General features: G+C 32.0%; 208 protein-coding genes, 4 pseudogenes and 4 riboswitches (2 of these 216 cut by a window edge). Of the genes and pseudogenes, 137 read left to right on the forward strand and 75 right to left on the reverse strand.

Annotation, left to right across the window (positions count from 1 at the left end; translation table 11 throughout):
* The 4 genes from NSU06_RS00810 to bioB form a co-directional block, all read left to right on the forward strand.
* A protein-coding gene (locus NSU06_RS00810; protein ID WP_233654757.1) for a PTS sugar transporter subunit IIC crosses the window boundary here: on the forward strand, nt 1-222 show its final stretch. 780 nt of this gene lie to the left of the window's left edge; only the last 222 of its 1,002 coding nucleotides appear in the window; the start codon falls outside the window, past its left edge; the stop codon is at nt 220-222.
* A 178-nt stretch (nt 223-400) separates the two neighbouring features.
* Nucleotides 401-1,399: an ornithine carbamoyltransferase gene (gene argF, locus NSU06_RS00815; protein ID WP_048680351.1), complete on the forward strand. Its 999-nt coding sequence runs from the start codon at nt 401-403 to the stop codon at nt 1,397-1,399.
* A gap of 20 nt (nt 1,400-1,419) precedes the next feature.
* The gene (arcC, locus tag NSU06_RS00820) at nt 1,420-2,349 is read left to right on the forward strand and encodes a carbamate kinase (RefSeq protein WP_340779046.1); all 930 of its coding nucleotides are present in this window, start codon (nt 1,420-1,422) and stop codon (nt 2,347-2,349) included.
* A 249-nt stretch (nt 2,350-2,598) separates the two neighbouring features.
* Nucleotides 2,599-3,564, forward strand: a complete 966-nt coding sequence (gene bioB, locus NSU06_RS00825) for a biotin synthase BioB (protein WP_017175586.1) — start codon at nt 2,599-2,601, stop codon at nt 3,562-3,564.
* Nucleotides 3,565-3,622: 58 nt separating this feature from the next.
* On the opposite strand, the gene NSU06_RS00830 is transcribed toward bioB, so the two are convergent.
* The 4 genes from NSU06_RS00830 to NSU06_RS00845 form a co-directional block, all read right to left on the reverse strand.
* Nucleotides 3,623-4,414, reverse strand: coding sequence for a hypothetical protein (locus NSU06_RS00830; protein ID WP_017175587.1), 792 nt, complete (start codon nt 4,412-4,414; stop codon nt 3,623-3,625).
* Nucleotides 4,415-4,428: 14 nt separating this feature from the next.
* Nucleotides 4,429-5,136 (reverse strand): hypothetical protein, encoded by a 708-nt coding sequence (locus NSU06_RS00835; protein ID WP_017175588.1) that lies wholly within the window; start codon nt 5,134-5,136, stop codon nt 4,429-4,431.
* A gap of 73 nt (nt 5,137-5,209) precedes the next feature.
* The gene (locus NSU06_RS00840) at nt 5,210-5,707 is read right to left on the reverse strand and encodes an HTH domain-containing protein (protein WP_070549277.1); all 498 of its coding nucleotides are present in this window, start codon (nt 5,705-5,707) and stop codon (nt 5,210-5,212) included.
* Nucleotides 5,708-5,871: 164 nt separating this feature from the next.
* The gene (locus tag NSU06_RS00845; protein ID WP_017175590.1) at nt 5,872-6,129 is read right to left on the reverse strand and encodes a hypothetical protein; all 258 of its coding nucleotides are present in this window, start codon (nt 6,127-6,129) and stop codon (nt 5,872-5,874) included.
* A gap of 407 nt (nt 6,130-6,536) precedes the next feature.
* On the opposite strand from NSU06_RS00845, the gene nagA reads away from it, so the two are divergent.
* Both nagA and NSU06_RS00855 read left to right on the forward strand, forming a co-directional pair.
* Nucleotides 6,537-7,691, forward strand: a complete 1,155-nt coding sequence (gene nagA, locus NSU06_RS00850; protein ID WP_070663298.1) for an N-acetylglucosamine-6-phosphate deacetylase — start codon at nt 6,537-6,539, stop codon at nt 7,689-7,691.
* 131 nt (nt 7,692-7,822) lie between these two features.
* A complete protein-coding gene (locus NSU06_RS00855; RefSeq protein ID WP_017175592.1) occupies nt 7,823-8,065 on the forward strand; it encodes a hypothetical protein in 243 nt (80 codons plus the stop codon).
* Nucleotides 8,066-8,116: 51 nt separating this feature from the next.
* Here NSU06_RS00855 and nagB read toward each other — a convergent pair whose 3' ends face one another.
* Nucleotides 8,117-8,848 (reverse strand): glucosamine-6-phosphate deaminase, encoded by a 732-nt coding sequence (nagB, locus tag NSU06_RS00860; RefSeq protein WP_049415907.1) that lies wholly within the window; start codon nt 8,846-8,848, stop codon nt 8,117-8,119.
* Nucleotides 8,849-8,995: 147 nt separating this feature from the next.
* Here nagB and NSU06_RS00865 point away from each other — a divergent pair, with 147 nt between their 5' ends.
* Nucleotides 8,996-9,823 carry a CPBP family intramembrane glutamic endopeptidase gene (locus NSU06_RS00865; RefSeq protein ID WP_070443092.1) on the forward strand — a complete coding sequence of 276 codons (828 nt, stop codon included), beginning with the start codon at nt 8,996-8,998 and terminating at the stop codon, nt 9,821-9,823.
* Nucleotides 9,824-9,895: 72 nt separating this feature from the next.
* The gene (locus NSU06_RS00870; RefSeq protein WP_049415887.1) at nt 9,896-10,582 is read left to right on the forward strand and encodes an NDxxF motif lipoprotein; all 687 of its coding nucleotides are present in this window, start codon (nt 9,896-9,898) and stop codon (nt 10,580-10,582) included.
* A 104-nt stretch (nt 10,583-10,686) separates the two neighbouring features.
* Here the strand turns inward: NSU06_RS00870 and NSU06_RS00875 are convergent, their stop codons facing one another.
* The 7 genes from NSU06_RS00875 to pcp form a co-directional block, all read right to left on the reverse strand.
* On the reverse strand, nt 10,687-11,490 hold the full coding sequence (locus tag NSU06_RS00875) for a CPBP family intramembrane glutamic endopeptidase (RefSeq protein ID WP_340779051.1): 804 nt from the start codon (nt 11,488-11,490) through the stop codon (nt 10,687-10,689).
* Nucleotides 11,491-11,644: 154 nt separating this feature from the next.
* On the reverse strand, nt 11,645-12,271 hold the full coding sequence (locus NSU06_RS00880; RefSeq protein WP_049415884.1) for an ATP-binding cassette domain-containing protein: 627 nt from the start codon (nt 12,269-12,271) through the stop codon (nt 11,645-11,647).
* Complete coding sequence (locus NSU06_RS00885; RefSeq protein WP_048679937.1) at nt 12,258-13,031, reverse strand: ATP-binding cassette domain-containing protein; 774 nt, start codon at nt 13,029-13,031, stop codon at nt 12,258-12,260. The genes NSU06_RS00880 and NSU06_RS00885 overlap by 14 nt, the downstream gene beginning before the upstream one ends.
* The gene (locus NSU06_RS00890; RefSeq protein ID WP_049415881.1) at nt 12,998-13,765 is read right to left on the reverse strand and encodes an ABC transporter permease; all 768 of its coding nucleotides are present in this window, start codon (nt 13,763-13,765) and stop codon (nt 12,998-13,000) included. Before NSU06_RS00890 ends, NSU06_RS00885 begins: the two co-directional genes overlap by 34 nt.
* Complete coding sequence (locus NSU06_RS00895; protein ID WP_049415879.1) at nt 13,755-14,714, reverse strand: ABC transporter permease; 960 nt, start codon at nt 14,712-14,714, stop codon at nt 13,755-13,757. Before NSU06_RS00895 ends, NSU06_RS00890 begins: the two co-directional genes overlap by 11 nt.
* The gene (locus tag NSU06_RS00900) at nt 14,707-16,269 is read right to left on the reverse strand and encodes a nickel ABC transporter substrate-binding protein (protein ID WP_340779058.1); all 1,563 of its coding nucleotides are present in this window, start codon (nt 16,267-16,269) and stop codon (nt 14,707-14,709) included. Before NSU06_RS00900 ends, NSU06_RS00895 begins: the two co-directional genes overlap by 8 nt.
* A 160-nt stretch (nt 16,270-16,429) precedes the next feature.
* On the reverse strand, nt 16,430-17,068 hold the full coding sequence (pcp, locus tag NSU06_RS00905; protein ID WP_049415870.1) for a pyroglutamyl-peptidase I: 639 nt from the start codon (nt 17,066-17,068) through the stop codon (nt 16,430-16,432).
* 182 nt (nt 17,069-17,250) lie between these two features.
* Here pcp and NSU06_RS00910 point away from each other — a divergent pair, with 182 nt between their 5' ends.
* On the forward strand, nt 17,251-18,024 hold the full coding sequence (locus NSU06_RS00910) for an acetoin reductase (protein ID WP_002449443.1): 774 nt from the start codon (nt 17,251-17,253) through the stop codon (nt 18,022-18,024).
* Between the two features lie 85 nt (nt 18,025-18,109).
* On the opposite strand, the gene NSU06_RS00915 is transcribed toward NSU06_RS00910, so the two are convergent.
* From NSU06_RS00915 to trhO, 3 genes are all read right to left on the reverse strand, one after another.
* Nucleotides 18,110-19,087 (reverse strand): choloylglycine hydrolase family protein, encoded by a 978-nt coding sequence (locus tag NSU06_RS00915; RefSeq protein ID WP_049415867.1) that lies wholly within the window; start codon nt 19,085-19,087, stop codon nt 18,110-18,112.
* Nucleotides 19,088-19,106: 19 nt separating this feature from the next.
* Nucleotides 19,107-20,297, reverse strand: a complete 1,191-nt coding sequence (locus NSU06_RS00920; protein ID WP_242226824.1) for an MFS transporter — start codon at nt 20,295-20,297, stop codon at nt 19,107-19,109.
* Between the two features lie 102 nt (nt 20,298-20,399).
* Entirely contained in the window at nt 20,400-21,362 is a 963-nt protein-coding gene (trhO, locus tag NSU06_RS00925) for an oxygen-dependent tRNA uridine(34) hydroxylase TrhO (protein WP_049415862.1), read from the reverse strand.
* Between the two features lie 259 nt (nt 21,363-21,621).
* On the opposite strand from trhO, the gene NSU06_RS00930 reads away from it, so the two are divergent.
* Both NSU06_RS00930 and NSU06_RS00935 read left to right on the forward strand, forming a co-directional pair.
* Nucleotides 21,622-22,602 (forward strand): SMP-30/gluconolactonase/LRE family protein, encoded by a 981-nt coding sequence (locus tag NSU06_RS00930; protein ID WP_049415860.1) that lies wholly within the window; start codon nt 21,622-21,624, stop codon nt 22,600-22,602.
* Nucleotides 22,603-22,781: 179 nt separating this feature from the next.
* Complete coding sequence (locus tag NSU06_RS00935; RefSeq protein WP_340779064.1) at nt 22,782-24,428, forward strand: phospho-sugar mutase; 1,647 nt, start codon at nt 22,782-22,784, stop codon at nt 24,426-24,428.
* Nucleotides 24,429-24,509: 81 nt separating this feature from the next.
* On the opposite strand, the gene NSU06_RS00940 is transcribed toward NSU06_RS00935, so the two are convergent.
* The 7 genes from NSU06_RS00940 to NSU06_RS00970 are packed head-to-tail and all read right to left on the reverse strand — an operon-like array spanning nt 24,510 to nt 29,575.
* Complete coding sequence (locus NSU06_RS00940; protein ID WP_340779066.1) at nt 24,510-25,364, reverse strand: urease accessory protein UreD; 855 nt, start codon at nt 25,362-25,364, stop codon at nt 24,510-24,512.
* Nucleotides 25,364-25,978 (reverse strand): urease accessory protein UreG, encoded by a 615-nt coding sequence (gene ureG, locus NSU06_RS00945; protein ID WP_049434709.1) that lies wholly within the window; start codon nt 25,976-25,978, stop codon nt 25,364-25,366. The genes NSU06_RS00940 and ureG overlap by 1 nt, the downstream gene beginning before the upstream one ends.
* A 12-nt stretch (nt 25,979-25,990) precedes the next feature.
* Nucleotides 25,991-26,680: an urease accessory protein UreF gene (locus NSU06_RS00950; RefSeq protein ID WP_049434711.1), complete on the reverse strand. Its 690-nt coding sequence runs from the start codon at nt 26,678-26,680 to the stop codon at nt 25,991-25,993.
* Nucleotides 26,673-27,125 (reverse strand): urease accessory protein UreE, encoded by a 453-nt coding sequence (gene ureE / locus NSU06_RS00955; RefSeq protein ID WP_002449547.1) that lies wholly within the window; start codon nt 27,123-27,125, stop codon nt 26,673-26,675. The genes NSU06_RS00950 and ureE overlap by 8 nt, the downstream gene beginning before the upstream one ends.
* 11 nt (nt 27,126-27,136) lie before the next feature.
* Nucleotides 27,137-28,852, reverse strand: a complete 1,716-nt coding sequence (gene ureC, locus NSU06_RS00960; RefSeq protein WP_049415848.1) for an urease subunit alpha — start codon at nt 28,850-28,852, stop codon at nt 27,137-27,139.
* On the reverse strand, nt 28,852-29,259 hold the full coding sequence (locus NSU06_RS00965) for an urease subunit beta (protein ID WP_017175515.1): 408 nt from the start codon (nt 29,257-29,259) through the stop codon (nt 28,852-28,854). The genes ureC and NSU06_RS00965 overlap by 1 nt, the downstream gene beginning before the upstream one ends.
* A 13-nt stretch (nt 29,260-29,272) precedes the next feature.
* Entirely contained in the window at nt 29,273-29,575 is a 303-nt protein-coding gene (locus NSU06_RS00970; protein WP_049415845.1) for an urease subunit gamma, read from the reverse strand.
* Between the two features lie 200 nt (nt 29,576-29,775).
* On the opposite strand from NSU06_RS00970, the gene yut reads away from it, so the two are divergent.
* The 4 genes from yut to pbp4 all read left to right on the forward strand — a co-directional run bounded on the left by yut (nt 29,776) and on the right by pbp4 (nt 34,270).
* Entirely contained in the window at nt 29,776-30,678 is a 903-nt protein-coding gene (gene yut / locus NSU06_RS00975) for an urea transporter (RefSeq protein WP_340779072.1), read from the forward strand.
* 117 nt (nt 30,679-30,795) lie between these two features.
* The gene (locus NSU06_RS00980) at nt 30,796-31,674 is read left to right on the forward strand and encodes a ribokinase (protein ID WP_070859415.1); all 879 of its coding nucleotides are present in this window, start codon (nt 30,796-30,798) and stop codon (nt 31,672-31,674) included.
* A gap of 139 nt (nt 31,675-31,813) precedes the next feature.
* Complete coding sequence (locus tag NSU06_RS00985) at nt 31,814-32,953, forward strand: polysaccharide deacetylase family protein (RefSeq protein WP_340779076.1); 1,140 nt, start codon at nt 31,814-31,816, stop codon at nt 32,951-32,953.
* Nucleotides 32,954-33,118: 165 nt separating this feature from the next.
* Complete coding sequence (gene pbp4, locus NSU06_RS00990) at nt 33,119-34,270, forward strand: penicillin-binding protein PBP4 (RefSeq protein WP_017175511.1); 1,152 nt, start codon at nt 33,119-33,121, stop codon at nt 34,268-34,270.
* Between the two features lie 94 nt (nt 34,271-34,364).
* Here the strand turns inward: pbp4 and NSU06_RS00995 are convergent, their stop codons facing one another.
* A complete protein-coding gene (locus NSU06_RS00995) occupies nt 34,365-34,949 on the reverse strand; it encodes a TetR/AcrR family transcriptional regulator (protein ID WP_017175510.1) in 585 nt (194 codons plus the stop codon).
* Nucleotides 34,950-35,145: 196 nt separating this feature from the next.
* Here NSU06_RS00995 and NSU06_RS01000 point away from each other — a divergent pair, with 196 nt between their 5' ends.
* Complete coding sequence (locus tag NSU06_RS01000) at nt 35,146-36,921, forward strand: oleate hydratase (protein WP_340779081.1); 1,776 nt, start codon at nt 35,146-35,148, stop codon at nt 36,919-36,921.
* Nucleotides 36,922-36,981: 60 nt separating this feature from the next.
* Here NSU06_RS01000 and NSU06_RS01005 read toward each other — a convergent pair.
* The 7 genes and pseudogenes from NSU06_RS01005 to NSU06_RS01035 form a co-directional block, all read right to left on the reverse strand.
* A pseudogene (locus NSU06_RS01005) lies at nt 36,982-37,251 on the reverse strand (ATP-binding cassette domain-containing protein); the annotation flags it as partial.
* A gap of 91 nt (nt 37,252-37,342) precedes the next feature.
* Nucleotides 37,343-38,128: an arylamine N-acetyltransferase gene (locus NSU06_RS01010; protein ID WP_340779084.1), complete on the reverse strand. Its 786-nt coding sequence runs from the start codon at nt 38,126-38,128 to the stop codon at nt 37,343-37,345.
* 79 nt (nt 38,129-38,207) lie between these two features.
* Complete coding sequence (locus tag NSU06_RS01015; RefSeq protein WP_340779085.1) at nt 38,208-38,843, reverse strand: ABC-2 transporter permease; 636 nt, start codon at nt 38,841-38,843, stop codon at nt 38,208-38,210.
* Nucleotides 38,843-39,688 carry an ABC transporter ATP-binding protein gene (locus NSU06_RS01020; RefSeq protein WP_340779087.1) on the reverse strand — a complete coding sequence of 282 codons (846 nt, stop codon included), beginning with the start codon at nt 39,686-39,688 and terminating at the stop codon, nt 38,843-38,845. Before NSU06_RS01020 ends, NSU06_RS01015 begins: the two co-directional genes overlap by 1 nt.
* A gap of 30 nt (nt 39,689-39,718) precedes the next feature.
* Nucleotides 39,719-40,441, reverse strand: a complete 723-nt coding sequence (locus NSU06_RS01025) for a DUF3169 family protein (RefSeq protein ID WP_340779089.1) — start codon at nt 40,439-40,441, stop codon at nt 39,719-39,721.
* Nucleotides 40,438-40,641 (reverse strand): helix-turn-helix transcriptional regulator, encoded by a 204-nt coding sequence (locus NSU06_RS01030; RefSeq protein ID WP_049334900.1) that lies wholly within the window; start codon nt 40,639-40,641, stop codon nt 40,438-40,440. Before NSU06_RS01030 ends, NSU06_RS01025 begins: the two co-directional genes overlap by 4 nt.
* A gap of 126 nt (nt 40,642-40,767) precedes the next feature.
* On the reverse strand, nt 40,768-41,250 hold the full coding sequence (locus tag NSU06_RS01035) for an RrF2 family transcriptional regulator (RefSeq protein ID WP_070647344.1): 483 nt from the start codon (nt 41,248-41,250) through the stop codon (nt 40,768-40,770).
* A gap of 135 nt (nt 41,251-41,385) precedes the next feature.
* Between NSU06_RS01035 and NSU06_RS01040 the strand changes: the two genes are divergently transcribed.
* Complete coding sequence (locus NSU06_RS01040) at nt 41,386-42,306, forward strand: DMT family transporter (RefSeq protein WP_340779093.1); 921 nt, start codon at nt 41,386-41,388, stop codon at nt 42,304-42,306.
* 237 nt (nt 42,307-42,543) lie between these two features.
* On the forward strand, nt 42,544-43,713 hold the full coding sequence (locus tag NSU06_RS01045; protein ID WP_145421836.1) for an MFS transporter: 1,170 nt from the start codon (nt 42,544-42,546) through the stop codon (nt 43,711-43,713).
* A gap of 47 nt (nt 43,714-43,760) precedes the next feature.
* Here NSU06_RS01045 and NSU06_RS01050 read toward each other — a convergent pair whose 3' ends face one another.
* From NSU06_RS01050 to NSU06_RS01060, 3 genes are all read right to left on the reverse strand, one after another.
* Nucleotides 43,761-44,321 (reverse strand): hypothetical protein, encoded by a 561-nt coding sequence (locus NSU06_RS01050; protein WP_017175501.1) that lies wholly within the window; start codon nt 44,319-44,321, stop codon nt 43,761-43,763.
* Between the two features lie 61 nt (nt 44,322-44,382).
* The gene (locus NSU06_RS01055) at nt 44,383-45,924 is read right to left on the reverse strand and encodes a bifunctional metallophosphatase/5'-nucleotidase (protein WP_340779095.1); all 1,542 of its coding nucleotides are present in this window, start codon (nt 45,922-45,924) and stop codon (nt 44,383-44,385) included.
* Nucleotides 45,925-46,023: 99 nt separating this feature from the next.
* Nucleotides 46,024-47,661, reverse strand: a complete 1,638-nt coding sequence (locus NSU06_RS01060; RefSeq protein ID WP_049434727.1) for a DUF4350 domain-containing protein — start codon at nt 47,659-47,661, stop codon at nt 46,024-46,026.
* A 250-nt stretch (nt 47,662-47,911) separates the two neighbouring features.
* Between NSU06_RS01060 and NSU06_RS01065 the strand changes: the two genes are divergently transcribed.
* The 15 genes and pseudogenes from NSU06_RS01065 (at nt 47,912) to NSU06_RS01135 (ending at nt 72,360) form a co-directional block, all read left to right on the forward strand.
* The gene (locus NSU06_RS01065; RefSeq protein ID WP_054105640.1) at nt 47,912-48,874 is read left to right on the forward strand and encodes a phosphate/phosphite/phosphonate ABC transporter substrate-binding protein; all 963 of its coding nucleotides are present in this window, start codon (nt 47,912-47,914) and stop codon (nt 48,872-48,874) included.
* A 133-nt stretch (nt 48,875-49,007) separates the two neighbouring features.
* Nucleotides 49,008-49,781: a phosphonate ABC transporter ATP-binding protein gene (gene phnC / locus NSU06_RS01070; RefSeq protein ID WP_002454720.1), complete on the forward strand. Its 774-nt coding sequence runs from the start codon at nt 49,008-49,010 to the stop codon at nt 49,779-49,781.
* Nucleotide 49,782: 1 nt separating this feature from the next.
* The gene (gene phnE / locus NSU06_RS01075; RefSeq protein WP_049382227.1) at nt 49,783-50,583 is read left to right on the forward strand and encodes a phosphonate ABC transporter, permease protein PhnE; all 801 of its coding nucleotides are present in this window, start codon (nt 49,783-49,785) and stop codon (nt 50,581-50,583) included.
* The gene (gene phnE, locus NSU06_RS01080) at nt 50,580-51,407 is read left to right on the forward strand and encodes a phosphonate ABC transporter, permease protein PhnE (RefSeq protein ID WP_049382226.1); all 828 of its coding nucleotides are present in this window, start codon (nt 50,580-50,582) and stop codon (nt 51,405-51,407) included. Before phnE (NSU06_RS01075) ends, phnE (NSU06_RS01080) begins: the two co-directional genes overlap by 4 nt.
* A gap of 1,072 nt (nt 51,408-52,479) precedes the next feature.
* On the forward strand, nt 52,480-52,962 hold the full coding sequence (locus NSU06_RS01085) for a GNAT family N-acetyltransferase (protein ID WP_340779101.1): 483 nt from the start codon (nt 52,480-52,482) through the stop codon (nt 52,960-52,962).
* A gap of 245 nt (nt 52,963-53,207) precedes the next feature.
* Nucleotides 53,208-54,434, forward strand: a pseudogene (locus tag NSU06_RS01090) (transposase).
* Nucleotides 54,435-54,680: 246 nt separating this feature from the next.
* A complete protein-coding gene (locus NSU06_RS01095; RefSeq protein ID WP_340780020.1) occupies nt 54,681-61,520 on the forward strand; it encodes a lectin-like domain-containing protein in 6,840 nt (2,279 codons plus the stop codon).
* Nucleotides 61,521-61,762: 242 nt separating this feature from the next.
* Nucleotides 61,763-62,962 carry an accessory Sec system protein translocase subunit SecY2 gene (gene secY2, locus NSU06_RS01100; RefSeq protein WP_340779103.1) on the forward strand — a complete coding sequence of 400 codons (1,200 nt, stop codon included), beginning with the start codon at nt 61,763-61,765 and terminating at the stop codon, nt 62,960-62,962.
* A gap of 9 nt (nt 62,963-62,971) precedes the next feature.
* A complete protein-coding gene (asp1, locus tag NSU06_RS01105) occupies nt 62,972-64,540 on the forward strand; it encodes an accessory Sec system protein Asp1 (RefSeq protein ID WP_070647375.1) in 1,569 nt (522 codons plus the stop codon).
* Nucleotides 64,530-66,092 carry an accessory Sec system protein Asp2 gene (gene asp2, locus NSU06_RS01110; RefSeq protein ID WP_340779106.1) on the forward strand — a complete coding sequence of 521 codons (1,563 nt, stop codon included), beginning with the start codon at nt 64,530-64,532 and terminating at the stop codon, nt 66,090-66,092. Before asp1 ends, asp2 begins: the two co-directional genes overlap by 11 nt.
* Nucleotides 66,076-66,627 (forward strand): accessory Sec system protein Asp3, encoded by a 552-nt coding sequence (gene asp3 / locus NSU06_RS01115; protein WP_049382160.1) that lies wholly within the window; start codon nt 66,076-66,078, stop codon nt 66,625-66,627. The genes asp2 and asp3 overlap by 17 nt, the downstream gene beginning before the upstream one ends.
* On the forward strand, nt 66,608-68,998 hold the full coding sequence (gene secA2 / locus NSU06_RS01120) for an accessory Sec system translocase SecA2 (RefSeq protein ID WP_340779109.1): 2,391 nt from the start codon (nt 66,608-66,610) through the stop codon (nt 68,996-68,998). The genes asp3 and secA2 overlap by 20 nt, the downstream gene beginning before the upstream one ends.
* 17 nt (nt 68,999-69,015) lie before the next feature.
* Complete coding sequence (gtfA, locus tag NSU06_RS01125; RefSeq protein WP_107622296.1) at nt 69,016-70,521, forward strand: accessory Sec system glycosyltransferase GtfA; 1,506 nt, start codon at nt 69,016-69,018, stop codon at nt 70,519-70,521.
* Nucleotides 70,518-71,858, forward strand: a complete 1,341-nt coding sequence (gene gtfB, locus NSU06_RS01130) for an accessory Sec system glycosylation chaperone GtfB (protein WP_145437049.1) — start codon at nt 70,518-70,520, stop codon at nt 71,856-71,858. The genes gtfA and gtfB overlap by 4 nt, the downstream gene beginning before the upstream one ends.
* A 25-nt stretch (nt 71,859-71,883) precedes the next feature.
* Nucleotides 71,884-72,360: a peptide-methionine (S)-S-oxide reductase gene (locus NSU06_RS01135; RefSeq protein ID WP_167805853.1), complete on the forward strand. Its 477-nt coding sequence runs from the start codon at nt 71,884-71,886 to the stop codon at nt 72,358-72,360.
* 50 nt (nt 72,361-72,410) lie between these two features.
* Here NSU06_RS01135 and NSU06_RS01140 read toward each other — a convergent pair whose 3' ends face one another.
* Both NSU06_RS01140 and NSU06_RS01145 read right to left on the reverse strand, forming a co-directional pair.
* Nucleotides 72,411-72,764 carry a hypothetical protein gene (locus tag NSU06_RS01140; protein WP_002449196.1) on the reverse strand — a complete coding sequence of 118 codons (354 nt, stop codon included), beginning with the start codon at nt 72,762-72,764 and terminating at the stop codon, nt 72,411-72,413.
* A gap of 137 nt (nt 72,765-72,901) precedes the next feature.
* Entirely contained in the window at nt 72,902-73,255 is a 354-nt protein-coding gene (locus tag NSU06_RS01145; RefSeq protein ID WP_002449545.1) for a DoxX family protein, read from the reverse strand.
* A gap of 212 nt (nt 73,256-73,467) precedes the next feature.
* Between NSU06_RS01145 and NSU06_RS01150 the strand changes: the two genes are divergently transcribed.
* Nucleotides 73,468-74,646, forward strand: coding sequence for an MFS transporter (locus tag NSU06_RS01150; protein WP_340779115.1), 1,179 nt, complete (start codon nt 73,468-73,470; stop codon nt 74,644-74,646).
* A gap of 101 nt (nt 74,647-74,747) precedes the next feature.
* On the opposite strand, the gene NSU06_RS01155 is transcribed toward NSU06_RS01150, so the two are convergent.
* Nucleotides 74,748-74,915 carry a hypothetical protein gene (locus tag NSU06_RS01155; protein WP_002449294.1) on the reverse strand — a complete coding sequence of 56 codons (168 nt, stop codon included), beginning with the start codon at nt 74,913-74,915 and terminating at the stop codon, nt 74,748-74,750.
* 253 nt (nt 74,916-75,168) lie between these two features.
* Nucleotides 75,169-76,053: a LysR family transcriptional regulator gene (locus NSU06_RS01160; protein WP_049415803.1), complete on the reverse strand. Its 885-nt coding sequence runs from the start codon at nt 76,051-76,053 to the stop codon at nt 75,169-75,171.
* A gap of 256 nt (nt 76,054-76,309) precedes the next feature.
* Here NSU06_RS01160 and NSU06_RS01165 point away from each other — a divergent pair, with 256 nt between their 5' ends.
* The 3 genes from NSU06_RS01165 to NSU06_RS01175 all read left to right on the forward strand — a co-directional run bounded on the left by NSU06_RS01165 (nt 76,310) and on the right by NSU06_RS01175 (nt 81,084).
* Nucleotides 76,310-76,921 carry a metallophosphoesterase gene (locus NSU06_RS01165; protein WP_037541724.1) on the forward strand — a complete coding sequence of 204 codons (612 nt, stop codon included), beginning with the start codon at nt 76,310-76,312 and terminating at the stop codon, nt 76,919-76,921.
* Between the two features lie 118 nt (nt 76,922-77,039).
* Nucleotides 77,040-79,235: an LPXTG cell wall anchor domain-containing protein gene (locus NSU06_RS01170; protein WP_048761883.1), complete on the forward strand. Its 2,196-nt coding sequence runs from the start codon at nt 77,040-77,042 to the stop codon at nt 79,233-79,235.
* A gap of 271 nt (nt 79,236-79,506) precedes the next feature.
* Entirely contained in the window at nt 79,507-81,084 is a 1,578-nt protein-coding gene (locus tag NSU06_RS01175; RefSeq protein ID WP_049415800.1) for a YfcC family protein, read from the forward strand.
* Between the two features lie 52 nt (nt 81,085-81,136).
* Here NSU06_RS01175 and NSU06_RS01180 read toward each other — a convergent pair whose 3' ends face one another.
* Nucleotides 81,137-83,338, reverse strand: coding sequence for an amidase domain-containing protein (locus NSU06_RS01180; protein ID WP_049415797.1), 2,202 nt, complete (start codon nt 83,336-83,338; stop codon nt 81,137-81,139).
* A gap of 264 nt (nt 83,339-83,602) precedes the next feature.
* Here NSU06_RS01180 and NSU06_RS01185 point away from each other — a divergent pair, with 264 nt between their 5' ends.
* Nucleotides 83,603-86,431, forward strand: a complete 2,829-nt coding sequence (locus tag NSU06_RS01185; RefSeq protein ID WP_017175485.1) for a YhgE/Pip domain-containing protein — start codon at nt 83,603-83,605, stop codon at nt 86,429-86,431.
* A 55-nt stretch (nt 86,432-86,486) separates the two neighbouring features.
* Here the strand turns inward: NSU06_RS01185 and NSU06_RS01190 are convergent, their stop codons facing one another.
* Nucleotides 86,487-86,993, reverse strand: a complete 507-nt coding sequence (locus NSU06_RS01190; protein ID WP_049382168.1) for a hypothetical protein — start codon at nt 86,991-86,993, stop codon at nt 86,487-86,489.
* Nucleotides 86,994-87,195: 202 nt separating this feature from the next.
* Here NSU06_RS01190 and isaB (NSU06_RS01195) point away from each other — a divergent pair, with 202 nt between their 5' ends.
* Nucleotides 87,196-87,717 (forward strand): immunodominant staphylococcal antigen IsaB family protein, encoded by a 522-nt coding sequence (gene isaB / locus NSU06_RS01195; protein ID WP_017175483.1) that lies wholly within the window; start codon nt 87,196-87,198, stop codon nt 87,715-87,717.
* A 45-nt stretch (nt 87,718-87,762) separates the two neighbouring features.
* Here the strand turns inward: isaB (NSU06_RS01195) and NSU06_RS01200 are convergent, their stop codons facing one another.
* Nucleotides 87,763-88,047 carry a YolD-like family protein gene (locus tag NSU06_RS01200; protein ID WP_080580603.1) on the reverse strand — a complete coding sequence of 95 codons (285 nt, stop codon included), beginning with the start codon at nt 88,045-88,047 and terminating at the stop codon, nt 87,763-87,765.
* Nucleotides 88,048-88,242: 195 nt separating this feature from the next.
* Between NSU06_RS01200 and NSU06_RS01205 the strand changes: the two genes are divergently transcribed.
* Genes NSU06_RS01205 through NSU06_RS01220 form a run of 4 tightly spaced genes read left to right on the forward strand, consistent with a single transcriptional unit; the run spans nt 88,243 to nt 93,170 of the window.
* Nucleotides 88,243-89,355, forward strand: coding sequence for a tyrosine-type recombinase/integrase (locus tag NSU06_RS01205; protein WP_000706213.1), 1,113 nt, complete (start codon nt 88,243-88,245; stop codon nt 89,353-89,355).
* Nucleotides 89,356-89,357: 2 nt separating this feature from the next.
* Nucleotides 89,358-91,421: a tyrosine-type recombinase/integrase gene (locus NSU06_RS01210; protein WP_340779122.1), complete on the forward strand. Its 2,064-nt coding sequence runs from the start codon at nt 89,358-89,360 to the stop codon at nt 91,419-91,421.
* A gap of 8 nt (nt 91,422-91,429) precedes the next feature.
* The gene (locus NSU06_RS01215) at nt 91,430-91,795 is read left to right on the forward strand and encodes a DUF6262 family protein (protein ID WP_000410574.1); all 366 of its coding nucleotides are present in this window, start codon (nt 91,430-91,432) and stop codon (nt 91,793-91,795) included.
* A 4-nt stretch (nt 91,796-91,799) separates the two neighbouring features.
* On the forward strand, nt 91,800-93,170 hold the full coding sequence (locus NSU06_RS01220) for a hypothetical protein (RefSeq protein WP_000368920.1): 1,371 nt from the start codon (nt 91,800-91,802) through the stop codon (nt 93,168-93,170).
* Nucleotides 93,171-93,212: 42 nt separating this feature from the next.
* Here the strand turns inward: NSU06_RS01220 and NSU06_RS01225 are convergent, their stop codons facing one another.
* A complete protein-coding gene (locus NSU06_RS01225) occupies nt 93,213-93,623 on the reverse strand; it encodes a YolD-like family protein (protein ID WP_000612779.1) in 411 nt (136 codons plus the stop codon).
* Between the two features lie 487 nt (nt 93,624-94,110).
* On the opposite strand from NSU06_RS01225, the gene NSU06_RS01230 reads away from it, so the two are divergent.
* A complete protein-coding gene (locus NSU06_RS01230; protein ID WP_155975255.1) occupies nt 94,111-95,799 on the forward strand; it encodes an IS1182 family transposase in 1,689 nt (562 codons plus the stop codon).
* Between the two features lie 40 nt (nt 95,800-95,839).
* On the opposite strand, the gene blaZ is transcribed toward NSU06_RS01230, so the two are convergent.
* The gene (gene blaZ, locus NSU06_RS01235; protein ID WP_000733621.1) at nt 95,840-96,685 is read right to left on the reverse strand and encodes a penicillin-hydrolyzing class A beta-lactamase BlaZ; all 846 of its coding nucleotides are present in this window, start codon (nt 96,683-96,685) and stop codon (nt 95,840-95,842) included.
* 106 nt (nt 96,686-96,791) lie between these two features.
* Here blaZ and blaR1 point away from each other — a divergent pair, with 106 nt between their 5' ends.
* Both blaR1 and blaI read left to right on the forward strand, forming a co-directional pair.
* A complete protein-coding gene (gene blaR1 / locus NSU06_RS01240) occupies nt 96,792-98,549 on the forward strand; it encodes a beta-lactam sensor/signal transducer BlaR1 (protein WP_001096367.1) in 1,758 nt (585 codons plus the stop codon).
* Entirely contained in the window at nt 98,539-98,919 is a 381-nt protein-coding gene (gene blaI, locus NSU06_RS01245) for a penicillinase repressor BlaI (protein WP_001284658.1), read from the forward strand. The genes blaR1 and blaI overlap by 11 nt, the downstream gene beginning before the upstream one ends.
* Nucleotides 98,920-99,006: 87 nt before the next feature.
* On the opposite strand, the pseudogene NSU06_RS01250 reads toward blaI, so the two are convergent.
* Nucleotides 99,007-99,114: pseudogene (locus NSU06_RS01250) on the reverse strand (hypothetical protein); the annotation flags it as partial.
* A 331-nt stretch (nt 99,115-99,445) separates the two neighbouring features.
* Here NSU06_RS01250 and isaB (NSU06_RS01255) point away from each other — a divergent pair.
* The 3 genes from isaB (NSU06_RS01255) (at nt 99,446) to NSU06_RS01265 (ending at nt 102,356) form a co-directional block, all read left to right on the forward strand.
* Entirely contained in the window at nt 99,446-99,970 is a 525-nt protein-coding gene (gene isaB, locus NSU06_RS01255) for an immunodominant staphylococcal antigen IsaB family protein (RefSeq protein WP_019834626.1), read from the forward strand.
* Between the two features lie 252 nt (nt 99,971-100,222).
* Nucleotides 100,223-101,458: an arginine deiminase gene (gene arcA / locus NSU06_RS01260; RefSeq protein WP_019834625.1), complete on the forward strand. Its 1,236-nt coding sequence runs from the start codon at nt 100,223-100,225 to the stop codon at nt 101,456-101,458.
* 136 nt (nt 101,459-101,594) lie between these two features.
* Nucleotides 101,595-102,356, forward strand: a complete 762-nt coding sequence (locus tag NSU06_RS01265; protein ID WP_340779132.1) for an alpha/beta hydrolase — start codon at nt 101,595-101,597, stop codon at nt 102,354-102,356.
* A gap of 44 nt (nt 102,357-102,400) precedes the next feature.
* Here the strand turns inward: NSU06_RS01265 and NSU06_RS01270 are convergent, their stop codons facing one another.
* On the reverse strand, nt 102,401-102,766 hold the full coding sequence (locus NSU06_RS01270; protein ID WP_077700702.1) for a DUF4870 domain-containing protein: 366 nt from the start codon (nt 102,764-102,766) through the stop codon (nt 102,401-102,403).
* 155 nt (nt 102,767-102,921) lie between these two features.
* Here NSU06_RS01270 and NSU06_RS01275 point away from each other — a divergent pair, with 155 nt between their 5' ends.
* From NSU06_RS01275 to NSU06_RS01315, 9 genes are all read left to right on the forward strand, one after another.
* Entirely contained in the window at nt 102,922-103,890 is a 969-nt protein-coding gene (locus tag NSU06_RS01275) for a helix-turn-helix transcriptional regulator (RefSeq protein WP_340779135.1), read from the forward strand.
* Nucleotides 103,891-103,951: 61 nt separating this feature from the next.
* Nucleotides 103,952-104,104, forward strand: a complete 153-nt coding sequence (locus NSU06_RS01280) for a hypothetical protein (protein ID WP_161800525.1) — start codon at nt 103,952-103,954, stop codon at nt 104,102-104,104.
* Between the two features lie 102 nt (nt 104,105-104,206).
* Nucleotides 104,207-104,566, forward strand: coding sequence for a hypothetical protein (locus NSU06_RS01285; RefSeq protein ID WP_049382144.1), 360 nt, complete (start codon nt 104,207-104,209; stop codon nt 104,564-104,566).
* The gene (locus NSU06_RS01290) at nt 104,559-105,281 is read left to right on the forward strand and encodes an ImmA/IrrE family metallo-endopeptidase (RefSeq protein WP_340779140.1); all 723 of its coding nucleotides are present in this window, start codon (nt 104,559-104,561) and stop codon (nt 105,279-105,281) included. The genes NSU06_RS01285 and NSU06_RS01290 overlap by 8 nt, the downstream gene beginning before the upstream one ends.
* Nucleotides 105,271-105,870: a hypothetical protein gene (locus NSU06_RS01295; protein WP_242228223.1), complete on the forward strand. Its 600-nt coding sequence runs from the start codon at nt 105,271-105,273 to the stop codon at nt 105,868-105,870. Before NSU06_RS01290 ends, NSU06_RS01295 begins: the two co-directional genes overlap by 11 nt.
* A gap of 28 nt (nt 105,871-105,898) precedes the next feature.
* Nucleotides 105,899-106,141, forward strand: coding sequence for a hypothetical protein (locus tag NSU06_RS01300; RefSeq protein WP_242554082.1), 243 nt, complete (start codon nt 105,899-105,901; stop codon nt 106,139-106,141).
* A 24-nt stretch (nt 106,142-106,165) separates the two neighbouring features.
* Nucleotides 106,166-107,041 carry a hypothetical protein gene (locus tag NSU06_RS01305; RefSeq protein ID WP_053092400.1) on the forward strand — a complete coding sequence of 292 codons (876 nt, stop codon included), beginning with the start codon at nt 106,166-106,168 and terminating at the stop codon, nt 107,039-107,041.
* A gap of 2 nt (nt 107,042-107,043) precedes the next feature.
* On the forward strand, nt 107,044-108,816 hold the full coding sequence (locus tag NSU06_RS01310; protein ID WP_340779147.1) for a hypothetical protein: 1,773 nt from the start codon (nt 107,044-107,046) through the stop codon (nt 108,814-108,816).
* Nucleotides 108,817-109,024: 208 nt separating this feature from the next.
* Entirely contained in the window at nt 109,025-110,167 is a 1,143-nt protein-coding gene (locus tag NSU06_RS01315; RefSeq protein WP_445684196.1) for a CapA family protein, read from the forward strand.
* Nucleotides 110,168-110,245: 78 nt separating this feature from the next.
* Here NSU06_RS01315 and NSU06_RS01320 read toward each other — a convergent pair whose 3' ends face one another.
* Nucleotides 110,246-111,886 (reverse strand): alpha-keto acid decarboxylase family protein, encoded by a 1,641-nt coding sequence (locus tag NSU06_RS01320; RefSeq protein WP_340779149.1) that lies wholly within the window; start codon nt 111,884-111,886, stop codon nt 110,246-110,248.
* Between the two features lie 147 nt (nt 111,887-112,033).
* Here NSU06_RS01320 and NSU06_RS01325 point away from each other — a divergent pair, with 147 nt between their 5' ends.
* The 4 genes from NSU06_RS01325 (at nt 112,034) to NSU06_RS01340 (ending at nt 113,861) form a co-directional block, all read left to right on the forward strand.
* Nucleotides 112,034-112,489, forward strand: a complete 456-nt coding sequence (locus NSU06_RS01325) for a MarR family winged helix-turn-helix transcriptional regulator (RefSeq protein ID WP_017175474.1) — start codon at nt 112,034-112,036, stop codon at nt 112,487-112,489.
* Between the two features lie 614 nt (nt 112,490-113,103).
* A complete protein-coding gene (locus NSU06_RS01330) occupies nt 113,104-113,325 on the forward strand; it encodes a DUF1361 domain-containing protein (protein WP_239682458.1) in 222 nt (73 codons plus the stop codon).
* A complete protein-coding gene (locus NSU06_RS01335) occupies nt 113,322-113,600 on the forward strand; it encodes a hypothetical protein (RefSeq protein ID WP_017175471.1) in 279 nt (92 codons plus the stop codon). Before NSU06_RS01330 ends, NSU06_RS01335 begins: the two co-directional genes overlap by 4 nt.
* 159 nt (nt 113,601-113,759) lie before the next feature.
* Nucleotides 113,760-113,861 (forward strand): SE2200 family small protein, encoded by a 102-nt coding sequence (locus NSU06_RS01340; protein WP_017175470.1) that lies wholly within the window; start codon nt 113,760-113,762, stop codon nt 113,859-113,861.
* A 336-nt stretch (nt 113,862-114,197) separates the two neighbouring features.
* Here NSU06_RS01340 and NSU06_RS01345 read toward each other — a convergent pair whose 3' ends face one another.
* Nucleotides 114,198-115,673, reverse strand: coding sequence for an alkaline phosphatase (locus NSU06_RS01345; protein WP_049382138.1), 1,476 nt, complete (start codon nt 115,671-115,673; stop codon nt 114,198-114,200).
* A gap of 208 nt (nt 115,674-115,881) precedes the next feature.
* A riboswitch (SAM riboswitch) is annotated at nt 115,882-115,982 on the forward strand.
* Nucleotides 115,983-116,053: 71 nt separating this feature from the next.
* On the opposite strand from NSU06_RS01345, the gene NSU06_RS01350 reads away from it, so the two are divergent.
* The 7 genes from NSU06_RS01350 to NSU06_RS01380 all read left to right on the forward strand — a co-directional run bounded on the left by NSU06_RS01350 (nt 116,054) and on the right by NSU06_RS01380 (nt 121,838).
* Nucleotides 116,054-116,227, forward strand: coding sequence for a hypothetical protein (locus NSU06_RS01350; RefSeq protein ID WP_179108710.1), 174 nt, complete (start codon nt 116,054-116,056; stop codon nt 116,225-116,227).
* A gap of 168 nt (nt 116,228-116,395) precedes the next feature.
* Nucleotides 116,396-116,563 (forward strand): hypothetical protein, encoded by a 168-nt coding sequence (locus tag NSU06_RS01355; RefSeq protein ID WP_002454770.1) that lies wholly within the window; start codon nt 116,396-116,398, stop codon nt 116,561-116,563.
* A gap of 12 nt (nt 116,564-116,575) precedes the next feature.
* Nucleotides 116,576-117,241: a response regulator transcription factor gene (locus NSU06_RS01360; RefSeq protein ID WP_049334816.1), complete on the forward strand. Its 666-nt coding sequence runs from the start codon at nt 116,576-116,578 to the stop codon at nt 117,239-117,241.
* Between the two features lie 5 nt (nt 117,242-117,246).
* On the forward strand, nt 117,247-118,143 hold the full coding sequence (locus tag NSU06_RS01365; protein ID WP_002488276.1) for a sensor histidine kinase: 897 nt from the start codon (nt 117,247-117,249) through the stop codon (nt 118,141-118,143).
* A gap of 131 nt (nt 118,144-118,274) precedes the next feature.
* Nucleotides 118,275-119,024 carry an ABC transporter ATP-binding protein gene (locus tag NSU06_RS01370; protein WP_002449305.1) on the forward strand — a complete coding sequence of 250 codons (750 nt, stop codon included), beginning with the start codon at nt 118,275-118,277 and terminating at the stop codon, nt 119,022-119,024.
* Nucleotide 119,025: 1 nt separating this feature from the next.
* Nucleotides 119,026-120,981, forward strand: coding sequence for an ABC transporter permease (locus NSU06_RS01375; RefSeq protein ID WP_340779158.1), 1,956 nt, complete (start codon nt 119,026-119,028; stop codon nt 120,979-120,981).
* 92 nt (nt 120,982-121,073) lie between these two features.
* Nucleotides 121,074-121,838, forward strand: coding sequence for a DUF4064 domain-containing protein (locus tag NSU06_RS01380; RefSeq protein WP_150885551.1), 765 nt, complete (start codon nt 121,074-121,076; stop codon nt 121,836-121,838).
* Between the two features lie 95 nt (nt 121,839-121,933).
* On the opposite strand, the gene NSU06_RS01385 is transcribed toward NSU06_RS01380, so the two are convergent.
* Nucleotides 121,934-123,226, reverse strand: a complete 1,293-nt coding sequence (locus NSU06_RS01385) for an LLM class flavin-dependent oxidoreductase (RefSeq protein ID WP_340779165.1) — start codon at nt 123,224-123,226, stop codon at nt 121,934-121,936.
* A gap of 63 nt (nt 123,227-123,289) precedes the next feature.
* Nucleotides 123,290-124,039 (reverse strand): 3-oxoacyl-ACP reductase, encoded by a 750-nt coding sequence (locus NSU06_RS01390; protein ID WP_049382134.1) that lies wholly within the window; start codon nt 124,037-124,039, stop codon nt 123,290-123,292.
* 123 nt (nt 124,040-124,162) lie between these two features.
* A riboswitch (TPP riboswitch) is annotated at nt 124,163-124,264 on the reverse strand.
* Nucleotides 124,265-124,549: 285 nt separating this feature from the next.
* Between NSU06_RS01390 and NSU06_RS01395 the strand changes: the two genes are divergently transcribed.
* The 17 genes from NSU06_RS01395 (at nt 124,550) to NSU06_RS01475 (ending at nt 144,322) form a co-directional block, all read left to right on the forward strand.
* A complete protein-coding gene (locus NSU06_RS01395) occupies nt 124,550-126,142 on the forward strand; it encodes a solute:sodium symporter family transporter (RefSeq protein WP_017175459.1) in 1,593 nt (530 codons plus the stop codon).
* Between the two features lie 90 nt (nt 126,143-126,232).
* Nucleotides 126,233-127,435, forward strand: coding sequence for a 5,10-methylene-tetrahydrofolate dehydrogenase (locus tag NSU06_RS01400; RefSeq protein ID WP_037541500.1), 1,203 nt, complete (start codon nt 126,233-126,235; stop codon nt 127,433-127,435).
* On the forward strand, nt 127,432-128,538 hold the full coding sequence (locus NSU06_RS01405) for a hypothetical protein (protein WP_049419648.1): 1,107 nt from the start codon (nt 127,432-127,434) through the stop codon (nt 128,536-128,538). Before NSU06_RS01400 ends, NSU06_RS01405 begins: the two co-directional genes overlap by 4 nt.
* Before the next feature lie 189 nt (nt 128,539-128,727).
* Nucleotides 128,728-129,483 (forward strand): zinc-ribbon domain-containing protein, encoded by a 756-nt coding sequence (locus NSU06_RS01410; protein WP_049414253.1) that lies wholly within the window; start codon nt 128,728-128,730, stop codon nt 129,481-129,483.
* Nucleotides 129,484-129,550: 67 nt separating this feature from the next.
* Complete coding sequence (locus NSU06_RS01415; protein ID WP_049420725.1) at nt 129,551-130,288, forward strand: zinc-ribbon domain-containing protein; 738 nt, start codon at nt 129,551-129,553, stop codon at nt 130,286-130,288.
* A 217-nt stretch (nt 130,289-130,505) separates the two neighbouring features.
* Complete coding sequence (locus NSU06_RS01420) at nt 130,506-131,237, forward strand: phosphoadenylyl-sulfate reductase (protein WP_017175456.1); 732 nt, start codon at nt 130,506-130,508, stop codon at nt 131,235-131,237.
* 163 nt (nt 131,238-131,400) lie between these two features.
* The gene (locus NSU06_RS01425; RefSeq protein WP_017175455.1) at nt 131,401-133,254 is read left to right on the forward strand and encodes an assimilatory sulfite reductase (NADPH) flavoprotein subunit; all 1,854 of its coding nucleotides are present in this window, start codon (nt 131,401-131,403) and stop codon (nt 133,252-133,254) included.
* Nucleotides 133,255-133,272: 18 nt separating this feature from the next.
* Nucleotides 133,273-134,994 carry an assimilatory sulfite reductase (NADPH) hemoprotein subunit gene (cysI, locus tag NSU06_RS01430; protein ID WP_017175454.1) on the forward strand — a complete coding sequence of 574 codons (1,722 nt, stop codon included), beginning with the start codon at nt 133,273-133,275 and terminating at the stop codon, nt 134,992-134,994.
* 36 nt (nt 134,995-135,030) lie between these two features.
* Nucleotides 135,031-135,795, forward strand: a complete 765-nt coding sequence (gene cobA / locus NSU06_RS01435; protein ID WP_048761808.1) for a uroporphyrinogen-III C-methyltransferase — start codon at nt 135,031-135,033, stop codon at nt 135,793-135,795.
* A 33-nt stretch (nt 135,796-135,828) separates the two neighbouring features.
* A complete protein-coding gene (locus tag NSU06_RS01440; RefSeq protein ID WP_017175452.1) occupies nt 135,829-136,440 on the forward strand; it encodes an NAD(P)-binding protein in 612 nt (203 codons plus the stop codon).
* Between the two features lie 21 nt (nt 136,441-136,461).
* Nucleotides 136,462-137,337, forward strand: coding sequence for a sulfite exporter TauE/SafE family protein (locus NSU06_RS01445; protein WP_048761805.1), 876 nt, complete (start codon nt 136,462-136,464; stop codon nt 137,335-137,337).
* A gap of 45 nt (nt 137,338-137,382) precedes the next feature.
* Nucleotides 137,383-138,561: a sulfate adenylyltransferase gene (gene sat / locus NSU06_RS01450; RefSeq protein WP_048761802.1), complete on the forward strand. Its 1,179-nt coding sequence runs from the start codon at nt 137,383-137,385 to the stop codon at nt 138,559-138,561.
* Nucleotides 138,562-138,579: 18 nt separating this feature from the next.
* Complete coding sequence (gene cysC / locus NSU06_RS01455; protein ID WP_048761799.1) at nt 138,580-139,179, forward strand: adenylyl-sulfate kinase; 600 nt, start codon at nt 138,580-138,582, stop codon at nt 139,177-139,179.
* Between the two features lie 426 nt (nt 139,180-139,605).
* A complete protein-coding gene (locus NSU06_RS01460) occupies nt 139,606-140,367 on the forward strand; it encodes a CHAP domain-containing protein (RefSeq protein ID WP_049415756.1) in 762 nt (253 codons plus the stop codon).
* A 220-nt stretch (nt 140,368-140,587) separates the two neighbouring features.
* A complete protein-coding gene (locus tag NSU06_RS01465) occupies nt 140,588-140,830 on the forward strand; it encodes a hypothetical protein (protein WP_017175447.1) in 243 nt (80 codons plus the stop codon).
* A 165-nt stretch (nt 140,831-140,995) separates the two neighbouring features.
* The gene (locus tag NSU06_RS01470) at nt 140,996-142,288 is read left to right on the forward strand and encodes an anaerobic C4-dicarboxylate transporter family protein (RefSeq protein WP_017175446.1); all 1,293 of its coding nucleotides are present in this window, start codon (nt 140,996-140,998) and stop codon (nt 142,286-142,288) included.
* 411 nt (nt 142,289-142,699) lie between these two features.
* A complete protein-coding gene (locus NSU06_RS01475) occupies nt 142,700-144,322 on the forward strand; it encodes a BCCT family transporter (protein WP_048762292.1) in 1,623 nt (540 codons plus the stop codon).
* Here NSU06_RS01475 and NSU06_RS01480 read toward each other — a convergent pair.
* Both NSU06_RS01480 and cudC read right to left on the reverse strand, forming a co-directional pair.
* Nucleotides 144,317-146,014: an IS1182 family transposase gene (locus NSU06_RS01480; protein WP_172473517.1), complete on the reverse strand. Its 1,698-nt coding sequence runs from the start codon at nt 146,012-146,014 to the stop codon at nt 144,317-144,319. The two genes, NSU06_RS01475 and NSU06_RS01480, sit on opposite strands and share 6 nt — an antisense overlap.
* Nucleotides 146,015-146,313: 299 nt before the next feature.
* Nucleotides 146,314-146,868, reverse strand: a complete 555-nt coding sequence (gene cudC / locus NSU06_RS01485; RefSeq protein WP_017175444.1) for a choline uptake/conversion transcriptional regulator CudC — start codon at nt 146,866-146,868, stop codon at nt 146,314-146,316.
* Between the two features lie 239 nt (nt 146,869-147,107).
* On the opposite strand from cudC, the gene betB reads away from it, so the two are divergent.
* The 9 genes from betB to lqo all read left to right on the forward strand — a co-directional run bounded on the left by betB (nt 147,108) and on the right by lqo (nt 159,855).
* Entirely contained in the window at nt 147,108-148,598 is a 1,491-nt protein-coding gene (gene betB, locus NSU06_RS01490; protein ID WP_049419641.1) for a betaine-aldehyde dehydrogenase, read from the forward strand.
* Between the two features lie 136 nt (nt 148,599-148,734).
* Entirely contained in the window at nt 148,735-150,441 is a 1,707-nt protein-coding gene (gene betA, locus NSU06_RS01495) for a choline dehydrogenase (RefSeq protein WP_049419640.1), read from the forward strand.
* A 129-nt stretch (nt 150,442-150,570) separates the two neighbouring features.
* Nucleotides 150,571-151,752: an amidohydrolase gene (locus NSU06_RS01500; RefSeq protein ID WP_037541498.1), complete on the forward strand. Its 1,182-nt coding sequence runs from the start codon at nt 150,571-150,573 to the stop codon at nt 151,750-151,752.
* Nucleotides 151,753-151,875: 123 nt separating this feature from the next.
* On the forward strand, nt 151,876-152,082 hold the full coding sequence (locus NSU06_RS01505) for a YozE family protein (protein WP_017175440.1): 207 nt from the start codon (nt 151,876-151,878) through the stop codon (nt 152,080-152,082).
* A 62-nt stretch (nt 152,083-152,144) separates the two neighbouring features.
* Nucleotides 152,145-152,639, forward strand: a complete 495-nt coding sequence (locus NSU06_RS01510; protein ID WP_048680459.1) for an antibiotic biosynthesis monooxygenase family protein — start codon at nt 152,145-152,147, stop codon at nt 152,637-152,639.
* 131 nt (nt 152,640-152,770) lie between these two features.
* On the forward strand, nt 152,771-154,363 hold the full coding sequence (gene mbcS / locus NSU06_RS01515) for an acyl-CoA synthetase MbcS (protein ID WP_017175438.1): 1,593 nt from the start codon (nt 152,771-152,773) through the stop codon (nt 154,361-154,363).
* Nucleotides 154,364-154,576: 213 nt separating this feature from the next.
* Nucleotides 154,577-157,201 carry a pyruvate, phosphate dikinase gene (ppdK, locus tag NSU06_RS01520; protein WP_017175437.1) on the forward strand — a complete coding sequence of 875 codons (2,625 nt, stop codon included), beginning with the start codon at nt 154,577-154,579 and terminating at the stop codon, nt 157,199-157,201.
* A gap of 6 nt (nt 157,202-157,207) precedes the next feature.
* Nucleotides 157,208-158,038, forward strand: a complete 831-nt coding sequence (locus NSU06_RS01525) for a pyruvate, water dikinase regulatory protein (protein ID WP_017175436.1) — start codon at nt 157,208-157,210, stop codon at nt 158,036-158,038.
* A 314-nt stretch (nt 158,039-158,352) separates the two neighbouring features.
* Nucleotides 158,353-159,855, forward strand: a complete 1,503-nt coding sequence (gene lqo / locus NSU06_RS01530; RefSeq protein ID WP_002449218.1) for an L-lactate dehydrogenase (quinone) — start codon at nt 158,353-158,355, stop codon at nt 159,853-159,855.
* A gap of 141 nt (nt 159,856-159,996) precedes the next feature.
* Here lqo and NSU06_RS01535 read toward each other — a convergent pair whose 3' ends face one another.
* Nucleotides 159,997-160,887, reverse strand: coding sequence for a fructose bisphosphate aldolase (locus NSU06_RS01535; protein WP_002449395.1), 891 nt, complete (start codon nt 160,885-160,887; stop codon nt 159,997-159,999).
* Between the two features lie 175 nt (nt 160,888-161,062).
* Here NSU06_RS01535 and NSU06_RS01540 point away from each other — a divergent pair, with 175 nt between their 5' ends.
* Together NSU06_RS01540 and NSU06_RS01545 are read left to right on the forward strand one after the other, a co-directional pair.
* Complete coding sequence (locus NSU06_RS01540) at nt 161,063-161,554, forward strand: topology modulation protein (protein ID WP_048762282.1); 492 nt, start codon at nt 161,063-161,065, stop codon at nt 161,552-161,554.
* Between the two features lie 192 nt (nt 161,555-161,746).
* Nucleotides 161,747-163,081 (forward strand): putative glycoside hydrolase, encoded by a 1,335-nt coding sequence (locus NSU06_RS01545; protein ID WP_070443097.1) that lies wholly within the window; start codon nt 161,747-161,749, stop codon nt 163,079-163,081.
* 140 nt (nt 163,082-163,221) lie between these two features.
* Here NSU06_RS01545 and NSU06_RS01550 read toward each other — a convergent pair whose 3' ends face one another.
* Nucleotides 163,222-163,845 carry an LPXTG cell wall anchor domain-containing protein gene (locus NSU06_RS01550; protein WP_070549215.1) on the reverse strand — a complete coding sequence of 208 codons (624 nt, stop codon included), beginning with the start codon at nt 163,843-163,845 and terminating at the stop codon, nt 163,222-163,224.
* A gap of 166 nt (nt 163,846-164,011) precedes the next feature.
* Nucleotides 164,012-164,437, reverse strand: a complete 426-nt coding sequence (locus NSU06_RS01555) for a hypothetical protein (protein ID WP_049382381.1) — start codon at nt 164,435-164,437, stop codon at nt 164,012-164,014.
* A 146-nt stretch (nt 164,438-164,583) separates the two neighbouring features.
* Nucleotides 164,584-164,690, forward strand: a riboswitch (SAM riboswitch).
* Between the two features lie 108 nt (nt 164,691-164,798).
* On the opposite strand from NSU06_RS01555, the gene NSU06_RS01560 reads away from it, so the two are divergent.
* Nucleotides 164,799-165,614, forward strand: coding sequence for a MetQ/NlpA family ABC transporter substrate-binding protein (locus NSU06_RS01560; protein WP_049420466.1), 816 nt, complete (start codon nt 164,799-164,801; stop codon nt 165,612-165,614).
* A gap of 202 nt (nt 165,615-165,816) precedes the next feature.
* Entirely contained in the window at nt 165,817-167,154 is a 1,338-nt protein-coding gene (locus NSU06_RS01565; protein ID WP_070549213.1) for an aspartate aminotransferase family protein, read from the forward strand.
* Here NSU06_RS01565 and NSU06_RS01570 read toward each other — a convergent pair.
* Both NSU06_RS01570 and NSU06_RS01575 read right to left on the reverse strand, forming a co-directional pair.
* Nucleotides 167,081-168,832: an IS1182 family transposase gene (locus NSU06_RS01570; protein ID WP_340779175.1), complete on the reverse strand. Its 1,752-nt coding sequence runs from the start codon at nt 168,830-168,832 to the stop codon at nt 167,081-167,083. The genes NSU06_RS01565 and NSU06_RS01570 overlap by 74 nt on opposite strands.
* 348 nt (nt 168,833-169,180) lie before the next feature.
* On the reverse strand, nt 169,181-170,632 hold the full coding sequence (locus tag NSU06_RS01575; RefSeq protein WP_017175104.1) for an APC family permease: 1,452 nt from the start codon (nt 170,630-170,632) through the stop codon (nt 169,181-169,183).
* Between the two features lie 739 nt (nt 170,633-171,371).
* Here NSU06_RS01575 and alsS point away from each other — a divergent pair.
* The 4 genes from alsS (at nt 171,372) to NSU06_RS01595 (ending at nt 175,804) form a co-directional block, all read left to right on the forward strand.
* A complete protein-coding gene (gene alsS, locus NSU06_RS01580) occupies nt 171,372-173,036 on the forward strand; it encodes an acetolactate synthase AlsS (protein ID WP_049416412.1) in 1,665 nt (554 codons plus the stop codon).
* 29 nt (nt 173,037-173,065) lie between these two features.
* Nucleotides 173,066-173,770 carry an acetolactate decarboxylase gene (gene budA / locus NSU06_RS01585; protein WP_061544256.1) on the forward strand — a complete coding sequence of 235 codons (705 nt, stop codon included), beginning with the start codon at nt 173,066-173,068 and terminating at the stop codon, nt 173,768-173,770.
* A gap of 126 nt (nt 173,771-173,896) precedes the next feature.
* Complete coding sequence (locus tag NSU06_RS01590) at nt 173,897-174,829, forward strand: zinc ribbon domain-containing protein (RefSeq protein ID WP_145424043.1); 933 nt, start codon at nt 173,897-173,899, stop codon at nt 174,827-174,829.
* A 258-nt stretch (nt 174,830-175,087) separates the two neighbouring features.
* The gene (locus NSU06_RS01595; protein WP_017175101.1) at nt 175,088-175,804 is read left to right on the forward strand and encodes an epoxyqueuosine reductase QueH; all 717 of its coding nucleotides are present in this window, start codon (nt 175,088-175,090) and stop codon (nt 175,802-175,804) included.
* A gap of 52 nt (nt 175,805-175,856) precedes the next feature.
* Here NSU06_RS01595 and NSU06_RS01600 read toward each other — a convergent pair whose 3' ends face one another.
* The gene (locus tag NSU06_RS01600) at nt 175,857-176,132 is read right to left on the reverse strand and encodes a hypothetical protein (protein ID WP_017175100.1); all 276 of its coding nucleotides are present in this window, start codon (nt 176,130-176,132) and stop codon (nt 175,857-175,859) included.
* A 71-nt stretch (nt 176,133-176,203) separates the two neighbouring features.
* Nucleotides 176,204-177,274: a quinone-dependent dihydroorotate dehydrogenase gene (locus NSU06_RS01605; RefSeq protein WP_017175099.1), complete on the reverse strand. Its 1,071-nt coding sequence runs from the start codon at nt 177,272-177,274 to the stop codon at nt 176,204-176,206.
* A gap of 225 nt (nt 177,275-177,499) precedes the next feature.
* Between NSU06_RS01605 and NSU06_RS01610 the strand changes: the two genes are divergently transcribed.
* A complete protein-coding gene (locus NSU06_RS01610; protein ID WP_017175098.1) occupies nt 177,500-178,354 on the forward strand; it encodes a fructosamine kinase family protein in 855 nt (284 codons plus the stop codon).
* Between the two features lie 52 nt (nt 178,355-178,406).
* Nucleotides 178,407-178,580: pseudogene (locus NSU06_RS01615) on the forward strand (VOC family protein); the annotation flags it as partial.
* A 91-nt stretch (nt 178,581-178,671) separates the two neighbouring features.
* Here NSU06_RS01615 and NSU06_RS01620 read toward each other — a convergent pair.
* From NSU06_RS01620 to NSU06_RS01645, 6 genes are all read right to left on the reverse strand, one after another.
* On the reverse strand, nt 178,672-179,541 hold the full coding sequence (locus NSU06_RS01620) for a DMT family transporter (RefSeq protein WP_137689620.1): 870 nt from the start codon (nt 179,539-179,541) through the stop codon (nt 178,672-178,674).
* Nucleotides 179,534-179,959, reverse strand: coding sequence for an NUDIX hydrolase (locus tag NSU06_RS01625; protein WP_048679635.1), 426 nt, complete (start codon nt 179,957-179,959; stop codon nt 179,534-179,536). Before NSU06_RS01625 ends, NSU06_RS01620 begins: the two co-directional genes overlap by 8 nt.
* Entirely contained in the window at nt 179,928-180,629 is a 702-nt protein-coding gene (locus NSU06_RS01630) for a class I SAM-dependent methyltransferase (RefSeq protein WP_017175096.1), read from the reverse strand. Before NSU06_RS01630 ends, NSU06_RS01625 begins: the two co-directional genes overlap by 32 nt.
* Before the next feature lie 391 nt (nt 180,630-181,020).
* Complete coding sequence (locus NSU06_RS01635) at nt 181,021-181,257, reverse strand: DUF896 domain-containing protein (RefSeq protein WP_002488270.1); 237 nt, start codon at nt 181,255-181,257, stop codon at nt 181,021-181,023.
* Between the two features lie 12 nt (nt 181,258-181,269).
* Entirely contained in the window at nt 181,270-182,214 is a 945-nt protein-coding gene (locus NSU06_RS01640) for an LLM class oxidoreductase (protein WP_340779188.1), read from the reverse strand.
* A 157-nt stretch (nt 182,215-182,371) separates the two neighbouring features.
* Entirely contained in the window at nt 182,372-182,923 is a 552-nt protein-coding gene (locus tag NSU06_RS01645) for a TetR/AcrR family transcriptional regulator (protein WP_202596561.1), read from the reverse strand.
* 304 nt (nt 182,924-183,227) lie between these two features.
* Here NSU06_RS01645 and NSU06_RS01650 point away from each other — a divergent pair, with 304 nt between their 5' ends.
* The 3 genes from NSU06_RS01650 (at nt 183,228) to NSU06_RS01660 (ending at nt 186,976) form a co-directional block, all read left to right on the forward strand.
* Nucleotides 183,228-184,286: a PTS transporter subunit IIC gene (locus tag NSU06_RS01650; RefSeq protein ID WP_145472988.1), complete on the forward strand. Its 1,059-nt coding sequence runs from the start codon at nt 183,228-183,230 to the stop codon at nt 184,284-184,286.
* Nucleotides 184,287-184,396: 110 nt separating this feature from the next.
* On the forward strand, nt 184,397-185,821 hold the full coding sequence (locus NSU06_RS01655) for a polyphosphate--AMP phosphotransferase (protein WP_019835155.1): 1,425 nt from the start codon (nt 184,397-184,399) through the stop codon (nt 185,819-185,821).
* Between the two features lie 426 nt (nt 185,822-186,247).
* Nucleotides 186,248-186,976 carry a transglycosylase gene (locus tag NSU06_RS01660; protein WP_340779191.1) on the forward strand — a complete coding sequence of 243 codons (729 nt, stop codon included), beginning with the start codon at nt 186,248-186,250 and terminating at the stop codon, nt 186,974-186,976.
* A 119-nt stretch (nt 186,977-187,095) separates the two neighbouring features.
* Here the strand turns inward: NSU06_RS01660 and NSU06_RS01665 are convergent, their stop codons facing one another.
* Nucleotides 187,096-188,412, reverse strand: coding sequence for an ISL3 family transposase (locus tag NSU06_RS01665; RefSeq protein ID WP_049419732.1), 1,317 nt, complete (start codon nt 188,410-188,412; stop codon nt 187,096-187,098).
* 249 nt (nt 188,413-188,661) lie between these two features.
* On the opposite strand from NSU06_RS01665, the gene NSU06_RS01670 reads away from it, so the two are divergent.
* The 7 genes from NSU06_RS01670 to NSU06_RS01700 all read left to right on the forward strand — a co-directional run bounded on the left by NSU06_RS01670 (nt 188,662) and on the right by NSU06_RS01700 (nt 196,648).
* Nucleotides 188,662-189,159 (forward strand): glycosyl-4,4'-diaponeurosporenoate acyltransferase CrtO family protein, encoded by a 498-nt coding sequence (locus NSU06_RS01670; RefSeq protein WP_340779195.1) that lies wholly within the window; start codon nt 188,662-188,664, stop codon nt 189,157-189,159.
* Entirely contained in the window at nt 189,149-190,657 is a 1,509-nt protein-coding gene (locus NSU06_RS01675; protein WP_340780024.1) for a phytoene desaturase family protein, read from the forward strand. The genes NSU06_RS01670 and NSU06_RS01675 overlap by 11 nt, the downstream gene beginning before the upstream one ends.
* 14 nt (nt 190,658-190,671) lie before the next feature.
* Nucleotides 190,672-191,793: a glycosyltransferase gene (locus tag NSU06_RS01680; RefSeq protein WP_340780027.1), complete on the forward strand. Its 1,122-nt coding sequence runs from the start codon at nt 190,672-190,674 to the stop codon at nt 191,791-191,793.
* Between the two features lie 29 nt (nt 191,794-191,822).
* Complete coding sequence (locus tag NSU06_RS01685; RefSeq protein ID WP_340779198.1) at nt 191,823-192,689, forward strand: phytoene/squalene synthase family protein; 867 nt, start codon at nt 191,823-191,825, stop codon at nt 192,687-192,689.
* A gap of 11 nt (nt 192,690-192,700) precedes the next feature.
* The gene (locus tag NSU06_RS01690) at nt 192,701-194,206 is read left to right on the forward strand and encodes a phytoene desaturase family protein (RefSeq protein ID WP_340779200.1); all 1,506 of its coding nucleotides are present in this window, start codon (nt 192,701-192,703) and stop codon (nt 194,204-194,206) included.
* Nucleotides 194,207-194,269: 63 nt separating this feature from the next.
* A riboswitch (SAM riboswitch) is annotated at nt 194,270-194,384 on the forward strand.
* Nucleotides 194,385-194,452: 68 nt separating this feature from the next.
* On the forward strand, nt 194,453-195,622 hold the full coding sequence (locus NSU06_RS01695; RefSeq protein ID WP_070549211.1) for an aminotransferase class I/II-fold pyridoxal phosphate-dependent enzyme: 1,170 nt from the start codon (nt 194,453-194,455) through the stop codon (nt 195,620-195,622).
* A 27-nt stretch (nt 195,623-195,649) separates the two neighbouring features.
* Entirely contained in the window at nt 195,650-196,648 is a 999-nt protein-coding gene (locus NSU06_RS01700) for a D-lactate dehydrogenase (protein WP_340779201.1), read from the forward strand.
* A gap of 38 nt (nt 196,649-196,686) precedes the next feature.
* Here NSU06_RS01700 and copZ read toward each other — a convergent pair whose 3' ends face one another.
* The 3 genes from copZ to NSU06_RS01715 all read right to left on the reverse strand — a co-directional run bounded on the left by copZ (nt 196,687) and on the right by NSU06_RS01715 (nt 199,713).
* Nucleotides 196,687-196,896, reverse strand: a complete 210-nt coding sequence (copZ, locus tag NSU06_RS01705) for a copper chaperone CopZ (RefSeq protein ID WP_002449345.1) — start codon at nt 196,894-196,896, stop codon at nt 196,687-196,689.
* 88 nt (nt 196,897-196,984) lie between these two features.
* The gene (locus NSU06_RS01710) at nt 196,985-199,372 is read right to left on the reverse strand and encodes a heavy metal translocating P-type ATPase (protein WP_079335308.1); all 2,388 of its coding nucleotides are present in this window, start codon (nt 199,370-199,372) and stop codon (nt 196,985-196,987) included.
* Between the two features lie 134 nt (nt 199,373-199,506).
* Complete coding sequence (locus NSU06_RS01715; protein ID WP_017175086.1) at nt 199,507-199,713, reverse strand: hypothetical protein; 207 nt, start codon at nt 199,711-199,713, stop codon at nt 199,507-199,509.
* 190 nt (nt 199,714-199,903) lie between these two features.
* Here NSU06_RS01715 and NSU06_RS01720 point away from each other — a divergent pair, with 190 nt between their 5' ends.
* The 3 genes from NSU06_RS01720 to NSU06_RS01730 all read left to right on the forward strand — a co-directional run bounded on the left by NSU06_RS01720 (nt 199,904) and on the right by NSU06_RS01730 (nt 204,196).
* Nucleotides 199,904-200,773, forward strand: a complete 870-nt coding sequence (locus NSU06_RS01720; RefSeq protein WP_019835151.1) for an SDR family oxidoreductase — start codon at nt 199,904-199,906, stop codon at nt 200,771-200,773.
* A 95-nt stretch (nt 200,774-200,868) separates the two neighbouring features.
* Nucleotides 200,869-201,462, forward strand: coding sequence for a sugar O-acetyltransferase (locus tag NSU06_RS01725; RefSeq protein ID WP_049416438.1), 594 nt, complete (start codon nt 200,869-200,871; stop codon nt 201,460-201,462).
* A 226-nt stretch (nt 201,463-201,688) separates the two neighbouring features.
* Nucleotides 201,689-204,196, forward strand: coding sequence for a glycosyltransferase (locus NSU06_RS01730; protein WP_079335307.1), 2,508 nt, complete (start codon nt 201,689-201,691; stop codon nt 204,194-204,196).
* A gap of 43 nt (nt 204,197-204,239) precedes the next feature.
* Here NSU06_RS01730 and NSU06_RS01735 read toward each other — a convergent pair whose 3' ends face one another.
* Nucleotides 204,240-205,190, reverse strand: a complete 951-nt coding sequence (locus NSU06_RS01735; RefSeq protein WP_079335306.1) for an NAD-dependent epimerase/dehydratase family protein — start codon at nt 205,188-205,190, stop codon at nt 204,240-204,242.
* 270 nt (nt 205,191-205,460) lie between these two features.
* Between NSU06_RS01735 and pruA the strand changes: the two genes are divergently transcribed.
* The 4 genes from pruA (at nt 205,461) to NSU06_RS01755 (ending at nt 209,650) form a co-directional block, all read left to right on the forward strand.
* On the forward strand, nt 205,461-207,005 hold the full coding sequence (gene pruA, locus NSU06_RS01740) for an L-glutamate gamma-semialdehyde dehydrogenase (protein ID WP_017175081.1): 1,545 nt from the start codon (nt 205,461-205,463) through the stop codon (nt 207,003-207,005).
* Between the two features lie 218 nt (nt 207,006-207,223).
* Nucleotides 207,224-207,451, forward strand: coding sequence for a FeoA family protein (locus NSU06_RS01745; protein ID WP_002449375.1), 228 nt, complete (start codon nt 207,224-207,226; stop codon nt 207,449-207,451).
* 4 nt (nt 207,452-207,455) lie between these two features.
* Nucleotides 207,456-209,450, forward strand: coding sequence for a ferrous iron transport protein B (feoB, locus tag NSU06_RS01750; RefSeq protein ID WP_017175080.1), 1,995 nt, complete (start codon nt 207,456-207,458; stop codon nt 209,448-209,450).
* Between the two features lie 11 nt (nt 209,451-209,461).
* Entirely contained in the window at nt 209,462-209,650 is a 189-nt protein-coding gene (locus NSU06_RS01755; protein ID WP_017175079.1) for a FeoB-associated Cys-rich membrane protein, read from the forward strand.
* A gap of 71 nt (nt 209,651-209,721) precedes the next feature.
* Here NSU06_RS01755 and NSU06_RS01760 read toward each other — a convergent pair whose 3' ends face one another.
* The gene (locus NSU06_RS01760; RefSeq protein WP_017175078.1) at nt 209,722-210,270 is read right to left on the reverse strand and encodes a TetR/AcrR family transcriptional regulator; all 549 of its coding nucleotides are present in this window, start codon (nt 210,268-210,270) and stop codon (nt 209,722-209,724) included.
* A gap of 326 nt (nt 210,271-210,596) precedes the next feature.
* Here NSU06_RS01760 and NSU06_RS01765 point away from each other — a divergent pair, with 326 nt between their 5' ends.
* Together NSU06_RS01765 and NSU06_RS01770 are read left to right on the forward strand one after the other, a co-directional pair.
* On the forward strand, nt 210,597-211,061 hold the full coding sequence (locus NSU06_RS01765; RefSeq protein ID WP_017175077.1) for a hypothetical protein: 465 nt from the start codon (nt 210,597-210,599) through the stop codon (nt 211,059-211,061).
* 151 nt (nt 211,062-211,212) lie between these two features.
* Entirely contained in the window at nt 211,213-211,734 is a 522-nt protein-coding gene (locus tag NSU06_RS01770; RefSeq protein ID WP_017175076.1) for a methylated-DNA--[protein]-cysteine S-methyltransferase, read from the forward strand.
* 120 nt (nt 211,735-211,854) lie between these two features.
* Here the strand turns inward: NSU06_RS01770 and NSU06_RS01775 are convergent, their stop codons facing one another.
* Complete coding sequence (locus NSU06_RS01775; protein ID WP_048762255.1) at nt 211,855-213,021, reverse strand: hydroxymethylglutaryl-CoA synthase; 1,167 nt, start codon at nt 213,019-213,021, stop codon at nt 211,855-211,857.
* A gap of 112 nt (nt 213,022-213,133) precedes the next feature.
* On the opposite strand from NSU06_RS01775, the gene NSU06_RS01780 reads away from it, so the two are divergent.
* Nucleotides 213,134-214,288 carry a thiolase family protein gene (locus tag NSU06_RS01780; protein ID WP_019835142.1) on the forward strand — a complete coding sequence of 385 codons (1,155 nt, stop codon included), beginning with the start codon at nt 213,134-213,136 and terminating at the stop codon, nt 214,286-214,288.
* A gap of 1 nt (nt 214,289) precedes the next feature.
* Nucleotides 214,290-215,567, forward strand: a complete 1,278-nt coding sequence (locus NSU06_RS01785; protein WP_049379274.1) for a hydroxymethylglutaryl-CoA reductase, degradative — start codon at nt 214,290-214,292, stop codon at nt 215,565-215,567.
* Nucleotides 215,568-215,640: 73 nt separating this feature from the next.
* On the opposite strand, the gene NSU06_RS01790 is transcribed toward NSU06_RS01785, so the two are convergent.
* Nucleotides 215,641-216,075: a CHAP domain-containing protein gene (locus NSU06_RS01790; protein WP_048762252.1), complete on the reverse strand. Its 435-nt coding sequence runs from the start codon at nt 216,073-216,075 to the stop codon at nt 215,641-215,643.
* Nucleotides 216,076-216,291: 216 nt separating this feature from the next.
* On the reverse strand, nt 216,292-216,507 hold the full coding sequence (locus NSU06_RS01795) for a sterile alpha motif-like domain-containing protein (RefSeq protein WP_002454831.1): 216 nt from the start codon (nt 216,505-216,507) through the stop codon (nt 216,292-216,294).
* Between the two features lie 224 nt (nt 216,508-216,731).
* Here NSU06_RS01795 and cidR point away from each other — a divergent pair, with 224 nt between their 5' ends.
* From cidR to ptsG, 5 genes are all read left to right on the forward strand, one after another.
* A complete protein-coding gene (gene cidR, locus NSU06_RS01800) occupies nt 216,732-217,616 on the forward strand; it encodes a cidABC operon transcriptional activator CidR (RefSeq protein ID WP_017175071.1) in 885 nt (294 codons plus the stop codon).
* A 201-nt stretch (nt 217,617-217,817) separates the two neighbouring features.
* Nucleotides 217,818-218,207, forward strand: coding sequence for a CidA/LrgA family protein (locus NSU06_RS01805; protein WP_048762250.1), 390 nt, complete (start codon nt 217,818-217,820; stop codon nt 218,205-218,207).
* Between the two features lie 2 nt (nt 218,208-218,209).
* Nucleotides 218,210-218,896: an LrgB family protein gene (locus NSU06_RS01810; RefSeq protein ID WP_002449420.1), complete on the forward strand. Its 687-nt coding sequence runs from the start codon at nt 218,210-218,212 to the stop codon at nt 218,894-218,896.
* Between the two features lie 49 nt (nt 218,897-218,945).
* Complete coding sequence (locus tag NSU06_RS01815) at nt 218,946-220,685, forward strand: pyruvate oxidase (RefSeq protein ID WP_048762249.1); 1,740 nt, start codon at nt 218,946-218,948, stop codon at nt 220,683-220,685.
* Nucleotides 220,686-220,954: 269 nt separating this feature from the next.
* The gene (gene ptsG / locus NSU06_RS01820; RefSeq protein ID WP_017175068.1) at nt 220,955-222,982 is read left to right on the forward strand and encodes a glucose-specific PTS transporter subunit IIBC; all 2,028 of its coding nucleotides are present in this window, start codon (nt 220,955-220,957) and stop codon (nt 222,980-222,982) included.
* Nucleotides 222,983-223,156: 174 nt separating this feature from the next.
* On the opposite strand, the gene NSU06_RS01825 is transcribed toward ptsG, so the two are convergent.
* Nucleotides 223,157-224,209 (reverse strand): zinc-dependent alcohol dehydrogenase family protein, encoded by a 1,053-nt coding sequence (locus NSU06_RS01825; protein ID WP_048762247.1) that lies wholly within the window; start codon nt 224,207-224,209, stop codon nt 223,157-223,159.
* A gap of 206 nt (nt 224,210-224,415) precedes the next feature.
* On the opposite strand from NSU06_RS01825, the gene NSU06_RS01830 reads away from it, so the two are divergent.
* Nucleotides 224,416-224,742, forward strand: coding sequence for a thioredoxin family protein (locus NSU06_RS01830; protein ID WP_017175066.1), 327 nt, complete (start codon nt 224,416-224,418; stop codon nt 224,740-224,742).
* A gap of 54 nt (nt 224,743-224,796) precedes the next feature.
* On the opposite strand, the gene NSU06_RS01835 is transcribed toward NSU06_RS01830, so the two are convergent.
* Complete coding sequence (locus tag NSU06_RS01835; RefSeq protein ID WP_340779209.1) at nt 224,797-225,759, reverse strand: L-lactate dehydrogenase; 963 nt, start codon at nt 225,757-225,759, stop codon at nt 224,797-224,799.
* Between the two features lie 161 nt (nt 225,760-225,920).
* Here NSU06_RS01835 and NSU06_RS01840 point away from each other — a divergent pair, with 161 nt between their 5' ends.
* A complete protein-coding gene (locus tag NSU06_RS01840; protein WP_048762244.1) occupies nt 225,921-226,898 on the forward strand; it encodes an alpha/beta hydrolase fold domain-containing protein in 978 nt (325 codons plus the stop codon).
* Between the two features lie 281 nt (nt 226,899-227,179).
* Here NSU06_RS01840 and NSU06_RS01845 read toward each other — a convergent pair whose 3' ends face one another.
* Nucleotides 227,180-227,485, reverse strand: a complete 306-nt coding sequence (locus NSU06_RS01845) for a hypothetical protein (RefSeq protein ID WP_048762467.1) — start codon at nt 227,483-227,485, stop codon at nt 227,180-227,182.
* A 350-nt stretch (nt 227,486-227,835) separates the two neighbouring features.
* Between NSU06_RS01845 and pgsB the strand changes: the two genes are divergently transcribed.
* The 4 genes in view from pgsB to NSU06_RS01865 are tightly spaced (at most 23 nt apart) and all read left to right on the forward strand, a layout consistent with a single transcriptional unit that may run on beyond the window.
* Nucleotides 227,836-228,993, forward strand: coding sequence for a poly-gamma-glutamate synthase PgsB (gene pgsB / locus NSU06_RS01850; RefSeq protein ID WP_017175062.1), 1,158 nt, complete (start codon nt 227,836-227,838; stop codon nt 228,991-228,993).
* Between the two features lies 1 nt (nt 228,994).
* Nucleotides 228,995-229,447, forward strand: a complete 453-nt coding sequence (pgsC, locus tag NSU06_RS01855) for a poly-gamma-glutamate biosynthesis protein PgsC (protein ID WP_017175061.1) — start codon at nt 228,995-228,997, stop codon at nt 229,445-229,447.
* Nucleotides 229,448-229,470: 23 nt separating this feature from the next.
* Nucleotides 229,471-230,541, forward strand: coding sequence for a CapA family protein (locus tag NSU06_RS01860; RefSeq protein ID WP_017175060.1), 1,071 nt, complete (start codon nt 229,471-229,473; stop codon nt 230,539-230,541).
* Nucleotides 230,531-230,686: the 5' portion of a hypothetical protein gene (locus NSU06_RS01865; protein ID WP_002488200.1), read on the forward strand. It continues 6 nt past the right edge of the window; the window shows 156 of its 162 coding nt (coding positions 1-156); the start codon lies at nt 230,531-230,533; its stop codon lies beyond the right edge, outside the window. Before NSU06_RS01860 ends, NSU06_RS01865 begins: the two co-directional genes overlap by 11 nt.

Genomic DNA, 230,686 nt, shown 5'->3' on the forward strand with positions numbered 1-230,686 from the left:
GGTATGATCAATGACGCAACAGGTACAGCAACACCTATTGCAGGCTTCTTAGTGATGTTTGGTTTTAATAGTCCAATGAAAGTGATTATCTATGGTGTTGTAATGGCCATTGTAGGTGGTTTAGCAGGCTTCCTTGGTTCTCTTGCATTCAAAAAATATCCAATTGTTACAAAACAAGATATGATAGATCGTGAAGCAAAAAGAAAAGTTAAAACAGCATAAATATGAGTAACTTCTTTGTCAAAATATGGCAAAGAAGTTTTTTTGTTATATGTTTTGAATTTCTATCTTATATTTTTTGTGTAATAATATAATAAAAAGTTATACATATTGTACTATCAATACACATTATGTGTATTGGGTTTTAAATGTTAAATCTCTGACAAAGGAGTGGATCAAGATGCAAAATTTAAGAAATAGAAATTTTTTAACATTACTTGATTTTTCAAAAAAAGAAATGGAATTCTTACTTAATCTCTCTGAAGATTTAAAACGTGCAAAATATGCAGGCATCGAACAACAAAGACTTAAAGGTAAAAATATCGCTTTAATTTTCGAAAAAAATTCTACGCGCACACGTTGTGCCTTTGAAACGGCAGCTTATGATCAAGGTGCTCATGTGACGTATCTTGGGCCTACAGGTACACAAATGGGAGTGAAAGAAACGGCTAAAGATACGGCTCGTGTTTTAGGTGGGATGTATGACGGTATCGAATATCGCGGATTCTCTCAACGTACTATTGAAGAAATTGCAGAATATGCTGGTGTTCCGGTTTGGAATGGTTTAACGAATGAAGATCATCCAACACAAGTGCTTGCTGATTTTTTAACTGCAAAAGAAGTATTAAAAAAACCTTATGAAGACATTCATTTCACATATATTGGTGATGGACGTAATAATATGGCAAATGCATTGATGCAAGGTGCAGCGATTATGGGGATGACTTTTCATCTTGTGTGTCCAAAAGAGTTAAGACCTAAAGATGAGTTACTAGAAACATGCCAGTCATTGGCTGATAAAAATGGCGGTACTATTTTAGTGACTGACAATATTGACCAAGGGGTGAAAGGATCGGATGTGATTGCTACAGATGTGTGGGTGTCGATGGGTGAGTCCGATGATATTTGGGAAGAACGTATTAAATTATTAGAACCTTATCGTGTAACAAAAGAATTAATAGAAAAAACAGGCAATCCACATACCATTTTTGAACACTGTTTACCTGCTTTCCATAATACAGAAACAGAGATTGGTAAACAAATTAAAGAAAAATATGGTTTGAATGAAATGGAAGTCACAGATGAGGTTTTCGAAAGTGATCGTTCTGTTGTCTTTCAAGAAGCCGAAAACAGAGCACATACGATTAAAGCAGTAATGGTGGCAACTTTAGGCGAATAGAGAAAAAGGGGGACCTATGGATGTCTAAAATCGTGGTCGCATTAGGTGGTAATGCTTTAGGAGAATCACCGAAAGAACAATTAGAACTTGTAAAAGGAACAGCTCAATCATTAGTCGGTTTAATCAACAAAGGATATGAAGTGGTCATTAGTCATGGGAATGGACCACAAGTGGGAAGTATTAATTTAGGGTTAAATTATGCAGCAGAACATGAACAAGGCCCGCCTTTCCCATTCCCTGAATGTGGCGCAATGAGTCAGGCGTATATCGGTTATCAGATGCAAGAAAGCTTACTTAATGAATTACATGCACTAGGGATTAATAAAGAAGTCGTGACACTTGTGACACAAGTCGAAGTAGCAAACGATGATCCAGCGTTTCAACTTCCAACGAAACCTATTGGCTTATTTTATACTAAAGAACAAGCTGAAAAAACTAAAGAAGAAAAAGGATATACTTTTATGGAAGATGCAGGACGTGGATATCGTCGCGTTGTGCCTTCTCCTCAACCTATTAATATTGTTGAACTTGATAGTATTGAAACACTCATTAAACATGGTACGCTTGTGATTGCAGCGGGTGGTGGCGGCATCCCAGTTGTTAAGGAACGAGGTCGTTATCAAGGTGTCGATGCAGTCATTGATAAAGATAAGACAAGTGCATTACTTGCAGCGCATTTACAATCGGATCAATTAATTATTTTAACAGCTGTTGATTATGTTTATATTAATTACGGAAAAGACAATCAAGAAGGACTAGGTGACGTCACAGTCGATGATATGAAAGGATATATTGCCGATAATCAATTTGCGCAAGGCAGTATGTTGCCAAAAGTAGAAGCAGCTCTTCAATTTATTGAAAAGAATCCCAAAGGTAGCGTGTTGATTACTTCTTTATCAGGTTTAGATGATGCGTTAGAAGGTAAAATTGGTACACGTATTACAAAATAAATAGTTATATTAAATCGCTTGAGCCTAATATATGTATTTTACATATGTAGGCTCAAGTTTTTTTATGAGTTATTCAAATATCTAATGGTTACAAGTTACACTTCGGGTTGTCTGAGGTTATATTCATAGACCATTTCATTTTAAAACATCCTTTGATTTAATCAAAGAATAATGTAAACTTATAATTATATAAAGTTTACAATTATGAGTTTTATTAGTGTATTTTAAAAGATAGGAGTGACAAACATCATGACATTAAATCTAGCAGAACGTGTATTGAATGGAGAAGCGTTAACTAAAGAAGAGTGTCTAAGTCTATTTCAAGACGAAACGATTGATACGTTTGAATTATTAAATGAAGCCTATATAGTAAGAAAACATTATTACGGTAAAAAAGTAAAACTGAATATGATTTTAAACGCGAAAAGTGGCATATGTCCGGAAGATTGTGGTTACTGTGGTCAATCTGTCAAAATGAAAGAAAAACAACGTTATGCTTTAGTGGACCAAGAACAAATTAAAGCAGGGGCACAAGTCGCGACAGACCATAAAATTGGAACGTATTGTATTGTAATGAGTGGACGTGGTCCTTCGAATAAAGAAGTAAATCATATTTGTGATACGGTAGAAGATATTAAAGCTATTCATCCACAACTTAAAATTTGTGCGTGTTTAGGTTTAGTCGATGATGAACAAGCGACACAATTAAAAGAAGCCGGTGTTGATCGCTATAATCATAATTTAAATACAAGTGAACGTTACCATGAGGAAGTTGTTTCAACACATACATATGAAGATAGAGTGAATACGGTTGAAATTATGAAAGAACATAATATTTCACCATGTTCTGGTGTGATTTGTGGCATGGGAGAAACAGATGAAGATATTATCGATATGGCATTTGCGTTAAAAGAGATTGATGCAGACAGTATTCCAGTAAACTTCTTACATCCGATTAAAGGTACCAAGTTTGGTGGGTTAGACTTGTTATCTCCAACAAAGTGTCTACGTATCTTAGCTCTGTTTCGATTGATTAATCCTACTAAAGAAATTCGAATTGCGGGTGGTCGTGAAGTCAATTTACGTTCACTTCAAGCAACTGCACTTCAAGCAGCCAATTCTATCTTTGTAGGCGATTATTTAGTAACAGGCGGACAACCTAATGAGCTTGATTACCAAATGATTGAAGATATGGGATTTGAGATAGACGGGTAGTGAACATATTATAAAACACCTTCTAGCAGTTTTGGTTAGAAGGTGTTTTATTTAATATCTATTTTTCAGTATTTTTTCTTGCTTTATACGCATGAGTTGCTGCTGCACTTGCATTTTGAGAAGCTTCTGCGGCATTTTCATTGGCTGCTCTAGCGCTATGTGCCGCTCTTTCTGCCCATATTGCAGATGCTTGGGAATTGGATGCTGCTAATTCTGACGCGTATTTTGCTGCTTTAGCATCTACACTTGTTTGAGTAACAGTAGAAAGAATTTGTTGTTGTTGCCCTTCCATACGTGCTTGATGTGATTCTGTTTCATATAAATTAATGGCTTCTTTTAAAGTATCAGCGCGTTGGTTATAAAGATAACTAAACATTGAACGTAAAGAATGAATGTGAGTATAAGCTTTTGGAATACGTTGTTGGGCTTTAGAAGCTGCTACAGTGTGGTGTATATCAGTTAATGTGTGTTGATGACGTTGAATATTATGTTGATGCTGTTGAATATCGGGTTGATCTTTCAGCTCTTTTTCAGCTTTTTTATATCCTTTCGATTTAGTAATTGATTTGTTTTCAGGTCTGATATTTTTATTTTTGACGAACCAGACGATAAGTAAAATGAGTCCAATCATCATAAGGCTAGTTGAGTGATAGATAAACAATGATATGAGTATCATCACAAGACTCGGTAATAATAATATTAACATGTTTTTCTTTTTGACTTGTTTTAATGTTAAGTGTTTTATCTCTTGTTCTTCTTGACGAATGAGTTTATTTTGAAACTCTTTTTGATCATGTGCTTTAATTAATAATGCGATATCTGACATTAACTGTTCTTTTGTTTGATACATATATTAACTACTCCTTATTCCATATTGAAATCTGAGAATTTAACTTGTGTAACGTCTTTATCTTTAGGTGAGAGGTCAACGAGTTTTTGATGTTTATTATCTAATTTAATCATTGTATATTTATAATCGTCATCATCCGCATCATCTCCTCTAAGGGCTGAAGGATTTGCTGTAAAGGTTCCAATATACTCTACATTTTTAGTGGGATATTGAGATTGACCTGTTTCAACGCTTGTATAAAACATAAAACTATCTTTGTCGGTAGCGGATTGATTCATCGCCTTACCAATATCATTTTGGAAATCTTTTTTAGAAATGTTATTTGTAGTTAGTAATGTGAATAAAGGTTTTCCGTTATCTGTGGTTAATTCTATATAGCTTTTAACATCTTGATAAGGTGTTTCGTCATAGTCAACGTCTTTACTATCTAGTGTTTTTTTGACTTCGTTGGCATCTAACTTACTAATTAAGCTAGGTGGAATTTCTAAAGAATCATCGAATGCAATCATTTTCATCTTGCCGGCTTTCGTGAGGTATATCCAATCTACTTTTGATTCTCCATTGGAATTACTTACGGTATATAAAAAGTGTTCCTTTTTATCATTAATAATATCTTTAATAGAAATATCTTTTTTATGTTCGATACTTTGGCTACATCCTGTCAGTGAAAAAGTGAATATTGCTAAGCTCATTATGATGAGGAAAGGTTTGAATTTTTTCATAGTAACAACTCCTTAATAAAATTTTTAAAATGAACATGTAGGATGTATATATTACAACCTACATGTTATGAGGTCATACTTCATTTCTTAGATAAATCATTTGTAGTTTGATAAGTTCTACGGTGAATTGTTTTAATAGATGATCAGGAGAAATCAATCGTAACGAGCGATGATATTGAAAACACAAGTCAATTGCTTCATTAGGATTTAAATTCATTTGAACGTCATATGTTTTATCGTTTTTATTTAAAATTTTAATGTCATCACGCATTTTTAACGTTTCGTATAGCTTAAATGTCATTTCATATGTCACTTGAACACGTAAGTCATCTTGATGTGAATATTTAGGATAACGTTTAATAAAGTAGCTATTTTTACTTTGTTCAAATTGAATTTGTAACTCAAGATCTGAGTGTAGCGTTGATTCATATAGATAATGTCGAATATTATCTATATCTCGTTGAATCGTTCTAGGATTCACATTAAATTCTGTTGCAAGTTCTAATTTGTTGACTGTTTCATTTTTTAATAATTTATCGTAGATATTTAATACTCTAAATGCTTGTTCCATAGGCGAAAGCTTCCTTTCACAAAACCTAAATTTATTATAAGAAACGACCTTAGACATGATAGGTCATTTCTTTAAAAGTTTTTATTTTATAAAAATTGTATTTTTCGCTTTAAATGGCGTACTATTTAAATTTGAAAATTTAAGTTAGTTATATCGTGTCTAACCTAGTCATTTCCCAGGACATATGAATAAAGAATGAACCATTCTATTAATTCAGATGGATTAGTCGATATGAGTTTTAAATAAGGGCGTAGTGTATGATTTTGATTCAATTTGTGAAAGATTTTAGTGAAATTGCAGTTTAATAATGTTTCATCGTTAGTGCATGATTGACCAAATTCAATACGTTCATATTGAGCGATTATCGTTTGTGGCGTTTCATTTAGATTATTGAGTTCTGTAATGATTTCGTGATATATCATGTCATTCACCTCCATTTCTCACGTTGGAAACTAAAGGCGCCTGACAAGGCGACTTCTTTATTATTAGAAGGGGAGGTACTTTTAAGAAATAGAAATCAGCATAATGAAAAAAATGCCACTCTTATCAATTGAGGTAAGGGTGGCACGATATTGAGATAAATTTAGAAATGGTATATAAAAGTCTCGCGCATTCATGCGCGAGACTTTTTGTCATTGATATTTCTTCTTTATCCTGATATCAAATCTTTTTCATTTATAGAATAGTCTTGTTTGAGAAGAATATATATAATCATTTAATGACGTTTTTGAAAATTTTTTCCAAAAGAAGAAATTGCCTAATGATGACAATATGAAATGATATAATATCTTTGAAATGATAAGAAATTTTATAGAAAAGAAGGGGTATCATGTCTCAATATGTCATTACAAATGGAAGAATTTATACGGAAGCACAAGTTATTGAAAAAGGGTATCTTGTCGTAGAAAATGGCAAAATTAGTGATATTCAAAAAGGTGATTATAAAGGTCATTTAAATCAAATAGATGTAGCAGGAAAGCATGTGTTACCAGGTTTTATCGATATTCATATTCATGGTGGCTATGGAGAAGATGCGATGGATGCATCGTATGACGGCTTAAATCATTTAGCTAAACAATTATTGTCTGAAGGTACAACAACATTTTTAGCAACAACGATGACGCAATCTGATGAGAATATTGAAAAAGCATTGAACAATATTGTCGCTTGTTATGAAAATCAAACGTTAGGTGAAGCGGCTGAAATCGGTGGCGTACATTTAGAAGGACCATTTATTTCTGAACACAAAGTAGGGGCACAAAACCCTAAATATGTACAACGTCCTACTGTTGAAAAAATTCGACATTTTCAAGAGGTAGCGAAAGGATTAATTAAAATCATTACTTTTGCCCCAGAAGTCGAAGGTGCTCATGAGACGTTAAATGAATTGCGTGATGATATCATCTTTTCAATGGGACATACTGTTGCCACATTTGAAGAAGCAAATGAAGCGGTAGAACGAGGTGCGAAACATGTAACGCATCTTTACAACGCTGCAACACCTTTTGAGCATCGTAATCCAGGTGTGTTTGGTGCCGCATGGACCAATCAAAGTTTAAACACTGAAATTATTGGTGATGGGATTCATTCACATCCTGCTGCTGTAGATATTGCATATAAGCAAAAAGGACCTACTCACATGTATTTAATTACAGATGCCATGCGTGCCAAAGGTATGAAAGATGGTGAGTATGATTTAGGTGGACAAAATGTGATTGTTAAAGGGAAAGAAGCACGTTTAGAAAATGGCGCACTTGCAGGCAGTATTTTAAAAATGAATGAAGGACTGCATAATTTAATTCAATTTACGCATGATAGTTTAGACCACTTATGGCGAGTGGCAAGTTTAAATCAAGCCATTGCACTTAATATTGATAAGCAAAAAGGAAGCTTAAGCATAGGAAAAGATGCAGATATCGTAATTGTAGACGACCATATACAAGTGGATACAACGATTAAATCAGGTACCATTCATCATTTTTAAGACTACTCGCATGGTGAAAAATGAATAATTTAGTATCTCTTTATCTTTTTAGGTTTATATATATGAAGTTTAGTGTATATACATAGTAAATCTACATAATATATGAATTCGAAGTAAAGGAGGGATAGATAATGCAAAATGATTTAAGATTTCCAAGTGCAAAAAATTTCTTTACTACTTTAGGATGGTTATCGGTCATTGCTTTATTAGCAGTTGTAGTAGTCAATGCGCTTTATAATAGTTCTTTTAAAAGTTGGTCAGATATCAGTGTGAATTTCACTCAAACGGATTTAATTTTCTTGATTACTTTCGCAATTATTGCGATAGTTTGTATTATTATTTCATTGCTTTTAAAATTATTTAAACATCCATAGGAAGTAAAGTTAATATATTAAAAGGGACAGAACTCGAACGTTCTGTCCTTTTTAGTGGTTTAAATAATTAAATATGACATCATCAATAATAATATCTACATTCGGATGCGTTTGTAAAATAGAGGCAGGTAATGTTTCAGTTTTTGAACCATTCACTAAACGCTCAATAGCTTCTTGTTTACGTTCTCCAAAAGCTAATAAAATGATACGTTTTGCGCGCATAATAGATTGTAATCCCATAGAAATAGCTTGTTTTGGAACATCATCAATCGTATTAAAATGAATACTATTGGCTTTAATCGTAGAATCAGTTAAATCTACAACGCGTGTTTGACTATCAAAAGATGTACCTGGTTCGTTGAAACCGATATGGCCATTTTCTCCAATACCTAATAATTGAATATCGGGTTGTCCTATAGAGAATAGACGCTGTTCATAAGCATATGCTTCGTCTTCAAGATCAGGTGCGTCTCCTCTTGGAATGTAGATATGATCTTCATTCCATTCGTTATGATTAAATAAAAGCTCATGCATATATGTGTAGTAGCTTTGAGGGTGTGATGAATTAAGACCCACATACTCATCTAAGTTAAATGTTTTAATATCATTTAAATTCACACGATTTGCCGTTAATAATTCAGATAATCGTGGATAGATTTCTGTCATCGTATTACCTGTCGCTAATCCAAGAGTAGCTGTCGGCGTACTTTGTATTAACTTTAATAACTCAACTGCTACATAATCACTTGCGATAGATTTGTTTTTTAAATTGATCAATTTCATCATCTAAACGCCTCCATATGTTTATGAATTCCAATATGAAAAAGCATTGTTCATAAATTCTCTACATAAACATTATACCCAACCAACTGCTAAACAATCGATTGTGCTAACATAATCTATATACATCACTTATATTGGAGAATAAAAATGAAAATAATAAAAATTGTTAGTATGTTTCTTTTAGCGATAATCATTATGGTTATTTCTCAAACGATTGCGCTATTATTTGATACATTGATACCATTTTATGGAATTGGAACAATTTTATCGAGTATCACTTATATTTTACTTACATTTTTCATCGTAAGATGGATAATTACTCATGTATTTAAAGAGGCGCTATCTTCATATCGAATTACAAAACCTGTATTTCATCCGATTTATTTGATTTTAGGTATTGCATTACCGTGCGTAGTATATGCGATTTACTTTATTTTTATACCGGGAGATTTTAAGATACATCATTTTAACTCAATCAGTAAGACGATACACGACTTGAGTTACATTATTTTTATGCAAGCTGCAGCTGGTGCTATTGTCGAGGAAATGGTGTGTCGAGGTCTTTTAATGGGCTATATTGAAAAGAAAACGAACATTCGAATCGCAATCGTTGGTACTTCACTGTTTTTTGGCGTGATTCATTTATTGAATGGTGCTCTAAATGTTACAAGTTTCCTTTTATTGTTAGCTAGTGGCACTTTAGTTGGTATGATGTTTGGTATAGCAACATATCGATTTAACACCATTTGGGCGAGTATCACTTTACATTTCTTTTGGAATGTCTTTCAAGTCGTTTATATCACTACAAAAGAAACTGACTATAACGTCTTTCAATATGTTTTACGTTTTAAAAATATGGTGCTTACGGGAGGACAGTTTGGTTTTGAAACATCTATCGTCTCTACCATAGGCTATACCATTGTGATTATTGTTCTGTTAATGTGCCGTAGTCCATATAAAGATAGCAACTTATAACGCATTCAAAAGTAGTCGTAATTGTTCTATACTTAAAGTAAAGATAAATAAACGTAGTTAAGGAGAAAAGTTATGAAAAAGATAGTGGTAGTAATGCTTATTCTCATATTATCTATTGGCTTAGTGGGATGTCATCGATTGTCTAAAGAGGATAGTGACCATTCGGACAAAGCGGATACACAAGAAGAACATTCAACAGAAGACAATAAGAGTTCTGATGATCAAGATATCAGTCTAGAATCAGATACAAAGGTACCGGATCATGTTTTTGAAAAAACATCAGTACGACATGTACAGATTTCTGAGAAAACGATTAAAAAAGATATTAAAAAGTATATTAATATTGACAAAAAGATTAACGATACGATCAATACATATAAAATAAAATTATATTCCAATCAAAAATTATCCAATACAGAAGCAAATAAATTAAAAAAACTTGTTCAATTAGAGAATGAGAATGATACAAATTTTGCACAATACATTCAAAATAATCAGATGCCAAATAATGACTATGCGATCTATACTGATAAAATAAGTCGTTATATTTCAACAGCCAATCGCATAGAGCAAAAAAGTTTAGAAATATCATTAAAATCAGATGATGATACATCTATTTTTAATGATATTGAGCAAGTGAATAAAGATCAAGATATTGTAAATGATCGAGAAAAACAAGATATTACAAATTTCTTGGAAGATAAAAATATTAAAACTGAAGCGTTTAATGAGAATTCAAATCATATTGATATAGATTAATCGAATGAATTAAAAAAGGAGTGGGCCGATGAATTCAAAATGAATTCCGATCCACTCCTTTTTTGGCGAAATAGTTGTCGACTTCATTTAACAGGTATACTTTTTTAGCTAAACATTGCGATAAAGTAACTCACAATAATCACAATACCCGTCACGCCATTATGAATCATATGAACCATCATACTATCTCTGACGTTATGACGACGATGATAAGCGAGATAAAAAATCATCGCCATCATGATATACATTAAAACGGCTACCCAATTTGAAATACCATGTTGGGAAGCAAAAATAAGTGAGGATAAAATAAATGGTAACCAAAAACTGCTACGTTTAAACAGTGTCTCCTTAAAGATACTTCGATAAATTAATTCTTCTAAATAGGGCGCTACAAACGTAAGGGTAAGTGCAAATACAATGACAGGAAACGCTTGCCCAAGTTGATCGGGAGAAGGCTTCGCGCCTTGAAAGTTACCAAGTAATGCCTTATCATTTTCTGTCTGTGCTTGACCTGTTATTGCCATCATTAGAAAACTCATTCCAATAACAATAACGCGAAGTAATAGTGCCCATCCGATATTAATCATAATATCTTTGCGTTTAAACGGTCTCATTGGCTCATATGTATGCCGTTGATAATAACGTCTAACCAGCCAAATAACGACAGCAGCTAACAGCATAAATAATAATGTTGCTAGTGTTCCACTTGTAATATCCATTTTTGCAGAAAAATTAGTAATAAATAAAATAAGAACAATAGGAATCTGAGCAAGTAACATCCATCCTATAAAAATAAGAACATTTAAGAAGCGGTTCCCTTTAGGATAACGTTCATCTTTTTTGTGATAATGAGAGTCAAGATTTGAATCTGAATGCATACGTGTTTCTGTAATACCTTGTTGAGTCATGGTTGTATCACCTCTAATGTTTTTATTTGAACTATGTATATTGCAACTTGAACATAACATACTCTGATTTCAACCTACAACTTACTTTATAAAAGAATTGAACTATTTATGAAAAGAGTGAGACAAAACTCGTTGTCCCACTCTTTATTTTGAATTAACCAATATTTAAATGTTTACCAGGTAAAGCTTTCAATAAATATGAATCATGTGTAATGATAATTAACTGTAAATGTTGAAATTCTCTTAACATTTGTAAGATGATATCTTCGTTCACCATATCTAAATTTGTTGTTGCTTCATCTAAAATCAAGACATCTGGTTCTACAAGCAAAGCTTTTGCTATCCATAGCCTTTGGAATTGGCCACCACTTAAAGTACCCACTTTTTTACCAAGTAATTGTGATTCTAACTTACATTGCGACATGACTTCTTTTATTCTGTCCTCATGTATAGCTTTAGGATAATGAAAATGAATTAAAGGTTGTTTTAATATCCAATGAACTGTTTTATTTGGATCAAGTGTACTCGAATGATATTGAGGCACATATTGGATATGTTTCATCCATTTGTGTTGTGAAATATGGCCAAGTTCTAAATCGTTATATATGAGTGTACCTTGATAATTTGAATCTAATCCTGCAATAATTTGAGCCAAAGTAGACTTTCCGCTTCCACTTACGCCACTTATCAATAAATGATCGTGTGTCTCTAATGTATAATTAAAATTTTTAAATATCTGTTTATTAGAAAAAGCTTTATTTAACTGTTTAATCTGTAACATATTGATATCTCCTATTAGCTAGTTCAATCAATTGCTTCGTGTAAGCATGCTGAGGATCACGTAAAATATCAGAAGCACGCCCTGTTTCTACAATGTTTCCGTTTAGCATGACACTGATATGTGTTGCATAGTTTAAGACTAAGTTTAAATCATGAGTTACAAATAGCACTGTCATATCATGTTCTGTCACTACATGATGCAGTAGAGCCATTAAACTATGACGATTGTTTTGATCTAGCGCACTAGTCGGTTCATCTGCAATTAAAAACTGTGCTTCTCTTACAATAGCCATGACAAGTGCAACTCGTTGTGCCATACCACCACTCAATTCAAAAGGATACTGATAATAAATGGATTCAGGTTGGTCCAATCCGAGATGTTTAAATTGACGTAATACAAATGCTTTTTGTTGATCACGTGTTAATGAAGATGACATAGAGTCAAACAATGCATCAAAGTGTCGCTTGATACGAACATTTTGGAAAAAATTGCGATTCGCATCTTGGAACATTGCATCCGTTTGCGTTAAATCGAGATGAATCTCACCACGATAGGTTAAATCATCTTCTTTCATATTCAGTACAGTACGTGTAAGTAAAGATTTACCACTCCCACTTTCTCCAATTAAACAATGAAAGCTTCCTTTTTCAATCTTTAAATGTATCTGTTTAAGTAATGGTTCATGTTTGTGATAAACAGATACATCATTGATATAAAGGACTGTATCTAATGTAGGTGACGACGATTGAGTATTTGACATATGAGTGCGAACCCTCCTAATAAGACACCTGGAAAGATAAATAACCAGGGCGCAGAATAGAAATAACTTTTACCGTCATGTAAAATGGCGCCTAATTCAGGAATAGGGGGTTTTACTCCTAAACCAATAAAGGCGAGACCGGAAATACTTAACATTAACTTACCAAAATCTGCAGTAACAAGTGCCATAATGTCACTGATGAGATGTGGCACAATGTGATGTATTGTAACTTGGAACTTCGACATCCCACTAAGTGGCGCAAATTTAACGAACGGTTGTGTCAGCGTGTCACGTGCTAAATTTCTGAAATACCGCAAATAGCGACCGAGCCAGCCGATGATGAGTGCAAGACATAATCCTACTACAGAATTATTAATAAAACCAAGGACGACAAGCGCGATAATGATAGCTGGTAAAGCGATTAACATATCTGCAAGTGCCATAATGATAGAATCTAACCATTTACCTACTATAGCTGAAATAAGACCAATGATCAGTCCAAGCACGATTGTCCCTATCATAATGAATGCAGTAAGACCAAGTGTAATCAAGCTACCTACAAATAGTCGTGTTAGAAAATCTCTACCCAAATCATCCGTACCAAGTAAATGATGTAAACTTGGGGGACGTAATGCTTGAGATTGATGAATTTGATTTGTTTTATCATATAGGGCATAAGCGAGTACAGCTAAAATGATTATTGCAATAGGCCATATGAAATGTTTAATCTTCATACGTTACTCGCCCTCCTAACGTTTTCGACATATTCAAACGAGGGTCACTTTTTTCTAGTAAAATATCACCCAGGAAATTCAATATCATAATGATTGTAATCATCATCATTAGAATACCTAGAATGAGTGGATAATCCCGAAGATTAATACTAATAATAAGCAATTTTCCTAACCCTGAAATACTAAAAATGACTTCTAAAATAATGACTCGACTGAATAAACGAATAAAATTATTAATTGTAATCGTAAGTAATGGCGCTAAGATGTCTTTAACTTGTACGTAAATACGATCTTTTAATTTAAACTGACGTAATGAGGCAAGTTGGTATGCTTCATTACGAAGTGTACGTTCAAATAGATGACTGCTGAGTAAAACCATATGACTCCCTTCAACTAAGACTAAAATAGCGATAGGTAGAATAAAGTATTCAAAGCTATAACTTCCAACAAATGGTAGAAGATGCCATTTCACACCGAAATAGTAAATAAAAATAATGGCTAACCAATATTCTGGTAGTGATGTCACCACTTGAGACGCACGTAATATGAATATAGACCACTTTTTCTTAGGATAATTCCCACAGAGATAGCCAATAATATAGCCAAGTGGAAATAAGATGATGGCTGAGATAAAAATAAGTTTCAAGGTAGGAGCAACGGCTTTAGCAATACGGTCAGTGACAGGCTCGCCGTTACTAAAGCTCGTGCCTAAATCGCCTGTAAATGCATGGCCTAACCATTGTAAATAACGAATAGGAAATGCTTGGCTTAATCCAAGTTTATCTTGAGCCATCTTAATTCGTTCATCTGTGATTTGTGCGACACCATGTTCATGTAGATATTGAATCGCTGGATTTCCAGTTGTATGTTCAAGTAGCACAAATAAGATAAACGAAATAATAATGAAATATAATATAAGTTTAAGTAAATGTTTAATCATACTAATCATGATGAGATACCTTCAATTTATCGTAATTAATGGGTGCATCCGTTTGTCCTGAGAATTCGAATTGCTTAATTTTAGGACTTGTAACAAACACTTCGTTTGGATAAGCAATTGGCACTTCAAGATACTGTTGATTGATGCGATGTGAGATGTGATTAAATGCACGTTGTTGATCATCCTTATTGGTAATGGTTGAGAAGCGGTTAAGCATTGTTGTTAGCTGAACATCGTTTGCGAACATACCGGGCTTATCTCCGTCTTGCTTAAAGCGTGCATTTAAAAAGTTATATGGCATGAGCGCATTCGTATAAGAACGATAGAAAATAAGATCATAATCTTTTCGGATAGTGAGTGTTTCATAATACGTTTGGGCATCTAAAACGTTAATATCCAAATGAATACCTACGTTTTTCAAATCTTGTTGCATAATTTCTGCTTTTGTTTTCCATTCAGGAAATTCATCAGTTTGTAGCGCTAATTTTAAAGAAAGGTCTCGTCCATTTTTTTCAAAGTAGCCCCGATCATTTTTTTTATAGCCTAATTGTTCTAATAAGCGTGTCGCTTGAGTAGGATTATATGAATGGGTGTGTTGATTTGTATCATTCACGAATTCTACGCCGTCTTGGAATAATCCTTTAAGCTGCTTATTTGATGATAAGTGATCAGTATTAATCGATTTACTGATTGCTTCGCGCATCTTTTTATTTTGAAGTAATGAGACCTCTGGATTAAAGGCCATGAACTGTGTTTCTGTACTTGGATATTGTTTTACCTTTAAATCTTGATTACGGTATGATTCCTTGATTTGTTGAGGAGTCAAATGTCCTAGTGAACCCCCTGTAATATCAATAGAATGACTTTCCATTGCAAGATGTCTCGAATCGCTATCTTCAATTGTTTGAAAAATTAAATCGTAATCCAGTGGATGATGGTTGCGATAATATGGATTTGGTTTAAAAGACACAGTCTCATTTGTTGAATTTGCTACTTTGAATGGACCTGTACCAATCGCTTTTTCAAATTGACCTGTCGTTTTACCATCTTTGACGGCATTTGGACTCATGATACGAAGGGGGCGGACTTGTGATAACTCATTTAATACCTGATTAGATGGTGTTTTTAAATGAATGTCTACGGTATAGTTATCTTTAAGAGTGACCGATTTCAGTTTATCCAAGGTTTCCATAGGATTCGTTTTATCGGTTGCTTTCGCACGTTCAATTGAAAATTTGACTGCTTTTGCGTTAAAAGTTGACCCATCATTAAATTTAATGTTGTGTTTTAAATGGAATGTATAATCTTTTCCATTATTAGATACTTCCCAAGATTTAGCTAAACCAGGCTCAATCTTTCCATTTTCTCCATATGTAACAAGAGGTTGATATATTGCACTGTAGACAGGCATCGGAACATCAAACGCTTGTGCATCTAACTGGGTCGGGTTAAATTCTCGTGCAAGAGATACTTTCACTTCTTTGTGTTGATGTTGATCATGTGTACATCCAGTTAATAGTAGGGAGGCACACATTGCGAATGACAAAAGCAGATGCTTTTTCAAATTTAAAACCTCTTTCAATTTATATTCGTCACTTATTAATGATACATGGAAACATTTATTTTGAAAATAAAAATGTCTACAAAATTATATGTTTTGTAGACAAAAAGAATCATTTTAATTATAGAATTTGTATCTTACATATCACTAATTATCTTATTTTCTAATGTGTTTCTCCTAAAGCTACCTTAACATCAGGGTGGTCTGAAATCGCATTGATTGCTGCTGTAAGTCCTTTTGTAATCGTATCTAAAGACAGCGAAGGTGTATTAGGTTTATCTATGACTTGTTCTGGAATAAAGGGCACATGGATAAAGCCAAATAGTAAGTTAGGATAATACTTATCTGCAAGGTAGCCTAATTGATAAAGCACATGATTGCAGACAAATGTGCCTGCGGTATTCGATAAACTTGCTGGAACACCCGCTTTTTTAATTGCTTCGGTCATTGCCTTAACAGGAAGATTTGAAAAGTAAGCTGGCGCTCCATCTGGATGAATGGCAACATCAATGGGTTGATGTCCTTTATTATCTGCAATACGTGCATCATCAATATTAATGCCTACACGTTCAGGTGTAATATTGAAACGTCCCTCTGCTTGTCCAATCGATAATACCACGTCGTAATGATGATGTTCTAATTCATGTTGAATCACATCTTTTGATTTGTGAAATACAGTTGGGATTTCTAATGTTGTAATGGTATGTGCCCCAATAGTAGGGTCCAGTTGTCTAACCGCTTCTAATGCCGGATTTACCTTTTCTCCGCCAAACGGATCAAATGCAGTAACTAAAATATTCATAAGAAAACCTCTCCTTTAATTTTTTACAGTTTAATACGTAAGGTATAAACACTTATTTACATCATTAAACAGATGATGATATAAGGCAACGTAAAAGATATATGAACAGTTTGTGAATTATTTAAAATTAAGAATAAAATTAAACTAGAAGGGTAAAATAATTATGTAAAAGGAGTGGTATTATGACAAAAACAGCAGTCATTACAGGTTCAGCAGCAGGATTAGGAAAAGGAATTGCTCAACGTTTAGCCAATGATGGATTTAATATTGTGATTCAAGATATTAATCAAAAAGCTCTAGAAAAAACAGAACAAGAATTTAAAGAGAATGGATATAACGTGGTAGCATTTCATAGTGATGTTTCTAAGAAAAAAGAGCAAGAAGAATTGGTTCAATTTGCAGTGGCAGAATTTGGTCAAATTGATGTATTTGTAAATAATGCTGGTGTAGATGCGGTATCACCTATTTTAGATATTACAGAAGATGAATTGGATAAATTATTCCATATAAATGTATATGGTACGTTATTTGGAATTCAAGCGGCAGCAAAACAGTTTATTAAGCAAAATAGTAAAGGTAAAATCATTAACGCATGCAGTATTGCAGGACATGAATCTTATGAGGTATTAGGTACATACTGTGCTACTAAACATTCAGTACGTTCTCTCACTCAAACTGCAGCGAAAGAATTAGCTGAAAAAGGTATTACGGTGAATGCTTATTGTCCTGGAGTTGCTAAAACTGAAATGTGGGATCGTATTGATGCTGAAATGGTTAAACTAGACAGTAATCTAAAACCAGGTGAAGCATTTGAACAGTTCTCATCAGCAATTAAACTCGGGCGTTATCAAGAACCACAAGATGTGGCTTCTTTAGTGTCATTCTTAGCATCATCAGATTCAGATTATATTACTGGACAAGCTATTTTAACTGATGGTGGACTAGTTTATAGATAAAATAAAGAATGATAAAAGTGAAAAAATAACAAGCCTCTCTTACAATTTAATGTAAGAGAGGTACTTTATTAGATTTAAAAATATGTTAGTCATTCACTTTTTCAGTATATAACCCTTTATTCTTTCTCGAAAAGACTACCAAATCGTCACGATTTATTAAGTCATCGGTAAGTTGTAATTCTGTAATGGTATTCGAGTCATAATATTTAATATAGAGTGTTTTTGTCGTTAAATTAAAAACAGTTTGATATAACGTATAATAAAATCCATTGTCTGAAGGGCGAACAGCGCCTTTTGGTACACTCACATGGTCTAAAATTCTAAATGCATCTAAGATAGGATGGTCATCGCTATTTGGTAATAAGTGATGAACAAGATAAGCTGCTCGAACAAAACGTTCGCCAGATGTATACCCTCCAGGTAAACCGAATGTGCCATTCGTATTCCCTAAGTTCAATTGTTTTGAAAATGTATTGTCAATGTTATATGGTGTCACATGCATATAGTGTTTCAAATTTTCATAATGCCAATTTAAATCTGGGTTATTTGTGAGTACGCCAATTGGATTATCAATCACGACGATACGTCCTTCAACAAATGTCACTTCCACAGTTCTGCCTGTCGCATCAGATAAATGATAATGTAATGGAGGAACTTCGTTAATATCACTATATGAATAGGCTACAACGTTAACTTGTTTCGCATTTTCAATAAGTTCTTCAATAGTTCTGTTATAGCCGAGCGCCCACACAAGGACTTCTGTTTGCGAAATATTGATATAGCCTTCACGAATGTCTGTCGCATATGACGCATATCCACGATCGTATTGATTTGACATGGCAAGTCCATGTTCATTGACGCCATCTCCAAAAACAAATCCCTCCATATCAGAACCAGCACCTGCAAAGGCATACAACGTTTCCCCTTCATAGTCGACATGCGATTTAAAGGAGTATCCTCGAGGTTGAACTGCAGGAAAGCCGTTCAAAGGATAATCGTAATCCATCGTTCTTCCAAAAATAACATCTCCATTGCTGGCTTGAAATGTAATGCCTGTACACATATCGTCGTCTCCTCGTAAATTAATTTTTAATTGCTGTTTTAAAATATAAACCTAAAACAAATGTTAACACATAAGCAACGCTACTAATTACATATGCCCACATCACTCCTTGATTATCTACAACAAGAGAAATACCTAAAGTACCAAGTGAGAAAAATATACTGCTTAATAAATTATTCAGTATATAGGTAGATGTTAGGGCTTCTTTTGGTACTTCACGTTGTACAACTGAGTTTAAAGAAATATAGCGTGAATCTTCGAAAATTCCCATTAATAATGACATGAGTAAAGCAAGTAAAACAGATTGATGTAGGATAAAGCTGGTATTAATAAAAGCTAATATGAGCGGAATATAAATAATAATAGGGTAACTTATTTTTGTGAAAAATTGATCTTTATCATTCATCCATAACCCAGCAATAATTGTCCCACTAAAGAAGGCAGCATTGATGAGTCCAAACCAAAAATCATCGACATGTAAAAATGTTCTCGTATATGTAAGAATAATTGCAGCAACCCAAATGGACGTTGCGACAGATTCGAAAATTATAGATAGATTTAGATATAAACTCAGTTTATTGGAATAGTTATGACGTAATACAGTTTTAAAGCTATTTAATATATTTTCTTTTTCATTATTATAAATATGTCGTTCTGAAAGTTGAATAATAAAGAAGTATGATAGGATTTCTAGTACAAGCGCAAATAAAAATAAATATTTAGCGCCAATCAGACTCATCAGAAATCCACCTAATGCCCATGTCGACAATTGAACAATACTACTCATCATATTCATTAAAGCGTTCGCTGACGTTATGTATTCTTTCTTTTCAATAAAAGGAATCATCGCATTCTTAATTGGGTTGGTAAATCCATCAAATAGAGCATTTATAAATAGTAAAATAAAAATAAATATTGGAGATCGTTCGAACATAAGTAAACTTGCGATGATGGATAGACTTACAAGTTTAAGCCCTTGGAAAATCCATAATACTTGTTTTTGGGTAAAATACTGATAAATATAATTTGAAATAAAGCTACTAACAAAGAGACCTGATGTGAAAATAATTGGAATCATAGAAGCGGCAGTCGTTTTTGAGGTCATACTATATACTACCGAAATTAAGCCGACAACGGTTAACACGTCTCCAGTATTTGCGAATAGCTGACTATAAAAAAGATGGAAGTAATCTTTACTGTGCTTCTTCATAACAATCACCTTATGTAAGTTTCAATTTAAGTTATTATAGCACAGTGGGTATGTAAAAGTACCCTTTAAAAGTAGGTTGATACTTATAAAGGGTACATGTCATTATGCGTGAATATGTTCAGGAACATCTTTAAAGTTTTCTAAACGACGATTCCATTCCTCATCACTAATATGGTGTTTTGCAACGTAGCGATTACGCTCATGTTTGGCACAGTCATATGAACATGCGCCAAGATATTTTGCTTCATTTTCTTCGGATACTAAAATTTGTTTATTGCATTCTGGATTTGCACAGTTAATATAACGTTCGCATGGTGTGCCATCAAAGTGTTCTTTACCAATCACTGTTTTATCTACATGGTTCACATCGACACTAATACGTTCATCGAAGACGTACATTTTACCATCCCAGTACTCACCTTTTGTTTCTGGATCTTTACCATACGTAGCAATACCGCCATGTAATTGGCCTACATTTTCAAAGCCTTCTTTTACAAGCCAGCCTGAGAATTTTTCACAACGGATGCCACCCGTACAATACGTCACAATGTTTTTACCATCTAATTTTTCTTTATTTTCACGAATCCAATCTGGTAAATCTCTGAAGCGTGTAATATCTGGGCGAATGGCGCCGCGGAAATGACCTAAGTCAAATTCATAATCATTACGTGCGTCTAAAATAACAGTGTCATCATCTTCTAATGCAGCTTTAAACTCACTAGGTGAGTAATATTTACCAGTTGTCACACGTGGATCAACATCATCTTCTAAACCTAAAGCAACAATTTCTTTTCTAGGACGTACGTGCATTTTTTTGAATGCATGCCCCTCAGCTTCATCAATTTTGAAAGTCATATCTTTAAAACGTTCATCTGCATGCATATGTTCAATATATTGATCTGTATCTTCTTTTGTACCAGATAATGTACCGTTGATACCTTCTGTAGATACTAAGATTCTACCTTTTAAGTTATGCTCTTTACAAAATGCTAAATGTTCGGTAGCAAATGTGTCAGGGTCATCAATTGTTGTATATTTGTAATACAATAACACTCTATAATCCATTTTCTGATTCTCCTCTAAAAGTTAATTTATCTGTATGTTAAACGTATCTAAATTGTTATTTATATAAAAATCGACATTATAATATTTTAACAAAATTATAACTTCTTTCAATATTTGCGCTCATAAATCAGTCAATTGACCTATACAAGGAGAATCATTTTACTTATTGAAATCGATTACATATAGTAAGCTTAAGTTTAGAATGTTTCAAGCGTATAATAAACTATGTAAATGAATGACATAAGGAGGCTTATTTAATATGTTGGATAATAAATTACCTAAATTAACGTATAGTGGTAAATCTAAAAGTGTGGTTCCTATTGTTTCTGAAAGTGAATTACAAACAGTTACAGCTGAACCATGGTTAAAAATTTCAGATGAAGGACTTCAACTTGAAGGACTTATTTTTGATAGAGAACATAACTTATTTTTATGTGAAGTATTTGGTGGAAAGATTTTCAAAGTTAATCTACCAAGCAAAGATATTTCTGTAGCGTTTCAATCAGAAAAACAAAATCCAGCTGCAGTAAAAATTCATAAAGATGGACGATTGTTTACATGTTACTTAGGTGACTTTGAATCTACGGGTGGTATTTTTGTAACTGATGAACATGGAGAACACTTTGAAGAGATTATTTCAGACATCAATACAGATTATTGTATTGATGATATGGTATTTGACAGTAAAGGTGGTTTTTATTTCACCGACTTTAGAGGGTATTCAACGAATCCTAAAGGTGGCGTCTACTACGTTTCTCCTGATTTTAAAACGGTGACACCCGTGATACAAAATATTTCTGTTGCTAATGGTATCGCACTTAGTACTGATGAAAAAGTACTGTGGATAACTGAAACAACGACGAATCGACTTCACCGTATTCAATTAGAAGATGATGGTGTGACTATTGCACCGTTTGGAGCAACCATACCGTATTATTTTACTGGTCATGAAGGACCTGATTCTGTTTGTATTGATAGTGATGACAACTTATATGTTGCAATGTATGGACAAGGCCGAGTTCTTGTCTTTAATAAAAGAGGGTATCCTATTGGTCAAATCTTGATGCCAGGTCGTGATGAAGGGAAAATGTTGCGTTCTACGCATCCGCAATTTATTCCAGGTACAAATCAATTGTTAATATGTACCAATGATATTGAGAATAATTCAGAAGGTGGATCAATGATTTATACAGTAGAAGGTTTCGCTAAAGGACATGAAAGCTATCAATTTCAATCGTAAATAGCTATAAATTACAATTAAAAACATCCTTACTTATCGTAGTGAGGGTGTTTTTGAATTGTATTATTGTAGATAGGATTTTAATTAAAAAAAAGATAAGTATCATGTGAAACATAAATAGATATCGATTATACTAAAGAAAAGAATAGGACATACATCATGTATGAGAGGAGTATTGGATGAAAGACAATTGGATAACACATAAAGCAGATAGTCTCGTAGGATCATTCTATGACCAACAATCATATCAATTTCAACAAGAAGGGTTTGAAACGACACTTTCCTTTGGAACAGCAGGTATTCGTGGTCGATTTGGTTTAGGTCCAGGACGTTTAAATCGATATACCATTCAACGTCTAGCTTTAGGAATTGCATATTATTTACAAGATAATATGGCACAACCTTCCATTGTCATTCATTATGACATTCGTCATTTATCAGCAGAATTTGCAGACATTATCGCGCATATTTTAGCGTCTCATCATATTAAAGTATATGTATCGGATACATATCAAACGACTCCGCAGTTATCTTATGCAGTGAGAAATCTTCAAACGTCTGCAGGTATTATGATTACAGCTAGTCACAATCCTAAAGATTATAATGGCATTAAAGTATATGGTGCTGATGGAGCACAGCTCGACGATGTCGCCTCACTTGAAGTAGCTAAGTATATTGAACAATTAGATGATCCACTTCATTTAGATATTGAATTAAATGAGACGTTAATTAAAGAAAATATTTTACCTTTACCAAAAGATATTAATCAGTACTATTTTGCGGAAATTAACCAATTGATTGGTGACATACCTCCATCAAACTTAAATGTGGTGTATACGAGTTTACATGGTACAGGAACACCTATTATTCCGAAGGTGCTAAGCCATCTTCACTTTAATAAGATTGAACTTGTTGACGCACAATGTAAAATTGATCCTGACTTTAGTTCTGTAAAAAGCGCCAATCCAGAAGAACATGAAGCGTTTGATCTAGCTATCAAACAAGCCCAATACTCTAAAGCTGATTTAATCATTGCGACAGACCCTGATGTGGATCGAATGGGATTCGTTGAACGAGATCATGATGGTCATATTCACTATTTTAATGGCAGTGAAATAGGTGCGTTAATGATTAAATATTTAGTCGATTATAGGACGCTTCCTAAACAGCCAGTCATGATTCAATCCATCGTAAGTGGTGAACTAGGTAAACGTTTCGCAAAGCAACATGGGGTCACTGTGAAGGAAGTCTTAATTGGTTTTAAATTTATTGCCAAGGCCATTCGCGAATTACGTGAGGATGAAACATTTATTTTCGCTTATGAGGAAAGTTATGGTTACCTTGCGGGTGAATTTGTAAGAGATAAAGATGCGATTCAAGTTGTTCCGTTAGTCATTAAATATGCTTCTATTTTAAAAAATGAAGGTAAAACATTACATGATGCCTTAACGGATATATATGAGGAAGTAGGATATTATCGCGATCAACCTACATCTAAAATATTTGAAGGACAAAAAGGTCAACAAGAGATTGCAACGTTAATGGAACACCTTCGTCAACACATTCCAGATACGTTGGGCGGATTAAAAGTAATCGCAGTTGAAGACTATCAAAGTCAAAAGAGAATCAATAAACGGAATGATAAAGTTGAAGCGATATCTCTGCCAAAGTCAAATGTAATTCGGTTAATCTTTGAGGAGGGATTTGTCGCATTACGTCCTTCAGGAACAGAGCCTAAACTCAAATTTTATCTTTCACTTAATGTTGACGATTTTGAACAAGTTTCGCATGATATCTATCAATATATATTTAATGATAATAAATAAAAATAGAAAAATAAGTGTAAAAGAATAACACCTTATATCGAGTCTTTGTACTCATGATATAAGGTGTATTTTAATTAATTATTAATATTTTCTTAAAAAGTCGAGTTGACGATGATATAATTTATCAGCAATATAAGCTTGGACGCGTGTAAGCACTTCTTCAATTTCTTGTGTCAGATTAGATAATACACGGACTGTAAAACCATGTGTAGGTAATTGCGTAATACCAATACGGCAATCGTATTGCTTTGTATAATCTTTAATTTCATCATACACATCTTCAATGAATTTTTGCGTTATATTAGGGTGTATACAATAAGCCGAACCAAGATGTGTATAGTTTTCCATATAGCCAATCGAACTCATTTTTGTTTCACTTGGGTGCATGCGTAAATTATCGTAGGTGATAAGCACATCATCTACATAAATTTCATTAATTAAATGCATGTAGTCGTAAGTGAATGGTGTGTCTTTTTCAGAATAGCCTGGGGTTAAAATATCGGTATAGAACATTGATGCACTTTTATCTAAATTAAAGACGTTATGTTGGAAAAACTTTGCTCTTTCATAAGCAATAATAGGATCTCCTACATATTCCATATAACCATCTTTTGCTATATTGAATGTTTGGTATTGTTTCACGCAATCGTTTAACGTCTTATATATTTTAGTTGCACCTTGAGAGGTCAAAGTGACTTTAGCATCTTCTTCAACATTAATATCCATACGATAACGATCGCCATCTAAATAACCACCGCCAACATTTACGATATAAAATGTTGGAATCGTAGAGAAATTTAAATAAATTGGACGAATAACCTTTAACGCTTTTTCGAAAAAGATATTACGGGCAACAGAACGCTCACCATTATTAAAAACAGTGAGATTCAATTGTCCAGTCCAAAAAGGTTTTGAATCGAATTGATGTTGTACCATTAAGCTAATCCTTTAAGTAATACATCGCGTTCAATCCATTCAATGACATTATCTAAACCATCGTCGGTTTTTAAATTTGTAAATGTGAAGGGACGATTGCCACGAAATGTTTTAGTATCTTCTGCCATTTGGTCAAGTGATGCGCCAACAAATTCTGCTAAATCTGTTTTATTAATGATAAAGTAATCAGATTTAATCATACCTTGTCCACCTTTACGTGGAATTTTTTCACCTTGAGCTACATCGATGATATAAATAGAGAAATCTACTAATTCAGGACTGAAAGTAGCAGCTAAGTTATCGCCACCTGATTCGATGAAAATAAGTTCAATATCCTCATGACGATCTAATAATTCATCGATTGCAGCAAAGTTCATTGATGCATCTTCACGAATTGCTGTATGTGGACAGCCACCCGTTTCCACACCGATAATTCTATCTTCTGGTAAAACACCAGTATTCACTAAGATTTTTTGGTCTTCTTTTGTGTAAATATCGTTTGTAATCACGCCAATACTCATATCTTTTGATAGACGACGTACAAGTTTTTCAATTAATTGTGTTTTACCTGCACCTACAGGACCGCCTACACCAATTTTAATTGGATTTGCCATGTATATTACCTCCTATGAAATAAAGATTCTCACGTTTACGTTTTCATGCTCCATTTGATTCAGTTCTAAGCCAGGAGCTGTTAAACCGAAATCATCTTCGCTTAATGTGAGAATGTGTTGTCGTGTCCGTTCGATATGTGGAATCATCTCCGTCACAACTTGTTGTCCTATTGTTTGACCTAAGGGAATTGCACGTACTGCATTTTGCGTTAAACTGGAAACGTTCTGATATAGATAGTAATCAATAATCGTTTCAATATCGACGCCTAAATAATGTCCTAGCATTGTAAAACAAATAGCTGGATGCAGTTTTGCACGTTTATCTTTCATTTGTTGATGATACCAATTAATCCATGGACTATCATAAAGTTCTATAGCAAGTTTTACCATACGTGTACCCATTTGTTTAGTACCTACACGTGTTTCTCTTGGTAAACTTTGGACATAAATTAATTGATCAAGGTGTAATACTTTTTCTGTATCACCATTATTTAAAGCGTTATAAACTAAACGCATTGCAAGGCCATCTGAATAGGTTAACTGCTCATTTAGAAAGAGTTCTAACCATTCTCTAAATGATGTAGCATCATGAACTGTCTGACGTTGAATATACGTTTCTAGTCCAAATGAATGACTAAATGCGCCAGTAGGGAATTGTGAATCACAGAACTGAAATAGTCGTAAATGTGAATGATCAATCATGTGAATGACCTATATGTCTGAAGGCTTTATTCACTTTTCGATCTTCATGGCTATAGGGAATACCTAGCGTTTTTAATAAATCTTCTACTAGGTAGTCATATTGTACAAGCATTTCAGTTTCTGTGAATTGCGCAGGTAAATGACGATTACCTAATTGATGCGCAATATCTCCCATTTCTTGTATGTTACGCGGCTTAATGACAAGTAAATCTTCCGAGTTTACATCTACTACAATCATATTGTTGTCATCTTGATATAAAATATCGCCATATTGTAAATCGATAGGTTGTTTTAAACGAATACCGATTTCATTACCGTGATCTGTTGTGACACGTTGAATACGTTTAACCAAATCAGAGTTTTCAAGATATACTTTTTCTACATGCTTTTGTTTTTCCTCTGCAGAAAGGTTAGCGATATTGCCTTGAATGTCTTCTACTATCATCTGAGTACCTCCTAGAATAAGAAGTATCTTTGTGCTAATGGTAATTCAGTTGCTGGTTCACTTGTGATTTTTTCACCATCTACAAATACTTCATATGTTTGTGGATCAACATCTAATTTAGGTGTTGCATCGTTATTTTTCATATCTTTTTTAGTAAGATTACGGATACCATGGACTGGTCGAACCATACGTTCTAAGTTTAGTTGGTTATAAATACCATTTTCGTATGCTGTTTTAGAAACGAATGTAATCGCAGTGTGTTGTTTATTTGCACCATATTGACCATACATTTTACGATATTTCATAGGCTCTGATGTTGGAATAGAAGCATTTGCATCACCATTCACAGCTGAGTTAATCAATCCACCTTTAACAACAAGTTCAGGTTTTACACCGAAGAAAGCTGGATTCCATAGAACTAAGTCAGCTAATTTACCTTTTTCGATTGATCCAACATAGTCAGAAATACCATGTGTAATCGCAGGGTTAATTGTATATTTTGCGATATAACGTTTAATACGATTGTTATCGTTATAGTCAGTATCACCTTCTAGAGCACCACGTTGTTCTTTCATACGATGAGCTACTTGCCATGTACGTGTAATGACTTCACCCACACGTCCCATAGCTTGAGAGTCAGAACTTACCATGCTAAATACACCCATATCTTGTAATACGTCTTCAGCTGCAATCGTTTCTTTACGAATACGTGAGTCTGCGAAAGCAATATCTTCAGGGATAGATGCATTTAAATGGTGTGTAATCATAACCATATCTAAATGTTCATCTACAGTATTATGTGTGTAAGGTAATGTTGGGTTTGTAGATGAAGGTAAAATATTCGGATACGATGCAGATTTAATTAAATCTGGCGCATGTCCACCGCCAGCACCTTCTGTATGGTACATGTGTAAAACACGGTCTTTTACAGCGGCCATTGTATCTTCCATGAACCCAGCTTCATTTAATGTATCAGCATGTAATGCAATTTGTACATCAAATTCATCTGCTACATCCAATGCATGACTTAACGCTGAAGGAGTTGCACCCCAGTCTTCATGTACTTTTAAACCGATCACACCAGCATGAATTTGTTCAATTAATGCAGTGTGGTTTACAGCTTGTCCTTTACCAGTGAAACCAACATTAATTGGTAAATCTTCAGCAGCTTCTAGCATACGATGGATATGCCAAGGTCCAGGTGTAACGGTTGTAGCTTTAGCGCCTTCTGATGCACCCGTACCACCACCAATATGTGTTGTCACACCACTTTCAAGCGCAACTTCTGCTTGTTCGGGGTTAATAAAGTGAACGTGTGTATCGATACCACCAGCTGTTACGATTTTACCTTCAGCAGAGATAATATCAGTTGTTGAACCAATAATAATATCTACGTTATCCATGATATCAGGGTTACCTGCTTTACCAATTGCAAAGATATAACCATTTTTAACACCGATATCTGCTTTAACAATTTTGTCATAATCTATAATTAATGCATTTGTTAATACTAAGTCAGCCACTTTGCGGTCATCACGTGTAACGTTAGGGTTTTGAGCCATGCCATCACGAATAGATTTACCGCCACCAAACGTTGCTTCTTCACCGTAATTTGCATAATCTTTTTCAACAGTTGCAAATAAGTTAGTGTCACCTAGTCGTACTGCATCGCCAACAGTTGGACCATATAAACTTGTATACTGAGATTGAGTCATTTTAAAGCTCATTACTGTTTACCTCCCATTTTGTTCACATTTTTTTCGCCATTATCACCTTTTGGCGCAGCATATTCATCATTTTCACCAGTTGGACGATAAACGCGATCTTCGTCAATTTCACCGTTAACTAAACCTCTGAAACCATAAATTTTACGGTTACCAGCATATTCAACGAGTTGAACTTTTTTCTCATCACCAGGTTCAAAACGAACAGCAGCACCAGCAGGAATATCTAAGTGTTTGCCATATGCTTTTTCCCGATCAAATTTTAAACCTTCATTGGCTTCAAAGAAATGGAAATGTGAACCAACTTGAATTGGACGGTCTCCAGTATTTTTAACATTGATCACTGTTTCAAAATGACCTTGATTAATTTCAACTTCTGTATTTTTTATTTTAATTTCACCAGGTTTCATTTAAAAATCCTCCTTACACGATTGGATGATGAATAGTGATTAATTTAGTTCCATCTGGGAATGTTGCTTCAATTTCAATATCAGTCAACATGCTATCGACACCTTCCATGACATCATCTTTATTTAAAATTTGTTTACCGTAACTCATTAAATTAGCTACAGTTTTACCATCACGTGCACCTTCTAGTAATTCATCACTAATAAGTGCTAATGCTTCTGGGTAATTTAATTTTAAGCCACGTGCTTTGCGTCGACGCGCTACTTCAGCAGCTACCACGATCATTAATTTATCTTGTTCTCGTTGAGTAAAATGCACTGTTATACCTTCTTTCTTTTAAAAATAAGTACTGCAACATTAATCATAAAACTGTAGAATATTTTTAACAAGTAATTTATCTTTTAAATTTATTTAAAATCACTTTTTAAATTAAATTTGTATATATTTTTAATGTTACAAAAGTGTTTAAAAGATATAATAATTAGAAAGGAAATGAATAAAATAATAAAGGTGAGTTTATGAAATATGTAGAGATTTTCTTAAAAAATATTGCTCAAGTCGTATTTATGAATAATAAATGGTCAGGGCTGTGTATTCTTATAGGATTATTTATTGCAAATTGGAAAGTTGGATTAGGAGCAGCAGTGGGAAGTCTCATTGCACTTGTTCTAGCGCCGTACTTTAATTATAGTGAGGATGAAATTAATAATGGATTAGCTGGATACAATTCAGTATTAACAGCAATCGGGTTAGCATTATTCTTAGAAGTATCTTTAATGAACTGGATTGTACTTATTGTGGCAACGATTCTTACTTTACCAGTTGGAGCTGCAATCCGAGAAATTTTAAAACCATTTGGTATACCGATGTTAACATTCCCATTTGTCCTTACGACTTGGTTAATTTTAGCAATGGGCACGCAATTTTCAAAAATGCATATCACAATAGATATTTTGCCTACTAAAATTAAACATCCAGACATCAGTCATTCACATGTGAATTTTATTAGTGGTATCATTACAAATTTTAGTGAAATTTTCTTAGTGACATCAATCATGGGTAGTCTGTTAATTATTATTGGCATTTTTATTGGTTCAGTAAAAGGCGGTATCTATGCGATAGTATCAAGTGTTTTAGCAGTGATATGTATCACATTACTAGGTGGAGACTATCCCACTATTACTGATGGATTGTATGGCTATAACTCAATATTAACGGGTATTGCTTTGGGTGCGACGTTTAAAACAAAATTCAGTCGGATTCTTGCAGTGATTACTGGTTTATTATTAACAGTAGTGATGCATGGTGCATTAGCTACAACATTAGCTCCAATTGGTCTTCCTATTTTCACCGCTCCATTTATTTTTGCAACGTGGCTTGTGATGTTTGCAGGTAAAGAGCAACATGAAGTTAAAAGTTAGAACATATTAATGAGAGTGAGACCGCATTTCTTTTTGAATGTGTTGTCTCACTCTTTTTTTATTATTTATGCTAATTTAGATATGATATGGATGAGAAAGAAAAAGGAGAGGGTTAATATGAAACGTATTTATGTTGTGGGAAGTATGTCGATGGATTTGGTTGTGTCGACTGACCAAGTGCCAAGTAAAGGTGAAACAGTATTAGGAAATACATTTTTCACTACACCAGGCGGTAAAGGCGCGAATCAAGCAGTGGCAGCAGCAAGATTAGGTGACCATGTTCACATGGTAGGGTGTATTGGCGATGATATGTTAGGTAAACAAATTCTTGAAAATCTAAAGCATAATCATGTAAATGTTGAATATGTAAAAAAAGTAAAAGGACCTTCAGGTACCGCCCACATTACACTAGCTGATAATGATAATAGTATTATTGTTGTACCTTCAGCAAATCATAAAGTCACAGTCTCTTTGGTAGACTCAGCTTTGTCAAAAGCAAATAAAGGAGATATTGTGTTACTTCAACAAGAGATTCCAACTGATGTTGTTGCTCACACTGTTCATTATTGCTATGAACATGAACTTACTTCTATTTTAAATCCAGCTCCATATAGAGACATTTCAGATGATATATTGGAACAAGTAACATATTTAACACCAAATGAAACTGAAAGTGAAAATATGTTTGAAGGAGACATTGATCAAGCGTTAGAACGTTATCCTGATAAATTGATTGTGACACAAGGTGCATTAGGTGCTGTATTTTACGATGGTTTAGAACAAATTGAAATTCAAGGAATTGAACGAGAAGTAAAAGATACCACAGGCGCTGGGGATACATTTAATGGTGCGCTTGCAGTCGGATTACAAAAAGACGATTCGCTTGCTAAAGCTATTGCATTTGCTAATGTCGCCGCTAGTCATTCAGTTACAGCACTTGGCGCACAAGGTGGTATGCCCACAATAAATGATATAGCTCAAGATTTAGATATGTAGGTTTTGTATATAAACGTGTTAAGTCTATTTTAAAATAAGCGTATTCAAAAGTTGAAACACATCTGTTATAAATAATATAAAATTATTATATAATGTTGGAAGGTATTATAATATTTATATAACTTAAAGGAGTAACTATATGACTAAGACATATTTACTTAGCACGCTTATTGTTTTAATATCTATAGTTTTATGTGCATGTCAATTTTCAACATTGTCATCATCAAAGAAAGACACTAAAAAGGATAAAGAAAATATCGCAAATATATATGCGAAAAAAAGTACTCAGAATAAAAAAGATTGGCAAGTGTATCAAGGTGATATTGCACATGTATTTTATCATCCAGTGATTACTGAACCTAAAGTAGCTTTTACACAAGAGAAGAATCAAGCTAAGGGTAATTTTGATTGGATGATTACAGCTGATGAGTTTAAGCGTTCATTAAATGAACTCTATAAACACCATTACATATTAATAGATCCACATGAGGCTTATGATTTAAAAGGAAAGACAGTTACTAGAAAAGAATTAAAATTACCTAAAGGTAAGAAACCATTAATTTTATCCATTGATGATATGAATTATTATGAGTACATGAGAGGTCATGGATATGCAGATCGTTTAGTGTTAGATCAGAAACAACATGTCGTTTCTGAAACTAAAGATAAAAATGGTAAGGTAACAACAAGTGAAACAAATGATATTGTACCTATATTGAATCAATTCGTGAAAGACCATCCTGACTTTTCACTCAATGGTCAAAAAGGCGTCGTTGCGCTAACAGGATACAATGGCGTGTTAGGTTATCGAACAAATGAGTTAAATAATAAAGATTATCTAAAACGTAAAAGAGATGCTAAAAAAGTTGTCAAAGCAATGAAAAGAGATGGTTGGACATTTGCAAGTCATTCATGGGGACATATCGATTTTGCAAATAGCTCATATCATCAAATTGTTCGTGACACGAAACGTTGGAAAAAAGAAGTAGAGCCAATTATAGGAAAAACAGATTTATTTATATATCCACATGGTGCTCAAGATAGAGGTTCTAAAGCATATCAATATCTGGTTCATGATGAAGGATTTAAATTTTTAGCAGGTGTAGGACCAAATAATTTTACAGATATCAGCAATGATAGTGTCTATCAAGATCGTGTTGCGATTGATGGATTAAATTTATATGATTTTAAATATAAATTAAAGCCATTTTTAGATCCGAGTAAGGTGTATAGTGAGAAAGATCGTCAATATTTTAAAGGAGATAAATCCTATCAATAGTATGGTATAAACAAAAGAGTTGGACAAACTTCGTAAGACCATTTGTTCAACTCTTCTTTATTTTATAATTAAAGAATATATATTAGATACTTAGTTGTAATTCGCCTGTAAAGTTGTTATAAAATATATTATACAATATTTTAAAAATAAAAAGTAGGTAATATAATGTTTTTGAAAGTAACACAAAGTATTGGAATACTTAGTTTATTTACATTATTAGGAACTTCAATCTCTCATGCAGCAGAAACACCTGTGGATATTACAAATAAAGAAGGTAATGTCGCAGTAAGTTCAAATTATGAACCTGATGGTGTAACGCTTACGACACAACAAGGCCAAATATTATATAATTTCCAAGGAAATAAAGAAGCGGACCCTGCTTCTTTGTCTAAAATGATGACCATCTATTTAACATTAGAAGCAGTTCATCAAGGAAAACTTAAGTTAGATGATAAAGTTAAAATCACGAGCGCATATGATCAATTATCTAAAAAGCCAAATTTAACGTCTGTCCCTTTAAATCAAGGTCAAATATATACTATTAAAGATTTATTAACACAGGCGGCCTTACCTTCAAGCAATTCAGCCGCGATGATTTTAGGAGAACAAGTGAGTGGCAATACGTCAACATTCACAGACAAAATGAATGCGCAAGCTAAAGCTTTTCATATGAAGCATACATATTTTGTGAACCCAGCAGGTGCTGCTAATGATTTACTTGGACAACAAGCACCAAAGAAATATAAACAGGATATTTATCCTAAAAGTACGGCAGAAGATATTGCGATATTATCTCATCACTTAATCGCCAAACATCCAAAATTTTTAAACATAACGCAACTTAGCCAAGATACTCAAAAAGGTTATACTTTTAATAATACTAATTTATCAATTAAACATGAGCCACTTTACTTAAAAGGTACAGACGGATTGAAAACGGGTACGAGTGATAAAGGATATAATATTGCTTTAACTAACCAACAGAATCACCTTCGACTCAATGAAGTGGTTATGAATGTGTCACCGTATATGGATAATAATGCCAAATACAATCGTAATCGAATAGGGAATGCGATTTTTAAACATTATCGCAAAGAATATGAATACAAAAAAGTGTTATCTAAAGGAGAACATAAGATTGACGGTAAGACATACAAAGTAGATAAAAATTTATATGATACCGTTCCTAAAGATAATAAAAAATGGGATATACGAATCAATAAATATGGGAAAGCTTATGTGCACTATAAACGTGATTTCTTACCAGAAACGACGTATCCACGAGTAAATGCTAAAAAAGTATGGAAATGGTTCTAAATAAAAGCGGGATACACTTTAACGTACTATTAAATGTGAGATTAATATCAAACAATTTAATAAGTCAGTACGATATTTGTTTCCCGCTCTTGTTTTATTTTAATAACTTTAAATGAACCTCTCTCGCTCCACAAATCATGGTAACGATATCTGAAGACACTTCATCAATGGATTGTTGACCATACTGAATCCAGTTTAGAATAACGCTTAAAATGCCTCCAGTTAGAAATTCTCCATAAATGAACTCATCTATGTAAAATTGTCCAATTTGTTTATCAAATTCAATTTGTCGTTTAACCACTGCATAAATTTGATTATATAAAATTTGATAAACTTCACTATAAATATTGATAGAAATGACACTTTTTACCATTGTTTTGTTATCACTAATGAAAAATAAAATATCTTTCATAAATTTATTGAAAAATTGTCTCGGATCTTTTGGATCAATTTCAGGCAAATGTAACGTTCGAAAATATTCAATTAATGTACCAACAATATGATTAAGTAAATCATACTTATCATTGAAATGACGGTAAAATGTAGAACGACGTACATTTGCTTTTTCGCATAAATCTTGAATGGTGATATTTTCAAAAGATTTCGTTTCAAGCAAATCTGAGAATGTAGTAATGAGTGCTTTTTTTGTTCGTTGTACACGTAAATCTTGATTATTCATGCTGTGCACCTCTCATTTAGGACATTTTATCAAAAATGTCACTTAAGTTACATTTTCACTTAACTGACTCACAATAATATTTTATAAAATGATTATAATATAAGCGAAGGGTAGATTAATTTCTAAAGCGTTTACTTATAGTTTACTACTTTTCATAGATTACTTAAAAATATAAATAAAATGGGGAGTGAATCATATGTACTATAGTAATGGAAATTATGAAGCATTTGCACGTCCGAAAAAACCTGACTATGTTGCACAAAAATCTGCTTATCTTATTGGCTCTGGATTAGCATCTTTAGCTGCTGCATGTTTTTTAATTAGAGATGGGCAAATGGATGGGTCAAACATTCACATTTTAGAAGAATTATCTAAATCTGGTGGAAGTTTGGATGGTACTGAACTTCCAATGAAAGGCTACGTTATGCGTGGTGGTAGAGAAATGGAAAATCATTTTGAGTGTTTATGGGATTTGTTCCGTTCCATCCCATCACTTGAAATTGAAGATGCTTCAGTTTTAGATGAGTTTTATTGGTTAAATAAAGAAGATCCAAACTACTCAAGATGTCGTGTTATTGAAGAAAGGGGTCAACGATTACCTACAGATGGAGACTTTACTTTAACAAAACAAGCCATGAAAGAAATACTCCAATTATGTATGATGAAAGAAGAAGATTTAAATGATGTGAAAATTTCAGATGTCTTGTCAGAGGATTTCATGAATTCAAACTTTTGGATTTATTGGAAGACGATGTTCGCTTTTGAACCTTGGCATTCTGCAATGGAAATGCGTCGTTATTTAATGAGATTTGTGCATCACATTGGAGGTTTAGCTGATTTTAGTGCCTTGAAATTTACTAAATACAATCAATATGAATCACTCGTATGCCCTATGATTGCATACTTAACGTCCCATGGTGTGCAATTTGAATACAATGTTCAAGTGCTTGATGTTAAAGTAGATGTGACTACCAAAGACAAAGTTGCTAAAACAATTGAACTAAAACGAAATGGTAATAAAGAAACAATTCAACTCACACCCGATGATCTTGTATTTATTACGAATGGTAGTATCACAGAAAGTTCAACTTATGGCGATAATCACACACCTGCGCCTCCTACAAAAGACATTGGCGGAAGTTGGAATTTATGGCGGAACTTAGCTAAACAAAGCCCTGAGTTTGGCAATCCCGAAAAATTCTATAAAGATTTGCCAGATAAAAGTTGGTTCGTCTCAGCAACGGTAACGACAAATAATAAGACAGTAATTGAAGCTATCGAACGTTTATGTAAACGTGATCCATTGTCAGGAAAAACGGTAACAGGTGGGATTATCACAGTTAACGACTCTAAATGGCAAATGAGTTTTACTGTGAATCGTCAACAACAATTCAAAGAACAATCTAAAGATGAAGTGAGTGTATGGGTTTACGCTTTATATTCAGATGAGAAGGGCGATTATATCCATAAACCGATTGTTGAATGTAGTGGTCATGAAATATGTCAAGAATGGTTATATCATATGGGATTACCTATTGATCAAATAGAATGCCTCGCAACACAACATTGTAATACGATTCCTGTATATATGCCTTACATTTGTTCATATTTCATGCCAAGATCGATTGGCGATCGACCACTTGTTGTCCCTCAACACTCTCGTAACTTAGCCTTCATTGGTAACTTTGCAGAAACAGAAAGAGATACAGTGTTTACTACAGAATATTCTGTAAGAACAGCGATGGAAGCAGTTTATCAATTACTGGACATAGATAGAGGTGTTCCAGAAGTCATTGCGACAGAATTTGATATTCGTGTCTTATTAGATGCAGTCTATGAACTTAATGATCGTAAAGACTTAAAAACAATAGCCAAGCAAAATAAAATACAACAAGTTGCATTACACACGTTTTTAAAAAAGATAGAAGGTACGTTTGTAGAAGAACTCTTGACGCAACATAAATTATTATAATAGTGTGTAGGTAAATGTTAACCCCCGCGTGTTCGAGAACATGCGGGGGTTAAATCATGATTATTCAATATATCGTCTTAAATGTTTTGCTGTAACAGAATTATTAATATTTAGAAGCCCTTTAGGGTCTCCAGCATACAATAATTGTCCTCCATGTTCACCAGCAAATGGTCCAATGTCAATAAACCAATCTGCTTCTGTCATCATCGTTAAATTATGTTCGATTAAAATGACAGTATTCCCTTCATCAATCAAATGATTAAAGCATTCAATGAGAATAGGCAAATCGTCTTCATGAAGTCCTGTTGTAGGTTCATCAAAGATAAATATTTTTTAAGTTATTTTGTTTTGCACCAATAATTTCGATATCGGACATATTTTTTACCTCATTGTTGTTATTACCCGACAATAGTAGATTTATTTACTTTTCTAAAGGAAGAATAGTAACGTCAAGATTAAAATAGGACTTTAAAAATTCTTTATAATTTTCACGTGTGATAGCGAACTGCTCTTTTTTATATCTTTTAGTAAGAGTAAGGTGATTATAAGACATTGTAGCTCGACCGAAATGTTGTGGCTTTGTAATCATGAGTTGCTTTACAAATATAGATTCAGGATGTGAGGTATTGTAGTTAATCATTTCATCAAAATCATGAATATCACGAGAAATAAACTCTGCTTTATAACGTGTTACCCACGTGGTTTCTTCCAGTTTTTGAAGAAGATACGTCGTAGGGGTTTCAAAAATGGCACGAAATTGACCTGTCTTTTCAAACACAATTTGTGTCGCTTCAATTGAAGTTATTGGGAGTGCTTGTAATGGTAAATCGCCAAATCCCACATCAGCAATATAGTAACCATTATTAATAAGCACAACTAGTGATAAATGAGAGCCTTTAGGGCTGTAGTTGCCATTAGGCTGATGAACGGTTGCTGACATTCGAAACACTTTAAAACCTTTAGCTTCTAAGTAGCTACCGAAGAAGTGATTCATTTCATAGCAAAACCCACCACGATGTTGATATATAAATTTATTAAATAAATAATCTAAATCAACTGAAATCTTTTCTTTATTTTGAACACTAATATTTTCAAAAGGAACGGTTAGCATAAAACGTTCCATGTAATAGTTAAGTGCATCTAAAGTAGGGTGAGGATAACGTTGAGACTCAATATTTAAATAATCTTCAATTGCTTTAATATCCATAATTTTTCCTCCTTAATCGTTATGTACCAAAATATAAAATAGAAAAAACGTGTGTTCTTCAATGAACACACGTTTGTTATTATAGTTCTTGTTTCTTAAAAATAGATAGTGATGAAAAATAAGAAATGACAAAAATAATAAAGCCAAGCAATGCATAACTACCAGTTGCTACTAGAACGAGTGGATTTGAAGCAATTTTACTCATTGAACCGGCTTGTACAAGTATTGGCATAATAGCAAAGAACCACATGGATAAAAATAATGCAACAGCAACAACTGCTGTAGTAAGCATAATGACATTTGAATTCTCAGGACCAAATTTAAATGTGAGTGGAAACATTAATGCATACGTACAAGCCATCCCAATACCTATGAACGCGGAAAATAATGTAACCATAATATCTTGAGTCACGATCAGACAAATGATGGCGCCAATCATTAAACCAAGTAAAATGAGTAAACCATAAAAAGCAAAGTACGCTTTTACATAAGTATTTCTATGTGTAGGGAGGGTAGAGACATAGTACATCCATTTAGAATCTTTTTCACGTTTTAAGTTATCTGATACGGGAGATAATAACATGACCATTAGCATGAAACAACACATCATTGGACTAAAAAACGCAAACACAATACTTAATATGAGACCAATAATTAAATAGGTTATGAGAGGTTTTTTAGAAGCATAAAAACTACTAAGTATAAGCCCTTTCATTATTTATCACCTCGCATAATTAATTTTGTAGCATCATCAATATTTTGAAGCGGGCGTGCTTGTGCAAAGTGCTGACGTTGCTTGACTAACGTTTGACGTTGACCATGACGTGTTCGTGAAGCAATGATTACCTCTTGAGGTAAGTCTAAAGGAGATGTCTCATCTGTTTCGATAATGCCATAATCAGTTAGTAATATATGTTTGTCTTCTTGTAAAAGAATATGACCATCGCGCATAAAAATAAGTGTTGTAGCAAGTTGTTCCATATCCTCAGAAATATGAGATGAAAGTAAAATACCATGCCCCTTTGATACATAATTTTCGAGAATTTCTAACACTTCTTCTCGTCCTGAAACATCCATACCAGCTGTCGCTTCATCTAAGATTAATAATTTTGTATCATGAGAAAGTGCGATGGCTAATGCTGCTTTCATGCGCATCCCTCTAGAAAAAGTAGAAATTTGATTATTTTTAGGTAATTCAAATGTTTGAATAAGATTGAAAAATTGATCACTATTCCAATGTTTAAAAATATTTAAAAATACTTTATCAATCTCTGTTATTGTCAATTTATTCGGTACGCGTAAATCATCAAAAACGACACCCACGTGCTCCTTATAATCTTTATCTTTTTCAGAAATAATTTGATTGAAAAAAGAAATCTCTCCTGAATCTTTAAATCGATTACCCACTAATGTGTTAATAAGGGTAGATTTACCTGACCCATTTTTACCAATTAAGCCAATGACCTCTCCTGGATTTAAAGTGAATGAAATACCATTTAATTCGAAATTTGAATTCTTATACGATTTATTAAGTTGTTGTACTTGAAGTAAATGTGTCATCTAATGATCCTTTCTTTATAGAAATGAAAACTATGAATGATAAAATTTATATGTTTTTAATAAATGACTAAATCCATTATAAATAAACAAAATGATTAAAATAAAGATTCCTAACGTTTGAGAATGTCCAGTTTCTAACGAATAAAAACCTAAAAATATTGTGCCAAACATAATTAAAGATAGGTTAATATAGAATGTTTTGAACAAAGAGTTAAAGTAAATATGTCGTTCTCCTTCGTCTAAAATGTTAATTAATTTCTCAGAATAATTTTTTTCCCCTAATTTGGGATAGCGAGAATCAAATTTACGATAAAACAATCCTGTAATTACCGAGGAAATAATCGTTGTCATAAAAGGGAGTAATGCCCAACTACTAGCACTAGAATTTCCATTTCCTAAGACAATGATAAAAAGAGCAATAAAGCTAATTGTTAATTCTAGATAATAAATAAATGAATTTTGCATATATGCTAAATTAGCTTTCTTATCATATGAATCTGCCTCATCTTCATCAATATGTGTTTCAGATAAACGTTTGTAATGAACGGCCTTTTTTTGAATAATAATTAAATACATACTTAAGACTAGAATAAGCGCCACACAGATTAATGAGATTAAAATGACATTCGAATGTGTAGCATAATGATAATTTCCAAAGAAGTGAAAAGTATGGTTGTAGTTAATGAATAGAGCTATACATCCTCCAACCAGTCCACCCATTAACAAAGTGATTATAAAACGACCTATTTTCATAAATCTTCCTCCTCAATCATAAAGATAGATTCAACAGGTTCATTAAAAATACGAGCTATTTTCATAGCAGTTAAAATAGAAGGTGTAAAGTCATTTCTTTCAATGAGAGATACAGTTTGACGTGAGATGCCTGCTTTTTTAGCAAGTTGCGTTTGATTATAACCTTCTCTCGCTCGTAATTCTTTCAATCGATTTCGCAATCATCATCATCTCCTCACAATTAGTGTATATTATTATAGTCATTTTGACAAATATATTTGTCAAAAAGTGTTTAAAGTAAATTATAGGTGAGACTAACGGTTGTCTGACGTTAGACGCTCGGATGTCTAAAGAGTCTTACTATTTAACACTATCCATTGTGCAATGTCTTCAAGATTATAATGCTTGATAATATCTTGATATATATCTTCTAAATTTATTTCAGAAAGTGTAGAAATCAATGTATGTTCAATATGATTTAAAGCTATACTGATGTTACATTGTTGTGCTTTGTGTCCTTCTTTTTCTCCTAAAAAGTTGGTAAGTAAATGTTGACTTGAGAAGATATTGCCACGACCTTCAATAGCTAAAAAGACATCGTAAAAAGTAATATCTTTGAGTTTTTTTCTAAGTGTAAATCCTCCATTTTTACCAGTTGTTGAATATACTAAATTTTCTTTTACTAATGCTTTTACTATTTTTTTCAAGTAAGAATCAGAAACTTTAAGTCGCTTGCTTAAAGCGGTAGATGTCATTACTGATTGACGAGGGAGTTGATTTAAAATTAATAAGACATATATGGCTTGTTCCCAACCGGTAGATAATTTCATATATAAGCCTCCTATCAAATCCATTATATAATATTTTTATATTATATTTAAAAAATAAATTAGTTAATATATAATTGTGTTTAAAGACAAAATATATCTCAATTATCTTTAATTGAAAATAGGGAGACGACAGCAATGAAAAAACATCTAAATACTTCAATAACATTTTATATGTCTATTCTTTTTACGACTATTTTTATGGGATCATCTTTTCCAACTGGTAAATATTTAATTTCGAATGAACATGTTCCACCTATGCTTCTTGGTGGATGGCGATTTGTTATCGCAGGGTGTATGATGTTAATCCTTACATTTATGAGAAATGGAAAAAGGGGCATTCTACCCACAAGTAAAGGGAATAGTTATAAAGGATTTATATTAGTATTCGTTATTGGATTTTTACAAACAGCAGGGACGATGGGATTATTAAATCTTGCAATGGCATTTGGCGTGTCATCTTCTATATCATCTATTCTATTATTTACGAATCCGCTATGGTTGGCCTTTTTAGCGCATTTTATTTTAAATGAAAGGTTAACAAAAATTAAAATTACTTCACTTATACTTGGTGTGTTTGGAGTAGGATTATGTCTCGGATTAGATGAAACATTACTTGGATGGGGAACGCTTTTTGCACTAGCTGGCTCATTATGTTGGTCAATCAATACAATAGTGACAAAAAAGGTAGTATTTGATAAAGGACCCTGGATTTTAACAGGGTGGCAACTATTATTCGGTGGTATGTTTATGCTTATAATGAGTCTCGTTTTAAAAGAACATTATACATTTAGTTCTCTTAATCATTGGGGATGGATATGGTTCTTTTGGCTTATTATTCCAGCTTCTGTAGGTTCGTTTGGATTATGGTTCTATAGCTTAAGTCAACGAGAGGCAACTACGGCGAGTAGTTTCTTATTTTTAGTACCCCTATTTTCGACACTATTTTCAATTATAGGATTAAGAGAGCCCTTCACACTTCATTTAATTTTAGGAGGTTTATGCGTTGTGGTGGCATTAATTTTAATTCATCGTCAACCGAGAGAAAATATTTTATAAAATATAATATTCAATACATTGAATATAAATACATATATTAATAGAAATTAGATTACATAAAACTTTAGTTAAGCCATTTAAAATTGTCTTAATTTTAACATAATGAAAAAATATGAAAACTTGTCATTACTATATGTTTGAGAAATAAAAAATTTAAAAAAACCTCTTCACAGAGAATGTGATTTTGTGTAGTATATCTTTCATATGATTTTTAGAGAGAAAAAGGAGGAAACAATAATGAAAGATAACAGAATGATGTTCTTCATATTTATGTTAGGTACATTTACAGTTGGAATGGCAGAATATGTTGTTACAGGATTATTGACTCAAATTGCAGGAGATATGAAAGTATCTATTTCGAGTGCAGGTTTACTTATTAGTGTGTATGCTATTAGTGTCGCATTAATCGGTCCATTAATGCGTGTATTTACTTTAAAAGTGCGCGCACAACGTTTACTCCCAGTATTGATGGCCATTTTTATTATAAGTAATATAATAGGGATGTTAGCACCGAATTTTCCAATACTACTGTTATCTCGATTATTGTCAGCCTCTATGCACGCACCGTTCTTTGGCGTATGTATGAGTGTAGCAGCAACTGTTGCTCCTCGAGGTAAACAGCCTCAAGCCATTGCTTTAGTACAAGCGGGCTTAACTATTGCGGTAATGATTGGTGTACCATTCGGTTCATTTTTAGGAGGATTCGCGAACTGGCGTTTTGTCTTCGGCGTGATGATTCTTTTAGCCGTTATTTCAATGATAGGTATGATTAAATTTGTACCAGATATCTCTCTAAGTACAGATGCGAATGTTAAAAAAGAAATGAGTGTGTTTAAAAACCCTCATATTTTAATTGTAATGGCAATTATTGTCTTTGGTTATTCAGGCGTATTCACAACTTATACGTTTATGGAGCCAATGATTCATAAATATGCACCATTTGGAATTGTTGGTTTAACTGTATGTTTATTTATGTTTGGCCTTGGCGGTGTGGTTGGTAACTTGCTTACAGGTAATGTACCAGAACATAAACTTACCCAGTACTTGTTCTATACCTTTGTGTTACTTTTTATAACGATTGTTTTATTTGTAACAGCAGTGCATAGTGCGATTTTAGCAATTATTATTTGTTTCTTATTTGGTTTCGGCACTTTCGGTACAACGCCTCTATTAAATAGTAAAGTGATTTTAAGTGCACATGAGGCACCGTTACTTGCAAGTACACTTGCAGCTTCAGTCTTTAATATTGCAAACTTTTTAGGTGCAATTGTGGGATCAATACTATTATCAATGGGATTCTCATATCTTACGATTACATTTGTATCAGGCGGGATCATTATCTTAGGAATTATAATTAATACAATTAATCATTTTTATGAAAAAAAACATATAACGTTTAATCACTAATAAAAAGCGTTCTAAATTGGACTTTTTCAATTTAGAACGCTTATTTGCTATTCAGGTTTAACTTTTAATGTTGGTTCATACATTTCGTGATTAAAATGATTTTTAGAAAATTGACGTAAATCATTGATGAAATGTGAAATGTTTTTATCTAATTTATCTTTCGTTTTCACAATGATTGTACGGTCGAAATCACTTTTTTCAAAATAATCTCCATAAATACGAGCAGCTATAGAAAATTTAGAGATATAACTTTCAAGTGTTTCATAACAATTTAATAACGCACGAATAGGTGCATTGGCTTCTTCCTCGTGATGGCTCATTGTCCCTAACAACTCTTGGATTTGATGATCTAGTTTGTTAAATAATTGGGTAATATCTTCACAATATTCTAATGTTTGTTGTTTATTATATTTTGCGCCTTTTTCACCTAAGTCAACCTTACATATTTTTGAGGCTTTATAGGCGGTTAGGTCAATCATACTCATGATGTCATTTTTATAATCTTCCTTTTTTTCCGCTTGTTGTTTTGTAAATTGATATTTAATACCTAAAAATGTTCCAATAAGTGCGAAAACACCACCTACGATTGCTGCTAAAAATTCACTCAAGTTTCTCAATCCTTTCAATAGTAGTCAACTATATTTTACACCATAAAATGTAAAGTGAATGTTAAAGAACAACCTTAAAATCGACAACTTGAGGAATACGAGATAAATCGTGGTGCGTCATATAATCAATTAGTACTTGTGCGCCTTCTTCTTGAATATCTTTAACGACTGGCGCTTCTGCAAACATTTTATAATCTCCGCCTCCAACTGCACGATAGTTGTTCACACATATGGTATACGTTTTTGTGTCTTCTAAAGGTGAATCGCCGACTTTAATATCTGAAACACGTTGTCCTATAGGTGCACCAGCATGAATGGTATAAGAGATTCCTCCATACATATCATAATTAAAATGTTGAGGTTTTGGAGATAAAAATGTGTCACTGACTGTGATTTCATTATTGTCACTTACACTAAAATAACTTGCTGATTTTTCTAAAGCGGCTTTAATTCCTTTGCCATTAAGTTCTAAAACTTGGAATGTGTTAGGAAAAGGATAGTTATTAATGATATCTCGCATTGTGACTTGTTGATTAAAGCCTTTAGCTGAATCAAATAGTGCAGTGCTTGCTATATCTGCACCACTTTTTTCTAACAGAATATAATTTATCAGATTAATAAGTGAATGAGGGTGTGTTCGAGCTTCGAACTGATGAGTGACTAGCATTGGTTCTGATAATGTTGTAATGTCCGTATCAAGCCAATCTTCAAGTTCATTTAAAAGTGAATGATCGTTGTTAGATAATGTTAATGAAAGATGAGAAGGCACAGATACAAGAGTGCTCTGTTTATCTGTAATTCGATGTTCATAATCTAATGTTAATGTCACCTTACCAAATTCTGTACCTCGTGTACCTGGTTGGATAATGGCGGTGTCATTTTTTATCATTGCAATATCACGATGTTGGTGTCCTGTTATAAGCACGTCAATATCTTTATGGAAACGTTCTAGTATATCAGATCCTTCATTTTCTCCAGTTAATTCTTCAGTAGGTATATCAGTATCAAGACTTCTTTCAAAACCGCCATGATAAGACACAACGACAACATCTGATTTTTTACGAACGTCTGGTAAAATACATTTTAATGTTTCAACTGCACTGTTGAACGTTAATCCTTTAATATGGGCAGGTTGTTCCCAATTTGGAATGAATTGTGTTGTTAATCCAATGACGCCAATAGTTATATCGCCACGTTTAAAATAATTTACGCCTTGACCAGTCAAAGGTGCGTTATTGTGATCAAAAATATTTGCACACAAGATAGGGTGATGAAGATGGTTTAAAGTATTTTGTAAATAAGGTAATCCATAATTAAATTCATGATTACCTAATGTACCAAAGTCAAAATTAAGTCGATTATAAATATCAGTAAGAGGTTGACTTGATTGTTCTTCAGTTGCTAGGTAATGGCATAAAGGAGAACCTTGTAAAAAATCACCATTATCAATTTTAAAACTATAGTCATCGTGTTGACGTTCTTGTTCGATCAGTTGATTTACTTTTAATAGTCCCATAGGAAGATTTTGGTTTCTTTTTGAAAAGTCAGTGGGAAAAATATAGCCATGTATATCACTTACGATATAAAAAGAGAGTTGTGTCATAGGTCATTTCCTTTCATAAATAAAGAGATAAAAAGGGAAGTAGTTTATTGAACGCCACATACCTTTATTATCTCTTATGTGTTGTATTACTATTATAAATTATTGAATTGAACCTGTAGCAAGCGTTTTACTACCTTGTTTTAAACGAATATTCGCACCTGAAATAGGTTCAGATGTTTTAGCTGTAAAAGTTAACGTTGCGTTACCTTGATCATCAGTGGTTACACTTTGTTCTTGACTATAGCCTACCGTATCATAATTTTGCCCATCTTGAGAAAAACTTGCAAGCTGTCTACCACCATCTTGATAAACACCTAATTTTAAATGATCAATAGTTGTGTTTTTAGCCATGTTTGTTAATTCAACTTGAATATTAAATGGTTGATTTACTGATACATTATCTGGTAAATGGAATTGAATATTATTGCTAGAAATCATTGAATTAGAAGTAGTTGTATCTTGAGAAGACTGTGATGTATTTGTATCCTCTTGTGAATGATTGTTTTCAGTCGTATTATCTTCTGTACTATTCGCTTTGTTATTACCATTATGGCTACCATGATTTTTATGATTACTATTTAGTTGTGATGATGTACTGCCATAACTACCTAGTTTAAATGTTGAACGATCGTACCATTTATAACCAGTTGGAGGTTGTGACCATGGTTCTTTTTCAGGTTCAGTTGAATGTTGTGGTTGTTCGAAATTAAGAAGTGGCGTAGGTTGATCTAACTTAATACCTGTTTCTTTTAAATTCGGTGTATTATCTTTTTTTCCAAACCAAGTTGTAATATTTTCAAGTAATTTACTATTATCTTGTTCTTTAAACCCATCATACGTTTTCTTAGTTCTTCCATTATCTTCACGTACATATTTAGGTGTACTATCTTCGACTAATGATGAATCTCCAATGAAGGCTGCTTTTCCTTTGCCTACTTTTGAGATAGCAACATAAGGGCCTTCTGCTATACCACCGCCATTGTAAATACCTTGATCGACTGCATGAGACCAACGTTGTTTTTGAGATAAATGGTCTGGTAAGAAAATAATACCTTTTGCTTTTGTAGGATCTGTAATGGCAAGAGTTGAACCAGCATGCATTGATACAGAATGTACACCTTCAGTAATACCAAAGCTGTCACTAGATGATACAATATTTTGAGTGTTTAAATCACCTAAAGCGTTGTAACGAAAACGTACACCGAAGTGTTCAGAAAGCCAATCTGAACTTTTAACATTGCGCATAGCTTTAGCATGTTTTTCCTCATTTGTTAAATCTTTGGTGATATCTTGATATGCACCACGACGATAACCATTCATCACTTCTGAAGAATCGAAACGATTTAAGTTTCTGTCTGCATTATAATGATCAGAGATAAAGATGATATTGCCACCTTTTTCAACAAAATTAAGCATAGCTTGTTGTTCTCTCTTTTTAAAAGGAATATTGGCTTCTGGAAGAACGAGAATATTGGTACCACGTAGTGTATTAGGTGTAATATTAGATTCTCCATCGATTTGTTTCACAGTATAGCCTTGTTGACGCATTGAATCAGCATAATCGGAAAAACCACCGTCAATGACCCAATCAGCAGCTCCTGCCGTTTGGCCGTGTGAAGCGTCAAAAGCGACAGTTTGAGTGGTAGTTTGATTTGGTGCAGCGTGACTGATTGGCGTTGTAGATAATGTAATTGCTGAAGCTAAAATAGTACTACTTAATACTTTTATCCATTTCATATTTTTATCTCCCAAATATATTTTTAAATGATTTATAGAAAAAGTATAATAAAAAAATAAGTTGATAATAGATTATTTAGAGAATGTTTAAATAAATTTTACAATTCTTTAACAGTGTAAAACAATTCTATAAAAAATTCACACATAATAAATGTTATTTTGGTTAATATTGTGCTACTCTTAATATTGTCAAATGAAATGTGTTGACAAATTACATGAATGTATACATAGCGAACGGGGGCAATATGTTATGAAGCAATTGAAGTACCTTTTAGTATTAGCGCTATCAGTTATTATTTTTGCAGCAGCATGTGGAAATAATAGCTCGTTAGACAATAATAAAAGTAGTAATTCGGATGGTGGATCAAGTTCAAGTAAAGATGGCTACACACCTAAAGAATTAACTGTACAATTCGTACCATCACAAAATGCAGATACACTTGAAGCAAAAGCAAAACCGCTTGAAAAATTATTATCTAAGAAATTAGGTATTCCAGTAAAAGTTTCTGTATCAACAAATTACAATACAATTGTTGAAGCAATGAAATCTAAAAAAGTAGATGTTGGTTTCTTACCACCAACTGCTTACACGTTAGCACATGATCAAAAAGCAGCTGATTTATTATTACAAGCACAACGTTATGGTGTGAATGAAGATGGTTCTAGTAATAAAAAACTTGTAAAAGATTATAAATCAGAAATCTTAGTTAAAAAAAATTCAGGTATTAATAGCTTAAAAGATTTAAAAGGTAAAAAAATCGCATTACAAGATGTAACTTCAACAGCAGGTTACACATTCCCAATTGCAACAATAAAAAAAGATACTGGTATTGACGCTACTAAAGATATGAAAATCGTAAACATGAAAGGTCATGACCAAGCTGTGATTTCATTATTAAATGGCGATGTTGACGCTGCAGCTGTATTCCAAGATGCACGTAACATTGTTAAAAAAGATCAACCCAACGTATTTAAAGATACTAAAATTCTTAAACTAACAAAACCAATTCCTAACGATACGATTTCAGTTCGTCCTGATATGAACAAAGACTTCCAAGATAAACTTAAAAAAGCATTTAAAGACATCTCTAAAACAAAAGAAGGACATAAAATTATTAGTGAAGTATACTCTCACGAAGGCTATACAGATGCTAAAGACTCAGACTTCGATATCGTAAGAAAATATGAAAAAGAAGTTCAAGATATGAAATAATTTTCACAAAGACAGAATTAAATAAGTGATAAAGAGAAGAGGCTAGGGCAGTAATATAAGAAATGCATACATCATTTCTTATAATCTTGTCCCGACCTCTTTCTCTGTATTAAAAAGAAGGGTGTAAACATACATGAGTCAGATAGAGTTTAAAAATGTGAGCAAGATTTATCCTAATGGTCATGTGGGGTTAAAAGATATCAATTTAAACATTGAAAAAGGTGACTTTGCTGTTATCGTAGGTTTATCAGGTGCGGGGAAATCTACTTTATTAAGATCTGTCAATCGTCTACATGATATTACTTCAGGAGATATTACAATTGAAGGTAAATCGATTACTAAAGCTAAAGGTAAAGAATTATTAATGATGCGTCGTAATATAGGAATGATTTTCCAACATTTTAATTTAGTCAAACGATCTACTGTGTTGAGAAATGTATTAAGTGGTCGTGTCGGTTATCATCCAACTTGGAAAATGGTATTAGGATTATTTCCAAAAGAAGACAAAATTAAAGCAATGGATGCGTTAGAACGTGTGAATATTTTGGATAAATATGACCAACGTTCAGATGAACTGTCTGGAGGTCAACAGCAACGTATTTCAATTGCACGTGCCTTAGCGCAAGAGCCAGCGATTATTTTAGCAGATGAGCCTGTTGCATCTTTAGACCCACTCACTACTAAACAAGTTATGGATGACTTGAAAAAAATCAATGAAGAGTTAGGTATTACCATTTTAATTAACCTACACTTTGTTGATTTAGCATTAGAATATGGCACACGTATTATTGGTTTACGTGCAGGAGAACTGGTTTATGATGGTCCGGCAAGTGAAGCGAATGAAGATGTATTTAATGAAATTTATGGCCGTAAACTTAATGACGATGAGAAGCTAGGGGTGGAGTAATATGGCAACACCTACTACAAGTAAATATGATCAATATTTAAATAAGAAATTCTCTTTCAAAACTAGTTTAACTCTATTTTTAGTGATTGCGCTCGTCGTGTGGAGTTTTTTATATACGGGCTTTAGCTTTAGTGACTTAATGGTAGGTATTCCACAAATCGGTTCTTTCTTTGGGCAAATGGTTCCACCAGATTGGAGTTACTTAAGTACCATTACAAAACCTATGTTAGACACAATTCGCATGGCGATTGTAGGAACATTCTTAGGATCCATCGCATCAATTCCAGTTGCATTGCTCTCTGCAAGTAATATTGTAAAAACAAAATGGATTACGGTTCCATCACGTTTTATTTTAAATATTGTACGTACCATTCCTGATTTATTATTAGCTGCTGTCTTTGTTGCAGTTTTTGGTATCGGACAAATTCCAGGGGTATTGGCATTATTTATTTTAACCATTTGTGTTATTGCGAAATTGTTCTATGAATCGCTTGAAACAATTGATCCAGGTCCAATGGAAGCGATGACGGCAGTAGGTGCAAATAAAACAAAATGGATTATGTTTGGAGTAGTTCCACAAACAATGTCTACATTTTTATCTTATGTATTATTTGCATTTGAGATTAATATTCGTGCCTCAGCAGTTCTTGGATTAGTAGGTGCTGGTGGTATCGGTTTATTCTACGATTCAACTTTAGGATTATTCCAATATCCAAAAACAGCGATGATTATTCTGTTCACTTTAGTCATTGTTGTCATTATTGACTATGTCAGCTCGAAAGTGAGGGAAAAACTCGCATGACACGAGAACAGCATCAGTTAGAAAAGAAATATCCAGTGAGATCAAAGGAACACAAACAAAGAATGATTAAACATTGGCTGATTGCCATTGTTGTTTTAGCTATCATTGTTTGGGGATTTGCAGGTATGCCTGCTTTAGAATTAAAAGCTAAATCAATTGAAATTCTTAAATCTATTTTTAATGGATTATTCCATCCCGATTGGGGTTACGTTTATATTCCAGCTGGAGAAGACTTGCTTCGTGGTTTACTTGAAACGTTTGCCATTGCTGTTATTGGTACATTTATCGCAGCAGTGATTTGCATACCATTCGCATTTTTAGGTGCCCGTAACTTAGTAAAAGTTCGACCAGTCACAGGGATTACTAAATTCATTCTTAGTGTCATTCGTGTATTCCCTGAAATTGTTATGGCGTTAATTTTCATAAAAGCAGTAGGTCCTGGTTCATTTTCAGGGGTACTTGCATTAGGGATTCATTCAGTAGGGATGTTAGGTAAATTATTTATAGAGGATATTGAAAGTTTAGACTTCTCTTCAGCCGAGGCTTTAAAAGCAAGTGGTGCGAATAAAACTAAAACACTTGTATTTGCGGTTATTCCTCAAATTTTACCTTCATTCTTATCCCTTATTTTATATCGCTTTGAATTAAACCTACGTTCAGCATCTATTTTAGGTTTAATCGGTGCTGGGGGTATTGGTACACCACTGATCTTTGCACTTCAAACACGTTCATGGGATCGAGTAGGGATTATCTTAATCGGCTTAGTGATTATGGTAGCCATTGTTGACTTTATCTCGGGAGCTATTCGTAAACGTATTGTGTAATAGAAGACATAATTGAATGTTTTTATAAACAAATAGAGCTATTGCCAGGACTTAGAAAACTGGACAATAGCTCTTTTATAATGCATGAAAGAAATGTTGTTACAGTATTAGTAACAGATACTTAGAAAAATACAGTTAATGTTTTTTAGGAATAACGCGTCTAAAGCTAATACTTCTAAGGTTAGTATAAGAGTGAATATGCTAAAATCATTATATTTTGAAGTATTAGTTTCATATTCTTTAGTAAGGGGCGTTACTAAAGAATATGTAACGTTATTTAAGGGTTGTGAATGATGATAACTAAGTGTAGGTTCTGTTTTTAAATAATGCGGTGGTTCATTGATGTGTGATTCGATACATAAGTCGTGTTGTCAAAGTAACGTGTTGTTTGAATAGTATTTAATTTAGTGTCATGAGGTTGAGTCGTCGTTGTTCACTGTTTCATTAAGCTCTGTTTTTCAACATAACTATTAAAACCGTTGTCATTATTTTCTAGCGTGTCTTTATTTCATCCATTTTCCTCTACAAGACCATTGAAACCGATACCTTATCTTCAGATAGATTTCACTGTGGCGCTGAAACATTATAAAAACCTGTGTGTTGATTCTAACGGATGACGGGAATGTGATTCATGTTATAGTTAATACCCTGATTTATGTTGTCATTATTTCTAGGTGTAATGAGTCATTTGTTTTGGTCATGATTAATTAGTATTGTTCTTTGAAGCAATAAGCTGATGAGGTATATGATAATGGTATTGTTAATCAATATTCTGCTAGGATGTGAAAAAATGAATGAAGATGCTATAAGTTTTGTACCGAATACCTATTTAAAGTGATGTATAGTCAAAGGCAGTTAGTTCTTAGTAATGATCATTCTACATACATAAAGATAATGATTTTATTTTTCAAAAATAACCATACCTATGTACATTTATAAACTAACATATTCATAAAAAAACAACCTTAATATTCCCTATCATCTATATGACAGTTTTGTCATACACTTAAAAGTTGATAGGATAAATCGCTATTAAATAAAACTATATGATGATATTGAAAGGGTGTAGAACATGATTTTTCGAAATGTAGTGGCAGGTGATTTAGAAAGGTTAATTCAATTAGAAAATGAAGGGTTTACTAAAGAAGAAGCAGCAACAACTCAAGCTTTAAAACAGCGTATTGAAATCATTCCGGATACGTTTATTGTTGCAGAAGAAAACAATCAAATCGTTGGCTATATTAATGGTCCAGCTATTTCGAATAAGTGTATTACAGATGATTTATTTGCATCGATTAGACCTAACCCCAATATGGGTGGTTATTTAAGTGTACTCGGTTTAGTTGTAGCGAAAGATTTTCAACATCAAGGCATTGCAGGACAACTGTTAAATAATTTTGAGAATATAGCAAGGCAACATGTACGTTTCGGAGTCACTCTCACTTGTCGCGATACTTTAGTAAGTTTTTATGAATCACATGGATATATTAATAAAGGATTATCAGATTCTAATCATACAAATGTAGCTTGGTATAATTTAGTAAAAGAATTATAAAAATTAATGGAGACTGGGACATAATTCCTAGCAAAATAGCCAGTAAATGAGTTTATTATAAATCATTTATTAGCTTCTTTATTTACAATACTACGTATTGTTGGTTCGCTTTCTTAGGGGACAGTTTCAGCCTGTAGTCTTCAGCTTGTACTGTTCCCTCAAGAGTCTCCCTAAAATATTTAAAAAAATAGGGCACTTTCGTATAATTTAATAAACATCACTAAACTAAATTAACTAGGTGCCTTATGTATAAAGATTATAACATGGCTCAACTTACTCTACCAATGAAAACTTCAGTTCTTATCCCCGCAAACGATATTTCACGATATGTAAATGATATTGTAAAAATAATTACTAAGACTAAATTCGATGAATTCAGACATCATCGTGGTGCCACATCATACCAACCAAATGATGTGGTTATCACAAAATCAAAAGCCTTCTAAATAAAACGATTAATCGATTTAGATTCAATCCAAGAATGAATGTTTTATTAGAATCATTATCTATTCAATTTCATAGTCAGTGTTTGAAACAAAATTTTATAGATGATCAGGCCATTTTTATTGATGGTACGAAAGTTGAGGCAAATGCCAATCGATATACACTTGTATGGAAAAAGAGTATTCAAAACCATGAGTCAAGGATGAATGAAGATTCTAAAGTACTCTATCATGAATGGGTGACAAATAAAATCAGACTTGAGATTAAAGAAGAGCATGATAATGACATAACAAAAGGAGAAATAGATTTAATTGGTAGTCATTTAAATAAAGAAATCGAAGATTTAAACCAACATATTGATAACGAAAAAATGTACTAAAAAAAGAAAATAGATACGGCTCAAAAGAACTAAAATTAAAAAATATAAAAAGCAAATTAATGATTGCTCTAAGCAAAAGCATAGATACGAAGTCCAAAAATCTATTTTAAAGGATAGAAATCGTTATTCTAAAAAAGACCATGATGCCATATTTATGAGATTGAAAGAAGATTATATGAAAAATGGACAACTCAAGCTAGGATATAATTTATAAATAGCGACAAATTCTCAATTTGTTTTATCTTATAATGTGTATCAAAATCCGACTAATACAAGAACGATGAGACCATTTTTTAATTCAATTCAAAGATAATGAAGAATTATAACAGGGAATATTTTAAAACCCAAATTAATAAAAAGCTTTCAGAACCAAAAATAAAAATCATCTACAGTCAAAGAAAAATTGATGTGGAGCCTGTTTTGGATTTATAAAGGTTATTTTGGGTTTCACTTGAATGTTTATTCGAGGGATAAATAAAGCCAAAAGAGAGCTAGGATTTGTGCTAATGGCACTTTATATAAGAAAAGTAACAGCTCAGCAAACTAAAAATAATCAAAAAATTCTAAAAAAGATAATTTCTATATTATTTCAATAGAAATTGTCTTTATTTCCTTATTCTGGAACTTTATGTCCCGGACTCTTTTTTAATTATAGTTAATACTTATAATCAATATAATTACAATTATCTTGATTTCAATGATGGAAATATAAATCCGAAATATTTATAAAACTACATATTTTTTAATAAATGAACAAAATTTTAAATTATAAAGTTTTGCAAAATACATTTATTTGTGTTGATATATACATGTAAATAGTAATATAATGATTAAAATTCTATTGAACTATAAAAGTTAGTTAGAGCCAAATTAATTAGAAATTTAGGAGAATATTATGTCAAAAAAAGAAAAAGATTTTAAACGTTCTTTTGGGGAAGAAAAAGCTAGAGTTAAACTTTACAAATCGGGGAAACATTGGGTTAAAGCAGGTATTAGAGAACTTCAATTATTAAGAAGTTTAGGTTTATCATTTTTTGATAAAGATGTTGAAAAGACAAATGATTTGCCAAAATCAACCCAGCATAACTTAAAAACACAAGCATTGAAGACTACGGGACTCGTCGGGGGTGCATTTACATTTGCAATGTTAAATGATCATCATGCTTTTGCAGCCTCAGAAACACCTATGACTTCAGAAATTGCATCTAATAGTGAAACAGTCGCAAATCAAAACTCAACCACAGTTACAAACTCTGAAACCTCAACAACCGAGTCTATTTCAAGTCAAACAAGTACCTCCGAAGATGCTACATCTAGTACAAATTCAACAGAAAAAAGTGCTTCATCATCTACAACAGATAGTCAAACAAGTACAGATTCAACAGAAAAAAGTACTTCAGCATCTACAACAGATAGTCACACAAGTACAGATTCAACGTCAGATAAATCTACATCAAATTCTGAAAAACAAGATAGCTCGATGTCAAATTCTGATACTAAAGCTTCAAGTTCATCAACTACTGATAATTCAACAAGTAATAATAGCGCTACTTCAGAGAAAGATACTAATAGTCAAGCCAACACTACATCTACAGATAGTCAAAAAGGTAGTACTTCAACCAGTGATAATAGCATTACGTCAACAAGTACAAAAGATAATCAAATAAGAAAAAATTCGACAGAATCAAATAGTATAACGTCATCAAATTCTACATCAGACAGTAATAGTGATTCAACAGTTTCTACTAATTCAACGACGTCACAGTTAACGAGTACTTCAGAAAGTCAGATAAGTACAGATTTAGGTTCCATATTATTAGTGAGTGATTCAACGAATACATCAACAAGTACAGCACCTTTATCATTAAGAACATTCAGTAAGTATGCAGTTAACACTTTAGCAATTCCTACTACTGTGACAACCTATGTTGCTAGTGCACCAACTACAGATGTTGTCACAGTGACTAAAGAGAATTTTAGTCAACATTTTAATCTTAAAGATGCTGCAATCTATGATGCTAATACAGGTATTGTTACTCTTACTCCAGATACACCAAGTCAAAAAGGATCCATTACTTTAAATACTAAAATCAATTCAAATAAGAGTTTCAATTTTACAGGAAAAGTAAATTTAGGGAGTCGTTATGAAGGATACTCACCTGATGGAGTGATAGGAGGAGACGGTATAGGATTTGCTTTCTCTCCAGGAACGTTAGATGCAACGGGTAAAGAAGGGGCAGCTGTAGGTATTGGAGGATTGACGAATGCATTTGGCTTTAAATTAGATACATATCATAATACGTCTACTCCAAAATCTATTTCAAAAGCTTACGCAGATCCAAGAAATGTTGGTGGTGGCGGTGCTTTTGGTGCATTTGTTTCTACAAATTCAAGCGGTATGGCTACAACTGAAGCAACAGGAGCTGCAAAATTAAATGTACAGCCTAATTCAAATACTTTCCAAGACTTTGTAATCGATTATAACGGTGATACTAAAGTTATGACAGTGAATTATGCAGGTCAAACATTTACACGTAATTTATCAGATTGGCTTAGAAGAAATTCTTCTCCAAACTACGCGTTATCAATTACTGCATCTACAGGCAGTGCTCAAAATCTGCAACAGATTCAATTCGGAACATTTACGTATACACAAACCGCAGTAACTCAAGTTAATTATGTCGATATAACTACTGGAAAACAAATAATCCCATTTAAAACGTATGCTGGAGATGTAGATAATGTTGTTACGTTAGATAATCAAGAAAATTTACTTAATGCTTTAGGTTATAAGTATGCATTTACAGATAGTTCAAATGCGCCAACATTCAATGCAACTAATAATCAAGTAAAACTAACCAATACTGGACAATCTGTTACGTATTACTATCAAGATGTTAAAGCACCCACTATTAATATGAATAATCAAATAAATGAAGTATATTCACAAATAAATCCAATATTTGTGAATGTTAGTGATAATAGTGGGGAAACTCTTTCTATAACTGTTAATGGGTTGCCTGATGGATTAACTTATGATTCTCAAAGTAATACAATTACTGGAATACCAACTAAAATTGGAAGTTATACAGTTAATATTACAGCTACAGATAGTTCAAATAATTCATCAACACAATCAATTAATTGGACAGTTACAAAAAATGTAACTAGTGATTCAATATCTACATCAACTAGTACTAGTACGACAAATTCTCAAAGTAAATTAGCATCTGAAAATATAAGTACGTCAGCAAGTGAGTCAGCATCAACAAATGTGAGTGACTCAGCAAGTGCAAGCACGTCATTAAGTGGATTAACATCAACAAGTGTGAGTGGCTCAACAAGTACGAGTCTTTCAGACTCAGCAAGTGCAAGTACATCATTAAGTGAGTCAACGTCAACAAGTGTGAGTGACTCAACAAGTGCAAGCACGTCATTAAGTGAGTCAACATCAACAAGTGCGAGTGATTCAACAAGTGCAAGTACATCATCAAGTGAATCAACATCAACAAGTGTGAGTGATTCAACAAGTGCAAGTACATCATTAAGTGAGTCAACATCAACAAGTGTGAGTGATTCAACAAGTGCAAGCACATCATTAAGTGAATCAACATCAACAAGCGTGAGCGATTCAAATAGCGCAAGCACGTCATTAAGTGAGTCAACGTCAACAAGTGTGAGTGACTCAACAAGTGCAAGCACGTCATTAAGTGCATCAACAAGTACGAGTCTTTCAGACTCAGCAAGTGCAAGCACATCATTAAGTGGATCAACAAGTACGAGTCTTTCAGACTCAGCAAGTGCAAGCACATCATTAAGTGAGTCAACGTCAACAAGTGTGAGTGATTCAACAAGTACAAGTACATCATTAAGTGAGTCAACATCAACAAGTGCGAGTGATTCAACAAGTGCAAGCACATCATCAAGTGAATCAACATCAACAAGTGTGAGTGATTCAACAAGTGCAAGCACATCATTAAGTGAGTCAACGTCAACAAGTGTGAGTGATTCAACAAGTGCAAGTACATCATTAAGTGAGTCAACATCAACAAGTGTGAGTGATTCAACAAGTGCAAGTACATCATTAAGCGAGTCAACGTCAACAAGCATGAGTGACTCAACAAGTACAAGTACGTCATTAAGTGCATCAACAAGTACGAGTCTTTCAGACTCAACAAGTGTAAGCACATCATTAAGCGAGTCAACATCAACAAGTGTGAGTGATTCAACAAGTGCAAGCACATCATTAAGTGAGTCAACGTCAACAAGCGAGAGTGACTCAACAAGTGCAAGCACGTCATTAAGTGAGTCAACATCGACAAGTGTGAGCGATTCAACAAGTGCAAGTACGTCAGAAAGTGAGTCAGCATCAACAAATGTGAGCAATTCAACAAGTGCAAGTACGTCAGAAAGTGAGTCAACATCAACAAGTGTGAGCGATTCGACAAGTGCAAGCACATCATTAAGTGAGTCAACGTCAACAAGTATGAGTGATTCAACAAGTGCAAGTACGTCATTAAGTGCATCAACAAGTACGAGTCTTTCAGACTCAACAAGTGTAAGCACATCATTAAGCGAGTCAACATCAACAAGCGTGAGTGATTCAACAAGTGCAAGCACATCATTAAGTGGATCAACGTCAACAAGTGTGAGCGATTCAACAAGTGCAAGCACGTCATTAAGTGAGTCAACGTCAACAAGCGAGAATGACTCAACAAGTGCAAGCACGTCATTAAGTGAGTCAACGTCAACAAGTGTGAGCGATTCAACAAGTGCAAGTACATCATTAAGCGAGTCAACGTCAACAAGCATGAGTGACTCAACAAGTGTAAGCACATCATTAAGTGGATCAACATCAACAAGTGTGAGTGATTCAACAAGTGCAAGTACATCATTAAGTGAGTCAACATCAACAAGTGTGAGTGATTCAACAAGTGCAAGCACATCATTAAGTGAATCAACATCAACAAGCGTGAGCGATTCAAATAGCGCAAGCACGTCATTAAGTGAGTCAACGTCAACAAGTGTGAGTGACTCAACAAGTGCAAGCACATCATTAAGTGAGTCAACGTCAACAAGCGAGAGTGACTCAACAAGTACAAGTACGTCATTAAGTGGATCAACAAGTACGAGTCTTTCAGACTCAGCAAGCGCAAGCACATCATCAAGTGAATCAACGTCAACAAGTGTGAGTGATTCAACAAGTGCAAGCACGTCATTAAGTGGATCAACGTCAACAAGCGAGAGTGACTCAACAAGCACAAGTACGTCATTAAGTGCATCAACAAGTACGAGTCTTTCAGATTCAACAAGTGCAAGCACGTCATTAAGTGGATCAACGTCAACAAGCGAGAGTGACTCAACAAGCACAAGTACGTCATTAAGTGCATCAACAAGTACGAGTCTTTCAGATTCAACAAGTGCAAGCACATCATTAAGTGAGTCAACGTCAACAAGTGTGAGTGATTCAACAAGTACAAGTACATCATTAAGCGAGTCAACATCAACAAGCGTGAGTGATTCAATAAGTGCAAGCACATCATTAAGTGGATCAACGTCAACAAGTGTGAGCGATTCAACAAGTGCAAGCACGTCATTAAGTGAGTCAACGTCAACAAGCGAGAGTGACTCAACAAGTGCAAGCACGTCATTAAGTGAATCAACAAGTACGAGTCTTTCAGACTCAACAAGTGTAAGCACATCATTAAGCGAGTCAACATCAACAAGTGTGAGTGATTCAACAAGTGCAAGCACATCATCAAGTGAATCAACATCAACAAGTGTGAGTGATTCAACAAGTGCAAGCACGTCATTAAGTGCATCAACAAGTACGAGTCTTTCAGACTCAGCAAGTGCAAGCACATCATTAAGTGGATCAACATCAACAAGCGAGAGTGACTCAATAAGCACAAGTACGTCATTAAGTGGATCAACGTCAACAAGCGAGAGTGATTCAACAAGTGCAAGCACGTCATTAAGTGAGTCAACGTCAACAAGCGAGAGTGACTCAACAAGTGCAAGTACATCATTAAGCGAGTCAACGTCAACAAGCATGAGTGACTCAACAAGTACAAGTACGTCATTAAGTGCATCAACAAGTACGAGTCTTTCAGACTCAACAAGTGTAAGCACATCATTAAGCGAGTCAACATCAACAAGTGTGAGTGATTCAACAAGTGCAAGCACATCATTAAGTGAGTCAACGTCAACAAGCGAGAGTGACTCAACAAGTGCAAGCACGTCATTAAGTGAGTCAACATCGACAAGCGTGAGTGATTCAACAAGTGCAAGCACATCATTAAGTGGATCAACGTCAACAAGTGTGAGCGATTCAACAAGTGCAAGCACGTCATTAAGTGAGTCAACGTCAACAAGCGAGAATGACTCAACAAGTGCAAGCACGTCATTAAGTGAGTCAACGTCAACAAGTGTGAGCGATTCAACAAGTGCAAGTACATCATTAAGCGAGTCAACGTCAACAAGCATGAGTGACTCAACAAGTGTAAGCACATCATTAAGTGGATCAACATCAACAAGTGTGAGCGATTCAACAAACACAAGTACGTCATTAAGTGGATCAACATCAACAAGTGTGAGCGATTCAACAAACACAAGTACGTCATTAAGTGGATCAACATCAACAAGTGTGAGCGATTCAACAAGTGCAAGCACGTCATTAAGCGGATCAACATCAACAAGTGTGAGTGACTCAACAAGTGCAAGCACGTCATTAAGTGAATCAATAAGTACGAGTCTTTCAGACTCAGCAAGTGCAAGCACATCATTAAGTGAGTCAACATCAACAAGTGCGAGTGATTCAACAAGTGCAAGCACATCATCAAGTGAATCAACATCAACAAGTGTGAGTGATTCAACAAGTGCAAGCACATCATTAAGTGGATCAACATCAACAAGTGTGAGTGATTCAACAAGTGCAAGCACATCATTAAGTGGATCAACATCAACAAGTATGAGTGATTCAACAAGTGCAAGCACATCATTAAGTGAGTCAACATCAACAAGCGTGAGTGATTCAACAAGTGCAAGCACATCATTAAGTGGATCAACATCAACAAGTGTGAGTGACTCAACAAGTGCAAGCACGTCATTAAGCGGATCAACATCAACAAGTGTGAGTGACTCAACAAGTGCAAGCACATCATTAAGTGAGTCAACGTCAACAAGTGTGAGTGACTCAACAAGTGTAAGCACATCATTAAGCGAGTCAACATCAACAAGTGTGAGTGACTCAACAAGTGCAAGCACATCATTAAGTGGATCAGTATCAACAAGCGTGAGTGATTCAACAAGTGCAAGTACATCATTAAGTGAGTCAACGTCAACAAGTGTGAGTGACTCAACAAGTGCAAGCACATCATTAAGTGGATCAACATCAACAAGTGTGAGTGACTCAACAAGTGCAAGCACGTCATTAAGTGGATCAACATCAACAAGTGTGAGTGACTCAACAAGTGCAAGCACATCATTAAGTGAGTCAACGTCAACAAGCATGAGTGACTCAACAAGTGTAAGCACATCTGAAATGCAGCATTCAATGCATCTTGCACATAGTGATTCTCAACTTCCTAAACACCATGAAGATTTACCTGAAACCGGTAAAGAAAATTCAAATTCTTCAATACTTGTTTCAGCTGTTGCAGCAATGTTGACTGGTTTAGGTATGATTAGAAAATCTCGTAAAAATAAAAAAGATAATGATAGACAAAGACGTTAATAATTAAAAAGTAAGAGAACTTTAAAAGGCTAATGACTTCTCTCTTACAATTGAAAAATTAATAGTTGTTTATAACGAAGGATTTAAATGTCTATTAATATGAGTCAGGTGTCTTTTCTAAAAAATAGAGACTAAAGCATAATATTTGGTAAATAGTTTTAATTTAAGTACCAAAATAATTTATGTCTTTAGTCTCTTTGATATAATTAAACAAACGTTATTTTAAAAATTTAGGTGGAATTATGTTCAAAGAACAAGAATATAAAGTGTTATATAAAAGAATTATTTTTACGTGTTTTATTTTAGTCATTTATATTTTAGGAAGTCATATTTCAATCGTTAGTTCTAATTCTTTTCATAGTGGCAATGATAGCTTTTTTAAACTTGCTATATCTAACGTTGGAGGAGATCTTACAAATTTAAATATTTTTTCATTAGGTCTAGGTCCTTGGTTAACATCGTTAATTCTAATCATGTTATTGAGTTATAGAAATATAGATAAAATAACGAAACAAACACGTGCAGAAAAACATTATAAAGAGAGAATATTAACGTTACTATTTGCAGGTTTTCAAAGTTATTATGTAATTAACACATATATAAATAATAATTTTATTAAAGATAATAATATAATATTACTCATGCTGACTTTAATTACAGGTGCCATGCTATTAGTTTGGTTAGCTGACCAGAATATCACTTATGGCATCGCTGGACCTATGCCAATTGTACTTATAAGCTTAATTAAATCACTATTTAATAATCAGCATTTTGAAAGCATACACATCAATCCTTTACTAATTATTTTAACCATTATAGCTTTAATAATTGCCTTATTATTATTGTTATTTATTGAATTAACAGAGTATAGACTTAGTTATAGAGATATTATGAATAATGCAAATAAAAAATCGCCAACATATTTAGCTTGGAAATTAAATCCAGCGGGTAGTATTTCAATTATGATGAGCTTATCTGTATTCGTACTTTTAAATAATTTAATCCACCTTATTGGAGCAATTTTTGGAAAGCATTTGAATTTGTATTTCTTAAGTTTTTCTAATTCAATAGGTATAACAAGTTACTTTGTTATTCAAATTATATTGAACTATGTCTTGTCTCGCTTTTTAATTAATACGAAAAGAAAAGCTGATGAATTTTTAAAAAATGGAAATTACTTTGACACTATTTATCCAGGCAAGGATACTGAACGTTTTTTAAATCGTAAAGCTCGAAAAGTATGTTGGATTGGAGCAATTATCGTAGCATTGATTCTTGCTTTTCCAATGTATTTGACATTACTTGCACCTGGTTTTTCTAAAGAAATATATTTTTCAGTACAACTTATTATATTGGTATACATCAGTATTAATATAGGAGAAACAATACGTACATATTTATATTTTGACCGTTATAAAGAAATTTTAAATAAATATTGGTAGGAGATTGTTATGAAACAGTTTATACCTGCATGGTATGACTCTAAAAATTGGTGGAATAGCACTACACAACCGTTTTATATAAAAAGAAAAGTCACAGAATTTGACGATATGATTAGTTTAATTTCTATGCATCAAAAAAATAATTCACAGTTCAATACCATTATTTTAAATTATCAACCGATGCTAAGATTATTTCTTCATAGACACGGACTATATGAAATGTCTTATTGGTCACTTTTTGATGATATTCAAGGGGTAGCCCAAATGTCGCCACAAGCGATAGATTATAGAGATTTAGAATGGCCAGAAGATACCGAGTTTATCTATACGCCATTTCAAGTTATAGCAATTACCAGTGAAACTACTTATTCTAAAATGAATTTTAGCCAAGAAGGTTATCTCTTCGAAATAGAAACATATAAAGAGAAGTCATTGCAAGTTAAATATTTATTTGATGATAGAGGATTCATTTCTTCAATTGAAAAGTTTCAAAATAATGGACAACCTAGTTATAAAGAATATCTAGATATTAATGGTCATACTATTATGATACAAAGTCTTATAACACAAAAAGTTGAAATTTCTTGTGATTTTTATAGTCAATTTGAAAAAATAGAGTATTCGAGTATTGAAGAGATTATTTATGAAAAATTAAGTCAATATTATTTTAAATATATAGAACATCATGACAAAGTCATCGTCGCAGCTGATCAACATCATAACGACATGATTAACAAGATATTTGATTTAAAAAATCTTTGTTTTTCAGTATTTACTCAACGTAATCGAACATTAGAGGAATCAATATTACAATCTATTATTCAGGCACAATATTGTATTGTAGATACATTAGAAAATGAACAACTTATTAAAGATTTTGTGAAAAAGCATGATATCGCTAACCACTTTAGTTTAATGCGTATTACACCCTTCGATGTACAAACGCTACCTAATATGAGTAGTCAACTCTATGAAACCAATATTGGAGTTTGGATAGATAGTTTAAATGAAGTAAGACTCAAAGAATTAATAGATATACTTATACAATATAGTGTAGAAAGAGAAAATATCAGATTGCATTTATTAACTAGAAAAAATGATACTGATATTCCAGAATGGCTTACTTATAAAATTAAAAATACTAACGAACAATTAAATAAAAATGAGGAACAGTTATCTTTAGAAGTACGAGATATTTTAGAAACAGAAGTTGAAGAAATTGAATATATTAAACTTATTTTTGTACCTTTTGAGGAGCATTTATTGAAAGAAATGTCTCACTTACGAGTAATGATAGACTTAGGAAATGAGCCTGACTTATACTTGCAAATTTCAAGTATCAGTGTAGGTATTCCGCAAATAAATCAACTTAAAACGAATTATGTTGACCATAAACTAAACGGTTTAATTATTAATGATACGTCTGAATTGATTATGGCTCTAGATTTCTATCTATTAAATCTTAAAAATTGGAATTATTCATTTGCACACTCTATAAAATTAAGTGAAGAATTCAGTTCTTCTAAGATTATTACACAGTTAAACCATTTGATTGAAGGTGAAAATAATGGGACGTAAATTTAGAGTACTACAAATAGGAGGACATGATTTGGGTTCACTATTTAAGGAAAAAGAAGATGTCGAATGGGATTATCTTGACGATGCAGTATTTCATTTTGAAAGTGGATATATTGATGCAGTTCAAGAGATTATAAAGGTCTATGGTGAATTCAATCTTGTCTTTGTGCAAAGTCCATATTCACAATCACTCATGAAACTATTACATTTAGTGAGTGTCCCGCATAATACAGTCATAGATTTTCATGTATGGTCAGATCTCTTTGAAAATGATTCTTTAGTAAGATCTAAATTAATAAAACCTTTATATTATGAAAATGAAGAAATGTTACACCATAAATTATTTTCAGTCACTTTCGTGAAACAATATGGTGATAGAGTTTCTCCTATAAAAGTAATGGTCAATCCTAGTTTTAAAGGAGAATATCATTATCAAGGAAATAAGGCACTCGTACTTGAGGGAGATTTTGGAATGGAGTTTACACCATTACTTACATGGACACAAAATCTTGTTAATGATGCAAATATAGTTAACGAAATTTGGCCTGAATATACGATAGAAGGAGATATTGATCTTGAATATACGCTACGAATATTTCCATTTGGATCAACGGATATACCAGAAATGACCTTTCACTATCACCAAAAAGACTTATTGAACCCCATTCAATTACCACGATTATCTTATCAAGCTAATATAAGTGTGTCACTTAAAGCAAAAGGAAAAGGTAAGCTTAGTGTTGGAGCAGTACATAAGAGATGGTCACGTCTTGAAATGGGTCAATTTATTATGGGGGGACAACGATTTTCAGATGATTCTAGGGACGAATTTATGTATTACTTTAATCCGGGTGATATGAAACCACCACTTAATGTTTATTTTAGTGGGTATCGACCAGCCGAAGGATTCGAAGGTTTTTATATGATGAATAAAATGAATGCCCCATTTATCTTAATTAGTGATCCAAGGCTAGAAGGTGGCGCATTTTATTTAGGATCAGAGGAGTATGAACAAAAAATCATTAAGGTAATCAAAGAAGCTTTAGGATTTTTAAAATTTAAAGACAATGATTTAATATTATCTGGATTATCGATGGGGTCATTTGGTGCACTTTATTATGCTACTGTGCTTGAACCAGCTGCAGTTATTATAGGTAAACCACTTATAAATATTGGTACGATTGCGAATAATATGAAACTACTTCGCCCTAATGAATTTGGCACTGCTAATGATGTGTTATTAGCAAATGAGGGGGGGATTTCAAAACAAGATATTGCTAACATGGATCAACGTTTTTGGAATAAATTAGAACATAGTCATCTTTCAGATACCATATTTGCAATTGCATACATGAAGCATGATGATTATGATGCCATGGCATTTCACAATATATCACCTATATTAAGCAAACAACGTGCACATGTGATGAGTCGTGGTGTACCAGGTCGTCATAATGATGACTCACCAACAATAACAAACTGGTTTATTAACTTTTATAATATGATTTTAGAAGATAGTTTTGGGAGAGATTCACGTGCAAGCACTAAATAATTATCGTATTGAATGGCGCTATATCCATCCTTCAACATTTATGTATGGAACGATATTACAGTTTAAAAAAGAAGGTACGTTGTTTAAAAACCCGCTTATGCCTTCAGGAACAGTGATTCATGCTTGGCATATGCTCACACGCTTTGATATAGACAAGGCAGTACCCTCTCTTCCAATTTTAAGAAAAGGGTATCATTATGAAATTAAACTAAATTTCGACGTTCAACCTCCACGTGCTGCATACGTTAAAGTCACATTTTATCGAAAAAATGATTCTGAATTGTCGTATTTAATTATTGAAAAGGAAGATGAAATCACAGAATTTAAATTTCCTCAAGAAGCCTATGCTTATAAAATTGAACTTATCAATTCTGGATTAAATTTTCTTTTATTTCATAATATCATTATTAATGAGTCAGAAAATAAACATCCTAAACATGATACCACTACAGATAAAATTGAAATAATAAATAAAGTTATTCATCAGACCAACACTACTAATGGAGGTATATCATATGGCAAATCGATTGAATGATATGATTAATCGTATGCGCTTAAAACGAATAGATAAACTACTATCTGAAGTCAATCGCTATAGTCAATTATTTGCCACATATTCTGATGAAGCGCTTCAAGCCAAAACTAGCGAGTTTAAACAACGATTAAAAGATCCAAAAATATCTCTAAATCAATTATTACCAGAAGCCTATGCTACGATACGTGAGGCATCTAAACGAGTGTTACATATGTATCCAAAAGACGTACAAGTCATGGGCGCTATAGTGATGCATCAAGGAAACATCGCTGAAATGCAAACAGGTGAAGGAAAAACATTAACTGCGACGATGCCTTTATATTTAAATGCATTAAGCGGGAAAACAGCTTATCTTATTACGACAAATGATTATTTAGCGAATCGAGATTTACAAGAAATGAAGCCATTATACGAATGGCTAGGTTTAACAGCATCCCTAGGTTTTGTAGATATACCTGATTATGAATATGATGAGGGAGAAAAAAAGAAATTATATAATCACGATATTGTCTATACGACGAATGGGCGTTTAGGATTCGATTATTTATTTGATAATCTTGCTGACCATATTAATGCAAAATATTTGCCAGAACTTAATTTTGCAATCATCGATGAGATTGACTCTATCATATTAGATGCGGCGCAAACACCTCTTGTTATCTCAGGTGCACCACGTGTTCAATCAAATTTATTTCATATTGTTAAATTATTTATTGAGATATTAGAAGAAGATGAGCATTTTAAAGTAAATTTAAATAAGAAAGAAGTTTGGCTCACTAAAGAAGGAATTGAAAAAGCAAATCATTATTTTAAAGTCGACAATATGTATAAGATTAAATATTTCGATTTAGTCCGTGTTATTAACTTATCATTACGTGCAAAGTATCTTTTTCAAGATAACTTAGACTATTTTATTTATAACGGAGAAGTGGTATTAATCGATCGTATTACTGGACGGATGTTGCCAGGTACTAAGCTTCAATCCGGACTACATCAAGCACTTGAAGCAAAAGAAAATGTCGAATTATCGCAAGATTTTAGTGTTATGGCAACAATTACTTTCCAAAATTTATTTAAGCTATTTAATAAATTTTCAGGTATGACAGGAACTGGAAAACTTGGAGAAAAAGAATTTTTTGAATTATATTCAAAAATAGTGATTCAAATCCCAACCCATCATCCAATTATACGCGAAGACAAAGAAGATAGAGTTTATGTGAAATCTGATGATAAAAACAAAGCAATACTTGAACAGATAATTCATATTCATCAAACGAAGCAACCCGTATTACTTATTACGCGCACCGCTGAAGCTGCTGAATTTTTTTCTGCCCAATTATTTGAACAAAATATCCCGAATAATTTATTAATTGCTCAAAATGTAGCAAAAGAAGCACAAATGATTGCAGAAGCGGGACAGCAAGAAGCTGTCACCGTGTCTACAAGTATGGCAGGAAGAGGAACAGACATCAAACTTGGTAACGGGGTATACGAACTAGGTGGACTAGCAGTTATTATTAATGAACATATGGAAAATAGTAGAGTGGATCGACAACTCCGTGGCCGTGCTGGAAGACAAGGAGATCCTGGACAGTCTCAAATATATGTTTCGTTAGATGATTATATTGTAAAACGATGGAGTAATACCAAATGGGCTAATAATGATAAAATCAAAAAAATAGATTACCAAAAATTACAATATAGTCCATTTTTTAGAAATAAAGTGAGAAATATTGTGAAAAAAGCACAACGTGTGTCTGAAGAAACAGCGATGGTTAATCGAGAAATGGCAAATGAGTTTGAGAAAAGTATAGGTATCCAACGTGAACATATATATAAAGAACGTGATCGTATTTTGGCAATAGATGATTTTAAAGAATTTGATTTTGAACAATTAGCACGTGATGTTTTTGAATATGACATTAAAACAAAGTATATAGTCACTGAAAACGATGTAATTCATTATATTTACAATCATCTAAGTTTTAATTTTAAAGATGAAACGATGACTCAATATCTTGAATCTAGAGAAAGTATTATCAATTTCCTTCTTCAGCAATTTAATAAACAATTGGAAAAGAATCTTAATACTGTTAATGATGCGTATTTAAAATTAAGATTTTTACAAAAAGCAATCCTTAAAGCTATTGATGTCGAATGGATCAATCAAGTAGATCAATTACAACAATTAAAAGCAAGTGTGAATAATCGTCAAAACGGCCAACGTAATGCGATTTTTGAATATCATAGAGTAGCATTAGAAACATATGAACATATGACAATGAATATTAAAAGAGAAATGATTCGAAACTTATGTCTAAGCATTTTAACATTTGATAAAAAGCAAGATTTAGTGATACATTTCCCATAAAGTTGAGGTGTTGTTTAGTGACCATTTATAATATAAATTTTGGAATTGGCTGGGCAAGTAGTGGAGTAGAATATGCACAAGCTTATCGCGCCAAATTATTAAGACAAATTAATCAATCAGCTAAATTTATTTTTTTAGATTTTATTTCATCTGAAAATATTCAAACATTAACCCACAATATTGGCTTTAAAGATGATGAGGTTATATGGTTATATCAATATTTTAGTGATATTAAGATAGCACCCACGACATATACGATTGACCAACTGATTCAAGATTTAGGTAATCCTGTTACTGCACGTATTCAAACAGGAAAAGTATTACGTTTATATATCGGTAATAATCAATCTTATGTAAGTTGCTATTTAAAAGAGGAAGATAAAGAAGTTGTAGATCGTGCTGAGTTTGTTGTGAATGGAATGCTGATACGAAAAGATTATTATAGTTATGTTCGTACGTTTTCAGAGTATTATGCACCAAAGGATAATCGTGCCAAAGTGTATATGAGACAGTTTTATAATGAAGATGGTTCTGTGGTATATCGAGAGTATATTGATGGAAATTCGAGTATATATGTGTTTGATGATGCTAGACTATACAGTAAACAACAGTTTGTAGCTTATTTCATGCAACAGTTACATTTAACTTCGGATGATATAGTCATTATTGATCGTTCTACAAAAGTAGGGCAAGCCATTCTTGAAAATAAAGGTCCTAGTAAAGTAGGAATTGTAGTTCACGCTGAACATTATAGTGAAAATTCAACAGATGATACTCATATTTTATGGAATAATTTCTATGAATATGTATTTTCTAAAGCCCCTTTTATTGATTTTTATATTACAGCCACAGATTTACAAAATAAAATCTTATCTGAGCAATTTAAAAAATACACATCATATCAACCACGTATACGCACGATTCCAGTGGGCAGTTTGCAACAGCTTAATTATCCTAAGGAACATCGTCAACCTTACTCGATGTTAACTGCCTCAAGACTAGCTAGTGAAAAACATGTAGACTGGATTGTTAAAGCAGCAATTAAAGCTAAAAAAGAAGTACCTAAATTAAGGTTAGATATATATGGGCATGGTGGCGAAAAATCAAATATTGAAAATATTATTAAAGAAAATCATGCAGAAGATTATATTCAATTAAAAGGACATGTCAACTTAGATGATATTTATGTGAATTATGAATTATTTGTTTCTGCTTCTACAAGTGAAGGGTTTGGGCTTACTTTAATGGAAGCAGTAGGTTCTGGTCTTGGTATGATAGGTTTTGAAGTCAATTATGGCAACCCTACATTTATTGAAGAGGGTAAGAATGGATATCTCATTCCAATCGATAAAGACAATCAAAATATAGAAGATATTACTGATAGCATGGCAAAAAAAATCATTCAATATTTCAATAAGGGATTAACACGTCCTCATGACATGTCTTATAAAATTGCAAAACCTTATGAAACAATAAATATCACGCAAAAATGGCAAAATTTAATTAATGAGGTGCTACAATGATTAATTTATTTGAAACATTTAATGATGCATCACAAAAATTACAACAATCTCTTTATCTTGCGGATTATCGACATCCAACAATTGTGATGGATGACAATGGTTTTTTACCTGATGATGTCATATCGCCTTATAAATTTTTTGCTAATTATAAACAATTTAAAGATGATACACCAACTTTTTTTAATGAGGTGAATATTCCTCCTTTATGGGAAATTGCGGGAAATCAAAATATTGCAGAAATTATTGATAATGGCAAAGTGAGAGGGCGCATATTTTACCGTGAACATTTTAAAAATAGAATTGTAAATTTTGTTGAATGGTTTGATGAAAAAGATCGTTTACGTTCAGTCGATCATTACACTAAAGAAGGAGTCAAATTTGCACATACGGTATATGATTTAGAAAAAACTCCTATCTTAAAAACATATGTGAATCGTGAAGGTAAAGAAATCATATATGAAAACTTTGTTACCAAAGACATTGTACTAGATTGGAAGGGTCAATCACATTTCTTTGCATCCAAACACGACTTCATTATTTTCTTTTTGAATCAATTAGATATAGATATTTCTAAGATTATTATTAATTCTCTTGCAACCCCATTTTTTGTACTTTATTATTCTGATTTTATTAAACAAGCCGTACTATTTTGGCAAGAAAATAGTGAGAGTCATGTCCCAGGAAATATGAAACTCCTATTAGATAAAGAGCAATGTCATACATCGGTTATTATTCCAGATAAACAAGAATATGAACGTATTATAAGCCATATCGAAGCAAATTATATAGATAGTATTCAATCAGCGGGATATTTATATAATTATCAAAGGAATAATAAATATACAAAACGCATACTGAATTTAACAAATTCCGATGATATTCCATATATTGAAGAATTGATAAAATTACATCCAGAGTTTGAATTTCATATCGGCGCGATAACTGAAATGTCTTCTAAATTATTAAATTTAGAGCAGTATTCAAATGTAGTGCTTTATCCAACAGTTACGCCAAAAACAGTTGATCGTTTGTTTAAAAAATGTGACATTTATTTAGATGTTAATCATGGTGGCGAAATTTTAAATGCACTTGAAAGGGCTATGTTAAACAATCAACTGATACTTGGTTATAAAGAAACAATACATCGACCTTCTTTTGTGGCAGATGACAATATAATTTCAATGCAACACTATCATGACTTAAGTAATATCTTAAATATTATTGTGAAAAATAAAGAACAATTTAAAGAACGACTTAAACAACAAAAGTTACACAATAATCAAATTGATAAACGACAATTTAAAAAGACTTTAAAACAAATATTAGGATTAATTTAAGTATTTAGAGTTTAGGAGTGATACATTGGAAACAGTATATCTAGCTGGAGGGTGTTTGTGGGGTGTACAAGCATTTATTAAAACATTGCCAGGCGTTATAGCTACTGAAGCAGGACGTGCGAATGGAACGACGCAGCGACTTGATGATGAATATGATGGCTATGTAGAATGCGTTAAAACAGTTTTTAATCCTGACATCATTTCAATTCATGATTTAATGCATTATTTATTTGAAATCATAGACCCATACAGTCTGAATAAGCAAGGCGTAGATAAAGGACCTAAATATCGTACAGGTGTTTATAGTGAAAATGAAAACCATCTTAAAGAAGCACAACAATTCATTCAACAACGTTCAGATAGAGATAAAATCGTTGTGGAAGTACGTCCTTTAGAAAATTATGTTAAAAGTGCAGACGAACATCAAGATAGATTAGATAAACATCCTGAAGACATCTCGTTATGTCATATCTCTAAAAGTATATTAAATAAATACAATTAAAAAGAATGGGACAGCATTCATATCGTATTCGTTGTCCCATGTGCGCTTTATTATTTCTTAGAAAATGTATCGATAAGACTAAGTGCAGCTAAACCTAATAGATCTAAAGCATGTTGTGCGCCAACCTTACCATGACCTGCCTCAAGGCGTTTATATACTGCAACGCTTAATACACTAAACGTGACAAGTGATCCTAAGCGAGAGATATTTTTATGCAAGACACTTGTGGCAAACAAACCTGATGCAATGAACTCAATCACACCTGCTAATTTCATTGCACGTTCCGATAATTTAAAATCTTGTGTAAATAGTTGTTTAGTATAAGGGTTACCGGTAAGTTTACGTTTTGAAGCGGCATACAAATCTTTAGCGAGTTTTAAATTGGTAGCATAACGTAATATCATTATCTAAACGCTCCTTTATATTATATTTTTTAGTTAAACTAAGTATAAAAGTCGCGTTAAAAAAAGTTAAATAAAAACGTTCAGCATAAATGTGTAATGCATTCACGCTGAACGTTTTTATTTATATAGTTATTGAATTAGTTTTTACCGAATGTATCAGCAAAACTTAAAGCAGCTAAGCCAAGTAAATCTAAAGCGTGTTGTGCGCCTTCTTTACCGTGACCAGCTTCAAAGTGTTTGTAAGCTGCAACGCCTAATACGCCAAATGTTGCAATAGAACCTAAACGAGAAATATTTTTGTTTAAGAAACTTGCAGCAAATAATGCAGCAGCAGTAGCTTCTACTGTACCTGCTAATTTAACTGATTTTTCTGGTAAACCAAATACATTTTTAAATGTATCAATCATTTCTTGGCTACCTTGTAATTTTGGTTTTGATGAATCATATAATTCTTTTGCAAGTTTTAAATTTGCAGCATAACGTAAGATCATTAATAAGTACTCCTTTTTTAGTTAAATTATTTTATTATAAAATAAGTATAATTTTTATACTAGAAATTATATGATTATTGGTAAGTAAAGTCAATAAAAAGCGTTAGATAATTACCTTTTTATAAGAAAGTGTTAATCAGTACACTTTAGAAACTATATTGAACGTGTCATAATAATACTATTGTGACAAAATCTATGAAAGGAGTTATATTATGGAAACATCGATGAATTATAATCGAATGACTACAATTTTCTTTATTTCGGGTATTATTGTTATGGCAAGTTTATATACTGCTTTACCCCTTACCTCGGTATTCGCAAAAGATTTTGGCATTTCAAATGCTGTTGCCTCTCTAAATGGTGTGATCTTTTCAATTACGTATTCACTAAGTTGTCTATTTTATGGTACAATTTCTGAAAAATTTGGACGTATTCGTACGATTTTATTTGGACTTATTGGACTCGTCATCATATGTTTACTTATAGGCTTCATTCATTCGTTCACACTACTTATTATTCTTCGTGCAATTCAAGGTATATGCGCGGCAGCTTTTTCACCTGTATCTATTACTTATGTCACTGAAACGTATTCCCCAGTAAAACGTGTGACTGCGATTAGTTTTATTAGTACAAGTTTTATGTTATCTGGTGTCATTGGCCAAAACTTGAGTGAAATTGTAGTACGTTATACTAATTGGCATATGGTGTATTTTATATTAACGTTACTTTACATTTTTATAGCAGTACTTATATATAAATATATTCCAGAAAGTCCAGTGAAAAATCCTCAACTCAAACTAGTAGGTTTCTTTAAAAACTTTAAAGATTTTAAAGATAATAAAATAGTCATATTATGTTATCTTATTTCTTTATCTTTACTTACAATGTTTATTAGTATGTATACAATCTTTAATCATTATATTACTTCTGATATTGTGGGTGGCTCGGAAGCAACAGCCATTAATGCTAAACTCTTTGGTATTATTGGGATGTTACTTTCATTATTAGCAGGACGTATGAGTGATCGTACAGGAGTTAAACATGTTATCGTAGGCTCATTAATTGTCAGTATCGTTTCTCTTATTTTAATGGGTTTCACTACAAATGTTATTTTATTAGTGATATGGAGTGTATTATTTGTAGGAGGTATTGCGTTTGCAATTCCATCTACTATTTCAAAAGTAGGTATGGTTGTCAATCGAAATCAAGGTTTCTTCTTATCTGTTAATACCTTTATTCTGTTTTTAGGAACAGCCATTGCGCCATTATTGATGATTCTTATTCAACCATTATCTAATTTCACATTACAATTTATAATGATTGCGACCATCGGCATCATCGCTCTTATAGTCGCTTTACTTTTACCAGGTAGAAAAAATGAAATACGATAATATATATGATATATAAAAGAATGACCAATGAAAAAATACAGGGAGTGTGACAACACTCATTTAGGATCTATTGACATACTCCCTATAACTTATGTATAAACTTAAGCTACGAAATATCCGATCAGACAAATTGCACCAATGAGTACAAATAAAACGCCAGGTAAATATATTTTTTCTCTAAGATCAATATCTTGTCTATATGCGACAAAGCTACTAATAGAGATGAGTATGATACCAACTACTAGTAAAATAATAGAAAGTATAAGCATCAACTCAGCCTCCTTCATATCAAAATTAATGAAAACGGTGTTCTCTTAATTTTATTATATTAGGAATAAACAAGTTTTTATAGCGATTTATTAATATAATGTAAAAATGTTATCATTTTTGTAGTTATTTATTAATAAAATTTATAAGAAATTTACATTTAATAAAATAATTAAAAGGAGTAGAAAATGAATTCTAAAAGAATTGTTTTCTACTCCTTTGGTTATATAAATGATCTTTGCATATCATTGACGTCTAAATACTTTCATTTTTTAAAGAATAGATTAATGTCATGAAGTTTTGAATAAGAGAAGTGAGACGATGATCTGCCCGGTAAACGATAGAGATATAGCTTGAAGGTGGGCCTTCTTTTAATGACTTACCAATAATATTAGGATGATGGAATAAGGTGCTTTGGCTTACAAGACTTAGATAATTAGAATCTTTAATAATTGTTAATATACTACTAATACTATTTGATTCCATATGAACATTTAAATCAATAAAATTGTTTTTTCGCCAATCATCAATACTTTCTCGTGTTGAACCACTACTATGAATAATGAAACGATACGCATTTAAATCTTCTAATGAAATATCTGTTTTTGAAGCCAAAGGATGTCTTTTATCCATTGCGATAACAAGTGGATTTTCTTGAAGACGTTTCACTTTCAATTCTTTTTCATTGAATCCTTTTTCTGAAATAACACCGATATCAATCTCTCTATCTTTTATTTTATTTAGTATTATAGGAGCAGTATCTACAATTAAATTAATATCAATATTTGGATAATCGTGCATATATTTTTTTAAAGTGCTAGGAAGAATACTATAAATAGGTGCATGGCTTGCTCCAACGCGTAAAGTTCCACGTTTAGATTGTTTGAATTCTTCAATCATATTTGTTGTTTCATCAATTAAATTTAGCATTTTATTAGAATTACGATAAAGTAAGTCTCCAGCATCGGTTAAATTGAAACATTTCCCTTTTTTAAAATATAAAGGTATTCCAAGTTCGTTATTTAAATTTTTTAGATGAAATGTTACAGTTGGTTGCGTTATCCCCAGTTTTTCAGCAACAGCATTTTCATTCTGCAATTCAACAAAATTTTTAAAAATCAGCATTTGTTTTGTATTCATAAATTAAATCCCCAAAATATATAAATTTTTTCTATTCTATTATTTATATTAAAGAAAGAATTTTGAGATTACGTTAATAAATTGTTTAAAGTTAGTTAATGTTGATACAGTATAATGGACTATACAGTATTGTCAGTAGAGAATTGAATCAGAATTCTGTTACGCTCTTATGTATTAAATTGAAAATTAAGGGTAATAACAATGTTGCGTAACAAGTCTTACAACATAAAGAATTTACATTTAAGGAGAGATTTACATGTCAGAAAGGCTACTTGTGATTTCTGATATTCATGGACATCGAAAAGCCCTTGCCACACTTTTAAAACGAGCAAAATATAATCCCAAAAAAGATCAGCTCGTACTTATGGGGGATTATGTCAATAATGGACCGGATTCATTTGGAACATTAAAGTTAGTTAAAAGGTTAAAACGACGTGGTGCGATTGCTTTAGCAGGTAACCATGAAATGCGCTGGTTAAATAGTAAAAATAAAAAGATTAAGCGTTGGCATGCGTTCTTACGTGAATTATCTGCTGTTGAAGTGATTGGTAATTATATTTTTGCACATGCAGGAATAGATACCAATAAACCTTTGAATAAGCAGATTAAAGAATATACTACTGGGCATTATTCACATTCGCTTAATCGTCAGATTCCTAAAAATAAATATCTAGTTCATGGCCATGTACCGAATTATCGCTATGGATTAAAAAAAGACGACATTTATAAAAATAAAAATGAACTATCTATAGATACAGGCGCAGGACATAATAAGTTTTTATCGCTGATTGATTTAACAGGTCAATATCAGTATTCAGTAGAGGTAACGAATATTCGAAAAATGAATATAAAACGCTTAAAAATATAATAGTTAATGGTGTTTAATCTTTGATGAAAATAAATAAATAAAAATATAATAAGACATTCAAGTTTTATGTAAAATGTTATATAATGAAATGGAATATCACTAAAAAAGGGTGGCATTAATGAATAAAAATACGCAAAACGAAAATCGTAAAATGTCGAAGTTAAGTTCGTATTTAAAAGTGTCATGTTCAGCTTTAATATTAAGTAGTTCACTTGTAGGTTACGGGTTTACGAAAGATGCATTTGCAGCAACACAAGATGCAGAAACAGCAACTTCTGAAACTTCAACACATGTTCAAAAAGATTTACAAGATGCAATTAATAAAGCGAAAAAAGACATTAAGCAACTAAAACATTTAAGTGCAGTTGAGTTAAAAAGTTATAAAGAAGATATTGAAAGTGCTAAAAATCAGACTGAAATTAAAAATATAATCAAAGAAGCGAAAAAAGAAAATAAAGCAACAGCACAAGAAAACACAACGGACGTTTCAAACAAGGATAATAGTACTGAATCATCTAGCACTCAAGATGCGTCAACAGAAGAAAAAGCTACAACAAGTCACGACACTTCTGCTGATGATACATCTAATATATCAAATGATTTAGATAACATCGTATCAGATTTAGATGTTCTATCTAATAAAGTTGATAGCGGTCAACAAAAAGATGCAACAACATCAAATGAATCTTCGTCTTCTGAATCAAATACTTCTGAAAACACAACTGATGAAGTAACGAAAGAGGAATCCACTACGGAAGAATCATCAAAAGAAGCACCAACAACTGAGGATCCTTCAAATCAACCAACCTCTTCTAAATCAGAAACGTCTATTGTTGATAAATTAGATAGTATTAAAAATGATATCGATAGTGCTAAAAAAGACATGGAAAGTTCAAAAGAAAACAATTCAAACCAATTACCAAGTGATGACAATAATACTGAAGAGGCGACAACTGAATCATCTAGCACTCAAGAAGCGCCAACAACAGAAGACACAACACATTCTAATTCAAACCATCATGTATTAGATGAATTAGCTAAATTAAACAATACGCATAAAGATCAAGACTTAGATACAGATGTACGACATCATCAATTTGATAAAGTGAATCACCAATTATCAGAAACTGAAAAAATTAATCAAGCTATTGCTAAAATTGAAAATAGTAAAGATGATGCCAGTCATTTATATATCAATCGTAAATTAGATCAATTATCTGATTTACGTGATAAAATTCAAAATCAAGCTGATTTAGCGAAAAAAGATAAACAAGCTATTGATAATGACATTGAAACTGTACGTAAAAATATAGAGAATAACCGTGATATTATTCTTAATCGTTTGCAACAAGCGTCTGACAAACAACATGCAGTTGAAGATATATTAAACAGCGTGTTTAGTAAAAATGAAGCACAACACATCTTGAAAAATATTAAAACAAAAGGGCAGTCTGATAAACAAATTGCAGATCAGATTATGAAACAAATTGATGGATTAACTTCAACAACGAGTGATGACATTTTAAAATCTATGTTAGAACAAGCTACTAATAAAGAGGATTTATTAAAAACAATTTTATCTACACGTTTAGGGCAAAATGAAGCGGCTACTATTGCGAAACGATTAGCCAATGACCATTTAACAAATTCACAAATTGTTGATCGCTTAAAACAAGCATTTAATCAACATGGTCTTGTGTCTAGTGATGATATTTTAAATGATATTTTAGATAAAACGTCTAATCGTAAACAAGCTATTGAAACAATGTTAGCAACAAAATTAAACCAAGCAAAAGCGAAGGTTTTAGCTGATATTATTTCAAGAGTACAATCTGACAAAGCGAATGCTTTGGATTTAGTGAAAAGTACAATTAACGGTAAAGCAAATGACTTATTACAACTTCAAAATAGCTTAGGTCAAGCCAAAAATAGATTAAATTATATTCTTGATCCAATTGTAAATCGCCCATCATTATTAGATCGTATTACGGGTAACACAAGTGGTTCAAATCTTGGTTCAAGTCTATTAGGCAATCTTCCTTCAGGTAGTAGTTTGCTTGATGGATTAACAAATGGAAACAGCTTACTTGACGGTATAAGTGATATTCCTAATCCAACACAAGGCTTATCATTAGGTCATTTAGGCGATGATGGTTTACTTAGCGGTTTATTTAATAGTGATGGAAATTTATCATTACCTGCAACAGGTGAAGCCATTAAGAAAAACTGGATTCCGATTGCAGCAGTGATTGCTATTGCAGGTGGGGCACTTGTATGGTTCAGTCGTCGTAAACATCACCAATCTAATAACTAAACCAAATAAATAGGAGTAAATAATTAATGCCATTGAACATTAATTATTTACTCTATTTTTATATGGTGAGTTGTTGCACTTAAATGGACAACTCAACATATGTAAAAGATGTATCCAAAGTATGAATAATAATCTATTTACTTTACATCATCATTGAATGTCATATGCATTAGACATAAACTTAAAGTATGAAAAAACAATTTGAAAATGACTCAATTGTAATTATGACGTAGTACATGTTGAAGTGATTAAGATTAAAGGGGTGGGGAGCATGGAACACAGTGAAGGTGTATCTCATACAGTATCTGATAACAAAGAGAAAAAACGGTTTCGATTAAAAATGCCTGGTGCATTTACAATTTTATTTATTTTAACCATTATTGCAGTGTTAGCAACTTGGATTGTGCCAGCAGGTGCGTATTCTAAGCTTTCTTATCATGCAGGAGCGCATGAATTTAAGATTGTCGATGCACATCATAAAACAACGACAGTCCCAGGGACACAAGATCAACTTGACAAATTAGGTGTCAAGATTGATGTGAACCAATTTAAATCAGGTGCTATCAATAAACCGGTATCGATTCCTGGAACTTACGAGCGCTTGAAACAAAAGCCAGCGGGTCCCGATCAAATTACGACAAGTATGGTAAATGGAACGATTGAAGCTGTCGATGTCATGGTATTTATTCTTGTGCTTGGTGGTTTAATAGGCGTCGTACAAACGAGTGGTGCTTTTGAATCGGGATTATTAGCATTAACTAAAAAAACTAAAGGACATGAATTTTTACTGGTCTTTATGGTATCCATCTTAATGATTTTAGGTGGAACGTTATGTGGCATTGAAGAAGAAGCGGTCGCTTTCTATCCAGTGTTGGTACCTATCTTTATAGCGATGGGCTATGATTCCATTATATGTGTAGGGTCTATTTTCCTGGCGAGTTCTATTGGGAGTACGTTTTCAACCGTTAACCCTTTTTCAGTAGTCATCGCCTCTAATGCTGCAGGAACAACCTTTGTAGATGGATTATATTGGCGTATTGCTGGACTTATTGTAGCAACCATCTTTACGATAGGATATTTATATTGGTATGCAAAACGCATTAAAAAAAATCCCAAACGATCATACACTTATGATGATAAAGTGAAGTTTGAACGACAATGGTCAGTGATTAAGAATAATAGTGAAGACAGTATCTTTACCTTACGTGAAAAAATTATTTTAATACTCTTTATCTTGCCATTCCCAATTATGGTTTGGGGCGTCATGACTCAGGGATGGTGGTTCCCGATTATGGCGTCTATGTTTTTAGCCTTTACCATTGTGATTATGCTTATTGTCGCATTAGGTAAGAATGGATTAGGTGAGAAAAAAGTGGTCGATGCATTTGTTAATGGTGCATCAAGCTTAGTAGGCGTATCATTAATCATTGGTCTTGCACGTGGTATTAATAGGATTATGAATGATGGACTGATTTCAGATACAGTGTTACATTTTTCATCATCACTCGTAAAACATGCGAATGGCCCACTGTTTATTCTTGTATTATTGATTATCTTTTTCTTCCTAGGATTTATTATTCCTTCATCATCAGGATTGGCTGTACTTGCCATGCCAATATTTGCACCACTTGCTGATACAGTAGGTATTCCTCGATTTGTGATTGTTACAGCGTATCAATTTGGACAATATGCGATGCTATTTTTAGCACCAACAGGATTGATTATGGCTACATTACAAATGTTGGATATGAAATATTCACATTGGTTTAAATTTGTATGGCCAATTGTCGTTTTTGTATTTATCTTTGGCGGTGGCTTATTAGTTGCCCAAGTATTAGTATATTCATAATAAAAAGCCATTGAGTTTCAAATTTTTGAAACTCAATGGCTTTTTTATGCATTTATTTAGGTTGAATGTAGTGTAAAGATGAGGCAGTATCCGCATCAATTTGACGATAGGATACAATACCCAATCCTTTTACATTTGATTCTGAAATAATGATTGAGCCATCATCATTGACTTTTTCAACGAAAGCAACGTGGCCATATAACGCACTTGCTCCAGATTGGCCTGCTTCAAATACAACTGCTGTATGATTTTTAGGAGTTGTACTTACATTATACCCTGCGTCTTCAGCGCTATTATCCCAGTTATGTGCATCGCCCCAATGACCGCCTACATGTTTATCAAATTGTTGAACACGTTCGTACACATACCAAGTACATTGACCATATGGATACGGTGAAGCAACATCTGAAATTGAAAATGGCTTAAATGCACTTCCTGAAACATCTGTGCCACTACTTCCTGTTGATGTTGAGTATTTATCTAAATCAGGCATGTGTTTTTTATCAAAATCAGTTAAATTGTAATGTTCAATTAAGCTATTTAATTTCGTTGCATAGTTTGGATCAGTCGCATAAGTTTGGCTTAAATGACGTGTTGCTGAACGATAACTTGGTGCAATATTTTTCCAAGATGATTTATAAATTGTAGGATTACCGTCAATACCATGTTTGATTAAATCAGCATAATCTTTTAATGAAGCTTTAAGATTTGGATATTTACGGAAACTAGCATTAATACTAAAAATATTATTATTACTACTAGCTTCAAGTGTATTGAAGTTAACTGAAGCGCCTTTATAACTACCTTTCATACCGAATAAATTGTAGTTTGGTGCTTGTGCAAGAGCGCTATTACCTGAACTTGATTCTAAAATAGCCTGCGCAATCATAACAGAAGCATAAATATCATTATCTTGCCCAATTTTATGCGCATCTTTAGCAATAGATGTAATAAATTCACGTGTTGCTTTATTTTCTACTACTGCAATATCTCCATTAGTAACATTGTTCCCATCTAATTGTGGTACATCTTGGAATAAACTTATAGCGCGTGTATTACTTTGTTTAAAATCATTTTCAAATGATTGTGGTGCTTCTTGTTTATGTTTTAGTTGTTTCTCCGTTGGCAATTGCGGATTGTCTTTATTTGTGTCTAGTTGGTCTTGAGTTGTTGATGTATCTTTTTTTGAATCTTCACTTTGTGATGCTTGAGATGTGCTGTCTTTTTTAGATGATGTATAGTCTTTATGTGTTTGTGTTGCTTTATCACTATATTTATCAAGAAGTGCATCTAGTACATCCTCTGATTGTTGACGATCTTTATTAGGTGTTGCTTGCTCTTCTTGAGAGGTTTGAGATGTTGTATTTTTTGTTGTTTGCTGTGATGTTGATTGATTGCTATTTTCAGATGTCGAGGACTCATTAGTATTAGAATCATTTAAATCTGAAGCTAATTGATTCAATGAATCTAAGGCTTTGCTTACGCTAGAATCATCAGTTGAATGATTGTCATTACTGTTACTATATTTAAATGATGACTCAGACGATTGATCTGACTGATTATTTTCTGTTAGTACCTCAGATTGATTTGATGGTGTGGTATGACTATTTGACTTATCAGATGAGTCTTGAGGTGAAGGATCAATTGTTGTGTGTTGATGTGATGATTCAGTACGATCTTCATCTGAAGAAGTTGTATTCGTTGCATTTTTGTCATCATTAGTATTAGATGAAGATGAATCACTTTCAACATGTTCATATTTAGAAATATCATCATCAAAATGGAATAAAGATGAAATCAAACTTGTTAAACTAAAGCCATTTTCAAAGTGACTAGGATCTAAAAAGTTTGATGAGAATGAATGATTTGAACCATTCATGTTAAATACAGATAATGGTGTATGATACGTGTCTTCATCTTTAGTATTAGATGAACGATTATTTTTCGAATGTGTTGATGATGGTTTAGAATGAGAAGCGGCATCTTCATTTGAAACTGTGTCTGATTGACTTTCTTTTGACTGAGAGTCTTGCTTTTTATTATTATCAGAGCTATCAGAAGTTGAATCTTCTGAAGAAGGAGTTTCATTGCTTTCAGTACGTGTTGTTTCTGATGTAGAAGTTGAATCCTCATTATTTGATTCAGATGTTTTAGTTTCTTTTGTATTCTCTTCAGCTTGAGCAACACTAGATGTAAATGTTGGTAAAACCAGAGTTGTAGTTAGCAAATATATCATAAATTTTTGCTTCGACATCAATAAACGCTCCTTAATTTTGTATAATATATTTTATAAATCCGTCTTAAGTCAGACGATTTCTATCGTATTTTAACGTAGCATTAGTTTTGTCGCTAAAATTATTTTCTGCTATAATGCATGAGTACCATTTTAATTGTTGACGTATATCAACTAATTATGGCATTCGTGATAAAAGTATTATACTAATTCTACGATATAAAAAACAATGTTTTAAATCATATTGATATAAATTCTTAATATTTCATTTTTAGGAGAGTGAAAATGAAGAACGCGTTTAAACTATTTTTGACAGACTTAAAGCGTGTCGCTAAAACACCTGCTGCTTGGGTAATTCTAGGCGGTTTGGCAATTTTACCTTCATTTTACGCATGGTTTAATTTATGGGCAATGTGGGATCCATATAGTAATACAGGTCATATTAAAGTGGCAGTTGTAAACGAAGACCAAGGCGATAAAATTCGAGGTAAGAAAATTAATGTAGGTAATACGCTCGAAGACACATTGAAGAACAATGATAAATTTGATTGGCAATTTGTCAGTCGGGAGAAAGCAGATCATGAAATACGAATGGGTAAATATTATGCAGGAATTTATATACCTAAGAAATTTACACATCAAATTACGGGAACACTTCGTAAACATCCGGAAAAAGCAGATATTACATATAAAGTGAACCAAAAAATTAATGCTGTTGCCCCTAAAATGACTGATACCGGTTCGACAATTATTGTTGATGAAGCCAATAAACAATTTAATACTACTGTAACGAAAGCATTATTGAAAGCAGCAAATAAAGTAGGTCTTCAAATTGAAGACGAAGTACCAACTATCGATAAAATTAAAAATGCAGTCTATACTGCCCATCAATCTTTACCTAAATTGAATAAAATTGCAGATAGAATTGTTTATCTTAATGATCATCAAGATCAGCTTGATCAATATGCGAATCAATTCCGTGATTTAGATACCTATAAAGATGATATTTTAAATGCTCAACAAAAATTAAATGATGTCAATGCAGCGATTCCTTCTTTAAATCAAAAAGCAAAACTCATTCTCGCATTGAATGAATATATGCCTAACATTCAGAAATTAGTGAATGTAGCAGCAGATGATATTCCTCAGACATTCCCTAAAATTAATAGAGGGGTAGAGATTGCGAGTCAAGGATTAGACTTAGCGAATCAACAACTTAATGATGCGCAAGGTTATTTAGGTATGGCTAAGCAACGTGTTGGGGATTATCAAGAGGCAACTAGGCGAGCACAAGCAGTTAATGGTAATGTGAATAATAATTTACGACAACAAAGTGCGACAACTAATGACAACGGTATGCCTCAATATACGATTCAAAAACTAAGTAATAGTTCGAATAATGATCAATTACCTAATGGTCAGATTCTTTCGAATGAAGATGTTAAATCAATGAATAGTGGACTTGCTGAAGCATTACTTGCATTATCTTCAAATGCGGATAAGCAAGCTAAGGCATCACAATCTGATGTAAAAGCATTAAGAGATATAACGTATGGTGTCATTGCCTCTAATCGTCCAACAGAATATAATGACATGCTTCGAAATATTAAAGGACGTTTAGAAAACACTTCAAAATACAATCAACAATTGATTGATGTATTAAAAGAATTACAACAACGTGAACATGTGAATTTAGCACCACAAATTAAACGAATCGAAAGTACCAATAACCGTATTAATGATACGTTACGTTCTACTAACCAATTGATTGATGCATTATCAAGTGGTGGTAAAGGTAGTGCGGAGTCTATTAATGTATTAAGAAGCTTGCCAGCTTTAAATTCTGGTTTAGGTAGTTATAGAGATTACATTAAAGATAATTTAAATCATCGTTTACTTGTAGTTTCTAATGATATTACAAAACAATTAAGTGAAGGCCAAGTTGTATTATCAGATGTGCAATCTAAATTAAATACGATTAATCAAGTGATTCAAGCAGGTCAAGATATTGTAGGTAATGGTCAAACTCGTATTGCAACACTTCAAAGTGAATTACCATCACTTGAAGCGGGATATATTGAAGCAACTCAAACTGCTAAAAATTACTTCCCAACAGTACGAAAAAATGTAGCAAAAGCTGCAGACTTTGTACGTAATGATTTACCTGATTTAGAACAACGTCTTGCGAATGCAACAGCTACTGTTAATGCTAACTTACCAACATTATTTGATAAGTATGATAATGCAGTAGATTTATTAGATGAGAATCAACCAAAAGCAAAAGAAGCTTTAGCGAATTTAGCGAACTTTGCACAAACAAAATTACCTGGTATCGAAAGAGATTTAAATAAGGCTAATGATATATTCAATCAATTGGACGATGACGATGCAGTAGATAAGCTTGTTAATAGTCTAAAAAATGATTTGAAAAAACAAGCAGATGTTATCGCAAACCCAATTAATAAGAAAACTGTGGATGTTTTCCCAGTCAGAGATTATGGTTCAGGGATGACACCATTCTATACAGCATTATCCATTTGGGTAGGCGCTTTATTATTAGTGAGTTTATTAACAGTGCATAACAAACATGAAGAATTAGCAGATCAGTTAACGAAACGGCAAGAATATCTTGGTAAAGGAATGTTCTTTATCTTGATGGGTGTATTACAAACCCTCATTGTTACAACAGGTGACTTATTCTTACTTCATGCGCAAGTAGAATCACCATTGCTCTTTGTACTCGTTGCATTATTTGGAGCCATAGTGTTTAATACCATTGTTTATACGTGTGTATCTATATTGGGTAACCCAGGTAAAGCGGTAGCCATCATTCTTTTAGTATTACAAATTGCAGGCGGTGGCGGTACCTTCCCAGTAGTTACACTACCTAAGTTCTTCCAAAACATTTCACCTTACTTACCATTTACGTACTTAATTGATTGTTTACGTGAAGTTGTAGGTGGTATTGTACCAGAAATTTTAATTACAAAATTAATTATATTTGGGCTCTTCGGTCTTGGTTTCTTCTTAATTGGATTTATTGCTAAACCATTCTTAGATCCAATTATGACTAAAATTGCAAAACGTGTAGAAGAAAGTAAAGTAACAGAATAGAAAATAAAATAGCCTGATTGATAATGAAACATCATTATCAGTCAGGCTATTATTTTTAATTAGATTTGTTATTAGATTCACTACTACGATTAGTATGACTTTCAGTAGAAGACTTCGTACTTTGTTGCGATGAAGGTTTTTCTTCTGTTGAAGGTTGTTCAGTTGATGTTTGCTCTGAAGATGGTTTGTCTTCTGTGCTTTGAGATGTGGGTTGTTTTGATGTGTTACTTTCTGAACGATGTTGTGATTGTGACGTAGTTGATGATTCACTTGTTTTTGGCTGTGTAGTCTGAACAGTAGAGGGACGTTGCGTCGTTTGTTGTTGTTCTTGTATTGATTGACTGGTTGGCTCAGATTGCGCAGTGGTACCATTGTCAGACTGACTTGTTTCATTAGATTGAACTGTATGACTTTCAGAAGTAGTTTCTTTTTTATCTTTCTTTTTATTAGATTGTGTTTGATTTGAGTCAGATTGATTGGAATGAGTGGCTGCAAAAAAGACTGAAAATCCTAATGCCACAATAAGTAATATAATGACTATAGTTGCTAATATTTTTTTCAAATGATAGTCCTCCATTTTTAATTCATTTCTTTAGTTTATTATAATCAAAGTTCAACAAATAGGTAGTATGTATATAACCAAATCATATTACATTTTATTTACATAATTCTGTGATAGATACATCTAAAGTACAGTGAATTAAGACAAAGAGTATGAGATAATAATAGTGAAATAAAAATCCATTAGAGAAAGAAGGACAATCATGAATAAAATAGTTAAATCTATAGCATCAGTTACTTTAGCATTTGGGACAATGTTAGGCGTAAGTACAACTGTTTTACCAATCGAGGATACAGCGCATGCAGCTACAAAGCCATATTATGTATATAACGGGTATGTAGATAAAGACGCAAAATTTGTAACCAATAAACAGTTTATTAAAGCAGTTAAATATGGAAATGTAACAATGAATGGAATAAAATTTGAAAAAGTGCATAGTAATAAAAAACTTGAAAAATATAACCAAACATTTACTGGTGTAAGTAAAGATGGTAAAAAGGCGAATAAAGTTCAATTTAGTGTTAAAGGGGATTTGACATATAATCAATTGAAAAAAGCGTATGGCTCAGACTTTAAAAAAGTAAAGGGTACTCCAAGTGATAAAAAAAGTGGTATTTTCGAATATCAACCTAAGAAAGATGGATTAATTGTTTCTTTTGTTATAACACATGGAAGAACAGTAGAAGTAGATATTGGCTATGAAGGTGTCACAACAAGTAAATAAATGAGAAATACGAGCGGAATTGAGTTCAATTCTCGCTCGTTTTTATTATTCAATGTGACATAATACTGCAAATTCGAGTTGCATTGTTTGTGAGCCATTCTCATTACTAATTGTAATATACCGCTTTAATGTATCAATACGTTTAATATAAGCTGCAATAGAATGGATCGTACCATTTTTAAAATAACTAATCATAGCGAGTTGATGAGTTGTATATTTTTCAATTAATCGTCTATTCAGAATATTGAATTGATCATCCGACAAAGAGGGCATCGTTATTTTATTTTGATTTTCGATAAAAGTTTTTATTCGTTCATATTGTTCAGGCATCACTGCAAAAGGTTATATATATGTTGAAGAATATAGACTATTTTGTTTAAAATGAATCATATTTTAAGAAAAAATGAACAAAGTAAAAATATTAAATAGTCTTTTTTTATTACGTGTAATAAGTTTAATATGTATGATGTAAAAAGAATTTGAATAGTGTATACTTATACTATTAAAATTAGAAATGAGATTATTATGAAAATAGTAGAAGTAAAATCTAAGAATGGTACCAATTTTATGATTTTAGATGGTAATAATGAACCTATAGTAGATGCAGTAAGATATTTGAAGTATCTGGATAGTGTTAAGAAAAGTTTAAATACCAAGAAAACCTATGCCTATGCACTAAAAAATTTTTTTGTTTACTTAGAAAGTAAAAAGATATGCTATAAAGAAGTTAGTTTTGATAACTTTGTTGATTTTATAAGATGGATGAAAACACCTTTTGAATATGAGAATGTCCTCTCTTATCACCGAAAAGAAAAAAGCATTAGTCCTAAGACAATTAATCTGACTATGACTGTAGTATCTAATTTTTATGATTATCTCTATAGGAGTAAAAAATTAGATGTTAATTTCTATGATTTTATGCATATGGAAAGTAAATACTCTAAAAAATATAAAAGTTTCATGCATCACATAAATAAGGACTATAGAACGTTGAAAAATATTTTGAAAGTTAAAGAACCAAAGAAAAAAATAGAAGTGTTAACTAATGCGGAGGTTAAGAAATTATTAGAGGAAGCTAATAATATTAGAGATAAATTCTTAATACAATTACTATATGAAACCGGATTACGTATAGGTGAGGTATTATCATTACGTATTGATGATATTAAATTTGACTTTAGAAAAGGCCATCAAATAGTTTTGAAAAATAGATTTAATGATAATGGTACTTATTTGAAAACTGGGGAAAGAAAAATATTTATTTCCCAATCGTTAATTGATTTATACGATGATTATGTCTACGAAATAATTGACGAACTTTCAATATGTTCTGATTATCTTTTTGTAAAAATAAAGGGGAGAAATGTAGGAGAAGCTATGAATTATAGTGATATATATTCATTATTTAAAAGGCTAAAACATAAAACATCTATAAATGTTCATCCTCATTTATTTCGCCATACACATGCAACTGTTTTTTATAATGAAACTAAGGATATAAAACAAGTTCAAGAAAGACTTGGTCATAGTAATATACAAACGACTATTAATTTATATGTTCATCCCACTGAAGAAGATATACGTGAAGATTGGAATAAAGTAAAGCATCAATTTCAAGTTTTTAATAAAGGGGAATGACTATGTCAATACCAATTAATTTACCTACAAACAGTACTATGATTAATGAATTATGTACATTACAAAGTAGAACCATCAATATAAAAGGAGAGGTTTTAATAACTGAAATATATGATGATTACTTTTTTAAAAATGATGAGTGGCACATTACAGCTTTTAACAAATTCAAGCAATTTCAAGATAGTATCAAGAACTATAAAGACAAAAGAAAAAATGTTTTCTTTAGGATTAAAAGTAAAAATTTGAATTTAGAATTTAAATACCTTTTTTTGAAACTGATAGTTAAAGAGGATTGGTCCTTATCTAATTTATTTAATACTGGAGCAGTAAAGCTTAATAAGATTGCTAAGTTCTTTAATGAAGTTTATCCAAATTTAAATTCTTTACTTGATTGTGATATAAATACATTAGAAAAGCACTGGTTTAATTGGCTGACTGAAAATAATATACCAATAAAAAGAAGATCATCAACAATAGTTTTTGGTGATTATGAATACAAAAGCGGACTGGCTTCTTTTTTAAAGAATATGTACATTAATCTAATTAAGTTCATTGATAAGCGAGAAGAATGGGAAAAAGATAAATGGGATATTAGAAATTTAGAAAAATATGGATTGAGTTATAATAAAACACTAACTGGCAATTATTTAAACTTTGAAAAAATTGAGTCAATTAAAATGCGAGAATTAGCAAAAAAATATTTAAAAAATCGTTTGATAACTGGTGATATAGCATTTGCTACAGCAAGGTTTTATATAAGAGTTTTAACTAGGTTTTTTCAAAATATATCTAAAAATAAAGAAACAAGGAATAGTTTAAATGAACTAGATAGATGTCATATCGAAGCATATATAGAATTTTTGTTTGAATATGCAGCTAATAAAAATTTGCAAAGTACTAAGAATTTTGTGAGAGAAGAATTAAAAACAATTAGAAGGTTCTTAAACGATATTATAACTCAAAACTATGCTATAGCACCGTACCAAGATATACGATTTTTAATTTATCCTCAAGACTTACCTAAACACGAAAAGAAAAATAGTAGCCAAATTGATTATATCCCAGATTTTGTATTGGAACAGCTTTTTGAGCATATAAATGATTTGCATAAAGATTTAATACCTGTAGTTTGGATAGCTTTTAAAACAGGATTAAGAATTTCTGATGTATTGACATTACAAAATAATTGCCTTGCAAAAGTTAATGGAAAGTATTCAATAATCACAGATATTGCTAAAACTTTTGTTAAAGGACATAGAATACCAATTGATAATAAATTAGCTGATATAATAGCAGTTTTAATAGCCGATTCTAAAAGTAAAAGTACAAAAGATAATAATCCTAATAATTATATTTTTGCTATTTATAAAGGAAAAAGAAAGGGAATGCCCTTTACACAACATATGGTCAGAGCACACTTAAATCATTTATCAAAGACTAAAAATATTATTGATGAACAAGGAGAAATCTTCCATTTCAAAACTCATCAATTTAGACATACCTATGCAGTAAAATTGTTAAATGGTGGAGCAGATATATTAACGATACAAGAATTATTAGCACACTCCTCACCAGAAATGACTCTAAGATATGCTAAGTTACTTGATGATACAAAGAGAAAGGCTTTTGAATCAGTTATTGATCAAGGAGCTTTTAGTTTTGATGTTGACGGTAAAATTAAAAATATACAGCATAGTAGTGAACTATCTGAAAAAGCATTGAATTCTTTATGGCAAGAACATAAATTAAACGCAATGGACAATCCTTATGGCACTTGTCATGCTAGATTGAGTGGTGATTGTCCATACATGGAAGCTCCGCCATGCCTGACTTGTAATTCTGGGAAACCATGTAAGGATTTAGCTATTGGATTTTCTGATTTAGATGTTGAAAAATATGAATTACATATCAAATCAACGGTCAAATCTATAGAATTAGCTAAAAATAATAATAGACAAGATATGGTTGAAAAGCATATAAATATATTAAATAAATATGAAGAAATACTAGGTAATATAAAAGATGGAAACATTATATTCGGGAGAAGTAATAGAATAAAAGTATAGAGGTTAAGATGGAAAAATTTAATAGACAAGAACAATTAAAACAGTTGCATGCAGAACGAAAAGTTAAAACCGAGAAAAAAGTTGATAAAGCAATAAATGATTTAGTTCAAAAAAATAAAGAAATTAACTTTAACATCGTTTCTAAACATTCAAAAGTTTCGAAAGCTACATTATATAAAAATAATAAAATTCGAAAGAAAATAGAGAAGTTACGTGAACAAAACAGAGAAATATTTGTTCATAAAAATAAAAATGACGGTAAAGATGCGTTAATCTCCTCTTTAAAAAGAAAAGTAAATTCTTTAGAAAAAGAGAAAAAAATGTTGAAAGAAGAAATTAGCGTTTTATATTCTAGGCTGTATGAGGATATTTAAAATAATGGACAATAAAATTGAAAAGATTCTAGAAGATATTAATAAATTACAAGGCTATAAAGTAACATATCAATATGCTACTGCTATAAATATAAAAGATAATAACATGAACCCTTGGTTTGAAAAAATTGAGGAAATTCTATTGAATGTAAAAGGAGTTATACGCATTTTATCTCCTGACAACCCCCCGGTAAATTATGATTATTGGATTTTACCTGGAAGATATAAAAGACATACAAAAGAATATCACGAAAAACTAGAAAAATTTTTAGAAAAATTTGCTACTAATGCAAATATTAATGATGGATTGTTTGATCAAAATAATATACATGGATACAAATATAAAAAATATATATTCACTCCACATATTGAAATTACTCATGAGAACACTTTGAATTTATTTTTTTTAACCTTAACTATATTTAACAATGGTACATTTGTTATAGAAATCATTGAAGACTTAGAGAGTATAAACTTTGGAAGCGACTTGTATAGTACTTTCTCATGTGTAAAAGATAAGATATATCCTCTAATTAATCAAGAAAAAAATAATAGACAAAGACAGTATCAATTGTATGGTAATAGACATTGTAAAAATATTAGAGATGTTTCTAGACAAATTAATAGAATTATAAAAATTAATAGTAAGGATATTTTTGAATATAAAGTATCTAAAAATATGGGTTTTGAAGTTTATTATTTAGCTAATGAAAATGAATTTACTGATGATCCTTTCTATGAGGACGTGAAGATTCAAGAGTGGTTAGTAAATGCGCCTATTTTTTCATTTGAAGGAAAAAGTAAACATTTTAGGCAAGATGGTTATAGCGATAATTATATAAACTTCTTGAATAAAGCATCTGTTTTTGTAGTTTGGATGGATGAGCAAGAAGGAGATGTTTTAGAAAAATGTTCTCAAATGGCACTTTATTTCAATAGTTCTGCTAATTTCTTTTTCTTAGAAACTATGTTAAATGAATTACAATTGTATGGGTATCAACAATATAATTTAAATGGAAAAAAAGAAGCCCTATATTTTAGACAATGGATACTAAATTTCAAGAGATCTATTGCAATTATTTATAGAACAGAGCTTTTACCTAGTTTATATTTATATTTGTATCTAAAGAATAATAATGATTTTAAATCTCCACAATATATTGAAGAATTAAACAAAGAAGAATTATTACTAATTGAATTGGAGCAGTCATATAAGGAAGAAGAAAGAAGCGAAAAATTAAATAAACTTTTGTTAATAATAAGTCTTTTATCAATTTTCCAAGTAGTAGAAATTTTTTTCAGTGATAAAAATAATATATTTAATATCAGTATGATACTTATAATGATTTTGCTAGAAGTATTTCGAAAAAGGTAATTATAAGAACACTATTTAAACTTTTTAAAAGTTTAAATAGTGTTAAGTGATACTACAAACGTTAGCATTATTTAAATTATATATATTATTGTTAGTATCAGAAAAGGAAAATGTATTACTAATTTCATCCTTTTTTAAAATTTTTCCTGTATATTTTGAAATGTTACCGTCTTCCCAATATGAGATTGTACATAACTCATCATTTTGAATTTTTATTTGAAAAATCTGATCTAAATTATCTAATGAATCATGTGTTAGCAATGGTTTTTCTATTTTATTTTGATCCTTTATAATTTGTTCTAAAATTTCAAACTGTTGCGGGAGAGTCGCAAAAGCTTGCCATTTGATTTTTCCACGCCCTTGAGGGATTTTAGGGTTTAAATATTTTCTTGGTATTTTTCTATAATCAGTTTCATATTTATATTCATCTGGCGCATTAGGATTTGGAATCATGTTTACCACCTCATCATCATTGTAGAACGTATGTTCTTTTTTGGCAAGGATTATATAATTTTTTAATGTGATTAATTAATTAATTTAAAATAAGTTATTTTCTATATGGAAAAGTTGAGTAAGATTATCGAGCATTTATAATTATAGTAACTGGAATATGATGTTTGGTATGTTAATAGTATTTTCTCTTTTAAAAAATGTGAACATAAAAAAATAGAGGCTGGGACATAATTCCTAACAAAATAGCCAGTAAATGAGTTTATTATAAATTCATTTACTGGCTTCTTTATTTACAATACTACGTATTGTTGGCTCGCTTTCTTAGGGGACAGCTTCAGCCTGTAGTCTTCAGCTTGTCCTGTTCCCTCAAGAGTCTCGCCAAAATACTTTGTATTTATATGTAATTTTACATTGAAATACTTTAAAAAAATAAGGCCCTTTCGTATAATTTAATAAATATCACTAAACTAAATTAACGAGGTGCCTTATGTATAAAGATTATAACATGACTCAACTTACTCTACCATTGGAAACTTCAGTTCTTATCCCCACAAATGATATGTCACGACATGTCAATGATATTGTAGAAACAATTCCTAAAACTGAATTCGATGAATTCAGACATCATCGTGGTGCAACCTCATACCATCCAAAAATGATGTTAAAAGTCATTCTATATGCCTACACACAATCTGTGTTTTCAGGTCGTAAGATAGAAAAATTACTTAATGATAGCATCCGGATGATGTGGCTATCACAAAATCAAAAGCCTTCTTATAAAACGATTAATCGATTTAGAGTCAATCCAAAAGTAGATGCTTTATTAGAATCATTATTTATTCAATTTCATAGTCAGTGTTTGAAACAACATCTTATAGATGATCAGGCCATTTTTATTGATGGTACGAAAGTTGAGGCGAATGCCAATCGATATACATTTGTATGGAAAAAGAGTATTCAAAACCATGAGACAAAAATGAATGAAGATTCTAAAGCACTCTATCATGAATTGATAACAAATAAAATCATACCTGAGATTAAAAAAGATCACGATAATGACTTAACAAAGGAAGAAATAGATTTGATTGGTAGTCATTTGGATAAAGAAATCGAAGATTTAAATCAACATATCGATAATGAAAAATGTACTAAAATAAGAAAACAAATACGGCTCAAAAGAACTAAAATTAAACAATACAAAAAGCAAATTAATGATTACTCTGGGCGAAAGCATAAATACGACGTCCAAAAATCTATTTTAAAGGATAGAAATAGTTATTCTAAAACAGATCATGATGCCACATTTATGAGAATGAAAGAAGATCATATGAAAAATGGACAACTCAAGCCAGGTTATAATTTACAAATAGCGACAAATTCTCAATTCGTTTTATCTTATAATGTGTATCAAAATCCGACTGATACAAGAACGATGATACCATTTTTAAATTTAATTCAAGAGACCTACGGTCATTTACCTGAATATATTGTAGCTGATGCAGGTTATGGTAGCGAACCCAATTATATGGCAATTATAGATGATTTTAATCGAATACCACTTATAACCTACGGTATGTTTATAAAAGATAAAACTAAAAAATATAAAAGCGACATCTTTAACACTCAAAATTGGGATTATGACGAAATTAACGATGAATATATTTGTCCAAACAATAAGCGATTGGGTTTTAAAAGATATGCCTATCGCCATGATAAATATGGGTTTAAGAGAGACTTCAAATTATATGAATGTGATGATTGTTCAGAATGTCCTCTGAGACACCAATGCATGAAATACAATTCAAAAACGAATAAAAAAATAATGAAAAATTATAATTGGGAATATTTTAAAGCCCAAATTAATAAAAAGCTTTCAGAACCAAAAATAAAAACCATCTACAGTCAAAGAAAAATTGATGTGGAGCCTGTTTTTGGATTTATGAAGGCTATTTTGGGTTTCACTCGAATGTCCGTTCGAGGGATAAATAAAGCCAAAAGAGAACTAGGATTTGTGCTAATGGCACTTAATATAAGAAAAGTAACAGCTCAACGAGCTGAAAATAATCAAAAAAATTATAAAAAAGACAATTTCTATATTATTTCAATAGAAATTGTCTTTTTTCACTTATCTAGATACTTTATGTCCCGGACTCTTCGATATTATGAAGTTTTATGAAAGATAGAATTATATCAGTTTTTGTAGTACATTTAGACTATTAAAATTTGTTTATTACATTCTTGGCGGTTTCACTTATCAATTTATCATTAGGTTTATCACTTTTATTGTCTTTATTCGTAAAAATGACTAAAATAATAGGTTCAGATTGGTTCTTAGGATAAATAAAAGCTACATCATTTCTAGAAGCATATGTTATTGCTTGACCACTTTTATCAGCAACCTTATAGTCTTTTGGAACACCATCTTTAATTAAAGTGTCTCCGTTTTTATTATTTAACATTAAATCAAGTAAGAAATTTTTATTTTTTTTGCTTAATTTTCCATTTGCGATAAGTTTATTTAAAGTCTTGCCGAAAGCAGCAGGCGTTGAAGTATCTTTTTTGCTCTTTGGTGAATAGTAATTTAATTCTATTTCATATCTAACTGGATTTGTTACTTTATCTCCCAATTTTTTTAAACGTTTTTTAATTTTTTTGATTCCACCGATTTCGTTTATAATTTTATTGTTTGCTGTATTATCACTATACTTCATTGAAGCCTCAATAAGTTCTTTTAAAGTGATATCTTTTCCTACATATTTTTCTAAAATAGGAGAATAAGCAACTATATCATCTTTGTTAATATGTACTTTTTTATTTAACTTATTATAAGGTACTTGTTCTAACAAAATAGCACTATTTATCGCTTTTGAAGTTGAAGCATAGGCAAATCTCTTATCGGCATTAAATTTTACTTCCTTACCACTTTTAGTATCTAATGCATAGACACCAATATTAGCATTATATTTCTTTTCTAAATTATTTAACTCTTTAGCATGTGAACTGGTTGAATTACATGCACTTAAAACTAAAGCAATTGCAATTAAAAGTATTAACTTTTTCAAAATATACCCTCCAATATTACGGTTGTAATTTCTATAAATCAATAATATTACAATTGTAATATTCGCGTCAATAGTTTATTATAAATATTTGAAAGAAGGTGTTGAAATGGCTAAGTTATTAATAATGAGCATAGTAAGCTTTTGTTTTATATTTTTATTGTTATTATTTTTTAGGTACATATTAAAACGCTATTTTAATTATATGTTAAATTATAAAGTTTGGTATCTAACTCTTCTTGCAGGATTAATTCCTTTCATCCCTATTAAATTCTCTTTTTTTAAATTTAATAATTTGAATAATCAAGAGCCCACAGTTGAAAGTAATTCACACAATTTGAATCCTAACATAAATACCACTAAACCTGTTCATGAGTTTACAACAGACATCCATAAGTTTAATTGGGATTCAATAGATAATATCTGCACAGTTATTTGGATAGTTTTAGTTATTATTTTAAGTTTTAAATTTTTAAATTCTTTATTATATCTTAAGTATTTAAAGAAACAGTCACTTTATCTAAATGAAAAAGAAAAAGATAAAATAAACAAGATACTTTTCAATCATCAATATAAAAGAAATATTGTGATTCGAAAAGCAGAATCTATTCATTCTCCAATAACTTTTTGGTATGGAAAATATATTATTTTGATTCCCAGTTTATATTTTAAAAGTATAAATGACAAAAAACTAAAATATATAATATTGCACGAGTATGCTCATGCTAAAAACAGAGATACTTTGCATTTAATTATCTTTCATATTTTTTCTATTGCTATGAGTTATAATCCACTAATACAAATTGTAAAAAGAAAGATGATTCATGACAATGAAGTAGAAGCCGATAGATTTGTCCTTAATAATATTAACAAAAATGAATTTAAGTCTTATGCGGAAGCTATTATGGATTCCGTATTAAAAACCTCATTTTTCAACAAAAATATATTAAGCCATTCATTTAATGGTAAAAAATCATTACTCAAAAGAAGATTAATTAATATAAAAGAAGGCAATCTGAAGAAGCAGTCAAAATTAATTCTAATTTTTATTTGTATTTTTACTTTTTTTATCATGATAATTCAAAGCCAGTTTTTAATGGGGCAATCCTTAACTGATTATAATTATAAAAAGCCCTTACAAAGCGATTACCAAATTTTAGATGAAAGTAAAAATTTTGGTTCAAATAGTGGATCTTTCGTTATGTACAGCATGAAGAAAGACAAATACTATATTTATAATGAAAAAGAAAGTAGAAAAAGATATTCTCCTGATTCAACTTACAAAATTTATTTAGCACTGTTTGGACTTGACCGTCATATTATAAGTGATAAAAATTCACGTATGTCATGGAATCATAATCATTATCCTTTCGATTCTTGGAATAAGGATCAAGATTTAAATACGGCAATACAAAACTCAGTTAATTGGTACTTCGAACGTATTAGTAATCAATTATCAAAGAACTATACTTCTGATCAACTCAAGCAATTAAATTATGGTAATAAAAATTTGGGAAGTTATAAAGCCTATTGGTTGGAAGATAGTTTGAAAATATCTAATCTTGAACAAGTAATAGTTTTAAAAAATATGATGGAACAAAATAACCATTTTAGTAAAAATGAAAAGAAACAATTATCTTCTTCGTTATTGATTAGAAAAAATGAAAATTATGAATTGTATGGGAAAACAGGTACAGGTATAGTAAACGGGAAATATAATAATGGGTGGTTTGTAGGTTACGTAATTACAAATCATGATAAGTATTATTTTTCTACACATTTATCAGATGAAAAAGCCTCTGGTGAAAATGCTAAATTCATAAATGAAAAAATATTAAAAGAAATGGGTGTTTTAAATGGCCAATAAGCAAGTTGAAATATCTATGGCTGAATGGGATGTTATGAATATAATATGGAATAAAAAATCAGTATCAGCTAATGAAATTGTAGTTGAGATTCAAAAAAATAAAGAAGTTAGCGATAAGACGATTAGAACATTAATTACAAGACTATATAAAAAAGAGATTATAAAACGATATAAATATAATAATATTTATTTTTACTCATCAATTATTAAAGAAGATGATATTAAAATGAAAACTGCTAAAACCTTTCTTAATAAATTGTATGGAGGGGATATGAAAAGTTTAGTGCTTAATTTTGCGAAAAATGAAGAATTAAATAACAAAGAAATTGAAGAATTGCGAGACATTTTAAATGATATTAGTAAAAAATAAATAGATATAGGGTTCAAACATAATACATATATAAATTATGTTTGAACCCTATTAAATTAGATTTTTTATGAGATTAGTACATATAATAAACGGCGCCCACTTAATCATGCCACGTCCTTGTGGTATATTAGCGTCTAAATATTCTCTAGGAATGTTACGATAATCTGTTTCATGTTTGTATTGATCAGGAATCATTAAAACCACCTCGATAATATTATAGAACATACGTTCGATTTTAGGAAGTGGTTTCTCATAATATAAATAAATCTTATATTTAAAAATTAAAATAATGAATTTATATATCATAAGACCACAAGTTTAACAAAGGGGAAGTAAACTCGTGGTCTAATGTTATGACGTAGTATAACTTTTTATGAAGGAGTAAATAGAACTATTACTCCTATTTATAGTATAACACAATTTTATAAAAAAATATTTAAATAGATAACCAATTGCTATAATGATTGTATAGATATGAGTAATGAAGTATGATATGAGTAGTTTAAAGAGAAAGAGGAAGACGCATATGAAAAAGACAACAAAAGTATGTGTAGCTACAACAATAGCGTTTAGTACACTATTAGGTGCTAGCGTCACAGGTGCACTTGTTCAACAGCCGACTGCACACGCAGCAACGTCATCATATTACAACTATAATGGTTATGCGGGTCAAAATGCTTCATTCGTATTAGATAAAAATTTTAAAAATGCGATTAAAGCTGAAAATGTTAAATTTAATGGCATTAAAATTAAATCGACAACATCTAATAAATCGGTATTGAAATATGATCAATACTTCAGAAATGTATCTAAAGATGGTAAAACTGCCTCGTTATTAGATATGGAAGTCAAAGGTCAACTTTCATTAACACAACTAAAAAAAGTATATAGTAAAGAGCTACAAAAAATTGATAATGGTAACAACAACACAACAGGTATTTATTACTATCAACCTAAACAAAATGGTATGACAGTTTGGTTTGATGTTAATAAAGGTAAAGTAGACCGCGTCGTATTAGGCTATAGTACAGTACAAAAAGCAATGAATTAAATGGGTGATTGAAGTGAACGTATTCGCTTCAATCATTTTTTATACACATAGGCGAATAAATATTAAATGATTATATAAAGGTATTTCAAGTTAAAATTTTAAAATCGTCTTCTGATCGATAATTAAAAGGTTTTATTATTGGAAATTAACATTTAGTGCTACGATAGAATTATATACATGAAATGTATATTATGAACCACTGCTTCATGATAATTACAATAAATATACCATTTACTTGAAGGAGGAATACAAATGACAAAGGGGCCAATTCAAGTTAATAATGAAATCGGTACATTAAAAACAGTGCTATTAAAACGACCAGGTAAAGAGTTAGAAAATTTAGTACCTGATCATTTAAGTGGATTGTTGTTTGACGACATTCCATATTTAAAAGTGGCACAAGAAGAGCATGATCAATTTGCAGAAACACTTAGAAGTGAAGGGGTAGAAGTCGTTTATCTAGAACAACTTGCTGCTGAAGCGATTGAAAATGAAGATGTAAGACAGCAATTGATTGATGATATTTTATCAGAATCTCAAAAAACAATTTTAGGTCATGAGAAAGAAATTAAAACATATTTTTCAACATTATCAAATCAAGCATTAATTGAAACAATGATGTCTGGGATACGTAAAGAGGACATTCAACTTGAAACAACGCATCTAGTGGAATATTTAGATGATCGTTATCCATTCTATTTAGATCCGATGCCCAATTTATATTTTACACGGGATCCTCAAGCAAGTATTGGTAGAGGTATGTCGATCAATCGTATGTATTGGCGCGCAAGACGTCGTGAATCTATTTTTATGACGTATATTTTAAAATATCACCCTCGTTTTAAAGATGCAGATATACCGGTGTGGCTTGATCGTACTTCACCGTTTAACATTGAAGGCGGAGACGAGCTTGTGCTTTCTAAAGAAGTATTAGCTATCGGTATTTCAGAACGTACATCAGCTGAAGCCATTGAGCGGCTAGCAAGAAATATATTTAAAGACGAATACACTACATTTAAAAAAGTACTTGCGATTGAAATACCTAATAGTCGTACATTTATGCATCTAGATACTGTATTTACAATGATTGATTATGACAAATTTACAGTGCATGCAGCTATTTTTAAAGAAGAGAATCACATGAATATCTTTACAATTGAGCAAGATGAAATGAAAGATGATATTAAAATCACACACTCTAGACAGCTACGAGAAACGTTAGCCAATGCATTAGGTGTAGATAACGTAGAATTTATACCTACTGGTAATGGAGATGTCATAGACGGTGCTAGAGAACAGTGGAACGATGGGTCTAATACATTATGTATTCGTCCAGGCGTTGTGGTGACATACGATAGAAACTATGTCTCTAATCAATTATTACGTGATAAAGGTATTAAAGTGATTGAAATTAAAGGTAGTGAATTAGTACGTGGTCGTGGAGGTCCAAGATGTATGAGTCAACCTTTATTTAGAGAAGATATATAATGTTTTCACGTGAAACAAGTTATAATCAAAAACGTTAGTCATTTGGCTAGCGTCTTTTTATATTAAAAAACATTCCATTAGTCTACAAAAAGTGTAAAATAGATATCATACTTATAAATTGGAAGGACGAAACAATATGGCATTTATGACTATTAATTATAAATCACCTACGATTGGGATGAATCAATCGTTTACAGCCATCGTTCCAGAAGACGATAGCTTTTTTAAACAACATGAACCTGTAAAACCATTAAAAATGTTATTACTGCTCCATGGTCTATCAAGTGATGCGACATCGTATATGCGACTAACGAGTATTGAACGTTATGCAGAAGCACATCAGTTAGCAGTGATTATGCCGAATGCAGATCACAGTGGCTATGCGAATATGGCTTTTGGTCATAGCTACTATGACTATATATTAGAAATTTACAATTATGCACATCAAGTGTTACCAGTATCTAAAAAAAGAGAAAATAATTTTATTGCAGGTCATTCAATGGGTGGTTACGGAACAATAAAATTCGCTTTAACTCAAAGCCATTTATTTTCTAAAGCAGCGCCATTGTCAGCGGTATGTGATGTACAATCATTACTCCATATTGAGTGGAATGACTTTGATCCCAAAGCCATTGCCGGTGAAGCTTTAAAAGTTAAAGGTACAGAGTTAGATACCTATCACTTAGTGGATGAAGCGGTTGATAAAGACGCAACACTTCCAGAACTCTTTATTCAATGTGGCACAGAAGATTTCTTATATGATGATAATCAACGATTTATGAAATATTTAGATGAAAAAGGTATCAATTATAAATATGAAGAAGGACCTGGGGAACATGATTATGCTTTTTGGGACAAAGCAATTGAACGTACAATTGAATGGTTAGTAGAGAAATAAAAAATATCCCTTTGTGATGATACGTCACAAAGGGATGTTTCGTTTTATTTAATGATTTCAATCGTAAATGGAACAACAAAATCTTCGCCTTTATTCATTGCAAGAATAGCTAAAATAGTATAGACAAAACCAGCAATACCTACAACGAATAAAGTTAAGTAACCAATTAACACTACAGTTAAAACTAAACTTGCAATGCCATAAATTGTATAACTAATCGCATAATTTAAATAATTTTTTCCTTGTTGATTTAAATATTCAGATTCATCTTTCTTCATAATCCAGATGACAAGTGCTGCAATAAACCCAGTAACTAAAGACAGTAACCACATTAACATGCCCATCGTTTTTTCATTTTGCGATACATTTGTAAATGCATGAGGATGTTTAGATTGATTTTGTAAATTCATAATTTTTTGTCCCAACTTTCTTAGAAATTTAAAATACTTAAGCATAGTATATCGAGACATTACGACAATTTTTGTCGCATCATTTAATTGCAACTTACATTTTTAATTAAAATATTGTTTAATGAAAGAAACGACTATGTAAAAGAGGGGTATCAATGACTAAATCAACAGATGTACTTGACCTATATTTAAAGTTCATGGCAGGTCAACGTCTAACGAAACTAGAAATCAAGGATATACTTGAAAATAAATCAGAACGCACCGTTCAACGCTATATTGCTGATCTTAATACATTTTTTAAAGATAAAAATAAAAAAATTGTTATGAATCAAGTAGACAAAAAATATGAATTGATACGGGATGATAATGTATCCTTTGATAAAGAGCAGCTTCTTGCCATCTTAAAAATTCTTATTGCTTCTCGTGGTTTATCTAAAAAAGAAATTCAGTATGTTATTACTAGACTCAAACAACAGGTTTCTGATGAAAATTATAAAATTATTGAAAAGGCGATTAAGTCTGAAATGATAAATTATGTGCCTATGAATCATGGAGAACCATTGTTTCACAAGTTATGGAAATTAAATGAATTGATTCAACAAGAGAAAATCATTGAATTTGAATATTTTAATGCGATGAATCGCGGTAGAATACATAAAATTAAACCTATGTATATTACTTATTCAGAACTCTATTTTTACCTTGTAGGTATCAATAAGAAAGAGCAAGTTATTATTTTTAGAGTAGATCGAATACAAGAGTTTAAAGTTACGGATGACAAATTTAAGGTTACGGATGATAAATTTAAGGTGCCGCATTCTCCATATATAAGAGAAGGAGAGTTGAAAAAACGGATTTATTTTATGTATGGCGGTGAATGGAAGAAAGTTGTATTCGAATTTAATGGAGGCATTATTGAATCGGTATTAGATCGTTTTCCGACTGCAAAGTTGATTAAAAAAGATTATATTAATAATCGTTTTACTGTAGAAATAGAAGTGATAGGAGATGGGATATTAATGTGGTTCTTATCTCAGGGAGCACGTGTTAAAGTATTGTCTCCTACAGATTTAAAACAAAAACATATCAATGAAGTTGAGAAGATAATAGAGAATTATAGGTAGACAAAAATTGACCATCTCTAAGTGTACAATAAGATAAAACATACAAAGAGGTGGCTACATTATGATTAAATTAGATCGAGTAGCAAGAAGAAAAGCGGTGAAATCATTATTGAAACCGAATATATTTAGAACGCTAGAAGAACAAGTAAATATTTATTTGTATCAAAATGAAAGATACATTGAAAATAAAAAACGAAAATATTTAAAAAAGTGAATAAATAACTGTATAAATAACTATATTTTTAAATTAAAAGGTATAGCAAAATATTTATAAAAATTTTATAATAAAAATGTATCAATCATGTGAAAGAAGGAAATGAATTTGATACCAAAATATACGCAAATAGAAATCAGTAAACGTATTCAATCTACAATTGATGCGAGCCATTTAAATATAGATGAATATGCTAAACAATATTGTTATGACATCACAAGACTCCAACGACTTTTACAGCCGACACTAATTTGGATTGCAAAAGATTATCAACTCGCAGCTAAGATACTTCACACTACTCCTAAGCAACTCTTAGCATCATTACCTCAAGAGGAATTAGATAGCATTTCATTTCGCGCCTTAGAGAATACGGAAGAAATCAACAATAAAGTACAACAACTAGATCAAATTTTTCAACTACTTACATATCAACTGAAGATTGGAAGTGATACTCATGACTGAGGTATATAAAGAAACGATTGAACGTATTCTTCCAATTGCAAAGCAATTTATCTCAAACTATAACATTCAATATCCGATTAAAGATAGCGTAGAATTATTGTCTAACATGGGTTATTACATTGTTAAAGCACAAGCGCCAAATAATTTATCAGGTTTTTATATGAAGAAAGATAAATATCCATTTATCTTTGTGAATACAAGTCATAGTAAAGGACGTCAGAATTTTTCCTTGTGGCATGAAGTCTATCATCATTATATGGGGCATCAAAATGGAATTAGCGAGTTTGATCCCGAGTCATTAGTAGAACGTGAAGCAGAAATATTTGCAGGTATTGTGCTTCTACCTAATTCAGAAATTGAAAAATGGATGGATAAAGAAAAAGACATTATGAGACCTGAAGTACTTGCACGAATGAGTGTCTACTATCAGATGAGTTTTAATGCAGTGATGATTCGTGCTATGCAATTGAATCCGATACCTTACGAAAAATATCAACAACTCAAAGCATTATCTCGAAAGGACCATTCTGAACAGTTATATGCAATTTACACAGAAAATAACTTAGAAACTGACATTTTAGAGCCGACAAATGATATACAAATTTCACAAAATATTATGATAATTCTAGAAAAGAATTATAATGATGGGTTAACAACTGGCGCTAAAATTAATGAAATGATTCAGAGAATTGAGGTGCTTAATAATGAAACATAACGTTATTACACCACCAATTGTAGATACAGATATATGGGTGTATCTAATCTTATCAGGGTACTATAAACGGATTATTGAGTATTATGGATATTTGCAATTTTCAGATGTAGTAGAAAGAGAAATTATGAATTGGCAGAAAAACAAACAAGAATTTTCAGAGATTGCAAACAAGTTCTCGGAGTTAAAAGCAAAAGGAAATGTGAAAATCATTCAATTTGATAGCTTTGATAGCTTAGACCAAGCGAGTATTAATCATACGTTGAGTGAATTTGGACTAAAAGAAGTTGGTATTTTAGAAAAAAACAAAGGCGAATTTACAAGTTTACTTTACGCCTTACACAAAGATATACATAGATTTAAAACAAATGATCGCAAGTTTAAGGTTGAAGTAGAAGATTTCATTGACGAAGACTTTACCTTTGTTAATTGGACAAACATTCTAGATAACTATAGTAAAAGCTTTAATGAAAAAATCCAATCAAAAAAATTAGTTGATAGCAAACAACTAAAAATGAAACACCAAAACGAAACATACAAAAAAGAAAAACAAGACCCACGATGGGATAAATTAAAAGAATTAATGGGGTAAAGTAAAAAGTTATGGAGAGAGGAAGAATATGAGAGTATTTATATTTTTATTTATAATTGCTTTAGGGATAATTGTATTTAAAAAATTCAAAAATTCAAAAAAATACAATTTATATTTAGCAATAATAATAGCAATTATGATGATTATTTTCTTTTTTATAATAGTAGCTATTTTTAAATATTTAGTAATTTTCTTACTAATTGGAGTTGGGATTTATCTATATAAAAGATTTTATAGAAAGCAAAAAGACGATATCAGATTTGATGAGTAAATAAATTAAAAAGGAAGAAAAATTATGTTAAATAAAAAAAACAGAGTTGAAGCAGTTAAAAGTTTAGAAAAAGCCTTAGAAAAATTTGAAGAAGAAAAAGCTAATATGGTAACTCAATCAGAGAAATTATATGCTGAAAGATTAATTTTAAAAGATAATATAAAAAAAGTTTGGCAGTTTTTGAATAATATGCGAAATAAACCTGAAGAAATAAAGGTGGAAGTTGAAAAATTAAAGATTGAATTTAAAAAATTTGAAGGCTTTGTTCAAGAAATTAATGAAGAAGTAGAAGCTTCAAGGAAAAAGACAGTTGGAGGAGCTGGAAGTGGTATAGCGGCTGGTGTAGGTGTAGCAGCTTTTGGACCTTCAGCAGCTATGGCTATTGCTACAACTTTTGGTACAGCGTCTACTGGTACAGCAATTTCTACTTTAAGTGGTGCTGCTGCAACTAATGCTGCTCTAGCATGGCTAGGTGGAGGCGCTTTAGCAGCTGGTGGAGGGGGAACTGCTGCAGGATCAGCATTGTTAGCTCTATCGGGTCCAATAGGATGGACAATTGGAGGAGTTAGTATAGCTACAGCTGGCTTGCTTAGAAATTCAAAAAATAAAAAAGTAGCTAACGAAGCAAGAACAAAAGAAGTAGAAGTTCAAGCTCAAATTAAAATGTTAAAAGGTACAAGTGAAGAAATTATTGAAACTACAGATTTAACAGAAACTACGAATATGTTAATCGACCCATTCTATGATGATGTATTAAATAGAACTAATAAATATAAAGCCGATTATAAACTGATTAAAGAAGCGGGCGATACAGATTTAATTAAAGACTTAGGTAGTTTAATAAATCAAGCAAAAGGTGCTACTGAATTATTAAATAGAGCCATAGGTAAGGCGGAATAATTATGGAAGAAGCGATTAGTTTTGAAAAATTTTTAGACCTAAACTATTTAACAGAAGACAGTCTATTTAAAATTAAAAATGTTAATGAATCTACAAATAAACTACTAGAAGAATATAAAGAAATAGCCATTAATCAAGTCATTCAAAATTTTGGATTAGATAAAATATTAAATATTTACAAAGATGGCGGTAATGTAACTACTGTACATAATGCCGAAAAAGGTATATATACCAATAAAAAAGTAAAAGAAAAATTTGATGATTTAAAACAATACAATCGTAGTGATTATTCCAATAATATATATAGCTACGATGAAAAAGGAAATAAAATTTTAGAAGTTATGGGTTTAAATAGTTTAAGAAATCAAACAAATTTGAAAATTAAAGAAAAACATAACCCAATAGCAAATACTATAAAAATAAAAAATGAAAATAGAACTAATAGTCAAAAAAGCCATTCTAGGTATAAGACAAGTGAAAATTATAAAGAACAAATATCTAATTTTTTAAATGATTCTTTTAATGAAGATGGTAAGTTATTTGATAGATATAATTCCGCTAATAGTTATGAAAATGCCAAAGAATTACACATAGATCACATCGTCTCAGCTAAATCAATACATTATAGAACAGATTTGACATTGTTTATGTCTAAAGAAGAAAAACAATTATTAGCATTAAACCCTAATAACTTAGCCTTTACTAAAGGACCTGCTAACCAATCCAAAGGTGAGCATGACTTATTAGTTTGGGCAAATAGTAAAAGTAAAAAAAATCCTAATAAAACTAATGCTGAATATTTCAATTTAGATATTAACGATATGAATAAACTACATCAAACGGCTGTAAAAACAATTAATGAGAAAGCAAAGATTGCCAGAAGAAAGTATTATACTAAAGAAACTTTTAAAGGGAGTACTAAACAAGGTATTCAAGTGGGCATGAAAGAAATGCTAGGAATGCTACTTTATGATTTGCAAAATGAATTTTTTAAAGAGATGAAGTATTACTTTAATAATTTTAAAAATTTTCATAAAAATAAAGTTAAATGGCAAGAATTAACATTATGCTTCAGTAGAATAAAAGATAAAGTATTTAATAGAGCAAAATCTTATTTTGTAGGATTTAGTACAGGATTTATTAGTGGTTTTCTAGGCAATATATTAACAGTTATTATAAATACATTCAAAACAACTTATAAACGATTAGCGAAATTAATCGGTGAGACATTTAATGGGGTAGTTAAATCAGTTAAGTTATTACTAACGGCTGAAAATGATGAAACAAAGTATAAAGAAGCAGTCAAAGTTTTTACTGCTACTGTAATTGGAGCTTTAGGTGGAATTATGACAGAAAGTTTAATTACCTACTTAAGAACTACACCTTTTTCAATTTTTGCAGAGTTAATTGGTGCAACTGTAGGTGGTATTTTAACAGGAATGACTGTTGCAACAACTATGTATATGATTGATGACTTCAAAGGATTTATAGATTCTTTGAAAGGTATATTTAAGAAAGATGAATATTCTCAAGAAGAATTGAAAGCTAAATTTGAAGAATTGTTGAATAAAATAGATGAAGAATATACTATTATTCTGAAAAGAATCAGAAGAGAATATTTGAAGTTAAATGAGATAACATTAAAGGCATTTGACATGAAAATAAGCGCCAATGAAAGATTGACCAATACAGCCATTTATGCTTCTACGATGAATGTCAAAGAAAATGAAATAGTTGAAGATTTGGAAGATATCGATGATTTCTTTTTTAATTAATGTATAGAAATGAACTTCTTTACTTATATAATCTAAGTATGATTTTACGTTTTTAATGTAATTAATTAGTTGGTTTGGAAATAGTACTTAAACAACTCATCTAACAAGTTGGCACTTTTTGTAAAGATATAACATAAAAATTATTTATTAAAAAGTATTTTATAAACGCAAAAAATATCACTTCAACCCAAAGAGGAGCGTAAGTTTAGTGTACAAATATTACATAACTTCGGTTGTTATTTTTCTAGTATTTTCACTGATATGCGGTATGGCTCTTGTTGAAAATAATAGTGAAAAAATATCGGTAGTAGCAGTGGGAGATAATTTAATTCATCCTGTCGTATATCATGATGCACAATATTCTGATGGCACATTTAATTTTAAACCAATGTATTCTAATATAAAGAAGGACATAGCTAAGCCTGACTTAGCTTTTGTCAATCAGGAGTCTCCACTTGGTGGGGATGATATTCCATTTTCAGGATTTAAACGGTTCAACACACCTAGTCAGGTAGCAAGTGACATTGTTGCAACAGGGTTCGATGTGATTAATGGCGCAAATAATCACTCCTTAGATCAAGGAGATCAAGGGATCACAAATCATATACAGACTTGGGAAAAATTTGATCATAACGTATTGTTTACAGGAATATACAATTCGAAAAAAGAGGCGAATCGTGTACATACCATTTCTAAAAATGGCGTGAAAATCAGTGTATTAAGTTATACATACGGAACAAATGATATGGTCTCAAACTATCCATATACAGTAAAAACGTTTGATGAAGCTACTATTAAACATGATATACGAAAAGCAAAACAACAAAGCGACGTCGTCATGGTGTCGGCACATTGGGGAAATGAAAATCACCATACACCAAATAAAACACAGAAGAAGTACGCTCAATTATTTGCAAATGAGGGTGTAGATGTCGTCATTGGCACGCATCCACATGTGATTCAACCAGTAAAGTGGGTTAAAGCAAAAGATCATCACCATAAAACCTTGGTAGCTTATTCTTTAGGTAATTTTTTAAATGGACAATATGGTGGAGATGAAAATAATCAATTGTTAGGAAGGATAAACTTCGATGTAGTAAAAGAACCTAAAGGTGTACATTTAGAAAATGTTAAATGGACAAGCATGGTCAATCATTACGAACAAGCACGTCCTACCAATAAACAAACACGACAACATTTTAAAATTTATAACCTTGATGATTACACATCACAATTAGCAGAGAAACATGGATTACAGTATGATTCAAAAAGTGAATGGAATATCAAACATTTACAGGATATTACAAAAGATGTTATCGATAATAAATTTTTAAATGAAAAAAGTTTATAAAAAAGAGCGACTAAATATGTATTAATGACATATATAGTCGCTCTTAATTGATTTATTTAAATGTTCTCCCAATATCCATTATTTGTTTTGATTAGCAAATGATTTAGAGATATCACGTAGTGTTTGAGGTGCGTCATCCCATTTCATTGTGACTTCAGTGAAGTGCATGTGATTTGGATGGGTATTAATATCATCAAACGTTTCTTTTAAATCTTTTGAAGATTTAACGTCATGTACTTGTACAGTATCTCCACCAAATACTTTGGGTAATGCTTTGTAATCCCACATGTTGATATCGTTATATGGCTCTTCCATACCATGAATGAGACGTTCAACAGTATAACCATCATTATTAATTAAGAAAATCACAGGTTTAATATCTTGGCGAATCATTGTTGATAATTCTTGAACAGTCAATTGGAATGACCCATCACCAATTAATAAGATATTACGACGGTGTGGATTAGCTATTTGAGAACCTAATGTAGCTGGTAATGTGTAACCAATTGAACCCCATAAAGGTTGACCGATAAATGACATGTTTTTAGGTAAAGCTAAACTGTAAGCTCCAAAGAAGGATGATCCCTGTTCTGCGATTAATACATCATTGCCACTAATAAAGTCCTGCATCATTTTAAAGTAAATATCTTGAGTTAACGTATCATCAGTTAATTCATAGTCACCTGATTTTGGTTGTTGATAAGAGGGGAATGAATGCTTATTTGTATAATCTATCGTACTTAATGCTTCTAAGAATTCAGGCAATGCAATTTCTGTATCAATCGTATCGTTTAATTTGAATAGACGATGATTCATCATGACCACGTCGTTAATATCAAATTGATATGAAAAGCCTGCAGTGGCTGAGTCAGTTAATTTGGCACCAATATTTAAAATAGCATCGCTATGATTGACATAGTCTTTAATGTCATCTTTAGCAATTTCTCCATCATAAATACCCATATAGTGTGGGTTTTCTTCATTGAATGCCCCTTTACCTAACGATAATTGAACAACTGGAATATTCGTTTTATTGACAAATTGTTCTAATTCATCATGTAGATGAAAACTATTGATTTCATGACCTGCAATAATTAATGGTTGTTGAGCTGAACGTAATTTATCAGCCACCATATCTACATATTGAGATACATCTTGTTGAGGTGTTTTTTCAACTTTGAATGGTTGTTCAACTTCAATATCTGACACTGCTACATCGATTGGTAAGTGAATGTGTACAGGTCGACGTTCTTGAATTGCAGCATTGATTACTCTAGGAATTTCAGTTGTTGCATTTTCAGTTGTAATATAGGCTTGTGCAGTAGTAATAGGTTCAAACATGTGTCGATAACTATCAAAGTGTCCTTCACCTAAAGAGTGATGCACATATTTGCCTGCCTTTTCAACAGCTCTTGTTGGTGCGCCTGTGATAGCAATGACCGGAACACGTTCTGCATAAGCGCCTGCAATACCATTAACAGCACTTAATTCGCCAACGCCAAATGTTGTTACGAGTACGCCTAGTCCATTCATTCGTGCGTAACCATCAGCTGTATAAGCACCATTTAGTTCATTCGTTGTTCCAACCCATTCAACGCCTTCATGACTGACGATGTCATCTAAAAATGCTAGGTTAAAATCTCCTGGAACGCCAAATATTTTATTAACTCTTGCTTCATGTACTGCGTCCATTAAATATTGTCCTACGCGTCGTTTCATATTCAATTCCACCTTTGTATTGCTTTTGTTTACATATATAGAATAAGACTGGTTGTAAATAAAGTCAACCTTATTGACCTTTTAATGAAAGTAATTAGAAAATTTACTATAATAATTAATAATGATTTTGAAAAGGAACGAGTGAATATGGATCGAAATAAAAATGATTATGAGCACATGCTATTTTATTTCGCTTATAAAACGTTTGTGACGACTGCAGATGAAATTATCGAAAAATATGGTATGAGTCGACAACATCATCGCTTTTTATTTTTTATCAATAAATTGCCTGGTATTACGATTAAGCAGTTACTAAACACGTTAGAAATATCAAAGCAAGGGTCTCACGCAACATTGAAAAAGTTAAAAGAAGAAGCATTAATTATTGAACAACAATCTGAAGAAGATCGAAGAGTAAAGCAATTATTTCCTACGCCTAAAGGAAGTAAACTAGTAGAAAAATTAAACAAAGCACAAGATGAATTAATGCAACAAACGTTCCAAAAAGTTGGAAAAGATTGGTATGCGATTATGGAAGAATTATCGAATTATCGAGAAGGGTTTCAAGATATTAAACATTTAAAAGATGAAAAAGAATCTTAAAAAAGAAGCTGAACTGATGTACATCGACAGTTCAGCTGTTTCTATACAATTTTAAGGAGAAAATATATTGTCTATGATCAATAAAAATGAAAAGTTAATTTAACTTATTTCAAAAGAATTAAATATACTTGCATTTAATGTACACCGTACGATAGAATGTTTGATTGTAATAAAACCAAATAATATGGTAGATTACATTATAAAATGTTAAGGGGTTCAATTAAAAGTAACACTAGACTGTCAATAAATATTTTTCACGCATAACGGTTATTTGTTAAAAGTACATAAAAAATGAAAACAATTGAGCGCTAGCCATGTCTTCCTTTACAACAGTTATAAAGAATGCAATTCGAAAGTATATGATTTAATATAAAAGAGGTTAGAGTAAAGTAGAATGTTAAGATATCACGTGTTAGTATTCTCTTTTCCTAACCTTATTTTATTTATAGAAAGAAATAGTGTAGAATGTGGCAACATATTATATTGCAAGGATATATTTTATATCGTTACTGATTTAATTGAAGGGGCAGTATTTACATATTTACTTGCAGATGTTTTCTTTGCAATATATTGTATAATCTTTATATTTATAACTTTAGAACATTTTATTTTTAATGTATGACCGAGTACCAGTTTTAAAGTTTCTAAATGGAATAGGAATATTTGTAGAACGTGTTTTGAGATTTCATACGATTTATTTATTTACACACTCGTTAACCATTACGTATCACGTTTTTGATGCCATCGATTTAAAAAGTGTTATTTTTATTATGCTTGTGGTATTATTACAAACCATTGTGATATTATTTGTGAAAGGAGTACGATTAATAAAATGATTCACATACTCCTCCTCTTAGTCATTGTCATTATATTGCAAGTGCTGATGAGACATTTTCTTAATAAAATAGAGTTAGAGTCAAAGTATAAAAACATCATTACTTATATTCCATTTGGTTTAGGATTATTTTTTACTCAAAATGTATATTATGAACGTCAGTATCCACATTGGGAAATACCACTTAAAGAAAAGTTGAATTTAAAATATATTTATCTTCTTACTTTCTTAGAGTTTGTTGCGATATATATTTGTTTATTTGTGATGAAAAACTAAATATTATTGTCAATACATTCTCTAAAATGACATAAATATAATGCAATTCGTTCGATTGACTTTAAAAATAATACCAAATGAGTGTATAATATATTTAGTCTAGACTTGTTTTTCATGAAACAAATCTAATGTACGCTAAATTTAAAAGGAGTGACAATAATGAAAAAACTTTTAGTTACAACTATTATTGGTTTTGTAGGCTATATTGCTTTCAAAAAATATCAAAACAAAGTAAACGAAATGCCAAATATCGAATATTAATCATATTAACCGAGATATTTCTAATATTGAAATATCTTGGTTTTTTGTCTTAATATGTTGATGTACGAAAGAATTAATTATAATTAAATTGAATCATTTATAGTTAAAAATATTATTAAGTAAAAAAACATAATTGAAAAAGATATCAAAAGAGACCTTGATATACTAGTATTAGGCTCTATTCCAATAAAGATAGCCTAAATGAGATAAAATAAAAAATTAAATAATGATGTAATAAAAGCACTTTAGCAGTTTTACTTGCTAAAGTGCTTTTTTTCTGACCATAAAACAAGACGCTCTTTAATTATAGAGAACGTCTTATCTATGAGCTCAATACTATTGTTGATTTTGGTTAGACGTGACATCTTGACCAAAGAAGTCGAAGATATTTTTCGCACTATCTGTGTTATCAATGTTACCACGGAATTTATCAGCACCTGGGCCATATGCGTAAGTATTTACGTCTTCACCAGTATGACCATATGTTGTCCAACCAGTATGAGATTCGTCATTAATTGGTTTTTGGATGGCGTCTTGTAATGTTGTTGTTGCTTCTGCAATTTTTGGATCATCTTCATTTTTAGCTTTATCTTTAATGTCTTTTAGTTCTTTCGCTGCATCTTTAACTTTATCTAATTGTTTTTTAGGGAAGTCGACACCATAACCTTCATTGATCACTGTTTCAGGGTCTTTACCTTTAGCAATTTGTTCAGTCATGTAACTGCCAGAATGTTTCATTTTATGAATAGCGTCTGGATTCCATACATAATCTTTGCCTTTAGCTATGGATAAACCACCAGTTGAGTGGTCAGCAGTTGCGACAACTAATGTATCTTTATGATTTTTTGCATAGTCGATAGCGTTTTGGAATGCTTTATCGAAACCGCTCATTTCTGACATAACGCCAGTGATATCGTTAGGGTGTCCTGATTTATCAATTGAAGCACCTTCAACCATTAAGAAGAATCCTTTATCATTTTTTTCTAATTTAGATAATGCGCTATCTTCCATATCTGCTAATAGTGGATTTTGTTGTGGTGCATCAATTTGTAAAGGCATATTTTTTTCAGCGAATAATCCTAATACTTGATCATTTTTAGAGTTAGCTAAGTCAGTTTTATTGGTTACATAGTCGTAACCATCTTTTTGGAATTTCTCAGTTAAATTACCATTTTCTTTACCGAAGTATTTAGAGCCCCCACCTAAGATAACGTCTACTTTATGTTGGCCATTAATTTTATCATTATAAAATTGTTGTGCAATTTCATCTTTTTTATCACGATCATCTACATGTGCCGCATACACAGCTGGGGTTGCATCAGTGACTTCTGCTGTTGTCACTAAACCAGTTGATTTACCTTGTTCTTTAGCATATTCTAATACTGATTTTAAAGGTTTTTTATCATTATCTACAGAGATTGAACCATTATATGTTTTATGACCTGTAGCGAAAGCTGTACCACCTGCAGCTGAGTCAGTTACATTTTCTTTAGGATCATTAGGGTTAGTACGGTTAGTCCCTTTTAAATATTTATCAAAAGCAGTTTGATCTAATTCTTTGGTATTAGGATTATCTGCATAATAACGGTAAGCTGAATTATAAGAAGGACCCATACCATCTCCAACCATGAAAATCACATTTTTAGGATTTTTAGTGTTACCGATGGCCATGTAATCGCCATCTTGACCTTGTTGACCTTGAGCACCTTGTCCAGCACCAGATGCGAATGACACATGTGTTGTACCTAATACTGAAGCAGCTAGAATTGAAGTTGCTACTGTGGTTTTTCCAAATTTATTGATGAAACTCATTATTAAAAAAGCCCCCTAATATGTAAAATATAGATTACTTACGTCTTTATATTAAGAAACTTTATTTGATTTGAAGTAAGTATTTAGTAAACTTTAGTTTAAGGTATTGTAAAAAATTATTAACTTATCATATTCTATGATTTGATAAATTAATTTAATATAAAGAATTGAAAATATATGTTATAATAGTATTAAATAAAATAGTTTGATCTTATTAAGAGTAAGTGGAGGGAATTGGCCCTATGAAACTTCAGCAACTGCGCTTTGCGTGAGGTGCTACATCCAACAGGATTTCCTGAAAGATAAGAAGATGTCGACAAGCGCTTCTTATTTAAGGAGGGCTATTTTATTTACCCAAATTAAAAAAAGGTGGTAAACATATGACAACATTACAAGAACTATTTAAAGAATTAGATAATTGGGAACAGCACAGTCCTAAAAGTTGGGCAGGAAGTATGGGAAGAACAGCAAAAATCAATGATATCCAAAGACAAATTAAAGAAGCAATTACCATAGAAGATATTAGAAAGTATATTTTAAATAAAGAAGATTAAAAGTAAAAGAAGTATAGGAGTGAGATGGTGTATTCAAAATGAATTCGAATCTCGCTCCTTATTTTTTTATGAAACAGTCAATCTCGAACATATTCAATTTAAAGAAAAAGCGTTAAAATAAAGTTAAAGAAATCATGTCATGAATAAATATATAGAGGTGAATCAATAATGATATTCGTAATGTTATCTCCTTTACTGATAATTGTATTTATCGCATTATCTATTATGGAAGAAAGAAAACGTAAGAAAGAAACGAAACATAAAGAAAATAAATTTGAACAAGAAAAAAATAAAATGTCTAATCCTAATGACAATAATGATCATGACGCAAAATAAAGGATGAAAAAAATGAAAGTATTGATTGTCGAAGATGATGTCGTCATTGCAGAAAGTCTAGGGAATGAACTCTCACATTGGAACTATGAAGTGAGTATTGCTAAGCAGTTTGGTAATATTCTTGAAGAATTTAAAACTGTAGAACCTGAACTTGTGTTATTAGATATTAATTTACCTACATTTAATGGTTATCATTGGTGCCAAGAGATACGTAAAGTATCTAATGTCCCAATTATTTTCATTAGTTCGCGTACTGACAATATGGATCAAATTATGGCAATTCAAATGGGGGGAGATGACTTTATTGAAAAGCCATTTAATTTGTCACTTACTATAGCGAAAATTCAAGCATTGCTACGTAGAACATATGATTTAACGGTTTCAAATAATGAGATGACTGTTAAAGGGTGTAAACTCGTTGTTGATGAAGCCACACTATACTACAACAATGACTCTGTACAACTTTCGTTTACTGAACTACAAATTTTGAATAAATTATTTCAAAATGAAGGGAAATATGTCAATCGTACAGCAATTATTGAAAAATGTTGGGAATCAGAGAATTTTATTGATGATAATACGTTAGCAGTAAATATGACACGCCTACGTAAAAAGCTGCAATCTATCGGTATTGTTGATTTCATTGAGACAAAGAAAAATGTAGGATATAAGGTGTAAATAGTATGTTAAAAGCGTTTATAAAATCGATACGTCATCAAATGATGATAGTAGCTTTATTTTTATTACTTTTCTTGGTGATTTTTTTTCTTTTTAATTTGCCTTTCAATGCCTTCTTTCTAGGTATGGCAATTATTCTTTTCATAATGATTATTTTTTGGTTGATTCAACTTAGTGGATTTCAAGAAGCAGTGTCTTTAAAAGAAGAAGTTGCTGACTTAGAAGATGAATTACAACGTGTAAAAAATGAACAAGCTGCATACCAAGTCAACGTTGAGAACTATTTTTTAACATGGGTGCATCAAATGAAGACACCTATTACCGCTTCAAAACTCCTTCTAGAAAGAAATGAAGATAATGTAGTAAATCGTGTGCGTCAAGAAATTATACAAATTGATAACTATACGAGTCTTGCACTCAGCTATTTAAAATTGATGAATCAAGAAACGGATATGTCCTTTTCAAAAGTGACCATTAACGATCTCGTTAAACCGCTTATTATGAAATATTCGATTCAATTCATCGATCAAAAAACAACTATTCATTACACACGTTGTGAAGATGAAGTACTGACTGATGTTCAATGGTGTACGATCATGATAGAACAAATTCTTAATAATGCTTTGAAATATGCAAGAGGTAAAGATATTTGGATTACGTTTAACAACGAAAATCATGTGCTATCTATACGAGATAACGGTGTAGGAATTAGTAAAGCCGATCTTCCCAAAATTTTCGATAAAGGGTACTCAGGCTATAACGGAAGACTTCATCAACATTCAAGTGGCATCGGATTATTTATTGTTAAACATATATCGGCACATTTACATCATAAAGTAGAAGTATCTTCAACGCTCCATGAAGGAACTACATTTGACATACATTTCCCAGAAAATAATTAAACTTTCAATAATGTAAGGATAGCTAGTAACATTTTTAAGAAATGATTAATGTTACTGGTTTCTTTTTGTTTTATGATAGAAGTAAGTGATAAATTAAAGAGTTTAATAAAAAGAAAGGAAGCATGGATATCATGTTGTTAGACGTGAATAATGTAAAAAAAATATTTGGAAGAGGCCTGAATGCTACGACCGCATTAAATGGCATTTCATTTAATGTGGATAGGGGTGAATTTGTAGCGATTATGGGTGAATCTGGATCTGGGAAGTCCACTTTACTTAATTTAATTGCAACTTATGATAAAGCTACTGAAGGTACGATAACGATTGACGCGCAAAATATCCGTCAATTGCGTAATAAAGAAATCGCTTATTTCCGTCGAGACCATTTAGGTTTTGTTTTTCAGGATTTTAACATTTTACCGACGATGACAAATAAAGATAATATCTTAATGCCACTTGTACTTGCGAATCGCTCACATCAAACGATGCGTCATCGTCTTTATCGCTTAAGTTATCAGTTACATATTGAACCACTTCTTAATAAATATCCTTTTGAAATATCAGGAGGAGAACAACAACGCGTGGCTATCTGTCGAGCACTGATTAATGAACCAGATTTGTTACTCGCAGATGAGCCTACAGGTGCACTTGATTCTAAAACTTCTAAAACGATTATGGAACTATTTAGAGACATTAATAAAAATGAGCAAACCATTTTAATGGTGACACATTCGGCTGTAGATGCTTCCTATGCCAAACGTATTTTATTCATTAAAGATGGCCGTTTATATCATGAAATTTATCGTGGGGAGGAACTACAATCAGAGTTTCAAAAACGTATTGCTGATAGTTTAGCAATGCTTCACGAAAGTGGTGATTAAAATGACTTTTCGCTTGGTTTGGACGTTAGTCATTCAGAATTTTAAGACACAGCGTCATATTATAATTCCATTTATTCTAGTCATCAGTACATTATTTGGTATTGAATTTATTTTATTATCCTTAAACATGAATACGTCGCTTCATAAGCATAGTGATGTTATTCCAGTTTTTATTAGTATAGGAAATTTTTTTATGTGTCTATTTGGACTCCTTTTTATTCTTTATGCTAATCGTTTTATTATGCGACGTCGTCAAAAAGAGCTTGCCATGAATATGATTTTGGGTATGGAAAAAAAGCATTTTAGGTTAATGCTGTTTATAGAAGGAATATATCAATATATTATCATTGGATGTCTGAGTATTATAGGTGGTTATTTATTTGGTGCATTAACTTATATGTCGTTAAATAGAATATTAGGTTATACACATGTAACTTTAAAAAAATATCCATTTGATATAAGTGCAATGAGATACACCTTATTGATGTTAGCAATAATGATGCTATTTTTATTTATTGTCAACAATATAAAAATCACATTTCAAAGTCCTATTAAGTTAATACAACAACAACATCCAACGGAAAAACAATGGTCCAAACCTTTACTCTATATCTTATTGATTGTTGGGATCATAACTGTTGTTGACAGTTATATGATTGCCTTAAAAGATACACTCATTTTGGTTTCATTACGTAATATTTTTATTGCCCTTATTTTAGTGACAATAGGAACGTATTGCTTATTTATATCATTGAGTGTCTTAGTGATAGATTGGCTTCAAAGGGTTCCGAGTATTTATTATCGACCTAAATATTTTTTTACTATTTCTGGTTTACGTTCAAGAATGAATTCTAATTCTATTGGTTTGGCTAGTTTAACCATGCTATGTACTTTTCTTATTGTGACTCTAGGAATGAGCGTCGCTACATATCGTAGTGTAGACCAACGTGCGAATCATTTAATGCCAACACAATATCGTATTGAATTGAGTGGAGATGTGCATCATAGTACTACGAGCAAACATAAAGTACGTCAGCTAGAAAATGAGATTAAGAGACATGCTGATGTTGATGCTTTCAGGGAATATACAAGTGGAAGTGTTGCAGTCACTTATAAGAAGGGTTCATTTGTAAAGCGAGATAATGAAAACAGTCCATTAGATTTAAATAGTATATATTTAATTGTAATGAATCAGAAAGATTACAATACAATCAATCATACGCACCTGCGACTTAAACATAATGAAATGGGAATATTAGCGAATCATTTCATATTTCAAAAGTTAGACCATATCAAATTAATGAATCAAACATTTAAAACAAATCAGTTAAAGGGAGATCATTTTTCATTTCCATTTCCAGGAGCAGTCACGCTTGTTACTCATAATGTAAATCAACAACGTCAATTGATTTATTATTATCAAACAACAGCAAATATTAACTCATACATTGCTTTTAATCTTAAAACACATGATACACAGTCCATAGATCATATTAATTCTAAATTGATGAAACAATATGATATTCAAATTGATAAAAAAGATGAATTAAATAAGGAAATGTTTGATATTTATGGTGGTCTCATTTTTGTTGGCACTATTGTTTCTTTAGTCTTAATGATTGGCACATTTACGATGATGTATTATAAGAATATTGCTGAGGGATATGAAGATCGAAAAAACTATCGAATTATGCGTCAAGTAGGTTTAGAAGAAGAACGAATTAAATCTGTTATTAATGACCAAGTAGTTATTATTTTTACTTTACCTATTATAATATCTATGATACATGTACTATGTGCTTCTAAAATGATTTATACTTTGCTTGGTATTTTAGATGTTAATGATATAAAATTATTTTTAACAACTTATATCGGTGTCTTAGTGTTTGTAATGATAATCTATGCTTTGATGTATGTAATGACGTCTCGTGTATATTATCGTCTCATTCATCGTTGATATATTAGTAAAAAGAAATCCTCATTCTTATATATAAATGAGTGTAAGACTTTAGACAGTAGGGTATAAGGATAAAAAAAGGAGGCGGAATAATGGCGAAACAATATGATGATGCAACAATTAGAAATAGTAACAATAACATTAAACGTACTGGTGAACACGTTCTTACTTGGATAGGTGTTGCGATTCAAGCATTAGTTGCAATTATGTTTTTAATGATTAAACCATTTATTGGTAATGCTGATTTTAAAGAACAAATTATTAATGAAACACAAAAGCAAGGCAATGAGGTTTCTATAACAGAAATAAATAATGGTATGGATGCATTAGGTGGTTTATTTAATTTCTTTACATGGGGCGCGTTCATCCCATTAATTCTTGCAATTATTGGCGGTATTTTAATTAATAAAAAACCTAAACTTGCAGGTATCTTATTAATTATTGCAGGTATTTTAGCGATTGCTACAAACTGGATCAGTTTAATTTTATGGTTAATTGCAGGTATTATGTTACTTGTTCGTAAACCTAAGCATGACATGTATGGCAATGCTGATTATAATGATCATCATAAAAGAGACCATTATGATGTAAATGCAAATAACAATGCATTCATTTTGAATGAAGAAGAAGAAAGACAACAACAACGTTATATTAAAGATCATTATTCAAATAAAGATCAAGCAGCGGACAATAATAATGAAAGAGAGCACGATACACACGTAAATGATTCAAATGATGACGACTATCGTGATCAACGTTATTCAAATCATAAAACGAATAAACGAAGTAATGACTTTATTCAAGATGAAGCAAGAAAGCTTCAAGAAGAAAAAGATAACGATCCATACAAATATTAATAATATGATATATAAAAGCGATGGTATTCCTAAGTTAATACCATCGCTTTTTACGTTAATTTCTACTATATGGTTTGGATAAAATATATTAGACATTAAATTAAATCTAAGTGTTCTCTTAGTGTAGAACCTTTATACTGATGTCGATATAAACCACGACGTTGTAATTCAGGTACAATGAGTGTAACTACGTCGTTTAAACTATCTGGTAAAGAAGGTGGCATTAAGTTAAATCCATCTGCAACACCTGCATTAAACCAGCGTTCCATTTCATCTACAATTTCTTTTGGCGTACCTATGAGTGTCAGATGTCCACCACCCGCATTAAGGTAACTTAGCAGTTCTCTTACAGTAGGTTGCTTATCTTGAATAATTTCTAAGATGGTTTCATATCGACCGACGGGACCGTTAAACTCTTCTAAAGAAGGTAGTTTAGGCACAGGAGCATCTAATTCCCACTGACTACAGTCTTGTTGAATGAAAAAACTGAGTTGCTTTAAAGCGGCTTTGATAGGAAGTCGTTGATCAAGTTTTGCTTTCTTTTTCAATGCTTCTTCATGTGTATGACCTACATAAGTGACTAGTCCAGGAAAGACTTTAATATAACGCTTGTGGTCATGTTGTGCCATTTCACTATCTAAGCGCTCGCGATAACGTTTTGCTTGCTTCATATTCCAAGAAACAGAATATACTGCATCTGCATATTTTGTAGCTAATGCAATACCTTGTTTAGATGCACCTGCTTGCATCGCCACAGGTTTTCCTTGAATGCTACTTGGTGTTGTTAATGGTCCATGAACTTGAAAATATTTGCCATTGTGGTGAAGCGGTTTGATATTGCGATTTATCATTGTATGATGATGCCGATTTGGTTTGAAATCTTCAGTATGCCAAGAATCAAACAATCCATTCATGACTTGAGCAAACTCTTCTGCTTTCTTATAGCGTTCATCATGATTGGGTAGATGGTCCATGCTGTGATTTTGAGCTTCGGCATCTGTCATGGAAGTGACTAAATTCCATCCCACTCGTCCACCACTAATATGATCTAAACTAAGTAACTGACGTGCTGCAGTGAATGGATTAGAAAATGTACTTGAAATGGTAGGAACTAATCCAACATGTTGTGTGACTTGAGATATAGCAGTTAAGTTAATCAGTGGATCAAACCAAAAACTTGGCATAGAAGTATAGCTAGGGATAAAAGACTGATTATCTGCGAAAAAGACTACATCTAACAACCCTTTTTCAGATAACTGAGCTAATTCTTGATAGTATTGAATATCACCGATACGTTCAATACTTGAATTGGGAAGTTGCCAAGCAGCTTGATGATGACCACATCCATAGATTAATATACCGAGATGAAGTTGATGTTGATGGGTCAATTTAATTTCTCACTCCAATGTTCATTTTATTTCTATTCTAAGATAAGGAAGACCAGTTATATATTAATTCATGGTTAAACCACCATCGACAGTAATATTTTGACCAGTCATACCATCTGCTGCTTCGCTACTTAAATAAGCAACCATATTAGCAACATCTTGTGGGGTAGTCACTTTACGTAATGGCGTAGTCTGTGCAATTAAATCAAAAACGTCTGGTGTAGTGACAGCACTAGCATCAGTTGTTTTAAGCAATCCTCCTGACACTACATTAGCAGTAATACCATATTGCCCTAATTCGGCTGCAACATTACGCGTGAATCCAATCAATCCAGCTTTAGCTGTTGTGTATTCATGATATGGGACAACGGGATGTTGATACAAATTTGTGCCAATGCTTACAATGGCACCAGAACCACGTTCTATAAATTGCGGAATGACACTTTGAGTAACATTAAAAGCGCCTTTTAGGGTACCATCAATTTGTTGTTGATAGTCTTCCCATGCTAAGTCTTTAAATGCCTTTTGCGCATTAGGATCGAATTTAAAATTAACTAATGCGTTATTGACCACAACGTCAATTTTTCCAAAATGATGTGTTGCCTCATTAACTAAACGATCAACTTCATCACGTTGTGTGACATCTGCTTGAATTGCGATAGCTTTGTCACCAAGCTCCTTTGCAAGTGCCTCAGCCGCTTCACGACTTTGATTGTAATTAATGATTACTTCAAATCCTTGTGTAGCTAATGTTTTTGCAATGACCGCACCTAAACCACGGCTACTTCCCGTTACTAATACTGTTCTCGTCATAAAGATCGTGCCTCCATTTACTTCATTTACAGCGAAAAAATATGCAACCTTCACATTAGGAAAGTTGCATTAAAATAGATCTATCATTATTGAGAACAGTTTGACACATCTCAACAGGTCATCTTATTTTATACGACACTTTCCTACGCTAGTATAAGCTAGTTCAGGTTCAAAGGGTTTGAGGTTACACCTCATCTCAGTTTTAAAACACCCCTAGTGCATATGATTTAACTATAGTTTCACTTTATGCCTTCTATTATCAGAAGTCAAGCGCTTCCATTAAAGAATATATTGATTACTTTTTTATTTGAATATAAAAATAAAAATTTATATAATTTATTTTTATAATAATTTTCAATTATATGATTGAAAATCAGATATACCGTGGTTAAAATAGAAGTTACACTAAATAGGTGCTTTATAGGATAAGTAATAAACAGTTTAACGTTGAATGAAGATTTAACGTTTTTATTTTTTGCAAATAAAATATTGAGGAGAGCGACACGTATTATGAATTGGCTAGCAATTATTTTATTTTTAGCCGTTGTTATGGGGGTCAGTCTTTATGCGTTCTGGCGTTCAAAAAAAATAAAGACTGATAGTGCAGATGGCTATTTTATGGGAGGCAATAGTTTAACAGGATTTACGATTGCCTCAACGATTATTATGACTAACCTATCTACAGAACAAATTGTAGGGCAGAATGGTCAAAGTTATGGTAAGGGTATGGAAGTGATGGCTTGGGAAGTCACAGCTGCTGTAGCAGTTGTCTTACTTGCATGGATATTCTTACCAAAATATTTAAGGTACGGTGTGGATACCATTTCTGAATTACTTGAAATGCGTTATGGTACCTTTACTAAACGTTTCGTTTCTATATTATTTATTTTCACTTATGTTGTATCATTTTTACCAGTTGTCTTATATTCTGGTTCATTAGTATTTAATAAAATGTTTAGTATTGGGGAATACTTAGGAGTAAGTGATGCCACAGCAACGATTATTATTGCATTTGTCATTGGTGCAGTAGGTGTTATCTACTTATTCATCGGTGGTTTGTCACTGAGCGCATTTAGTGATTCAATCTATGGTGTCGGATTAATTATAGGTGGTTTGATTATTACAATTTTAGGTTTACATCATTTAGGTGATGGGAATTTTGTAAAAGGATTCGACCACATGGTCCAACGTACGCCTGAAAAACTAAACGCTTTTGGGGCCATTGATTCAGATGTTGTTCCATGGCCAACATTATTCTTTGGTATGTTCTTTAATAATTTATTCTTTTGGTGTGCGAACCAAATGATTGTACAAAAAGCCTTAGCTGGTAAGAATTTAAAAGAAGCACAAAAAGGTGCGATATATTTAAGTTTATTCAAGGTATTTGGTCCTATTTTTACAGTGATTCCTGGTGTTATTGCATATAATTATTTCAATGGGGGTATAACATCTAATGATAATGCTTATCCTGCATTGATTCAGGCGATTTTACCTGATTGGGGCTATGGTTTATTCGGAGCAGTTATTTTTGGAGCCATATTAAGTTCATTTGTTGGATCATTAAACAGTACAACAACACTCTTTACTTTAGACTTTTATAAACCTATTTTTGGTAAGCGTGCTTCAGATCAACATATTGCACGTGTCGGTCATATCGCGACAGTTGTGATTGGCATTATTGTAGTAGGTATATCTCCACTTATTGCCCTTTTCCCAAGTGGATTATATGCGATTGTGCAACAGTTCAATGGTGTATATAGTATGCCAGTACTTGCATTGGTCTTAGTTGCATTTTATTCTAAGCACACATCTAAACTAGGCGCTAAAGTAGCTTTAGTTACACACATTGTGTTATATGCTGCAATTAGTTTTATGGTGCCACAATTAAATTATTTATATACTTTTAGTTTTATGTTCTTTATTGATTTAGCTATTATACTTGTCTTTAATAAATTTAAACCTTCCAATACGTTTGACTTAAATACTAATAAAGCTAAAGTGGATCTTACACCTTGGAAATATCGTTATATTACAGGCGGTATTGTTCTAGGTTTAGTAGTACTTGCTTACATTATCTTTTCACCACTTGTACTTGCTAAATAATCATTTATAAATAGGTGTACGTTTGAAAAGAGTAGACTTTTTCGACGTACACCTTACTTTATATATTTATAAAGAAAGGAAGATAACACAATGCACAAAATCGGTTTGATACCTTCACCGGGTGTATCTCATAAACACGTAGAAGCTGTTATTCCAGATGTAAAAGAACAGCTGAATCAACGTGTGAATGATCAACAAGAATGGGTATTTCAGCTCCACGTTGATTTAATGATTGGCTCAGCTGAAGATGTACATGAAAGTATTGATAAAGCGGCAAAAATGAAAGAGAAACATGATTGGGATTTTGTTGTATGTATTACAGATTTACCAAGTATTTCTGGAAATAAAGTAGTGATTAGTGATTTTAATAATGATAAACAAGTAGCGATGCTATCTTTACCTTCATTAGGTTGGATAGACCTACGACGAAAATTAAGAAATAGTTTAACTTCTATTATTGAACAATTGTATTATTCAACTTCAAGAGTGGCTCCCAAGATTCATCCTCTTATACATCCTAAAGCAGTAGAACCAAATGAAGATGAAACGCCAAAGCAACGTTATATTCATCGATGGTTTATTCTCAGTTGGATTCAACTTATTTTAGGGTTAACACGAGCAAATGAACCATGGAAAAATATTTTTAATTTCAAAAAGATTATTTCAGTTGCTTTTGCAACTGGGACTTATGTATCGATTTTCTCCATGCCTTGGGAGCTGAGTATACAGTACTCCATAATAAGATTTATTATACTTATGCTTATTGCTATCCTAGGTATGACAGGCTGGTTACTCTATGCACATCAATTGATTGAACGTAAAACGGCTAAGTCACAGCGTGTGTATCGCTATATTTATAATTTTACTACCGTATTCACATTATTTATTATTACACTTTTAAATTATATTATTTTATATCTTTTATTAGCGATAAGTGTATCATTGTTTGTTCCACCAAGTTTATTTAATCAATGGACCAGCGCACATCCTCATTTTACATTTATAAATTATGTAAAATTAGTATGGTTTGTATCTTCACTAGGTTTACTTGCTGGGGCAATGGGGTCTACTGTAGAGAATGAAGAGAAAATCCGTCAGATTACTTATTCGTATCGACAATATCATCGTTATAAAGAAGCAGAACAAGAGAAGAAAGAAAAAGAACAAGCTCAATCATCTTCTCATGATGCATCAAATCAACAAGTTGAAGAAAGTGCATCCAATAAACAAAATAATGATAATCAACAAGATGAACATAAAAAACAAGATCATAGAGAGGAGGAAACAACATGAGTGAAGAAAAATTAATTGGTCTCGTTGTGGCGCCAGGAGTGACAGAGAAATTAGCACAAAGTTTAATTAATGACATACCCAATATATTATCAGAACAAGATAATCATCAACGTGACTGGCAAGTTGATCTCGTGGTGGATCCTCTTACTGGTTTTGCGGAAAGTGTGGAAGAAATATTCAAAAAAATTCAAGATTATCATAATAAAAGAGAATGGGATTATGTTGTAGGAATTACAGACTTACCTATGTTCTATCATCAAAACGTACTTGCTTTAGATATTAATAAAAAAAATGGCGCTGCAATATTTTCATATCCTGCATTTGGATGGCGTCCTGTAAAGAATCGCTTTAAACATGCTATCGTAACCATTATTAATGAACTTCATTATTCTGAAAGAGCGCATATAGGTTATGATGACAATAATAGGGTTAAGAAAGAAATCAATAAACAATTTCCTTTTTCACGTATTGAGAAAACAGAAGTACATTTAAAAGAAACAGGAAACAATCATTTAAGATATTTATCAAATTCACGCAGTCTTGGAATGATACGACTTGTCAGTGGGATGACCTTTGCGAATAACCCACTGAATATGATGGCAAGTTTAAGTAATATTGTAGCGATTGCTTTTACGACAGGTGCATTCGGATTGATTTTTTCAACCATGTGGAATATGGGTCTTGATTTTTCTGTATGGCGATTATTTGGAATTTCCATCATGGCAATTTTAGGTATGCTCGTTTGGATAATGGTATCCCATGGTTTATGGGAATCTACAAAAGAAGCTAAGCATAAAAGAATTGTAATGTTATATAATTTAACAACTATCATGACTTTATTTATAGCCATTGTTATATATTATATGATTTTATATTCATTATTCTTAATAGCAGAGCTGGTTTTATTACCTCCAGGATTCTTAGGACAACAAGTAGGTTTAAAAGGACCAGCCAGTGTTCAACTTTATTTAAGTATTCCTTGGTTTGCAACCTCAATATCTACTGTTGCAGGAGCAATAGGTGCAGGTTTGCTTAATGATCAATTAATTAAAGAAAGCACATATGGTTACCGTCAAAAAGTACGTTATGAAAAGAATAACTAATTAGTAATAATGAAGTGAGAAACACTTCATTATTATTTTTTTATATAATATAATAAATTTATAGAAAACACCTTTAAAGTCATTTAAAATAATGAATAAATATAAGTGTGAATGGATTAAACTAAGACACAGACAACCTACAACACGAACAGAATTATGTGCATCATAAGAAAGAAAGTAGGTAACATCATGAAATTTTGTCCACAATGTGGAAATCAAATTAAAGAAGGTCAATCATTTTGTAATAAATGTGGTAGTGATTTAAAAGTTTTTAAACAATATAGAGAGAATCAATTATATGAAAGTGCGGCATCTCAAAAAAACAAAAGGTGGCCATATATTTTATTCGTAATACTTATAGTAGCTATTTTAATTTCTGGAGGTTTAACATACTATTTCTTTTTTGTGAAACCAGAAATGGTAAAGAGTGAGGAAGTGACAAGCACACATCATAAAACTAAAGAAGACATCAAAAAGACAGTGAGACAAGGAGAGAAAAAATCTAAACAAAAAAATGATAAAGAGATACGTATGAAGTCTCCAAATATTGATGTGATGTCCGAAGATTTTGAAAATACATATTTAAAGAGTGATTGTAGAGACGGCTATTATGGTATTAAGGTAGGTATGACAAAAAATGAAGTTGAAAAATTAATAGGTAAACCTACAGGCATATTGGAAGTGCCAGGGTTCAAATGGAAATCAACGAAATATGGAAATATTACAGTAGATTATAGCCCTAATAATGAAGAAGGTAAGGTAATAGCAGTAGGCGTAAGCCCAGATAATGTAAAAGTAGATGATTTTTTAAGTCGCTATTATTCATATGATAGTTATACACCTACTGAAATTATTTATAACAATGATAAAAGTAACGGATATTTAGTTGCAGTTGATATTGATGGCAATCATATTGCAAAAATTCAGTGCTTAGCTGAAAGATAAAAACAGATATCAACATGTTCACAAGCATCTAAGAATTTAACCTCAAGAAGTGAAAGTAGGTAATAAAATGAAATATTGTCCACGTTGTGGGAATCATATTCATGAAACTCAACGCTTTTGTAATCAATGTGGGAATGATCTAGAAGCATTTGAGCAATATAGAAATCAAATGATCACTAATTCAAAGCGAAAAAAATGGTCTTTTATTGTAATTGTCATTTTAGTTATTGCAATGATTGTCGTAGCATGTTCGACGTATTATTACTTTTTTGTCAGACCAGTAGATGCACCTAAAAAAGATACACCAGTGCATCAAGTATCTAAAAAAGATAGTGAAGAAGGTAAAGTTCCAAATGATCCTGATAAGGAAGGGAAAGAAACGATAGAGAATAAGAAATCACCACAGATTAATGTAATGAGTGATGATTTCTTAGAAAATTTCATGCATAAAAATACATTGAATGGATATATGGGGATAAAGCCAGGAATGACTGAAAAGGAAGTTGAGAGGATAGTTGGAAAATCAACAGGAAAAATTCATATTGATGGTATGGATCATGAATCTATTAAGTATGGAGATTTGGCAGTTAATTACGATCCACACTCTAAAGAAAAGATTGTCACTTCAGTGGGAATTGCTCCAAATAATATAAGTGAAGAAGAATTTATAAGTCATTACAATAATTATGATAAAAGAAATTTTAGAGATATTGTTTATAACAATATCAAAGGAAATGGTTATGAAATTGTAGTATATTTAGATGGAGATAAGGTGGGACTTATATTTGCGGTTCCAGAATATTAATAAAAAAGTGCGAGTCCATAATAGGATATTGCACTTTTTTTATTAATATTATTTTTTTAGTTCGAATAAAAAATGTATTTTTATTTTAAAGCAAATATTCCCTAAACTTTCTTGACTTTCTATATGAAACTCGTTAAAGTATTAGCATATTATTCTGACAATTCTGATAGGTATTAGATTAATAAATTTGTAAATACTGAGGAGGGACCATAGGTTTATGTCAGTATCAAAGATAACGTATGAGAGTTTTGATGGTGATCCATTTATTGACTCCATTTCTACTGACGACGCGACAAAGGGTGCCTATGAAATTTTAAAATGGGCTTATACTACGTATGGTGAAGATATCGTTTACTCATGTAGTTTTGGGGCAGAGAGCATGGTACTTATTAATTTGATTTATCAAATTAAACCAGATGCTCAAATTGTATTTTTAGATACAGATTTACATTTTCAAGAAACATACGATTTAATTGATAGAGTAAAAGAATGTTTTCCTAAGTTACGTATTGAAATGAAGAAACCAGAATTGACGCTTGAAGAACAAGCTGAGAAATACAATCCTGCATTATGGAAAAATAATCCAAATCAATGTTGTTATATTCGTAAAATTAAACCTTTAGAAGAGGTACTAGGTGGGGCGATTGCCTGGATTTCGGGACTACGAAGAGATCAATCTCCGACTCGTGCTAAAACAAATTTCATTAATAAAGATGAACGTTTTAAATCGATTAAAGTATGTCCTTTAATTTATTGGACGGAAGATGACGTTTGGGATTATATTAAACAGCACGATTTACCTTATAATGAACTGCATGACCAGCATTATCCAAGTATTGGTTGTATTCCTTGTACAGCGCCAGTATTCAATTCAGATGATTCCAGAGCAGGACGTTGGTCAAGTTTTGAAAAAACAGAATGTGGACTTCATGTTGCAGATAAACCGTGATGTAAGGTTTAAAAAATTTTATACAAAAAACATAGTATTCTGATAAGGATTTAAAAATATTCTATATTCGATTTTTACTGGAAAGTCGAATATAGATTACATAATATAGAGATAGTAAGTATTTTAAAATAAAATAAAGATTGAAATGATAGAGGTGGATGAATTGAATCTAAGTGTTACCAATAGTCCTTTTACTGAAGGACAAGCCACACAAATTAATGAATTATTACAGACACTTACACCAGAACAAAAAGTATGGTTAAGTGGCTATTTAGTCGCAAATCAACAACTTACATCAGGAACATCTGACACACAAGGTTCACAAATAGGAGCTGTTTCAAAGGATACTGAAACAATGCTTCAACAAAATGAACCAACAATTCAACCTGAAAAACGAGCGATTACATTATTATATGGTTCAGAAACAGGAAATGCGCAAGGTTTAGCAGAAATATTTGAAGAACGTCTTTCAAATATTGGACATAATGTAACGTTAAAAGCCATGGATGAATTTAAATCTAAAAATCTTAAAAATGTTGAAGATTTATTTATTATTACTTCCACACAAGGTGAAGGAGATCCACCAGATAATGCAGCCGAATTACATGAATTTATTCATGGTAGAAAAGCTCCTAAATTAGAGGGAGTAAGATTTTCAGTACTTGCATTAGGTGACCAAACTTATGAGTTCTTCTGTCAAACAGGTAAAGATTTTGATAAAAAACTTGAAGAACTTGGTGCCGAACGATTATATGAACGTGTTGATTGTGATGTGGATTATGAAGAAGATGCCGAAAAATGGATGGCTAATGTCATTAATACTATTGACTCAGCACCTGAAGGTACACAAAGTGAACAAGTTGTAAGTGAATCAATTAAATCTGCGAAAGAGAAAAAATACTCAAAAGCGAATCCATACCAAGCTGAAGTATTAGAAAATATTAATTTAAATGGTAGAGGATCTAATAAAGAAACACGTCATATTGAATTCTTATTAGATAATTTTGGTGAAGAATATGAAGTAGGAGATTGCTTAGTCGTTTTACCACAAAATGATCCAGCTTTAGTTGAATTACTGATGAGTACATTAGGATGGGATCCGGGAGATCAAATTCAAATCTCAGAAGATGGAGATACGATTTCTTTAGAAGAAGCATTAACATCTTACTTTGAAATTACAAAATTAACGAGACCATTACTTCAAAATGCAGCAGCATATTTTGATAATGAAGCGTTAGAAGACAAAGTTCAAGATAGTGAGTGGATACAAAATTATATTGAAGGTAGAGATTTTATTGATTTACTCAATGATTTCCCACCTGAAGAATTAGAACCTGAAGATTTATATCAAATCCTTAGAAAATTACCTCCTAGAGAATATTCTATATCAAGTAGTTATCAATCATTACCTGATGAAGTTCACATTACGGTTGGTGCAGTAAGATATAATACACACGGTAGAGATCGTTCAGGTGTATGTTCCGTTCAATTTGCTGAACGTATTCAACCAGGAGATACTGTTCCAATTTATCTTAAACGTAATCCAAACTTTAAATTCCCTAAAAATGGAGATACGCCTGTTATTATGATAGGACCTGGTACAGGAATTGCGCCATTTAGAGCACATATGCAAGAACGTGAAGAATATGGTTATAAAGGTAATACGTGGTTATTCTTCGGCGATCAACACTTTACTACTGATTTCTTATATCAAACAGAATGGCAAGAATGGTTAAAAGATGGTTTTCTTGAAAAAATGAATGTCGCTTTCTCACGTGATACAGATCAAAAAGTATATGTACAACATCGCATTGCTGAACATAGTAAAGAATTTAATGAGTGGTTAGAAAAAGGTGCATCAATCTATATTTGTGGTGATGAAAAAAATATGGCTAAAGATGTACATCAAGCGATTCGCAATGTATTAGTGAAAGAACAAAATTTAACTGAAGAAGATGCTGAAAGCTACTTAAAACAAATGAAAAAAGATAAACGTTATCAACGTGACGTGTACTAAAGAAAGGGTGGAGAGTGAATGGCTAAAACGATTAAACAAATTGCTGATGAGTTAAATGAAAACCTTGATGCGTTAGAACATTTAAAAACTGAAAGTAATTATTTACGCGGTACGATTGAAGAAGGCTTAGCAGATCCTTTAACTGGTGCTATTTCTGATGATGATACCAAATTACTTAAGTTTCATGGGAGCTATCAACAAGATGACCGAGATGTACGTGATGAACGCCGTAAACAAAAATTAGAACCTGCATATGCTTTCATGATTCGTGTGCGACTACCTGGAGGTAAAGCAACACCTGAACAATGGATTGCAATGGATGATATTTCTAATAATTATGCGAATCATACATTGAAATTAACAACACGTCAAACATTCCAATTTCATGGTATTTTAAAACGAAATTTAAAATCATCTATGAAAAAAATTAATGAATCAGTGTTAGATACGATTGCAGCATGTGGGGATGTCAATCGTAATACAATGTGTAACCCAAATCCATATCAATCAAATATTAATAAAGAAATACTTGATTATGCTACAGCTATCAGTGATCATTTATTACCTAAAACGAATGCCTATCATGAAATTTGGTTAGATGGAGAGAAAGTGCTTGATTCTAAAGAAGAAGTAGAACCAATGTACGGGGAAAAATATTTACCACGTAAATTTAAAATTGGTATTGCCGTACCACCATCAAACGATATTGATGTATTTTCACAAGATATTGGTTTAATTGCAATTGTAGAAAATGATGAACTCGTTGGATTTAATGTGGCTATTGGTGGTGGCATGGGTATGACGCATGGTAATCCAGATACATACCCTCAAGTAGGACGCATTGCTGGATTTATTCCTAAAGATAAAGTCATAGATGTATGTGAAGCATTACTTACAATTCAACGTGATCTCGGTAATCGTTCAAATCGTAAAAATGCACGTTTTAAATATACAGTAGATCGTTTTGGTGTAGACAATATTGTTAAAGAATTAAATACACGTCTAGGCTGGGAAATCAGTGAAGCTCGTGAATTTAAATTTGAACATAATGGCGATCGTTTAGGTTGGATTGAAGGTGAAAAAGGTGTATGGAATTATACATTATTCATTCAAAATGGACGTGTAAAAGATACAGAAGACTATAAGTTAAAAACGGCGTTAAGAGAAATTGCAGAAACACATACTGGTGATTTTAGATTATCTCCAAATCAAAATTTAATTATTGCTAATGTAACTGAAGAGAAAAAAGCAGATATTCAATCTCTTATTGATAAATACGGTTTAACTGATGGTAAAAATTATAGTGGTTTAAGACGTAATTCAATGGCTTGTGTAGCATTTCCAACTTGTGGTTTAGCAATGGCTGAATCAGAACGTTATTTACCAACGCTATTATCTAAAATTGAAGATTTATTAGATGAAGCTGGTATTAGTGAAGAAGAGATTACTATACGTATGACAGGTTGTCCTAATGGTTGTGCAAGACCTGCATTAGCTGAGATTGCATTTATTGGTAAAGCGCCTGGCAAATATAATATGTATTTAGGCGGAAGCTTTAATGGTGATCGCTTAAATAAACTATACAAAGAAAACATCGATGAAAAGGAAATCCTTGAAAGCTTAAGACCAATTTTAATGGATTATGGAAAATCACGTCTCGAAGGTGAACATTTCGGTGACTTCGTTATTCGTTCGGGTGTAGTAGCTAAAGTTCATGATGGTAGAGATTTTCACAGCTGATTTTTTAAAGAAATAGAAGGCGAACGGGGTGATAAGATGGGAAAGGTTTATCTTGTAGGTGCAGGACCTGGTGATCCTGATTTAATAACTGTAAAAGGTATGAAAGCGATTCAAGCGTCAGATGTGATTTTATATGATCGCTTAGTAAATAAAGAGATTTTAGATTTTGCAAAACCCAACACAAAGTTCTTCTATTGTGGTAAAGATCCAAATAAGCATTCATTGCCACAAGAGGAAACAAATCGTATGTTAGTGAATTTAGCGAAAAAAGGTCATACCATTACACGATTAAAGGGTGGCGATCCTTTCGTTTTTGGACGTGGTGGTGAAGAAGCAGAGATATTAGCGGATAATCAAATTCCATTTGAAGTTGTTCCTGGTATTACATCAGGAATTGCAGCTCCTGCTTATGCAGGAATTCCTGTTACTCACAGAGATTATAGTTCCTCAGTTGCGTTTGTTACAGCTGTGAATAAACCAGGTATGACGAAAGAAGCATATTGGGAACATTTAGCGCATGGTCCTGAAACATTGTGTATTTATATGGGTGTAAAACGTTTGCCTGAAATTTGTGAACTATTAGTGCGTCATGGTAAGTCAGTAGATACACCTGTAGCGTTAGTACATTTAGGGACAACAGTTTCTCAAAAAACAGTCACTGGAACATTAGGTAGCATTGTACAACGTGCATCTGAAATCAAAAATCCTGCAATGATTGTGATTGGTGATGTTGTAAATATGCGCCAAAAAATTAGCTGGTTCAAAGAACAAGTATCAGATGTTGAAATGACATTACCATAATTTGAAAAATATCTAATATAGGAGGACGACAATATGAACCATATGCCGCTCATGATTGATTTAAGCCAGAAATCGATTGTCATAGTAGGTGGCGGAAAAGTTGCAACCAAAAGAGCTTCAACTTTAATCGAATATTGTGCTGATGTTCATATTGTTAGTCCTACTATTTCAACAACTTTAAAAGAATTATTAGATAACGAAAATATCACTTGGAGTCAAAAAGAATTTGAGCCACAAGATGTTGAACATGCCGACCTTGTAGTGATTGCCACAAATAATAACGACGTCAATACAAAGGTGTTAGAAAGTGTTCCTCATCATGCATTGTGTAATCATGCTTCGAAAGCCCAAGTTGGAAATGTTACGATTCCAAGTATTTTAAAACGTGGAAAACTTTCTATTAGCGTGTCAACCAATGGAGCAAGTCCTAAATTGAATAAAAAAATTATTTCAAGAATAAGCGATATGTACGATGAATCATATGAAATGTATATTGATTTTTTATATGAAAGTAGACAACTAATTAAACGATTATCAATCGAGCCATCTAGGAAACAGGAGTTATTACAACACATTTTATCTGATGAGTATTTAGATGAGGTTAAGCAACAAGAATTCACACGATGGCTTCATTTGCAAGTTTAGATATGAAGGGATATGTGATATATGAGAAAATTGTTTATATTTGCATTAGCTGGATTTTTAGCACAACTTGTTGATGGATCACTCGGAATGGGATTCGGTGCCTCCTCATCATCTATATTATTAACATACGGCATAGCACCTGCGATTGTTTCAGCAACGGTACATTTTTCAGAAATAGCAACGACTGCTGCATCTGGTACATCACATTGGAAATTTGAAAATGTACATAAGCCAACCATGTTGAAACTCGCAATACCAGGATCAATCAGTGGATTTATCGGTGCAGCATTATTAACTCAAATACATGGTGACTATATTAAACCTTATATAGCACTATTCTTACTTTCAATGGGTTTTTATATTTTGTATCAGTTCTTATTTAAACGTCACAAAGCCATTCATACACACGTAGGCACACTTAGTAGTGCGAAACTTGTTCCACAAGGAGCCGTTGCTGGTTTTCTAGATGCCATCGGTGGTGGAGGCTGGGGACCAGTCAATACACCGTTGTTACTTGCAAGTCGTAAAATTCAACCACGCTATGCCATTGGTACAGTGTCTGCAAGTGAATTTTTTGTAACACTTTCAACATCATTAAGTTTTATTATCTTTTTAGGATTTACTCAAATTAATTGGTGGTTTGTCATTGCATTAAGTATAGGCGGTATGATTGCCGCACCAATTTCAGCCTATTTAACTAAAATATTACCCATTAATATTTTAGCAATTTGTGTAGGTGGTCTTATTATTTTTACAAATAGTAATGCTTTAATGACGTATTTCATCCAAGACACTACAGTGACAAATGTTATTCGATTCGCAATTATTTGTGCGATTATTGTATTAGTTATTATTACTATTATTCGTAACAAAAAATTGTCTTTTTCTTATAAATAAAGCCGAGTAAACTAATCAAAATAATTAGAAAAGGAGTTATCAACGATGCCAACAAATGAAGATATTATCAATTATACAATTAAGCCACATGGTGGAGAGTTAATTAATCGAGTTGTAGAAGGAAAAGAAAGAGAAGCATTAATTGAAAAAGCGAACGCTTTTAAATCATTAACTTTAAATCCTTGGTCAATTTCAGATTTAGAATTAATAGCTATTGGTGGTTTTAGTCCACTTACTGGATTTATGGGAGAAGCGGATTATAAAAAAGTTGTTGAAGATACACATCTTGAAAATGGACTAGTATGGAGTATTCCTATCACTTTACCTGTCACTGAGGCACAAGCGAATGAACTTAATATTGGTGATGATATTGCTTTATATGGTGAAGATGGCGTACTTTATGGTACTTTAAATCTTGAAGAAAAATATACGTATGATAAAGAAAAAGAAGCTCAAAATGTCTATGGTACGACTGAAGAAGCCCATCCAGGTGTCAAAAAAGTATATGAAAAAGGAAATGTTTATTTAGCAGGTCCTATTCAATTAGTAAATCGTCCTAAACATGATGAATTTTCAGATTATCATTTAGATCCTGCTGAAACACGTCAATTATTCAAAGACTTAGGGTGGAAAACAGTAGTCGGATTCCAAACACGTAATCCTGTCCACCGTGCACATGAATATATTCAAAAATCTGCATTAGAAATTGTAGATGGCTTATTATTAAATCCTTTAGTTGGCGAAACTAAAGCAGATGATATCCCTGCAGATGTACGTATGGAAAGTTATCAAGCTATCTTGAAAAATTACTTTCCTAAAGATAGAGCACGTTTAGTTATCTATCCTGCAGCGATGCGTTATGCAGGTCCACGTGAAGCAATTTTACATGCTACAGTTCGTAAAAATTATGGTTGTACACATTTTATTGTTGGACGTGATCACGCAGGTGTTGGTGATTATTATGGGACTTATGAAGCACAAGAGCTTATCTCTCAATTTGAAGATGAATTAGATATTCATATTTTAAAATTTGAACATGCATTTTACTGCGAAAAATGTGGCAATATGGCTACAGCTAAAACGTGTCCACATGATGCATCAGACCATGTACATTTAAGTGGTACGAAAGTAAGAGAAAAATTACGTAATGGCGAATCATTACCAAAAGAATTCTCAAGACCTGAAGTTGCAGAAGTATTAATTAAAGGATTAAGACAAAAGTAATTTGGGGGAGTATATAAAATGAGTCAATCAACAAATATTACATGGCATGATTCAGAAGTAACTAAAGAAGATAGACAACGTCAAAATGATCATAAAAGTGCTGTCATTTGGTTTACAGGTTTATCTGGTTCTGGTAAGTCAACAATCTCTGTGGCACTTGAAAAGGCTTTATTTGAAGAAGGTAAACATTCATATCGATTAGATGGCGATAATGTCCGTCACGGTTTAAATAAAAACTTAGGTTTTAGTCCAAAAGACCGTAAAGAAAATATTCGTCGTATCGGTGAAGTAAGTAAATTGCTTGTAGATGCAGGAACAATTGCAATTACTGCATTTATTTCTCCATATAGAGAAGATCGTGATGAAGTACGTGACATTCTAGAAGACGGAGAATTCATTGAAGTATATACGGAGTGTAGTGTAGAAGAATGTGAGAAACGAGACCCTAAAGGTTTATATGAAAAAGCACGTTCAGGTGAAATTAAAGAATTTACAGGAATTAGTGCACCTTATGAAGCGCCAAAACATCCTGAAATAACTATTAATACTGAAACACAAAGTATAGATGAATCAGTTGAACATATTCTTAATTACTTAAAAGAACACCAATATATTTAATGAATAACCAAACGAGTGAGATAACGAATTCAAAATGAATGTTATCTCACTCGTTTTTTGCTATACATTCTTGAAAATAATAAATAATATTCCCCTATGTTATGAAATAAAACATATTTAAAATAATCAGATATATTACATCATTTGTAATGACACTGTTGATTAAATTGATAAAAAGATTGATATTAAAGTGTTTTGATGATGTAACAAAAGAGAGATTTAATTACAAAAACCGTCGTATTATTATGATTCAATTACAAGGTATTAACAACGCCCACAAACGCTTGTTTATCTGATAAAGTATGTCTTGTCGTTAATTAACGAGAAAAAATAATTCGAAGTAATTTAATATTGAGATGTCATTTGAAAGTAGCCACGTGATAAATAAAAGAAGAATGTTTTAAAATTCTAGGAGGATATTTAATTATGAAAAAAATCGCTACAGTAACTATCGCCACAGCCGGAATCGCTACAGTTGGATTTGCGCATCATGACGCACATGCAGCGGAAAATAATGGATATAACCCTAATGACCCAACTTCATATAGCTACTCTTATACAATTGATCAACAAGGTAACTATCATTACACATGGCAAGGTAATTGGAGTCCTGATCGTTTAAATCACACTAATGATTCAAATAATAGTCAATCTAACTATAATAATTACAATAATAATAACTATAATTACAATAGCAATTATTCATATACAACAAACAACAATCAATCTTATACAACTAATAATACGACAGGTGGATTAGGCGCTAACACTGCGTCAACATCAAATAGTAATGTAAAAGTTACAACTCAAAGTGCACCAAGAACACAATCAACTGCTTCAACTCAAGCATTCTCAGGTAAAACAAATTCAGGTGCGAATTACTATACTTGGGGTCAATGTACATATTATGTATATGACAAAGTTGGTGGCACAATTGGTAATACTTGGGGAAATGCAAATAACTGGGCTAACGCAGCAGCGCAATCTGGTTATACTGTAAACAATACACCTAAAGCAGGTGCTGTAATGCAAACGACTCAAGGTGGTTATGGTCACGTTGCATATGTTGAAAGTGTAAATAGTGATGGTTCTGTTACAGTATCTGAAATGAACTATCAAGGCGTAGGTGTAGTATCTACACGTATAATTTCAGCAAGTCAAGCAAGTTCATACAATTACATTTCATAATTTAAGGAAATGAACTATTTAAAAATTAATGTAAAATAATGACTAAGATATTTAAACAATAACGTTATTTAAAAGAGCAAGTATATGAATTCAAAACGAATTCTAACTTGCTCTTTTTTATTTTTAAAAATTACATTTAATATGATTTAAATCACTTTATAAAGGGAAATATATAACTACTAATTCCTATAGTGTTCAAATATAAAGGTGGTGATTCACAATGGCGTTAGGAGTACTTCAATGGATCCTAGTGATCGCAATTGTGGTAATTACGATTGGCGTCATATTTGGTCTCATTTGGGGTTCACTTTTTGAGGAACGCTTTTATAGAAGTCGTTCTAAAAAAGAAGAAGAAGCACGTATTGAGAAAAATCTTAAAATGGCAAAAGGGCATACCGATGATGACGTAGTATATGATGAAGAAGGTCGTGCATCACTCAAAGAAGATTATAAAAAACAATAAATATTGATAAACCTTTAAGAATCCTTTTGATTTTTAAAGGTTTTTTCTTATCAAAATATTTATATTAATTAACTTTATGCAATTATATACTTTTAACAAATAAAAGTGATAAAATATATATGTTAAAAAATTCACATGAACTATTTAAAGTTAGGAGTTATTATAATGCTACTGTTTATAGTAGAAATTATCATAATGATTGTAGCCATTATGCTAGGATTGCGCACAGCAGGTGCTTTAGGCTGTGGTATTTTTGCTATTGTGGCCCAACTGATTATGATATTTGGATTTCAACTTCCTCCTGGTTCTGCCCCTGTTACAGCAGTACTAATTATTCTGGCAATTGGTATAGCTGGAGGAACGCTACAAGCTACAGGCGGAATTGATTATCTTGTCTATCTTGCTTCGAAAATCATTGAACGATTTCCAAAATCAATTATTTTTATTGCGCCTATGATTGTATTTGTCTTCGTATTTGGAGTAGGGACTGCAAATATTGCTTTATCACTAGAACCTATTATTGCTCAAACCGCAGTAAAAGCTAAAATCCAACCTAAGCGACCACTGATTGCTTCAGTACTAACTGCTAATTTGGCTTTACTTTGTAGTCCAGCTGCATCTGCAACAGCCTACGTTATTTCAGTACTTGCAGGTCATGAAATTTCAATGGGTCAATATTTGAGTATTGTCTTACCTACATCATTAATCACTATGTTTATGTTAAGTATATTTTGTACGTTTGTAGGACGTAAAAATACAATTACTGAAAGTGAAATTGCTCATACACCTGACGTTGATGTAAATCATGCTTTTTCTACTAGAGTAAAGATAGGTGTTTTAGCATTTATTTTGTGTGTGTTTGGTATTCTTACGTTTGGTATTTTTCCTCAATTCATGCCTTCATTTAATGTCAATGGAAAAGATGTCACTGTATCAATGACAGAGATTGTACAATTCTTTATGTATTTAAGTGCAGCAATTAATTTATTGATGTTGAAAGTGAATACGAGTGATATTCTATCTTCAAATATTACACAATCTGCTATTGGTGCATTATTTGCAGTACTCGGACCTGGTTGGTTAGGTGCGACAGTATTTAACGCACCTCATAATTTACATATCATACAAAATGATGTTGGCAAAACGATTCAAAATATGCCCTGGCTTGTGATTATTCTTGTAGCTGTAGTAGCGATGATTGTTATTTCACAAACAGCAACAGCATCGATTATGGTACCCATCGTCATGAGTATGGGAATTCCACCCATGTATTTTGTAGCAATGGTACAAACATTAAATGTTAACTTTGTTATACCTGCGCAACCAACGTTATTATTTGCAGTTAATTTAGATGAAACAGGACGTACACGACCTACAAGCTTTATTATTCCAGGATTCTTTGCAATAGGTGTTTCAGTTATTGTTGGTTTTATAATAAAAATAATATTAGGATATTAGTTTATAATAGAGTATTTGTAATATAAACGATTTAAAGTTTCATGACAATTTAATAGATTGAGAAGGCCTTTTGTGCCTTTTTGAATATTGAAGAGAAGAATTGTATTCTTCTCTTATTTTTATTTTAAAACAGAGAATTTCAAAAAAATATATATTCATTAAAAATGAATAAAAATTCAATGTTTATAATTTATTATTTGTTCAAAACGTTTATTTTTAATTTAACAATGTTGATATAGTTAATTTTTTTCGATAGTTTCAATGGAATAAAATATATAAATATTCAGTTTTCTAAAATAATTTTATGAATGTAATTTGCATTTTTATTTAATTTTAGATATTGTCATCATGTGAATCATTCACGTAAATAAAATATAAGTCGTACATATAATATTCAAAGGAGGATCTTAGTTGAAAAAAGAAAAAATAATGGATTGGCCCACCTTTATAGGTACTGTTATTGTCTTGCTTTCAGCAGTTATACCTATGATGGTCTTTCCAAGTGCAAGTGAGAAAGTTATTACTGATATAAATAGTGCTATTTCTAACTCGATAGGATCTGTTTACTTATTTATAGGTTTAGTCGTTTTATCCTTTGTACTCTATATTGCTTTCGGCCGATATGGTAATGTGACTTTAGGAAAAGCAAGTGATAAACCTGAATTCAATAATTTTAGTTGGGCTGCAATGCTATTTTGTGCAGGTATTGGTTCAGATATTCTTTATTGGGGTGTTATCGAATGGGCCTTCTATTATCAGGTACCTCCAAATGGTGCTAAAGGAATGACTGATGAGGCTCTTACATATGCAACGCAATATGGTATGTTCCATTGGGGACCTATTGCATGGGCGATTTATGTATTACCAGCTTTGCCTATTGGCTATTTAGTATTTGTAAAGAAACAACCAGTATATAAAATTAGTCAAGCCTGTCGTCCAGTATTGAAAGGACAAACTGATAAGTTTTTAGGTAAATTAGTAGATATCTTATTTATATTTGGACTATTAGGAGGAGCGGCAACCTCTTTAGCATTAGGTGTGCCATTAATTTCTTCTGGAATTGAACGATTAACAGGTATAGATGGAGACAATATGGTTATTCGCTCAATTATACTTTTCACAATCACAGTCATTTTTGCAATTAGTTCTTATACTGGTTTGAAAAAAGGAATACAAAAATTAAGTGATATTAACGTATGGTTATCATTCTTATTACTTGCATTTGTATTTATTGTAGGTCCAACAATCTTTATTATGGAAACAACTTTAACTGGTTTTGGGAATATGATGCGAGATTTCTTCCATATGGCAACTTGGATGGAGCCATTTGGTGGAATTAGAAACCGTAATGAAACAAATTTCCCTCAAGATTGGACTATATTTTATTGGTCATGGTGGCTTGTATATGCACCATTTATTGGTTTATTTATTGCTCGAATTTCAAAAGGTCGTCGTCTCAAAGAAGTCATATTAGGAACAATTGCTTATGGTACATTGGGATGTGTCTTATTCTTTGGAATTTTTGGTAATTATGCTGTTTATTTACAAATTAGTGGACAGTTTAATGTGGTTGATTTTTTAAATAAACATAGTACTGAAGCAACAATTATAGAAGTTATGCATCAATTGCCATTTGGTTCTTTAATTATAGTGTTGTTCTTAATATCTGCATTTTTATTCTTAGCAACGACATTTGATTCAGGTTCTTATATTTTAGCGGCTGCTTCTCAGAAGAAGGTAATAGGGGAACCATTAAAAGCTAATCGTTTATTCTGGGCTTTTGCTTTATGTCTATTACCTTTCTCCCTTATGTTAGTTGGTGGAGAACGAGCTCTTGAAGTATTAAAGACTGCTTCATTATTAGCAAGTGTACCCCTTCTATTTATATTTACGTTTATGATGATATCCTTTATTATCACACTTAATAAAGATCGGATTAAACTGGAAACAAGAGCAGATAAACTAAAAGAAGTAGAGCGCCGTTCACTTCGTATTGTTCAAGTTAAATCAGACCCTGAAGACGATAATTTATAATGTAAAAAATGATAGTACATTTAAAAGAGTCCGGGACATAAAGTATCTAGATAAGTGAAAAAAGACAATTTCTATTGAAATAATATAGAAATTGTCTTTTTTATAATTTTTTTGATTATTTTCAGCTCGTTGAGCTGTTACTTTTCTTATATTAAGTGCCATTAGCACAAATCCTAGTTCTCTTTTGGCTTTATTTATCCCTCGAACGGACATTCGAGTGAAACCCAAAATAGCCTTCATAAATCCAAAAACAGGCTCCACATCAATTTTTCTTTGACTGTAGATGGTTTTTATTTTTGGTTCTGAAAGCTTTTTATTAATTTGGGCTTTAAAATATTCCCAATTATAATTTTTCATTATTTTTTTATTCGTTTTTGAATTGTATTTCATGCACTGGTGTCTCAGAGGACATTCTGAACAATCATCACATTCATATAATTTGAAGTCTCTCTTAAACCCATATTTATCATGGCGATAGGCATATCTTTTAAAACCCAATCGCTTATTGTTTGGACAAATATATTCATCGTTAATTTCGTCATAATCCCAATTTTGAGTGTTAAAGATGTCGCTTTTATATTTTTTAGTTTTATCTTTTATAAACATACCGTAGGTTATAAGTGGTATTCGATTAAAATCATCTATAATTGCCATATAATTGGGTTCGCTACCATAACCTGCATCAGCTACAATATATTCAGGTAAATGACCGTAGGTCTCTTGAATTAAATTTAAAAATGGTATCATCGTTCTTGTATCAGTCGGATTTTGATACACATTATAAGATAAAACGAATTGAGAATTTGTCGCTATTTGTAAATTATAACCTGGCTTGAGTTGTCCATTTTTCATATGATCTTCTTTCATTCTCATAAATGTGGCATCATGATCTGTTTTAGAATAACTATTTCTATCCTTTAAAATAGATTTTTGGACGTCGTATTTATGCTTTCGCCCAGAGTAATCATTAATTTGCTTTTTGTATTGTTTAATTTTAGTTCTTTTGAGCCGTATTTGTTTTCTTATTTTAGTACATTTTTCATTATCGATATGTTGATTTAAATCTTCGATTTCTTTATCCAAATGACTACCAATCAAATCTATTTCTTCCTTTGTTAAGTCATTATCGTGATCTTTTTTAATCTCAGGTATGATTTTATTTGTTATCAATTCATGATAGAGTGCTTTAGAATCTTCATTCATTTTTGTCTCATGGTTTTGAATACTCTTTTTCCATACAAATGTATATCGATTGGCATTCGCCTCAACTTTCGTACCATCAATAAAAATGGCCTGATCATCTATAAGATGTTGTTTCAAACACTGACTATGAAATTGAATAAATAATGATTCTAATAAAGCATCTACTTTTGGATTGACTCTAAATCGATTAATCGTTTTATAAGAAGGCTTTTGATTTTGTGATAGCCACATCATCCGGATGCTATCATTAAGTAATTTTTCTATCTTACGACCTGAAAACACAGATTGTGTGTAGGCATATAGAATGACTTTTAACATCATTTTTGGATGGTATGAGGTTGCACCACGATGATGTCTGAATTCATCGAATTCAGTTTTAGGAATTGTTTCTACAATATCATTGACATGTCGTGACATATCATTTGTGGGGATAAGAACTGAAGTTTCCAATGGTAGAGTAAGTTGAGTCATGTTATAATCTTTATACATAAGGCACCTCGTTAATTTAGTTTAGTGATATTTATTAAATTATACGAAAGGGCCTTATTTTTTTAAAGTATTTCAATGTAAAATTACATATAAATACAAAGTATTTTGGCGAGACTCTTGAGGGAACAGGACAAGCTGAAGACTACAGGCTGAAGCTGTCCCCTAAGAAAGCGAGCCAACAATACGTAGTATTGTAAATAAAGAAGCCAGTAAATGAATTTATAATAAACTCATTTACTGGCTATTTTGTTAGGAATTATGTCCCAGCCTCTTTTGAATAATATTGATAATGAATTAAGTTATAACTCTTCTTCTTTTGGTATAGGATAATGTTCGAAAATGTCTCCAGATTCAATCGCAGAGCTTAAATTTTCTAACCATTTACAATATAATTTTGTGTGGTTCAGTTGGGATTGTATACGATCTATTTTTTCTTTTTCTTCTCCACTTAAATTATTAGTTTGTATTATGTTTTGAAGAATGTTTTCTGCTTTTTTCGTTGCTTCTAAATTTGTATCGACTTCACGTTCCCATTTTTGTGTGAAAAAGTTTCGAAAAAAATTAAAGAAATCTTTCTCGGCTATAAAATGTTGTTTGCGACTGCCACGGGTAAATTGTTGCTTAACGATATCGTATTCTTGCAATTTTTTTACACCAGCACTCATACTAGGTTTGCTCATTTGTAAATGTTCACGCATTTCATCAAGCGTCATACTGCCTTCAAAAACCATCGTACCGTAAAGATTACCAACACTACGGTTTGTACCATATAAATCCATTGTTTCACCAATTGAGTTGATAACTAAATCTTTCGCTTCCTCTATTTTTTGATTGATATTATTAGAATTGCTCATATTGCACCTCACTTATTTTGATCTTCATAAGATGTGAAATATTAACACAAATTTTACATTCTCACTCATTATATGATTTTTTCTTATGAGTTTCAAAAGTCAATTTTAATTTCCATAATATTTAAAATAATATAAAAAAATATATAAAGATGCTTTTTGCAATGACGTAAAAAATATGATAAGCTACTTTTGTAAAATTCGTTAAATAAAAATTTAACAAACTTAACGGAGGTAGTATGATGGAACTTGTAAAAGCATTGTCTAATCGCCAATATATCGATGGTGAATGGGTAGAGAGCGCTAACAAAAATACTAGAGATATTATTAATCCATATAATCAAGAAGTGATTTTCACTGTTACTGAAGGTACTAAGGAAGATGCTGAGCAAGCTATTTTAGCAGCACGTCGTTCATTTGAAAATGGTGAGTGGTCACAAGAAACAAGTGAAGTCAGAGGTAAAAAAGTAAGAGCAATTGCTGATAAAATTACAGAAAATCGTGATGAATTAGCCAAATTAGAAACACTAGATACTGGTAAGACATTAGAGGAATCTTATGCAGATATGGATGATATTGCAAATGTGTTTAATTATTTTGCAGGTTTGGCGGATAAAGACGGAGGAGAAATTATTGATTCTCCAATACCTAACACTGAAAGTAAACTTGTTAAAGAACCTGTAGGTGTAGTTACACAAATTACGCCTTGGAATTATCCATTATTACAAGCTTCATGGAAAATTGCACCTGCATTAGCAACTGGTTGCTCATTAGTAATGAAACCAAGTGAAATTACACCATTAACAACAATTCGTGTATTTGAATTAATGGAAGAGGTTGGATTCCCTAAAGGGGTTATCAACCTAATATTAAGTAGTGGTGAAGAAGTAGGAGATACATTATCAGGTCATAAAGAAGTTGATTTAGTATCATTTACAGGTGGAATTGAAACTGGTAAACACATTATGAAGAATGCTGCAAATCATGTAACTAATATTGCATTAGAGCTTGGCGGAAAGAATCCAAATATTATTTTTGATGATGCTGATTTTGAATTAGCTGTAGATCAAGCATTAAATGGCGGATATTTCCATGCAGGTCAAGTTTGTTCAGCAGGTTCAAGAATTTTAGTTCATAACAATATAAAAGAAAAATTTGAAAAAGCTTTAATTGAACGTGTTGGAAAAATTAAATTAGGTAATGGATTTGATAGTGACACAGAAATGGGTCCAGTGATTTCTCCAGAACATAGAGATAAAATTGAAAAATATATGAAAGTTGCTAAAGATGATGGTGCAACAATTGCTATCGGTGGGAAACGTCCAGACGATGAAGATTTAAAAGAAGGTTTATTCTTTGAACCAACTGTAATCACTAATTGCGATACTCATATGAGAATTGTTCAAGAAGAAGTATTTGGCCCTGTTGTTACAGTAGAAGGGTTCGATAATGAAGAAGAAGCGATTGCACTCGCAAATGATTCAATTTATGGTTTAGCAGGTGCAGTATTTTCTAAAGATATAGGAAAAGCACAACGTGTAGCTAATAAATTAAAACTAGGCACAGTTTGGATTAATGACTTCCATCCTTACTTCGCTCAAGCGCCATGGGGTGGTTATAAACAATCTGGTATTGGACGTGAGTTAGGTAAAGAAGGATTAGAAGAATACTTAATCTCTAAACATATTCTTACAAATAGAAATCCAGAACCTGTAAATTTCTTTAGTAAATAACTTTTACAATTTAACTATAAAGGACCGTAGACGTATTATTTTACGGTCCATTTATTTTGAAGAATAAAGACGTATCAAATCAAACTAAATTGTATTTAAATAGAAGATTTATATTTTTATAGGAGGACGACAATATATGAGTAAAAATCAATCATATGATTACGTAATTATTGGCGGAGGAAGCGCTGGATCAGTATTGGGAAATCGTTTGTCAGAAGATAAAAATAAAGAAGTACTTGTACTAGAAGCAGGACGTAGTGATTATCCATGGGATTTATTTATACAAATGCCTGCAGCATTGATGTTTCCTTCAGGAAATCCATTTTACGATTGGAGATACCAAACTGAAGAAGAACCGCATATGGGACGTAAGGTAGACCATGCTCGAGGTAAAGTATTAGGTGGTTCAAGTTCAATTAATGGTATGATTTATCAACGTGGTAATCCAATGGATTATGAAGGCTGGGCTGAACCAGAAGGAATGGAAACTTGGGACTTTGCACATTGTTTACCTTATTTTAAAAAACTAGAAAAAACATTTGGAGCTGCACCATATGATAAATATAGAGGACATGACGGTCCGATTAAATTAAAACGTGGACCAGCCACAAATCCATTATTTAAATCATTCTTCGATGCAGGTGTTGAAGCAGGTTATCATAAAACAAACGACGTCAATGGATATAGACAAGAAGGCTTTGGTCCATTTGATAGTCAAGTACATAATGGCCGTCGTGTTTCAGCTTCACGTGCCTATTTACGTCCTGCAATGAAGCGTAAAAATTTAACAGTTAAAACACGTGCATTTGTTACTAAAATACATTTTGAAGGTAAGAAAGCTACAGGTGTAACGTTTAAACGTAATGGTAAACTTCATACTGTGAATGCTGGTGAAGTAATTCTTTCAGGTGGTGCATTTAATACACCTCAGTTGTTGCAATTGTCTGGTATCGGTGATTCTGAATTCTTAAAATCTAAAGGTATAGAACCACGCATGCACTTACCTGGTGTTGGAGAAAACTTCGAAGATCATTTAGAAGTATATATTCAACATAAATGTAAGCAGCCTGTTTCACTACAACCAAGCTTAGATGTAAAACGTATGCCTTGGATTGGATTACAATGGATATTTGCACGTAAAGGTGCAGCAGCTTCAAACCACTTTGAAGGTGGTGCTTTTGTTAGATCTAACAATCAAGTTGCATATCCAAATTTAATGTTCCATTTCTTACCAATTGCTGTAAGATATGATGGTCAAAAAGCACCAGTGGCGCATGGATATCAGGTACATGTTGGTCCTATGTATTCAAATTCACGTGGTAGTTTAAAAATTAAATCAAAAGATCCATTTGAAAAACCAAGTATTGTATTCAATTATTTATCAACAAAAGAAGATAAACAAGAATGGGTTGAAGCAATTCGAGTAGCACGTAATATTTTATCTCAACCTGCGATGGATCCATATAATGGTGGTGAAATCTCACCAGGACCATCTGTACAAACAGATGAAGAAATTCTTGATTGGGTACGTAAAGATGGCGAAACTGCTTTACATCCTTCTTGTAGTGCTAAAATGGGGCCAGCGTCAGATCCGATGGCAGTTGTAGATCCATTAAGTATGAAAGTACATGGCATGGAAAATTTACGTGTTGTTGATGCATCTGCTATGCCTCGCACTACTAATGGTAATATTCATGCACCAGTTTTAATGCTCGCTGAAAAAGCAGCTGATATCATTCGTGGTAAAAAACCATTAGAACCACAATATGTTGATTACTATAAACATGGTGTTAGTGACGAGAATGCTGGAGCAATGGAATTCGATCCATACTATAAACATTAATAAGATAGTTATATGAAATAAGGGTTGGAATCAAAGATGATTCTAACCTTTTTATTTTAAATATCCCCTTCTACAACATTTTTAATACGTAAAGGCATATAATGAATGACAGAGAAGGAGTGATATGAAATGATTAAAGATTTAGTGCAACGTTTACAAGATAAGGAAAAGCGTATGATCGAGATTCGAAGACATTTACATGAATATCCTGAGTTATCATTTCATGAAACTGAGACACCCAAATATATTGCTAATTTTTATAAAGATAAAGAGTGTAAGGTAGAAACAAATATAGGACAAAATGGTGTAAAAGTAACGATAGATAGTGGTAAACCTGGGAAAACGATTGCTATTCGAGCAGATTTTGATGCGCTTCCCATTCAAGAAGATACTGGTTTATCATTTGCTTCTAAAAACGAGGGAGTCATGCATGCGTGTGGACATGATGCACATACAGCATATATGCTTATTTTGGCAGAAACATTGATAGAAATGAAATCTCAGTTCAGTGGCAAAGTAATTGTTATTCATCAACCCGCTGAAGAAATGCCACCTGGTGGAGCTAAAGGTATGATTGAAGATGGCGTATTGGATGGCGTTGATCATGTTTTAGGCACCCATGTGATGACTAATATGGCTCCTGGTAAAGTCTATTATCATAAGGGTAACGTTCAAACAGGACGTTCTTACTTTAAATTAATTGTAAAAGGTGAAGGAGGACATGGTTCTTCTCCGCATACTTCAAATGATGCGATTGTAGCGGGAGCTAATTTCGTTACTACCGCTCAAACAGTGGTCTCACGTCGCCTTAATCCCTTTGAAACGGGTGTCGTCACAATTGGATCATTTGATGGTAAAGGTCAATTTAATGTGATTAAAGATAAAATAACCATTGAAGGTGACGTTCGCGCTTTGACAGATGCTACACGCGATCGTATTGAAACGGCTTTAAAACAAATGGTTCATGGTTTGGAAGAAACATTTGGTGTAAATTGTGAATTTACATTTAGTAAAGATTATCCTGCATTGTATAATGATCTTGACTTTACTGAATATGTTGCAGAAACCATTAACCAAGCAAAATTAGCTGATGTTAAAGGCATAGAAGTATGCGAACCTCAACCGCCATCTGAAGACTTCGCTTTTTATGCTAAAACATTGCCAAGTACTTTTATATATTCTGGAGCAAAACCGAGAGAGGGTAAAGCATATCCACATCATCATCCTAAATTTACGATTGATGAGTCAAGTATGTTAGTTGCAGCAGAAGCAGTAGGTGCAGTAGTATTAAACTATTTAACTATTGAATAAGCAGTCAAAATATATATTTAAGCAATAATTCTACATTTTTAAAGTAGAAGTCAAGTGTATACTCTAGTATTAAAGAATTTGTCATGATAGTATTATCCTATATTTAGATATTGGGGTGAGTTGATGAGTTTTTATGATTTTATGCAAGGATTTATTGATGATAAGACCCCATTAGGTGAACTTGCATCATGGATAAATCAAGACCAAAATTTTCCAAAACATGAATATCTTGCTGAAAATATACTTGATTACTTTTCTAAGACGTCGATGTTGGATCATGAATTCTTAGAAATTGTTAAACGTTCCCTTTCATTATATGAAGGAAGATAGAGATGAATAGCAGAATTAAAAATGATAGCTTAAAGCTAGTTAAGAAATGAAGGAACTAAGAAATGACTTTAACTGATAGTTATAAAACATATGTAATAGAAGAAAAAGAAGAACAGACTATGTCTATCGAAAAAAATAATGATATTCAATTATATACAGTACTTGAGTCAATAAACGAGTTAACAAACGATTCAATATGTGTTTTGAATCACTTGTTTGTTAATGAAGGTAATGAACCTCAATTTGAATCTAAATTTTTAGAGCGCACTAAATATTTACAAGATGTGCCAGGATTCAAAGCTTTACGTTTTTTACGTCCTCAAACTAAGCATCGTCATTATATTATTTTGACGTTATGGAAAGATCGACAATCGTTCTATGATTGGCAAAGTTCAGCCGCTTATGATAAAACGCATAAAAAAAGAGGCACTAAACAAGGTGTCGATAATAAAATAGTTAATCGCGATTTATCTTATAATGTAAGAATAGAACTTGCTAATTTAGAAACGAATGTTGATATAGATAATATATTTAATATTCAAAGATTAAGTTTCTAAAAAAGTAATATACTGGTATAGAAACTTAATCTTTTTTATATTTAAAACAAATACCGCATAGGATTGCGTGAAATTAAGATGTGTGATTTTATGAACGATGAAAACTTAAAAATTGGAAGGAAAATAAAGTAATGAATCATTTAAATTTATTAGCACCAGAGACATATAATATTGTATCTGAAATAGAAAAACATGCTTCAAATCAAAGTAAACAAGCAATTATTTATGAAAACGGTGTAGAAGAACCCATTAGTGTTACATACTCTGAATTAATTAAAAACGCTAATAAAGTAGGACATGTATTATTAAACCATGGACTAAAAAAAGGCGATAAAGTGTTAATCATGATGCCACGTGCTATCATCACGTATGAACTTTATATTGCAGCATTAAAATTAGGTATTGCAATTATCCCAAGTTCTGAAATGTTAAGAACAAAGGATTTACAATATCGTATTACGCATGGAGAAATTAATGCAGTTATTGTATTAGCTGATTTTATAGAAGAATTTAGAGATATTGAAGAATATAACGAATTAACAAAATTTGTGATTAACGGAAATCAAGAGAATTGGATTAGTATTGAAGATGAAAAAGCAAAGCAAAGTGATAAATTAGACATAGCCAATACAACAAGAGATGATGTTGCTATTTTATCTTACACTTCTGGAACTACAGGTAATCCAAAAGCTGTTACACATTCTCATGGTTGGGGATATGCTCATATGAAAATGGCACCTGAACATTGGTTAGCTATAAAAGAAGATGACTTAGTGTGGGCAACAGCTGCACCTGGTTGGCAAAAATGGGTATGGAGTCCATTCCTATCTATTATGGGATCAGGAGCGACAGCATTTGTGTATAATGGTAAATTTAATCCTTCCCGTTATTTATCACTATTACAAAACTTTAAAATTAATGTGCTTTGCTGTACACCAACAGAATACCGTATGATGGCAAAATTAGATAACTTAGATCAATACAATTTAGATCATTTACACAGTGCAGTATCTGCAGGGGAACCATTAAATAGAGAAGTAGTTGAACAATTCCGTAAACATTTTAATTTAACAGTGCGTGACGGATATGGACAAACAGAAAGTACGTTACTAATTGGTTTCTTAAAAGATACAGAACCACGTCCTGGTTCTATGGGTAAAGCTATTCCGGGTAGTCGTGTAGCAGTTGTTGATGATGATGGAAACAAAGTGGATACAAATGTAAAAGGTAATATAGCATTACCACTTGATTTCCCTGGATTATTTAAAGGTTACTTTAAAGATGAGAAACGTACAAAAGAGGCACATGCAGGAGATTATTACATTACTGGAGATTTAGCACATATCGACGAAGATGGCTATTTCTGGTTTGAAGGTCGCCGTGACGATATTATTATTAGTTCTGGTTATACTATTGGACCTTTCGAAGTTGAAGATGCACTCACAAATCATGAAGCGGTAAAAGAATGTGCAGTTGTAGCAAGTCCACATCCAATTCGTGGCAATATTGTTAAAGCATTTATTATTTTAAAAGAGGGCTATAAACCAAGTGATGATTTAGTGAAAGAGTTACAAACTTTCTCTAAAAAAGTAGTCGCACCATATAAATATCCACGTGCGATTGAATTTGTAGAAGATTTACCAAAAACAAACTCTGGCAAAATTCGTCGTGTTGAATTACGCGATGCTGAACGCACAAAATATAACAACGCTCAAAATAAATAATCATATTCACCACACTGATAAATTAGTATGTCACTAATTTATCAGTGTTTTTTTATGATGAGAATACTGATGTATCAGATAACATGAATATTGAAAATTTGTCTATATTTAGAAAAATTAAAAATAAAGATAATTTTAATTGTATTTCACGTGTTATTATGACATACTTTTAAATAATTAGTATGACATAATAAAAATTTGAGGTGATTTATAATGACTAAATATATTTATGCGTTTGATGAAGGACAAAAATCAATGAGAGATGTATTGGGAGGTAAAGGAGCTAATCTATCTGAAATGAAACGCTTAGGTTTACCTGTACCAGATGGTTTCACCATTACCACAACAGCATGTATTGAGTATTTAAAACAAGGTAAGTCATTATCTACTGACATCAAAACAGAATTAATTGATCACTTGGCTTCATTTTCAGAGAGAACCGGAAAAATATTCTCTTCTGATACTAATTTATTACTTGTTTCTGTAAGAAGTGGTGCAAAAATTTCTATGCCAGGAATGATGGATACAATATTAAACTTGGGCTTAAATGATGAGAATGTAGAAAAATTAGCTAAAAAAACTGGGGATAAACGTTTTGCTTATGACTGTTATCGTCGTTTATTACAAATGTTTGGTGAAGTCGTATATAGTGTACCTATGCAAGCATTTGATACATATTTCGAACAGTATAAAAAACAACATCATTTTGAGAATGACGCTGCCATTAGTGCAGAGGGTTTAAAAGAAATTTGTAAGCGCTTTAAGGAAATATATGTAGAAGAAGTACATAAACCTTTCCCACAAGAGCCTTTGAAACAACTGGAAGAAGCTATAGAAGCTGTATTTAAATCTTGGGATAATGATCGTGCTCGTATTTACCGAGATTTAAATGATATTCCACATGACATCGGCACAGCAGTAAATATCCAAGAAATGGTTTTCGGTAATAGTGGAGATAATAGTGGAACAGGTGTTGCTTTTACGCGTAATCCAGTGACTGGCGAAAATAAATTATTTGGTGAATATTTACTTAATGCACAAGGAGAAGATGTTGTTGCTGGTATTCGTACACCTAAAGATATCTCAACATTACATGATCAAATGCCAGAGGTTCATCAAGCATTTGTAGATGTGACAAAACAATTAGAAAAACACTATAAAGATATGCAAGATATTGAATTTACAATTGAAAATGGACAATTATATTTACTCCAAACTCGTAATGGTAAACGTACAGCACGTGCAGCTATTCAAATTGCTGTAGATTTAGTGAATGAAGGTATTATTACTAAAAAAGAAGCAATGAAAAAAGTTGAAGTAAAATCAATTGATCAACTGTTGCATCCTAATTTCGATGAGTCTTCATTAAAAGAAGCAACAGTTGTATCTAAAATGGGATTACCTGCGAGTCCAGGTGCTGCAACAGGTCAAATTGTATTTACTGCTGAAGAGGCGAAAGCACAATCAGATCAAGGTAAAAAAGTGATCTTGATGAGACCAGAAACGTCTCCTGAAGATATTGAAGGTATGATTGCAAGTGAAGCGATTGTAACCACACATGGTGGCATGACGTCTCATGCAGCAGTTGTAGCTCGTGGAATGGGTAAATGTTGTGTGACAGGATGTTCTGATTTAGAAATTAATACGAGTGCTAAGACGGTATACTATGGCAATCAAACACTACATGAAGGAGATATGGTTTCAGTTGATGGTTCAGAAGGTGACATTTATTTAGGTGAGATTAAAACAGTCAATGCTGAGCATAGCGAGTCATTCAATCAATTTATGGAGTGGTCAGAAAAGACAGCTCGTTTAAAAGTACGTATGAATGCAGAAACACCTCAAGATATTAAAGTGGGTTACCAATTTGGTGCTAAAGGCATCGGATTAGTACGTACAGAGCATATGTTCTTTGGGGCTGAGCGACTAGTAGAGATGAGACGTTTCATCTTATCATCCTCTCGTGAAGACCGTCTCGAAGCACTTAATCATATTAAACAATATCAAGTAGAAGACTTTAAAGAAATTTTTAAATTATCAGGTGAACATCCTACAATAGTACGTTTACTTGATCCGCCATTGCATGAGTTCTTACCACATTCTGAAGAGGATATTGCGAATGTTGCGAAGCAATTAAATATTTCAAAGGAAACATTAGATAAACGCATTGTGGATTTAAACGAAGTGAATCCAATGCTTGGACATCGTGGTTGTCGTTTAGCCATCACATACCCTGAGTTATATGAAATGCAAGTAGAAGCGATTATTGAAAGTGTATTTAAATTAAAAGAAGAAGGCATTCAGTGTAAACCAGAAATTATGATTCCGTTAGTGTCTACAGTCGAAGAATTTACTACTTTAAAAGAAAACCTTGTTAAGACTATTGATCAATTAGAAAAACAACATCAAGAAAGCGTAGATTACTCAATGGGAACAATGATCGAAACGCCTCGTGCATGTCTTATTTCAGACGAATTAGCAAAATATTGTGATTTCTTCAGCTTTGGTACGAACGATTTAACACAATTGTCATTTGGTTTTTCTAGAGATGATGCAGGGAAGTTTATAAATGTGTATACTGAAAGAAATATATTGAAACTTGACCCGTTCCAAACATTAGATGAAGATGGCGTTGGAAAACTAATTGAAATGGCAGTTAAACAGGCAAAGAAAGTGAACGAAAATATTAAGATTGGTGTATGTGGTGAATTAGGTGGAGATGCAAAATCTATTCATTATTTCAATCACTTACCAATTGATTATGTATCATGTTCACCATTCCGAATTCCAGGAGCAATTTTAGCGACTGCTCAGAGTCAAGTGGAGGAAAGTGAGTAATCAAAAATGAATGAAGTCGAGTCACAAGCACATAATTTAAAATTATTTATTGTTTCAGATTCAATTGGAGAAACTGCTCAACGTATGATTCATGCAACTTTAACCCAGTTTCCAGATTTAAATAATGTAGAAATAAAAAAATTTCCTTATATTAAAGATGAGGAAGAATTTTTAAATATATTAAATTTAGCGAAAGAACACCACGCAATAGTAGCTACGACATTAGTAAGTGAATCATTTAATGCACTTGGTCACGAATTTGCTAGAGAACATCATATCCCATATGTAGATTATATGTCTGATTTAATTAGCATTATTGAACACGTGACAGGTGAAAAACCATTGATGGAAAGTGGTGCGTTAAGAAAGTTAAATGAAGCTTATTTTAAGCGTATTGAAGCGATTGAATATTCAGTTAAATATGATGATGGTAAGCATTTTTCTGATATAGGCGAAGCGGATGCGTTGATTGTAGGGGTATCACGTACTTCAAAGACACCATTAAGTATGTATTTAGCGAATAAAGGCTACAAAATAGCAAACATTCCTTTAGTACCTGAAGTTAGTATTCCAGACAGTGTTTTTAAGCAAAAAGGGTTACAAGTATTTGGATTAACTGCAAGTCCACAGTATATTGCAAATATACGAAAAAGTCGTGCTGAAACATTAGGTTTGTCGAAAGAGTCTCAATATAATAATTTAAATCGTATAAAAGAAGAACTCAGTTATGCAGAAGAAGTATTTAAAAAATTAAATGCTACAGTGATTAATACTGAGTATAAATCAATTGAAGAATCAGCTTTTTATATTGAAAAGTTTTTACAAAATAATAAATAATCATTATATAAGGTTGTAAGTAAATCATTAAGTGATTGTAATGACATCATGTTATAATAAAACTTTGATCATTCAACTATTCTTACTATTTAACTTATATTGATAAATTTTTTGCTTAATTTAATGATAATGAATTCATTAATTCGAATATTTAAGTTTTTCTGATTTACAATTGACTATATTTGTTTTAACATAGTAATGAAAGACTTAACACATTACTAAAACAATATATTGATTACTAGATATTAGGGAAACAAGAGCAACAGGTAATTATAATATATTGTGAAACATAATTTTTGGAGAGGTGTACAAACATGACAGAATCAAAAGATATGATTATTGTCGGTGCTGGTGTAATTAGTACAACAGTTGCATCTATGTTCAATGAACTTGTACCTAACTGGAACATCGATCTTTATGAACGTTTAGATCGTCCAGGTATCGAAAGTTCAAATGAACGTAACAATGCTGGTACTGGTCACGCTGCATTATGTGAATTAAACTATACTGTAAGACAACCAGATGGTACGATTGACATTGAAAAAGCAAAAGAAATTAACGAACAATTTGAAATTTCTAAACAATTTTGGGGTCATTTAGTAGAATCAGGACAAATTAAAGATCCTAGAGATTTCATTCATCCTTTACCACATATCAGTTTCGTACGTGGTAAAAACAACGTTCAATTCTTAAAAGAACGTTACGAAAAAATGAAAGATTTCCCTATGTTCGATGATATCGAATACACTGAAGACATCGAAGTAATGAGAAAATGGATTCCATTAATGATGCAAGGTCGTTTCGATGATGGCTTAATGGCTGCTAGTAAAATCGACGAAGGTACTGACGTTAACTACGGTGAATTAACTCGTAAAATGGCACATAACTTACAAAACGACGATTCAAACGTAAACGTCAACTATAATCATGAAGTACAAGACTTCAAACGTTTATCTAACGGTAAATGGCAAGTTAAAATTAAAGATTTAGCTAACAATAAAGTCTTTACTAAAGAAGCTGACCATGTATTCATCGGTGCTGGTGGTGGATCTATTCCATTATTACAAAAAACTGGTATCGAAGAAGGTAAACATATCGGTGGTTTCCCAATCATTGGTCAATTTATCGCTTGTACAAATCCAGAAGTTATCGAACAACATGATGCGAAAGTTTATGGTAAAGAGCCACCTGGCACACCACCAATGACTGTTCCTCACTTAGATACTCGTTATATCGATGGTGAAAGAACATTATTATTCGGACCATTCGCAAATGTTGGCCCTAAATTCTTAATTCACGGTTCTAACTTAGATTTATTCAAATCAGTTAAACCACACAATATCACTACGTTATTAGCTGCAGCAGTTAAGAATATGTCATTACTTAAATATTCATTTGACCAAATCATCATGACTAAAGAAGGTTGTATGAACCACTTACGTACGTTCTACCCTGAAGCTCGTGATGAAGATTGGCAAGTATATACTGCTGGTACACGTGTACAAGTTATTAAAGATGATGAAAAAGAAGGTAAAGGATTCATCCAATTCGGTACAGAAGTGGTTGACTCTAAAGACCACTCTATCATTGCTTTACTTGGTGAATCACCAGGGGCTTCTACATCAGTTTCAGTAGCGTTAGAAGTTATCGAAAGAAACTTCGAACAATATTTAGATGAATGGAAACCAAAAATCAAAAAAATGATTCCTTCATATGGTGAATCATTAATTCATGATGTTGACTTAATGAGAAAAACTCGTCGTTTAACATCTAAACAATTAGAATTAGGTTTCTATGAAAATACTAATGCTAAATAAGAAAAATTAGAAAACTGTTAACAGGACATCACGTTCTGTTAACAGTTTTTTTATTAAATAAATTTAATGGTTATAACTGCTTAAAAACATGAAAAAAGTGATGAGCACGTGACTCATCACTTTTAAATAAAAATCTGACTATTAATTTTTATTTACTGAAGCATCGTAGATTGAATCTACTGCATCGCCTAAAGCTTTATCAAATTCTTCTTTTGATTGGCCTGCACGTAAATCACTTGCTAATGCACGTGAGAAGCTTGCAATTAATTCATCATTGTCTTTTAATAATTTGTTTGCTTCGTCTCTGCTGTAGCCACCAGATAATACAACAACACGAACAACATTTGGATGATCAGCTAATTCTTTGTATAAGTTAGCTTTAGTAGGGATAGTTAATTTTAGCATTACTAATTGATCATCATTTAAAGAATCTAAGCCTTTTTTAAGTTCAGCTTTTAATACTTCTTCGATTTCAGCTTTGTCTTTAGCGTTAATGTTTACTTCAGGTTCAATGATAGGTACTAAACCTTTAGCAATGATTTTTTTAGCAATTTCAAATTGTTGTTCAACAACGTCTTTGATACCTTGTTCATTTAATTCTAAGATGTTAGAACGCATTTTAGTACCGAAGATATGACGTTCAACTGCACGGTCTAAAGTTTCATCTAAGTTGTCGATAGGTTTCATTAATTGGACACCATTTTGCTCTTCAGCTAAACCTTTGTCGACTTTTAAGAAAGGAACGACACCTTTATCAGCTAAGTAGTCACCAGTATATTTACCTTCAACTTCACGATCCATAGTTTGTTCAAATAGAATCGCACCTAAAATTTTATCTGAAGTAAATGAAGGTGAAGTGACAACACGTGTACGCATATCATGTACAAGTTGGAACATTTCGTCATCATTGCTGTATTGATCTTCGTTTACACCATATTCTTTTAATGCTTTTGGAGTACTACCACCACTTTGGTCTAATGCAGCGATGAATCCTTTCCCATGACTTACTTTTTCTAATTGTTCTTTATTCATTATGCCTTTCACTCCTTTAATAAACTTTCAATATCATTATCGTAAAAAATAATAATATTCTCAAGTATAAAGTAATTAATTATTGAAATTTCTTAATTAACAATTTACAATTTTATGAAATTACCGTATTTATACATTTAATGTAAACATTCAAACATATTCAAAGGGGATTGTTATGAAACAACGTATATTAATTATTGGTAGCCCTGGTTCTGGAAAATCAACATTGGCATATCAACTACATTTAAAATATCAACTGCCACTTTACCATATTGATCAAATTCAATGGCTTAATAATAAAAACGTCATTACTTTTGAAGAATTAAAACAAAAACTTGAATCTATTGTAGTAAAAGAGGAATGGATTATTGATGGAAATTATTCTAGTACACTTAGTATGAGATTAAAATATGCAACTAAAGTCATATGGATTAAAGAACCAAGAGTAAAATGTATACTTAGAGTAATCAAGCGTTACATATATTCACTATTTAACAGAGAACATATCGGAGGAAATCCTAAAACATTAAGTTTTGAATTTATTAAGTATATTTGGGATTTTCCTAAAAATAATGAGCAATTTATCATGCAACAAATGAAAAGATCAATACCAAATGTTCAGTGGATCATCGATGATTCTAAAGTATTATCTTTACGTTTTCTTTAAAATTTTAATATATGTAAATATTAAATAGAATATTTTATAAAACTTTAGTGTATCGTATATTTTTTGTTAAAATATGCTATTCTAAAGTAAGTTAAGTTCTTATTAATTGAAGTTAGTCTTTATTTTTAAATCGTTTATATATGATAACTAAGTTCTTAATTAATACTTATATACTTTCTTGGAGGAACAGTAATGAAGAAAAATAAAATTTTTGCTGTATTAACAACAAGTGCTCTATTATTGGCGGCTTGTAGTAATGGAGATAATGCATCTGATAGTGGACAAAAAGATGGAAATCAGAAAAATGAGCAATCTAGTAATAAAAGTGGTAATAGTCAAAGTGATGCATTGAAAAAGAATAATGATAAAAATACAAATGAAAATAAAGTAGATTATCCTAAAGATGGTGTTAAAGGGATTTATGTAACAAGTAATTCTACACAGGGTAAAAAAATGGATGAGTTAGTTAAATTCATCAAAGATTCTAATTTAAATACCATGGTTATCGATGTGAAAGATGATACAGGTAACATTACTATGAAATTAAATACTGGCAATAAACAAGTGGATAAAAATACGCTTGATATTGTAGATGGTAAAAAATTATTAAAAAAACTGCATGATAATAATATTTACCCAATTGCACGTATTGTAACATTTAAAGATACAAAATTAGCAAATGAACACCCTGAATGGACATTCAAAAATAGTGATGGTTCTGTTTGGACAAATGGTAAAGGGGATAGCTTTGTTAATCCATTTATGAAGGAAGTATGGAAGTATGATATTGATGTTGCAAAAGCAGCTGCAAAAGCAGGCTTCCAAGATATTCAATTTGACTATGTACGCTTCCCAGAAGGATTTGAAAATCAAGCAGATAGCTTAACTTATAATAAAGGTGAATATAAAAATAGTCAGATGAGTTCAGGCGACCAACGTGTAGATACAATTACTAAATTCTTAGAATATGCAAATAAAGAATTAAAACCAATGGGCGTCAATGTGTCAGCTGATGTATTTGGTTATTCTGCATTAGTTGAAAATGCACCTGGTATTGGTCAAAGCTTCCCTAAAATCTCTAAAAATGTAGATGCCATTTCATCAATGATTTATCCATCTCATTGGAGTAATGGAGATTTCGGTTTACAAGCACCAGATACGGAACCATATAAAACAGTTAATCGCTATATTCAAAAAGAAAATAGTTTATTAGATACATTAGGTAAAGATAAGCCTATTTCAAGACCATGGATTCAAGACTTTACCGCTTCATATTTAGGTGCTGGTAATTATATTGATTATGATGCAAAAGCGATATCTGAAGAAGTTCAAGCTTTAAAAGATAACGGGGTTAATGAGTTCTTATTATGGAATGCAGGTAATGATTATACAGAAGGTGTTAATTATAATCCAAAAAAAGGCAATGCTAAAGAACAAGACCCTGAAGGCGTAGAACAAACTAAAAACAAAGATGATCAACATTCTGATAGTCAAGATAATGAACAAACGGATAATAAAAATAAATAATATGGAGACCGTTTCTCGTGTATTAATTTAGTATGGAAACGATTTATCTTGTAAAACTATTTAAATGAAAGGAGTGAGTCAGCATTCATTTTGAATTTGTTGACTCACTCCTTTTTTATTTATTAAAAATGTTTAGTAGATCAATAAGAATGACTATGATGTTTTCGTTTAAGTAATAATGAAGTTCCCATAACTAATAGAAGTGAGGCTAAAAGTTGAGTTGAGTGTTGTTGTGTATCGTCTCCAGTACTTGGGAGTGTTTTAACAGAAGATTGTGATGTTTGAGTATTTTTAAGTGACTTAGAGGATGGCACCTCAGAAGAAGCAACTGTTCCTACATAATAACGATTGAGTTCACGTGCACAATCAACAGAATTAACTTGTTTATCATTAGAAGAGGAAGGTGTTTTAGCAGCTTTAGCGATACCTGATTCTGCATGAATACGTGTATCTTGAAGTTGATTAAAGTCACTATATGTACCATTTTTGTACTCAACTTCGCCATTTTTATAAACTTTATACATTCCACTGCCTTCATTTAATCTATTATGACTTATAATTTCAAAGTATGCGCCTTTGTCAACAGTACGACCAAGTCGTTGTAGATTTGGATTACCTCCACTATTAGATAATGCATCTGTAGCAATTTGTTTAGCATTTTCTTTAGTCACTAAGTTAGCAGTATGTGCTTCTACAGATTGAGTCGTTGTAAGTAGCATTGTACTTGTTAAAAGTGTAGATGCGATGAAAGATACTTTCTTCATAATGAAAACCCCATTTCATTCATGATCAATTACAACTAGAGTGTAGCATTTGAATAGATCAGAAACAGGGTTTTAAAAAAAATCATAATAAATCTTTAACTTAACTTAAAGAATAAATGTTTTGTAAACATTAAATCAATATTTATCACATGATTTATATAAGGTATTAATATTTCTTTTTAGAAAAATATGAAATGGAACAAGCCATTAAAATCATAAAAATAATATGAGCAATCATCCATAAACCGTATTCTGTCCAGTTAAAGTGAAAGAATGAACGCTTTGCCATAGCGATGAGTGACGGATAAAGAGAGGCAAAAACAATCATTAATAAGACATAACTTAGTTTATATAATGGTTTAAAGACATGATAAATAAGTAAGAAAATAAAATATATTAACCATCCTATAAAAATATGAATGGCTAGTTCTAATAATAATGGCGTTTTGCTTGGGTCAATTAAGAAATCAATATTAATTAACAATAAAGTAAGATGAGTCGATTGAACTAAGACATCCATTATAGCCATTGTAATTAATAAGATGATACTTATAACTAAAGCACTAAGACAATGATAAAAATAATAGATCATAATTTCGCTCCTTCTTATATACATAGTATAAGAATATTCCCTGAAATATTTGGTTTAACACTTTTTAAATTTTTAGAATATTAAAAAAACATATTGACCAACGTTTAAATCAATGATAAGTTATTAATAATTCAATAATCTATTAACTCTTATCAAGAGTGGTGGAGGGATGTGCCCTACGAAACCCAGCAACCGTCATGGTATGACATGGTGCTAATTCACATAAAGTTAATCATACTTTAGAAGATGAGAGAAAGTGTATCGATGCTTTCTCTTAATAGTAGAAAGTATTTTTTTATGTCTTTACATATCTAGTAAGAGTAAATGAGAGTTGAAAATTTATAAAAAGGTGTCAATACATATGAAAAAATTAATAGGTATGATCAGTATTGTATTAGTAATTATTACGCTAACGGCTTGTGGAAATCAGAAAGAAGATAATAAAAAAATTACCGTAGCAGCGTCGCCAGCACCTCATGGTGATGTGTTGAAAAAAGCTAAAGAAGAAATGAAGAAAAAAGGATATGATCTAGAAGTCAAAGAAGTTAATGATTATAAGGTGCCTAATAAATTATTAGATAAAGGCGATGTTGATGCGAACTTCTTCCAACACGTTCCATACTTGAATGCTGAAAAGAAAAGTCATGGTTATAAAATTGAAGAATTAGGTAAAGTGTTTACAACGCCTATGGGTGTATATAGTAAAAAATATAAAAATTTAAAAGACATTCCAGATGGATCGACGATTTACGTTTCTAATAATCCTGCAGAAGAAGGACGTTTTCTATCTTTCTTTGTTAATGAAGGATTAATTAAATTAAAAAAAGGCGTTAAAATTGAAAATGCAAAATTTGAAGATATTGCTGAAAATAAAAAACACTTGAAATTTAACCATCAACAAGGGGCAGAGTTTTTACCAAAAACATATGAGAATGGTGAAGGAGCTGCAGTCATTATAAATTCAAACTATGCGCTTGATAATGGTTTAAAACCGTCTAAAGATGCTATTGTTATGGAAGGTGAATCATCACCATTTGCGAATACGATTGCTGTTCAAGAAGGTCATAAAAATGATGAAAAATTCCAAACATTATTAAAAGTTATGCAATCTAAAGAAATCAAAGCGTATATTAAAAAAGAATATGGTGATGATGTTATTCCATACGAAAACAAATAAATCATAAAAGGTCTCTATTAGAGGCCTTTTGTGATTTATTTTTATAATTGTTTAAAAGATAGAAACAATACATTTTAATTTTTCTGAAAATATTTACAAATCTGACAATTATTAGTAAGATATTGTTTATTATCATAAGAATTGAAGTCAATAAAGAAAGTTAGATATAAGTTATTGACACTTTGGGAGAGGATGAGTCAGTTTGAGTAAAGCAGAGGACATGATAAAAGAAGATAGTAAGTATTTTGCTACATCAGGACGTATAAAATATTATCCATTAGTGATTGATCATGGGTATGGGGCAACTTTAGTAGATATAGATGGAAAAGAATACATCGATTTGTTAGCTAGTGCAAGCTCACAAAATGTGGGTCATGCACCAAAACAGGTAACAGAGGCGATTAAAAAGCAAGTAGATAAATTTATTCATTATACCCCCGCATATATGTATCACGAGCCTTTAGTGAAACTGTCTAAAAAGTTATGCGATATTGCGCCAGGCGATTATGAAAAACGTGTCACATTTGGTTTGAGTGGTTCGGATGCGAATGATGGTATTATCAAATTTGCACGTGCTTATACAGGACGACCCTATATTATCAGCTTTACAAATGCTTATCATGGCTCTACATTTGGAGCGTTATCAATGTCGGCTATCAGTTTAAATATGCGTAAACATTATGGCCCATTATTAAATGGATTTTATCATATTCCATTTCCAGATAAATACAGAGGGATGTTTGAACAATCTAAATCAAATACTGTTGAAGAATATTTAGCGCCATTAAAAGAGATGTTTGTTAAATATGTTCCAGCTGAGGAAGTAGCTTGTATCGTGTTAGAAACGATTCAAGGAGATGGTGGACTATTAGAACCAGTAGAGGGCTATTTTGAAGCACTTGAAACGTTATGTCGCGAATACGGCATTTTAATTGCCGTTGATGATATCCAACAAGGATTAGGTCGTACAGGTTCTTGGAGCTCTGTGAATCATTTTAACTTTACACCAGATCTCATTACATTTGGTAAATCATTAGCAGGTGGATTACCAATGTCAGCGATTGTGGGTCGAAAAGAAATTATTGAAAGTCTTGAAGCACCAGCACATCTATTTACGACAGGGGCAAATCCAGTAAGTTGTGAAGCGGCTCTTGCTACGATTGAAATGATAGAAAACGACGACTTACTAACAGCTAGTTCTGTAAAAGGAAACTACGTGCGTCAACGTATGAATCAATGGGTAGATCAATACGATTACGTAGGAGATGTGCGCGGTATTGGGTTATCGATTGGAATTGATATTGTTAAAGATAAACAGTCAAAAGAAAGAGCTGCTGAAGAAGCATTGAAAATTTGTAATTACTGTTTTGAACATGGTGTAGTGATTATTGCAGTTGCTGGGAACGTCTTACGTTTTCAACCGCCACTCGTTATTACTTATGAACAGTTAGATAAAGCGTTAGATGTTATTGAAGAAGCGCTTCAAGCACTACAAGATGGTGATTTAAATCAATATAGTATAGAAGGACAAGGTTGGTAAAATATATTAAAAGAGTCCGGGACATAAAGTATCTAGATAAGTGAAAAAAGACAATTTCTATTGAAATAATATAGAAATTGTCTTTTTTATAATTTTTTTGATTATTTTCAGCTCGTTGAGCTGTTACTTTTCTTATATTAAGTGCCATTAGCACAAATCCTAGTTCTCTTTTGGCTTTATTTATCCCTCGAACGGACATTCGAGTGAAACCCAAAATAGCCTTCATAAATCCAAAAACAGGCTCCACATCAATTTTTCTTTGACTGTAGATGGTTTTTATTTTTGGTTCTGAAAGCTTTTTATTAATTTGGGCTTTAAAATATTCCCAATTATAATTTTTCATTATTTTTTTATTCGTTTTTGAATTGTATTTCATGCACTGGTGTCTCAGAGGACATTCTGAACAATCATCACATTCATATAATTTGAAGTCTCTCTTAAACCCATATTTATCATGGCGATAGGCATATCTTTTAAAACCCAATCGCTTATTGTTTGGACAAATATATTCATCGTTAATTTCGTCATAATCCCAATTTTGAGTGTTAAAGATGTCGCTTTTATATTTTTTAGTTTTATCTTTTATAAACATACCGTAGGTTATAAGTGGTATTCGATTAAAATCATCTATAATTGCCATATAATTGGGTTCGCTACCATAACCTGCATCAGCTACAATATATTCAGGTAAATGACCGTAGGTCTCTTGAATTAAATTTAAAAATGGTATCATCGTTCTTGTATCAGTCGGATTTTGATACACATTATAAGATAAAACGAATTGAGAATTTGTCGCTATTTGTAAATTATAACCTGGCTTGAGTTGTCCATTTTTCATATGATCTTCTTTCATTCTCATAAATGTGGCATCATGATCTGTTTTAGAATAACTATTTCTATCCTTTAAAATAGATTTTTGGACGTCGTATTTATGCTTTCGCCCAGAGTAATCATTAATTTGCTTTTTGTATTGTTTAATTTTAGTTCTTTTGAGCCGTATTTGTTTTCTTATTTTAGTACATTTTTCATTATCGATATGTTGATTTAAATCTTCGATTTCTTTATCCAAATGACTACCAATCAAATCTATTTCTTCCTTTGTTAAGTCATTATCGTGATCTTTTTTAATCTCAGGTATGATTTTATTTGTTATCAATTCATGATAGAGTGCTTTAGAATCTTCATTCATTTTTGTCTCATGGTTTTGAATACTCTTTTTCCATACAAATGTATATCGATTGGCATTCGCCTCAACTTTCGTACCATCAATAAAAATGGCCTGATCATCTATAAGATGTTGTTTCAAACACTGACTATGAAATTGAATAAATAATGATTCTAATAAAGCATCTACTTTTGGATTGACTCTAAATCGATTAATCGTTTTATAAGAAGGCTTTTGATTTTGTGATAGCCACATCATCCGGATGCTATCATTAAGTAATTTTTCTATCTTACGACCTGAAAACACAGATTGTGTGTAGGCATATAGAATGACTTTTAACATCATTTTTGGATGGTATGAGGTTGCACCACGATGATGTCTGAATTCATCGAATTCAGTTTTAGGAATTGTTTCTACAATATCATTGACATGTCGTGACATATCATTTGTGGGGATAAGAACTGAAGTTTCCAATGGTAGAGTAAGTTGAGTCATGTTATAATCTTTATACATAAGGCACCTCGTTAATTTAGTTTAGTGATATTTATTAAATTATACGAAAGGGCCTTATTTTTTTAAAGTATTTCAATGTAAAATTACATATAAATACAAAGTATTTTGGCGAGACTCTTGAGGGAACAGGACAAGCTGAAGACTACAGGCTGAAGCTGTCCCCTAAGAAAGCGAGCCAACAATACGTAGTATTGTAAATAAAGAAGCCAGTAAATGAATTTATAATAAACTCATTTACTGGCTATTTTGTTAGGAATTATGTCCCAGCCTCTTTTTCAGTATACTCCCCTTAAAAAACAATTGAATGTTTCTTAAGAGGATATGAGAAATATAAGTGAGTTCATTATCTTAATCTTTTGGTACGACATAATCATCTTCATCATTCTTTTTAGAATGTTTAATACCATAGAGTACATAAATAACAATACCAACTAAGAACCAGATTAATGTATAAAGTTTAGCTTCAAAACTTAATCCCCAGAATACAAGCAAGACTAATAAAAAGGTAATGACAGGTAATACAGGGAAGAATGGCACTTTAAATGCTGGAACTGGTAAATCTTTGCCTTCACGTTTTCTTAAACTATACATTGCAATAGATACAAACATAAATGCAATTAATGTACCTGCTGAAATTAATTGAGCTAAGAAAGCAAATGGGAACATTGAACCAATTAAAACACCGATAACAGTGAGAATAACAAGCGCTCTATTAGGTAAATGTTTATCATTTAATTTGGCTAACCAAGAAGGTAATAATCCGTCACGACCAAATGAATAAAGTAAACGTGAACCAGCTAACATCATACCGATTAATGCTGTAAACATACCGATGACTGAAATAGCTTGAACTACTGCTGCTACTACACCATGTCCACTTTGACGAAGTGCCCAACCTACAGGTTCAGCATTCCCAGCATATTTTGAATAATGGAACATACCAACTAATACTAAAGCTACAGCTACGAATAAAACAATCGCAATGATTAATGATCCTAAAATACCACGTGGCATCGTTTTTTGCGGATTAATAGCTTCAGCTGAGTTGGCAGCAATTGAATCAAACCCTATGTATGCCAAGAAAATCATTGATACCCCTGCATAAATACCTTGCCATCCACCAAAATCACCAGTTTCAGTGACTTTATGCTCAGGAATAAATGGAACATAGTTACTTGCTTGAATTGCTGTTAATCCAACAATAACGAATAAAACAATCGCTAGAACTTTTAAAATAACAAGAATATTTTCGATACGAGCAGCTTCACTCATACCACGAGATAATAATAATGCAGTTAAAATAATAACAATTGCTGCAACTAAGTCTATAATTCCTCCATTTGCACCAAAAGGGTTAGATAAAGACTTAGGTAACGCAATACCTAAAGGAGACACAAGTCCTCTTAAATTGGCTGAAAAACCAGAAGCTACAAAGGCAACGGCAATAAAGTATTCGGCAAGTAATGCCCAACCAGCTACCCATCCAAAGAATTCACCAAATAAAACGTTAATCCAAGAATATGCAGAACCAGCAAACGGCATGGCTGCAGCCATTTCAGCATATGAAAATGCAACTAAACCAGCAACAATTGCAGCTAATAAGAAAGATAAAGCTACGGCTGGACCAGCATGCTCTGCTGCTACTACACCAGGTAGTGTGAAAATCGATGTTGATACAATAGTACCTACACCTAATGCAAGAAAATCTTTAACACGTAACGTACGTTTTAAATGTCCATCTTTACTTTGATAGATAGTGGGATCTTCTTTTCTAGTAAAATTTTTGAAAAAACTGGCCATAATTATGAACCTCCACTAATAAGTTTAAAATTTAATTAATTAGCTTGTTAGCTATATAACATTTATTATCATAGCATAAAAGAATGGTATTTTGTCTAAAATTTCTGAAAATTTCAAGTTTTCTTACTTTTGATTAAACAAGAATACATAACTAGAAAATTTAAATGATAGATTCGATTATATCAGATAAATCTAAAATAAAAACAATAAAAAAGAGTATATTTACTCTATAAATATAAAAAGTAGTAATTATATCAATATTGGCACTATAATGATAGAAGACAAGTCAAGTAATTAGACCTTTTTAATTGTGTCATTTTACAATGGTTAAAGTATGTTGACCTATTCCGATATGGAATGGTTCCTATCGAAAATATGTATTTTATTAATATTTCGATGCGTACTATAATAGGAAACGTAATAAAGTTACAACGTATTCAAATATTCTAATAAGTATGTCTTACTATCATTCCCTTAAACATGACATATATAATAGAAAACTCCCATCTCATATTTGAATATGTCTAATTAACTGAGGTTACACTTCAACTTTAAAAATTGAAGTTATTTAAATATAAAGAAGCCGCAATTAACATGTGACTAAGTCTTTCCCTCTTTTTCCCTAAAAAAATAGACATGTGTGTGGCTTCTTTTTAATTGGGTATAAAAAAATAGAAAAGTAATTTTGAAATAAAAACTTTAAATTACAAATGTAAACTTGAAAGGATATGAATATAAAATGGCTAAAGAAAACTATTCTGCTGCAGATATGGTCATTGATACTTTAAAAAATAATAATGTGGATTATGTATTTGGTATTCCAGGTGCAAAAATCGACTATTTATTCAATGCATTAGAAGATGATGGTCCAGAACTTATCGTTACGCGTCATGAACAAAATGCTGCAATGATGGCACAAGGCATTGGACGTTTAACAGGTAAACCTGGTGTTGCATTAGTAACAAGTGGTCCAGGGGTAAGTAACTTAACAACTGGATTATTAACAGCTACTTCAGAAGGTGACCCTGTATTAGCAATCGGTGGTCAAGTTAAACGAAATGATTTATTACGTCTTACTCACCAAGCTGTAGATAATGCTGCGTTACTAAAATCATCAACTAAATATAGTGCAGAGGTTCAAGATCCTGAATCATTATCTGAAGTTATGACAAATGCAATCCGCACTGCAACTTCTGGTAAAAATGGTGCAAGTTTCATTAGTATTCCACAAGACGTTATTTCATCTCAAGTGCAAAGTAAAGCAATCGACTTACCAGAAAAACCTCATTTAGGGGTACCAGCAGATGAAGAAGTGAATGAAGTGCTTCAAGCGATTAAAGATGCTAAATTCCCTGTATTACTTGCAGGTATGAGAAGTTCTAGTGAAAAAGAAACAGAAGCAATTCGTAAATTTGTTGAAAAAACAAGCTTACCTGTTGTAGAAACTTTCCAAGGTGCTGGTGTGATTAGTCGTGAATTAGAAGACCATTTCTTTGGTCGTGTTGGTTTATTCCGTAACCAAGTGGGTGACGAATTACTAAGAAAAGCTGACTTAGTAGTTGCAATCGGTTATGATCCAATTGAATACGAAGCAAGTAACTGGAATAAAGAATTAGATACTGAAATTATCTCAATTGACGAAGTGCATGCTGAAATTACAAATTACTTACGTCCTAAAAAAGAATTAGTAGGTAATATTGCAGGTACAATTCAAATGATGTCAGAAAAAGTATCTGAACCAATTATTGATCAAAAACATTTAGATGACTTAGAAGAATTAAGAGCAAATATTATCGAAGCTACTGGCATTAAATATGAACATGAAGACGGTATTTTACATCCAGTAGAAATTATCAATACAATGCAAAAAACGTTAACTGATGATACAACTGTTACAGTAGACGTAGGTAGTCACTATATTTGGATGGCTCGTAAATTTAGAAGTTACAATCCAAGACACTTATTATTCAGTAACGGTATGCAAACTTTAGGTGTTGCGTTACCATGGGCTATAGCAGCTGCATTAGTACGTCCAAACACACAAGTTGTATCAGTTGCTGGTGATGGTGGTTTCTTATTCTCAGGTCAAGATTTAGAAACTGCTGTACGTAAAAAATTAAATATCATTCAATTAATTTGGAATGATGGTAAATACAACATGGTTGAATTCCAAGAAGAAATGAAATATAAACGTGCAGCTGGTGTAGCATTTGGTCCAGTAGATTATGTTAAATATGCAGAATCATTTGGAGCGAAAGGTATCCGAGTAACAAGTCCAGAAGAACTTGAAGCTGCAATTAAAGAAGGTTACGAAACAGAAGGACCAGTTTTAATTGATATTCCAGTAAATTATAAAGATAATGTTAAATTATCAACAAATATGTTACCAGATTCTTTAAATTAATTTTCTAAAAAATAGGAGTGAATATTAATATGGGTCACGTATTATATCAACATGGTACATTAGGTACATTGATGGCAGGTTTATTAGAAGGAACTGCAACAATCGATGAATTATTAAAACATGGTGATTCAGGACTAGCAACACTTACAGGTTCAGACGGTGAAGTTATCTTCATTAATGGAGAAGCTTACCATGCAAATGAAAAAAAAGAATTTGTTAAACTTAAAGGTGATGAATTAACACCTTTTGCAACAATTACTAAATTTGAAGCAGATGAATCTTATAAAACTTCTAATAAAGATTCTGAAACAGTATTAAATGAAGTAAAAGAACATATGTTAAGTGATAATTTATTCTCAGCAGTAAAAATCACTGGTAAATTTAAAAAAATGCATGTTCGTATGATGCCAAAACAAGAACCACCATATACAAGATTAATTGATTCAGCACGTAGACAACCTGAAGAAACTCAGGAAGATGTTAACGGTACAGTGATTGGCTTCTTTACACCTGAATTATTCCATGGTATTGGTTCTGGTGGTTTCCATATTCATTTCGCCAACGATGATCGTAATTTCGGCGGACACATTTTAGATTTTGAAGTAGATGATGTAAAAGTTGAAATTCAAAACTTTGAAACATTTGAACAACACTTCCCAATCGATAATAAAACATTCACTAATACTGAAATTGATTATGCAGATATCGATGCAGAAATCAGAGAAGCTGAATAATATATCATCATTAGAGTTCGAATCGTTTAAGATTCGAACTTTTTTTATTTCATTAAAATAATATTTTAAGCAATTCAATTTAATGGTATAATGATTTCGAATTTTATGTTTATGGAGGTATATAGGATGCAATGTCCAAATTGTGGTCAGTCATATCAACAAGGAGATTTATTTTGTGGAGAATGTGGAACGAAATTAGATCAGATTACACCATCTACAACAACACCAGAATCATTAAACTTGGATAGTCATATAAACAAAAGTGTAAATCACTCTACTTCAAGTTCTGTTACTTCGCCAAATGCTATATCAAAAGAACAGCCTACAGTGAATCAATACAACAATATTGAGTCATCTCAAACGCAAGATGCACCTGATTATACATCTTATCAACAACGTTATGGTAATCCTGGTGCTTCAAGTCAAAAAGTTAAATCTGTTGTCGAAGAAAGTAAAAAATTCTTTAAACAAGTGTTTAAACGGCATGATACAATCATTGAGAGTCATCATTCATTTAGTTACTCATTATTAGCTTCATTAGTGATAGTGGGCTTATTAATTTTAGGATTTTTTATTCATTTTATGATTGAAGATAGTTTTGGTTATATCATTTCAGGAGTATTTACTATTGTTCTAAGAGTAATACTAGGCATCGCTATTGCTATAGCTATTCTTTTCTTTATTACTTATGGAGTGATACGTTTAACTGTACTTCAACCTTTTCAAATTAAAAAAGTTTTGTCAGACTTTATTTTAACGAATACATTATCAGTGCTTATACTTTTGTTAGGATTTATTTCACTATTTTTAAAACTTTATATTTTAAGTGGGGTATTAGGAGTATTTTCGATTATCTTATTATTCACATCATGTATATATTTAATTGCTAAATATAGTGTAAATAGAAAATTACGTATCCCTAGTTTTTACGGTGTTATCATATTTTTCGTTATTATTGGATTTGCATTACATTTATTTGGATCATCGTTAATTAGTCAATTCGATGATTTCGGAGTACTACGTAGATTATTTGGAAGAGGTTTTAGTGACTTATTGTAAGCATTATGGAAGTAAATTTGTTCCAATTTAAAATGTATGTACTCAATGTGATACGCGTGTCATTAATGAATTTAAGTAATCACCATCTTTAAGAAATAATATAAAAAATACATAGGGCAATAAAAATTTTCAAAGAAATAGAAGATGAGGCTATTAAAAAAGTTCAAGATATAGTAAGTCGATAATATCTGATATATTTTTATTGTATAAGTCTCAAACTAAAAATAATATATAATATTTTATAAGGAGAATTGAGAAATGTTAAATGCTGAACCTATGATTAAGAAGATGAAAAATCAAAAAATCAATTATGATAGGGTGTTGAAAAAACTGATTAATCAATGGGAGCGTGAAGGCGTTCGCCCTAAAATTTTATTACATAGTTGTTGTGCACCTTGTAGCACATATACATTAGAATATCTATCTCAGTATGCAGATATTGCTATTTATTTTGCTAATCCTAACATTCATCCTAAAAATGAATACTTAAGACGTGCCAAAGTCCAAGCACAATTTGTAAAAGATTTTAATGAGAAGACTGGATATTCGGTAAAATATATTGAAGCTGATTATCAGCCATATGAATTCATGAAGATGGCGAAATCGCGTGGTCTTACTGAAGAACCTGAAGGTGGAAAACGTTGTACAGCGTGTTTTGAGATGCGTTTAGAGCTTGTCGCAGAAGCAGCAGTGAAGTATGGATATGATTATTTCGGTAGTGCATTAACATTATCTCCTAAAAAGAATGCTCAATTAATTAACGAACTCGGTATGGAAGTTCAACGATTATACAATACATATTATTTACCTAGTGATTTTAAGAAAAATAAAGGTTACGAACGGTCTATAGAAATGTGTAATGATTATAATATATTTAGACAATGTTATTGCGGATGTGTATTTGCAGCGATGGAACAAGGTATTGATTTTAAAAAAATTAATCGAGAAGCTAAAGCATTTTTAGAACAATTTTAAAAGGAGTAAGAGAGAATGAGTTAACCATTCTTTCTTACTCCTTCGCTTTTAGTTATAACGTACGATGGATAAAACGCACAATAGCTAAAATAGCAATAACAAGGGCAGATAGTAGTCCAGCAATTTTTATACCTTTCTTCTCTTTTTCAGGTTCAGGATCTTTATTTTCCATCATTTCTAATAGTTCACGTTCAATTTCAAGATCCAAAGCTGTTTTCTTTTCACCATTGTAACCGATACTATTATCGTATTCTTGAGAAGATTTGGCATCTTCAATGTTATTCTTATCTTTAGTTTGTGACTTTGTTTGTTTATCTTCTATAGTCATCAACATACCCTCCGATAGTACGTGCTACGTGTAATATTAGTATAGTACACTTTATCGTTTAGTGAAATATTTTAACGTCTAGCATCTAGTCCAATAATCTCACTAATATGACTATAATGGTTTGCTTTTAAATATTTAGCAATATCTCGATTAATCTTTTTAGTTAAACCAGGGCCTTCTATCACGAGGGATGAGTAGATTTGTACAAGTGACGCACCATTTCGCATCATTTGAATAGTATCTTGTGCACTAAAAATACCACCTGTACCAATGATTAAAAATTCGCCATTCGTTTGTTGATAAGCCCATTTTACAAGTTCTAAATTACGTTTAAATAAAGGTCGACCACTTAATCCTCCGTCTTCTACTTTATTTGGAGAAGATAATCCATCACGTTGACGTGTGGTATTGGCTAAAATCATACCATCAAAGGTTTCTGTAATTTGAGGTAAAATAGTTTTAAAACCTTCAAGTTCTAAATCTGAAGTTAGCTTTAAAAAGATTGGGACATTCACTTCGTGTTGTGCTTTATAATCTATTAAAGCATGACATAACATTGAAAATTCATCTTTATCATGGAAACTTTGTAAGTTTTCAGTATTAGGTGAGCTAATATTCACAGTGAAAAATGATACATCTGCTTTAAACGCATCGATGACTTTAATATAATCTTGATAACGCTCTTCGTAAGGTGTCGTTTTATTAACGCCCACATTTAAACCTACAGGAATAGTGTAAGCATGACGTCTTAAATTCCATAAAGCTTTATTCATCCCCATATTATTAAAGCCCATACGATTGATTAAGGCATCATCTTCAAGTAAGCGATACATACGCGGTTTAGGATTGCCATCTTGTGGTTTAGGTGTAATGCCACCAAGTTCAAGAGCACCGAAACCAGCATTTTCAAGTGCTTTAGGCACTTCACATGATTTATCAAAACCAGCAGCTAAACCAACTGGATTTTTAAATGTTATCCCTTTAATGTTTTGTGAAAGAGAGGGGTGTTCATATGTAAATAATTTATTTACAAAAGGTAGTAAAAAAGCGTTTTTCTGAGTGAATTTTAAGGCATCTACTGTTAATCCATGTGCCTTTTCAGGTTCGATTTTGAATAAAAGAGGTTTAATTAATTTGTACATAATAATGCTCCATTTCATTGTATTTGAGGCTTACGATCCTCATTTAATATCATTGAAAAAACATTCCTTTAATAGACTAGCACGTTCGATTAAAAATGAATAGTCAAATTTGAAAGTGTTTGAAAAATTGCCTAACTTTAAATCATTTTGGAATGACAAAGGTTAAAGCACATCCATTTAGGTAATAGAATAGTAGATAAAGAATTGGACTAAGGAGGATAATTAATGAAATCAGATTGGAAAAATCAATTACCTTTAGAGGGTATTCAAGATATTTCACCAGTAAGCGGTGGAGATGTAAATGAAGCATTTAAAATTACAACAAACGATGATATATATTTTTTATTAGTTCAAAGAAATCGTAAACCCTCTTTCTACGCTGCCGAAATGGCTGGACTAGAAGCATTTGAAAAAGCAGATATTACAGCACCAAGAGTGATTGAAAATGGCGAAATTAATGGCGATGCGTATCTATTACTCAGTTATTTAGAAGAAGGCGGTAAAGGAAGTCAAAAAGAATTAGGACAACTTGTAGCCAAAATGCATAGTCATCAACAGTCAGAAGGTAAGTTTGGATTCGAGTTACCTTATGAAGGGGCTGATGTCTCATTTGATAATACATGGTCAGAGTCTTGGAGTGAAATTTTTGTAGAACGGCGTATGGATCATTTAAGAGATGAACTATTACGTAAAAATTTATGGAATGAAGAAGATAATAAAGTATACGAACAAGTACGTTCTGTTATGATTAATGAATTAGAAAATCATAATAGCAAACCGTCTCTTTTACACGGTGATTTATGGGGCGGTAATTATATGTTTTTAAAAGATGGGCGTCCCGCTTTATTTGATCCAGCGCCGTTATATGGAGATAGAGAATTTGATCTAGGTATCACTACTGTCTTCGGTGGATTTACACAAGAGTTTTATAATGAATATGAAAAGCATTATCCTTTAGGAAAAGGAGCAGAAAAACGCTTAGAGTTCTATAGATTATATTTATTCATGGTGCATTTAGTTAAATTTGGTGGTATGTATGCAAGTAGTGTGAATCGTTCAATGGATCACATATTGGCCTAATAAAATACTTCGGGTTAAGTCGTCTTAATCCGAAGTTGTTTCTTTCGTCTTTAATGAAGTCATCATATCATTAGATGTTAAAACGAACGATGAAGTGGATACATTATTGCATAAAGTGAAAGCGTTAGGTGGTAAGGTGATTGATGAACCTAAGACTTCTCAAGGTTATTACGGTGCAACATTTGCTGATCCAGATGGACATAAATATAATTTCTTAGTTTGTTAGTTCAATTAATTTTATAAAATACGCCAATTAATATACGCCCCAAAGTTAGAATGAGATCTAATGGTGGGGCGCATTTTTAATGAAAAAGTTATCATGAAGACGTTTTTTTATCTTTATATAGATTCATATAAATAATAGAAATAATGATTAAAATCGCGCCGGTTATGAATTTAGGCGTTAATGGTAAAGGGAAAAACGGGAAAGAAAATATAAACACAAATATAGGATTGAGGGTTCTTATAATATTCGCTTCACGAAACGAAATGTATTTCAAACCTTCATAAAATAATAAAAGTCCTATTACGCCACTACACAAAGCAGAAAGTAAAATAGAGAACAAGCCTATGCTTATATGTATGGTATGTAAATGATTAGTCACAATTAATATGATACCTAGCAACAAAGTAGAAGTCGCCTGATTGTATAGTAAGATGGTTTTAGAATCAATGTCTTTGACGGTCTTTTTAGCTAACATATTCGTTAGCGCAAAAAAGAATGTATAAGATAGGGTGACAATCACACCTAATATACTGTTAAAATCACCTGAAAAATGAGTAATCAAGAATGAACCTATAACAGCAAAAATTATAGGAAAGGTATCGTTTTTGCACAACGTTTCATTTAGAAAGAGCACTGAAAGAAACAACGCAAATATAATATAAAATCTTCCTAATAATCCAACACTAACTGGATCTAACAAACTTAAACTTACATATTGGAGTAAAATACCTATTGTATTAGTAATACCTAAGAGCCATATAAATTTGTTATGATAGATTTTTATTTTACTTTTATCGAGTAATACAGTTATTAATAATATTAAAGTTGAAAACAAAGCATTAAAAAAACTTGCTTGAATAGGTGATAAATCAGTGAGTGAAAGTTTGTTTAATATTGGGGTTAAAGACATGATTGCTATGGAAATAATATTAAATAAATACCCTTTTTTAACCTTATTCATGGTATGCCCCTAAATATTTAAAAATTTCTTCATATAACCCATCTTGAAATGATAATAAATTTTTGTCTAATGGTTCTTTCGTAAGTATTCTTTCAGTAGTTTCTGAATATTTCGGTATATCTTTAAAATAGCTTACTTCAGCTTTTGTAATTGTAGTGGTATGGCCATTTGGTAGTATATAGTAACCTAAATAGTCTATATCACTTTCATTGATGACAGCGCCAGACTCTTCATAAGCCTCTCTGATAGCTGTCTCATTCATCGTTTCATTATGGTTTACCTTACCTCCTGTTAATTCCCATGCTCTTTTTTTATTTTTAACAAAAACAAGATTTCCTTGATAGGTTAAAACAATTAAAACAGAATCATATTTTGTAACTGTCTCATTAAATTGAAGTTTGATATGATTTATAATCATTTTTATCTACCTCCTTTATGAGGTAGATATAACTGTAGAATCCAAAATTTTTATTAAAAACATTTAATATTTGATCAATTGATGAAATCAGTTTAAAACTGATTGAGTCGTTCTTAAAAGTCTTTCGTGAGACTACTTTAAAACCATATTTATTAGCTATCTTTTCTAAATCATTTACGCTATATTCCGTTTGATAACCAAATTTCCAAACTTTTAATAAAATTTTTATTTTCTTATCTAAAATACCAAACGAATATTTATTTGGTGTCATTAATATAAGGTGTCCATTAGTTTTCAATACTCTATACATTTCCTTCATGACTTTATCAGGGTTTAGAAAATGTTCTATAACACCTAATGAACTAACTGTATCAAATGTATTTTGAGGGTAAGGTAAATTTTGAACATCTCCAATAACATACTTAAATTTGATTCCAGTTTTAATCATATACTCAGTTGCAATACTTTTTGCATTTTCAGAAATATCAATACCATGTCTTTCAATTTTATATTTCTCAATAAGTTTGAATAGGATGGCCCCATCCCCGCATCCAGCTTCTAATACTTTATCGCCAGGACTAAAATAATATTCATTATAAATAAATGTTTTTAATTTATCTTTTGCTCTTTCAATTCTTGATGGTGGGAAATTATATGATACTTTATTCATAGATGCACCTTCTTAGTTGTTTTATATATTATTATATATTTATTTTATATAATATCATAATTATTATCGTGATAAGTTATGATGTTTGATTCTATACCTGAATATATCTTATAAATAAATATTTGTGGCTTGAACTATTCTACGATAGACTATGAAATATATTTGTTGAGTGGCATATAGAATCAGTCGCATAAACGAACATAAGTGAGCAATCACTTCATTAAGTAGTTTTAATTATTAAAATCAAAGAACTACTTTATATTTTCTCTAGGAAAGGGTTTCAACAAAATGAGCTGTGATTCAATTAAGAACTTTACTCAAAATATGGACATAAAAAATCTGCCCTCAAAGTCAGAACTTTGAAGGCAGTCTAAGTCTTGATAATAAAATTTTAATTTTTTTGAATGTTGCCGTATTCTTCTCTTAAGTCATACACTTTATCAGGTGTAACGTCTTGACCAAGTGGATCGACAACTTTCATAGTTGAGAATGTATGAAGGACTTGGCCTCTAATCATTCCTAAATATTCTTGTCTTAATTGATGTTGTTCTTGTTTTTCTTCAACACTCAAACTTTCAACTTTTTCTTTATTTGCTAATTGATTAATTCTATCTAGTAATTCTCTCATTATTTATTCCTCCTAATTTGTATGAGCTGGGAAGTGGGGTACAATATACGTTCCAACTTCTTCTATGAGTTCTTCGATATCACGATCATCATTTGTAAATCTTAAGATAATATGATTTGTATTAATGGATTCATAAGCTTTTAATATTTGTAATAAATTTTTACGTCCAGTACGGAAACCACCTTTAATCGGTTTTACGGTTTCGTTTGGATTTCGGGATAAATCAATCATTAAAATATTCATAAATGGCTTGAAGCGGTCAGTATCACTGTGCCAAGCTTCAACTAATTTCTTTTGATCTTGAAAAGGTTGGGCGTAAAATAACCAACCATCCATATGCTGTTGTAACCAGGACATGGATTGTCTTGAGTAGCCTGTACCAAACATCGGAATTGTAAGATGTTTAGGCAATACTTGTAACCCTGAATCCTCATATAATTCAAAAATTGAATTTGAAATGTTGGGAGAATGTGATTGCCAAAGTGCTCTTAATGATTGAATGGTTGTTTGATAACGTTCTGTTAATTCACTTTCATCTACTTTAAATGCAGGGAATTCGAAAGAACGATCACCGGTAGCCATACCGAGTAATAAACGTTGATTGGAAATAAGATCAAGTGAGGCTGATGATTTAGCTAGGTGAATGGGATGTCGTAACGTTGCCACAATACTGCTGGTCCCAAGTGCAATTTTTGAGGTAAACGCACTTAAATACGTTAGGAAAACAAATGGGTCGTAATTTTCAGTTACAGGTCCTAAATGAGGACTATATAGTGGATTATCTCTTACGAATAAACTTGTAAATCCTAATCGTTCAGCTTGTTGTGCAAACTTCACTTGTTCGTTAAAATCAATATGCTCTTTATTTTTACTATCAAATGGTATGGATAGACCTAATGTTAATTTATGATTTTTAAAGGTACGTTTAAAACCCTCATGATTTTCTATCTTGGACATATCATCCCTCCTAACTAAACTTTACATAAACAACACTTATTATCTAAACAACAAGTGTTGTTTATAATATAACCTAAATAATCATTTTATGCAAGTCGCATGCTTTTCTATAAAACAACACTTACAATCATTAAGACTGTAAGTGTTGTTTATAGAATTATAGATTTGTAATATGGTGAAGTAAAAATGGTAAGTTTTGATTAATAAATTGCTCAGCACTTAGTTCGCTTGTATTTAACCAATGTCTTGCCAGTCCACATAAACCAGCGGCTAAAAAGCTTGCGCTATTTTCAATAATACTAGAATCGTGCTCGGGATATTTATGTTGTAACATAAGGGTAAACATAGCTTCCAACTCGTTGTTAATGCATTTATGAGCATGGTTACAAAATGTCTCACGATTGAGTTTGCAAGCATTTTGTACATTTTCCAAATAATATGCTATCGAGACAAATAATTTAGAGATAATCTGACCATTGAGCGTTTCTGAAATAGACAACGTTTCTTTAATATCTTTAAGAACAGTCATTGATAATGAATAATCTAATATTTCATATTTATCATTAAAGTGTGCGTAAAATGTAGCCCGATTAACAGTAGCACGGTCAGTAATATTTTTTACTGTAATTTGGGTCATTTCTTTTTCTTGTGACACATTTAGAAATGCTTCTACGAGTAATTGTTTTGTACGTATGACTCTTGGATCCATTTTATTGCTTGGCACAAAGACACCCCTTTCATTTTAAAATGTGATTACTTTAAATTATTAAACGAACAAAGAAGGTTGTCAAAGAGTATGATTACTCTTTCTATTTTAAACTATTATAATAGAAGAAATTTGTTTTTTCTTTTTAAATTACATATATATTGTTGGTCAAAATTCTTAAAATATCCATAAAACTAGAAAAATTTAAGAAAATGATAAAATAAATATTCTGAAAATTTAGAAAATGTGTTATAGTATTTTTTATCATTACTTAATACAACAACAAAATATTATAGGAGGTATAAGAATGACAACAGAACTTAGAAAAATAAGCGTTGGAGATTTTATTTTTAGAGTACTTTCCGGAGTGGCTATTGGGATTGTGGTAGGTTTAGTACCGAATGCCATTTTAGGTGAAATCTTTAAAGCTCTTATGCATCACCATCCTATTTTTGCAACATTACTACATGTTGTTCAAGCATTACAATTTACTGTACCAGCATTAGTAGGTGCGTTAATTGCGATTAAATTTAATATGACTCCTCTTGCGATTGCAGTCGTATCAAGTGCAGCTTATGTAGGAAGTGGTGCTGCTCAATTTAAGAATGGGGCTTGGATTATTGCAGGTATTGGTGATCTAATCAATACGATGATTACTGCTGCAATTGCAGTTTTATTTATTCTACTTATTGAAAAACGTGTAGGAAGTATGGCATTAATTGTTTATCCAACAATTGTTGGAGGTATCTCAGCTACAATTGGTGTGCTCATCCTACCATATGTACATACTATAAATATTGCGATTGGTAATATGATTAATAGTTTCACTGAATTACAACCCGTATTGATGTGTATGTTAATCTCAATGGTATTTAGTTTTATTATTATTTCCCCATTATCAACAGTAGCTATTGCTATTGCCATTGGTATTACAGGTTTGGCAGCCGGTTCAGCTTCAATTGGTATTTCAGCTACTGAAGCGGTTTTACTTATTGGCACAAGTCAAGTAAATCGTGTTGCAGTACCAATTTCTATTTTCTTTGGTGGCGTGAAAATGATGATGCCAAATATGGTGAAATATCCAATTATTATGCTACCTATTTTGATTACCGCAGCGGTGTCTGGTGTAGTGGGTAGTCTTATCGGTATTGCTGGAACAAAAGAATCTGCAGGGTTTGGATTTATTGGGATGATTGGGCCGATTAGTGCATTTAAATTTTTACATGTCGATTCAGCCGTTATGAGTATCATCCTAATTATTATTGGTTTTTTTGTTGTACCTTTAGTAACAGCATTTATACTAGATGTTGTTTTACGCAGAGTCTTAAAATTATTTACAAATGATATTTACAAATTTATGGGATAAACGCATTAGCCTGGGACATGATGAATTGTCTCAGGCATTTTTAAATTTAAACGATAAATGCCAATAATGTTACAATAAAATAGAAAAAAGATTAAAAGGATGAAGGGTTAATGGCGAAAAAAATTGAAGCTTTAGCATTAAAAACAGCAGAATTAACACGACGTACACATGAACTAGGCATTCCAGTGATGATATTATTTGAAGGTGTACCTGCATCTGGGAAGACGCGCTTATCTAATGAGTTATTATTAAATTTAGATGCGAAGTATACACAATTTATTGCGACACAGTCACCTAAACAGGATGATTTAAGATATCAATTTTTACAAAAATATTGGAATACCTTACCTAAAAAAGGTGATATAAATATTTATTTTAGAAGCTGGTATTCTCATTATCTAGATTATAGAGAAAATAAAATTAAACACGACAAATATAAAAACTATGATGTACTCAAACAACAAATTTCTTCTTTTGAAAATATGCTTAAACGAGATCACTATGAAATCATTAAGTTTTTCATAGAAATTAATGAAGAAAAACGTCAAGAACATATTCAACAAACCAAAGATAATCCATTGACGCGTTGGAAAGTTCAAGAATATAGTAATGTACTTTCAACAGATATTTATCTTAAAGACATGCGTCAATTTATAAAAAATGATAAAGCATGGGAAATCATTGATTATACCGAAAGAGAAAAAGCGATTGAAACAATGTATGAACATATTATCAAACGTCTTGAAACAGCGATTGAGAAGCATGAGCAAAAAGAAGAACAGCGAGACGGTAAATTTCATTCTAATTTTAAAACACACCTTTTTGATAGAAAGGTGGATAAAGTAAAAAAAGATGAATATAAACAGCTCATTGAGGAATTGCAAAATCGTATGAGAGAAATTCAATTCGCTTTATATGATAGAAAGATTCCACTTATTTTAGTATTTGAAGGTATGGATGCAGCTGGTAAAGGCGGAAATATTAAACGAATTAGAGAAAAATTAGATCCAACGGGTTATCGAGTGAATGGCATTAGTGCCCCTACAGATGTTGAATTAAAACATCATTATTTATGGAGATTTGCGAAAGAAATGCCAAGAACAGGGCACATCGAATTATTCGATAGAAGTTGGTATGGTCGTGTATTGGTAGAGCGTGTCGAAGGTTTTGCTACTGCCGATGAATGGCAACGTGCATATGATGAAATAAACGCATTTGAGAAAATGTGGACAGATGAAGGAGCGATTATTTTAAAATTCTTCCTTACATTAGATAAAGAAGAACAATTAAAACGTTTTAAAGATCGTCAAGAAAATGTTAATAAACAATGGAAAATTACAGATGAAGACTGGCGAAATAGAGAAAAATGGGATTTATACGTGGAATCAAGTCACGATATGGTTGAGAAAACAAATACATCCTATGCACCATGGCTTGTTGTCCCTGCTGATCATAAAAAAACCTCTCGTATTGAGATACTAAAATATATTATTCGTAATTGTGAAAAGGTACTTTGGGGAGTAAAGGATTATTAAAAATAAATAAGGAAACTTAATACGTACAAGCTCTTGTTTTTTTATCAAAAATAAAGAATTTAAATAGCCAATTACATTTTAAAAATATTACAGTAATGTAACAAAACATTAATTTGTAATATTACTAATGATGTTAAAGTATTGTAATTTTTGTAAGAAAGTATTGTAAAACGTTAATTTATAATAAAAATAAACTCCATATTGATAGATTTTATATATTACAAGAAGTATTTAATATATTTCAATATTACAAAATGATGGATTAATTGTAATTTTTTGTAAAATAAGCGTAATACTATTCTACGAATTTTGTGTTATAGTATCTATTGTCAAAAGTTAAACAACAAATCAAAACAGAAATTAATCTTAAAAAAAGAACGAAACATAACGAAAATATATATTTCAATTTTGGAGGAATTATTTATTATGAAAAAGACAGTAATCGCTTCGTCATTAGCAGTAACTTTAGGTTTAACAGGATATGCTTTAACAAACGATCACAGTGCACATGCATCTGAACAAACAACTAACTATTCTCATTTAGCTGACTTAGCTCAAAATAACCCATCTGAATTAGATGCTCACCCAGTACAAGCTGGTGCATATAACATTTCATTCGTAAAAGACGGTTTCAAATATAACTTCACTTCAAATGGTAACACTTGGTCTTGGAACTACACTTACGCTGGTGGTGCTGACACAGCTCAATCAACTACTGACTATACTGAGTCTTATAATCAAGCTTCAACTCAATCAGTAAGTTCAAATAATCAAGCTAGCGCTTCAAATGTAAAAGCTGTTTCAGCTCCAGTACAAAGAACGTCTAGCTACAATAACTACAGTGCTCGTACAACTTCATACTCAGCACCAAAAACTACTTCATACTCAACTGCTTCAACTGGTGGATCAGTTAAAGCTCAATTCTTAGCTAACGGTGGTACTGAAGCTGCTTGGAATGCTATCGTAATGCCTGAATCAGGTGGTAATCCAAATGCTGTTAACCCAATTGGTTACAGAGGTTTAGGTCAAACTAAAGAATCATGGGGTACTGGTTCAGTAGCATCACAAACTCAAGGTATGGCTAACTATGCTAAATCACGTTACGGTTCATGGGATGCAGCAATTGCTTTCCGCCAAGGTCACGGTTGGTGGTAAGATTTAAGTAGATAACTGGATAGGACATCGAGTTATCAAAAAAGGAGGACGACAATGTCGTCCTCCTTTTTTTATTTTGGTTCTACGTCAAATCGGACTGATGAGTCCAAATATTGAGATTAAGCAACCTTAAGTTGTTTAATCTCTTTTTTTGTTGTTGAGGCAAATAGTCGCGAAGTTATAATAATTCGATTACGCAAATTATCATAATTTCTATAACCAAAAGATACCCTTTTAATGAGTTTGATTTTATTATTAATTCCTTCTAACGGACCGTTGGTCAGGTTAGAATATGTCATAGTATTTTCAATGAAAGCTGCTAATCGTCTTAAAGTTCTAATGACTGGGCGTAATTTAGGACACACATCTGAAAGATGAATAGAAAAGAGTTTATGATTAAATTTCTCTATTTGATTTTCTTTTAATAATCTTCTTAGCTCATGAACGTAGTGATATGTATTAAATAATTCTACATCTACACCTAATAAGTAATTTATAATGCTTTTTTCGGTTTTCCACTCTTTAAATAAATGGACTTTATGATAATTAAATGTTTCTAGCATTTCAAAAGGTTTAAGAAATAGTTTCCAATAACTTTTATATTTATTATAAAGCGGTCTATTAGAGATTCTATAACTATTCATTACATGAACTCTAGACATATTTAACGCTCGATTTAAAGATTGAACAATATGAAAACGATCAATAATAATCTTCGCGTTAGGAAATAATTGTTTGATTAGTGACATATATGGTTCATACATATCAATCGTTACTGTTTTGACTTTTTGTCTGAGTTTTAAAGAATAGCGATAAAAATGATCTTTAAGCGATTTCAACTTACGATCCGCTACCACATCTACGATGCGGTGCGATACAGCATCTGCATAAATAAAGCTCATTTTTCCTATAACATTTTTAACACTTTTAAATTCGTCCATCATTAAGTGTTCAGGTAGAGCATCAAAAGAAGACTGACCTACGTCGCTTGCCGCTTGATTAATCACTCTAGACACAGTCATTGATGATACTAAGCATGACTTAGCGATAGATTTTTGAGACCGGTATTCTTGTGCTTTATCTAAAACTGCAAGTTTTGTTTTATTAGAAATAAAACAATGAGCGTCGACAATATTAGATTTAGCAGTAAAATGACTGTCACATGATTTACAATAAAATCTTTGTTTTTGAAGTTCTAAATAAGCGGGCATTTCCATAATTTTAAGTAAAGTAATCGTTGAGGTTTTCTTACCATTTTTTACTATAGAGAAATTTTCATTTTTAGTTGAACAATTTTCACAATGTGTAGGTTGATAAGTGAGCTCGGCATAGTAAAACAAGCTCATTCGTCCTTTATGTTTTTTCTCAATCACTTTATCTGAAAAATTTAGATTTTTATCTTTAATTCTTAATGTATTTAATATAGACTTACACATAGGCGCATTACCTTTCTTTTTTATTTTGTGTGGTAACTAATAATTATAGAGGTAATTGCGCCATTTTTGTATTCAAACATAAAAATTGGACTGATGATTTTTAGTCATCAGTCCAATTTATTATAGAGCCTTTATTTTTTAATATAATATTTTTAATTTCTTGCTTAGTACATATCAAACTACTTTCTTTTAATGATTAATTATTTTAATTATAATTAATATAACTATATTGAAAGAGGGTGATATGAATTGAGTATAAACAAAATAGTGAAATTAGGATTATATCATAGTGTATATTGGTCGGTTACTCAAATGTCGCTATCTCACTTATTTACAAAAGTGCCTAGTTCTTTTTTTGAGACATATCATCATTGGTTTAAAACATTCCCATTAGAGCAAGGAGGGCAGTTATGGAATCGTCTTTTTCTTATTAATAGATGGAAAGAGTATATTCCAGAAGGAGAATGGGTAAATAAAAATATTTATAATAAGCATGTTTTGAAACCACTAACTCAAGAAAGTGTTTATAAAATGATTATCGAAATGAGACGAGCTGAATTAGTACATTGGCTTTCTATATTGCCAGTTATTGTCTTTGTAAAAGCACCTAAATGTATTAAAACAATAAATATACTATATGCTTTATTAGCAAATGTACCGATTATATTGACACAACGTTATAATCGACCAAGATTAGAAAGATATTACCAATTAAAGTACAAGAGAGGTATCGATGATGGCGAATAAAACAATTGTCGTTATTGGCGGTGGATTAGGAGGTATATCAGCTGCTATACGTTTAGCGCAAAGTGGTTATCACGTAGATTTATTTGAAAAAAATACACATATAGGTGGTAAAGTGAATCGATTAGAAACCGAAGGATTTGGTTTCGATTTAGGCCCTTCTATCCTAACTATGCCTCATATTTTTGAAAATTTATTTTACCATAGTAATAAAGAAATGGCAGATTATGTGACAATTGAACGCTTACCACTTCAATGGCGTAGTTTTTTTACAAATGGTAAAGTGATTGACTTATATGAAGATTTAGAACAGACGGAAAATAAGAATAGCCATTTAACAGACTATGATATTCAGCAATTATCTAATTTTCTAAATTATGCAGAAAAAATACATCGATTTACTGAAGATGGATACTTCACTTTAGGTTTAGATACGGTAACGGACATTCTTAAATATCAGGGTCCTTTTAAATCTTTAAAAGGTGTAGATTATTTTTCAACAATGCAACAAGCGATTAATCGATATATAAACAAACCTGAACTTCAAGATATGTTAGGATATTTTATCAAATATGTTGGATCTTCTTCATATGATGCACCTGCTGTATTAACTATGTTAGTACATATGCAGTATGAACAAGGATTATGGTATGTCAAAGGTGGTATTCATCATTTAGCCAATGCTTTAGAACGACTTGCTGAAGATGCAGGAGTTCAGATTCATAAAGGTATTGACGTAACAAGCATTGATACCTATTTCAATCAAGTCACAGGAGTAAGACTTGATAATGGTCAGCACATTCATGCTGATTACATTGTCTCTAATAGAGAAGTAATACCAACGTATCGAGATCTACTTCATTTTTCTGATAAAAAGTTGGAAAAGTTAGAAAAAATATTTGAACCCGCCAGTTCTGGTTATGTGATGCATTTAGGTGTTAATACATCTTATCCTCAATTGGCTCATCACAACTTCTTATTTTCAAATGATTCTAAACAAAATTATCATGAAGTTTTTCATGAGAAAGTGTTACCACAAGACCCTACCATTTATCTCGTTAATAGTAATAAAACAGACGAAACACAAGCTCCTAAGGGATATGAAAATTTAAAAGTACTACCGCATATTCCGTATATCCAAGATCAACCGTTTACTAAAGAACAATATGATGAATTTCGAGAAAGAGTTTTAGATAAACTAGAACACATGGGTTTAACCAATTTAAGAGAACATATTATTTATGAAGATGTATGGACGCCTCATGATATTGAGAGCAATTACGCATCGAATAAAGGTGCCATTTATGGAGTGGTGGCAGATAAAAAGAAAAACAAAGGTTTTAAATTTCCTAAACAAAGTCAATATTTTGATAATTTATTCTTTGTTGGTGGTTCTGTCAACCCAGGTGGAGGTATGCCAATGGTAACACTGAGTGGACAACAAGTAGCAGATAAAATTAATACCATAGAAGAGGCGAAATTATTAAAATATCAGCCTTAAGGAGACACTCAATGATGAAACGATTAGCTAAACTATTATACCCATTACTCGGTGCTTCAATAGCGAGCGGATACTTTATGTATAATCGTCAACGATTACTTCAATATAATAAAAAAACAACTAAGAAAAATTATCCATCTGTCAGTATTATTATTCCGGCTAGAGATGAAGAAGTTCGATTACCACGCTTATTGACGAGCTTAAATCAACAGTCTATCTCTCCAGAAATTATTGTGATGAATGATGGATCTAAAGATAATACTAGAGTAGTAGCATTATCTTATGGTGCTAAAGTAATAGATGTCGTAGAAGGTGACGATGCACGGTGGTATGGTAAATCGTTTGCTTGTTATCAAGGTGTTCAGTATGCAACGTCAGATATTTTTATCTTTATAGATGCTGATGTACAACTATTAGATTCACATGCTTTAGAATCTATATTACAAGCTTATGAAAAACAATCATATCGTGGACTATTAAGTATTCAACCCTATCATCTCGTCAAAAAAGCATATGAACAGTTTTCAGCTTTATTTAATTTGATGACAGTTGTTGGAATGAATCAATTTTCAAGTTTATCTCATCATAAGCAAACATTAGCATTTGGTCCAGTTACAGTAATGAAGAAAGAGGATTACGTTTTAACCCAAGGTCATAAAAATGCTGAATGTCATATTATTGAAGGATTTGCTCTTGCTCAAGCTTTCTCGAATTATAATCTACCTGTATCGTGTTATGAAGGTAAAGGATTTGTAGGATTTAGAATGTATGAGGAAGGGACTAAATCACTGATACAAGGTTGGACAAAACATTTTGCGACTGGTGCTTCTAGAACTGAAGGTACGATAATGTTTATGATTATGACATGGATGATGGGAATAACATTTAGTCACATCTTATTGTTGCTCAGTTTTGTTACAAAAACCGTATCAAAAAAATGGGGAGGATTATCTTACTTCTTATATCTTATTCAATTTATAAGATTGCATAAGCGTGTAGGGAGTTTTTCGATATTATTTTTAATCATGAATCCATTATTATTTGTGGTGTTTGTATTTGTATTTATAAATTCATATTGTCAGACACATTTTACTAAAAAAGTAAGATGGAAAGGGCGTACTTTTAAAATTAATTAAACATGTAAAGTATAACAGGGGGACGCTTCATGAGTTTTGTAGAAGAAAGTTATCAGTACTGTCATAAAATAATGAAAGATTATTCTAAAAGTTTTTCATTTGCATTTGATTTATTACCAGAGCGACAACGACGAGCTATCTGGGCAATTTATTCCGTGTGTCGGATTATTGACGATAGCATTGATATTCATCAAGATGTCGATTATTTATATAAAATTAAACAGGATATACAACGGATCGAGCATCAATCATATATTCAAAAATCGTTTGAAAGTGATCAACATATTATGACTGCTTTTGCAGATACAGCTCAAACATTTCCAATGAATTACTATGCATTATATGAATTAATAGATACTGTTATGAATGATCAATCCTTTACAATGTTTGATACTGATGATGCCTTAATGGAGTATTGTTACGGCGTCGCTGGAACAGTTGGTGTATTACTTATACCTGTATTATCTACTTCTCCTACAAAAGAAACATATGAAAATGGAAAACAACTAGGGGAAGCTTTACAACTAACAAATATACTTCGAGATGTAGGTGAAGATTATCACAACGGACGTGTTTATTTAAGTATCGAACGATTAGAACAATGTGGCGTATCAATAGATGATGAAATGAATAGTGGCCCTTCTGAAAAATATAAAAAATTGTGGGAATATTATGCAACGATTGCGAAGAATGACTATGAAGCGGTACTTAATCATCTAGATGTGTATGACAAAGAAGCACGTTTTATTATAGAATTAGCAGCTCGCGTATATAAAAGCATTCTTGATGAGACAAGAAAAGCGAATTACACACTTAATCAGCGTGTTTACGTTTCCAAATGGAAAAAGAATCATATTTATCGTGAATTAAAGAAAGAATATAAAGTAAAAGAATAGGTGGGACGTTTATGGATATTGCCGTTATAGGCGCAGGAATCACTGGATTAGCGTCAGCAGCACGATTAGCTTCACAAGGACATCATGTGACAATATTTGAGAAGAATGGAAAAGTTGGAGGAAGAATGAACCAACTTAAAAAAGATGGTTTTACTTTTGACTTAGGTCCAACTATTGTTATGGTACCTGATGTATATAAAGCTATATTTGAGGAGTGCGGCAAACACTTTGAAAATTATATTGATATGCGCCAATTGTCACATATTTTTGATATCTATTTTTCAGATAAAGATAAAGTAAGTGTCTCTACGGATTTACCTCAATTAAGTCAAACTTTAGAAGCGATTGAACCAGGTGCTACACATGGATTTATGTCATTTTTAACAGATGTCTATAAACGTTATGACATTGCACGTAAGTATTTCTTAGAGCGCACTTTCCGCAAACCAAGTGAATTTTATAATCCGATTGCTTTATATAGAGGCATGAAATTAAGAACACTTGGTAAAGCAAATCATCTTATTGATAGCTATGTTAAAAATGAAAAGATTCGTAAATTACTTGCTTTTCAAACACTATATATAGGAATCGATCCAAAGCAAGGTCCTTCTATTTATTCAATTATCCCAATGATAGAAATGATGCATGGCGTATATTATATCAAAGGTGGCATGTATAGCTTTGCTAAAGGTCTTCATCGTCTTACACAAGATTTAGGAGTCAGTATTGAATTAAATTCAGACGTTCAAGAAATTATTATAGATCCTAAATTTAAACGTGCGGATGGTTTAAGAGTGAACGGAGATATTCGTCGTTTTGATAAAGTATTATGTACGGCAGACTTCCCATATGCAGCGCAACATCTTATGCCAAGTCATTCTCCACTTAAGAAATATACACCTGCTAAGATAGATAAAATGGATTATTCATGTTCTGCATTTTTAATTTATGCAGGAGTAAACAGAGATTTGAAAGATAAAGTTCATTTGCATAATGTGATTTTTGCTGAAAATTTTAGAGGGAATATTGACGATATCTTTGAAGGAAGATTACCGAAAGACCCTTCTATATATCTTTATTTCCCCTTCGTTGAAGATGAGGATTTGGCTCCTGAAGAAAAAACAAGTATGTACATTTTAATGCCAGTACCTGAGCTTAAAACAGGTCAAATCGATTGGAACAATCCAGCCATAATTGAACAGGTTAAAAATGAAATTTACAAAAAAACAGAAACAATTGAATCACTTAAAGGATTACGTAACGATATCGTATCCGAAACTATTTTTACACCCTTAGATTTTGAAACACATTATAATGCTAAATTCGGTACAGCCTTTGGATTAATGCCTACTTTAGCACAAAGTAATTATTACCGTCCGCCTAACGTGTCCCGTGATTATAAAGATTTATATTTTGCAGGCGCAAGTACACATCCAGGCGCAGGCGTACCCATTGTATTAACAAGTGCTAAAATAACAGCAGAGGCTATGTTAGAAGATATAAAAAATATGAAATAGAATAAATAAATCTGAAAATTGACAATTATCAGTGTAATGTTAAAATAAGACTTAATACGTAAGAACTTATCGAGAGAAGTGAAGGGATTTGGCCCAATGAAACTTCAGCAACAGGCTTCATAAATATAAAGTACTGTGCTAACTCCAAGAGGATAATAAATAACCTCAAAGATAAGTGACATATATCTCATGAAGCTATATGCCACACAAAAGTGGTATATAGCTTTTTATTTAAGGAGGAATAACATGGTTATTTCAAAAAGATTAGCAGCCATTCCTGATAGCTATTTTGGAAAAACGATGGGACGTAAAGTAGAACATGGCCCTTTACCACTTATTAATATGGCAGTAGGCATTCCCGATGGTGAAACACCAGAAGGTATTATTGAGCATTTTTCTAAAGCGATTCGCATTCCTGAAAATCAAAAATATGGTGCCTTTCATGGTAAAGAATCATTTAAAGAAGCCATTGTTAATTTTTACCAACGTCAGTACAATGTGACATTAGATAAAGAGGATGAAGTATGTATTTTATATGGTACAAAAAATGGACTAGTAGCTTTACCTACATGTGTTGTTAATCCTGGAGAAAATGTGCTACTTCCGGATCCTGGATATACAGATTATTTAGCAGGAGTGATGCTCGCAGATGCCAATCCGGTTCCATTAAATTTAGATCCTCCAGATTATTTGCCAAATTGGGATAATGTAGATAAGAGCGTACTAGACAACACGACGCTTGTTTATTTAACGTATCCCAATAATCCAACAGGATCAACGGCTACAAAAGAAGTATTTGATGAAGCAATTGAACGATTCAAAGGTACAAAGACAAAAATCGTGCACGACTTTGCTTATAGTGCTTTTGGCTTTGATGCTAAAAATCCAAGCATACTTGCTTCAGAACACGGTAAAGATGTCGCCATTGAAATTTTCTCACTTTCAAAAGGATATAATATGTCAGGTTTCCGAGTGGGTTTTGCAGTAGGAAATAAAGACATGATTCAAGCATTAAAGAAATATCAAACGCATACAAATGCTGGAATGTTTGGTGCGTTACAAGATGCAGCGACGTATGCACTTAATCATTATGATGAATTTTTAGAAGAACAGAATGAAACATTTAAACGGCGTCGAGATAAGTTTGAAGCAAAATTAAGTGAAGCCCATCTACCATTTGTGCATTCTAAAGGTGGTATCTATTCATGGTTACGTACGCCTCCAGGTTATGATAGTGAAACCTTTGAGCAATATTTATTAAAAGAGAAATCTATTTTAGTTGCTCCAGGTATACCATTTGGTGAAAATGGAAAACATTACGTGCGTATCTCACTTGCATTAGATGATAAATGGTTAGAAGAAGCAGCTAGTAGGTTAATTGACCTAGCTGATATGTATAAAGCAAAGCATAGTTAAAAAATTATGAAGGAAGAGGATCAATATATGACCAAAATTAAAATTATGAGTGTAAGAGATGAAGATATACCATATATTAACGAGTGGGCGAAACAAAACAATGTTGATGTTGATTTAACCAAAGAAATGTTAACAGAGACAACAGTTGATACTGTAAAAGGATTTGATGGTCTATCGTTATCTCAACAACATCCAATTTCAGAAGAGGTTTTTGCGAAATTGAAACAATATGGAATTAAGCAAATTGCACAACGTAGTGCAGGATTTGATACGTATGACTTAGATTTAGCTACTAAGTACGACATCATTATCTCAAATGTACCCTCGTATTCTCCAAGTTCAATTGCTGAATTTGCTGTTACACAAGCCATCAATATTGTAAGGTATCAAAAACGTATTCAACATAAAGTGCATAATTATGACTTTCGTTGGGAACCTTCTATATTATCGCAATCTATCCGAGATTTAACTGTGGCAGTAATCGGTACTGGACGCATAGGTTCGATTGTGGCAGAAATTTTTGGAAAAGGTTATAACAGCAAGGTTGTCGCTTATGACCCATTTCCAAATAACGCTTTAGCAAAATTTGTTGATTATAAAGATACATTAGAAGAAGCAATTAAAGAAGCTGATATTGTTACCGTGCATATTCCAGCTACGAAATATAATCATCATTTGTTTAATGACGTTGTTTTTTCAAATTTTAAAAAAGGTGCCATATTTGTGAATGCGGCAAGGGGATCAATTGTAGATACACAAGCTTTACTTTCTGTTATAGATAGTGGTCGAATTAAAGGGGCTGCATTAGATACGTATGAATATGAAAGAGGATTATTCCCAGGTGATTATCGTGGAAAAGAGATAGATGATGTACTGTTAAAGCAACTTATCAAAAGAGAAGATATTATTTTAACACCACATATTGCTTTCTATACAGAAGCGGCTGTCAAAAATCTCATAGTAGATGCACTTGATGCAACTATGGATGTTTTAACTAGTGGTACGACTAAACTAAGGGTAAATTAAAATAAAAAAAGTTGGAGTATTACCTCCAACTTTTTTTATTATTCTTTAACATCATAGCCTTGATCTTCAATAGTATCATGTAAGTCTTTTGTTGAAACAAGTTCATCATTATAATCTACACGAACTTCGTTTTTATCAAGGTCTACTTCAGCAGTTCTGACACCATTAATTTTAGCTAATGCTGATTCGATTGTATTTTTACAATGGTCACAACTCATACCATCTACTTTAATGACTTTATTAATCATTGATTGTCACCTCCGAATATTTCATAATTACTATACCCATATTTTACGCTTTTTAAATTTTTATGAAAGTATAAAGTTTAAAATTCATTTATAATTTCATTCGTTTTAGACGTAATGCATTAGTTACAACGCTTACAGAACTTAATGCCATCGCTGCACCAGCAATCCATGGAGCGAGTAAGCCCATAGCAGCAATAGGAATACCAGCAGCATTATAACCGAACGCCCAAAAAAGATTCTGTTTAATATTTCGAATCGTTTTATGACTTGCGTGAATAGCTTTAGGTACTAAGGCAATGTCTCCACCTAAGATAGTAATATCAGCTGCTTCAATTGCGACTTCAGTACCTGTTCCCATGGCAATACCAATATCTGCTTGAACTAAAGCAGGTGCATCATTAATACCATCGCCAACCATCGCAACGTTTTCACCTTTATCTTGAAAATGAGCAACATGTTTAGCTTTATCTTCCGGAAGAACGTTGGCGATAACATGATCAATACCAACTTCATTTGCAATAGCTTGAGCTGTGGAGTGGTTATCACCTGTAATCATTACCGTACGTAAATCCATGTCTTTTAGTTCTTGAACTGCAACTTTGGCTTCAGATTTAACAGTGTCTGCTACAGCGATATAACCACGTAATATCTGATCATATGCAATCAACATGACAGTTTGTCCTTTTTGTTCAATTTGGGTAATTTCATCTAATAAAGATGCTGTATCAATATGATGATTTGACATTAATGATCGGTTGCCTATGAATAATGTCTTATTATTGATTGTAGCTTTAATACCATGACCTGGTAATGTTTCATAGTGCTCTATATTTGTTAAAGTAAGCTGTTTTGTTTTAGCGTACTTAACAATCGCGGTTGCCAAGGGATGTTCAGAATTATTTTCAGCAGAAGCTACATATTGTAATAAAGTATCATCACCTTTAAAGTAAGTCACTTCTGGTGTACCATGTGTCAATGTACCCGTTTTATCAAATACAACTGTATCAATTTGATGAGTACGTTCTACATATTCGCCACCTTTAAACAAGATACCTTCTTCTGCTGCACGTCCTGTACCAACCATTATAGAAGTTGGCGTTGCAAGTCCTAATGCGCATGGACAAGCAATGACTAATACAGAGATCATGGCAACGAGTGCATCTTCAAATTGACCAGGGTGAACGAAGATAATCCATATGATAAAAGTGAGTACGGCAATACCAATAACAATAGGTACGAAATAGCCAGAAATTATATCTGCTAAACGTTGAATAGGTGCCTTTGAACGTTGCGCTTCTTCAACTACTTTAATAATATTAGATAAAGCAGTATCTTGACCTACTTTTGTTGCTTGAATGGTAATGACACCATTTTTATTTAGTGTTGCACCAATCACTTCATTATCAACCGTTTTATCTATAGGCATGGATTCTCCAGTTAGCATGGATTCATCTACTGTTGTTGTCCCTTTAATGACTTTTGCATCTACTGGGATTTTTTCTCCTGGTTTAACAAGTAATGTGTCTCCAACTTGAACGTTTTGAAGCGGAACCATTGTTTCTGTTCCATCATCTTTAATGAGACGTGCTTCTTTGGCTTGTAAATTTAATAATTGATTTAAAGCGTGTGTTGTTTGTGATTTTGCACGTGCTTCTAAATACTTGCCAAATAGAATTAAAGTGATTAAAACAGCACTGGTTTCAAAATAAAGGTGGGGCTGTGCGTTTGAATCTAATAACCATTTACTCATTTCGTAAATACTATAGAAATAAGCTGCACTAGTACCAAGTGCTACAAGAACATCCATATTGGCACCACCATTACGTAAATTCTTGTACGCGCCAACATAAAATTGCCATCCTATAATAAATTGAATGGGAGTGGCTAAGATAAATTGAAACCAAGGGTTCATAAATATTTCAGGTAACGGTACATTAAATAAATGAACAAGCATAGTTAAAAGTAATGGAAAAGCTAATATTGCTGAAATAATGAGTTTATTACGTTTCCTTTTTAATTCTTGAACTTTACGAGAAGCTTGTTCTTTTTTTGATTGTTTAGGTTTAGCATCATAGCCGAGATGTTGTATTCGTCCAATGAGCGTATCAACATCAGTTTGACCTGGATAATAATCGATTGTTGCTTGTTCTGTGGTTAGATTGACTGTTGCTTGCTTAACGCCTGTTGTTTTATTTAATACTTTTTCAATACGATTAGAACAAGCGGCACACGTCATACCTATAACGTCTAGTTCACTTTTATCTGTTTCAACGTCATATCCTAATTTTTGGATCGTTTCAATAAAATCGCTTATTTCATATTGATCATTAGGATAATCAATGGTTGCTTTTTCAGTTGCCAGATTCACTTGAGCATGAACGCCATCTATTTTATTCAATCGTTTTTCAATACGATTAGAACAAGCGGCACATGTCATACCAATGATATTCAAGGTAATTTGATGATTTTGAGTCATATTTTCGTCCTCCTACCATCTTCAATATACCCCCTTAGGGTATATTAGTCAATGACCTTGCTTAATAAAAAAAGAACAACGTTACTCTAAATAAAATGAGTATATTGTTCTTTTATTCATGATAGCTATGAATATTAAAAGAAATCAGATGGTTTAAAATGACTTAAATCTAAATCTTTAAAATTATTGAAATTTGGGTGAGTGATAGATTGTATAAGTTCACCACTTTTAGCTTCATTATAGTATTGGTTAGCTTCATTCATTAAATCATGATCTTGAACTGTTTTTACAAGCCCTAAAATGATAAGAATAGTAATGATACCCTTTAGAATGCCTTTCATATTGTAACACTCCTTTTTTATCTCTATATGAGTCATTTTTAGATTAATTATATTATAAAGATTCTATGTTAAAATTTCATGCATCTGTAGTATGGACTTTATATCATTCAAAAGTAGTAAGTGTAATCATTTTGTTTTAAAAATTAAAGAAATGGGAACGGTTAAGTAAATAAAGAAGGAGTGAAGATGTATGGACTTATTAGATTTTCATAAAAAAATTAAAGGTTATACACAAGAAAAACAACCAGGTTCTGAAAAAGACATGGATCCTAGACCTATTGCTGAAATGGAAGAATACAAAGCAGGCGGTAAACTAAAAGGAAAAGTCGCATTAATTACTGGTGGTGACTCCGGTATTGGTCGTTCAGTAGCGATTTTATATGCCAAAGAAGGCGCTGATGTAGCTATTGGTTATTATAATGAACATGAAGATGCTGAAGATACTGTCAATCGTTTAAAAGAAATCGGCGTTAAAGCAAAAGCATATTCTCATGATTTAAAAGATGCTGATCAATCAAAAGAACTTATTGAAAATGTTGTTAACGATTTTGGTGGTCTCAATATATTAGTAAATAATGGCGGCGTGCAATTTCCTAATGAAGACTTTTTAGATATTAAACCAGAACATTTCAATGAAACATTTAAAACAAATATTTTTGGGATGTTTTTCTTAACACAAGCTGCAGTACCTCATTTAAGTAAAGGTGATGCAATTGTTAATACAACAAGTGTAACGGCTTATCGTGGTTCTGGTCATCTTATTGATTACTCAGCAACGAAAGGTGCTATTGTGTCGTTCACACGTTCTATTGCAACATCATTGATGGAAAAAGGAATTCGTGTTAATGGTGTAGCGCCAGGTCCAATTTATACTCCATTAATTCCATCAACATTTGATGAAGATAAGGTAGAAAATCAAGGTGGAGATACACCAATGGGTCGACGTGGTCAACCTGCTGAACTTGCGCCAGCTTATGTATTCTTAGCAAGTTATGCAGATAGTTCTTATATTACAGGTCAAATTATCCATGTTAATGGTGGCGACTATATTACGTCTTAGTATGTAGTACTTACGAAGATAATAAAGTATTCTGTCTACGTATAACCGTAGGGAGAATACTTTTTATATTTATAGAAAGAAAAGAGGAAAAGACAATGACTGAAAAAGAAAAAATGTTAGCACACGAATGGTATGATGCAAATTTTGATGAGGAATTAAGAATGGACAGACAGCGTGCTAAAGACTTATGCTTTGAATATAATCATACGCGACCTAGTGATAGAGAAAAACGACAAGCGATTTTAAAAGAATTACTTGGCTATGAAGCGAAACAACTTTCAATCAGCAGTCCATTTGACACAGATTATGGTTGGAATATAAAAGTTGGAGAAAACGTGTTTATCAATAGCAATAGTTATTTAATGGATGGTGGTGGCATTACGATTGGCGATAACGTCTTTATAGGACCATCATGTGGACTATATACAGCACATCATCCACTTAATTATCAAGATCGTAATAAAGGATGGGAATTGGCAAAACCTATTCATATAGGAAGTAATATTTGGTTTGGTGCGAGTGTGACAGTTACGCCAGGCGTTTCAATTGGTGATGGCTCAGTTATTGCAGCAGGTAGTGTTGTAACAAACGATATTCCACCGAATAGTTTAGCTGCTGGAGTGCCAGCAAAAGTGATAAGAACGATTGACCAAAATGAAACAATAAATATGCCTAATCACTTTGAATAATATAGTAACCAACCTTTAAGTAGGAACACGTATACTTAAAGGTTGATTTTTTATATAAAATAACAATGTGTATTGAAATTAAATATTTATTATATAATATAATTAAATGATATAATTGTAGAGTGCTGAATATGTGTATTACTATATGTGCATCATTGAAATCGTTCAATTCATTTTAATGAAACAACTTAAGAGAAATAAAAGCAACTTAGAAAGGATAATGAATATGACACTTAAGACATGTCTTACAAATCAATTAAGACGTAAATCGAATTTTTTATTTACGCCAATACGAAGAAAAAATAAATCTGCTTATACAAGTAAAGTAATGACTTACGCTAAATATTATAAAAAGAATAATGTTAAGGAATATCAGATATTATATCAAGTGAGAGATGGAAAAAGTATCACAGATAGTCCATATGCAATATTTAAAAGTTTAATTCAGCAACCTCGTTATCGTAAATATAAACACATATGGGTAGTAGATCATAACGAAACATTGCTATTTTATAAAGCAAGATTTAAGCACTATAAAAATGTAGAGTTTGTTATTAAAGAATCAAGAGAATATTTGAAAGCATTAACGGAGAGTAAGTATTTAATTAATAATTCTACTTTTCCATCCTATTTCATTAAAAAGCCAAAGCAAATCTATATCAATACATGGCATGGGACACCTTTAAAATATATGGGATTAGACATTGAAAATAGTCTTTATGGTTCTCAAAATATTATTAAAAACTTTTTAAGTAGTGATTACTTAATTAGTCCTAATCACCATACGACGACAATTTTTAAACGAGCCTTTAGACTTGAAAATATTTATGGTGGAGAATTGTTGGAAATTGGATATCCTAGAATTGATTTAACTTTAAATTCAAATCGAAAAGACATGATTAGCGAGTTGAATCATTATCTTCATATTAGTAAAGAACAAAGTATTTTATTGTATTGTCCAACTTGGAGAGGCGAGGATGTCAATGCACCAGAGGCAAGTTTAAATCATATCGTTGAAGAAGTTGAAAAACTTAAACATCACCTAGATTATCAAGTGTTAGTCAAAGTACATCCTTATTTATATAAAGACGCGCTTAAAATAAAACGTTTAAAACCTTATTTAATTCCTGATTATTTTGATACCAATGAAATATTAGCGATCGTTGATTTAATGATTACAGATTATTCAAGTATCTTCTTTGACTATTTAGTAACCAATAAACCGATTGTCTTCTATACTCCAGATTTGGATGAATATCAATCATCACGAGGTATGTATATTGCTAATCGTGACCTACCTGGTCCTGTCGTTCATCATATTGAAGATGTGATTACAGCGATCAAGCAAAAAGTATATGATGATGATTCAGTAAAGAAAAAATATCAATATTTTAAAAGTCAATATACCTATCTAGATGATGGAACTGTTACTGAAACACTTATTAACATACTATTTGAGGGTAAACATAAGCGTTCTAAACGTAAGATCTGTGCTAAGAAAAGAGTGTTAATTTATCCTGGTGGTATGAAAAATAATGGTATTACAACGTCTATCATTAATTTATTAGAAAATGTCGATTATGAAACATATGACATTACATTGTTTACTAATAAAAGTAAAAATCTTGAAGTTTTAAATAACTTAAATAGTATTAATAAGAACGTTAGGATTATTTTGAGAGTACCTCCATTAGCAGCATCATTGAAAGAAACGTATAGTATCGATTTCGTAAGACAGAGAGGATTAAAAAGTACGTTAGAGCATTTGATATATCCGAAGAAAGTATACGAAAGAGAAATGCGAAAAGTATTAGGTCATAGCCAATTCGACTATGCGATTGATTTTAGTGGGTATTCTATGTTTTGGGCTAATTTAATTTTAGCAACAAAAGTAAAACGTAAATTGATTTATTTACATAGTGATATTAAAGCAGATATGGAAAGAAAAGTTAACGGTGTTAAAATACATTATCAAAATTTAAAAGGTGTACTCTCGCTGTATAGTCAATTTGATCAATTAGTATGTGTATCCGATGCTTCTAAAAATCAAAATAAACAGAAGATCAATGATAAATCATTGAATAAGAAATTTGTCACTTCTAGAAATACGATTAATTTGAATAAAATCAATCAATTAAAATTAGATGACTCTGAAAAATTTGAAAAACAACACCAATCGGTACTCGTACGCATCAATAATGGGGATATAAGTTCAGTACCATTTAAGGAAGACGATTTCAAAATTGTAACTGCAGGACGATTATCACCTGAAAAAGGCTTTGACTTACTTATTGATGCATTTAGTAAAGTACATGTCAGTCATCCGCATACAAAGTTATATATTATGGGAGAAGGCCCTATCCGTGTTCAATTAGAACAACAAATAAAAAGGTTGAAATTAGAAAAACATGTCTTTTTATTAGGTCAAAGGAAGAATCCATACTATATCATGAAACAAGCAGACGTCTTCTGCTTAACGTCTCATTATGAAGGACAATCAATGGTATTACTTGAAGCATTAACTTTAAAAGTTAATATTATCGCGTCAGATATTATAGCAAACCGCTATGTACTCGGTAATGGTAAATATGGCACTCTTGTGAGTCATGATATTGATGATATCACCGTCGCATTAGAACAGTGTATTCAAAAACAACCATCTCAATATGAAGTATTTAACGCACAAAAATATAATCAATTAGCACTTAAAGAGTTTTATAAACTACTCAAATAGTAAAAAACGGTTAGCATATTAATAAAAGCTAACCGTTTTTCTATTAAATAGTGATGTTGTTATGTTTATTATAAGTCAAATAAGCTGTAATACCTTCTTCGATACTATATTTAGGTTTGTAACCTAATGCTTTGAGTGGGGTAATGTCAGCACAAGAATGTTTAATATCTCCAAGACGGGGATCTTCAAATTGATAAGGTATATGATAATCAAAGCCATGTTCAAACGATTGAAAAACAGCTTTCAAATTTGTTTGTGTTCCTGTGCCTACATTATAGATAAAACCATCCGTTAGAGTAGTATTAAGAACAATTGATAGAGCATTGATTAAATCATCGATATAAACAAAATCACGTGTTTGTTCACCATCTCCATAAAATGTAAAGGTTGAATGATTTAAAAACTTAGTATTCATAATAGAAATGACTCCTGAATAATCAGATGTTGGATTTTGTCTAGGACCGTAAATATTAAAGAATCTTAGACAAGTACAAGGAATTTGATATAAATGATTATAAATCTTAGCATATTGTTCTCCAGCGTACTTTTGAATAGCATATGGAGATAATGGAAATGGTTTAGATTGTTCTACGGATTTAGGTAAATCGGGTAGATGACCATAAATAGCTGCAGAAGAAGCAAATATGACTTTTTTAATATTTGGATTATATGTTCGAATAGCTTCTAATATATTGACAGTAGCATCTATATTAATACGATTGGATAATTCTGGCTTTTCGATAGTTTCTACTACACTCACCATAGCAGCTAAATGAATGACAAAATCAAATTGTTCTTTTTGTATTAACTGTGTTACAAATTCAAAATCGGTGATGTCTTTAATATAAATATGTTCATTGTTCACAAAAGGTATATTCTTTAAAAAACCGGAACTTAAATTGTCAATAACATGTACTTCTGTGTCATGTTTCATAAAATATTCTGCTACATGGGAGCCAATAAAGCCTGCTCCACCAGTGATAAGTGCTTTCATATATATACTTCCTTTTCTAGATGTCGGTTGATTGTGTTGTGATTATTATACTTTATTTTATTTAAATTATAAATTATTTATATAATAAAGTGTATTGATAGGGCTACATTAGTATTTGAATAAAAGGTCAAACAAACAATTTTGTAAGCGGTTGCAAATGAAGGAGTAAGCATAGTAAAATGAAGTTAATGATAGAAAATATCATGATTAAGAAACAAAGGGTTAGAGAATGAATTTAAATACTTAAAAACATATAGGGGGTAATGAAGTATGGTAGTACCTTTCAAAAATGAACCTGGTATTGATTTTTCTGTACAAGAAAATGTTGAAAGATTTCAAAAAACGTTAGAAAAAGTAAAACATAGTTTAGGTAAAACGCTTCCTATTGTCATTGATGGTGAACATATCATTAAAGATGATACATTCGATTCAATTAATCCAGCGAATACATCTGAATTAGTAGCTAAAGTGTCAAAAGCGACAAAAGACGATGTAGATAACGCATTTGAATCTTCAAACAAAGCTTATGACGCATGGCGTAAATGGTCACACAAAGATCGTGCTGAATTAATGCTTCGTGTCGCAGCAATAATTCGTCGTCGTAAAGAAGAAATTGCAGCAGTCATGGTGTATGAAGCGGGTAAACCTTGGGATGAAGCAGTTGGAGATGCGGCTGAAGGTATTGACTTTATAGAATATTATGCTCGTTCAATGATGGAACTTGCAGATGGTAAACCGGTCTTAGATCGTGAAGGTGAACACAATCAATATTTCTATAAACCGATTGGTACAGGTGTAACCATTCCACCCTGGAACTTCCCATTTGCAATTATGGCAGGTACAACATTAGCACCAGTGGTTGCAGGTAATACAGTGTTATTGAAACCTGCTGAAGACACAGTGCTTACTGCATATAAACTGATTGAAATTTTAGAAGAAGCAGGCTTACCTAAAGGTGTGGTAAACTTTGTGCCTGGTGATCCTAAAGACATTGGTGACTACTTAGTTGATTCTGTGCATACACATTTTGTGACATTCACAGGGTCTCGTGCAACAGGAACACGCATTTACGAGCGTAGTGCAGTTGTGCAAGAAGGTCAAACTTTCTTAAAACGTGTGATTGCTGAAATGGGTGGTAAAGACGCGATTGTAGTAGATGAAGGTGTAGATACAGACTTAGCTGCACACTCTATTGTAACGTCAGCGTTCGGATTCTCCGGTCAAAAGTGTTCAGCATGTTCACGTGCCATTGTGCATAGCGCTGTTTATGATGAAGTCTTAGAAAAAGCAATTGAGTTAACAAAAGATTTAACAATAGGTAATACTGTCAATAATACATTTATGGGTCCTGTTATTAATAAAAAACAATTCGATAAAATTAAAAAATATATTGAAATTGGTAGTAAAGAAGGAAAAATTGAAATTGGTGGAGAAGTGGATGATTCAACAGGTTACTTTATCCATCCAACAATCATTTCAGGATTAACATCTTCTGATCAAGTGATGCAAGAAGAAATCTTTGGCCCTGTAGTTGGCTTCACCAAATTCGATAACTTTAATGAAGCCATTGATATTGCAAATGATACAGATTATGGCTTAACAGGAGCGGTCATCACAAACAATCGTGAACATTGGATTCAAGCTGTAAATGAATTTGATGTAGGTAACTTATATCTAAATCGTGGATGTACTGCAGCTGTTGTAGGTTACCACCCATTTGGTGGTTTCAAAATGTCAGGTACAGACGCTAAAACAGGCAGTCCTGACTATTTATTAAACTTCTTAGAACAAAAAGTCGTATCAGAGATGTTCTAACATAACTAAGTGGTAGGTGCTGTGGAAAGTCGAATTCGTTCGATTTTCCATAACTTTTTTTATAGTCTAAATAAGAAAATAAATACGCTAAACAATGTATGAATCGTATATAAAATTTATGAAAAATGAATAAATAAATGATTGTAAAAGTAAGTGAAAAAGGTTATCATTTAAGTGTTGAGAATGATTATTAATTACAAATAGAAAGTGTGACTGGAATGATAAATGTAAGCACTGCATCAAAAGATAAAAAGTATGTAGTTAAACAAATTGATATTCAAAATAAAAATATGCTATATCGTTTAGGTGCCTTTGGCTTAAATGTAGGTAGTAAAATCAGTATTAAACAAAAGTGCTTGTTAAATGGACCAAGTGTTGTTGAAATTAATGGCCAATGTGTAAGCATTCGTCAACGTGATGCACGTTTAATTATGTTAGAGGAGTAAGCCTATGCACGAAAGCTTCTGTATATTAGGTAATCCAAATGTAGGAAAGACATCATTGTTTAATGCACTAACCGGTTCGTATGAATACATTGGAAACTGGAGTGGCGTTACAGTTGAAAAGAAAGTTGGACAATTAAAGAAAGATATTGGCAATTTAATCGATTTACCGGGTATTTATGATTTATCACCTATTTCTAAAGATGAAACAATCGTCACAGACTATCTGATGACAAATACATTTACAGGTATGATTAACATTATTGATGCCAGTCAATTAAAGAGAAACCTTCAACTTACAATACAATTAATGGAATTAAATGAACCTATTATCATTGGATTAAATATGGTAGATGTGGCAACGCAAAGAGGTATTAAAATTAAATATGAAGGTCTAATGAGAAAACTGAAAGTACCTGTATTTCCCATTGTTGCTCGTAAAGGAAAAGGTACGGAGGAATTGCTAAATGAATTGTCTTTTTTAAATCCAAAAGAAAAACGTAACTTCAAAATCAGTTATGGTAAAGAAACTGAAGATGCGATTAAGCAAATGACTTCTATCATTCAAGCACATACAGAATATCCTTCAAAACGTTTACGCTTTATAGCAATTCAGTATTTATTAGACAATCCGGAAATCGAGCGAGAACTACCTTCAGTCATTTCCGAACAAATTGAACCTATTAAAGAGAAGTTAAGTCAACACTTAGATATATCAATACGACAACATATTGAAATAATTCGAAATCAATACATTGATCGTCTATTAGATGGTGTCGTTGAATATCCGAATGAAGAACAGCAATTTTTAACTGAAAAACTCGATAAAATAATAATGAATAGATACTTAGGTATTCCAATATTTCTAGTCATTATGTGGCTGATTTTTCAAACGACCTTTACTTGGATAGGAACACCATTATCAGATCAGCTCGATGCTTTCTTTAGCGGACCGCTCACAGACTGGTTAAAGGCAGGCATGCATTATATACATGTTGCGCCATTTCTACAGAATTTGATTACAGATGGTATTGTAGCTGGAGTAGGTTCAGTCTTAGTATTTGTGCCACAAATTATTGTATTATTCTTCTTTATTTCACTTTTAGAAGATTCAGGATATATGGCACGAATTGCAGTTTTAATGGATAGAACAATGGAATCAATAGGATTAAGTGGTAAATCATTTATTCCAATGATTATTGGATTTGGTTGTAATGTACCTAGTATTATGGCAACACGGAGTATTGAAAATGAAAAAGAAAGACTCATCACTATTTTAATTGCACCTTTCATGTCATGTTCGGCGCGATTGCCAGTATATGCTATTTTTGTAGGAGTATTTTTTGAAAAGTATCAATCTCTTGTAGTGCTAAGTTTATATGTATTAGGAATTGTAGTGGCATTAATTGTAAGTACATTACTTAACAAGTTTATTCTTAAAAGTGAGAATTCCGTATTTATTGTAGAACTACCTACATATAGAGTGCCATCAGTTAAAACGTTATGGAGAAGTACTTGGGAAAAAGCAAAAGGATTTGTTAAAAAAGCAGGTACATTTATTTTTGGTGGTTCTGTAGTCATTTGGGCATTGAGTTACATCGGTCCTCATGGGGTGAATGTACAGATTGATGAAAGCTTCATGCATAGTATTGGAGAATTCTTTGGACATCTAATTGCTCCATTAGGATTTGGTAGTTGGCAAGCAGGCGCTACGTTAATTCCAGGATTCTTAGCCAAAGAAGTCATTGTAAGTTCTATGGCTATCCTGTATTCTTCTAGTGAAGGTGGTTTAGTGAATGTCATTCAACAACAGTTCACACCTTTATCTGCCTATGCCTTTATGATTTTTATATTATTATATGTGCCATGTATTTCAACTGTTGCAACAATTCGTAAAGAAACAACATCATGGAAATGGACACTTACAGCATTAATTTATCCAATTTTTACAGCGTATATATTAACATTTGCATTTTATCAAATAACAAAACTATTTATATAAGGATGATGACAATGACTTTATTAATAAACGTAATCATTTTTGTTGCTATTTTTGGTTACGCTGCGTATACATTATATAAATTCTTTAATCGCTCTACTCAAGGAAAATGTGGTGGTTGTGATACAGATTGTAGTTGTGATATTAATGCATCTAGCGAGTTAAATGAATTAAAATTAAATCATATAAAAAACAATAATTAATAATAAATAAAACCCGTTGAATTAATTCGACGGGTTTTATTTACTAAAACGATATAACGATTGTTTGATCATTAATTAATCGTTTTAATATTAACTAATTTATGAAAAATTTCATCCATTTCTTTAGGTGTAAGTGTTGTCTCCTCATTTTTTTGCCACTCTAAAAAACCATCTATAATTGAACCAAAAACATAGAAAACTAAGCTTTTAGGAATGGTTTCTTCAAGTGCTATCCGATCCATATTTTCATAAAAATCATTTTTGATAATATCTATAAGAAACTGATTTCTAACTTTGTTGTATTCATTATCTTCTTCTTGCATGTATTCGATTCTAGACAATGTTTCACGATTTAATGAATTAGACAAAACTTGAAACGGACGATTAATACGTTCCTTAATATCAATTGCAAAGTAATTTTTTCCAATGACTTCAAGTAAATAGACGAGTAGTTCATATTTATCATAAAAGTGTTTATAAAATGTAGTACGATGAATACCAGCATTTTCACAAATTTTATGAACTGTAATAGAAGAGAAGGGTTCTATTTCTAGTAAAGCATATAAACTACTCGTTAACGCTTTCTTAGTCTTTATCACTCTTAAATCTTTATCATTCATGTCTTTCTCCCCTAACATGTAAACTATAAAATATTTATATAGAGATACATAATATATGATTATAGAATAGAAATATCTATAAATAAATAGAGAATAACTAATAAATTATAATTTAATAAAAGAAATGATTTTTTATGTTTAGCATTAAATAATTTACAATATAGAAAAGTTTTAACTAGGATGAATAGGGTATACAAAATTTAAAGAAATTAATTAGAATTATAAATAAAAATTAAAAAATTATAGAAAAATAGTATTCTTTATAGAATGATTCAATGTTAATTCGATAAAAGATAAAAATACTCTATACTGGAGGATGGTATAATATGAAAGGTAGTAAAAGATTAGATCAAATTAAAGAAGATAATAAAAAGCAACTTAAAAAATTATTTAAGTATGACAAAAATAATGCTTTATCATTTAGTAAACAAGATCGTGAAAAAGTTCAAGATAAATTTGGTGTATATGTTATTTTTGATAAAAAAACACCAATATTTGTAGGTCAAACTGGAGGATATTCAACAGGTTATCAACCTATTACGAAAGACTTATTTAATAAAATGGGACAATATAACTTAAAATCTGGTGTAGGCACAACAAAATTTAAAAAAGGCTTAGCTCAACAAAAAGGTGTAAGCGAAGACGATATTAAATCAATCACAGCTGAAGATTATGGATTAAAATTCCAATATGTAAATGTGAAAGATGAGCCAGCGTTTATCAATATATTAGAAATTTTAGCATTAGAATATGCTAAAGATAAAGGTTATGAATTATATAACTTCAATTAAGAATTATTGTGTTATTAAAATAAACTTAGTATTAAAAAGTTATTAATAAATGTGTCAGAATGGATTAATGGGAGCGAGAAGAGGAATTCAAATGAATTCAGTCTCGCTTCTTATTTTTTATTACAATACAATAGAGTAAGGAGGAAGCTATATGTCTTATTCAATGCTTTATCAATCTCCAGTAGGTAATTTAGAAATCATTACAGACGGAGAAGTAGTGACGCAATTAGAATATTTATATCAATACACACATTTACGTTTTCCTACAAATCATGAATTATATATTTTTAAAAAAGTAAAACGATGGCTTGATGACTATTTCTTAGGAAATAATCCAGAGATTGATTTTCCTTTACAACCTCATGGTACACCTTTTCAACAAGAAGTATGGGCTTATCTTAATACGATTCCATATGGAGAGCTTACTACTTACGGAACGATTGCCAAACATATCGGTCAATTATTAAACAAACCAAAAATGTCTGCACAAGCTGTAGGTGGAGCGGTAGGAAAAAATCCAATTTCTATCATCATTCCTTGTCATCGCGTTGTAGGAAAAGATGGTAGTTTAACAGGATATGGTGGAACAATTGATAATAAAATTAAATTGTTAGAAATTGAAAATGTGAATATGAGTCAATTATATCGACCATTATACACAACTAAACCATAAATAAAAGGCGCCTAAGACATAATTCGTTGTCTTAGGCGTTTATAATGTGTTGGGGAGATGGGATGACGAATTCATTTTGAGTTCGTCGTCCCATCTTTTTTAATATCTGAGTGATATACATTATTCAGGAGAATGATAATATCTAATATCATCTTCAATGTTTTCTAAATAAAAGATATTTTTATCGTTTTCTACGTTTTCAATCTCATGATCGAAAGATAAATCATCAAAACGTCTGAAGAATGATTCGTATTCTTTTACAGATACTTCTTGACGTTCATTTAATAAAGCTTGATGTGCTTTTTTATCTAAGTGTTGTTCAAAACCTTCCACTACTGTGGCGCTAAAGAATTCTCCCACAGACCCAGAACCATAACTAAAAAATCCAATTGTTTGCCCAGGAGTTAAAGTTCTGTTTTCAAGTAATGAAATTAAGCTTAAATAAAGTGATCCAGTATATATATTACCTACATAGCGATTATAGTATACAGCATCTTCATAACCAGACGTTAATCGAGATTGAGTCGTTTCATCAGTATCATTAATGATAGAATCTAATGCTTTTTTGCCCATTTTAGTAAAAGGCACGTGGAAACATAATGATTCAAAATCGGATAATGATTTATCTTCACGACGTGCATACTCTTTCCAACTTTCTTGGAATGATTCAATATATGCGTCTTTTGATAACGCGCCTGCAACAAGTGGATATTTATGGCCAGTCGGTCTCCAGAAATCATACACATCTGCTGTATAAGCAACAGCATCATCGTTTAATTGTAAAATACGAGGCTGATGTGAAATTAACATTGCCACTGCACCAGCACCTTGTGTAGGTTCACCGCCTGACTCGATACCATAACGTGCTGTATCACTTGCAATGACCAATACTTTTTCGTTAGGACGGTTTGCAAGATAATCTTTAGCAAGTTGAATTGCAGGTGTAGCTGCATAGCAAGCTTCTTTCATTTCAAAACAACGTGCAAAAGGTTGGATATTTAATAAATGATGAATTTGAACTGCTGCAGCTTTAGCGTTGTCGATAGCAGATTCAGTAGCAACGATAACCATTCCAATATGTTTTTTATCATCTTCTGTTATAATATCTTTAGCAGCATTGGCTCCCATTGATACAATATCTTGAGATACTGGACTTACTGCCATTTGTGTTTGTCCAATCCCAATTAAAAATTTGTTTGGATCAACTTGACGAGCTTCTGCAAGCTTCGCCATGTCTACATAGTATTTAGGGACATAAAAATTGATTTTATCGATACCTATATTCACAGGCATGTCATCCTTTCGAATAGTCTAATTTTAACAATACAATACTCTGTATTTTACCAAAATAAATTACTAAAATACAATTATATATATACTACAGGCAAGGAGATAAAGAATGAAACAAATCGCTATTGTAAGTGCTAAAAGAACGCCAATTGGCAGATATAAAGGGAAATTGAGAAATTATTCAGCTGTTGAACTAGGTACAACAGCTTTAAAAGGAGCTATTGAATCAATTGATATCGATCCAGCTCTTATTGAACAAGTTATTTTCGGAAATGTCTTACAAAGTGGTATAGGACAAAATTCTGCACGACAAATTGCTATTAAATCAGGTATTCCTGATACAACTCCAGCGATGACGATTAATGAAGTATGTGGTTCAGGACTGAAAGCAATTATTTTAGGGAAGCAACTTATTCAGTTAGGGGAAGCTAAAGTCGTTGCTGTTGGTGGTGTTGAAAGTATGACTAATGCACCTAAACTTATTTTAAAAGACGGAGAAGATCCTGTAGAAAGTTTTATGCATGATGGATTAACGGATGCTTTCCATTATGTTCCAATGGGTGTCACAGCAGAAAATATAGCCGAAAAATATCATGTAACACGTGAAATGCAAGACGAGTTTGCTAACCATTCTCATGCTAAAGCTGCAAAGGCAGTTGAAGAAGGTAAATTTGATAATGAAATTATAAAAATGACAGACGCTGAAGGTAATGAGATGACTTCTGATGAAGGTATAAGACCAAATAGTAGTGTCGAAAAATTATCTACTTTGAAAACAATATTTAAAGAGAATGGAACAGTCACTGGTGGTAATGCTTCAAGTATTAATGATGGATCATCTGCCCTTATTTTAATGGAAGCAACATTTGCAAAAGAACATGGATTTGAAATTCTTGGCATAGTAGGCGATTACGCTGAAGTAGGTTGCGATCCACAATACATGGGGTATGCACCTTTTTATGCAGTAGAAAAATTATTAGAAAAAACACATCAACACATTAATGATATTGATATTATAGAAATGACTGAAGCATTTGCAGCTCAAAGTATACCTGTTAAGGATCATTTAAAAATACCTGATAACATTTTAAATATTTATGGTGGTGCCATTGCGCTAGGACATCCTATTGGTGCAAGTGGTGCACGTCTTGTTACAACACTTGTGAATGCTTTAGAACAAGAACATCAACATACAGGTATCGCAACAGCTTGTATTGGCGGAGGACTAGGTATTGCTTTAATGATTGAAAAGGGAGTACATTAATATGAAAAGTTTAGATAAAAACTTTCGTCATTTATCAAGAGAAGATAAATTAAAACAATTAGTAGACTACGGGTGGTTAGATAAAACGAATTATCAAACATTATTAAGCAATCCAGTTATTGATGAGGAAGTGGCAAACAGTCTCATCGAAAATGTCATTGGCCAAGGCACATTACCAGTTGGATTATTACCTAAAATTATTGTAGATGAGAAAGAATATGTGGTACCTATGATGGTTGAAGAGCCATCAGTTGTTGCTGCTGCGAGTTATGGATCGAAACTTGTTAACCAAACTGGAGGATTTAAAACGATAAAAAGTGAACGCTTGATGATCGGACAAATCGTATTTGATGATGTTAAAGATACAGAAGACTTAACACAACGTATTCAAAAACAAGAAAACCAAATTAAACGTATTGCAGATGAAGCCTATCCTTCTATCATCCATCGTGGAGGTGGTTATCGTGGTATTGACATAGATGCATTTCCTAATGAACAGTTATTGTCTCTTAAAGTATTTGTTGATACTAAAGATGCGATGGGTGCAAATATGCTTAATACCATTTTAGAAGCAGTGACAGCCTATCTAAAAAATGAGTTAACAGATCAAGAGATATTAATAAGTATCTTATCTAATCATGCAACGTCTTCTGTTGTAAGGGTAGAAGGTGAGATTGATATCAATGATTTAAATCGCGGCGATTATTCTGGTGAAGAAGTAGCTAAGAGAATGGAACGTGCGTCAGTGCTTGCACAAGTCGATATTCATCGGGCAGCAACACATAACAAAGGAGTCATGAATGGAATTCATGCCGTTGTTCTAGCTACAGGTAATGATACACGAGGTGCTGAAGCAAGTGCGCATGCTTATGCTGCACGCGATGGTCAGTATAGAGGTATTGCTACGTGGAAATATGATGAAGCCCGAGGACGTCTTGTGGGCACAATTGAAGTACCGATGACTTTAGCCATTGTTGGCGGAGGAACGAAAGTATTACCAGTTGCGAAAGCGTCTTTAGACTTACTCAACGTTGAGTCTGCTAGAGAATTAGGACATGTAGTAGCTGCAGTAGGTTTAGCACAGAACTTTTCAGCTTGTAGAGCCCTTGTTTCAGAAGGTATTCAAAAAGGACATATGAGTTTGCAATATAAATCATTAGCGATTGTTGTAGGCGCTAAAGGTGAAGAAATTTCAAAAGTTGCTGAGCAACTCAAACAAGAACCTAAAGCGAATACTGAAGCGGCTGAACGCATTTTAAAATCAATACGCCAATCTTAAAAATAAGCCATGAGAATTTAGAAATGGAAGAGATTCCATCACTAAACTTTCATGGCTTATTATGTTGTGTCAATTAATAAATGTAATTGTAATTACGCGCAGCAGATGCACTAATATAACGCGTACTGTATGCTAGTGGACGGTTATAATTATATTCTGAAACAAGAATCTTTCCATTACTGTAAACACGTTCAACGATGGCAACATGACCGTAATATCCTGCAGTTGATTGCATAATAGCATAGCGTTTAGGCTTATGTCCTGTTCTATAACCAGCACGTTGAGCTCTATAGTACCAGTTTTTTGCATTGCCCCATTGATTTGAAACAGGTTTACCTAATTGAACACGGCGTTTATATGCCCACCAAGTACATTGATATTTATTATAATAGTTATAACCAGCTGCTTTAGAAGTATGTGTATGTTCAACATTTTGATATGTATAAGTGCCAGTAAAAATAATTGTCGTAGCTAATATTAGACGTAAAATGAATGTTTTAATTTTCATTAAGTTCTCCTCAAAAATTAAATAATTTAAAATCTAAAATAATAATATTATTTAAAAAGTTGTAATACAATATAAGAAATGAATTATACAAATAACTGTAATACTTCTGAAATATACGTAATATATTGTAGCTAAATTTGTGCATAAAAAAGACGCCACAAGGGCGCCTTAGTGAGATGATACTTCCATGTAATGTATAACTACATTTTGTTGAAATCATACATCTGTGAATTGGTTAAAAACAGCTAATGCTCTTTTAACACTAGTCACTGGTATGTTTTCAAGACACGGATTTGTTCGAAAATATAGCAATATTTCGTTTTGGCTCTTCACGTCTTTAGGAAAAGTGTTATCTTGATTAATCCAATTTACCAATTCACCTAATGGTGTGTCATCGCCTATAAAATTTTGCATAAATTCGTAAAAGCTCAATTCATCACCTCATATTTGTTTGAGCCGATTTTGATTATAACATTTTTTGTAATTTGAAAATATAGTTTTGTTTATATGAAAAATAATTTATTTATAAATATTATTTTTCCATAAAGTATACATATTTGAGTAAGTTATCGAATGAATTCAAAATCTAATGAATTTACATTTTTCTTACAAAAATAATGTATAATAAAAAAAGAATTTTTTAAGAAGGTGAGCAATTGGATATCAAGCATATGAAATATTTTATGGAAGTTGTGAATCAAGGTGGTATGACGAATGCTTCTAAATCTTTATATATTGCTCAACCAACTATAAGTAAAGCAATAAAAGATATTGAAAATGAATTAGACATGCCTTTATTCGATCGACAAAAGCGTTATTTAGTTCTTACAGATGCAGGAAAAGTGTTTTATAAAAAATGTGAAGAGATTTTAGCATTATATGATAATATTCCAAATGAAATTAATGGCTTGCTTGGTTTAGAAACAGGCCATATTAATATTGGAATGTCAGCAGTGATGGATATGCAACAATTTATTAATATTTTAGCGGAGTTTCATAAATTATATCCAAACGTTACCTATAGTCTTAATGAAAGTGGGGGTAAATCGATTGAAAATCGTTTGGTTAACGATCAAATAGACATTGGCATTACGACCATTCCTATAGATGAGAACACATTTGATTATGTGTCTTTATATAGTGAAGATTTAAGACTTATAGTGAGTGAAGAACATCAGTTAGCTAAGCGTTCATCTGTTACTATGGCTGACTTGAAAAATGAAGATTTTATATTATTCAATGAGGACTTTTATCTTAATGATAAAATTATAGCTGCTGCAAAAAATGCTGGTTTTATCCCAAATACAGTGTCCAATGTATCACAATGGAATTTCATTGAATATTTAGTAATAGCACGATTAGGCGTTAGTATTTTACCAGAACATATTGCCAAGATGTTAAAAGATGAGATTAAAAGTATAAAAATTGAAGACTCAGGTATGAGCTGGGAACTTGGAGCAATTTGGAAAAAAGATAAACTTTTAAGTTATGCAACGTCTAAATGGATAAAATTTATGACTGAGAGATTGGAAAACAAGTAAACGGTTCATTTTTATAAATAGTGAAAAACCTTAACGTAGGTTCTCTCACTATTTTTTATTTTTAAAACGGTTCCATAGAAAATAACTATAAGTTATATATAAAATCAATATTTTTATAATCTGTCAATATAGATTACAATTTTGAATATAGACTAAAAAATCGCTGTAACAAATTCGACAAATTTATGGAGGTCAGTCGTTTTGAAAAAAGCATTAAATATTATAGAGATTATTCTTCAAATCGTATTGGTGGTAGTGATTAGTATTATAGGTTCACTGCTACAAAAATGGCTACATATACCATTAGCAGGAAGTATTATCGGTATGATATTATTTTATATTTTATTACATTTTCAAATTATTCGCGTTGAATGGGTTTCTAAAGGAGCCGACTTCTTATTAACCACAATGGTCTTCTTCTTTATTCCTTCAGTTGTAGGAATTATGGATATTGTTTCTAATATCACTACAAGTTATATTATTTTCTTCCTCTTGATTATTATTGGTACAAGCTGTGTGGCACTTGTTTCTGGATTTATTGCTGAAACAATGTCTAAGAAAAAACCTCATACTAAGAAAGGAAATCATTAAAAATGGATATATTAAAAGGCGTTTTAATGATATTATTAACTGTTGTAATGTATAAACTTGCTCAAATATTACAACGTAAATATAATAACCCATTATTGAATCCAGCATTAATCGGTTCACTTGGAATAATTATTGTTTTACTTTTAACACGTCAAAACTATCACGATTACATGATTGGCGGTCAATGGATTAACCATCTATTAAATGCCACTGTTGTATGTCTTGCTTATCCACTTTATAAAAATAAAGATAAGATTGTAGAAAATATTGGGGTCATTTTTTCAAGCGTCATGGCTGGCGTGATATTGAATTTTGTGTTAGTGTTTAGTTCGTTAAAGTTATTAGGTTACTCAGAAGAAACAATCGTAACTATACTACCTAGATCAATTACAGCTGCTGTAGGAATTGAAGTCTCTCAAGAACTTGGAGGTACAGATACGATTACAGTACTGTTTATCATTACTACTGGATTGATAGGTAGTATGATGGGTTCAATGCTACTTAAGGTTGGTCAATTTAAAACATCAATCGCGAGAGGTTTAACATATGGAAATGCATCACATGCTTTTGGAACTGCAAAAGCGTTAGAACACGACATCGAATCTGGCGCATTTAGCTCAATTGGAATGATTTTAACAGCAGTTATTAGTTCAATTCTTATTCCAATTATGATTAAGTTGTTTTACTAAAGGGAATACAGAAACAAATTGTATATTTAGGAAAGGGGCTATTTAATCAATGGCGAAGATTAAAGCAAATGAAGCATTAGTTAAAGCATTACAAGCTTGGGATATTGATCACTTATGGGGTATTCCAGGTGACTCAGTTGATGCAGTAGTAGATAATTTAAGAACAGTTAGAGATACTTTCAAATTTTATCATGTACGTCATGAAGAAGTTGCAAGCTTATCAGCTGCAGCATATACAAAGTTAACAGGTAAAATCGGTGTAGCTTTAAGTATTGGTGGACCTGGGGTTGTTCACTTATTAAATGGTATGTATGACGCTAAAATGGACCGTGTACCTCAACTTATTATTACAGGTCAAACGAATAGTACATTATTAGGTACAAAATTCTTCCAAGAAACTAACATTTCTAAAATGGTTGACGACGTAGCAGTATTCCATCATCAAGTTCAAAAAGGTGATGACTTATTTGAAATTACAAACGAAGCGATTCGTACTGCATATGAAAAAAATGGTGTAGCAGTTATTATTTGTCCAAATGATCTATTAACTCAAAAAATTAAAGACACTACAAATCGTCCAGTAGATACGTCTAGACCAGTGTTACCAACACCATCTTATCGTAGCATTAAAAAAGCTGCTAAATTAATTAACAAAAGTAAAAAACCAGTTATGCTTGTTGGGGTAGGTGCAAAAAATGCTTCAACTGAATTACAAGACTTCATTGAAGCAGCTAAAATCCCTGTAATTCATACATTACCAGCTAAAACTGTTTTACCTGATTCACATCCATACAGTGTGGGTAACTTAGGTAAAATTGGTACAAAAACGTCTTACCAAACTATTCAAGATGCTGATTTATTAATCATGGCTGGTACTAACTTCCCTTATGCAAATTACTTACCTAAGAAAAATATTAAAGCGATTCAAATCGACACAAATCCAAACGTAATTGGTGAACGTTTCGATATTAATGTTGGTATTGTTGGTGACGTTAAATTAGCATTCCATCAATTAACTGAAGCAATCAAACCAGTACCTCATCGTTCATTCTTAGACAAAACGTTAAAACGTAAAGCTGTATGGGATAAATGGATGGAAAAAGACATGAATAATACAAGTGCTCCAATTCGTCCAGAACGTTTAATGAAAGCTATCAATGATTACAGTAAAGATGACGCTGTATACTCAATCGATGTTGGTACTTCAACTGTTTGGGGTACACGTTACTTAGACTTAAATGTTAATAATAAATTTATTATCTCAGCATGGTTAGGTACAATGGGTTGCGGTCTTCCAGGTGCTCTTGCTTCTAATATTGCTTACCCAGGTCGTCAAGCAATTGCAATTACTGGTGACGGTGCATTCCAAATGGTAATGCAAGACTTCGCAACTGCTGTTCAATACGATTTACCAATGACAATTTTCGTATTAAATAACAAACAATTATCATTCATCAAATATGAACAACAAGCTGCTGGTGAATTAGAATATGCCATCGACTTCTCTGATATGGATCATGCTAAATTCGCTGAAGCTGCTGGTGGTAAAGGTTATGTATTAAAAGACCCTAACCGTATTGATGAAATTGTTGAAGCAGCATTAAATGAAAATGTACCAACTGTTGTTGATGTACATGTTGATCCAAACGCTGCGCCATTACCAGGTCAAATCGTTAACGAAGAAGCATATGGTTATGGTAAATGGGCTTACAGATCTATCACAGAAGACAAAGAATTTGACTTCGATAAAGTACCACCAATCTCTGTAGCTGCTAAACGTTTCTTATAAGACATAGATTCGAAACACTGACGAAAGTAATGCTTTTGTCAGTGTTTTTTTATGAATATTTAAATTAAAAAAATGTAAAATATTAGTAAAAAAGATATTGAAAACGCTTTATATTATAGGTATAATTAAATTGTTAAAAAAGAACTGCGTGTTACTATTCGATTAGGCATGAGCAGATAAGCTATCATTATTTTTGTCATAAATGATGGGCTTATTTGGTCATGCTTTTTTAATGCGTAAAAAAGATATATTGAAAGGATTGAATCAAAATGTTTAAAAAGCTATTTGGACAATTGCAACGTATTGGTAAAGCATTGATGTTACCTGTGGCAATTTTGCCTGCAGCTGGATTATTACTAGCAATTGGAACAGCTTTTCAAGGTGAAGCATTACAGCATTATCTTCCATTTATTAAAAATGGAGTAATTCAAAATATTGCTAACATGATGACAGGTGCTGGTGGTATTATTTTTGATAACTTACCTATCATTTTTGCACTCGGTGTAGCAATAGGACTAGCAGGTGGAGATGGTGTAGCAGCCATTGCAGCTTTTGTCGGATTTATTATTATGAATAAAACAATGGGAGCATTCTTAAATGTTACGCCAGCACAATTGGAAGACCCATCTAAAGGATTCGCAAATGTTTTAGGCATACCTACACTTCAAACTGGAGTGTTTGGTGGGATTATTATAGGGGCTCTAGCAGCTTGGTGTTATAACAAATTTTATAATATTTCCTTACCATCGTATTTAGGGTTCTTTGCGGGTAAACGTTTTGTGCCGATTATGATGGCAACGACATCGTTTATTTTAGCTTTCCCAATGGCTTGGATTTGGCCATTCATTCAAAATGGATTAAATGCATTTAGTACAGGTTTGTTAGAATCTAATACTGGATTGGCAGTATTCTTATTTGGATTTATTAAACGATTACTTATTCCATTTGGTTTACATCATATTTTCCATGCGCCATTCTGGTTTGAATTTGGTTCTTGGAAAAATGCAGCTGGAGAAATTATTCGAGGAGATCAACGTATTTTTATTGAGCAAATACGTGAAGGTGTTCATTTAACTTCAGGTAAATTCATGCAAGGTGAATTTCCTGTTATGATGTTTGGATTACCAGCAGCAGCATTAGCAATTTATCAAACAGCTAAACCTGAGAATAAAAAGGTAGTTGGAGGTTTGATGTTATCAGCAGCTTTAACATCATTCTTAACTGGTATTACTGAACCGTTAGAATTTTCATTCTTATTCGTAGCACCATTATTATTCTTTATTCATGCAGTACTTGATGGATTATCATTTTTAACACTTTATCTACTACATTTACATCTAGGATATACATTCTCTGGAGGATTCATAGATTTTGTTTTATTAGGTATTCTTCCAAATAAAACACCATGGTGGTTAGTGATTCCAGTAGGATTAGTTTACGCTGTTATTTATTATGTTGTATTTAGATTCTTAATTGTTAAATTCAACTTTAAAACGCCAGGTCGTGAAGATAAACAAGCCTCTGTAGCTAATACATCTGCAAGTAAATTACCTTTTGATGTGTTAGATGCAATGGGCGGTAAAGAAAATATCAAGCATTTAGATGCTTGTATTACACGTTTACGTGTTGAAGTCAATGATAAGTCTAAAGTAGACGTTGAAGGACTAAAAGCTCTTGGTGCTTCAGGGGTGCTTGAAGTAGGAAATAATATGCAAGCTATTTTTGGTCCTAAATCAGATCAAATTAAACATGATATGGCACGCATTATGAATGGAGACATCACAAAACCTAGTGAAACCACTGTGACTGAAGATACATCAGATGAGCCAGTACAGTTGGAAGAGGTAAAAGAAACGGATATCTATGCACCAGGTACGGGTCATATCATCCCATTATCTGAAGTACCAGATAAAGTATTCTCAGAAAAAATGATGGGTGACGGTATTGGATTTGTTCCTGAAAAAGGCGAAATTGTAGCACCATTTGATGGTACAGTTAAAACGATTTTCCCAACGAAACATGCCATCGGTTTAGAATCTGATACAGGAATTGAAGTATTAATTCATATTGGTATCGATACAGTGAAATTGAATGGTGAAGGCTTCGAAAGTTTAGTTGATGTCAATGAACCTGTTACACAAGGTCAACCATTAATGAAGATTAATTTAGCATACTTAAAAGAACATGCGCCAAGTGTTGTCACACCAGTGATTATTACAAATCAAGATGATAAAACATTAACATTCGATGATGTTGATTCAGTAGATCCTGGTAAGCGTATTATGACAATTAAATAATAAAACAAGCCTGGGACATCATATGTGTCTCAGGCATTTTTAATGTATTGGCGGTCGATGACTGAATTGAAAAGGTGTTGTCTTAAGGTTTTCAATGCTAGTTCTCTTTGCTATAGTAGGGCGACGAATTCAAAAAGAAATCTTTCTCTTTTATTTTTTATTTAATACACAACATTATTTAGTTATATCATTCTCAATTAATAATTTGATTGCTTTATGATCTGTAGCATTTCTAAATAAGTCATAAGCATTTTCAATTTCGCTTAATTTACTATAATGTGTCACGAGTTGTTCAGGTTGAATGATTTTAGATTTGAGTGCTTCCAACAATTCTTCAGTGGTATTAGCAGAAACTAAACCAGTTGTAACGTTGATATTTTTAATCCATAATTTTTCGATATCAAATTGAACGGGTAAGCCGTGAACACCAACATTAGCAATTGTTCCATCGACGCCAATCAACTTTTGACATAAATCAAATGTTGCTGGAATACCAACTGCTTCAATAGCAACATCGACGCCACGATGATTGATATCTTTGATTTGTTTAATTGCTTCATTCACATGACTAGAATTAATTGTATGAGTCGCTCCAAATTTTTTGGCTGTAGCTAAACGATGATCATCTAAATCAATCATAATTATTTTTGAAGGTGAGTAGAATTGAGCAGTTAATAAAGAAGCTAATCCAACTGGTCCAGCACCTACAATAGCAACAGTGCTACCAGGTTTTACTTTTCCTTTTAATACACCAATTTCATAACCAGTCGGTAAAATATCTGAAAGCATCACGAGTGCTTCATCAGGTAAAGAAGTAGGAGCATGATATAAAGAATTATCTGCAAAAGGGACTTTCACATATTCTGCTTGCGTACCATCAACAAGATGACCTAATATCCATCCACCTCCATTTTCACAATGAGCATAGATACCTTTTTTACAGTAATAACATTTGCCACAAGATGAGATACAAGACACAATGACTTTATCGCCGACTTTGAAGTTATTGACATTCGAACCAACAGATTCAACAATACCAATACCTTCGTGACCTAATGTAGTATATTGAGGAACTTCAGGTGTGTCTCCTTTAATAATATGTAAGTCAGTACCACAAATTGTTGTTTTGACCATTCTAATAATAGCGTCAGTACTTTCCGTAACAACTGGTTTTTCTTTATCGACGAGCTTAGCTACGCCAGGTTTTTCATAGATGTAAGCTTTCATGTTGATTCCTCCAATATAAATTGTGAATTATTTCACAAACATTATAACATTAATTTAATAAGATGTATTCTATTTTGAAGAGAAAATCATTGAACTATTGTTGAACGTATTTAACAAGAGGATTTAGATGAAAAAATAAGTGTAACATCGTAAAATAAGTATGTATAAGAGAACGAGACCGTTAAATTAAATAAGTAGGTGAAAATATGACTAAAAATATTGAAAGTATAGAACAATTTCATCAATTTATTCAAACGCATCGATTAGTAGTGATTCATGTTATGCGGAATCATTGTTCAGTATGTCATGCGGTATTGCCACAAATTGAAGATATCGTCAATGATTATTCTAAAGTCCATTTTGCTGTTATCAATCAATCTAATGTAGAAGCTATTGCGGGAGAACTATCTATATTTACTGTTCCAGTGGATTTAATATTTTTGGACGGAAAAGAAATGCATCGACAAGCGCGTTTTATTGATATGCAAGATTTTGAGCACCAATTAAGTTTAATGCATGAGAGTTTAAAATAAGTTAAGAAAGCCTAAACACGATAAATGAATTGTTGTGTTTAGGCTCTTTTATTACTATTTATTTAAAATTGATTCAATGAGAGCATCAGCACGTTGTTGATGCTCTAAAATAATATGACTTGATTGTTTGAAACGAGTAAGTTCATCTTCTTCCAATTTCAGTTCAATGACACGATCAGCACCATTACCGTTAATCACTGTTGGCGTTCCAATATAAAGGTCATTTAGTCCATATTCACCTTCAAGATAACTTGAAACATTCATAATCACATTTTTATTAAATAAAATAGCTTCTACAATACGTACTAAACTTAATGATATACCAAAGTTTGTAGTACCTTTTCGAACGTAAATATCATATCCCACTTGAGTGGTTTGCGAAGCGATAGATTGTTTGAACGTGGTTTGGTCTACTCCTTTATTCAGTAAATCAAGGACAGGTTCACCGGCAATTTGAGCATGAGACCAAACAGCTACTTGAGAATCGCCGTGTTCGCCAATAACAGGCGCATAGACATTTTGTGGTGCCACATCAAACGTGCGACTTAAGAAAAATTCGAAGCGAGCTGTATCTAATGAAGTTCCTGATCCAATAATTTTATTCTTAGGAAATTGAGACACACGTTTTATAACATAACTCATAATATCGACTGGATTAGATGGAAGTACAAAATAACCATCGAAACCATGAGCAATGACTTTTTGAATCATAGGCACAAAGATATTCACATTATCTTCTAATAATTTTAAACGTGTGTCACCTTTATCTAATTTTGCACTTGCACAGATCACGACGATATCAGCATCACTACAATCACTATACGAACCAAGATGTACATCTACAAACTTATCACCAAAAGGTGTAGCATGATTTAAATCCCATACATCTGCTTTTGCTTTATCTTCATCAATATCAATAATAGCTAGTTCATCGACTAGTCCTTTAGCTACAACTGTATGTGCAAACGCAGAACCTACGAATCCACTACCAATCAGCACAATTTTATTTCTTTTCATTCAGCATAACCTACTTTCTAAAATAGAATAAAAATTCTGATAATTATATTTAGAATAGCACTTATCACTACTTTTTTAAATATTTAAAAGTTGAATAAGCGATTTACTAAAATATAACGACTCTGAGGTATATAATAATATAGAGTATAGGAGGTCAAAAGATGAAAAAACGATTATTAACCGTAGCGACATCTGCAATTCTTGGAACTTTAGCTTACATTAAAGTAAAAGAAAAACGCAGTTATCAAAGCTTTATTACTGAAAAATATATTCGTATGTCTGGAATGAAAAAAACATTTGAAAATACGAATGATGCTAAAAAAGCATTAGAGGAAGTTAAACCTTTAACAGCTGGTAAATATGATGGGACGGATTATGAATTTAAACATCGTGCGCATACTAGAAGTATTAATGGATCTGTCACATATATTGTTAATGATAAAAGAGAACCTCATCAAGATGTTGTGCTTTACATTCATGGTGGTGCTTGGTTCCAAGATCCATTAGATAATCATTTTGATTTTATTGATCAACTTGCAGGAGAATTGGATGCACGAGTGATTATGCCTGTTTATCCTAAAGTACCTCACAGAGACTATCGAACAACATTTGAATTACTAAAAAATATTTATCAAAAAGAAATATTGGAAGTTGAAAATCCGCAACATATGACGATAATGGGAGATTCAGCAGGCGGTCAAATCGCTTTATCATTTGCACAATATCTTAAAAAAGAAACACAATTACCACAACCAGGACATATTGTGATGCTGTCTCCAGTTCTTGATGCAACATTTAATAATCCTGAAGCTAAAAAATATGAAAAAGTAGATCCTATGCTAGGAATTGAAGGAAGTAAATATTTCATTCAATTATGGTCTGGTGATACGCCAATAGAAGACTATAAAATATCGCCAATTAACGGAGATTTAGAGGGTCTTGGTCGTATATCTATTTTTATAGGCACAAAAGAAACGTTATATCCAGATGCATTAAAGCTCTCTAAAATGTTAAATGATAAAGGAATTGAACATGATTTTACACCTGGTTATAACTTATTCCATATTTATCCTATTTTCCCATTACCAGAACGTCAAAAGTTCTTTACACAACTGAAAAATATAATGGGAAAAGATTAAATACTAGTTTGAACATTGGTGTTATTTTTAAAAGCACTCGAATAAAGAATAAAACATCTATGATAGCACATATGACTAGGCTGTTTTTTTAAAAAGATAATAATAAAATAATGAGTAAAATGAATATCATTCTAAGAATTTGAAATGCATTGAAAATCGAATGTTTAGGTTGTAAAATTTCAGCAAAATTCAATAAAAACATGTCACTTATTAATAGTCTAGCAGTAAGTAACATATTAATTCGCATTTTATATAAACATAAAAACAGATACTAACTTGTATTATTCTCTAGAGTTAGTATCTGTTTCTTTATATTCAGTATTAATAGTATCGTTATGTGAAGATAGGGCATCTTCTTTTTCTATTTCAGTAAAATTTGAAGTCGAATGTGGTGATTTGTTTTTATTGATTGTCTCGTGAGAAGATTGAGAACTGTTGTTGATATAACGATGATCAGTATCTAATACAGAATTACTCATGTCATTTCCTTGTAGACTGCCAATCAAAATAAAGATGAGATAACTAGAACAAGCCAGTAAAACTAAAGAAAGATAAATGCCAACTGCAATTTTAACAGGTTTAGCCATAGATTTATCCATTTATGTCCTCCTAGAGTCATAGCAATGTTTACTTATAAACTAACATGAGAGTTTTAAGTAAATGTAAATAAGAAGTAAATATTTATCGATTTACTATTAATAAATGTAAGGTAATTAAATTTGTCGATATTAATTTGAAATAATCAATAATTTATTCGAGAAAATATTGATATTCTATTAACTTTTTTATAATTTTATACTATTTTTAACTGAATATTTACATTTTTAAAACTGACTAAATATTAAGATGATAGCATACCCTTATTAAAGTGTTTAACGCATTCATTAAGATAATATTAAATGAAAGAAAAAATATGTTTAAAGAGAGGGACTTCAGTTTGATTCTCATTATCATTTGTATCGCTTTGATATTATTTCTAGGAATTAGAGAGAAAAAGCGACATACACACCGTTTAAATAAGATTCCTCTACGAATAAATATTAATGGTATTCGTGGTAAATCAACTATTACAAGAATGATTTATAGTATTTTGCGAGAAGATCAATATCATGTCATTGGTAAAACAACAGGCACTGATGCCAGAATGTTGTATTGGTTTACAGAGAAAGAATATCCTGTCCTTAGAAAACCGCAAGGCGCCAACATAGGAGAACAAAGAGACATTGTGCAAAAAGTAGTTAAGCAAAAAGGCAATGCGCTTGTTAATGAATGTATGGCAGTGAATCCAGATTATCAAATTGTCTTTCAAGAAGATTTAGTAAAAGCGAATATTGGTGTCATTGTCAATGTTATGGAAGACCATATGGACGTATTAGGGCCGACACTTCAAGATATTGCTCAAGCATTTACTGCAACGATTCCCCGAAATGGAAAATTAGTAGTCATGAAGGATGAGTTTACAGACTTTTTTGCTAAGGAAGCTAAAAAACGTAAAACTGAACTTATTGTTGTAGATAAAAATGATATACCTGAATCATACTTAAGGAAATTTAATTATTTAGTATTTCCTGATAATGTCGCTATCGCTTTAGGTGTAGCGCAAGCTGTAGGAGTTGAAAAAGACGTTGCACTGCGCGGCATGTTAAATGCACCTCCTGATCCAGGAGCGGTTGAAATTAAATATTTTAATGCAAATAACACAAAAAATGTATTTGTTAATGCGTTTGCTGCTAATGAGCCTCAGTCTACGAAAGCGATATTAAATAAAGTAGAATCATACGATTATCCTTATACAAAAAAAGTAGTGATTCTTAACTGTCGTTCTGACAGGGTGGATCGAACGCGACAGTTCGTTGAGAATTTTATTGAGGACGTCGAATTCGATACCTTAATTTGTACAGGAAAAAGCACGCAAATGGTTACAGATTTAATGCAACATCTACCTGAAAAAACATACATAAACCTTGAAAATCATGATTTTTCAGATATAGAAAAAGCGATTCTTAGTGAATCACATCAGGCACTCATATTTTGTGTTGGAAATATTCATGGTCCAGGTGGAAAAATAGCAGAATTTATAGAAGGGATAGAATAAAATGATAGGTTCGGAATTATACTTTTCCCTATTTGTTGGTATTGTATTAAGTTTAATTTTTGCAGAAAAATTTGGGATTAATCCCGCAGGTCTTGTTGTACCTGGTTATTTAGCACTTATTTTTGATCAACCCATTATGTTACTATCTGTGTTGGTCATTAGTTGTCTCACTTATTTTATTGTTACGTTTGGTATTAGTAGATGGGTCATTCTTTATGGTAGACGTAAATTTGCAGCGATGATTTTAACTGGTATGGTTCTAAAATTTGTTTTTGATTTAATTTATCCACTCACTCCATTTGAAGTTGTAGAGGTTTCAGGTATCGGAGTTGTTATTCCTGGTATTATTGCCAATACCATTCAAAAACAAGGTGTTGTAATTACATTAGCTACGACAATGTTATTAACATGTATTACTTATGTCATCTTGTTCTTATATAGCTTTATTAATTAATCGCGAGCGAGGAGCGCATAATAATGAAAAAGAAAAAACGATTATCAGCGAGCGAATGGTTACTTAAGCAATCGAAACGACATAAACGAAGAAACTTTTTGTATACGTTTATTGTCTTAGTTATCACAGTAGTACTTCTAATTTTTGCTATTCGAGCTGTTAAAGTTGAACCTGTAGAGGCGATGCCACATTCGGGTAATAGTATTAGAAATACATATTTAGGAAATATCACTTTGAATAATGACATCAGAAAAGTCAATTTAAATGATGTTTTTAAAAGTTTAAGACAGCCATTACAACAAAGTGATTTTTCCACAGCTTCTTTATATGTGAACCAATTTTCTAAAAATCCTAAAGAAAATATAAACAAAAACATAGAAAACATTATGTTTTTAAAAAAACAAAATATTAAAAGTATCAATTTAATTAATAGCACTATAGATAATGTACAAGCGCAAGATTTATCCAAAAAAGTTGAAGCACAAACAGATTATAATTTTTTAACTGGAAATGGTTCGAATCCAATTAATAGTAAAACAGTGCAACAAAAAGTTAAAAATAAAAAAGTCGCTAATGTTTCGTTCACAGATATTGAATCGTATTATGAAGATCCTTTAAAAAATACGACATCTATTAGCTTAGATCCCAAAATTTTTGTACCATTAATTAAAAACTTAAAGGAAAACAATGATCTTGTAGTTGTGAACGTAGATTGGGGGATTCCTAACGAACGTAATGTAACAGATCGCCAAAAAGCTTATGCCCATGCATTAGTTGATGCAGGTGCAGATGTAATCATTGGCCATAATACAGTTATACAAAGTATTGAGAAATATAAACATGCTAGTATTTTTTATAGTTTAGGAAATTTAACCTCTGCTGATTTTCTATCAAAAAATCAAAAAAGTATAGTTGTTCAACATGATTGGGATGGTCAGCATCATCAATTTCAAATTACACCTGTTCGCTCTGCAGATGGAAAATTAACAAAAGATCATATGAATAGTATGGAGTCACAACGTTATTACAATAATATTAAAGATAAAACAATTCATCTGAAAGAAAAGAATGGGGGGTATTCTTTTGAATATTAAACAACATTGGTTACCTATTGTTACAACACTCATTATTATTGCTATTTTATTAATGGTTACATTTGCTAGAGCAAATGAAGGTCTCGATAATTACGAAAAAAATGAATTAAATAAAGCCACGGAGCAATATTTATCTAAAGGGGCC

Origin of the sequence: Staphylococcus sp. FSL W8-1270, assembly GCF_038007165.1 — a bacterium.
GTDB lineage: Bacteria > Bacillota > Bacilli > Staphylococcales > Staphylococcaceae > Staphylococcus > Staphylococcus hominis.

Excerpts from the sequence above, each read along its gene's own strand:
- NSU06_RS01605 (WP_017175099.1), bottom strand. The coding sequence starts at position 177,274 with ATGTACAAATTAATTAAACCTCTTTTATTCAAAATCGAACCTGAAAAG.
- NSU06_RS01230 (WP_155975255.1), top strand. The coding sequence starts at position 94,111 with ATGTATAAAGATTATAACATGACTCAACTTACTCTACCATTGGAAACT.
- NSU06_RS01735 (WP_079335306.1), bottom strand. The coding sequence starts at position 205,190 with ATGAAAGCACTTATCACTGGTGGAGCAGGCTTTATTGGCTCCCATGTA.
- NSU06_RS01700 (WP_340779201.1), top strand. The coding sequence starts at position 195,650 with ATGACCAAAATTAAAATTATGAGTGTAAGAGATGAAGATATACCATAT.
- secY2 (WP_340779103.1), top strand. The coding sequence starts at position 61,763 with ATGTTCAAAGAACAAGAATATAAAGTGTTATATAAAAGAATTATTTTT.
- cudC (WP_017175444.1), bottom strand. The coding sequence starts at position 146,868 with ATGAGCAATTCTAATAATATCAATCAAAAAATAGAGGAAGCGAAAGAT.
- nagB (WP_049415907.1), bottom strand. The coding sequence starts at position 8,848 with ATGAAATTGATCAATTTAAAAAACAAATCTATCGCAAGTGATTATGTA.
- NSU06_RS00995 (WP_017175510.1), bottom strand. The coding sequence starts at position 34,949 with ATGAATAATCAAGATTTACGTGTACAACGAACAAAAAAAGCACTCATT.
- cobA (WP_048761808.1), top strand. The coding sequence starts at position 135,031 with ATGGGAAAGGTTTATCTTGTAGGTGCAGGACCTGGTGATCCTGATTTA.
- NSU06_RS01545 (WP_070443097.1), top strand. The coding sequence starts at position 161,747 with ATGAAGAAAAATAAAATTTTTGCTGTATTAACAACAAGTGCTCTATTA.
- NSU06_RS01810 (WP_002449420.1), top strand. The coding sequence starts at position 218,210 with ATGGATATATTAAAAGGCGTTTTAATGATATTATTAACTGTTGTAATG.
- NSU06_RS01655 (WP_019835155.1), top strand. The coding sequence starts at position 184,397 with ATGGCGAAAAAAATTGAAGCTTTAGCATTAAAAACAGCAGAATTAACA.
- NSU06_RS01365 (WP_002488276.1), top strand. The coding sequence starts at position 117,247 with ATGTTAAAAGCGTTTATAAAATCGATACGTCATCAAATGATGATAGTA.
- NSU06_RS01390 (WP_049382134.1), bottom strand. The coding sequence starts at position 124,039 with ATGACGAGAACAGTATTAGTAACGGGAAGTAGCCGTGGTTTAGGTGCG.
- NSU06_RS01465 (WP_017175447.1), top strand. The coding sequence starts at position 140,588 with ATGGCGTTAGGAGTACTTCAATGGATCCTAGTGATCGCAATTGTGGTA.
- NSU06_RS01360 (WP_049334816.1), top strand. The coding sequence starts at position 116,576 with ATGAAAGTATTGATTGTCGAAGATGATGTCGTCATTGCAGAAAGTCTA.
- NSU06_RS01160 (WP_049415803.1), bottom strand. The coding sequence starts at position 76,053 with ATGAATACAAAACAAATGCTGATTTTTAAAAATTTTGTTGAATTGCAG.
- NSU06_RS00950 (WP_049434711.1), bottom strand. The coding sequence starts at position 26,680 with ATGATTGATCATTCACATTTACGACTATTTCAGTTCTGTGATTCACAA.
- NSU06_RS01380 (WP_150885551.1), top strand. The coding sequence starts at position 121,074 with ATGGCGAAACAATATGATGATGCAACAATTAGAAATAGTAACAATAAC.
- NSU06_RS01035 (WP_070647344.1), bottom strand. The coding sequence starts at position 41,250 with ATGAAATTATCTACCGGTTGGGAACAAGCCATATATGTCTTATTAATT.
- yut (WP_340779072.1), top strand. The coding sequence starts at position 29,776 with ATGAAATATGTAGAGATTTTCTTAAAAAATATTGCTCAAGTCGTATTT.
- NSU06_RS00885 (WP_048679937.1), bottom strand. The coding sequence starts at position 13,031 with ATGTCAAATACTCAATCGTCGTCACCTACATTAGATACAGTCCTTTAT.
- NSU06_RS01340 (WP_017175470.1), top strand. The coding sequence starts at position 113,760 with ATGAAAAAACTTTTAGTTACAACTATTATTGGTTTTGTAGGCTATATT.
- NSU06_RS01540 (WP_048762282.1), top strand. The coding sequence starts at position 161,063 with ATGAAACAACGTATATTAATTATTGGTAGCCCTGGTTCTGGAAAATCA.
- NSU06_RS01630 (WP_017175096.1), bottom strand. The coding sequence starts at position 180,629 with ATGAATAAAGTATCATATAATTTCCCACCATCAAGAATTGAAAGAGCA.
- sat (WP_048761802.1), top strand. The coding sequence starts at position 137,383 with ATGCCAACAAATGAAGATATTATCAATTATACAATTAAGCCACATGGT.
- NSU06_RS01785 (WP_049379274.1), top strand. The coding sequence starts at position 214,290 with ATGAAAAGTTTAGATAAAAACTTTCGTCATTTATCAAGAGAAGATAAA.
- NSU06_RS00840 (WP_070549277.1), bottom strand. The coding sequence starts at position 5,707 with ATGGAACAAGCATTTAGAGTATTAAATATCTACGATAAATTATTAAAA.
- ureE (WP_002449547.1), bottom strand. The coding sequence starts at position 27,125 with ATGATAGTAGAAGACATTCAAGGCAATATCGCTAACCTTTCTGCAGAG.
- NSU06_RS01370 (WP_002449305.1), top strand. The coding sequence starts at position 118,275 with ATGTTGTTAGACGTGAATAATGTAAAAAAAATATTTGGAAGAGGCCTG.
- NSU06_RS01760 (WP_017175078.1), bottom strand. The coding sequence starts at position 210,270 with ATGAATGATAAAGATTTAAGAGTGATAAAGACTAAGAAAGCGTTAACG.
- NSU06_RS01550 (WP_070549215.1), bottom strand. The coding sequence starts at position 163,845 with ATGAAGAAAGTATCTTTCATCGCATCTACACTTTTAACAAGTACAATG.
- NSU06_RS01300 (WP_242554082.1), top strand. The coding sequence starts at position 105,899 with ATGAGAGTATTTATATTTTTATTTATAATTGCTTTAGGGATAATTGTA.
- phnE (WP_049382226.1), top strand. The coding sequence starts at position 50,580 with ATGACACGAGAACAGCATCAGTTAGAAAAGAAATATCCAGTGAGATCA.
- NSU06_RS01675 (WP_340780024.1), top strand. The coding sequence starts at position 189,149 with ATGGCGAATAAAACAATTGTCGTTATTGGCGGTGGATTAGGAGGTATA.
- NSU06_RS01440 (WP_017175452.1), top strand. The coding sequence starts at position 135,829 with ATGAACCATATGCCGCTCATGATTGATTTAAGCCAGAAATCGATTGTC.
- NSU06_RS01345 (WP_049382138.1), bottom strand. The coding sequence starts at position 115,673 with ATGAGTTTCATCAATAAATTTGGAAAAACCACAGTAGCAACTTCAATT.
- isaB (WP_019834626.1), top strand. The coding sequence starts at position 99,446 with ATGAAAAAGACAACAAAAGTATGTGTAGCTACAACAATAGCGTTTAGT.
- NSU06_RS01600 (WP_017175100.1), bottom strand. The coding sequence starts at position 176,132 with ATGACTATAGAAGATAAACAAACAAAGTCACAAACTAAAGATAAGAAT.
- cysI (WP_017175454.1), top strand. The coding sequence starts at position 133,273 with ATGGCTAAAACGATTAAACAAATTGCTGATGAGTTAAATGAAAACCTT.
- NSU06_RS01225 (WP_000612779.1), bottom strand. The coding sequence starts at position 93,623 with ATGATTCCAAATCCTAATGCGCCAGATGAATATAAATATGAAACTGAT.
- NSU06_RS01725 (WP_049416438.1), top strand. The coding sequence starts at position 200,869 with ATGACTGAAAAAGAAAAAATGTTAGCACACGAATGGTATGATGCAAAT.
- NSU06_RS01010 (WP_340779084.1), bottom strand. The coding sequence starts at position 38,128 with ATGGATATTAAAGCAATTGAAGATTATTTAAATATTGAGTCTCAACGT.
- NSU06_RS01555 (WP_049382381.1), bottom strand. The coding sequence starts at position 164,437 with ATGATCTATTATTTTTATCATTGTCTTAGTGCTTTAGTTATAAGTATC.
- NSU06_RS01780 (WP_019835142.1), top strand. The coding sequence starts at position 213,134 with ATGAAACAAATCGCTATTGTAAGTGCTAAAAGAACGCCAATTGGCAGA.
- NSU06_RS00855 (WP_017175592.1), top strand. The coding sequence starts at position 7,823 with ATGCAAAATGATTTAAGATTTCCAAGTGCAAAAAATTTCTTTACTACT.
- alsS (WP_049416412.1), top strand. The coding sequence starts at position 171,372 with ATGGCTAAAGAAAACTATTCTGCTGCAGATATGGTCATTGATACTTTA.
- NSU06_RS00870 (WP_049415887.1), top strand. The coding sequence starts at position 9,896 with ATGAAAAAGATAGTGGTAGTAATGCTTATTCTCATATTATCTATTGGC.
- NSU06_RS01505 (WP_017175440.1), top strand. The coding sequence starts at position 151,876 with ATGAGTTTTTATGATTTTATGCAAGGATTTATTGATGATAAGACCCCA.
- NSU06_RS01690 (WP_340779200.1), top strand. The coding sequence starts at position 192,701 with ATGGATATTGCCGTTATAGGCGCAGGAATCACTGGATTAGCGTCAGCA.
- NSU06_RS01150 (WP_340779115.1), top strand. The coding sequence starts at position 73,468 with ATGGAAACATCGATGAATTATAATCGAATGACTACAATTTTCTTTATT.
- asp1 (WP_070647375.1), top strand. The coding sequence starts at position 62,972 with ATGAAACAGTTTATACCTGCATGGTATGACTCTAAAAATTGGTGGAAT.
- pcp (WP_049415870.1), bottom strand. The coding sequence starts at position 17,068 with ATGAATATTTTAGTTACTGCATTTGATCCGTTTGGCGGAGAAAAGGTA.
- NSU06_RS01140 (WP_002449196.1), bottom strand. The coding sequence starts at position 72,764 with ATGATATTACGTTATGCTACCAATTTAAAACTCGCTAAAGATTTGTAT.
- feoB (WP_017175080.1), top strand. The coding sequence starts at position 207,456 with ATGCACGAAAGCTTCTGTATATTAGGTAATCCAAATGTAGGAAAGACA.
- NSU06_RS01215 (WP_000410574.1), top strand. The coding sequence starts at position 91,430 with ATGGAAAAATTTAATAGACAAGAACAATTAAAACAGTTGCATGCAGAA.
- NSU06_RS01660 (WP_340779191.1), top strand. The coding sequence starts at position 186,248 with ATGAAAAAGACAGTAATCGCTTCGTCATTAGCAGTAACTTTAGGTTTA.
- NSU06_RS01350 (WP_179108710.1), top strand. The coding sequence starts at position 116,054 with ATGACAACATTACAAGAACTATTTAAAGAATTAGATAATTGGGAACAG.
- NSU06_RS01290 (WP_340779140.1), top strand. The coding sequence starts at position 104,559 with ATGACTGAGGTATATAAAGAAACGATTGAACGTATTCTTCCAATTGCA.
- NSU06_RS01045 (WP_145421836.1), top strand. The coding sequence starts at position 42,544 with ATGAAAGATAACAGAATGATGTTCTTCATATTTATGTTAGGTACATTT.
- NSU06_RS01635 (WP_002488270.1), bottom strand. The coding sequence starts at position 181,257 with ATGAGAGAATTACTAGATAGAATTAATCAATTAGCAAATAAAGAAAAA.
- NSU06_RS01170 (WP_048761883.1), top strand. The coding sequence starts at position 77,040 with ATGAATAAAAATACGCAAAACGAAAATCGTAAAATGTCGAAGTTAAGT.
- NSU06_RS01410 (WP_049414253.1), top strand. The coding sequence starts at position 128,728 with ATGAAATTTTGTCCACAATGTGGAAATCAAATTAAAGAAGGTCAATCA.
- NSU06_RS00940 (WP_340779066.1), bottom strand. The coding sequence starts at position 25,364 with ATGGTACAACATCAATTCGATTCAAAACCTTTTTGGACTGGACAATTG.
- NSU06_RS01825 (WP_048762247.1), bottom strand. The coding sequence starts at position 224,209 with ATGAAAGCTTACATCTATGAAAAACCTGGCGTAGCTAAGCTCGTCGAT.
- NSU06_RS01085 (WP_340779101.1), top strand. The coding sequence starts at position 52,480 with ATGATTTTTCGAAATGTAGTGGCAGGTGATTTAGAAAGGTTAATTCAA.
- bioB (WP_017175586.1), top strand. The coding sequence starts at position 2,599 with ATGACATTAAATCTAGCAGAACGTGTATTGAATGGAGAAGCGTTAACT.
- NSU06_RS01145 (WP_002449545.1), bottom strand. The coding sequence starts at position 73,255 with ATGATCTTACGTTATGCTGCAAATTTAAAACTTGCAAAAGAATTATAT.
- NSU06_RS01790 (WP_048762252.1), bottom strand. The coding sequence starts at position 216,075 with ATGAAAATTAAAACATTCATTTTACGTCTAATATTAGCTACGACAATT.
- NSU06_RS01590 (WP_145424043.1), top strand. The coding sequence starts at position 173,897 with ATGCAATGTCCAAATTGTGGTCAGTCATATCAACAAGGAGATTTATTT.
- ptsG (WP_017175068.1), top strand. The coding sequence starts at position 220,955 with ATGTTTAAAAAGCTATTTGGACAATTGCAACGTATTGGTAAAGCATTG.
- NSU06_RS01845 (WP_048762467.1), bottom strand. The coding sequence starts at position 227,485 with ATGGCTAAACCTGTTAAAATTGCAGTTGGCATTTATCTTTCTTTAGTT.
- NSU06_RS01650 (WP_145472988.1), top strand. The coding sequence starts at position 183,228 with ATGACAACAGAACTTAGAAAAATAAGCGTTGGAGATTTTATTTTTAGA.
- NSU06_RS01180 (WP_049415797.1), bottom strand. The coding sequence starts at position 83,338 with ATGTCGAAGCAAAAATTTATGATATATTTGCTAACTACAACTCTGGTT.
- NSU06_RS01325 (WP_017175474.1), top strand. The coding sequence starts at position 112,034 with ATGGATCGAAATAAAAATGATTATGAGCACATGCTATTTTATTTCGCT.
- ureG (WP_049434709.1), bottom strand. The coding sequence starts at position 25,978 with ATGGCAAATCCAATTAAAATTGGTGTAGGCGGTCCTGTAGGTGCAGGT.
- nagA (WP_070663298.1), top strand. The coding sequence starts at position 6,537 with ATGTCTCAATATGTCATTACAAATGGAAGAATTTATACGGAAGCACAA.
- blaR1 (WP_001096367.1), top strand. The coding sequence starts at position 96,792 with ATGGCTAAGTTATTAATAATGAGCATAGTAAGCTTTTGTTTTATATTT.
- NSU06_RS01320 (WP_340779149.1), bottom strand. The coding sequence starts at position 111,886 with ATGAAACGACGCGTAGGACAATATTTAATGGACGCAGTACATGAAGCA.
- NSU06_RS01610 (WP_017175098.1), top strand. The coding sequence starts at position 177,500 with ATGAAATCAGATTGGAAAAATCAATTACCTTTAGAGGGTATTCAAGAT.
- NSU06_RS01665 (WP_049419732.1), bottom strand. The coding sequence starts at position 188,412 with ATGTGTAAGTCTATATTAAATACATTAAGAATTAAAGATAAAAATCTA.
- NSU06_RS01710 (WP_079335308.1), bottom strand. The coding sequence starts at position 199,372 with ATGACTCAAAATCATCAAATTACCTTGAATATCATTGGTATGACATGT.
- NSU06_RS01510 (WP_048680459.1), top strand. The coding sequence starts at position 152,145 with ATGACTTTAACTGATAGTTATAAAACATATGTAATAGAAGAAAAAGAA.
- mbcS (WP_017175438.1), top strand. The coding sequence starts at position 152,771 with ATGAATCATTTAAATTTATTAGCACCAGAGACATATAATATTGTATCT.
- NSU06_RS01415 (WP_049420725.1), top strand. The coding sequence starts at position 129,551 with ATGAAATATTGTCCACGTTGTGGGAATCATATTCATGAAACTCAACGC.
- NSU06_RS01405 (WP_049419648.1), top strand. The coding sequence starts at position 127,432 with ATGAGTGAAGAAAAATTAATTGGTCTCGTTGTGGCGCCAGGAGTGACA.
- NSU06_RS01205 (WP_000706213.1), top strand. The coding sequence starts at position 88,243 with ATGAAAATAGTAGAAGTAAAATCTAAGAATGGTACCAATTTTATGATT.
- NSU06_RS01095 (WP_340780020.1), top strand. The coding sequence starts at position 54,681 with ATGTCAAAAAAAGAAAAAGATTTTAAACGTTCTTTTGGGGAAGAAAAA.
- NSU06_RS01280 (WP_161800525.1), top strand. The coding sequence starts at position 103,952 with ATGATTAAATTAGATCGAGTAGCAAGAAGAAAAGCGGTGAAATCATTA.
- NSU06_RS01595 (WP_017175101.1), top strand. The coding sequence starts at position 175,088 with ATGTTAAATGCTGAACCTATGATTAAGAAGATGAAAAATCAAAAAATC.
- isaB (WP_017175483.1), top strand. The coding sequence starts at position 87,196 with ATGAATAAAATAGTTAAATCTATAGCATCAGTTACTTTAGCATTTGGG.
- NSU06_RS01570 (WP_340779175.1), bottom strand. The coding sequence starts at position 168,832 with ATGTATAAAGATTATAACATGACTCAACTTACTCTACCATTGGAAACT.
- blaI (WP_001284658.1), top strand. The coding sequence starts at position 98,539 with ATGGCCAATAAGCAAGTTGAAATATCTATGGCTGAATGGGATGTTATG.
- NSU06_RS01040 (WP_340779093.1), top strand. The coding sequence starts at position 41,386 with ATGAAAAAACATCTAAATACTTCAATAACATTTTATATGTCTATTCTT.
- NSU06_RS01275 (WP_340779135.1), top strand. The coding sequence starts at position 102,922 with ATGACTAAATCAACAGATGTACTTGACCTATATTTAAAGTTCATGGCA.
- NSU06_RS01060 (WP_049434727.1), bottom strand. The coding sequence starts at position 47,661 with ATGAAATGGATAAAAGTATTAAGTAGTACTATTTTAGCTTCAGCAATT.
- NSU06_RS01830 (WP_017175066.1), top strand. The coding sequence starts at position 224,416 with ATGACTAAAAATATTGAAAGTATAGAACAATTTCATCAATTTATTCAA.
- NSU06_RS01470 (WP_017175446.1), top strand. The coding sequence starts at position 140,996 with ATGCTACTGTTTATAGTAGAAATTATCATAATGATTGTAGCCATTATG.
- NSU06_RS01500 (WP_037541498.1), top strand. The coding sequence starts at position 150,571 with ATGATTAAAGATTTAGTGCAACGTTTACAAGATAAGGAAAAGCGTATG.
- NSU06_RS01400 (WP_037541500.1), top strand. The coding sequence starts at position 126,233 with ATGCACAAAATCGGTTTGATACCTTCACCGGGTGTATCTCATAAACAC.
- NSU06_RS01685 (WP_340779198.1), top strand. The coding sequence starts at position 191,823 with ATGAGTTTTGTAGAAGAAAGTTATCAGTACTGTCATAAAATAATGAAA.
- lqo (WP_002449218.1), top strand. The coding sequence starts at position 158,353 with ATGACAGAATCAAAAGATATGATTATTGTCGGTGCTGGTGTAATTAGT.
- NSU06_RS01720 (WP_019835151.1), top strand. The coding sequence starts at position 199,904 with ATGGACTTATTAGATTTTCATAAAAAAATTAAAGGTTATACACAAGAA.
- trhO (WP_049415862.1), bottom strand. The coding sequence starts at position 21,362 with ATGGATTATAGAGTGTTATTGTATTACAAATATACAACAATTGATGAC.
- NSU06_RS01625 (WP_048679635.1), bottom strand. The coding sequence starts at position 179,959 with ATGATTATAAATCATATCAAACTTCAATTTAATGAGACAGTTACAAAA.
- NSU06_RS01305 (WP_053092400.1), top strand. The coding sequence starts at position 106,166 with ATGTTAAATAAAAAAAACAGAGTTGAAGCAGTTAAAAGTTTAGAAAAA.
- NSU06_RS01220 (WP_000368920.1), top strand. The coding sequence starts at position 91,800 with ATGGACAATAAAATTGAAAAGATTCTAGAAGATATTAATAAATTACAA.
- NSU06_RS01640 (WP_340779188.1), bottom strand. The coding sequence starts at position 182,214 with ATGTCCAAGATAGAAAATCATGAGGGTTTTAAACGTACCTTTAAAAAT.
- NSU06_RS00845 (WP_017175590.1), bottom strand. The coding sequence starts at position 6,129 with ATGATATATCACGAAATCATTACAGAACTCAATAATCTAAATGAAACG.
- NSU06_RS00835 (WP_017175588.1), bottom strand. The coding sequence starts at position 5,136 with ATGAAAAAATTCAAACCTTTCCTCATCATAATGAGCTTAGCAATATTC.
- NSU06_RS00880 (WP_049415884.1), bottom strand. The coding sequence starts at position 12,271 with ATGTTACAGATTAAACAGTTAAATAAAGCTTTTTCTAATAAACAGATA.
- NSU06_RS00985 (WP_340779076.1), top strand. The coding sequence starts at position 31,814 with ATGACTAAGACATATTTACTTAGCACGCTTATTGTTTTAATATCTATA.
- NSU06_RS01055 (WP_340779095.1), bottom strand. The coding sequence starts at position 45,924 with ATGACACAACTCTCTTTTTATATCGTAAGTGATATACATGGCTATATT.
- NSU06_RS01480 (WP_172473517.1), bottom strand. The coding sequence starts at position 146,014 with ATGTATAAAGATTATAACATGACTCAACTTACTCTACCATTGGAAACT.
- budA (WP_061544256.1), top strand. The coding sequence starts at position 173,066 with ATGGGTCACGTATTATATCAACATGGTACATTAGGTACATTGATGGCA.
- arcC (WP_340779046.1), top strand. The coding sequence starts at position 1,420 with ATGTCTAAAATCGTGGTCGCATTAGGTGGTAATGCTTTAGGAGAATCA.
- NSU06_RS01755 (WP_017175079.1), top strand. The coding sequence starts at position 209,462 with ATGACTTTATTAATAAACGTAATCATTTTTGTTGCTATTTTTGGTTAC.
- asp2 (WP_340779106.1), top strand. The coding sequence starts at position 64,530 with ATGGGACGTAAATTTAGAGTACTACAAATAGGAGGACATGATTTGGGT.
- arcA (WP_019834625.1), top strand. The coding sequence starts at position 100,223 with ATGACAAAGGGGCCAATTCAAGTTAATAATGAAATCGGTACATTAAAA.
- NSU06_RS01155 (WP_002449294.1), bottom strand. The coding sequence starts at position 74,915 with ATGCTTATACTTTCTATTATTTTACTAGTAGTTGGTATCATACTCATC.
- NSU06_RS01000 (WP_340779081.1), top strand. The coding sequence starts at position 35,146 with ATGTACTATAGTAATGGAAATTATGAAGCATTTGCACGTCCGAAAAAA.
- NSU06_RS01175 (WP_049415800.1), top strand. The coding sequence starts at position 79,507 with ATGGAACACAGTGAAGGTGTATCTCATACAGTATCTGATAACAAAGAG.
- NSU06_RS01730 (WP_079335307.1), top strand. The coding sequence starts at position 201,689 with ATGACACTTAAGACATGTCTTACAAATCAATTAAGACGTAAATCGAAT.
- NSU06_RS00865 (WP_070443092.1), top strand. The coding sequence starts at position 8,996 with ATGAAAATAATAAAAATTGTTAGTATGTTTCTTTTAGCGATAATCATT.
- NSU06_RS01065 (WP_054105640.1), top strand. The coding sequence starts at position 47,912 with ATGAAGCAATTGAAGTACCTTTTAGTATTAGCGCTATCAGTTATTATT.
- NSU06_RS01165 (WP_037541724.1), top strand. The coding sequence starts at position 76,310 with ATGTCAGAAAGGCTACTTGTGATTTCTGATATTCATGGACATCGAAAA.
- NSU06_RS01265 (WP_340779132.1), top strand. The coding sequence starts at position 101,595 with ATGGCATTTATGACTATTAATTATAAATCACCTACGATTGGGATGAAT.
- NSU06_RS00935 (WP_340779064.1), top strand. The coding sequence starts at position 22,782 with ATGAAAGACAATTGGATAACACATAAAGCAGATAGTCTCGTAGGATCA.
- NSU06_RS01270 (WP_077700702.1), bottom strand. The coding sequence starts at position 102,766 with ATGAATTTACAAAATCAATCTAAACATCCTCATGCATTTACAAATGTA.
- NSU06_RS00920 (WP_242226824.1), bottom strand. The coding sequence starts at position 20,297 with ATGAAGAAGCACAGTAAAGATTACTTCCATCTTTTTTATAGTCAGCTA.
- NSU06_RS01525 (WP_017175436.1), top strand. The coding sequence starts at position 157,208 with ATGAATGAAGTCGAGTCACAAGCACATAATTTAAAATTATTTATTGTT.
- NSU06_RS01860 (WP_017175060.1), top strand. The coding sequence starts at position 229,471 with ATGAAAAAGAAAAAACGATTATCAGCGAGCGAATGGTTACTTAAGCAA.
- pgsC (WP_017175061.1), top strand. The coding sequence starts at position 228,995 with ATGATAGGTTCGGAATTATACTTTTCCCTATTTGTTGGTATTGTATTA.
- betB (WP_049419641.1), top strand. The coding sequence starts at position 147,108 with ATGGAACTTGTAAAAGCATTGTCTAATCGCCAATATATCGATGGTGAA.
- NSU06_RS00895 (WP_049415879.1), bottom strand. The coding sequence starts at position 14,714 with ATGATTAGTATGATTAAACATTTACTTAAACTTATATTATATTTCATT.
- betA (WP_049419640.1), top strand. The coding sequence starts at position 148,735 with ATGAGTAAAAATCAATCATATGATTACGTAATTATTGGCGGAGGAAGC.
- cysC (WP_048761799.1), top strand. The coding sequence starts at position 138,580 with ATGAGTCAATCAACAAATATTACATGGCATGATTCAGAAGTAACTAAA.
- NSU06_RS01445 (WP_048761805.1), top strand. The coding sequence starts at position 136,462 with ATGAGAAAATTGTTTATATTTGCATTAGCTGGATTTTTAGCACAACTT.
- NSU06_RS00830 (WP_017175587.1), bottom strand. The coding sequence starts at position 4,414 with ATGTATCAAACAAAAGAACAGTTAATGTCAGATATCGCATTATTAATT.
- NSU06_RS01185 (WP_017175485.1), top strand. The coding sequence starts at position 83,603 with ATGAAGAACGCGTTTAAACTATTTTTGACAGACTTAAAGCGTGTCGCT.
- NSU06_RS01575 (WP_017175104.1), bottom strand. The coding sequence starts at position 170,632 with ATGGCCAGTTTTTTCAAAAATTTTACTAGAAAAGAAGATCCCACTATC.
- NSU06_RS01285 (WP_049382144.1), top strand. The coding sequence starts at position 104,207 with ATGAATTTGATACCAAAATATACGCAAATAGAAATCAGTAAACGTATT.
- NSU06_RS01025 (WP_340779089.1), bottom strand. The coding sequence starts at position 40,441 with ATGAAAATAGGTCGTTTTATAATCACTTTGTTAATGGGTGGACTGGTT.
- secA2 (WP_340779109.1), top strand. The coding sequence starts at position 66,608 with ATGGCAAATCGATTGAATGATATGATTAATCGTATGCGCTTAAAACGA.
- NSU06_RS01560 (WP_049420466.1), top strand. The coding sequence starts at position 164,799 with ATGAAAAAATTAATAGGTATGATCAGTATTGTATTAGTAATTATTACG.
- NSU06_RS00890 (WP_049415881.1), bottom strand. The coding sequence starts at position 13,765 with ATGAAGATTAAACATTTCATATGGCCTATTGCAATAATCATTTTAGCT.
- NSU06_RS01770 (WP_017175076.1), top strand. The coding sequence starts at position 211,213 with ATGTCTTATTCAATGCTTTATCAATCTCCAGTAGGTAATTTAGAAATC.
- NSU06_RS01645 (WP_202596561.1), bottom strand. The coding sequence starts at position 182,923 with ATGGATCCAAGAGTCATACGTACAAAACAATTACTCGTAGAAGCATTT.
- ureC (WP_049415848.1), bottom strand. The coding sequence starts at position 28,852 with ATGAGCTTTAAAATGACTCAATCTCAGTATACAAGTTTATATGGTCCA.
- NSU06_RS00980 (WP_070859415.1), top strand. The coding sequence starts at position 30,796 with ATGAAACGTATTTATGTTGTGGGAAGTATGTCGATGGATTTGGTTGTG.
- NSU06_RS01395 (WP_017175459.1), top strand. The coding sequence starts at position 124,550 with ATGAATTGGCTAGCAATTATTTTATTTTTAGCCGTTGTTATGGGGGTC.
- NSU06_RS01620 (WP_137689620.1), bottom strand. The coding sequence starts at position 179,541 with ATGAATAAGGTTAAAAAAGGGTATTTATTTAATATTATTTCCATAGCA.
- NSU06_RS01715 (WP_017175086.1), bottom strand. The coding sequence starts at position 199,713 with ATGAAAGGCATTCTAAAGGGTATCATTACTATTCTTATCATTTTAGGG.
- gtfB (WP_145437049.1), top strand. The coding sequence starts at position 70,518 with ATGATTAATTTATTTGAAACATTTAATGATGCATCACAAAAATTACAA.
- copZ (WP_002449345.1), bottom strand. The coding sequence starts at position 196,896 with ATGATTAATAAAGTCATTAAAGTAGATGGTATGAGTTGTGACCATTGT.
- argF (WP_048680351.1), top strand. The coding sequence starts at position 401 with ATGCAAAATTTAAGAAATAGAAATTTTTTAACATTACTTGATTTTTCA.
- NSU06_RS01835 (WP_340779209.1), bottom strand. The coding sequence starts at position 225,759 with ATGAAAAGAAATAAAATTGTGCTGATTGGTAGTGGATTCGTAGGTTCT.
- NSU06_RS01840 (WP_048762244.1), top strand. The coding sequence starts at position 225,921 with ATGAAAAAACGATTATTAACCGTAGCGACATCTGCAATTCTTGGAACT.
- NSU06_RS01765 (WP_017175077.1), top strand. The coding sequence starts at position 210,597 with ATGAAAGGTAGTAAAAGATTAGATCAAATTAAAGAAGATAATAAAAAG.
- NSU06_RS01020 (WP_340779087.1), bottom strand. The coding sequence starts at position 39,688 with ATGACACATTTACTTCAAGTACAACAACTTAATAAATCGTATAAGAAT.
- NSU06_RS01330 (WP_239682458.1), top strand. The coding sequence starts at position 113,104 with ATGTATGACCGAGTACCAGTTTTAAAGTTTCTAAATGGAATAGGAATA.
- NSU06_RS01815 (WP_048762249.1), top strand. The coding sequence starts at position 218,946 with ATGGCGAAGATTAAAGCAAATGAAGCATTAGTTAAAGCATTACAAGCT.
- NSU06_RS00910 (WP_002449443.1), top strand. The coding sequence starts at position 17,251 with ATGACAAAAACAGCAGTCATTACAGGTTCAGCAGCAGGATTAGGAAAA.
- NSU06_RS01535 (WP_002449395.1), bottom strand. The coding sequence starts at position 160,887 with ATGAATAAAGAACAATTAGAAAAAGTAAGTCATGGGAAAGGATTCATC.
- NSU06_RS01745 (WP_002449375.1), top strand. The coding sequence starts at position 207,224 with ATGATAAATGTAAGCACTGCATCAAAAGATAAAAAGTATGTAGTTAAA.
- phnC (WP_002454720.1), top strand. The coding sequence starts at position 49,008 with ATGAGTCAGATAGAGTTTAAAAATGTGAGCAAGATTTATCCTAATGGT.
- ppdK (WP_017175437.1), top strand. The coding sequence starts at position 154,577 with ATGACTAAATATATTTATGCGTTTGATGAAGGACAAAAATCAATGAGA.
- NSU06_RS00965 (WP_017175515.1), bottom strand. The coding sequence starts at position 29,259 with ATGAAACCTGGTGAAATTAAAATAAAAAATACAGAAGTTGAAATTAAT.
- NSU06_RS01210 (WP_340779122.1), top strand. The coding sequence starts at position 89,358 with ATGTCAATACCAATTAATTTACCTACAAACAGTACTATGATTAATGAA.
- NSU06_RS01680 (WP_340780027.1), top strand. The coding sequence starts at position 190,672 with ATGAAACGATTAGCTAAACTATTATACCCATTACTCGGTGCTTCAATA.
- NSU06_RS00875 (WP_340779051.1), bottom strand. The coding sequence starts at position 11,490 with ATGACTCAACAAGGTATTACAGAAACACGTATGCATTCAGATTCAAAT.
- NSU06_RS01375 (WP_340779158.1), top strand. The coding sequence starts at position 119,026 with ATGACTTTTCGCTTGGTTTGGACGTTAGTCATTCAGAATTTTAAGACA.
- phnE (WP_049382227.1), top strand. The coding sequence starts at position 49,783 with ATGGCAACACCTACTACAAGTAAATATGATCAATATTTAAATAAGAAA.
- NSU06_RS01695 (WP_070549211.1), top strand. The coding sequence starts at position 194,453 with ATGGTTATTTCAAAAAGATTAGCAGCCATTCCTGATAGCTATTTTGGA.
- pbp4 (WP_017175511.1), top strand. The coding sequence starts at position 33,119 with ATGTTTTTGAAAGTAACACAAAGTATTGGAATACTTAGTTTATTTACA.
- NSU06_RS01015 (WP_340779085.1), bottom strand. The coding sequence starts at position 38,843 with ATGAAAGGGCTTATACTTAGTAGTTTTTATGCTTCTAAAAAACCTCTC.
- NSU06_RS01335 (WP_017175471.1), top strand. The coding sequence starts at position 113,322 with ATGATTCACATACTCCTCCTCTTAGTCATTGTCATTATATTGCAAGTG.
- NSU06_RS01355 (WP_002454770.1), top strand. The coding sequence starts at position 116,396 with ATGATATTCGTAATGTTATCTCCTTTACTGATAATTGTATTTATCGCA.
- NSU06_RS01310 (WP_340779147.1), top strand. The coding sequence starts at position 107,044 with ATGGAAGAAGCGATTAGTTTTGAAAAATTTTTAGACCTAAACTATTTA.
- NSU06_RS01460 (WP_049415756.1), top strand. The coding sequence starts at position 139,606 with ATGAAAAAAATCGCTACAGTAACTATCGCCACAGCCGGAATCGCTACA.
- pruA (WP_017175081.1), top strand. The coding sequence starts at position 205,461 with ATGGTAGTACCTTTCAAAAATGAACCTGGTATTGATTTTTCTGTACAA.
- NSU06_RS01420 (WP_017175456.1), top strand. The coding sequence starts at position 130,506 with ATGTCAGTATCAAAGATAACGTATGAGAGTTTTGATGGTGATCCATTT.
- NSU06_RS01295 (WP_242228223.1), top strand. The coding sequence starts at position 105,271 with ATGAAACATAACGTTATTACACCACCAATTGTAGATACAGATATATGG.
- NSU06_RS00915 (WP_049415867.1), bottom strand. The coding sequence starts at position 19,087 with ATGTGTACAGGCATTACATTTCAAGCCAGCAATGGAGATGTTATTTTT.
- NSU06_RS00930 (WP_049415860.1), top strand. The coding sequence starts at position 21,622 with ATGTTGGATAATAAATTACCTAAATTAACGTATAGTGGTAAATCTAAA.
- NSU06_RS01200 (WP_080580603.1), bottom strand. The coding sequence starts at position 88,047 with ATGCCTGAACAATATGAACGAATAAAAACTTTTATCGAAAATCAAAAT.